The sequence below is a fragment of the Cellulomonas sp. FA1 genome (genome assembly GCF_000986825.1).
GTDB lineage: Bacteria > Actinomycetota > Actinomycetes > Actinomycetales > Cellulomonadaceae > Cellulomonas > Cellulomonas iranensis.
In genome coordinates, this window is the sequence record NZ_LBMY01000001.1 from 3051806 (window position 1) to 3276380 (window position 224575).

222 protein-coding genes, 1 tRNA gene, 1 pseudogene and 4 riboswitches (2 of these 228 cut by a window edge) are annotated in these 224575 nt (G+C 75.9%); of the genes and pseudogenes, 116 read left to right on the top strand and 108 right to left on the bottom strand.

Annotation, left to right across the window (positions count from 1 at the left end):
- The 4 genes from metE to GY42_RS13725 form a co-directional block, all read right to left on the bottom strand.
- On the bottom strand, positions 1–669 hold the 5' end (the start) of the coding sequence (gene metE / locus GY42_RS13710; RefSeq protein WP_046529749.1) for a 5-methyltetrahydropteroyltriglutamate--homocysteine S-methyltransferase. Its footprint begins 1683 nt before the window's first position; only the first 669 of its 2352 coding nucleotides appear in the window; the start codon lies at positions 667–669; the stop codon falls past the left edge of the window.
- Complete coding sequence (locus tag GY42_RS13715) at positions 666–1751, bottom strand: methylenetetrahydrofolate reductase (RefSeq protein ID WP_046531003.1); 1086 nt, start codon at positions 1749–1751, stop codon at positions 666–668. The genes metE and GY42_RS13715 overlap by 4 nt, the downstream gene beginning before the upstream one ends.
- Before the next feature lie 82 nt (positions 1752–1833).
- A riboswitch (SAM riboswitch) is annotated at positions 1834–1940 on the bottom strand.
- A 162-nt stretch (positions 1941–2102) separates the two neighbouring features.
- Positions 2103–2321 (bottom strand): hypothetical protein, encoded by a 219-nt coding sequence (locus GY42_RS13720; RefSeq protein WP_046529750.1) that lies wholly within the window; start codon positions 2319–2321, stop codon positions 2103–2105.
- Positions 2322–2430: 109 nt separating this feature from the next.
- Positions 2431–3039, bottom strand: coding sequence for a DNA-3-methyladenine glycosylase I (locus GY42_RS13725; protein WP_082131563.1), 609 nt, complete (start codon positions 3037–3039; stop codon positions 2431–2433).
- Positions 3040–3178: 139 nt separating this feature from the next.
- Between GY42_RS13725 and GY42_RS18335 the strand changes: the two genes are divergently transcribed.
- A complete protein-coding gene (locus GY42_RS18335; protein WP_152667333.1) occupies positions 3179–4027 on the top strand; it encodes a hypothetical protein in 849 nt (282 codons plus the stop codon).
- Between the two features lie 188 nt (positions 4028–4215).
- On the opposite strand, the gene GY42_RS13735 is transcribed toward GY42_RS18335, so the two are convergent.
- From GY42_RS13735 to GY42_RS19495, 8 genes are all read right to left on the bottom strand, one after another.
- A complete protein-coding gene (locus GY42_RS13735; protein WP_046529751.1) occupies positions 4216–5454 on the bottom strand; it encodes a saccharopine dehydrogenase family protein in 1239 nt (412 codons plus the stop codon).
- 112 nt (positions 5455–5566) lie between these two features.
- Positions 5567–6349 carry an SCO1664 family protein gene (locus GY42_RS13740; protein WP_046529752.1) on the bottom strand — a complete coding sequence of 261 codons (783 nt, stop codon included), beginning with the start codon at positions 6347–6349 and terminating at the stop codon, positions 5567–5569.
- A complete protein-coding gene (locus GY42_RS13745; RefSeq protein ID WP_046529753.1) occupies positions 6346–6909 on the bottom strand; it encodes a DUF3090 domain-containing protein in 564 nt (187 codons plus the stop codon). Before GY42_RS13745 ends, GY42_RS13740 begins: the two co-directional genes overlap by 4 nt.
- A 19-nt stretch (positions 6910–6928) precedes the next feature.
- Entirely contained in the window at positions 6929–7633 is a 705-nt protein-coding gene (locus GY42_RS13750; protein WP_046529754.1) for an MSMEG_4193 family putative phosphomutase, read from the bottom strand.
- A gap of 107 nt (positions 7634–7740) precedes the next feature.
- Positions 7741–12273 carry an ATP-dependent RNA helicase HrpA gene (gene hrpA, locus GY42_RS13755; RefSeq protein WP_046529755.1) on the bottom strand — a complete coding sequence of 1511 codons (4533 nt, stop codon included), beginning with the start codon at positions 12271–12273 and terminating at the stop codon, positions 7741–7743.
- A 104-nt stretch (positions 12274–12377) separates the two neighbouring features.
- On the bottom strand, positions 12378–13394 hold the full coding sequence (locus tag GY42_RS13760) for a cation transporter (protein ID WP_046529756.1): 1017 nt from the start codon (positions 13392–13394) through the stop codon (positions 12378–12380).
- Positions 13391–13945, bottom strand: coding sequence for a transporter substrate-binding domain-containing protein (locus GY42_RS13765; protein WP_046529757.1), 555 nt, complete (start codon positions 13943–13945; stop codon positions 13391–13393). The genes GY42_RS13760 and GY42_RS13765 overlap by 4 nt, the downstream gene beginning before the upstream one ends.
- A gap of 103 nt (positions 13946–14048) precedes the next feature.
- Positions 14049–14762 (bottom strand): DUF1361 domain-containing protein, encoded by a 714-nt coding sequence (locus GY42_RS19495; protein ID WP_052748403.1) that lies wholly within the window; start codon positions 14760–14762, stop codon positions 14049–14051.
- 467 nt (positions 14763–15229) lie between these two features.
- Here GY42_RS19495 and GY42_RS19500 point away from each other — a divergent pair, with 467 nt between their 5' ends.
- The 5 genes from GY42_RS19500 to GY42_RS13795 all read left to right on the top strand — a co-directional run bounded on the left by GY42_RS19500 (position 15230) and on the right by GY42_RS13795 (position 21372).
- The gene (locus GY42_RS19500) at positions 15230–15727 is read left to right on the top strand and encodes a hypothetical protein (protein WP_046529758.1); all 498 of its coding nucleotides are present in this window, start codon (positions 15230–15232) and stop codon (positions 15725–15727) included.
- 56 nt (positions 15728–15783) lie between these two features.
- The gene (locus tag GY42_RS13780) at positions 15784–16296 is read left to right on the top strand and encodes an aminoacyl-tRNA deacylase (protein ID WP_046529759.1); all 513 of its coding nucleotides are present in this window, start codon (positions 15784–15786) and stop codon (positions 16294–16296) included.
- Between the two features lie 236 nt (positions 16297–16532).
- Positions 16533–16913 (top strand): STAS domain-containing protein, encoded by a 381-nt coding sequence (locus GY42_RS13785; protein ID WP_082131564.1) that lies wholly within the window; start codon positions 16533–16535, stop codon positions 16911–16913.
- A 50-nt stretch (positions 16914–16963) separates the two neighbouring features.
- Complete coding sequence (locus tag GY42_RS13790) at positions 16964–18136, top strand: exonuclease SbcCD subunit D (protein ID WP_046529760.1); 1173 nt, start codon at positions 16964–16966, stop codon at positions 18134–18136.
- Entirely contained in the window at positions 18136–21372 is a 3237-nt protein-coding gene (locus tag GY42_RS13795; protein ID WP_046529761.1) for an AAA family ATPase, read from the top strand. Before GY42_RS13790 ends, GY42_RS13795 begins: the two co-directional genes overlap by 1 nt.
- 91 nt (positions 21373–21463) lie before the next feature.
- Here GY42_RS13795 and GY42_RS13800 read toward each other — a convergent pair whose 3' ends face one another.
- On the bottom strand, positions 21464–21880 hold the full coding sequence (locus GY42_RS13800) for a hypothetical protein (protein WP_046529762.1): 417 nt from the start codon (positions 21878–21880) through the stop codon (positions 21464–21466).
- Between the two features lie 180 nt (positions 21881–22060).
- On the opposite strand from GY42_RS13800, the gene GY42_RS13805 reads away from it, so the two are divergent.
- The 3 genes from GY42_RS13805 to GY42_RS13815 all read left to right on the top strand — a co-directional run bounded on the left by GY42_RS13805 (position 22061) and on the right by GY42_RS13815 (position 24455).
- Complete coding sequence (locus tag GY42_RS13805; protein ID WP_046529763.1) at positions 22061–22750, top strand: LmeA family phospholipid-binding protein; 690 nt, start codon at positions 22061–22063, stop codon at positions 22748–22750.
- Positions 22747–23511, top strand: coding sequence for a M50 family metallopeptidase (locus GY42_RS13810; RefSeq protein WP_046529764.1), 765 nt, complete (start codon positions 22747–22749; stop codon positions 23509–23511). Before GY42_RS13805 ends, GY42_RS13810 begins: the two co-directional genes overlap by 4 nt.
- A gap of 107 nt (positions 23512–23618) precedes the next feature.
- Positions 23619–24455 carry an IclR family transcriptional regulator gene (locus GY42_RS13815; RefSeq protein ID WP_046529765.1) on the top strand — a complete coding sequence of 279 codons (837 nt, stop codon included), beginning with the start codon at positions 23619–23621 and terminating at the stop codon, positions 24453–24455.
- Between the two features lie 96 nt (positions 24456–24551).
- On the opposite strand, the gene map is transcribed toward GY42_RS13815, so the two are convergent.
- Complete coding sequence (gene map / locus GY42_RS13820) at positions 24552–25331, bottom strand: type I methionyl aminopeptidase (protein ID WP_046529766.1); 780 nt, start codon at positions 25329–25331, stop codon at positions 24552–24554.
- Between the two features lie 104 nt (positions 25332–25435).
- On the opposite strand from map, the gene GY42_RS13825 reads away from it, so the two are divergent.
- Positions 25436–25726, top strand: coding sequence for a helix-turn-helix domain-containing protein (locus GY42_RS13825; protein ID WP_046529767.1), 291 nt, complete (start codon positions 25436–25438; stop codon positions 25724–25726).
- A gap of 60 nt (positions 25727–25786) precedes the next feature.
- On the opposite strand, the gene GY42_RS13830 is transcribed toward GY42_RS13825, so the two are convergent.
- Positions 25787–26536 (bottom strand): HNH endonuclease family protein, encoded by a 750-nt coding sequence (locus GY42_RS13830; protein ID WP_082131566.1) that lies wholly within the window; start codon positions 26534–26536, stop codon positions 25787–25789.
- A 197-nt stretch (positions 26537–26733) separates the two neighbouring features.
- The gene (locus GY42_RS13835) at positions 26734–27192 is read right to left on the bottom strand and encodes a hypothetical protein (RefSeq protein WP_046529768.1); all 459 of its coding nucleotides are present in this window, start codon (positions 27190–27192) and stop codon (positions 26734–26736) included.
- 179 nt (positions 27193–27371) lie between these two features.
- Between GY42_RS13835 and GY42_RS13840 the strand changes: the two genes are divergently transcribed.
- From GY42_RS13840 to GY42_RS13850, 3 genes are all read left to right on the top strand, one after another.
- Positions 27372–28922, top strand: a complete 1551-nt coding sequence (locus tag GY42_RS13840; protein ID WP_046529769.1) for an amino acid permease — start codon at positions 27372–27374, stop codon at positions 28920–28922.
- A 139-nt stretch (positions 28923–29061) separates the two neighbouring features.
- Positions 29062–29532 carry an NfeD family protein gene (locus GY42_RS13845; RefSeq protein ID WP_046529770.1) on the top strand — a complete coding sequence of 157 codons (471 nt, stop codon included), beginning with the start codon at positions 29062–29064 and terminating at the stop codon, positions 29530–29532.
- A gap of 105 nt (positions 29533–29637) precedes the next feature.
- Complete coding sequence (locus GY42_RS13850) at positions 29638–31107, top strand: flotillin family protein (protein WP_046529771.1); 1470 nt, start codon at positions 29638–29640, stop codon at positions 31105–31107.
- Between the two features lie 79 nt (positions 31108–31186).
- Here GY42_RS13850 and GY42_RS13855 read toward each other — a convergent pair whose 3' ends face one another.
- Positions 31187–31621 (bottom strand): nitroreductase family deazaflavin-dependent oxidoreductase, encoded by a 435-nt coding sequence (locus GY42_RS13855; protein WP_046531009.1) that lies wholly within the window; start codon positions 31619–31621, stop codon positions 31187–31189.
- Between the two features lie 183 nt (positions 31622–31804).
- Between GY42_RS13855 and GY42_RS13860 the strand changes: the two genes are divergently transcribed.
- Positions 31805–32101 carry a helix-turn-helix transcriptional regulator gene (locus tag GY42_RS13860; RefSeq protein WP_046529772.1) on the top strand — a complete coding sequence of 99 codons (297 nt, stop codon included), beginning with the start codon at positions 31805–31807 and terminating at the stop codon, positions 32099–32101.
- A complete protein-coding gene (locus GY42_RS13865) occupies positions 32098–33339 on the top strand; it encodes a type II toxin-antitoxin system HipA family toxin (protein ID WP_052748404.1) in 1242 nt (413 codons plus the stop codon). The genes GY42_RS13860 and GY42_RS13865 overlap by 4 nt, the downstream gene beginning before the upstream one ends.
- Here GY42_RS13865 and GY42_RS13870 read toward each other — a convergent pair.
- From GY42_RS13870 to GY42_RS13880, 3 genes are read right to left on the bottom strand one after another with little or no spacing between them, the layout of a single operon-like run.
- Positions 33276–34205, bottom strand: a complete 930-nt coding sequence (locus GY42_RS13870) for a metal ABC transporter permease (RefSeq protein ID WP_046529773.1) — start codon at positions 34203–34205, stop codon at positions 33276–33278. The two genes, GY42_RS13865 and GY42_RS13870, sit on opposite strands and share 64 nt — an antisense overlap.
- Positions 34202–34954: a metal ABC transporter ATP-binding protein gene (locus GY42_RS13875; RefSeq protein WP_046529774.1), complete on the bottom strand. Its 753-nt coding sequence runs from the start codon at positions 34952–34954 to the stop codon at positions 34202–34204. Before GY42_RS13875 ends, GY42_RS13870 begins: the two co-directional genes overlap by 4 nt.
- Entirely contained in the window at positions 34951–35880 is a 930-nt protein-coding gene (locus GY42_RS13880; protein WP_046529775.1) for a metal ABC transporter substrate-binding protein, read from the bottom strand. Before GY42_RS13880 ends, GY42_RS13875 begins: the two co-directional genes overlap by 4 nt.
- 101 nt (positions 35881–35981) lie before the next feature.
- Here GY42_RS13880 and GY42_RS13885 point away from each other — a divergent pair, with 101 nt between their 5' ends.
- Both GY42_RS13885 and GY42_RS13890 read left to right on the top strand, forming a co-directional pair.
- Positions 35982–37256, top strand: a complete 1275-nt coding sequence (locus GY42_RS13885; RefSeq protein WP_046531011.1) for an alpha/beta fold hydrolase — start codon at positions 35982–35984, stop codon at positions 37254–37256.
- Positions 37257–37381: 125 nt separating this feature from the next.
- Positions 37382–39004 carry an OmpA family protein gene (locus GY42_RS13890; RefSeq protein ID WP_046529776.1) on the top strand — a complete coding sequence of 541 codons (1623 nt, stop codon included), beginning with the start codon at positions 37382–37384 and terminating at the stop codon, positions 39002–39004.
- Between the two features lie 16 nt (positions 39005–39020).
- Here GY42_RS13890 and GY42_RS13895 read toward each other — a convergent pair whose 3' ends face one another.
- The 9 genes from GY42_RS13895 to GY42_RS13930 all read right to left on the bottom strand — a co-directional run bounded on the left by GY42_RS13895 (position 39021) and on the right by GY42_RS13930 (position 45489).
- A complete protein-coding gene (locus GY42_RS13895; protein ID WP_236686794.1) occupies positions 39021–39833 on the bottom strand; it encodes a polyphosphate polymerase domain-containing protein in 813 nt (270 codons plus the stop codon).
- Positions 39830–40432, bottom strand: coding sequence for a DUF4956 domain-containing protein (locus GY42_RS13900; RefSeq protein ID WP_046529777.1), 603 nt, complete (start codon positions 40430–40432; stop codon positions 39830–39832). The genes GY42_RS13895 and GY42_RS13900 overlap by 4 nt, the downstream gene beginning before the upstream one ends.
- 278 nt (positions 40433–40710) lie before the next feature.
- Complete coding sequence (gene nrdI, locus GY42_RS13905) at positions 40711–41145, bottom strand: class Ib ribonucleoside-diphosphate reductase assembly flavoprotein NrdI (RefSeq protein ID WP_046529778.1); 435 nt, start codon at positions 41143–41145, stop codon at positions 40711–40713.
- 89 nt (positions 41146–41234) lie between these two features.
- The gene (locus GY42_RS13910) at positions 41235–42434 is read right to left on the bottom strand and encodes a cobalamin-independent methionine synthase II family protein (protein WP_082131751.1); all 1200 of its coding nucleotides are present in this window, start codon (positions 42432–42434) and stop codon (positions 41235–41237) included.
- 47 nt (positions 42435–42481) lie between these two features.
- The gene (locus GY42_RS13915) at positions 42482–42739 is read right to left on the bottom strand and encodes a helix-turn-helix transcriptional regulator (protein WP_046529780.1); all 258 of its coding nucleotides are present in this window, start codon (positions 42737–42739) and stop codon (positions 42482–42484) included.
- 1 nt (position 42740) lies between these two features.
- Positions 42741–43601 carry an ABC transporter permease gene (locus GY42_RS13920; RefSeq protein ID WP_046529781.1) on the bottom strand — a complete coding sequence of 287 codons (861 nt, stop codon included), beginning with the start codon at positions 43599–43601 and terminating at the stop codon, positions 42741–42743.
- Positions 43598–44503 carry an ABC transporter ATP-binding protein gene (locus GY42_RS13925; RefSeq protein WP_201775281.1) on the bottom strand — a complete coding sequence of 302 codons (906 nt, stop codon included), beginning with the start codon at positions 44501–44503 and terminating at the stop codon, positions 43598–43600. The genes GY42_RS13920 and GY42_RS13925 overlap by 4 nt, the downstream gene beginning before the upstream one ends.
- Positions 44504–44550: 47 nt before the next feature.
- On the bottom strand, positions 44551–44688 hold the full coding sequence (locus tag GY42_RS19505; protein ID WP_160309424.1) for a hypothetical protein: 138 nt from the start codon (positions 44686–44688) through the stop codon (positions 44551–44553).
- A gap of 42 nt (positions 44689–44730) precedes the next feature.
- Complete coding sequence (locus GY42_RS13930) at positions 44731–45489, bottom strand: DUF1266 domain-containing protein (protein WP_046529783.1); 759 nt, start codon at positions 45487–45489, stop codon at positions 44731–44733.
- A gap of 114 nt (positions 45490–45603) precedes the next feature.
- On the opposite strand from GY42_RS13930, the gene GY42_RS13935 reads away from it, so the two are divergent.
- A complete protein-coding gene (locus GY42_RS13935; RefSeq protein WP_046529784.1) occupies positions 45604–48120 on the top strand; it encodes a tetratricopeptide repeat protein in 2517 nt (838 codons plus the stop codon).
- A gap of 19 nt (positions 48121–48139) precedes the next feature.
- Here GY42_RS13935 and GY42_RS13940 read toward each other — a convergent pair whose 3' ends face one another.
- The gene (locus tag GY42_RS13940; RefSeq protein WP_046529785.1) at positions 48140–48562 is read right to left on the bottom strand and encodes a VOC family protein; all 423 of its coding nucleotides are present in this window, start codon (positions 48560–48562) and stop codon (positions 48140–48142) included.
- 186 nt (positions 48563–48748) lie between these two features.
- Between GY42_RS13940 and GY42_RS13945 the strand changes: the two genes are divergently transcribed.
- Together GY42_RS13945 and GY42_RS13950 are read left to right on the top strand one after the other, a co-directional pair.
- Complete coding sequence (locus GY42_RS13945) at positions 48749–50353, top strand: methyl-accepting chemotaxis protein (protein WP_046529786.1); 1605 nt, start codon at positions 48749–48751, stop codon at positions 50351–50353.
- A gap of 51 nt (positions 50354–50404) precedes the next feature.
- Positions 50405–50830, top strand: a complete 426-nt coding sequence (locus tag GY42_RS13950) for an SRPBCC family protein (protein WP_236686795.1) — start codon at positions 50405–50407, stop codon at positions 50828–50830.
- 85 nt (positions 50831–50915) lie between these two features.
- Here GY42_RS13950 and GY42_RS13955 read toward each other — a convergent pair whose 3' ends face one another.
- The 7 genes from GY42_RS13955 to GY42_RS13985 all read right to left on the bottom strand — a co-directional run bounded on the left by GY42_RS13955 (position 50916) and on the right by GY42_RS13985 (position 59645).
- Entirely contained in the window at positions 50916–52100 is a 1185-nt protein-coding gene (locus GY42_RS13955; protein WP_046529787.1) for a glycoside hydrolase family 1 protein, read from the bottom strand.
- A gap of 11 nt (positions 52101–52111) precedes the next feature.
- Positions 52112–53035, bottom strand: coding sequence for an alpha/beta fold hydrolase (locus GY42_RS13960; protein ID WP_052748405.1), 924 nt, complete (start codon positions 53033–53035; stop codon positions 52112–52114).
- The gene (locus GY42_RS13965; RefSeq protein ID WP_046529788.1) at positions 53032–54705 is read right to left on the bottom strand and encodes an ABC transporter ATP-binding protein; all 1674 of its coding nucleotides are present in this window, start codon (positions 54703–54705) and stop codon (positions 53032–53034) included. Before GY42_RS13965 ends, GY42_RS13960 begins: the two co-directional genes overlap by 4 nt.
- Positions 54702–55655: an ABC transporter permease gene (locus GY42_RS13970; protein ID WP_046531015.1), complete on the bottom strand. Its 954-nt coding sequence runs from the start codon at positions 55653–55655 to the stop codon at positions 54702–54704. The genes GY42_RS13965 and GY42_RS13970 overlap by 4 nt, the downstream gene beginning before the upstream one ends.
- Positions 55656–55660: 5 nt before the next feature.
- Complete coding sequence (locus tag GY42_RS13975; protein WP_046529789.1) at positions 55661–56641, bottom strand: ABC transporter permease; 981 nt, start codon at positions 56639–56641, stop codon at positions 55661–55663.
- Positions 56642–56719: 78 nt separating this feature from the next.
- Complete coding sequence (locus tag GY42_RS13980; protein WP_046529790.1) at positions 56720–58372, bottom strand: ABC transporter substrate-binding protein; 1653 nt, start codon at positions 58370–58372, stop codon at positions 56720–56722.
- A gap of 73 nt (positions 58373–58445) precedes the next feature.
- Positions 58446–59645, bottom strand: coding sequence for a LacI family DNA-binding transcriptional regulator (locus tag GY42_RS13985; protein WP_082131569.1), 1200 nt, complete (start codon positions 59643–59645; stop codon positions 58446–58448).
- A gap of 323 nt (positions 59646–59968) precedes the next feature.
- On the opposite strand from GY42_RS13985, the gene GY42_RS13990 reads away from it, so the two are divergent.
- A complete protein-coding gene (locus GY42_RS13990) occupies positions 59969–61570 on the top strand; it encodes a methyl-accepting chemotaxis protein (RefSeq protein ID WP_046529791.1) in 1602 nt (533 codons plus the stop codon).
- Between the two features lie 116 nt (positions 61571–61686).
- On the opposite strand, the gene GY42_RS13995 is transcribed toward GY42_RS13990, so the two are convergent.
- On the bottom strand, positions 61687–62298 hold the full coding sequence (locus GY42_RS13995; protein WP_046529792.1) for a TetR/AcrR family transcriptional regulator: 612 nt from the start codon (positions 62296–62298) through the stop codon (positions 61687–61689).
- Positions 62299–62489: 191 nt separating this feature from the next.
- On the opposite strand from GY42_RS13995, the gene GY42_RS14000 reads away from it, so the two are divergent.
- Complete coding sequence (locus tag GY42_RS14000) at positions 62490–64595, top strand: S9 family peptidase (protein ID WP_046529793.1); 2106 nt, start codon at positions 62490–62492, stop codon at positions 64593–64595.
- Positions 64596–64677: 82 nt separating this feature from the next.
- On the opposite strand, the gene GY42_RS14005 is transcribed toward GY42_RS14000, so the two are convergent.
- Together GY42_RS14005 and dcd are read right to left on the bottom strand one after the other, a co-directional pair.
- The gene (locus GY42_RS14005; RefSeq protein WP_046529794.1) at positions 64678–65829 is read right to left on the bottom strand and encodes a hypothetical protein; all 1152 of its coding nucleotides are present in this window, start codon (positions 65827–65829) and stop codon (positions 64678–64680) included.
- Entirely contained in the window at positions 65829–66404 is a 576-nt protein-coding gene (gene dcd, locus GY42_RS14010; protein WP_046529795.1) for a dCTP deaminase, read from the bottom strand. Before dcd ends, GY42_RS14005 begins: the two co-directional genes overlap by 1 nt.
- A gap of 354 nt (positions 66405–66758) precedes the next feature.
- Here dcd and GY42_RS14015 point away from each other — a divergent pair, with 354 nt between their 5' ends.
- Positions 66759–69227, top strand: coding sequence for a GH36-type glycosyl hydrolase domain-containing protein (locus tag GY42_RS14015; protein ID WP_046529796.1), 2469 nt, complete (start codon positions 66759–66761; stop codon positions 69225–69227).
- Between the two features lie 46 nt (positions 69228–69273).
- Entirely contained in the window at positions 69274–70290 is a 1017-nt protein-coding gene (locus tag GY42_RS14020) for an aldose epimerase family protein (RefSeq protein WP_046529797.1), read from the top strand.
- A 246-nt stretch (positions 70291–70536) separates the two neighbouring features.
- Here the strand turns inward: GY42_RS14020 and GY42_RS14025 are convergent, their stop codons facing one another.
- The 3 genes from GY42_RS14025 to GY42_RS14035 form a co-directional block, all read right to left on the bottom strand.
- On the bottom strand, positions 70537–71898 hold the full coding sequence (locus tag GY42_RS14025; RefSeq protein WP_236686796.1) for a YibE/F family protein: 1362 nt from the start codon (positions 71896–71898) through the stop codon (positions 70537–70539).
- Positions 71899–72045: 147 nt separating this feature from the next.
- Entirely contained in the window at positions 72046–73395 is a 1350-nt protein-coding gene (aztD, locus tag GY42_RS14030; protein ID WP_046529798.1) for a zinc metallochaperone AztD, read from the bottom strand.
- A gap of 108 nt (positions 73396–73503) precedes the next feature.
- The gene (locus GY42_RS14035) at positions 73504–74103 is read right to left on the bottom strand and encodes a GNAT family N-acetyltransferase (protein WP_082131570.1); all 600 of its coding nucleotides are present in this window, start codon (positions 74101–74103) and stop codon (positions 73504–73506) included.
- A gap of 153 nt (positions 74104–74256) precedes the next feature.
- On the opposite strand from GY42_RS14035, the gene GY42_RS14040 reads away from it, so the two are divergent.
- Both GY42_RS14040 and GY42_RS14045 read left to right on the top strand, forming a co-directional pair.
- Positions 74257–74327: transfer RNA gene (locus GY42_RS14040), tRNA-Gly, on the top strand.
- A gap of 502 nt (positions 74328–74829) precedes the next feature.
- On the top strand, positions 74830–75378 hold the full coding sequence (locus tag GY42_RS14045) for a hypothetical protein (protein WP_152667338.1): 549 nt from the start codon (positions 74830–74832) through the stop codon (positions 75376–75378).
- Positions 75379–75382: 4 nt separating this feature from the next.
- Here GY42_RS14045 and GY42_RS14050 read toward each other — a convergent pair whose 3' ends face one another.
- Positions 75383–76483: a CobW family GTP-binding protein gene (locus GY42_RS14050; RefSeq protein ID WP_046529800.1), complete on the bottom strand. Its 1101-nt coding sequence runs from the start codon at positions 76481–76483 to the stop codon at positions 75383–75385.
- Positions 76484–76556: 73 nt separating this feature from the next.
- Here GY42_RS14050 and rpmB point away from each other — a divergent pair, with 73 nt between their 5' ends.
- Genes rpmB through rpmF form a run of 6 tightly spaced genes read left to right on the top strand, consistent with a single transcriptional unit; the run spans position 76557 to position 77860 of the window.
- Positions 76557–76793, top strand: coding sequence for a 50S ribosomal protein L28 (gene rpmB / locus GY42_RS14055; protein WP_046529801.1), 237 nt, complete (start codon positions 76557–76559; stop codon positions 76791–76793).
- Positions 76793–76963: a 50S ribosomal protein L33 gene (gene rpmG, locus GY42_RS14060; RefSeq protein ID WP_046529802.1), complete on the top strand. Its 171-nt coding sequence runs from the start codon at positions 76793–76795 to the stop codon at positions 76961–76963. The genes rpmB and rpmG overlap by 1 nt, the downstream gene beginning before the upstream one ends.
- Before the next feature lies 1 nt (position 76964).
- Positions 76965–77270, top strand: coding sequence for a 30S ribosomal protein S14 (rpsN, locus tag GY42_RS14065; protein ID WP_046529803.1), 306 nt, complete (start codon positions 76965–76967; stop codon positions 77268–77270).
- Positions 77271–77280: 10 nt separating this feature from the next.
- A complete protein-coding gene (locus tag GY42_RS14070) occupies positions 77281–77556 on the top strand; it encodes a type B 50S ribosomal protein L31 (RefSeq protein ID WP_046529804.1) in 276 nt (91 codons plus the stop codon).
- Positions 77553–77675 carry a type B 50S ribosomal protein L36 gene (gene ykgO, locus GY42_RS14075; RefSeq protein ID WP_046529805.1) on the top strand — a complete coding sequence of 41 codons (123 nt, stop codon included), beginning with the start codon at positions 77553–77555 and terminating at the stop codon, positions 77673–77675. Before GY42_RS14070 ends, ykgO begins: the two co-directional genes overlap by 4 nt.
- Complete coding sequence (gene rpmF, locus GY42_RS14080) at positions 77675–77860, top strand: 50S ribosomal protein L32 (protein WP_046529806.1); 186 nt, start codon at positions 77675–77677, stop codon at positions 77858–77860. The genes ykgO and rpmF overlap by 1 nt, the downstream gene beginning before the upstream one ends.
- A gap of 109 nt (positions 77861–77969) precedes the next feature.
- Here rpmF and GY42_RS19875 read toward each other — a convergent pair whose 3' ends face one another.
- The gene (locus GY42_RS19875; RefSeq protein WP_236686797.1) at positions 77970–79508 is read right to left on the bottom strand and encodes a YibE/F family protein; all 1539 of its coding nucleotides are present in this window, start codon (positions 79506–79508) and stop codon (positions 77970–77972) included.
- 487 nt (positions 79509–79995) lie between these two features.
- Between GY42_RS19875 and GY42_RS14090 the strand changes: the two genes are divergently transcribed.
- Positions 79996–82599 (top strand): circularly permuted type 2 ATP-grasp protein, encoded by a 2604-nt coding sequence (locus tag GY42_RS14090; protein ID WP_046529807.1) that lies wholly within the window; start codon positions 79996–79998, stop codon positions 82597–82599.
- A complete protein-coding gene (locus tag GY42_RS14095; RefSeq protein ID WP_046529808.1) occupies positions 82596–83522 on the top strand; it encodes a transglutaminase family protein in 927 nt (308 codons plus the stop codon). Before GY42_RS14090 ends, GY42_RS14095 begins: the two co-directional genes overlap by 4 nt.
- Before the next feature lie 25 nt (positions 83523–83547).
- Here GY42_RS14095 and GY42_RS14100 read toward each other — a convergent pair whose 3' ends face one another.
- The 3 genes from GY42_RS14100 to GY42_RS14110 all read right to left on the bottom strand — a co-directional run bounded on the left by GY42_RS14100 (position 83548) and on the right by GY42_RS14110 (position 86692).
- Positions 83548–84459, bottom strand: coding sequence for a hypothetical protein (locus GY42_RS14100; RefSeq protein ID WP_046529809.1), 912 nt, complete (start codon positions 84457–84459; stop codon positions 83548–83550).
- A 199-nt stretch (positions 84460–84658) separates the two neighbouring features.
- On the bottom strand, positions 84659–85213 hold the full coding sequence (locus tag GY42_RS14105) for a DinB family protein (protein WP_046529810.1): 555 nt from the start codon (positions 85211–85213) through the stop codon (positions 84659–84661).
- A gap of 237 nt (positions 85214–85450) precedes the next feature.
- On the bottom strand, positions 85451–86692 hold the full coding sequence (locus GY42_RS14110; protein WP_046529811.1) for a GAF domain-containing protein: 1242 nt from the start codon (positions 86690–86692) through the stop codon (positions 85451–85453).
- 141 nt (positions 86693–86833) lie between these two features.
- On the opposite strand from GY42_RS14110, the gene GY42_RS14115 reads away from it, so the two are divergent.
- The 4 genes from GY42_RS14115 (at position 86834) to GY42_RS14135 (ending at position 93321) form a co-directional block, all read left to right on the top strand.
- Positions 86834–87439 carry a TetR/AcrR family transcriptional regulator gene (locus GY42_RS14115; protein WP_046529812.1) on the top strand — a complete coding sequence of 202 codons (606 nt, stop codon included), beginning with the start codon at positions 86834–86836 and terminating at the stop codon, positions 87437–87439.
- 959 nt (positions 87440–88398) lie between these two features.
- Positions 88399–89511 (top strand): methyltransferase, encoded by a 1113-nt coding sequence (locus GY42_RS14125; protein ID WP_046529814.1) that lies wholly within the window; start codon positions 88399–88401, stop codon positions 89509–89511.
- A gap of 365 nt (positions 89512–89876) precedes the next feature.
- Positions 89877–90965, top strand: a complete 1089-nt coding sequence (locus GY42_RS14130) for a lytic polysaccharide monooxygenase (protein ID WP_046529815.1) — start codon at positions 89877–89879, stop codon at positions 90963–90965.
- Between the two features lie 427 nt (positions 90966–91392).
- On the top strand, positions 91393–93321 hold the full coding sequence (locus GY42_RS14135) for an NHL domain-containing thioredoxin family protein (RefSeq protein WP_046529816.1): 1929 nt from the start codon (positions 91393–91395) through the stop codon (positions 93319–93321).
- A 231-nt stretch (positions 93322–93552) separates the two neighbouring features.
- Here the strand turns inward: GY42_RS14135 and GY42_RS14140 are convergent, their stop codons facing one another.
- Positions 93553–94899 (bottom strand): GGDEF domain-containing protein, encoded by a 1347-nt coding sequence (locus GY42_RS14140; RefSeq protein WP_236686798.1) that lies wholly within the window; start codon positions 94897–94899, stop codon positions 93553–93555.
- A gap of 325 nt (positions 94900–95224) precedes the next feature.
- Between GY42_RS14140 and GY42_RS14145 the strand changes: the two genes are divergently transcribed.
- A complete protein-coding gene (locus tag GY42_RS14145) occupies positions 95225–96364 on the top strand; it encodes a lytic polysaccharide monooxygenase (RefSeq protein WP_082131572.1) in 1140 nt (379 codons plus the stop codon).
- 167 nt (positions 96365–96531) lie between these two features.
- On the opposite strand, the gene GY42_RS14150 is transcribed toward GY42_RS14145, so the two are convergent.
- The 3 genes from GY42_RS14150 to GY42_RS14165 form a co-directional block, all read right to left on the bottom strand.
- Entirely contained in the window at positions 96532–96759 is a 228-nt protein-coding gene (locus tag GY42_RS14150) for a hypothetical protein (protein WP_046529818.1), read from the bottom strand.
- A 44-nt stretch (positions 96760–96803) separates the two neighbouring features.
- Entirely contained in the window at positions 96804–97811 is a 1008-nt protein-coding gene (locus GY42_RS14155; RefSeq protein WP_052748407.1) for a hypothetical protein, read from the bottom strand.
- Positions 97812–98264: 453 nt separating this feature from the next.
- On the bottom strand, positions 98265–98492 hold the full coding sequence (locus GY42_RS14165; protein ID WP_046529821.1) for a DUF6458 family protein: 228 nt from the start codon (positions 98490–98492) through the stop codon (positions 98265–98267).
- Between the two features lie 161 nt (positions 98493–98653).
- Between GY42_RS14165 and GY42_RS14170 the strand changes: the two genes are divergently transcribed.
- Both GY42_RS14170 and GY42_RS14175 read left to right on the top strand, forming a co-directional pair.
- Positions 98654–99097, top strand: coding sequence for a hypothetical protein (locus GY42_RS14170; protein ID WP_052748408.1), 444 nt, complete (start codon positions 98654–98656; stop codon positions 99095–99097).
- A gap of 191 nt (positions 99098–99288) precedes the next feature.
- Positions 99289–99840 (top strand): NUDIX domain-containing protein, encoded by a 552-nt coding sequence (locus tag GY42_RS14175; RefSeq protein WP_046529822.1) that lies wholly within the window; start codon positions 99289–99291, stop codon positions 99838–99840.
- Between the two features lie 58 nt (positions 99841–99898).
- Here the strand turns inward: GY42_RS14175 and GY42_RS14180 are convergent, their stop codons facing one another.
- Genes GY42_RS14180 through GY42_RS14190 form a run of 3 tightly spaced genes read right to left on the bottom strand, consistent with a single transcriptional unit; the run spans position 99899 to position 104891 of the window.
- Complete coding sequence (locus GY42_RS14180; protein ID WP_046529823.1) at positions 99899–101482, bottom strand: glycoside hydrolase family 43 protein; 1584 nt, start codon at positions 101480–101482, stop codon at positions 99899–99901.
- Positions 101479–103848, bottom strand: a complete 2370-nt coding sequence (locus GY42_RS14185; RefSeq protein WP_236686799.1) for a beta-glucosidase family protein — start codon at positions 103846–103848, stop codon at positions 101479–101481. The genes GY42_RS14180 and GY42_RS14185 overlap by 4 nt, the downstream gene beginning before the upstream one ends.
- Positions 103845–104891, bottom strand: a complete 1047-nt coding sequence (locus GY42_RS14190) for a LacI family DNA-binding transcriptional regulator (protein WP_046529824.1) — start codon at positions 104889–104891, stop codon at positions 103845–103847. Before GY42_RS14190 ends, GY42_RS14185 begins: the two co-directional genes overlap by 4 nt.
- A 190-nt stretch (positions 104892–105081) precedes the next feature.
- Here GY42_RS14190 and GY42_RS14195 point away from each other — a divergent pair, with 190 nt between their 5' ends.
- The 5 genes from GY42_RS14195 to GY42_RS14215 all read left to right on the top strand — a co-directional run bounded on the left by GY42_RS14195 (position 105082) and on the right by GY42_RS14215 (position 110055).
- Positions 105082–106071, top strand: coding sequence for a sugar phosphate isomerase/epimerase family protein (locus tag GY42_RS14195; RefSeq protein WP_046529825.1), 990 nt, complete (start codon positions 105082–105084; stop codon positions 106069–106071).
- Entirely contained in the window at positions 106068–106958 is an 891-nt protein-coding gene (locus GY42_RS14200) for an NAD(P)-dependent oxidoreductase (RefSeq protein WP_046529826.1), read from the top strand. Before GY42_RS14195 ends, GY42_RS14200 begins: the two co-directional genes overlap by 4 nt.
- Positions 106955–108805 carry a dihydroxyacetone kinase family protein gene (locus GY42_RS14205; protein ID WP_082131754.1) on the top strand — a complete coding sequence of 617 codons (1851 nt, stop codon included), beginning with the start codon at positions 106955–106957 and terminating at the stop codon, positions 108803–108805. Before GY42_RS14200 ends, GY42_RS14205 begins: the two co-directional genes overlap by 4 nt.
- Positions 108802–109296 (top strand): ribose-5-phosphate isomerase, encoded by a 495-nt coding sequence (locus tag GY42_RS14210; protein ID WP_046529827.1) that lies wholly within the window; start codon positions 108802–108804, stop codon positions 109294–109296. The genes GY42_RS14205 and GY42_RS14210 overlap by 4 nt, the downstream gene beginning before the upstream one ends.
- Before the next feature lie 346 nt (positions 109297–109642).
- Positions 109643–109715: riboswitch (guanidine-III (ykkC-III) riboswitch) on the top strand.
- Between the two features lie 10 nt (positions 109716–109725).
- On the top strand, positions 109726–110055 hold the full coding sequence (locus GY42_RS14215; protein WP_046529828.1) for a DMT family transporter: 330 nt from the start codon (positions 109726–109728) through the stop codon (positions 110053–110055).
- Positions 110056–110218: 163 nt separating this feature from the next.
- Here the strand turns inward: GY42_RS14215 and GY42_RS14220 are convergent, their stop codons facing one another.
- A complete protein-coding gene (locus GY42_RS14220; protein WP_046529829.1) occupies positions 110219–112117 on the bottom strand; it encodes an ABC transporter ATP-binding protein in 1899 nt (632 codons plus the stop codon).
- A gap of 185 nt (positions 112118–112302) precedes the next feature.
- Here GY42_RS14220 and GY42_RS14225 point away from each other — a divergent pair, with 185 nt between their 5' ends.
- From GY42_RS14225 to GY42_RS14240, 4 genes are all read left to right on the top strand, one after another.
- Positions 112303–112806 carry a MarR family winged helix-turn-helix transcriptional regulator gene (locus GY42_RS14225; protein WP_082131573.1) on the top strand — a complete coding sequence of 168 codons (504 nt, stop codon included), beginning with the start codon at positions 112303–112305 and terminating at the stop codon, positions 112804–112806.
- Entirely contained in the window at positions 112803–113786 is a 984-nt protein-coding gene (gene bla, locus GY42_RS14230) for a class A beta-lactamase (RefSeq protein ID WP_046529830.1), read from the top strand. The genes GY42_RS14225 and bla overlap by 4 nt, the downstream gene beginning before the upstream one ends.
- Positions 113787–113918: 132 nt before the next feature.
- The gene (locus GY42_RS14235; protein ID WP_046529831.1) at positions 113919–114686 is read left to right on the top strand and encodes an alpha/beta hydrolase; all 768 of its coding nucleotides are present in this window, start codon (positions 113919–113921) and stop codon (positions 114684–114686) included.
- Between the two features lie 51 nt (positions 114687–114737).
- Positions 114738–115163: a VOC family protein gene (locus tag GY42_RS14240; protein WP_046529832.1), complete on the top strand. Its 426-nt coding sequence runs from the start codon at positions 114738–114740 to the stop codon at positions 115161–115163.
- Between the two features lie 11 nt (positions 115164–115174).
- Here the strand turns inward: GY42_RS14240 and GY42_RS14245 are convergent, their stop codons facing one another.
- Positions 115175–115927, bottom strand: a complete 753-nt coding sequence (locus tag GY42_RS14245; protein WP_236686800.1) for a metal-dependent hydrolase — start codon at positions 115925–115927, stop codon at positions 115175–115177.
- A gap of 426 nt (positions 115928–116353) precedes the next feature.
- Between GY42_RS14245 and GY42_RS14250 the strand changes: the two genes are divergently transcribed.
- Genes GY42_RS14250 through GY42_RS14265 form a run of 4 tightly spaced genes read left to right on the top strand, consistent with a single transcriptional unit; the run spans position 116354 to position 121699 of the window.
- Positions 116354–117799, top strand: coding sequence for a pyridoxal phosphate-dependent decarboxylase family protein (locus GY42_RS14250; protein ID WP_046529833.1), 1446 nt, complete (start codon positions 116354–116356; stop codon positions 117797–117799).
- Entirely contained in the window at positions 117796–119130 is a 1335-nt protein-coding gene (locus GY42_RS14255) for a lysine N(6)-hydroxylase/L-ornithine N(5)-oxygenase family protein (RefSeq protein WP_046529834.1), read from the top strand. The genes GY42_RS14250 and GY42_RS14255 overlap by 4 nt, the downstream gene beginning before the upstream one ends.
- Positions 119127–119831 carry a GNAT family N-acetyltransferase gene (locus GY42_RS14260; RefSeq protein ID WP_082131574.1) on the top strand — a complete coding sequence of 235 codons (705 nt, stop codon included), beginning with the start codon at positions 119127–119129 and terminating at the stop codon, positions 119829–119831. Before GY42_RS14255 ends, GY42_RS14260 begins: the two co-directional genes overlap by 4 nt.
- Positions 119828–121699, top strand: coding sequence for an IucA/IucC family protein (locus GY42_RS14265; protein WP_082131575.1), 1872 nt, complete (start codon positions 119828–119830; stop codon positions 121697–121699). Before GY42_RS14260 ends, GY42_RS14265 begins: the two co-directional genes overlap by 4 nt.
- Positions 121700–121760: 61 nt before the next feature.
- On the opposite strand, the gene GY42_RS14270 is transcribed toward GY42_RS14265, so the two are convergent.
- Positions 121761–124025, bottom strand: a complete 2265-nt coding sequence (locus GY42_RS14270) for a (Fe-S)-binding protein (protein ID WP_046529835.1) — start codon at positions 124023–124025, stop codon at positions 121761–121763.
- A 478-nt stretch (positions 124026–124503) separates the two neighbouring features.
- Between GY42_RS14270 and GY42_RS14275 the strand changes: the two genes are divergently transcribed.
- From GY42_RS14275 to mnhG, 6 genes are read left to right on the top strand one after another with little or no spacing between them, the layout of a single operon-like run.
- A complete protein-coding gene (locus GY42_RS14275; protein WP_046529836.1) occupies positions 124504–127635 on the top strand; it encodes a Na+/H+ antiporter subunit A in 3132 nt (1043 codons plus the stop codon).
- 11 nt (positions 127636–127646) lie between these two features.
- Entirely contained in the window at positions 127647–128198 is a 552-nt protein-coding gene (locus tag GY42_RS14280) for a Na(+)/H(+) antiporter subunit C (RefSeq protein ID WP_226239497.1), read from the top strand.
- A complete protein-coding gene (locus GY42_RS14285; protein ID WP_046529837.1) occupies positions 128195–129772 on the top strand; it encodes a Na+/H+ antiporter subunit D in 1578 nt (525 codons plus the stop codon). The genes GY42_RS14280 and GY42_RS14285 overlap by 4 nt, the downstream gene beginning before the upstream one ends.
- Entirely contained in the window at positions 129769–130344 is a 576-nt protein-coding gene (locus GY42_RS14290) for a Na+/H+ antiporter subunit E (protein ID WP_046529838.1), read from the top strand. Before GY42_RS14285 ends, GY42_RS14290 begins: the two co-directional genes overlap by 4 nt.
- Positions 130341–130877, top strand: coding sequence for a monovalent cation/H+ antiporter complex subunit F (locus GY42_RS14295; RefSeq protein ID WP_046529839.1), 537 nt, complete (start codon positions 130341–130343; stop codon positions 130875–130877). The genes GY42_RS14290 and GY42_RS14295 overlap by 4 nt, the downstream gene beginning before the upstream one ends.
- A complete protein-coding gene (mnhG, locus tag GY42_RS14300; RefSeq protein WP_046529840.1) occupies positions 130874–131260 on the top strand; it encodes a monovalent cation/H(+) antiporter subunit G in 387 nt (128 codons plus the stop codon). The genes GY42_RS14295 and mnhG overlap by 4 nt, the downstream gene beginning before the upstream one ends.
- Positions 131261–131284: 24 nt before the next feature.
- Here the strand turns inward: mnhG and GY42_RS14305 are convergent, their stop codons facing one another.
- A complete protein-coding gene (locus GY42_RS14305; protein ID WP_046529841.1) occupies positions 131285–131554 on the bottom strand; it encodes a DUF4235 domain-containing protein in 270 nt (89 codons plus the stop codon).
- A gap of 128 nt (positions 131555–131682) precedes the next feature.
- A riboswitch (TPP riboswitch) is annotated at positions 131683–131803 on the top strand.
- Between the two features lie 72 nt (positions 131804–131875).
- Between GY42_RS14305 and GY42_RS14310 the strand changes: the two genes are divergently transcribed.
- The 4 genes from GY42_RS14310 to GY42_RS14325 all read left to right on the top strand — a co-directional run bounded on the left by GY42_RS14310 (position 131876) and on the right by GY42_RS14325 (position 136713).
- Positions 131876–132964 (top strand): thiamine ABC transporter substrate-binding protein, encoded by a 1089-nt coding sequence (locus GY42_RS14310; protein ID WP_046531028.1) that lies wholly within the window; start codon positions 131876–131878, stop codon positions 132962–132964.
- A 16-nt stretch (positions 132965–132980) separates the two neighbouring features.
- Complete coding sequence (locus GY42_RS14315; RefSeq protein ID WP_052748409.1) at positions 132981–134699, top strand: ABC transporter permease; 1719 nt, start codon at positions 132981–132983, stop codon at positions 134697–134699.
- Positions 134696–135886, top strand: coding sequence for an ABC transporter ATP-binding protein (locus GY42_RS14320; RefSeq protein ID WP_046531030.1), 1191 nt, complete (start codon positions 134696–134698; stop codon positions 135884–135886). The genes GY42_RS14315 and GY42_RS14320 overlap by 4 nt, the downstream gene beginning before the upstream one ends.
- Positions 135887–135954: 68 nt before the next feature.
- Positions 135955–136713, top strand: coding sequence for an SRPBCC family protein (locus GY42_RS14325; protein ID WP_046529842.1), 759 nt, complete (start codon positions 135955–135957; stop codon positions 136711–136713).
- A gap of 263 nt (positions 136714–136976) precedes the next feature.
- On the opposite strand, the gene GY42_RS14330 is transcribed toward GY42_RS14325, so the two are convergent.
- A complete protein-coding gene (locus tag GY42_RS14330; RefSeq protein ID WP_046529843.1) occupies positions 136977–138080 on the bottom strand; it encodes a GNAT family N-acetyltransferase in 1104 nt (367 codons plus the stop codon).
- Positions 138081–138159: 79 nt separating this feature from the next.
- Here GY42_RS14330 and GY42_RS19880 point away from each other — a divergent pair, with 79 nt between their 5' ends.
- Positions 138160–138939, top strand: a complete 780-nt coding sequence (locus GY42_RS19880; protein ID WP_046529844.1) for a hypothetical protein — start codon at positions 138160–138162, stop codon at positions 138937–138939.
- 112 nt (positions 138940–139051) lie between these two features.
- Here GY42_RS19880 and GY42_RS18340 read toward each other — a convergent pair whose 3' ends face one another.
- From GY42_RS18340 to GY42_RS14355, 3 genes are all read right to left on the bottom strand, one after another.
- The gene (locus GY42_RS18340; protein WP_152667339.1) at positions 139052–139672 is read right to left on the bottom strand and encodes a hypothetical protein; all 621 of its coding nucleotides are present in this window, start codon (positions 139670–139672) and stop codon (positions 139052–139054) included.
- 130 nt (positions 139673–139802) lie between these two features.
- The gene (locus GY42_RS14350; protein ID WP_046529846.1) at positions 139803–140270 is read right to left on the bottom strand and encodes a hypothetical protein; all 468 of its coding nucleotides are present in this window, start codon (positions 140268–140270) and stop codon (positions 139803–139805) included.
- Positions 140261–140845 (bottom strand): RNA polymerase sigma factor, encoded by a 585-nt coding sequence (locus tag GY42_RS14355; RefSeq protein WP_046529847.1) that lies wholly within the window; start codon positions 140843–140845, stop codon positions 140261–140263. Before GY42_RS14355 ends, GY42_RS14350 begins: the two co-directional genes overlap by 10 nt.
- A 190-nt stretch (positions 140846–141035) precedes the next feature.
- Between GY42_RS14355 and GY42_RS14360 the strand changes: the two genes are divergently transcribed.
- The 6 genes from GY42_RS14360 (at position 141036) to GY42_RS14385 (ending at position 143876) form a co-directional block, all read left to right on the top strand.
- Positions 141036–141551, top strand: coding sequence for an Asp23/Gls24 family envelope stress response protein (locus tag GY42_RS14360; protein ID WP_082131576.1), 516 nt, complete (start codon positions 141036–141038; stop codon positions 141549–141551).
- Between the two features lie 110 nt (positions 141552–141661).
- Entirely contained in the window at positions 141662–142024 is a 363-nt protein-coding gene (locus GY42_RS14365) for a hypothetical protein (protein ID WP_236686801.1), read from the top strand.
- A 53-nt stretch (positions 142025–142077) separates the two neighbouring features.
- Complete coding sequence (locus GY42_RS14370) at positions 142078–142257, top strand: hypothetical protein (protein ID WP_046529848.1); 180 nt, start codon at positions 142078–142080, stop codon at positions 142255–142257.
- Positions 142250–142636, top strand: coding sequence for an Asp23/Gls24 family envelope stress response protein (locus GY42_RS14375; RefSeq protein WP_046529849.1), 387 nt, complete (start codon positions 142250–142252; stop codon positions 142634–142636). Before GY42_RS14370 ends, GY42_RS14375 begins: the two co-directional genes overlap by 8 nt.
- Positions 142633–143301 carry a DUF6286 domain-containing protein gene (locus GY42_RS14380; RefSeq protein ID WP_152667340.1) on the top strand — a complete coding sequence of 223 codons (669 nt, stop codon included), beginning with the start codon at positions 142633–142635 and terminating at the stop codon, positions 143299–143301. The genes GY42_RS14375 and GY42_RS14380 overlap by 4 nt, the downstream gene beginning before the upstream one ends.
- Entirely contained in the window at positions 143298–143876 is a 579-nt protein-coding gene (locus GY42_RS14385) for a hypothetical protein (protein ID WP_152667341.1), read from the top strand. Before GY42_RS14380 ends, GY42_RS14385 begins: the two co-directional genes overlap by 4 nt.
- A 178-nt stretch (positions 143877–144054) precedes the next feature.
- Here GY42_RS14385 and GY42_RS14390 read toward each other — a convergent pair whose 3' ends face one another.
- The 3 genes from GY42_RS14390 to GY42_RS14400 form a co-directional block, all read right to left on the bottom strand.
- Positions 144055–145326, bottom strand: coding sequence for an RNA polymerase sigma factor (locus tag GY42_RS14390; protein WP_046529852.1), 1272 nt, complete (start codon positions 145324–145326; stop codon positions 144055–144057).
- A gap of 109 nt (positions 145327–145435) precedes the next feature.
- Complete coding sequence (locus GY42_RS14395) at positions 145436–145777, bottom strand: YciI family protein (protein ID WP_046529853.1); 342 nt, start codon at positions 145775–145777, stop codon at positions 145436–145438.
- Positions 145774–146172 (bottom strand): YciI family protein, encoded by a 399-nt coding sequence (locus GY42_RS14400; RefSeq protein WP_046529854.1) that lies wholly within the window; start codon positions 146170–146172, stop codon positions 145774–145776. Before GY42_RS14400 ends, GY42_RS14395 begins: the two co-directional genes overlap by 4 nt.
- Positions 146173–146349: 177 nt before the next feature.
- On the opposite strand from GY42_RS14400, the gene GY42_RS14405 reads away from it, so the two are divergent.
- Positions 146350–146910, top strand: coding sequence for a type 1 glutamine amidotransferase domain-containing protein (locus tag GY42_RS14405; protein ID WP_046529855.1), 561 nt, complete (start codon positions 146350–146352; stop codon positions 146908–146910).
- Between the two features lie 3 nt (positions 146911–146913).
- On the opposite strand, the gene GY42_RS20045 is transcribed toward GY42_RS14405, so the two are convergent.
- Positions 146914–147738 (bottom strand): MFS transporter, encoded by an 825-nt coding sequence (locus tag GY42_RS20045; protein WP_201775282.1) that lies wholly within the window; start codon positions 147736–147738, stop codon positions 146914–146916.
- An 86-nt stretch (positions 147739–147824) separates the two neighbouring features.
- Positions 147825–148289, bottom strand: a pseudogene (locus GY42_RS20050) (MFS transporter); the annotation flags it as partial.
- A 62-nt stretch (positions 148290–148351) separates the two neighbouring features.
- Between GY42_RS20050 and GY42_RS14415 the strand changes: the two are divergent.
- Entirely contained in the window at positions 148352–148852 is a 501-nt protein-coding gene (locus GY42_RS14415) for an NUDIX domain-containing protein (RefSeq protein WP_046529856.1), read from the top strand.
- A gap of 15 nt (positions 148853–148867) precedes the next feature.
- On the opposite strand, the gene GY42_RS14420 is transcribed toward GY42_RS14415, so the two are convergent.
- From GY42_RS14420 to GY42_RS14435, 4 genes are all read right to left on the bottom strand, one after another.
- A complete protein-coding gene (locus GY42_RS14420; protein ID WP_046529857.1) occupies positions 148868–149248 on the bottom strand; it encodes a hypothetical protein in 381 nt (126 codons plus the stop codon).
- Between the two features lie 67 nt (positions 149249–149315).
- On the bottom strand, positions 149316–149915 hold the full coding sequence (locus tag GY42_RS14425) for a YdeI/OmpD-associated family protein (protein WP_046531034.1): 600 nt from the start codon (positions 149913–149915) through the stop codon (positions 149316–149318).
- 32 nt (positions 149916–149947) lie between these two features.
- Entirely contained in the window at positions 149948–150535 is a 588-nt protein-coding gene (locus tag GY42_RS14430; protein ID WP_082131577.1) for a DinB family protein, read from the bottom strand.
- A 32-nt stretch (positions 150536–150567) separates the two neighbouring features.
- On the bottom strand, positions 150568–151830 hold the full coding sequence (locus GY42_RS14435; protein WP_330217854.1) for an MFS transporter: 1263 nt from the start codon (positions 151828–151830) through the stop codon (positions 150568–150570).
- Between the two features lie 95 nt (positions 151831–151925).
- Between GY42_RS14435 and GY42_RS14440 the strand changes: the two genes are divergently transcribed.
- Positions 151926–152555: a maleylpyruvate isomerase N-terminal domain-containing protein gene (locus tag GY42_RS14440; protein WP_046529858.1), complete on the top strand. Its 630-nt coding sequence runs from the start codon at positions 151926–151928 to the stop codon at positions 152553–152555.
- A gap of 24 nt (positions 152556–152579) precedes the next feature.
- Here the strand turns inward: GY42_RS14440 and GY42_RS14445 are convergent, their stop codons facing one another.
- Entirely contained in the window at positions 152580–153413 is an 834-nt protein-coding gene (locus tag GY42_RS14445) for an SDR family oxidoreductase (RefSeq protein ID WP_046529859.1), read from the bottom strand.
- Positions 153414–153475: 62 nt separating this feature from the next.
- A riboswitch (Fluoride riboswitch) is annotated at positions 153476–153548 on the top strand.
- 36 nt (positions 153549–153584) lie between these two features.
- Here GY42_RS14445 and GY42_RS14450 point away from each other — a divergent pair.
- The 3 genes from GY42_RS14450 (at position 153585) to GY42_RS14460 (ending at position 155812) form a co-directional block, all read left to right on the top strand.
- Complete coding sequence (locus tag GY42_RS14450; RefSeq protein ID WP_082131578.1) at positions 153585–154121, top strand: fluoride efflux transporter FluC; 537 nt, start codon at positions 153585–153587, stop codon at positions 154119–154121.
- On the top strand, positions 154118–154477 hold the full coding sequence (locus GY42_RS14455) for a fluoride efflux transporter FluC (RefSeq protein WP_046529860.1): 360 nt from the start codon (positions 154118–154120) through the stop codon (positions 154475–154477). Before GY42_RS14450 ends, GY42_RS14455 begins: the two co-directional genes overlap by 4 nt.
- Before the next feature lie 171 nt (positions 154478–154648).
- A complete protein-coding gene (locus GY42_RS14460; RefSeq protein ID WP_046529861.1) occupies positions 154649–155812 on the top strand; it encodes a hypothetical protein in 1164 nt (387 codons plus the stop codon).
- Here the strand turns inward: GY42_RS14460 and GY42_RS14465 are convergent.
- The 6 genes from GY42_RS14465 to GY42_RS14490 all read right to left on the bottom strand — a co-directional run bounded on the left by GY42_RS14465 (position 155799) and on the right by GY42_RS14490 (position 161844).
- A complete protein-coding gene (locus tag GY42_RS14465; protein WP_046529862.1) occupies positions 155799–156425 on the bottom strand; it encodes a class I SAM-dependent methyltransferase in 627 nt (208 codons plus the stop codon). The genes GY42_RS14460 and GY42_RS14465 overlap by 14 nt on opposite strands.
- Positions 156426–156601: 176 nt before the next feature.
- On the bottom strand, positions 156602–157876 hold the full coding sequence (locus GY42_RS19890) for a cellulose binding domain-containing protein (protein WP_046529863.1): 1275 nt from the start codon (positions 157874–157876) through the stop codon (positions 156602–156604).
- Positions 157877–158039: 163 nt separating this feature from the next.
- The gene (locus GY42_RS14475) at positions 158040–158840 is read right to left on the bottom strand and encodes a class I SAM-dependent methyltransferase (protein WP_046529864.1); all 801 of its coding nucleotides are present in this window, start codon (positions 158838–158840) and stop codon (positions 158040–158042) included.
- 47 nt (positions 158841–158887) lie between these two features.
- Positions 158888–159538, bottom strand: coding sequence for an FMN-binding negative transcriptional regulator (locus tag GY42_RS14480; protein WP_046529865.1), 651 nt, complete (start codon positions 159536–159538; stop codon positions 158888–158890).
- A 228-nt stretch (positions 159539–159766) separates the two neighbouring features.
- On the bottom strand, positions 159767–160780 hold the full coding sequence (locus GY42_RS14485; RefSeq protein WP_046529866.1) for a polysaccharide deacetylase family protein: 1014 nt from the start codon (positions 160778–160780) through the stop codon (positions 159767–159769).
- 95 nt (positions 160781–160875) lie between these two features.
- Complete coding sequence (locus GY42_RS14490; RefSeq protein ID WP_330217855.1) at positions 160876–161844, bottom strand: glycoside hydrolase family 11 protein; 969 nt, start codon at positions 161842–161844, stop codon at positions 160876–160878.
- A gap of 374 nt (positions 161845–162218) precedes the next feature.
- Here GY42_RS14490 and GY42_RS14495 point away from each other — a divergent pair, with 374 nt between their 5' ends.
- Complete coding sequence (locus GY42_RS14495; protein ID WP_070318500.1) at positions 162219–162509, top strand: sulfurtransferase TusA family protein; 291 nt, start codon at positions 162219–162221, stop codon at positions 162507–162509.
- Positions 162510–162574: 65 nt separating this feature from the next.
- On the opposite strand, the gene GY42_RS14500 is transcribed toward GY42_RS14495, so the two are convergent.
- Both GY42_RS14500 and GY42_RS14505 read right to left on the bottom strand, forming a co-directional pair.
- On the bottom strand, positions 162575–162943 hold the full coding sequence (locus GY42_RS14500) for a DoxX family protein (protein ID WP_046529869.1): 369 nt from the start codon (positions 162941–162943) through the stop codon (positions 162575–162577).
- On the bottom strand, positions 162940–163368 hold the full coding sequence (locus tag GY42_RS14505; RefSeq protein ID WP_236686802.1) for a VOC family protein: 429 nt from the start codon (positions 163366–163368) through the stop codon (positions 162940–162942). Before GY42_RS14505 ends, GY42_RS14500 begins: the two co-directional genes overlap by 4 nt.
- Before the next feature lie 74 nt (positions 163369–163442).
- On the opposite strand from GY42_RS14505, the gene GY42_RS14510 reads away from it, so the two are divergent.
- From GY42_RS14510 to GY42_RS14525, 4 genes are all read left to right on the top strand, one after another.
- Entirely contained in the window at positions 163443–164294 is an 852-nt protein-coding gene (locus tag GY42_RS14510) for an ion transporter (RefSeq protein ID WP_046529871.1), read from the top strand.
- 456 nt (positions 164295–164750) lie between these two features.
- On the top strand, positions 164751–164936 hold the full coding sequence (locus GY42_RS18345; protein WP_052748411.1) for a lipopolysaccharide assembly protein LapA domain-containing protein: 186 nt from the start codon (positions 164751–164753) through the stop codon (positions 164934–164936).
- A gap of 61 nt (positions 164937–164997) precedes the next feature.
- Positions 164998–165492, top strand: a complete 495-nt coding sequence (locus GY42_RS18350) for a hypothetical protein (protein ID WP_052748412.1) — start codon at positions 164998–165000, stop codon at positions 165490–165492.
- A gap of 9 nt (positions 165493–165501) precedes the next feature.
- Complete coding sequence (locus GY42_RS14525; protein WP_046531039.1) at positions 165502–166599, top strand: fatty acid desaturase family protein; 1098 nt, start codon at positions 165502–165504, stop codon at positions 166597–166599.
- 87 nt (positions 166600–166686) lie between these two features.
- Here GY42_RS14525 and GY42_RS14530 read toward each other — a convergent pair whose 3' ends face one another.
- Positions 166687–167538: an SDR family oxidoreductase gene (locus tag GY42_RS14530; protein WP_046529873.1), complete on the bottom strand. Its 852-nt coding sequence runs from the start codon at positions 167536–167538 to the stop codon at positions 166687–166689.
- A gap of 203 nt (positions 167539–167741) precedes the next feature.
- On the opposite strand from GY42_RS14530, the gene GY42_RS14535 reads away from it, so the two are divergent.
- Complete coding sequence (locus GY42_RS14535) at positions 167742–168374, top strand: hypothetical protein (RefSeq protein ID WP_046529874.1); 633 nt, start codon at positions 167742–167744, stop codon at positions 168372–168374.
- Between the two features lie 37 nt (positions 168375–168411).
- Here GY42_RS14535 and GY42_RS14540 read toward each other — a convergent pair whose 3' ends face one another.
- Both GY42_RS14540 and GY42_RS14545 read right to left on the bottom strand, forming a co-directional pair.
- Positions 168412–168816 (bottom strand): GNAT family N-acetyltransferase, encoded by a 405-nt coding sequence (locus GY42_RS14540; protein ID WP_046529875.1) that lies wholly within the window; start codon positions 168814–168816, stop codon positions 168412–168414.
- Positions 168817–168881: 65 nt separating this feature from the next.
- Entirely contained in the window at positions 168882–170126 is a 1245-nt protein-coding gene (locus tag GY42_RS14545) for an MFS transporter (protein ID WP_046529876.1), read from the bottom strand.
- 97 nt (positions 170127–170223) lie between these two features.
- Between GY42_RS14545 and GY42_RS14550 the strand changes: the two genes are divergently transcribed.
- Genes GY42_RS14550 through GY42_RS14560 form a run of 3 tightly spaced genes read left to right on the top strand, consistent with a single transcriptional unit; the run spans position 170224 to position 172826 of the window.
- On the top strand, positions 170224–170814 hold the full coding sequence (locus GY42_RS14550) for a sugar O-acetyltransferase (RefSeq protein WP_046529877.1): 591 nt from the start codon (positions 170224–170226) through the stop codon (positions 170812–170814).
- A 9-nt stretch (positions 170815–170823) separates the two neighbouring features.
- Positions 170824–171387, top strand: a complete 564-nt coding sequence (locus GY42_RS14555) for a TetR/AcrR family transcriptional regulator (protein WP_046529878.1) — start codon at positions 170824–170826, stop codon at positions 171385–171387.
- Complete coding sequence (locus tag GY42_RS14560) at positions 171384–172826, top strand: MATE family efflux transporter (protein ID WP_082131579.1); 1443 nt, start codon at positions 171384–171386, stop codon at positions 172824–172826. The genes GY42_RS14555 and GY42_RS14560 overlap by 4 nt, the downstream gene beginning before the upstream one ends.
- Before the next feature lie 13 nt (positions 172827–172839).
- Here the strand turns inward: GY42_RS14560 and GY42_RS14565 are convergent, their stop codons facing one another.
- A complete protein-coding gene (locus GY42_RS14565; RefSeq protein WP_046529879.1) occupies positions 172840–174006 on the bottom strand; it encodes an MFS transporter in 1167 nt (388 codons plus the stop codon).
- Between the two features lie 117 nt (positions 174007–174123).
- Between GY42_RS14565 and GY42_RS18800 the strand changes: the two genes are divergently transcribed.
- Positions 174124–175122: a GNAT family N-acetyltransferase gene (locus GY42_RS18800; RefSeq protein ID WP_160309425.1), complete on the top strand. Its 999-nt coding sequence runs from the start codon at positions 174124–174126 to the stop codon at positions 175120–175122.
- 187 nt (positions 175123–175309) lie between these two features.
- A complete protein-coding gene (locus GY42_RS14575; protein WP_152667343.1) occupies positions 175310–175699 on the top strand; it encodes a hypothetical protein in 390 nt (129 codons plus the stop codon).
- Positions 175700–175815: 116 nt separating this feature from the next.
- Here the strand turns inward: GY42_RS14575 and GY42_RS14580 are convergent, their stop codons facing one another.
- The 3 genes from GY42_RS14580 to GY42_RS14590 all read right to left on the bottom strand — a co-directional run bounded on the left by GY42_RS14580 (position 175816) and on the right by GY42_RS14590 (position 178892).
- Positions 175816–176310: a DUF4274 domain-containing protein gene (locus tag GY42_RS14580; RefSeq protein WP_046529881.1), complete on the bottom strand. Its 495-nt coding sequence runs from the start codon at positions 176308–176310 to the stop codon at positions 175816–175818.
- Between the two features lie 95 nt (positions 176311–176405).
- The gene (locus GY42_RS14585) at positions 176406–177953 is read right to left on the bottom strand and encodes an SDR family NAD(P)-dependent oxidoreductase (RefSeq protein ID WP_082131581.1); all 1548 of its coding nucleotides are present in this window, start codon (positions 177951–177953) and stop codon (positions 176406–176408) included.
- A gap of 114 nt (positions 177954–178067) precedes the next feature.
- Complete coding sequence (locus tag GY42_RS14590) at positions 178068–178892, bottom strand: tryptophan-rich sensory protein (protein ID WP_046529882.1); 825 nt, start codon at positions 178890–178892, stop codon at positions 178068–178070.
- Between the two features lie 78 nt (positions 178893–178970).
- Here GY42_RS14590 and GY42_RS14595 point away from each other — a divergent pair, with 78 nt between their 5' ends.
- Entirely contained in the window at positions 178971–179774 is an 804-nt protein-coding gene (locus tag GY42_RS14595; protein WP_046529883.1) for an alpha/beta fold hydrolase, read from the top strand.
- Positions 179775–179832: 58 nt separating this feature from the next.
- On the opposite strand, the gene GY42_RS14600 is transcribed toward GY42_RS14595, so the two are convergent.
- Positions 179833–180846 (bottom strand): glycosyltransferase family 4 protein, encoded by a 1014-nt coding sequence (locus tag GY42_RS14600; RefSeq protein ID WP_046529884.1) that lies wholly within the window; start codon positions 180844–180846, stop codon positions 179833–179835.
- 198 nt (positions 180847–181044) lie between these two features.
- Between GY42_RS14600 and GY42_RS14605 the strand changes: the two genes are divergently transcribed.
- From GY42_RS14605 to GY42_RS14615, 3 genes are read left to right on the top strand one after another with little or no spacing between them, the layout of a single operon-like run.
- The gene (locus GY42_RS14605; protein WP_046529885.1) at positions 181045–182178 is read left to right on the top strand and encodes a glycosyltransferase; all 1134 of its coding nucleotides are present in this window, start codon (positions 181045–181047) and stop codon (positions 182176–182178) included.
- Complete coding sequence (locus GY42_RS14610) at positions 182178–183224, top strand: hypothetical protein (RefSeq protein ID WP_046529886.1); 1047 nt, start codon at positions 182178–182180, stop codon at positions 183222–183224. Before GY42_RS14605 ends, GY42_RS14610 begins: the two co-directional genes overlap by 1 nt.
- Positions 183221–184720: a glycoside hydrolase family 130 protein gene (locus GY42_RS14615; RefSeq protein WP_236686803.1), complete on the top strand. Its 1500-nt coding sequence runs from the start codon at positions 183221–183223 to the stop codon at positions 184718–184720. Before GY42_RS14610 ends, GY42_RS14615 begins: the two co-directional genes overlap by 4 nt.
- A 106-nt stretch (positions 184721–184826) precedes the next feature.
- Here GY42_RS14615 and GY42_RS18805 read toward each other — a convergent pair whose 3' ends face one another.
- Positions 184827–185258 (bottom strand): DUF1905 domain-containing protein, encoded by a 432-nt coding sequence (locus GY42_RS18805; RefSeq protein ID WP_082131757.1) that lies wholly within the window; start codon positions 185256–185258, stop codon positions 184827–184829.
- 160 nt (positions 185259–185418) lie between these two features.
- Here GY42_RS18805 and GY42_RS14625 point away from each other — a divergent pair, with 160 nt between their 5' ends.
- A complete protein-coding gene (locus GY42_RS14625) occupies positions 185419–186450 on the top strand; it encodes a nucleoside hydrolase (RefSeq protein ID WP_052748413.1) in 1032 nt (343 codons plus the stop codon).
- A gap of 16 nt (positions 186451–186466) precedes the next feature.
- Here the strand turns inward: GY42_RS14625 and GY42_RS14630 are convergent, their stop codons facing one another.
- Positions 186467–187258 (bottom strand): MerR family transcriptional regulator, encoded by a 792-nt coding sequence (locus tag GY42_RS14630; RefSeq protein ID WP_046529887.1) that lies wholly within the window; start codon positions 187256–187258, stop codon positions 186467–186469.
- A 78-nt stretch (positions 187259–187336) separates the two neighbouring features.
- Between GY42_RS14630 and GY42_RS14635 the strand changes: the two genes are divergently transcribed.
- A complete protein-coding gene (locus tag GY42_RS14635; protein ID WP_046529888.1) occupies positions 187337–187690 on the top strand; it encodes a nuclear transport factor 2 family protein in 354 nt (117 codons plus the stop codon).
- A gap of 55 nt (positions 187691–187745) precedes the next feature.
- On the opposite strand, the gene GY42_RS18355 is transcribed toward GY42_RS14635, so the two are convergent.
- Positions 187746–188660 (bottom strand): VanZ family protein, encoded by a 915-nt coding sequence (locus tag GY42_RS18355; protein ID WP_052748414.1) that lies wholly within the window; start codon positions 188658–188660, stop codon positions 187746–187748.
- 190 nt (positions 188661–188850) lie between these two features.
- On the opposite strand from GY42_RS18355, the gene GY42_RS14645 reads away from it, so the two are divergent.
- Together GY42_RS14645 and GY42_RS18360 are read left to right on the top strand one after the other, a co-directional pair.
- Positions 188851–189417, top strand: coding sequence for a dihydrofolate reductase family protein (locus tag GY42_RS14645; protein ID WP_046529889.1), 567 nt, complete (start codon positions 188851–188853; stop codon positions 189415–189417).
- Positions 189418–189452: 35 nt separating this feature from the next.
- Positions 189453–190202, top strand: coding sequence for a hypothetical protein (locus GY42_RS18360; protein WP_052748415.1), 750 nt, complete (start codon positions 189453–189455; stop codon positions 190200–190202).
- Between the two features lie 21 nt (positions 190203–190223).
- On the opposite strand, the gene GY42_RS14655 is transcribed toward GY42_RS18360, so the two are convergent.
- Complete coding sequence (locus tag GY42_RS14655; protein ID WP_046529890.1) at positions 190224–191024, bottom strand: Nif3-like dinuclear metal center hexameric protein; 801 nt, start codon at positions 191022–191024, stop codon at positions 190224–190226.
- Positions 191025–191157: 133 nt separating this feature from the next.
- Here GY42_RS14655 and GY42_RS14660 point away from each other — a divergent pair, with 133 nt between their 5' ends.
- Both GY42_RS14660 and GY42_RS14665 read left to right on the top strand, forming a co-directional pair.
- On the top strand, positions 191158–192222 hold the full coding sequence (locus tag GY42_RS14660) for a lytic polysaccharide monooxygenase auxiliary activity family 9 protein (protein ID WP_046529891.1): 1065 nt from the start codon (positions 191158–191160) through the stop codon (positions 192220–192222).
- Positions 192223–192303: 81 nt separating this feature from the next.
- Positions 192304–193320 carry a serine/threonine protein phosphatase gene (locus tag GY42_RS14665; RefSeq protein ID WP_046529892.1) on the top strand — a complete coding sequence of 339 codons (1017 nt, stop codon included), beginning with the start codon at positions 192304–192306 and terminating at the stop codon, positions 193318–193320.
- Between the two features lie 298 nt (positions 193321–193618).
- On the opposite strand, the gene GY42_RS14670 is transcribed toward GY42_RS14665, so the two are convergent.
- Positions 193619–193927 (bottom strand): antibiotic biosynthesis monooxygenase family protein, encoded by a 309-nt coding sequence (locus GY42_RS14670; protein ID WP_046529893.1) that lies wholly within the window; start codon positions 193925–193927, stop codon positions 193619–193621.
- Between the two features lie 225 nt (positions 193928–194152).
- Here GY42_RS14670 and GY42_RS14675 point away from each other — a divergent pair, with 225 nt between their 5' ends.
- The gene (locus GY42_RS14675) at positions 194153–195103 is read left to right on the top strand and encodes a sigma factor (protein WP_236686804.1); all 951 of its coding nucleotides are present in this window, start codon (positions 194153–194155) and stop codon (positions 195101–195103) included.
- Positions 195104–195155: 52 nt separating this feature from the next.
- On the opposite strand, the gene GY42_RS14680 is transcribed toward GY42_RS14675, so the two are convergent.
- The 5 genes from GY42_RS14680 to GY42_RS14700 form a co-directional block, all read right to left on the bottom strand.
- Positions 195156–195428: a metal-sensitive transcriptional regulator gene (locus tag GY42_RS14680; protein WP_046529894.1), complete on the bottom strand. Its 273-nt coding sequence runs from the start codon at positions 195426–195428 to the stop codon at positions 195156–195158.
- Positions 195429–195641: 213 nt separating this feature from the next.
- Positions 195642–196004 (bottom strand): rhodanese-like domain-containing protein, encoded by a 363-nt coding sequence (locus tag GY42_RS14685; RefSeq protein ID WP_082131582.1) that lies wholly within the window; start codon positions 196002–196004, stop codon positions 195642–195644.
- Complete coding sequence (locus GY42_RS14690; RefSeq protein WP_046529895.1) at positions 196001–197716, bottom strand: FAD-dependent oxidoreductase; 1716 nt, start codon at positions 197714–197716, stop codon at positions 196001–196003. The genes GY42_RS14685 and GY42_RS14690 overlap by 4 nt, the downstream gene beginning before the upstream one ends.
- Positions 197717–197790: 74 nt before the next feature.
- Positions 197791–198180: a VOC family protein gene (locus GY42_RS14695; protein WP_046529896.1), complete on the bottom strand. Its 390-nt coding sequence runs from the start codon at positions 198178–198180 to the stop codon at positions 197791–197793.
- 110 nt (positions 198181–198290) lie between these two features.
- Positions 198291–199502: an ROK family transcriptional regulator gene (locus tag GY42_RS14700; protein WP_046529897.1), complete on the bottom strand. Its 1212-nt coding sequence runs from the start codon at positions 199500–199502 to the stop codon at positions 198291–198293.
- Positions 199503–199591: 89 nt separating this feature from the next.
- Between GY42_RS14700 and GY42_RS14705 the strand changes: the two genes are divergently transcribed.
- Together GY42_RS14705 and GY42_RS14710 are read left to right on the top strand one after the other, a co-directional pair.
- A complete protein-coding gene (locus tag GY42_RS14705) occupies positions 199592–200236 on the top strand; it encodes a sugar O-acetyltransferase (RefSeq protein WP_046529898.1) in 645 nt (214 codons plus the stop codon).
- Positions 200233–200454, top strand: a complete 222-nt coding sequence (locus tag GY42_RS14710) for a DUF2180 family protein (RefSeq protein ID WP_046529899.1) — start codon at positions 200233–200235, stop codon at positions 200452–200454. The genes GY42_RS14705 and GY42_RS14710 overlap by 4 nt, the downstream gene beginning before the upstream one ends.
- Positions 200455–200472: 18 nt before the next feature.
- Here GY42_RS14710 and GY42_RS18365 read toward each other — a convergent pair whose 3' ends face one another.
- Positions 200473–201546, bottom strand: coding sequence for a CU044_5270 family protein (locus GY42_RS18365; RefSeq protein ID WP_052748416.1), 1074 nt, complete (start codon positions 201544–201546; stop codon positions 200473–200475).
- Positions 201543–202118, bottom strand: coding sequence for an RNA polymerase sigma factor (locus GY42_RS14720; protein ID WP_052748417.1), 576 nt, complete (start codon positions 202116–202118; stop codon positions 201543–201545). Before GY42_RS14720 ends, GY42_RS18365 begins: the two co-directional genes overlap by 4 nt.
- A 155-nt stretch (positions 202119–202273) precedes the next feature.
- On the opposite strand from GY42_RS14720, the gene GY42_RS14725 reads away from it, so the two are divergent.
- The 10 genes from GY42_RS14725 (at position 202274) to GY42_RS14775 (ending at position 211787) form a co-directional block, all read left to right on the top strand.
- Positions 202274–203005, top strand: coding sequence for a hypothetical protein (locus GY42_RS14725; RefSeq protein ID WP_046529900.1), 732 nt, complete (start codon positions 202274–202276; stop codon positions 203003–203005).
- Positions 203002–203250, top strand: coding sequence for a helix-turn-helix domain-containing protein (locus tag GY42_RS14730; protein ID WP_046529901.1), 249 nt, complete (start codon positions 203002–203004; stop codon positions 203248–203250). Before GY42_RS14725 ends, GY42_RS14730 begins: the two co-directional genes overlap by 4 nt.
- A 185-nt stretch (positions 203251–203435) precedes the next feature.
- A complete protein-coding gene (locus GY42_RS20145; RefSeq protein WP_046529902.1) occupies positions 203436–204521 on the top strand; it encodes a cold-shock protein in 1086 nt (361 codons plus the stop codon).
- Positions 204522–204812: 291 nt separating this feature from the next.
- Positions 204813–205739, top strand: coding sequence for an ABC transporter ATP-binding protein (locus tag GY42_RS14745; RefSeq protein WP_046529904.1), 927 nt, complete (start codon positions 204813–204815; stop codon positions 205737–205739).
- Positions 205736–206599 (top strand): ABC transporter permease, encoded by an 864-nt coding sequence (locus GY42_RS14750; protein ID WP_046529905.1) that lies wholly within the window; start codon positions 205736–205738, stop codon positions 206597–206599. Before GY42_RS14745 ends, GY42_RS14750 begins: the two co-directional genes overlap by 4 nt.
- Positions 206596–207438: a membrane protein gene (locus tag GY42_RS14755; protein ID WP_046529906.1), complete on the top strand. Its 843-nt coding sequence runs from the start codon at positions 206596–206598 to the stop codon at positions 207436–207438. The genes GY42_RS14750 and GY42_RS14755 overlap by 4 nt, the downstream gene beginning before the upstream one ends.
- Before the next feature lie 127 nt (positions 207439–207565).
- A complete protein-coding gene (locus tag GY42_RS14760; protein ID WP_236686805.1) occupies positions 207566–208969 on the top strand; it encodes a sensor histidine kinase in 1404 nt (467 codons plus the stop codon).
- Positions 208969–209685 (top strand): response regulator, encoded by a 717-nt coding sequence (locus GY42_RS14765; RefSeq protein WP_046529908.1) that lies wholly within the window; start codon positions 208969–208971, stop codon positions 209683–209685. Before GY42_RS14760 ends, GY42_RS14765 begins: the two co-directional genes overlap by 1 nt.
- 93 nt (positions 209686–209778) lie before the next feature.
- The gene (locus GY42_RS18370) at positions 209779–210876 is read left to right on the top strand and encodes a type IV toxin-antitoxin system AbiEi family antitoxin domain-containing protein (protein ID WP_052748418.1); all 1098 of its coding nucleotides are present in this window, start codon (positions 209779–209781) and stop codon (positions 210874–210876) included.
- Positions 210873–211787: a nucleotidyl transferase AbiEii/AbiGii toxin family protein gene (locus GY42_RS14775; RefSeq protein WP_236686806.1), complete on the top strand. Its 915-nt coding sequence runs from the start codon at positions 210873–210875 to the stop codon at positions 211785–211787. Before GY42_RS18370 ends, GY42_RS14775 begins: the two co-directional genes overlap by 4 nt.
- Before the next feature lie 206 nt (positions 211788–211993).
- On the opposite strand, the gene GY42_RS14780 is transcribed toward GY42_RS14775, so the two are convergent.
- The 4 genes from GY42_RS14780 to GY42_RS14795 form a co-directional block, all read right to left on the bottom strand.
- The gene (locus GY42_RS14780; RefSeq protein WP_236686807.1) at positions 211994–213121 is read right to left on the bottom strand and encodes a GNAT family N-acetyltransferase; all 1128 of its coding nucleotides are present in this window, start codon (positions 213119–213121) and stop codon (positions 211994–211996) included.
- A 135-nt stretch (positions 213122–213256) separates the two neighbouring features.
- Positions 213257–213988, bottom strand: coding sequence for a class I SAM-dependent methyltransferase (locus GY42_RS14785; protein ID WP_046529909.1), 732 nt, complete (start codon positions 213986–213988; stop codon positions 213257–213259).
- A gap of 93 nt (positions 213989–214081) precedes the next feature.
- Complete coding sequence (locus tag GY42_RS14790; protein WP_046531055.1) at positions 214082–215458, bottom strand: cellulose binding domain-containing protein; 1377 nt, start codon at positions 215456–215458, stop codon at positions 214082–214084.
- Between the two features lie 135 nt (positions 215459–215593).
- Complete coding sequence (locus GY42_RS14795; RefSeq protein ID WP_046529910.1) at positions 215594–216244, bottom strand: Type 1 glutamine amidotransferase-like domain-containing protein; 651 nt, start codon at positions 216242–216244, stop codon at positions 215594–215596.
- A gap of 130 nt (positions 216245–216374) precedes the next feature.
- On the opposite strand from GY42_RS14795, the gene GY42_RS14800 reads away from it, so the two are divergent.
- Complete coding sequence (locus GY42_RS14800) at positions 216375–216809, top strand: HNH endonuclease (RefSeq protein ID WP_082131583.1); 435 nt, start codon at positions 216375–216377, stop codon at positions 216807–216809.
- Positions 216810–216877: 68 nt separating this feature from the next.
- On the opposite strand, the gene GY42_RS14805 is transcribed toward GY42_RS14800, so the two are convergent.
- Positions 216878–218059, bottom strand: a complete 1182-nt coding sequence (locus GY42_RS14805) for an RICIN domain-containing protein (protein ID WP_046529911.1) — start codon at positions 218057–218059, stop codon at positions 216878–216880.
- A 131-nt stretch (positions 218060–218190) separates the two neighbouring features.
- Positions 218191–218670, bottom strand: coding sequence for a GNAT family N-acetyltransferase (locus GY42_RS14810; RefSeq protein WP_046531057.1), 480 nt, complete (start codon positions 218668–218670; stop codon positions 218191–218193).
- A gap of 140 nt (positions 218671–218810) precedes the next feature.
- On the opposite strand from GY42_RS14810, the gene GY42_RS14815 reads away from it, so the two are divergent.
- Positions 218811–219326: a GNAT family N-acetyltransferase gene (locus tag GY42_RS14815; protein ID WP_046529912.1), complete on the top strand. Its 516-nt coding sequence runs from the start codon at positions 218811–218813 to the stop codon at positions 219324–219326.
- Between the two features lie 165 nt (positions 219327–219491).
- Positions 219492–219872, top strand: a complete 381-nt coding sequence (locus GY42_RS14820) for a DUF2809 domain-containing protein (protein ID WP_046529913.1) — start codon at positions 219492–219494, stop codon at positions 219870–219872.
- Between the two features lie 202 nt (positions 219873–220074).
- Here the strand turns inward: GY42_RS14820 and GY42_RS14825 are convergent, their stop codons facing one another.
- Positions 220075–220893, bottom strand: coding sequence for a hypothetical protein (locus GY42_RS14825; RefSeq protein ID WP_046529914.1), 819 nt, complete (start codon positions 220891–220893; stop codon positions 220075–220077).
- 394 nt (positions 220894–221287) lie between these two features.
- On the opposite strand from GY42_RS14825, the gene GY42_RS19185 reads away from it, so the two are divergent.
- Positions 221288–222625 (top strand): HEPN domain-containing protein, encoded by a 1338-nt coding sequence (locus GY42_RS19185; RefSeq protein WP_152667344.1) that lies wholly within the window; start codon positions 221288–221290, stop codon positions 222623–222625.
- Between the two features lie 571 nt (positions 222626–223196).
- Positions 223197–224575: the 5' portion of a molecular chaperone DnaK gene (gene dnaK, locus GY42_RS14835; RefSeq protein WP_046529916.1), read on the top strand. The gene runs 481 nt beyond the window's last position; only the first 1379 of its 1860 coding nucleotides appear in the window; its start codon is at positions 223197–223199; its stop codon lies off the right edge, out of view.

Consider the following 224575-nt stretch of genomic DNA (forward strand, 5'->3'; position numbering starts at 1 on the left):
CACCCACGTCGCGCCCGCGGCGGCGAGCTCGGTGAGCAGGCGCGCGTAGACCGGCAGCAGGTCGTCGAGCCTGTCGAGCGGGTGGAAGCCCGCGGGCGCGTCCTCGGTGGGCTTCGCGAGCGCGAGGAACGTCACGGGGCCGACGACGACGGGACGCGTGAGCACGCCGTCGGCGAGCGCCTCGGCGAACTCGGCGACCGGGCGGTCCGACGCGTAGCGGAACGCCGTGCCCGGGCCGATCTCGGGGACCAGGTAGTGGTAGTTCGTGTCGAACCACTTGGTCATCTCGAGCGGCAGGTCGTCGCCGCGGCCGCGCGCGACCGTCGAGTACCCGGCGAGGTCGAGGCGCCCGTCGGCGTCCTGCAGGTCGGCGAAGCGGGCGGGCACGGCGCCGACGAGCGCGGCCGTGTCGAGCACGTGGTCGTAGAACGAGAACGCGCTCGGGATCGCGGGGGCGTCGGTCGCGAGGCCGAGCTCGGCGAGGCGGGCGCGGGTGCGCCGGCGCAGGTCGGCGGCCACGGCCTCGACCTCGTCGGCCGTCCTGCGGCCGGCCCAGAACGCCTCGAGGGCCTTCTTGAGCTCGCGGCGCGGGCCGATGCGGGGGTAGCCGAGGACGGAGCCGGTGGGGAAGGCCGGGGTGGCCGGCGCGGCGGGCGTGGTGCTGGTCATGACAGGTTCCCTCGCGGAGTCGTCGAGGCGGCGCCGGTGGGCGCGGCCGTGGTCGTGGGTGCGGTGGTCGTGGGCGGGGCGGGGTCGGCGACGGTGGTGCGCCGTCCGCCGACGAGGTCGGCGCCGTCGAGCAGGTCGAGCGCCGCCTCGTGGGTGTTGAACGTGTAGACGTGCACGCCGGGCGCGCCGCCGTCCAGCACGCCGTTGACCAGGTCGACACCGGCGCGCGTGCCGCGCCGGTGGCGCTCCGCGGGGTCGTCGGTGCCGCCGAGCAGGTCGAGCAGGCGCTGCGGCACGGGCACGCCCGTCAGCTCCTGCACGCGCAGCAGGCGGGCCGGGTCGGTGGTGGGGATGATCCCCGGCACGATCGGGATGGTGACGCCGGCCTCGCGCGCCTCGGCGACGAGACCGAGGTAGGCCTCGGCGTCGAAGAAGACCTGCGAGATCGCGAAGTCGGCGCCCGCCTCCTGCTTGGCGAGCAGCGCCTGCACGTCCTGCGCGCGTGTGCCGCCGGTCGCGTGGTTGCCGCGCGGGAACGCCGCGACCGCCACGGACAGCGGGCGGACGCGGGCGCGCACCGCCTGCGACGCGGAGCGGCCGCACCGGCGGCCCTCGATCTCGCGGAGCAGCTCGACCAGCTCGGCGGCGGTGTGCACGCCGTCGGGGTGCGGACGCCAGTCCGGCTCGCCCGCGGGCGGGTCGCCGCGCAGCGCGAGGAACGAGCGCACGCCCTCGTCGAGGAACTCCTCGACGATCGTCGTGACCTCGTCGCGCGAGGTGCCCACGCAGGTCAGGTGCGCGATCGGGGTCAGCGACGTCTCGCGCAGCAGGCGCCGCACGAGCACGCGCGTGGTCTCGCGCGTGCGGCCCGACGCGCCGTAGGTCACGGACACGAAGTCGGGCTCGACGGTCTCGAGCTCGCGCACCGTGCGCCAGAGCCGCGGCGCGGCGTCGGGGTTCCGGGGCGGGAAGAGCTCGAAGGACACGGTGGGCCGGTCGAGGGCGCCCGCCTGCTCGGCGCGCCGGCCGGCGGCCCGGGCGGGCGGCGGGGCGGGTGCCTCGACCTCGGCCACGAGGGTCATCGGGTGCGGCCCGGGAGGCACGCGGTGCGTGCGCTCACGGGGCAGCACGGGCTGCACGAGGGGTCGGTCGCCAGGGCGCAGACGGTCATCGTCACTCCATCGTTCCTGGCGGAAGCACCCACACCCTCGCAGGGAGGGGGGTTGCTGCGGCGTCGCGGAGCCAGGTCTCTCAGCCGCTCTGGATGGTCGACGACGATGCTAGCGGCCATGCCCGGATGGCGGACAGCGCTTCTCGTTCAGTGAGACGACTTCGTTCGGTCGGCGGCCCTCCCGGCTCCGACGGGCCGGAGTGGGTCGGAACAGCTCGTCGCACGCCGACCGCCCGGGGCGACGCCGGGTGGACGGCAGGGGTCAGCGGCGGCGGCGGTGCAGCGAGGGCAGCGCCTCGCGTGCCGTGCGCTGGTGCGGCAGACCGAACCAGGACGTCGCCGGGGTCATCACGGGGACGTCGTGCAGGCCCTCGTGCACGGCCGCGAGCACCTGCGGGTCGGGCTCGCCCGCCGTCCACCACGCCTCGTGCGCGGCCTGCACGGGGTCGTGCTGCCCGTCCGGGTGCGCGTGGTGGGTCATGGGGGCGACCTTAGCGGCGGTGGGAAGGGCCCCGTCGGCCGCCGGACGCTTGTTCACCCCACGCGTCACCCCGCCGGAGCAGCGCGCGCGCCACCCGGGGGACGCGGGGTCACCCGGCCACCACGACGCACGCCGCGAGGTGGTCGTCGACCACGCCGCACGCCTGCATCGCGGCGTACGCGGTGGTCGGGCCGACGAACCGGAAGCCGAGCGACTTGAGCTCCTTGGCCAGCGCGGCCGACTCGGCGGTCCGCGCGGGCACGTCGGCGTAGCTGCGCGGGCGCTCGCGGGGCGCCGTGGGCGCGTGCGACCACAGCACCTCGTCGAGCGTGCGGCCGGAGTCGTGCAGCGCGAGCAGCGCGCGGGCGTTCGCGATCGTCGCGTCGACCTTCGCGCGGTTGCGCACGATCCCCGCGTCCGCCATGAGCCGCGCGACGTCGTCCTCGCCGAAGGTCGCCACGACCTCGGGGTCGAACCCGGCGAACGCCGTGCGGAACGCCGGCCGCTTGCGCAGGATCGTGATCCACGCGAGGCCCGACTGGAACGCCTCGAGCGAGATCCGCTCGTACAGCGCGTGCTCGTCGTGGACCGGGACGCCCCACTCGTCGTCGTGGTAGGCCGCGTACACCGGGTCGCCGGAGCCGAAGCACCGGAACGGCTCGTCCTGCGCCAGCGGTGCCGCGGGCGTCGCGTCGGGTGAGGGGGCCGTGGTCGTCATGGCACGAGTCTGGCCCGTCCCGCCGACACCCCGCGTGGCGGTTCACGCCGCCGTGCGTCGCCGCCCGCCGGGCGGGCCTGGGGTCGGCCCGGATCCGTCCGAGGTGCGTGCCCCGGGCAACCGGAGTAGGCAGGGCTGCATGAGCACACCGGCAGCACCCGCCACTCCCGGTCCCGGTCCCACCCGCCGCGCGCCCTGGTGGCCGTGGGCCGTCGCGGTCGTCGTGCTCGTCGGCGTCGTCGTCGCGCTGCTCCTGACACGCGGCGGCGACGACGGCACGGCGGCCCCCACGACGTCGCCCACGCCGACCCCGGCGGCCACGACACCGACCGCACCGGCGAGCCCGAGCGCGACCCCGGCCGCGTCGCCGGCCACGACCGCGGGCTGCGCCCCGACGGGCGACGGGCCGCCCGCCGGCGCGGACGTCCGCGAGGTCGTCGACGTCGACGGCGACGGACGCCCCGACCAGGCGTGGCTCACGGGCGGCGCCGACCGTCGCATCGGCGTCACCACCGCGTCGGGCGCGACGTTCTCGGCCGCGATCGACTCGGCGAGCCCGGTGCCCGCGTCGGCCGTCGTGCAGCGCGTGCAGGCCGACGCGATCCCCGTCGTGCTCGTCGACCTCGGGCGCGAGGCCCGGCTGTGGTCGGTCGTCGACTGCGGGCTCGTGGCGCCCACCAACGCGCAGGGCCAGGCGTACACGTTCGACCGCGGGTTCGCGGGCCAGGGCACGGGCGTCGGCTGCACGCAGGACGGCGGTGCGCTGCGCCTCGCGGGCCTCGACGCCGTGAGCGCCGACGGCGGCACGTTCACGGTCACGCGCACGTGGGTCGACCTGGGCGACGGCGGCCGCACCGCGCGCAACGGCGCGGCCGAGCAGGTCGCGACGGGTGCCGCGGCGGACGACCCGGTCGTCACGACGGCGCAGCAGGTGTCGTGCGGCGACCTGCTGGCGGGCCGCGACGGCCCCGTCGAGCCCGCCGCCTGACGCACGGTCGCCCCGTCGTCGGACCCCACGCGTGGTCGGACCCCCACACATGGCGGACCCCCACGCGTGGCGGACCCCCACACGTCGACGGACAGCGGTACGGGTCGACGGACACGCGCGCGCGGGTGTCCGTCGACCGGGGGAGTGTCCGTCGGCGTGCCTGTCGTGCGGCGTGCGCCGTGCGGCGGTCAGGCGACGGGCGTCGCCTCGTCGGCCGCGTACGTGTGCCCGGCGGCGCGCAGCCGGGCGACGAGCACGTCGCCGAGCGCGGTCGCGGGGGTCAGCGAGCCCGCGCGGTCCGGCAGCCGGTCGCCGTCGAGCGCGAGCGCGAGACCCGCCTGCCCGAGCATGACGGACGTCGCGGCGTACCCCGGGTCGCCCGGACCGGCCGCCACGGCCGTGTACCGACGCCCCGACGTCGTCGTCGCGCGCACCTCGGAGCGGAACCACCCGTGCGCACGCGTGGCCGCGTCGGGGCCCGTGCCCGGCGCCGGCAGCACGCGCTCCAGCGCCCGTCCGACGCCCGGGACCAGCAGCAGCCCGCCGCCCACCACCAGGCCCGCGGCGACCCCCCCGGCCAGGGCGGCGCCGCGGGCGCCCGGGCCCGTGTCCACGACCTCGCCGTACCGCAGCCCGCGCCCGTACGCCCACCCGGTCAGCGCGTTGCTGCGCCGCACCACCTGCCCGTCGAACGACGCCATGACCCACGGGCCCGCCCACCGGCCGTCGGCCGCGCGCCGCGGCGGCGCGAGCGTCCGCGGCTGCGGGACGTCGGGCTCGGCGCCCCGGTCGGGGCTCAGCGCGTACGGGTCCCGCAGCAGCCGGCGGGTCGTGGCCGAGCGTCGCGCGTCGTCGAGCACGCCGCGCATCGACGCGACCGTGCCGCCCGAGACCCCGCCGCGCGCGCGGGCGCGCAGCCGCACGTCGACCAGCTCGCCGGCGCCGTCGGCGGCGGCCCGCGCGTGCAGCAGGTGCACCGCCAGGTCCGAGGGCACCGAGTCGTAGCCGCACGCGTGCACGAGCCGCGCGCCCGAGGCCCGCGCCGCCGCGCCGTACCGGTCGACGGCCGCGCGCACGAACGTCGCCTCGCCCGTGAGGTCCGCGTAGTGCGTGCCGGCCGCCGCGCACGCCCCGACCAGCGGCAGGCCGTGCCGCGCGTACGGGCCCACGGTCGACAGCAGCGCGCGGGTCGAGCGCGCGAGCCGGGCCAGCGCGGCGTCGTCCGCGGAGTCGGCGACGACGACGGGCCAGCCGTGCGCGACGTCCGGCAGCGCCGCCCGCACCTCCTCGAGCCGCGCGCGGCTGCGTCCCGCCAGCGCGACGCGCGTGCCCGGCGGTGCGTGGCGGGCGACGTGCTCGGCGACCAGCCGGCCCACGAACCCGCTCGCGCCGAGCAGGACGAGGTCGTGGTCCCGCGCGTCGGTCATGCTCGATGCTCACCCGGGCCCGCGACCCCCGCCACCGTGCGGCCGGACACGGCCGGGCCGGACCGTCAGCGCACCCGCCAGGCGCGGGACCGCGCGTGCGCGGCGGGCCGGCTCAGAACAGCGGCCACGGCACCGGCGACGACGCCGCCTCCGGCCCGGGGAACCGCCCGCTCGCGAGCAGCCGCTCGCACCGCGCGACCAGCGCGTCGACCTCGGCGCCGTCCAGCAGCGCCGCCAGCTCGTCGCCCAGCGCACCGTGCACGCCGTCGAGCACGCGCTCGACGCCCGCTCGCTCCTGCGCGTCGAGGTCCTCGCCCACCCATCCCCACAGCACGGTCCGCAGCTTGGGCTCGGTGTGGAACGTGACGCCGTGGTCGACGCCGTAGCGGTGGCCGCCCGCGACGGGCAGCACGTGCCCGCCCTTGCGGTCGGCGTTGTTGACGAGCACGTCGAGCACGGCCATGCGGCGCAGCGCGGGGGAGTCCTCGTGGACGACGGCCACCGGGCGGCCGCGCTCGTCGGCGCCCTCGAGGACCGTGCGCCACCCGGGCGGCACGGCCGTCGTCGGGACCACGTCGACGGGGTCCTGCTCCGGGTCGGCGTCCTGCCAGAGCTGCACCATGCCGGGGCCCAGCGGCCCGTCGCGCAGCCACGTGCGCGGCACGACGTCCCATCCCAGCGCCTGCGAGACGCGGTACGTCGCGACCTCGCGGCGGGCCAGCGTGCCGTCGGGGAAGTCCCACAGCGGCTGCTCGCCGGCCACCGGCTTGTAGACGACCTGCACGTCGCCGACGGTCCCGACGAACGTCGCGTTGGACGCCGTGGTCACGCGACCGACGACCACCAGCTCGCCGTCGAGGGTGTCGACGTCGTGCGCGTCGTCCGGGTCGGTCACGCGCCGTCGAGCGGGTCGCACACGTGACCGTCCGGGTCGACCGGCAGGCCGCACCGCGGGCACGCGGGTCGCCCGGCGCCCACGACGCGGCGCGTGCGCTGCACGAACGCCCGCGCGGTGCCCACCGGCATGCGCACCAGCAGGGCCTCCTCGGGCTCGTCCTCGTCGGCGTCCGCGAGGGCGAGCGGGTCGTCGTCGTCCGGCGCCTCCTGCAGCGGGAACGCCTCGACGACCACCTGCATCGTGCGCGGGTCCCAGCCCAGGCGCATCGTCCCGGTGCGGAACAGCGCGTCGTCGGGCGGGTCCAGCGGGTCGTCGTCGACGAGCTCGGGCGGGGTCTCGCGCGGGACGGAGACGGGGTTGTCCGCGTCGTTCGCGAGGTCGTCGAGCAGCTCCTCGATGAGGTCGGCGAGCGCGGCGGACTGCTGCTTCTCCAGCACGACGCTCGACGACCGGGCGCCCATGCGCGCCTGCAGGTAGAACGTGCGCTCGCCGGGGCGGCCCACGGTGCCGACGACGACGCGGTCCGGCCAGTCGAACTCGTGGACGCGGGTGGTCATCTTTCGAGTGTACGAACGGTCAGCGCGTCGCGTCGGTCGAGACGTGACCCGCACCGCCGCCGACCGGTGCGTCGTCGGCGGGGCGGGCGGCCGCGAGCCAGCCGAGGTCGTCGGACGAGCTGTTCGTGGTGACGACGCGCGGGCGCCCGGGCCCGTACTGGACGATCGAGACCGACGCGGGCCCGACGTCGAGGCGCTGGAACAGGTCGAGGTGCAGGCCGAGCGCGTCGGCGAGGACCGCCTTGACGACGTCGCCGTGGCTGACGGCCGCCCACACCGCCCCGGCGCCGTGCTCGCGCTCGACCGCGGCGTCGTGCGCGCGCACCGCCGCCACGGCCCGCGCCTGCATCGCCGCCAGCGACTCGCCGTCCGGGAACGTCACGGCCGACGGGTACGACTGCACCGTCGCCCACAGCGGCTCGCGCGCCAGGTCCGCGAGCGACCGGCCCTGCCAGTCGCCGTACCCGCACTCGGTGAGCGCGTCGTCGACCGTGAGCGTCGGCGTGCCGGCCTGCCGGGCGAGCAGCGCGTCCGCCGTCTGCCGGCACCGCTCCAGCGGGCTCGTCACGACCGTGACGAGCGGCACGACGGCGAGCCGCTCGGCGGTGCGCCCGGCCTGGCCGTGCCCGACGTCGTCGAGCAGCACGCCCGGGGTCCGCCCGGCGAGGACCCCCCGGACGTTGGCGTCGGTGCGGCCGTGGCGGACGAGCAGGACGGTGGCCATCCGGTCAGCCTAGGCAGCGCTGCCGCGCGCGCGACCGCACCGGCCGCGGTCCGACGCGGCGTCGCCTCGCGGCGACCCCGCCGGGACGTCGCGGCGGGCGCGTCGCGTCACGCGCCGAGCGCCGCCAGCGCCTTACGGATGCGCGTCGGCGAGACCGGCACGGGCGTGCCGAGCTGCTGCGCGAACAGGCTCACGCGCAGCTCCTCGACCAGCCACCGCACGTCGTCGAGCGCGGCGTCCCGCGCGGGGTCGGGGGACGCGGTGCGCGCTCGCTCGCGCGCGGCGACGTACAGGTCCTCGACGTCCTGCACCTGCCACGCGAGGTCCGCGTCGCGCTGCGGGTTCTCGGCGGCCTTGGCCAGGCGGTGCCGCGCGGCGCGCAGGTACCGGCCCAGCTGCGGCAGCCGGTCGGCACCGACCTCGGAGACGAAGCCGTCGTGCACGAGCGCGGCCGACTGGCCGCGCAGGTCCTGCGCGGTCGCGAGCAGCGCGAGGCTCGCGGAGCCGCGCACGTCGGCGTCGAGCTCGCGCCACGCCGTGAGCACGGCGACGAGGTCGGCGACGACGCGGTGCGTGTCGTCCTCGAGCGTGTCGCGGACCGCCTGACGCAGCGCGGCGTAGCCGTCGGCGTCGCGGACGTCGCGTGCGGGGCGCCCGGCCAGGTGGCGGGCCATGATCCGGTCGACGGCCGCGAGCTGCACGTCCGTGACCAGCGCGTCGGTCGACGCGTACGGCGACGCCGCGAGCGCGAGCGCCTGCGTGCCCGTCCAGCGCGACGTCACGCGGGGCGTCGCGAGGCCCACGTCGAGCAGGAGCAGCCGACGCAGACCACGGCGCGCGGCGGACTCGGCCGCGGCCGCGTCGGCCAGCACGCGCAGCGCGACGCTCACGCGCGGGCCGGTGCCCTCCTCGACGAGCGTCGGGTAGGCGCGCACCACGTCGCCGGCCGCGGAGGGCGCCTCGACGACGTCGGGCAGCGCGCCCGGCAGGTCGGCCGGCCAGGTCGTCAGGCCGGTGCGCTCGAGCGTCGGCCCGGGGCCGTGCTTCCCGCGCGCGACCGCGGCGGGCGTGGGGCCGGACCGCCCCGACGTCGCCGGTGCGGGGGTCGCGTCGGACGCGGGGACCGCGGCACCGGCCGGCGCGGCGGCCTCCTCCATCGCGGCCCGTACGGCGGTGCGCACGGCCGACGCGACGGCGTCCTGCGCGCGGTCCGCGTTGCGGCGCTGCAGCGCGAGCAGGTCGGTGCCCTCGTCGATCACGCCGCCGCGGTCGCCGACCACGCGGAACGTCATGCGCAGGTGCGCCGGCAGGCGGTCCTCGTCGACCGCGTCGGGCGGCACCTCGACGTCGCGCAGCGCTCGCACGGCGCGCGCGAACATCTCCCGGAACGACGGCGCCGCGTCGGCCGCGCGCACCGTGTCCTCCCAGGTCGCGGCGTTCTCGTCGAGCCACGCGTCGACCGCGCGCGCGACGTCCGGCGCGGGCACGAGCTGCACGCGCACGGGCTTGGGCAGCGCGCGGATCGTCGCGGTCAGCAGCTCGGCACGCATGCCGGGCACCATCCAGTCGAAGCCCTCGGGCCGCACGCGCGGCAGCTGCGACAACGGGACGTGCACGGTGACGCCGTCGGCCTCGGTCCCGGGCTCGAACTGGTACGTCAGCGGGAACGACAGGTCGCCCTGCGGCCAGCGCGACGGGAACGCCTGCTCGTCGATGTCGGCGGCGTCCTCGCCGACCAGCAGGTCACGCGTGTACGTCAGCAGGTCGGGGTCGGCGCGGCGTGCGTCCTTCCACCACCGGTCGAAGTGCCGTGCCGAGACCACGTCGGCGGGCACGCGCGCGTCGTAGAAGTCGAACAGCGCGTCGTCGTCGACCACGAGGTCGCGGCGGCGGGCGCGCGCCTCGAGCGCCTCGGCCTCGGCGAGCAGCCGCCGGTTCTCGTGGAAGAACCGGTGGTGCGTGGTCCACTCGCCCTGCACGAGCGCGTGCCGCAGGAACAGCTCGCGCGCGTGCTCGGGGTCGATCTTCGCGAGCAGCACGCGCCGCTGCGCGACCACGGGCACGCCGTACAGCAGCACCTTCTCGTCGACCATCGCCGCGCCCTGGCGCGTGGACCACGCGGGCTCGGAGTAGGTGCGCTTCACGAGGTGCGCGGCGGCCTCCTCGACCCACGCGGGGTCGACGCGCGCGACGTCCCGCGCCCACAGGCGCGACGTCTCGACGAGCTCGGCCGCCATGACCCACGACGGGGGGCGGCGCGCCAGCCCCGAGCCGGGGAAGATCGCGAACCGCGCACCGCGCGCGCCGAGGTACTCGTTGCGGGCGCGCGCGTCGGGGCGGCGCGGCTTGCCGTCGCGGCCCTTGGCGGGGGCGGCGGCGACGTCGGTGACGAGCTGCATGCCGACCTGCGACAGCAGACCGGGCAGCATCGCGCGGTGGATCGCGTCGCCGTCCCACGACCAGCGGGTCTGCACGCCGTCGGGGCCGGTGCGCTCGGCGGACTCCTGCGTGGGCGCACCGGTCGGGGTGTGCCGGCCGCCGTCGCGACGCCCGTCGCGGCCGTGGCCCGCTGCCGCGGGGACGTCGGACGACGCGGGCACCGGCGCGCCCTTGGCGTCGAAGCCCAGGTCCTTGGCCATCTGCCGGAGCTGCGCGACGACGTCCTGCCACTCGCGCACGCGCAGGTAGTGCAGGTGCTCGGCCTTGCACAGCCGCCGGAGCGCGGACCCCGACAGCTCGCGCTGCCGGTCGCGCAGGTACGTCCACAGGTTGAGGTACGTCAGCAGGTCGGACGTCGGGTCGGCGAACCGGCGGTGCATCGCGTCGGCGGTCTCGCGCTGCTCGGCGGGCCGCTCGCGCGGGTCCTGGATCGACAGCGCGGCCGTCACCACGAGCACCTCGCGCGCGACGCCGCGGCGCCCCGCCTCGACGACCATGCGCGCCAGGCGCGGGTCGATCGGCAGGCGCGCCAGCGCGCGCCCCGTCTCGGTGAGCTGCGTGCGGCCGTGGCGCTCCTCGAGCGCACCGAGCTCGGTGAGCAGCACGACGCCGTCACGCACCGAGCGCACGTCGGGCGGGTCGACGAACGGGAAGTCGACGACCTCGTCGGGCGACGTCACGACGCCCACCGCGATCATCTGCAGGATCACCGACGCGAGCGACGTGCGCAGGATCTCCGGCTCGGTGTACTCGGGGCGGGACTCGAAGTCCTCCTGCGAGTACAGCCGGATCGCGACGCCCGGTGCGACACGGCCCGAGCGCCCGGACCGCTGGTTGGCGGACGCCTGCGACACCGGCTCGATCGGCAGCCGCTGCACCTTCGTCGCCTTGGAGAACCGCGAGATGCGCGCCGTGCCGGGGTCGACGACGTACCGCACGCCCGGCACCGTCAGCGACGTCTCGGCGACGTTGGTCGCGAGGATCACGCGGCGGCGCGTGTGCGGCTCGAACACGCGCCGCTGCTCGGCGGCCGAGAGCCGCGCGTACAGCGGCACGACGTCCACGCCGAGCGCGTGCCGCGGGTCGCTGACCCGCGGTCCCAGGGACCCGCGCAGCGCGTCCTCGGCGTCGCGGATCTCGCGCTCGCCCGACAGGAACACCAGGACGTCGCCCGGGCCCTCGGCCATGAGCTCGTCGACGGCCTCCGTGATGCCCGTGACCACGTCGCGGTCCGGGCCGTCGTCGGGGGACAGCGGCTGGTACCGGATCTCGACCGGGTAGGTGCGGCCGCTGACCTCGACGACCGGCGCGGGCACGCCGTCGGGGTGCTCGTCGCTCGGCGGGGCGCCGAAGTGCCGTGCGAACCGGTCGGAGTCGATCGTCGCCGACGTGATGACGAGCTTGAGGTCGGGTCGCTGCGGCAGCAGCCGCGTGAGGTACCCGAGGATGAAGTCGATGTTGAGGCTGCGCTCGTGCGCCTCGTCGATGATGAGCGTGTCGTACATCCGCAGCATCGGGTCGCGCTGGATCTGCGCGAGCAGGATGCCGTCGGTCATCACCTTGACGAGCGTCGAGTCGCTCGACTCGTCCGTGAACCGCACCTGGTAGCCCACGACGCCGCCCAGCGGGACCCCGAGCTCGTCGGCGATGCGCTCGGCGACCGTGCGCGCCGCGATCCGCCGCGGCTGCGTGTGGCCGATCTGCCCCGCGCGGCCCCGGCCCAGCTCGAGCGCGATCTTCGGGATCTGCGTCGTCTTGCCCGACCCGGTCTCGCCCGCGACGACCACCACCTGGTGGTCGCGCAGGGCCGCGGCGATCTCGTCGCGCCGCGCCGAGACGGGCAGCTGCTCGGGGTAGACGATCGGGGGGAGCGCGACGTCCGCGCGGGCCTGCGCCGTGCGGGCCAGGTGCGCGTCGCGGGCTGCGGCGCGGGTCGCGTCGTCGTCGCGTCGTGCTCCGTCGCGTCGTGCCTCATTGCGTCGTGCTCCGTCGCGCGCGCGACGTGGAGCGCCGCCGCCGGCCGTGCCCTCACCGGCCGTGGCCACGCCGTCCGTGCTCTCGCGCGCGGAACCCTCGCCCCGCCGTCCGCGACCCCCACGCCGCCGCGGCGCACGACGCCGCGTCTCCGCACCGTCGGCCGCCGGGCTGCCGGCGTCGGCGTCGGCGGGGACGTCGGCGGGGGTGGGGTCGGACGTGCTCACGACCCACCATCCTCCCAGGCGTCCCGGCGGGGCTCACGCCGAATACCGGGACGCGGGGTCCGCGAGACCGGGCTCACCGCATCCGTGCGGCCGCAGAACGTTCCTCAGCCCGGTCTCGCTCCGGTGGCGCCCCGCAGTCCGGGAAGCAGCTCCTCCGGCAGCTCGTCGACCGGCACGACGACGAGGTCCTGCACCTTCCAGTCGAGCCCGGCGACGGCGTGCCACGCGTGCTGCAGCTGCGCCTGCGTGGGTATGCCGTCGCGCGGCACGACGAACGCCTCGACGTGGAACACGTGCCCCTCGTCGCGCACGCGGGACTGCGCCTGCGCGACCCACGGCAGCGCCCGCAGGGTCGCGTCGATGCGGTCGTGCAACGGGTGCGGCTGCGTGCCGTCGACCGTCGTGGCGCGTGCGTCCATGAGCGCCGCGACCGCCGAGCGCAGGTTGCGGACGCCGTCGTGCAGGATGCTGCCGGAGATGAACAGCGCGGCGACCGCGTCGGCCCACCACAGGCCCGCACCGATGCCGAGCACGCCCACGATCCCGCCGACGGCGGTCATCCAGTCGGCCTTGTTCATGTCGGCGTCGGCGTAGAGCACGCGGTCGTGCAGCTGCTCGGCGAGCGGCATCTTGGCGCGGCCCAGCAGCACGGGCGGCACGATCGTGTACGCGAGGACCGCGACCATCAGCCAGCCCGCCCAGATCTCGTGCCCCAGCACGACGATCAGCCCGACGGGCGGGTGCTCGCCGGCCAGCAGGCCCGACAGCGAGTCGAACACGAGGAACGCGCCCATCGTCAGCAGCGCCGTCGCGGCCACCAGGTGACCGACGCCGACCGACCGGTGGTAGCCGTAGGGGTGCCGCTCGCTCGGCACCCTGCCCGTGACGTGCAGCGCCACCAGGAACGCGACAGGCGGGATGAACGACAGCAGGTCCTCCGCCCACGCGGCCTTCATGGCCTGCGAGCTGCCCATGACGAGGTACGTCGCCGTCACTGCCGTGACGAGGAACCCGATCGTCAGCCACGCGAGCCGCACCGCGCGGCGGCGTGCGCGCTGCGCGTCGGGCGGCAGCTCGGTGTTGCCGAACCGGAACGACTGCTGCACGGCTCCCTGCGTCACGGCGCCGTCACCTCCTGGTCGAGCAGGTGCCGCTCGAGCGCGACGAGGAACGCGTTCTCGCCCATCGGCGCGAGCACGACGTGCCCCTCGGGCTTGCCGTGCTCGTCCGTGACGGTCGTGTAGGCCACCGTCACCGCGGCCTTCGACGTCCACGGCGTCGACGCCGTGAACCCGCCCACGACCACGTCGAGCCGGCCCTCCTCGAGGTCGGCGACGAGCGCCTCCTCACCGCCGGTGGTCCACGTGACGTCCGCGCCGAGCGAGTCCGCGAAGTCCTCGACGAGCGCGACCTCGACGCCGTCGGGCGACCCGTCCGGGCCGAGCGTCGTCCACGGCTCGTGCGGCGAGAGGCCGGCGCGCAGCTCGCCGCCGCGCACGCGCTCGAGCGTGCCGTCGGGGTCGGTCGGGAACGTCGGGGCGTCCGCGCCGCAGCCGGTGAGGGCGACGAGGGCGAACGCCCCGGCGACGAGCGCGGCGCCGCGGGCGCGGCGGGCGGCGCGGTGCGCGTCACGCGTGCCGGCACGCGTGCGGCGACGGCGGGAGGACGTCATGCCGTCATCGAACGCCGGGACGCGCGTCCGCGCACGTCAGGGAGGTGGATGCCGACCCGTCGTGCACGGGTCGCGGTGGGCCGGGCGCCGGCGACGCGGCCCGTCAGCGCAGGCGCTCGAGCTCCACGAGCCCCTGCACGACCGGCCCGACCACCACGAGGTACATGAGGCCGAAGAACAGCGCCCCGAGCAGCGTGAACCCGATCGCGTCCCCCAGGCGCCCGGGCGTGCGCAGGTGCCGCACGACCTTGCGGACCAGGTGCGTCGGGTGCTTCACGTCCCACGAGTTCAGGCGCACGTGCCGGCCCAGGTAGATCCCGAACGCGACGAGCAGCAGGACGACCGCCTCGACCGCGCGGGCCTCCGTACCGGCGAGCGGCGCGACGGTGTCCCCGTACCGCAGGATCACCCACGCGAGGATCACGAGGAACACGTTGAGCACGGTCGTCAGCACGCCCGACATCGCGAGCACCAGGACGAGCAGCACGTCGTACCACTCGGGCACGCGCTCGCCCTCGCGCCGGTGGTTGAGGTTGAGCTCGGTGATGAGGTACCCCGCGTTCGGCAGCATGAGCAGCCACACGACCCCGAGGACGATCCCGGAGCCCCACACGACGGCGGGCGGTGCGCCGCGGGAGATCAGCGGCAGCAGCACCACGACGGCGACCGCGAGCACGACGAACGGCGCGACGGACAGCGCGAGGTTGAGCAGCATCGGGCGGTACAGCCGTGTCCGGTAGACGGGGGCCCGCGCGACCACCAGCGCCGCCGCGAACAGGTTCATCAGCAGGACCCCGACGACGAGGCTGTTCAGCACGCGTTCTCCCTCCGCACCGTACGTCGCGCGGCGGGCACCGTCCGCACGCGTGCGCTCATGGAACCAGCCCGGCGGCGCTCCCGCCCGCGGTCCACCCTCGCCGGGGTCCGCCCCGCCGCGGTCCGCCCCCGCCGGGCTCGCTCCCGCCGCGGGCGGCTCCCGTCGTGATCCGCGCCCGCGTGCCTCTCCGCCCGCCGGCCTCCTGCGCCGTCCCGCCACCCGCTCCGCGACGGACAGCGGTACGGCACGGCGGACAGCGGCACGCAGGTGTCCGTCGTCCGTGCGGCTGTCCGTCGCCGGAGGGGGCGGCGGCCGTGCGCGGGTGGCCGAGCGTGGGTGGCGTCGCCGGGTGCGCGACGAGGGGTAGCCCTTTCGGGTGAAGGGCGGGGCGTGTCGCTCGTCCGGACGGCATGCTGGTCGTTGGGTGATTCGTCCGGATCGGCCGACGGCGACGGAGCGGAGGCAGCGTGCTCGACCACCCGTGGCCGCCGCCGTCGCCCGGCCCGCAGCAGCCACGCGACGCGCACGGTGCGGCATGGCGCAACGGCACGCAGCCCCGGCACGCGGCCGCGCCGAGCCGGCCCGGGGCGTCGGGGTGGCCCGACCTGGCGGGTGAGCCTGCGGCGCGACGACGTCACGACGACGCGCACTCGGCGGACCGCGACGACCGCGAGGGCCGCGTCGGTCCGTGGCGCGCGGGCCGCCCCGAGGGCGAGGCCTCGCGTGGACGCCCACCCGGGTCCGGCACCTCCTGGGAGCCGGCTGCCGCGTGGATCCCGCAGCCCACCCCCGCGCCCGAGCAGCGGTGGACCCCCGAGCAGGACTGGCTCACCGCCTTCGCCGCTGCGCCCGCGGTGGCGCCGGTGCGCCCGCGCCGCGCCGCGCTGCGCGTCTGGGGCCCCGTGCTCGCGGTCGCCGTGCCGCTCGTCCTGGTCCTCGCGGCCGTCGCCCTCGCGCGGGGCTAGAGGTCGGGGCTGCGCGTGGCCCGTCCCTCGCGCCTCGCCGGGGCTACCGTGGCCGCATGAGCGACCCGACCGTGCCCGCGACGCCCGACTCCGAGCTGCGCACCGACGGCGAGCGCCGCGTGGTCGAGGCCCTCGACGCCGCGGGCGTGCCGTACGTGCGCACGCGGCACGGGCGCGTCGGCTCGCTCGTGGAGGCCGCGGCGGCGCGCGGGATCGCACCGGCGGACCTCGTGAAGACGATCGTCGTGCGCCGCGGCGACGACGACTACCTGCTGGTGCTGCTGCCGGGGGACCGCACGATCTCGTGGCCTCGTCTGCGGGCGCTGCTCGGCGTCAACCGGCTGTCGATGCCGGACGCGGCGGTCGCCAAGGACGTCACGGGCTTCGAGCGCGGCACGATCACGCCGTTCGGCACGACGCGCACGTGGCCGGTCGTCGTCGACGCGCGGGCCGCGGGGCGGACGGTGTCGATCGGCGGCGGCGGGCACGGCGTCGGGATCGAGCTCGCGGTCGACGACCTCGTGGCCGCGCTGGGTGCGACCGTCGCGGAGGTCGGCGAGGCCGAGTGACGGTCCGACCCCGGGTCCCCGTCCCCCGGGCCTCGGGTCAAGCGGGGGTCAAGCCCGGGTGCGGCAGGAGTAGGGTGCGGGAACGCGCGCGGTGCGCCGCGCGTTGTGGCGAGGGATGGCAGGTCCTTGTCGCCGTTCGGCGCGCGGGTGTCGGAGGGCGCAGGTAGCGTCGATCCGCCCGTCGCACCCCGGTACGACGACGTACCGACCCGAGGCACGAGGAGCACGAACGCCACATGACGGAGCTGACGAGCGTCGTCGAGCCCATGCCGTCGACCGTGGAGCAGACGATGACCGTGGAGCACGCGATCCGCGTCGAGCACCGCGAGGACAAGGCCGTGGTCTGCCTGGTCGGGGAGATCGACGCGTCGCTGCGGGAGTCCGCGTCCGCGTCGATGGGGCTCGCGCTCATGAGCGGGCTGCCCCTGCTGGTCGACGCGACCGAGGCGACGTTCGTCGACTCGTCGGGAGTCGCGTTCGTGCTGCAGCTGCACCTCGCGGCCAGCGAGGCGCAGATCCCGCTCACGCTGCGCGACCCGCACCGCGTGCTGCGCGACGTGCTCGACATGGTCGGCCTCGGCACCGCGATCCCCGACGAGGGCGACGCCCCCGCCTGACCCACGGCGTCGTCCCCGACGGTGTCGGTGGGCTCGGTTAGGTTCGCCGCATGCGGCTGCTGCACACGTCGGACTGGCACCTGGGCCGGACCCTGCACGGGGTCGACCTGCTGGACCACCAGTCCGCCTACCTCGACCACCTGGTCGACGTCGTGCGCAGCGAGTCCGTCGACGCGGTCGTCGTCGCGGGCGACGTGTACGACCGGGCGATCCCGCCGGTCGAGGCCGTCACGCTGCTGTCCGACACGCTCGCGCGCCTCGCGGAGCTCACGACGGTCGTCGTGACGTCGGGCAACCACGACTCGGCGACGCGCCTGGGCTTCGGCGCCGCGCTCATGCGCGAGCGCGTGCGGCTGCGCACGCGCGTCGCGTCGCTCGCCGAGCCGGTCGAGGTCGGGGACGTGCTCGTGTACGGCCTGCCCTACCTCGACCCGGACGTGTGCCGGGCCGAGCTCGCACCGGTCGCTCCGGACGGGTCGCGTGCGCTGCTCGCGCGCTCGCACGAGGCCGTGACGACCGCGGCGATGGCGCGCGTGCGCGCCGACGCAGCCGCGCGTGCCGCGGGCGGCGACCGGCGGCGGGTCGTGGTCGCGGCGCACGCGTTCGTCGTCGGCGGCCTGGCCAGCGAGTCGGAGCGGGACATCCGCGTCGGCGGCGTGGACCACGTGCCGGCCGCGGTGTTCGCGGGGGCCGACTACGTCGCCCTCGGGCACCTGCACGGCCCGCAGGTCGTGGGCGGTCCCGCCGGCACGACGCTGCGCTACTCGGGCTCGCCCCTGGCGTACTCGTTCTCGGAGCGCCACCAGACCAAGTCCACCGTGCTGGTCGACCTCGCGGGCGACGCCCCGGTCACGACCCTCCTGCCCGCACCCGTGCCGCGGCGGCTGACGGACCTCACGGGCACGCTCGACGACCTGCTGGGCGCCACGGGCGAGCCGCACGTCGACGACTGGGTGCGCGTCACCGTCACCGACGCGGCACGCCCGGCCGAGCTGTTCCGCCGGGTCCGGCAGCGGTTCGCGCACGCGCTCGTCGTGCAGCACCGCCCCGACCGGCCCGACGACGCGCGCGAGCGGCTCGCGCTCGTCACCGCAGCGGCCGACCCCGTGCAGGTCGCCGCGGACTTCGTCACGCACGTCACCGGCGGCGCGCCCACGGACGCCGAGCGTGCCGTGCTGCGCGCCGCGCACGAGCACGTGCTCGCGGCGGAGCGGAGCGCCTGATGCACCTGCGCTCGCTCACCGTCCAGGCGATCGGCCCGTTCGCGGGCCGTCACACGGTCGACGTCGACGCGCTGGCCGCCTCGGGGCTGTTCCTGCTCGAGGGGCCGACGGGTGCGGGCAAGTCCACGCTCATCGACGCCGTCGTGTTCGCGCTGTACGGCAAGGTCGCCGGTGCGGACGCGTCCGACGAGCGGCTGCGCTCGGCGTACGCGGCGGACGACGTCGAGAGCGTCGTCGACCTGGTGTTCGAGGTGCCGTCGGGCGTGTACCGCGTGCGGCGGACGCCCGCGTACCAGCGGGCGAAGCGGCGCGGCACGGGCACGACGACCGCGCAGGCGAGCGTCAAGGCGTGGCGCCTGCCGGCCGACGCCGACGTCGCGGGCGCCCCCGACGCGCTCGAGGGCGTGGGCGAGCTGCTGGGCACGCGGCTCGACGAGGTCGGTGCCGAGCTGCAGCGCGTGGTCGGCCTGGACCGCACGCAGTTCGTGCAGACGGTCGTGCTGCCGCAGGGCGAGTTCGCGCGGTTCCTGCGCGCGACGGGCGAGGAGCGGCGCGTGCTGCTCCAGAAGATCTTCGGCACGCAGGTGTACGAGCTGATGCAGCAGCGGCTGGCTGCGCTGCGCGCCGAGTCGGCCCGCACGGTCGAGGCGGCGCGCACGGCGCTCGGGCACGCGGTCGAGCACCTGCTGGGCGCGTGCGGCCTCGACGCCGACGAGCAGGCGGCGGCCCGCGCGCTGCTCGACGAGGCGGTGGTCGGCTCACCCGTCGCGGCGCGTGTCGCGGACGCCGTCACGGCGACCACGGGCGGGCTCACGTCATCGGCCGCCGACGTGGCCGCGCGTGCCGACGCGGCCCGCGCGGCGTGGCAGAGCGCGCGGACCGCGCACGACGAGGAGCGGCGCCTGGCCGGGCTCGTCGCGCGCCGTGCCGCGCTGCACGCCGAGCGCACGCTCCTCGCCGACGCCGCCGAGCAGCACGCCGACGACGTGCGATGCCTCGGCCTCGCGCGCGCCGCCGCAGCCGTCCGGCCCCTGCTCACCGGCTGGCGCGACGCCTGCACCGCGCACGAGGGCGCGCTCAAGGCCCTCGTCGCGACGGCCGACGTCGCACCGGCCGCGCTGCTGCGGGTCGGGGACGTCGCCGACGTCACGACCCTGCTGGCCGCGACGACCGGCACGACGCCCGACGGTCCCGCCGCTGCCGGCACGGCGTCCGACGGTCCCGCCGCTGCCGGCACGACGCCCGACGGTCCCGCCGCCGGCACGGCCGGGGCGTCGGCCGCGCCCGGGCCGGACGCCGACGCCGAGCGGGTGCTCGACGCGTGGCGCACCCACCTGCGCGCCGCGCGCACCGACGCGGCCGAGGACGCCGCGGCCCTGCGACGGACGGTCGAGACCGAGGCGGGCCTCGTCGCGCGCCGGCGCACGGTGCGCGACCTCGCGGCCGTGCTGGACGACCTGCGCGCCGAGGCCGCGGCGGCCACCGAGTGGCTCGCGCAGCGCCCCGCCGCGCGCGCCGCCGTCGAGCAGCAGCGGGACGCCGCGCGCGCGGCGGCCGCGGGTGCCGAGGCGGCCGCGACGGCGCTCGCCGCGGCCCGCGCGCTCGCCGCCGACGTCACCGCGCTCGCCGCCGCGCGCCGGGAGCTCACCGAGGCCGAGGCCGCCGTGCGCGCCGCCGCCGACGACGCGCTCGCCGCGGTGCAGGCCGAGAGCGCGCTGCGGTCCGCGCGTGTCGCGGGCCTCGCCGGCGAGCTCGCCGCGACGCTCGTGCCGGGCGACGCGTGCCCCGTGTGCGGCGCCGTCGAGCACCCGGCTCCCGCGTCGGTCGGGGCCGACCACGTCACGGCCGACCGGGTGTCCGCCGCCGAGGCCGTGCGTGCGGCCGCCGAGCGCGTCGTCGCCGAGGCCGGCGCGCACCGGGCCGGCCTCGCCGAGCGCGTCGCCGGCCTCGCGGCCCGCACCGGCCCGCACGACGCCGCGTCGGTCGCCGGGCTCGTGCAGGACGCCGAGCGGCGCGTGGCCGACGCGACGGCGGCGGCCGCACGCGCGACCGCGCTCGACGCCGACCTGCGCGACCACGACGCCGCGACCCGGGACCGCGAGACGCTCCGGGACGAGGTCCTCGCGCAGGTGCGGACCGCCGAGCTGCGGCTCGAGACCGAGCGCGACACGCTCGCGCGCGCCGAGGCCGAGGTGCTCGAGGCGCGGGGCGACCACCCGACCGTCGCCGCGCGGCACGCCGCGCTCGAGGCGCTCGCGCAGCGCGCCGACGACCTGCTGGGCGCGCTGGACGCCGAGCGCGCCGCCGCGGCCGACGCGCGCCGTCGCCGCGACGAGGCCGACCGCGCCGTCGCCGAGCACGGGTTCGCCGACCACGACGCCGCGCACGCCGCGTGGTGCCCGGCCGACGTGCTCGCCGACCTCGAGCGGCGCGTCCTCGCGCACAGCGCGGCGGCGGCACGTGTCGCGGCGGCCCTCGCCGAGCCGGACCTCGTCGCGCTGCCCGAGCGCGTCGAGCTCGACGTCGCCGCGGCCGAGCGCGTCGAGCGCACCGCCCGCGCCGCGCTCGACGAGCTGGACGGGCGGGCGCGCGTCGCAGCCGCCCGCGCGACCGCCGCCGCGGACGCCGCGGCACGCGTCCGGACGGCCGCGGACGCGCTCGACACGGCCGTCGCCGCGGCCGCGCCCGTCACCCGCATGGCCAACCTCGCCGCCGGCACCGGCAGCGACAACGCGCACGCCCTCTCGCTCGCGACGTACGTGCACGGACGCCGGTTCGAGGACGTCGTCGCCGCCGCGAACGACCGGCTCGCCGTGATGTCCGACGGCCGCTACGAGCTCGTGCGCTCCGACGAGAAGGAGGACGTGCGCACCCGCACGACCGGCCTGTCGATGCGGGTCGTCGACCACCGCACCGAGCGCGCGCGCGACCCGCGCACGCTGTCCGGCGGCGAGACGTTCTACGTGTCGCTGTGCCTCGCTCTCGGCATGGCCGACGTCGTCACCGCCGAGGCCGGCGGCGTCGAGCTCGGCACGCTGTTCGTGGACGAGGGGTTCGGTGCGCTCGACCCGCACGTGCTCGACCAGGTGCTCGCCGAGCTCGGCCGGCTGCGCAGCGGCGGTCGCGTCGTCGGCGTCGTCTCGCACGTCGAGGCGCTCAAGCAGGCCGTCGCCGACCGCATCGAGATCCGCCCCACCCCCGAGGGACCGAGCACGCTGCGCGTCCTGGCGGGCTGACGGCGCCCGTCCGACGGCGCCGGGCCCTGCCCCACCTCGTCCTGCGGCACCTCGTCGAGCCTCACCTCGTCCAGCCTCACCACGTCCGGCCTCACCACGTCCAGCCCCGCGCGGCGAGCTCGACCTCCTCACGGAACCGCTCCTGCGCGTCGCCCAGGGCCGCCGGCCGGACCTCGACGCCCGCCAGCCCGCACGCCTCCGCCAGGAGCGCGTCGTACGCGAGCCGCGACGCGATGATGCGCTCGGCGCGGGCGTACGCGTGCACGTCGACCTCGAGCCGGCGCACGTGGTCCGCGACCGCGCCGAGCCGCTGCTGCACGCGCAGGGTCCGGAACGGGTCGTACGGCTCGGGCTCCGGGTGCCGCAGGCGGGCGGCCACCGCCTCGAGCCGCGCCGCCAGCCACGTGCGCCAGCGCGGCGGCTCGTCCGGCGACGGGAACAGCGACCAGACACCGAGCAGCACGACGCTCGGTGCCACCGAGACCACCAGAAGCAGGAACCAGGTCATCGCGCGTCCTTGGTCGAAGCCCTGCCACGAGCCTAGGCAACCGCTGTGACGTGCGCCACAGGATGGTGCCGCGCCGGGTGCGCGGGCCGCGCGCCCCGCGACCTCCCGTGCCGGGGCGCCTACCGTGTGGGGCCGGGGCACCGGCCCGCACGGGCCGGGCACGACGAGGACGGGGAGCCGATGGGAGCCAGAGGGGTCGTCGCGGGGGTCGTCGCGCTCGGACTCGTAGGGGTGGGCACGTACGTCGGTGACCGGTTCGCGCGGGACGCCGCGCAGGAGCGCGCCGCGCAGGTGGTCACGCAGCAGCTCCAGGTCGACGGCGAGCCCGACGTGCGGATCGACGGGTTCCCGTTCCTCACGCAGCTCCTGGCACGCTCGCTCGACGACGTCGGCGCCACCGCCGCGGGCGTGGTGTTCGAGGGCGTGCGCGCGACCGACGTCGTCGTCGACGCGACCGACGTGTCGCTCGAGTCCCCCTACCGGGTCGGGCACGCGCGGCTGCAGGCGACGCTGCCCCCCGAGTCGATCGAGCGGGCCGTCGCCGACCGTGCGAACCTCGTCGTCGACGTCACGGTCGACGGCGACGTGCTGCGCGCGTCCGGCCAGGTGCTGGGCGCCCCGCTGACGGCCGGCCTCGTGCCGCGCGTCGAGGACGGGCGCCTGCTCGTCGACCTGCGCGACGTCACGCTCGGGGTCGGTGCGCTCCAGGTGGACCGCCTGCCCGACGCGATCGCCGACCGGCTCACCGGGCTCGAGGTCCCGCTCGGCGGTCTGCCCGAGGGCGTGACGCTCGAGAGTGTCGCGGTCGTGCGCGACGGCGTCCGGTTCGTCGCCGGCGGCACCGACGTCGTGCTGGAGCAGTCCCCGTGACGACCGCGCGGCTCGGGGCCGCCCCCGACGTCTCGGGCGTCGCCGACCTGTGGCAGCGCGTGACGACCGCGCAGCCCGCGCCCGACCGCACGACGGTGCTCGCCGTCGGCGCCGCGGTGCTGGTCGCGCTGCTCGTGCCCGGCCTGTGGCACCTGCTGCGCCACGGCCTGACGATCGTCCACGAGGCCGCGCACGCCGCGGTCGCGGTGCTGGTGGGCCGGCGGCTGTCGGGCATCCGCGTGCACTCCGACACGTCGGGGCTCACGGTGTCGCGCGGCAAGCCGCGCGGGCCGGGCATGGTGGCGACCGTGGCCGCCGGCTACCCCGGGCCCGCGCTGCTGGGCGTCGCGGCGGCGTGGCTGCTGTCCCGCGGGTACGCGTTGGGCGTGCTGTGGCTGCTGCTCGTCGTCGTGGTCCTCGTGCTGCTGCAGATCCGCAACTGGTACGGGCTGTGGGCCGTGCTCGTCAGCGGGGCCGTGCTCGTCGGCGTCACCGGGTGGGCCCCGGCGGGCGCGCAGACGGTCGTCGCCGCGGGGATCACGTGGTTCCTGCTGCTCGGCGCGCCGCGGGCCGTGCTCGAGATGCAGACCCAGCGCGCCCGCCTCGCACGGCGCGGCGGGCGCGACACCTCGGACGCGGGTCTGCTGGCGGGGCTCACGCACCTGCCGGCGGTCGTGTGGGTCGCGATCCTGCTGCTGGTGTGCCTCGCCGCGCTCGTCGCGGGGGGAGCGTGGCTGCTCGCGGCGTGGCCGGGCGCCTGACCTGCGGCGTCACCCGTCGGTGGGACATGGGTGCGCGTCGGTGTGCACGGGGCGACATCGGCCCGACGTCCCACCGGACGTGCGTCCAGGTCTGCCAGAGTGATGCGGTGAGCACAACACCGGACGACGAGGCCCGCCCGGCGCGCAACGAGTCGCTCTCGCTGCGACGTGCGCTCGCCCTGCTCGACGTGTGCGCGCAGGACTCCGACCCCGCGGGCCTCACGGCCGCCGAGATCGGCCGCCGGCTCGACGTCCACAAGTCCACGGTCCTGCGCCTCGCGGCGCCGCTGCTCGAGGCCGAGCTGCTGCGACGCGACGCGAGCACCAGCCGGTTCCGCCTCGGGCCGGGCGCGCTGCGCCTGGGCCACGCGTACCTCGCGAGCCTCGACGTCGAGACCGTCGCGGCCGGCCCGCTCGACGACCTGGCGCGCACGAGCGGCTGCACCTCGATGCTCTCGGTGCCGGACGGGCTCCAGGTCCGCGTCGCCGGCCGGCGACCCGCACCGGGCGCGGCGGGCCGTGCGACGGGGCGTGTTCCCGCGAGCGTGCCCATGCACTGCTCCGCGAGCGGCAAGGCGATCCTGTCGTTCGCGGCGCCGTCGCTCGTCGACCGCGCGGTCGCGGCCGGGCTGCAGGCGGCGACGCCGCGGTCGATCACCGACCCGGGCGAGCTGCGCGCCGAGCTGATGCGCACGCGGCGGCGCGGCTTCGCGGTCGACGACCGCGAGCTCGACCCCGACCTGCGGGCGGTCGCGGCGCCCGTGCTCGACCACACGGGGGACGTGGTCGGTGCGCTCTCGGTCGTCGCACCCGCCGCTCGGATGCCGGCGGCGGCCGTGCAGGAGCACGCCCGCGCGGTCGTGCACGCGGCCCGGACCGTCACGCGGCACCTCGGCGGCGTCGCGGGGCCGGGCGTCGACGTGCACGCGCGCCGCGGCGCCTGACGGCGTCGTCTCCTGACCCGTCGGCCCCGACCGCGGACCCGCTGCCCGGTCCGGGACCGGAGCGGCGCACGGGTGCGCCCGCGGCGCCGGGGCGTCTCAGTCCGTCGAGGTCGGCAGCGTGAGGATCTCCACGCCGTCCTCCGTGACGGCGACGGTGTGCTCGGTGTGGGCCGTGAGGCACCCCGTCGCGCTGCGCAGGGTCCAGCCGTCGGCGTCGGTGACGAGCTCGTCGGTGTCGGCCATGACCCACGGCTCGAGCGCGAGCAGCAGCCCGGGGCGCAGCGTGTAGCCGCGCCCGGGCCGGCCGGTGTTGGGGACGTGCGGGTCCTGGTGCATGGTCGAGCCGATGCCGTGCCCGCCGAACTCGGTGTTGACCGGGAACCCGGCGCCGGTGAGGACGGTGCCGATCGCGTGCGACAGGTCGCCGATGCGGGCGCCGGGCCGGACCTCCGCGATCGCCGCCGCGAGCGCGGTCCGGGTCGCCTCGATGAGCGCGTCGGCCTGCGGCGACGGCCGCTCGCCGACGACGAAGCTGATCGCGGCGTCGGCCGCGACGCCGTCCTTGAGGACCGCGAGGTCGAGCGTGAGCAGGTCGCCGTCGGCGAGCACGCGGTCGTGCGGGAGGCCGTGCAGCACGGCGTCGTCGACCGACGTGCACACGTAGTGGCCGAACGGTCCGCGGCCGAACGACGGCGCGTAGTCGACGTAGCAGGACTGCGCACCGGACTCGCGGATCAGCTGGGCGGTCCACGCGTCGATCTCGAGCAGGTTGGTCCCGGCCCGGGTGCGACGCCGCAGCTCGGCGAGGATGTCGCCGACGAGGCGCCCGGTCACGCGTGCGCGTGCCAGCTCGGACGGGGACAGGATCTCGATCATGCGGGGGGTCCTTCGCGGGAGGTGCGGGGTGGGGCGGGGGCCCGGGAGGCCGGCGCGCTCGGATAACAATACCGGGAAGACAGTACCGGTACTATCATCGCCCCATGGTCCGCCTGCCGCTCACGCCCGCCGAGGTCGAGCGCGGGAAGCGCCTCGGCGCCCTTCTGCGCGACGCCCGCGGGCCCCGCACGATCCTCGACACCGCGCTCGACGCGGGCGTGTCCCCCGAGACGCTGCGCAAGATCGAGTCCGGCCGCGTCGCGACGCCGTCGTTCCCCACGATCGCCGCGCTCGCCGCCGTGCTCGGGCTCTCGCTCGACGAGCTGTGGGCGCGGATCGCCGAGCCCGGCGTGGACGCCGCGCCGCGCGGCGCGCGGCAGCGGCTGGCGTCCTGACCCACCCGGCTCCCCGCCTGCCCCGGGCGGCCCGGTGGCGGGAGAGCGGAGCGCGCGCCCTCAGTCCGCGACCACGCACCGCCCCAGCTCGCGGTCGAGGGCGTCGCGCTCGGCGCGCGTGACCCACAGCCCGTAGGCGGCCTTCACGTCCACCTGGCGCAGCGCGTACACGCACCGGTAGCCCGAGTTCGGCGGCAGCCACGTCGCCGCGTCGCCCGCACCCTTGCGCTGGTTGGTCGGGCCGTCGACGGCCTGCAGGTTCGCGGGGTCGTTCGCGAACGCGCGGCGCTGCTCGGCCGTCCAGCCCTGCGCGCCCTTCTGCCACGCGTCCGACAGCGCCACGACGTGGTCGATCTGCACCTGCGACGACCGCTCGCCGCGCTCGAACGCGATCGTCGTGCCCGTGTACGGGTCGTCGAGCGTGCCCGTCAGCACGACGCACCCGCGCGTCGCGGGGTCGGTCGTCACGTCGACCAGGTCCCGCGCGAGGACGTCGTTGCGCGTGTCGCAGCCGTTGCGGTCGACGTCCGCCCACGCCTGCCCGAACTCCTCCCGGGCGTAGCCCGTGCGCGGTGCGCGCCCCTTGACCGCGAGCCCGTCGAGCGCGGCGTGCCCGGCCGCGAGGTCGGCCGCCGTCACCGGGTAGCGGGCCGCTGCGCGCGCGTCGAGCCAGACCGGTCCGCCCAGCCCCGCACCGAGGGCCACGAGCAGCAGCAGCGTCCAGGGCCACGCGCGCCGGCGGCGGCGACCCCCGGACCGGGGCGCGGGACGGGGCGAGGCGGCGCGGACGAGGGCGTCGAGCGAGGTCACGGGCGCACACCCTGCCGGACGGGTCCGACAGCGCGCGCGCCGACGCGCGCGGGCGGCGACGTGGCACGCACCACGACCGCCTGGGGGTGGGTCGCCTCCGCCCGGCACGGGTCACGCCCGCGTGCCCGCGGACACGGCGACGCCCGGTCGCCCCGCTCGCGTCCCCCGCTCGCGTCGCCCGCGTGCCGGGGGCGCGGTCAGCCCTCGACGTCCTCCGGCAGCGCCTCGTGCCCCGGGCGGCCGTGCGTCCGCTCGCGCTCCTTGAGCTGCGCCTCGTACACGTGCCGCCGCCCCGCCGTGAGCTCGTCACGGACGAGCCGCTCGGCGTCGGCGAACGCGCGGTGGTAGCCGTCGTCGAACTCCTCGACCACCTGGAACGTCCACCGGCCCGGGAGCACGTCACGGCCCACCACGTCGGCCCGCACGCGGTCCGCGAGCTCGCCGTGCCCGGCCTCCTCGAGCCGGTCCAGCGCCTCCTGCAGCTCCATGTCCGCGCGCCCGACCAGCCGGTGGAACGCGTAGAGCATGCCGCGTGCGTGCTCCACCACCTCGAACGCGGCGGTCACGCCGCCGACGGCCTCGACCGTCGCGTCGTCCACCCCCGGGGGCGGCAGGTGCCGGTCGTCGGGCCCGTCGTCGCGCGTGCGCTCAGCCATGGCACCCACCCTGCGGCCGCCGCGCGCCGACCGCACGCCCGGCGCCCTCCACCGCCCGGGCAGGTGGGCGCGACGACGCCCGACGCCGGACGCGGGTGCCGGGACGTACGTCCGGTGGACCGTGGGGCGCTCGCGCGTCATGCTCACCCGGTGACGCGCACGACACCCGAGGGGGAGCGATGACGGCAGCACAGGACGCGCCGGGGGGCCGGGGTCCCCGCGGCATCCTGCGGCGCAGGTCCGTCGAGGACGCGCTCGCGGCGGTCGACGACCCGTCGCGGCAGCTGCGCCGCACCCTCACGGCGTGGGACCTCGCCGTGCTCGGCGTCGCCGTCGCCGTCGGGGCGGGCATCTTCTCGGTCGGTGCGACGGCCGCCGCGCGGCACGCCGGGCCGTCGGTCATCGTCTCGTTCCTCATCGCGTCCGTCGTCTGCGGGCTCGCGATCATGTGCTACGCCGAGTTCGCGTCGACCATGCCGGTCGCGGGGTCGGCGTACACGTACTCGTACACGACCATGGGCGAGTTCGTCGCGTGGATCATCGGCTGGGACCTGATCCTCGAGATGCTGCTGGCCTCGGCCGTCATCGCGAAGTTCTGGGGCGTGTACCTGTCCGACGCGTTCGGGCTGTTCGGCGTCGACGTGCCGACGGTCGTCAGCCTCGGCGGCGTCGAGGTCGCGTGGGGCCCCATGCTGATCGTCGCCGTGTTCACGGCCCTGCTCGCGGTCGGCACGCGCCTGTCGACGCGCGTGAACAGCGTGTTCACGATCATCAAGGTCGGCATCACGCTGTTCGTCATCGTCGCCGGGTTCTTCTACGTCAAGGCCGAGAACTGGACGCCGTTCGTGCCGCCCGCCGAGCCGGCGCCCGCCGGCACGAGCGGGCTGCACCAGCCGCTCACCGGCTTCCTGCTGGGCTTCGAGCCCACGACGTACGGCGTCATGGGCATCCTGTCCGGCGCCGCGCTGGTGTTCTTCGCGTTCATCGGGTTCGACGTCGTCGCCACCACCGCGGAGGAGACCAAGGACCCGCAGCGGGCCGTGCCCAAGGGGATCCTCGGCGGGCTCGCGCTCGTCACCGTGCTGTACGTGCTGGTGACGGTCGTCGTCACCGGGATGGTGAGCTACCGCGACCTCGCGGCGTCCGACTCGCCGTCGCTCACCACCGCGTTCGTGCTGGTCGGGGCCGACTGGGCGGGCAAGGTGATCTCGGTCGGGATCCTCGTGGGCCTGACGAGCGTGCTCATGGTGCTGCTGCTGGGGCTCACGCGCGTCGTGTTCGCGATGAGCCGCGACGGCCTGCTGCCGCGCGCCGTGTCCCGCACGTCGCCGCGGTTCGGCACGCCGATGTGGCTGCAGATCGGCGCCGGGGTCGTCGTCGCGCTCATCGCCGGGCTGTCGGAGGTCGAGCTGCTCGAGGAGATGATCAACATCGGCACGCTGTCCGCGTTCGTGCTGGTCAGCTTCGGCGTCCCGCTGCTGCGGCGCTCGCGGCCCGACCTGCCGCGCGGCTTCCGCGTGCCGTGGTCGCCCGTGCTGCCGGTGCTCGCGGGCGTCGCGTGCCTGTGGCTCATGCTCAACCTCACGACGCTCACGTGGCTGCGGTTCCTCGTGTGGGTCGCGGTCGGGGCGGTCGTCTACGCGACGTTCTCCTACCGGAACTCGATGCTCGGACGCGGCCGGCCCGTCGCGCTGACGGAGTCCGAGCTCGAGGGTGGGACGCACGGCTGAGCCGTCGCCGTGCCCCTGACCTGCGGGTGACCGCACGAGGGGTTCACCCGGACGCGCGTCCGGTTGGGCCCGGGGGCCCGGTCGGCGCGGTGGCACCTGCGGCATACTGGCGCGCAAGCCACCGAAGGGACCCCCTCACGTGACCGTCTTCCTCGTCGTCGGGGGCCTCGGCCTCGTCGTCCTGCTCGCGTCGCTCGTCTTCGGCGACGTGTTCGAGTCGATCGGCGTCGGCGAGGGCGGGTTCTCCGGCATCGCCGCCGGCGTGGGCTCGGTGGTCTTCGGCGCGAGCGGCGTCATCGTGCTCAACTCCCACCTCGCGACCGTGTGGGCGTACGTCATCGGCGTGGGCTTCGCGATCGTCGCGGGCGCGGTCGCGCAGCTCCTCATCAAGCGGCTCTCCGACACCGAGGACGCACCCCCGCCGCCGCTCGACGGCGCGTACGGCATGACGACCGCGACGACCGGCCCCGGCGGCGGCGAGGTCCGCCTCGAGGGCGTGCGCGACCTCGAGGCGCGCCTGGCGTGGTCGCACGAGGACATCCCCGCGGGCACGCGCGTCGTGGTCGTCGGCGTCTCCGGCTCGCGCGTGCAGGTCGTCCGCGCGAGCTGACGCGCCGACCCCGTCCCGCCCCCGCTCCACCCCGCCGCCGCGTGCGGCGGCCGCACCACCCGAGCAGGACCGAGAGGAAGGAGCCCGGCCCGGCCGGGACCCACCATGTTCGACTTCACGCAGGGCAGCGGCTCGACCGTGCTGGCCGTCGGCGCCCTCATCGTCGCGTTCGTCGCGGTGATCGCCCTCATCACCAAGCGCATCCGCCGGGTGCCCCCGAACGAGGCCCTCATCATCGTCGGGCGCGGCGCCGGCCGGAACGCGTCGGCCGACGCGGGCCAGCGCGTGGTCGTCGGCGGGCGCGTCTTCGTCTGGCCCGTGCTGCAGCAGGGCTTCCCGATCTCGCTCGAGCAGCGGCAGATCGGCATCACCGTCGAGGGCGTCGACAAGAACCGCATCAAGCTCGCCATCAAGGCGTCCATCAACTTCAAGGTCCGGGGCGACGAGGAGGGCGTGCGGCGTGCCGCGCAGCGCTTCCTGTCCCAGCAGGCCACGCTCACCGACGTCATCAAGGAGTCCCTCGAGGGCTCGCTGCGCTCGATCATCGGCCACATGACGATCGAGCAGATCATCAGCGACCGGAAGTCGCTGCAGGACGCGGTGGTCAACTCGACCAAGACCGACCTGGCCGAGCAGGGTCTGCAGGTCGACCTGCTCAACATCTCCGACATCTCGACGCCCGGCTCCGACTACCTCGCGAACCTCGGCCGTGCCGAGGCCGCGCGCGCCCGCCAGGTCGCCGAGGTCAAGGAGGCCGAGGCGCAGCAGGTCTCCGAGTTCGCGAAGATCCAGGCCATGGAGTCGATCGCCGAGCGGCAGCGCGACCTCGCGCTCAAGCAGGCCGGCATCAAGGCCGAGACCGACAAGGCGAACGCCGAGGCCAACGCGGCGGGGCAGCTCGCGCGCGCCGAGCAGGACCGCCTGGTCGCGACGCAGGAGCGCGAGGCCCTCGCCGAGAAGGCGAAGGTCACCGAGGAGCAGCTCGACATCGACGTCCGCAAGCCCGCCGAGGCGTCCGCGTACGCCGCGGTCCAGCAGGCCAACGCCGAGCGTGACGCCGCCAACGCGGCCGCCGAGGCCGAGGCGTTCCGCCGCATGAAGGTCGCCGAGGCCAACAAGATCGCGACCGTGCAGGACGCCGAGGCCGCGGCCGAGGCGACGATCCGCGCCGGCAACGCCGAGCGCGACCGTCAGCTCGCGGAGGCCAAGGCGCTCGAGGCGCTGGGTCTGGCCCGTGCCGCGGCCGCCAAGGCCGAGGGTCTCGCGCAGGCCGAGGCCACGCGCGCGCAGGCCGAGGCGCTGCGCGAGCAGGGCGAGGCGGTCCTCGCGCAGCAGGTCATCGCGCTGCTGCCCGAGATCGTCCGCGCCGCGGCCGAGCCCATCAGCGGCATCGACCAGCTCACGGTCGTCTCGACCGACGGCGCGTCGGCCGTGACCAAGACGGTCGGGCAGGTGCTGGGCGAGGGCCAGGAGGTCATCAAGTCCCTCACGGGGCTCGACCTCAACACGCTCGTCGCGAGCATCGCCGGCAAGGCGGTCGCCGGGTCGTCGACGGGTGCGAACCACACCGCCTGACGGCCGCCGCACGGCACGAGGCCCCGGCCCGGAGCGATCCGGTGACCGGGGCCTCGTCGTGCGCGGGCTCGCCCGAGGCTCAGGCGGGCGTGAGCACGACGACCGGGATCTGCCGGTCGGTGCGCGTCGTGTAGGTGTCGTAGTCGGGCCACACGGCGGTCGCGCGCGCCCACCAGGTGTCGCGCTCGGCGCCCGTGACCTCGCGGGCCACGTAGTCGCGGCGCACGGGGCCGTCCTGCAGCTCGACCAGCGGGTGCGCGAGCAGGTTGCGGTACCAGACGGGGTGCGTGGGCGCGCCGCCCATCGACGCGACGACCGCATACTCGCCGTCGTGCTCGACGCGCATGAGCGGCGTCTTGCGGATCTTGCCGCTCGTCGCCCCGAGGGTCCACAGCACGACGACGGGCCGGCCGTTCAGCGTCGTGCCGCGCGTGCCGCCCGAGCTCTCGATCAGCTCGACCTGCTCGCGGGCGAACTCCGACGTGCTGGGGGCGTACTCACCGCTCAGAGGCATGCCCGGCACAACCTCCTCCCCGCGTCGTGCATTCCCCTCCGCCCGCCACCGGGTGCACGCGGGTGCAGCCGGACGTCCCGGGGCCGGCGTGAGAGCAGTGTCGCGTGACTTCGCGCTACAGTGATCGGTATACCAAGCAGCAGAGGCTCTAAGGAGTGCTCTGTCGAGCATCAGGAGTGACGCATGAAGGTGCAGTCATCCCGGACGCGTCGAGACCTGCGCACGCTCGGGAGCCACCTCGCCGCAGCGCGCAAGGTGCACGCCCTGACGCAGCAGGAGCTCGCCGAGCGCGCCGGTGTGACCCGCGCGACCGTCGGCAACCTCGAGCGTGGAGAGGGGGGCACGCGGATCGAGGCGCTGCTCGCCGTGGCACGTGTGCTGGGCTCGAACGAGCAGCTGGTGGCGGCGCTCGACCCGCTGAGCACGGAGTTCGGTCGACTGAACGCCGCACGGACCGGGCTGCGGAGGGTACGCGCGTGACCCGCGACGTCCGGGTGCACGTCGCCCTGCCGGGCGAGGAGGTGCCTGCCGGGGAGCTGGCGTTCGAGACGAACGCCGGAGGTGCGCTGATCTCGACGACCTTCCGGTACACGGAGGCGTGGCTGCGGCACCCGGCGTGCTACGCCCTGTGTCCCGAGCTGCCGCTGGTGACCGGGTCGCGCCGCAGCACCGGACCGCGTCTTCTCCCAGGTGCGATCTCGGACACCGGTCCCGACCGGTGGGGCCGCACCCTGCTGTTCGACGCTGCGCGACGTGCGGCGAGGGCGGGCGGCGCCGCGATGCCGTCGTTCACCGACGCCGACTACGTCGTCCTCGCCGACGACCGCACGCGGCTCGGCAACCTGCGGTACGTCGACCCGGCCACCGGGGCCCACCTCGCACCGCCGGAGGACGACCTGCCGACTCTGGTGGACCTTCCGGACCTCGTCGCGGCCGCCCGTGCGGCCACGGCGCACGAGCCGGTGGACGACGCCGCGCTCCGGCTGCTCGTCGCCGGTGGGACGACCCTGGGCGGTGCGCGTCCCAAGACGAGCGTCCGGACGCCCCAGGGTGGGCTGGCGCTCGCGAAGCTGCCGGCGGCCGACGACCGGTGGGACGTCCAGGCATGGGAGGCCGTGGTGCTGCAGCTGGCACGTGACGCCGGCATCACCGTTCCCAGGTTCGCGCTGCACCGCGTGGGGCCCGAGGCGTCCGTCCTCGTCCTCGACCGCTTCGACCGAGCGGCCACCGGGCGCGTCGGCTATCTGTCGGCCCACTCGCTGCTCGAGCAGAGACCCGACGAGGTGGTCTCCTACGTCGACCTCGTCGAGGCGATGGGCGACGTCGCCCAGGACGCGCCGGCGCAACGGGCCGAGCTCGCGCGCCGGGTCGCGTTCGTGCTCGCCGTCAACGACGTGGACGACCACATGAGGAACCACGGCCTGCTGCGGGGGACGCGGGGATGGCGGCTGGCGCCGATGTTCGACGTCAACCCGTGGCCCCGGGAGTGGCCGGAGCAGTCCACGCCTGTCGCGGCGGGTGGCTCACGGACCCGGCGGGACGTCACCGAGCTGGTGGACAGCGCGGGAGCGTTCGGACTGACGTCCGACGTCGTGCGGGGCATCGTGCACGAGGTCGACGAGGTGGTGCGCGCGTGGCCCCGCGTCGCCACGAGCTACGGGATCGAGGACCCGGAGGGCGGTGTCGTCGCCACGGCGTTCCGCGTGACGGCGCCCTGACCGTGGCGCGGGTGCGTCGCGCGACGGCGCAGCACCCGGGTCGTCACGACGCCGCGGCGGGGACCGAACAGGTGGACCAGCGCGAACACGACGCCCTGCGCGAGGACGATCGTCGGGCCCGACGCGGTGTCGGCGTAGTAGCTCGCGTACAGCCCGACGACGCCGCACGCGGCGGCCATGACGGGTGCGATCACGAGCATGCGCGCGAACCGGTCGGTCAGCAGGTACGCGGTCGCACCGGGGATGACGAGCAGCGCGACGACGAGCACGACGCCGACGGCCTGCAGCGCGACCACGGCCGTGAGCGCGAGCAGCCCCAGCAGCAGGGCCCCGGTGCGCCGCGGGTGCAGGCCGATCGCGTGCGCGTGGGTCGGGTCGAACGCGTAGAGCGTGAGGTCGCGCCGCTTGAGCAGCAGCAGCGTGAGCACGACCGCGCCGAGCGCGGCGACCTGCACGAGGTCGGCGCGCGAGACGCCGAGCAGGTTGCCGAACACGATGTGGTTGAGGTCGGTCTGGCTGGGGGTCACCGAGACCAGCACGAGGCCGAGCGCGAACAGCGACGTGAAGACGATGCCGATCGCGGCGTCCTCCTTGACGCGGCTGGTGTCGCGCACGAACCCGATGAGCACGACCGCGACGACGCCGAACACCACGGCCCCGGCGGCGAACGGGGCGCCGACGACGTACGCGAGCACGACGCCCGGCAGCACCGAGTGCGACACCGCGTCGCCCATGAGCGACCAGCCGACGAGCACGAGCCAGCACGACAGCACGGCGCACACCACGGACGCGACGAGCACGGTGACCAGCGCGCGGACCATGAAGTCGTACGTCAGCGGCTGGGTCAGCAGGTCGAGCACGGTCACCGCGCGCCTCCGAGCGGGTCGAGCCCGAACGCGCGGGCGAGGTTCTCGGGGCGCAGCACGTCCTGCGGGGTGCCGTGCACGAGGACGTGCCGGTGCAGCAGCACGGCCTCGTCGGCGAGCGCGGGCAGCGCCGCGAGGTCGTGGGTCGAGACCAGCACGGCGGCGCCGTCGGCGGCGAGCTCGCGCAGCAAGCGCGTGATCATGGCCTCGGACGCCTTGTCGACGCCCGCGAACGGCTCGTCGAGCAGCAGCACGGTCGCGCCCTGGGCGATGCCGCGCGCGACGAACGCGCGCTTGCGCTGACCGCCGGACAGCCGGCCGATCTGCCGGTCGGCGAGGTCGGCCAGTCCGACGCGCGCGAGCGCGTCGTCGACGGCGGCGTGGTCGGCGCGGCGGGGGCGTCGCGTGAACCCGAGGTGCCCGTACCGGCCGGTCATGACGACGTCGCGCACCGCGAGGGGGAACGACCAGTCGACGTCCTCGCTCTGCGGCACGTACCCGACGGCGCCGCGGCGGCGGGCGTCGGCGGGCGGGCCGCCGTCGACGCGGACCGTCCCCGCGTCGGGCCGGACCACGCCCATGACGGACTTGAAGAGCGTCGACTTGCCGGACCCGTTGACCCCGACGAGCCCGCAGACCCGGCCGTGCGCGAGCGTGAGGTCGACGCCGTCGAGCGCGGTGACGTCGCCGTAGCGCACGTGCAGCCCACGGACGTCCAGCGCGGGCGCACCGCCGGCGGGCCCGGTCACGACGCGCCGCCGGTCAGGCCGTCGACGATCGTGCGCACGTCGTGCCGCAGCAGGTCGAGGTAGGTCGGCACGGGGCCGTCGGGCTCGGACAGCGAGTCGACGTAGAGCGTGCCGCCGAACGTCGCGTCGCTCGCGTCGACGACCTGCCGCATCGCGGTGTCCGAGACCGTGGACTCGCAGAACACGGCGGGCACGTCGCGCTCGCGGACCACGTCGATGACGGCGGCGACCTGGCGGGGCGTGGACTGCCGCTCGGCGTTGACGGCCCACAGGTAGTGCTCGTCCAGGCCGGCGTCGTGCGCGAGGTAGGTGAACGCGCCCTCGCACGTCACGAGCACGCGCTGCCGCTCGGGCAGGGTCGCGACGGCGGCGACGAGCTCGTCGTGCACGGCCTGCAGCTCGGCGGAGTACGCCGCGGCGTTCGCGCGGTAGTCGGCGGCGTGCGCGGGGTCGAGGTCCGCGAACGCGTCGGCGACGTTCGCGACGTACACCTGCGTGCGCAGCGGGCTCATCCACGCGTGCGGGTTGGGCCGGCCCGCGTAGGCGTCCTCGGTGACGTCGAGGACGTCGACGCCGTCGGAGACGACGACGTGCGGCACGTCGACGCCGTCGAGGAACTGCGCGAACCACGCCTCGAGGCCCAGCCCGTTGTCGAGCACGAGGTCGGCGTCGCGCGCGCGGGCGACGTCGCCGGGGGTGGGGTCGTAGCCGTGGATCTCGGCGCCGACGCGCGTGATCGACTCGACGCGCAGGTGGTCGCCGGCGACGTTCCGCGCGATGTCGGCGAGCACCGTGAACGTCGTGAGGACGACGGGGCGGTCGTCGGCCAGGTCGTCGGCGGGGGTGGCGTCGGCGGCGCCCGGCGAGCACGCCGCGAGCAGCCCGACGGCGAGCGCGAGGGCGACGAGCCGGCGGGGCAGGGGCATGTCGGCGAGGGTAGTTTCGGGTGCCCGAACTTGCAATCGGCGACACCCGAAAGATCGAGGGTCGCGCCTAGGGTGGGCGCGTGAGCACGCACGAGTACGCCATGACCGGGTTCCGGGTCCGCGAGCACCGCGTCGAGGTCCCCGTCGACCACGCCGACCCCCACCGGTTCGGCGCGCTCGAGGTGTTCGCGCGCGAGGTCGTCGACCCCGCGCGGGACGCCGAGGACCTGCCGCTGCTGCTGTTCCTGCAGGGTGGCCCCGGCGGCATGGCCCCGCGCCCCACGAACGGCGGCTGGCTCGCGACCGCGCTGCGCACGCACCGCGTCGTGCTGCTCGACCAGCGCGGCACGGGACGCTCGACCCGCGTCGACGCCGCCGACGTCGCCGCGTTCGACGACCCGCGCACGGCCGCCGACTACCTCGCGTGCTTCCGCGCCGACGCGATCGTCGAGGACGCCGAGCACCTGCGCCGCACGGTCTACGGCGGTCGTCGCTGGACGACCCTCGGCCAGTCCTACGGTGGCTTCTGCACGCTCACCTACCTGTCGCGGCACCCCGGCGCGCTCGACGCGTGCTGGGTGACCGGTGGCCTGCCGCCCGTCGGCGCGACCGCGGCGGACGTCTACGCCGCGACCTACCCGCGTCAGCTCGCGCGCAACGCCGCGCTGCACCGTGCGTTCCCGGGCGACGTCGAGCTGCTGGGACGGCTCGCGGACCGGGTCGCGGCGGGCGACGTGCACCTGCCGACGGGCGACGTGCTCACGGTCGAGCGGCTGCAGACCCTCGGCATGCCGCTCGGCATGAGCACGGGCGTCGACGACCTGCACTGGCTGCTCGACACCGCGCTCGACCGCCGCGGCGAGCCCGCGCCCGGGTTCCTCGCGCAGGTCGCCGCCCGCACGGGCTTCGACACCAACCCGCTGTACCTCGTGCTGCAGGAGGTCATCTACCACTGCGGCGAGCGCGAGCCCGGGTGGGCCGCGGCCGCCGAGCACGCGCGCCACGCGGCGTTCGCCCCCGGTGCGCGGCCGGTGCAGCTCACGGGCGAGGCCGCCTTCCCGTGGATGTTCGAGCAGGTCGCGGCGCTGCGGCCGTTCCGCGCGGCGGCCGAGGAGCTCGCGGCCCGCACGTCGTGGCCCGACCTCTACGACACCGACCGGCTCGCGGCCAACGAGGTCCCCGTCGCGGCCGTCCAGTACTTCGACGACCCGTACGTCGACCTCGACCTGGCCCTCGCGACCGCGTCCGGGCTCGGGAGCAGCCAGGTGTGGGTCACCAACGAGCACCTGCACGACGGCCTGCGCGTCGCGGGCGACGTGATCCTGCCGCGGCTGGCCGACCTCACGGCCGGCCGGTGGTCCGTCACGGCGCGCTGAGGCCCGCGCCGCGTCCGGCCGGGTGACGCCGACGCGGCGCGATCGGGTGAGCGGACGCCTCAAGCACGGGTCGCACCGGACAAGTCCGGCATCATGGGTGGCTCCCCACACCTCGGAGGTCCCACGTGCGTGCTCGTCGCGCGCGGGCGGCCGGTGCGCTCACCGCCGCCCTCGTCGTCCTGCTCACCGCCTGCACCGCTGGCGGCGGGGATCCGTCGCCCGCGTCGTCGGCGACGGTCGACCCCGACCCCGGGCCCGGGCCGGAGGACGTCGTCGCGTCGCCCGTCGTGCCGGAGGGCGGCACCGAGGTGCGCGTCGACGTGCACCCCGTGGTGCGGGACGGCGACCTGGCGGTGCTCACGCTCGATCTCACGCCGCTCGAGGACCCCGGGGAGGACGGGTCCGTCACCCTTCACGGCTTCGGCGGCCCGATGGCGACGAACCTCAGGCTGTCCGACCCGGCCAACGTCCGCCTCGTGGACCTCGAGCGGGACGTCGTGCACCACGCCGCGGTGGACGCCGACAGGGAGCCGGTCGTCGCACCGAAGGGGTGGGAGCGGCTGCGCGGGCCCGGGGGCACACGGCTGCAGATCCCGTACGCGGCCCCCGACGCCGACGTGACCGAGATGTCGTTGTTCCTGCCCGGTGCGCCCCTGGTCGCGTCCGTGCCGGTCATCGACGGCGACGTGCCGTCGAGCGTGCGCCCGGACGCCCCGCGCCCGACGGCGACGAGCACGGCCACCCCCTCGCCCGAGCCCGAGCGCGTCGCGGTCGACCGGATCGTCGCGGCACCGGTGTTCCCGCTGGACTCGGCCTCGGCCGAGCTCGAGGGTGCGGTCAAGACCGTGGAGTCGACCGAGCGCGTCGACGTGCAGCTGGGCGCCGACGTCCTGTTCGAGTTCGACCAGGCGACGCTGACCCCCGCGGCCGGTGAGGCGATCGCGCTGGTCGCCGCGCGCATCGCCGAGCGTGAGCCGGGGACCGTGAGCGTCGTCGGGCACACCGACGACCAGGGCGACGACGCGTACAACCTGGACCTCTCGCGGCGGCGCGCGCAGGCCGTCGCCGACGCGCTGGGTCCGCTCGTGGGATCCGGCTACCGCATGCAGGTCGACGGGCGCGGCGAGGCCGAGCCGTTCGTCGCGAACGACTCGGACGAGAACCGCGCGCTCAACCGTCGCGTCGCCGTGAGCCTGACGTCGACCGTCACGACCCGCACCGACGTGACCGCGACGGGCGAGCTGCCGCCGTTCGGCGACAAGGGGCTCGTCGGGCAGGGGGAGGAGCCGCTCCTCGTCGACAGCTCGAGCCGCCGGCACGAGGTGCAGGCGTCCGCGCGCACCGTGCACGGGCACGTGGTCGTCGACCTGACCGTGCGCGGCGTCGACGACTACGCGGGCACCGGCATGGTGCTTCCCTCGCTGCGGGGGTGGTCGTCCCACCGCGGGCAGGGCACCGACACCCCGCTGGACGTCGCGGGTCGCGCCGTCATCCTCGACGGCGCGACCAAGCTCTACCCGATGGACTACCGGATCGGCACCACCGAGCGCGCGCCCGACGGCGAGTGGCTGACGCTGACCGACCTGCGCGGCGCGACCCGGATCGACGGCGGGCAGAGCCGCGTCTACTCGTTCGTCTACCCGCGCATGGCGACCGACGCCGTGACGTTCCAGGTCGGCTCGGGCAGCGTGTTCGACACCGACTTCCGCATCGTGGACGTGCCGGTGCGGCAGGAGGCACGCGACTGACCCGGCGGGACGCCGGTCAGCCCGGGGCGGGAGCAGGCGTGACGTGCCGGTCGAGCACGCGTCGCCACGGCGTCGACGGCAGCCGCGGGTCCAGCGCGGCGAGGCCCGTGCCGTACTTCGAGATCCGCACGGGCCGGTGGCCCGCGTGCCACAGCAGGCGGTCGGCGGCGCACGGCGTCGCGCCGGTCTTGGTCTCGACCACCACCAGGCCGTCGAGCGCGAGCGCGTCGCCGCCGCCGGCGGCCGACCACGCGAGCCCCGTGTCGAGGGTCAGGCGCGCGTCGGGGCGCCCCGGCCCGCCCGGCAGCAGCAGCGTGGAGCGGCGGTACCGGCTGACGAGCGTGGGCGCGAACCGCGGGTCGGCGGGTCCCGGGACGTCGGCCTCGCCGAGGACGTCGTCGGCGAACCCGCGCGCGTCGGCGGTGAGGCGGTCGCGCGCGTCGACGTCGTACGGCAGCCGGGTCTTCACGGTCGCGCCGCGCGGACCGCGGGTCTTGACCTCGACGAAGCACGCGGCCGTGTCGAGGTAGGTGCGCGTGCGGACCTTGAACCGCCGGCGTCGACGCCGCGCCGTGCCGAGGTAGCTCGTGAGGTCCGGGGTGTCGAAGTACACCGACTCGTAGGCGAGCTGCTGCCGCCCGTCGATCCGCAGCACGCGCGTGCCGTCGTCGAGCCCGGCCAGCAGGGCGGTGACCACGCGGGTCGGGAGCACGTACTTGCGGTCGACGCGGGTCTGCAGGGCCGCGCGCGCCGTGAGCTCGTCGAGCCCGACGGTCGCGAACCGGTCGAGGGCCCCGCTCGGCGTGCCCACCGGGTGCGCGGCGCTCACCGGGCCGCCGTCGCCGTCGTCACGGGCTGCTCGGCGGCCGGGGCGGGGACGTGCTCGCCCGTGAGCGAGTACCGCACGTCGACCCACGTCGTGTCGTTGACGAGGTCGAGCCGCTGCACGTGCGCGGCGTGCACCCGCGCGCCGAGCATGCCCTCGAGGTGCGCCACCAGCGCCGGCTCCGACGTGAACGCGCGGTCCACCACGACCGTCTGCGAGCGGTACCGCCGCAGCAGCCGCGGCGAGTCGCCGATCGCGACGACCACGAGGATCAGCGCCATCAGCCCGACCGCGACGGGCACGGGCGTCGTGCCCAGCCCGCCGATGAGCCCGAGCGCGAGCGCCGAGAAGTAGTACGCGACCTCGCTCTGCGCGAGCTCGGTCGACCGCAGCCGGATGATCGACAGCACGCCGAACAGCCCCAGGCCGAGGCCGGCGCCGACCGTGCTCGACCCGAGCGCCGCGGCGACCGCCAGCACGCCCACGTTGACGCCGAGGTACGCGACGACGAGGTCGCGCCGCCGGTGCCGCGGGACGTAGAGCACGAACGTGAGGACCGCGACGGCGACGAGGTCGGCGACGAGCAGGGCGAGGTCGGGCACGGGATGCCTCCGGGGAGAGGGGCGGGAAGGGAGGGCACCATCGAGCCCGACCGCGCTGTGGTCGCCCTGTGCGGGGGCTGGGGCGCCGCACAGCGTTCGTGCAGGTGCCGGCGCGACGCGCTCAGTCCAGCAGCGGGTGGATCGCGTAGACCAGGCCGACGACGACCCCGAGCACGACGGCCGCGGCCAGCCACGTCAGCAGCCGGACGCGCCACCGCGTGCGCCGCTCGTCGTCCACGTCACCCAGCCTGCCGTCCCGCGGCGGGGACGGCACCTGCTCAACCGGCCTGCGCCGCGTGCCGGGCGTCGAGGGCGGCGTCGAGGTCGGTGAGGATCCGCTCGCACTCCTCGACGTCCCACGGGGTGCCGGCCAGCTCGAACTCGAACAGCACGGGCCGCCCGGACCGCTGCGCGATCTCGCGCGCGGCCTTCTGGTAGTACGTGCCGAAGTTCCGGTTGCCGGAGCCCATGACGCCCACCAGCAGCCGCCGGTTGCGCTCGGAGCGCAGGAACCGGCGCACCGCCTCGGGGATCGTGTCGTTGGACTCGTTGCCCGTCTTGTACGACGGCGTCAGCAGCACCCAGGGGCCGTCGACCTCGCTGCGCCGGTGCTCCCGCTCGGCGAGGTTGTGCACCGGCCGGTCGAGCCGCTCGGCGAACGCGCGGACCAGGCCGCTCGTGGACGAGTAGTAGTAGACGGGCGTGCGGCGCATGCCCCCAGCCCACCGCGCGGCACCCCGCACCGACCCCGGACGTTGGTCCCGGGCCCGGCGGTGGCCGGTCGCGCGGCCGACCCGTCGCGTCAGCCCAGCCGGGCCGACGCGATCCGCGCGCCCTCGACGAGGGACTCGAGCTTGGCCCACGCGATCTGCTCGTGGACGCGCCCGCCGAGCCCGCAGTCCGTGGACGCGACGACGTTCTCGGGGCCGACGCGCGCGGCGAACCGCTCGATGCGCTCGGCGACCAGCTCGGGGTGCTCGACGACGTTCGTCGCGTGCGACACGACACCGGGCAGGATGACGGCGCCCGCCGGCAGCGCGACGTCGTCCCACACGCGGTACTCGTGCTCGTGCCGCACGTTCGCGGCCTCGAACGAGAACTGCCCGGCGTGCACGTCGAGCATGGTCGACACGATGTCGCGCAGCGGCAGGTCCGTGGTGTGCGGGCCGTGCCACGAGCCCCAGCACAGGTGGAACCGGATCCGGTCCTTGGGCAGGTCGCGCAGCGCGTGGTTGAGCGCCTCGACGCGCAGCGCCGTGAACGCGAGGTAGTCGTCGAGCGCGGGCTCGGGCTCGATCTGGTCCCAGTTCTCGGCGATCGACGGGTCGTCGACCTGCAGGGTCAGACCCGCGTCGAGGATCGCGACGTACTCCTCGCGCAGGGCGTCGGCCCACGCGAACAGGTAGTCGCGGTCCGTCGCGTAGTAGGCGTTCGTGAGGCGGGCTGCGGAGCCGGGCGCGATCGCGGTGACGAAGCCGTCGGCGGCGCCGGCCGCGGCCAGCCCCGCCCGCAGGTTCGCGACGTCCGACGCGACGGCGTCGTGGCCCGTGTACGTCAGCGGGCCCGTGCAGCGCGGGAACGTCGTGGGCGCCTCGCCCGCCATGACGCCCGACGTCGGGTCGTCGTACGCGGCGGCGAACCGCTGGTGGTCGCGGCGGTGCACGAACCCGGTGGTCCGCAGGTCGCCCGGCGTCGACAGGTGCCGCTCGACCGCCCACGCCATCGTCTCGTCGAGCTCGAGGCCGCCCGTGCGCGCGAACGAGTAGGACCACCACGCGCCGAAGTCGACGCTGCTGCTCATGGCCTTGCCATACTCGCCGTCGCCCGGCACGGTGATGCCGAGCTCGACCTGGCGGCGCACGAGCGCGACGACCTGCTCGCGCAGGAACTCGTCCCAGTCGGGGCGGGGCCGGCCGGCGGCGCGCTCGGCGTTGGCCGCGACGAGCTCGGGCGTGCGGGGCAAGGAACCGGCGTGCGTGGTCGCGATGGTCACGCGAGCGATGCTACGTCGCGTGCCGTCGCCGCCCCGGGACGTCCCGGCCGTCGGGCTCACGACCCGATCCGTGGGAACGGCTCGAGCGAGAACGCGACCTCGACGGGGACGTCGAAGAACGCGGCGATGCGCAGCGCGAGGTGCAGCGACGGGCTGTACTCGCCGCGCTCGAGGTACCCGACCGTCTGGTAGTGCACGCCCAGGGCCTCGGCGAGCTCGCGGCGGCTGACGCCGCGCTCGGTGCGCAGCACGGCGATGCGGTTGTGGACCGTCTCGGCCGCGGTGGTGCGGCCCGGCGTGGGTTCGCTCGCCACGTCAGCCGCGCTGCAGGAAGGCGTGGAGGCGGTCGGCCAGCGCGCCCGCGGTCTGGCGCGCGGCCGTGCGGCGCAGCACCGCGGGTGCGGCAACGAGGCCGACGACGGCCCAGGCGAGCAGCACGAGCGCCGCGATCTCGGGGTGCCACGCACCGCCGACCTCGAGCCCCTCGGCGCCCGGCGGCAGCGTGGTGGACCGCAGCCCGTGCGCGAGCCAGTACAGGGGGAACACCTGCACGACGCCGCTCGCCCACCCCGGGACCGTCTGGGGCCCGAACACCCCGGAGACGGCCGACAGCGCGACGACGGGTGCCATGACGAGCAGCAGCACGCGGGTCGTGCGGCCGGCCAGCGCGCCGCCGACGATCCCGACGGGCAGCGTCGCGAGGGTCCCGAGCCCGACCCAGCCGACCAGGGCGGCCCATCCGGCGCCGCCCTGGTGCATGGGGTCGCCGAGCAGGAGCGCCCACGGCGCGAGCAGGATGACGAACATGGGCAGCGCGCCGAGCACCTGGGCGAGCACGACGCCGACCGTGTACGTCGTGGTGCCGCGCGGTGTGGTGCGCAGCCGCAGCACGGTGCCGTCCTCGACGTCGGCGGACAGCGCGAACGCGGGGCCCATGACCATGCCGAAGACGACGACGGCCGCCACGATGCCGGGCATCGCGAGGTCGGGGAGCGTGGCGCCGCCCGCACCGGGGACCTCGACGTGCCGCTGCGTCACCAGGTAGACCAGCAGCGCGACGCCGATGACGAGGTTCCAGGCCATGTCGTCGGGTGCGCGGAGCATGTTGCGGAAGTCGGCGAGGCCGCGGCGCAGGCCGAGGCGGACGGCGTGGACGCGGGGCGTCGGCGTGCTCATCGGGTGACCTCCAGCGGCTGGCCGGCCTCGTGGCGGCGGACGATCTCCAGGTAGGCGTCCTCGAGGCTCGCGTGCGCGACCTCGAGGTCGGTGACGTCGGGCGTGGTGGCGAGCAGCTCGCGCGTGAACGCCACGGGGTCGTGCGTGCTGTGCACGTGCCGCTGCCCGCCGCTGGCCCAGCGCACCTCGGACGGGCCGGCGACGTCGCGCGCGACGGCGGCGGGGCTGCCGTCGGCGACGATCCGGCCGCCCGCGAGCAGCAGGATGCGGTCGGCGACGTTCTCGGCCTCGGCGAGGTCGTGCGTGGTGAGCAGGACGACCGTGCCGTCGAGGTCGACGACCTCGTGCACGAGCTCGTGGAACTCGCGGCGGGCCGCGGGGTCGAGGCCCGCCGTGGGCTCGTCGAGGATCAGCAGGTCGGGGCGGCCGGCGAGCCCGACGGCGACGTCGAACCGGCGGCGCTGCCCGCCCGAGAGGGTCGCCATGCGCTGGTCGGCGACGTCGGTGAGACCGACGCGCGCGAGCAGCTCGTCGACCGGGCGGGGGCGCGGACGGGCGGGCGTGCCGTAGGGGCGGTACGCGTCGGCGAGCTGGCCGAGGAGCTCGCCGACCCGCCAGCGCCGGTGGTCGCGCCACGACTGCAGCACGACGCCGATGCGCGCGCGCCACGCGTCGTCGCCGCGCTCGGGGTCGACGCCGAGCACGCGGACGTCGCCCGCGTCGCGGCGCCGGAAGCCCTCGACGATCTCGACGGTCGTGGTCTTGCCGGCGCCGTTGGGGCCGAGCAGCGCGACGACCTCGCCCTGCGCGACCTCCAGGTCGATGCCGTCGAGCACGGTCCGGTCACCGTAGGCCTTGCGCAGGCCGGCGACCGCGATGGCGGGGTCTGCTCTGTGTCCCATGTAGTACATGTACTACATGGGATCGTAGGTCCGCTACCCCAGCGGGCTCAGAGGATCCCGGACGCGACGCGTCGCAGCAGCGCGTGCACGGCCGGCCGCCACTCCTCGCCGTACGTCGCGACGAGCCAGGTGCCCACCGCGACCAGCACGAGCGTCACGAGCAGCAGCCCGAGCCGGCGGCGCACGTCAGCGCACCCCCGGCCCGGGGCGCCCGCGGCGGGGCGGGGTCACCAGCGGACCGTCAGCCACGGCGAGTCCTCCTGCTCCAGCAGCGAGCGGGTCGCGCTGGTGAACTTGCCGATCTCGGAGTCCAGCGGGTCGCGCATGTTCGACGCCTTCCAGAACGCCCGGCCCACGCAGAACGCGTCGCCGAAGTCCTTCCACGACGCGTACGCCGGGCGCGCGAGGTCCACGGCCTGCGCGATCGCCGCGTACGCGCGCGCCTCGTCGACGAACCCCGCGTCGACCAGCAGCCGGCTCACGTGCACGACGCGCGCCGCGTCCCACGCGACGATCGACGCCGGCAGCGGGTCGACCAGCTCGCCGTGCCCGCCGACCTTCGCCGCCGCGAGCCACCCCAGGTACCACTCGCGCGCCCTCGCGCCGTCGAGCCCGCGCGCGGCGGCCTGCGCCGCGACCTCGTCGGCCTTGGCCTCCGACTCGCGGCGGCCCAGGCGCTGCTCGAACGTCGCCTCGACCGCGGGGCCGACCACCGCGTAGTACCCGCGGTGGCCCTCGGTCAGCAGGAACGCGTACGTGTCCTCGACGTCCTGCGGGCCGTGCACGTCCCACGCGCCCGCGAGGAGCTTCGCGGCCGTGCGCTGGTCGGCCTCCATCGTGAGCGCGTTCATGGGCAGGCTGCCCTCGGCCGCGTACACCGCACCGAGCGCGAGGCCGCGCTGCTCGGCGTCCGAGAGCGGCCGCGCGCCCTCGAGCGTGTGGAACGACGACGAGAAGAAGCTCTTGAGGGACGACAGGAATCCCACGGGGTACCTCCGGGGCGGCGGGTCAGGACGGGTTCGTCCCGATCGTGCCGCGCGCGCTCGGAGCCGCCCGAGACGTCCGAACGAACCCGAACGTCCGATGACTAGTCTCGACCGGTGACCTCTCCCGTCGTCCCGGGCGACCCCCGTGGCTGGGACGACCTGACGAGCGCGCTGCGTGCCCTGCGCGCGCATGCGGGGTCGCCGTCGTTCGCGCAGCTCGTGCAGCGCGTCGAGCGCGTCCGCGCCGCGCGCGGCGTGCCGCCGGGCGAGCGGCGCCCGGGCCGCGTCACGGTCTACGACGTGTTCCGCGACGGCCGCGCGCGGCTCGACGTCGAGCTCGTCGTCGACGTCGTGCGGGCGCTGGGCGGTGACGAGGACGACGTGCGGGCGTGGCGTGCCGCGCACGCCGCCGTCGCGGGGCGTGCGGCCGACGCCCGCCCGACCACGGCCCGCGCCGCCGCGCCCCGCACCGCGCTGCGCCCGCTGCCCGACGAGCCCGCCGTTCTCACCGGACGTGCCGCGGAGGTCGACGCGCTCACGGCCGCGTGGGACGCGGGCGAGGTCGCGGTCGTCACCGGCATGCCCGGCGTGGGCAAGTCCGCGCTCGCGCACGCCGCGGCGCGCACGTGGGCGGCCGGCACGGGCCGCCCCGTGCTCGTCGTGCCGACGCCGGGCGACGGCGTCGAGGCGCGCGATCTGCTCGCGGACCTGCCCGGACCCGCCGGTGCAGTCCGCGGCGCCGCCGCACGCCCGGGCGCCGGATCGCGGGACGCCGCGTCCGGTGCGCCGGCGCCGCGCGGGCTGCTGCTGGTCGAGGACGTGCCCGACGCCGACGTCGTGCGCGCCGTCGCCGACGCGGCCCCCGGGTGGGCCCTCGTCGTCACGTCGCGCCGCGCGCTGCCCGAGGTCACGGGCACGCACGTGCGCGTCGAGCCGCTGCCTCCCGACGCCGCGGTCGGCCTCATCGCCGCGGTCGCGGGCCGCGAGCGCGTCGCCGCCGAGCCCGACGCGGCGCGTCGCGTCGCGACCGTCTGCGAGGGGCTGCCGCTCGCGCTCGTCGTCGCCGCCGGGCGCATCGCCGGGCAGGAGTCCTGGTCGCTCGCCGACCACGCGCGGCGCATCGAGGCGTCGGCGCACGCGCTGCCCGCGCTCGACACCGCGTACGACGCGCTCGCCCCCGACGAGGCGCGCGTGCTGCGCCGCGTCGCGCTGGTGCCCGCGCCGCTGCCGCCCGTGTGCGTCGCGCTGCTGACCGGGGCCGACGAGCCGTCGGTGCGCGACCTGCTGTCGGGGCTCGACGACGTGCACCTGGTCCGCACGGGCGCCGACGGTGCCGTGCACCTGCACGCGCTGGTCCGGCGGTACGCCCGCGAACGGGCCGACGTCCTCGACGCGCACAGCGACGTGGTCGCCGCCGTACGGCGGCTCGGCGCGTGGCTGGCCGAGCGCGCCGCGGCCCGCGTCGCCGTGGTCGCGCCGCACGCGGCCGACACGCCCGCTACCAGGGAGGACGCGGCGGACGACGACGCCGTCGCGGCCGCGCACGCGTGGCTCGAGACCCACCGCGCGGCGTGCGTCGCGACGGCGCCCCTCGCGGCGGACCTCGGGCTGACGGACGTCGCGCAGGGCCTGTCGGACGCGCTCGGGCCGTGGTTCGACATGGTCGCGCGCTGGCGTGACGCGCTCGTGGTGCACGGCGCCGCGGCCACCGGCGGGGACCCCGCCGCCGTCGCGCGCGCGTGCCGCGACCTGGGCCGCGCGCACGAGCGGCTCGGGCACTACGACGAGGCCCTCGCGCAGCTCGTGCGCGCCGCCGAGTCCGGGCACGACGCGCGCCCGGGGCAGACGTTCAACCGCGTCGGCAACGCCGAGAAGCGCCTCGGGCGGCTCGACGCCGCCGCGGCCGCGTACGCGCGCGCCGAGGAGGCCGCGCGGCACGGCGGCGACGCCGTGAGCGAGGGCCGCGCGGTCGGCAACCGCGCCGACACGCTGCGCCTGCTGGGCCGCTACGACGAGGCGTGCGACGGCTACGCGCGCGCCCTCGCGCTGAGCGAGCGCGTCGGCGACCGCAACAACGCGGGCATCGTGCGGCTCAACCACGCGACCATGCTCGAGACGCTGGGCGACCTGCCGCGCGCGCGGACCGTGCTGGGCGCCGCGCTCGACGACGCGCGCGCGATGGGCGACGCGAGCCTCGAGGCGGCCGTGCGGACCGCCCTGGCGAGCGTCGAGCTCGAGGCCGGCGACCCGCACGCCGCCGTGGCCCAGGTGCGGGCCGCGCTCGCCGGGCGCGCCGACCTCGAGGCCGCGGTCGGCGCCGAGGCGCGCGCCCTGCTGGGGCGGGCGCTCGTCGCCACGGGGGACGTCGACGCGGGCCGCCGCGAGCTGCTCGCGGCCCTCGAGGCCGGCCGCGCGGCGCGCGTGCTGCTCGTGCAGGGCACGGCCGCGCACGCGCTCGGCACGCTCGACCTCGCCGCGGGCCGCTCAGACGACGCGCGGGCGTGGTTCACGCTCGCGCTCGACGTCGGGACGCGGATCGGCGTCGCGGCGGACGTGACCGCCGCCCGTGACGGGCTCGCGGCCGTCGCGGCGCTGCGCGACGGCGGTGCGGGCGCCGAGCGGTCGTCCTGACCGTCGGGCGCCGCGCGGCTCAGCCCCGCGGCTGCCCCGCCACGTTGACCAGCCACGTCGTGCCGAACCGGTCGGTGACCTGCCCGAACTCGTCACCCCACGGGGCGACCGCCATCGGCATGACGTCGCTGCCGCCGTCCGCGAGCCGCGCGAACGCCGCACGCAGCGTCTCGGCGTCCGCCGCGTCGCCGAACAGCGCGACCGCGCCGGGTCGCTCGGGCGCCGGCATCGACGCGGGCGTGTCGGACGCCATGAGCGTCCCGCCCCCGGGCAGCTCGAGCTGCGAGTGCATGACCTTGCCCGCGTCGGCCGGGTCGGACGCCATGCCGAACTCGTCGAACGTGCTAGACGTGGCGGCGCCGCCGAAGACGTCGGCGTAGAAGTCCATCGCCGCGCGGGCCTGGTCGCGGAAGCCGAGGTAGGGGCTGAGGCGTGCGGTCATGGTCGGTCCTCCCGAGGGTGCGTGCCGGTGCCGGTGCCGACCCGCCGGGCCGTGCGGACTCATCGGGCCGCGCGGCACACGGGTGCACCTTCACCCGGTCCCTCAAGGTGTATCGATCACACCCGATGCTGAGGGCAGCGTGTCGGCGACCAAGGACGGTCGTGCGCAAGACCAAGGAGGGTTCTCATGGCCGGTGTCCCACGGGCCAGGGTGACGACGACGCCGTGGCGCTGGTTCGTCGACCGGTCGCTCGGCGTGAAGATCGGCGCGTGCCTCGCGCTGCTCGCGCTGGTGGTCGTCGCGGTCGCGGGCGTCGCGACCGCTCGCATGCAGGCGCTCGCGGGCGCCCAGACGCGGCTCGAGCAGGAGGCCATCGGCCCGCTGCGCGGCGTGTCCGACCTGCAGCGCGCGTTCACGGCCGTGCGGCTCGGCAACGTGCGGCTCATGACGGTGGCCGAGGGCGAGCGCCCGGCGACGCTCGACGCGATCGCGGAGTCGCGTGACGCGGTCGGCACGCTCACGGACGAGCTGACCGCCACGGACCCCGACCGCGGGGAGCGCCTCGAGCTCGCGATCCAGCCGTACCTGGACCTCACCGACCGGTACCACGAGATGGTCGCGATGGACGACCCGCGCGCACCGGTCTTCCTCAACGACGACCTCGTGGTGCGCGGCACCGACGCCGACGCGGAGATCGCGGCCGTCGTCGAGGAGCTCAACGCGCTCGCGGGCGACTCGACCGCCGCGACGTCGCGCCTCGTGGGCACGTCGGTCGTGGTGCTGTGGGTCGTGGTCGCGGGGGCGCTGCTGCTGGCGGCGGGCGTCGCGGTCGTCACGGTGCGCCGCATCCTGCGCTCGGTGCGCGGCGTGCAGGACGTCGTGGTCGCGATGGCGGCGGGCGACCTGACGGTCGAGGCACCGGTGCACGAGCGGGACGAGCTGGGTCGCATGACGGCGGCGCTCACCGAGGCGCAGCGGTCCCTGCGCGAGACGCTGGCGGGCGTGGTCGAGGGCGCGCAGACGGTCGCGGCGGCGACGCAGCAGCTGTCGGCGTCGTCGACGCAGGTCGCGTCGGCGTCGCGCGAGACCGAGCAGCGGGCGGGTTCGGTGGCCGCGGCCGCCGAGCAGGTGTCGCGCAACGTGCAGGCCGTCGCGGCGGGCACCGAGGAGATGGGCGCGTCGATCCGGGAGATCGCGCAGAACGCCGCGGAGGCGGCGCGCGTCGCGGGGCAGGCCACGGACGCCGCGAAGACGACGAACGAGCAGGTCAGCCGCCTGGGCGAGTCGAGCCAGGAGATCGGGAACGTCGTCAAGCTCATCACCGGCATCGCCGCGCAGACCAACCTGCTGGCGCTCAACGCGACGATCGAGGCGGCCCGCGCGGGCGAGGCGGGCAAGGGCTTCGCGGTCGTCGCGGGGGAGGTCAAGGAGCTGGCCTCGGAGACGGCCAAGGCGACCGAGGACATCGCGCGGCGCGTCGAGGCCATCCAGGGCGACACCGCCGGGGCCGTCGCGGCCATCGGCGACATCTCGCGCATCATCGCGGCGATCAACGACTTCCAGCTGACCATCGCGTCGGCCGTCGAGGAGCAGACCGCCACGACGACCCAGATGTCCCGGTCCGTCACGGAGGCCGCGACCGGCTCGGGCGACATCGCCGGCACCATCACCGGCGTCGCGACCCAGGCGACGTCGACCAACGAGGCGATGGACCAGGTCACGACGTCCGTGGCCGACCTGGCCCGGATCGCCGCCGACCTGCGCACCCGGACGGCGCGGTTCACGTACTAGGGGTTCACGTACGAGGGGGCGGCGCCGGTACCGGGTCGGTAGCGTGCTCGCGTGCTGCGCGACTCGGTGACGGTGGGGACGAGGGTCGACGCGTCCCTCGACGTCGTCTGGCGACTCCTGACGGTCGGGCGGGACGCGTGGTGGCGCGAGATGCGCTTCGACGCCGTCGTCGGCTCGCCGCTCGTCGAGACCTGGACCGAGGACGGCGTCGAGGCGACGGCCACGGGCCGCGTGACCCGGTGCGAGGCGCCCCGGCTGCTCGCGTTCGCGTGGGCCGAACCGACGTGGGACGGCCCGCTCGAGGTCGTGATCCGGCTGACCGCGGCAGGGACGTCCACGGTGGTCGACCTGACCGAGACCGGGTTCGTCCGCGCACGGACCCCGCGCTCGCTGCCCGACGAGCACGAGCAGGGGTGGGGCTACCACCTCGCGAGGTGGAAGCGCGCGAGCGAGGGCGGCGACGTCGACGGACGGTGAACGCTCGCGGTGAGCGCAGGCCTGCAAGAGACGCCGACGCCGGCGCACGGGAGGGGTGGCCCGTGCGCCGGCGTCGTCCCGACCGTCAGCGGACGGTCAGGGCGTTCGCCCGCGCCTGCTCGCCGAGCCACGCCAGACTCGGCTTGGGGCGGCGCTCGAACGTCTCGGGGTCCCAGCCGACCAGGCCGAACGTGGGACGGAAGCCGCTGGCCCACTCGTAGTTGTCGAGCAGGCTCCAGTGCAGGTAGCCCTCGACCGTGACGCCGTCGGCGATCGCCGCGTGCAGGTGCGTGAGCGCGGCCTCGGTGTAGTCGATGCGGCGCGCGTCGTCGGCGGTCGCGATGCCGTTCTCGGTGACGAACACCGGCACGCCGCCCGTGAGCTCCCACGCCGAGCGCACGCCCTCGGCCATCGCCGGCGGGTAGTACTCCCAGCCCGTGAGGGTCGTCTCGACGCCCTCCGGCACCTGCCGCGGGCCGTCGGGGCCGATGATCGTGCGCGTGTACGCCTGCACGCCGACCCAGTCGTCGCCCTTCGACATCTCCAGGTACCAGTCGTCGCGTGGGTAGCCGTACGCGTGCTTGACGTCCTCGCAGCCCGGCTCCGCCTGGAACGCCTGCGTCGCGATCGTCCAGCCCGACCGCACGCCACCGACGCCTGACAGCACCTCCTGCGCGCGGTGGTGGCACTCGAGCAGCGTGTCGGCCACCGCGAGGTCCGGCGCGGGCAGCCCGTACGCGACCAGGTTCGCCGGGTCCTCGCCTCCCGCGATCATCGCCGCGATGTTCGGCTCGTTGATCGTGCAGACCCACTCGACGTCGTCGCCCAGCACGGGCAGCGCCGCCTCGACGTACCGCGCGAACCGGTCCGCCGCGTCGGCGGCCCGCCACATGCCCTCCTGGTAGAACCAGCGCGGCACCGTGAAGTGCATGAGCGTGACCATGGGCGTGACGCCCAGCTCGAGCGCCGTCTCGACCATGCGCCGGTAGTGCGCGACCTCGGCGCGGGACACGAAGCCCTTCTCGGGCTCGATGCGCGCCCACTCGATGCTGAACCGGTACGTGTCCAGGCCCGCGTCCTTGAGGAGCCGCATGTCCTGCGCGTAGCGGTGGTAGGAGTCCGCGGCGTCGCCCGACGGCTCGACGATCGTCGTGCCGGCCGCGTGCTCGCGCACCCACCAGTCGCTGTTGACGTTGTTGCCCTCGATCTGGTGCGCGGCGGTCGCCGCGCCCCAGCGGAATCCGTCGGGGAACTGCAGGGTGTGTGCCACAGGGCTGTCCTTCACTCGGTTGCAGGGCGGGAGGACCAGAAGCCGACCAGCAGGTCGGCCGTGGCCTCGGGGGTCTCGAGGTTCGGCGAGTGCGCCGCGCCGGGCAGCACCGCGTAGCGCCCGCCCACCTGCTCGGCGGTGCGGCGCTGCCACGTCTGCGGCCAGGCGACGTCGTCGTGCTCGCCGTGCGCGACCAGCACCGGGAGCCCGGTGGCGGCCAGCGCGGGGGTGACGTCGGCGGGGTCGGCGAGGATGTCGATCGCCGCGACGAGCTGCGCGGTGCTCGTGGCCCGTGAGCGCTCGCGGTGGAACGCGGCCTCGGGGTCGAGCTCGACCGGCTCGCCCTGCGCGAGGCGCCAGGCGAGGTCGGGGTTGTCGAGGGTCCACAGGTCGGCGGCGCCGCCCGCGGCGAGCAGCCGCGCGCGCAGGTCCGCCTTGCGGCCCGGCCAGCCGTGCGGGCCCGAGCACAGCAGCGTGAGCGACCGGAACGCGCCCGGGTGGTGCACGGCGGCGGCGGCCGCGACGGTCCCGCCGAACGAGTGGCCGAGCAGGTGCACCGGGGCCCCGAGCAGCGCCGCGACCTCGTGCACGTCCTCGACCAGGCGGTCGAGCGCGTAGTCGGCGGTGCGGGGGAGCGCGCCGGAGTCGCCCTGCCCGCGCTGCGAGATCGCCCACGCGTCGACGCCCTGCGCCGCGAGCAGCGGCAGCAGCACGCGGTGGTCCTCCTTGGACCCCGTGAACCCGGGCACCAGCAGCGCCGTGGCGCGGACCTCGCCCGCGGGCCGTGCGCGCAGCGCGGTCAGCTCGACCTCGGACAGCCGCAGCCGCAGCGGCTCGACGCCTGCGGGCAGCGCCAGGCCGCCGAACGGCCGCCCGGGCGTGACGACGCCGGTGCCGGGCACGACGTCCGGTCGGACCTGCTCGGGGGCCGTCACGACGCCTCGAACCGTCGGGCGGGCTGCGGCACGGCGGCCAGCAGGCGGGTCGTGTAGTCCGCCTCGGGGAACCGCAGCACGCGCACCGTCTCGCCGCGCTCCACGACCTTGCCGTGGTGCAGCACCATGATCTGGTCGGCGATGACGCGCGCCGAGAGCAGGTCGTGCGTGATGTAGAGCAGCGAGACGCCGGTCTCGCGGCGCAGCTCCTGCAGCAGCGCGAGCACGCCCGCGCGCAGCGACACGTCGAGCATCGACACGGGCTCGTCGGCCACCAGCACCTGCGGGTCCGACGCCAGGGCGCGCGCGATGACGACGCGCTGGCGCTGCCCGCCGGACAGCTGGTGCGGCAGCTTGGCGGCGAACTGCTCGACCGGGGTCAGTCCCACGGTCTCCAGCAGCTCGAGCACGCGGGCCCGCGCGGCCTCGCCGCGCAGGTCGGTGAAGTTCTCGACCGGCCGGGTGAGCGTGTACTCGACCGTGCTCAGCGGGTTGAGCGCCGAGTACGGGTCCTGGAACACCATCTGCACGTCGGCGTGCAGGCGGCGCAGCTGGCGGCGGCGCATGCGGTCGACCCGCTGGTCGCCGAACCGCACCGTGCCGCTCGTGGGCCGCTCGACGCCCGTGAGCAGCTTCGCGATGGTCGACTTCCCGGAGCCGGACTGGCCGACGAGCGCGAGCGCGCCGCCCGGCTCGAGCGTGAACGACACGTCGTCGACGGCCGTGACGGGCTGCTCGCCGCGCCGCGGCGCCGGGTACACCTTGGACACGTGCTCGACGACGACCGCGTCGCGCGCGGCGCCGGCGTCGGACCCCGCAGCGGTGCCGCCCGTGGACGCCGCCGCGTCGACCGTGCGCGAGCTCAGGCCCGGCAGCTCGACGACCTCGGCGCGCGGGTCCGCGTAGTGCGACAGCAGCATCCGCGTGTACTCGTGCCGGGGGTTGCGGTACAGCTCGCGTGCGGGCGCGTCCTCGACGATCCGGCCGTCGTGCATGACCGCGACGCGCTCGGCGGACTCCAGCACGACGCCGAGGTCGTGCGAGATGAGCACCGCCGTGAACCCCTCGGCCTTCTGCAGCTCGCGGATCGTGTCCATGACGGCGTGCTGCACCAGCACGTCGAGCGCGGTGGTCGGCTCGTCGAACACCATGAGCCGCGGCTCGAGCGACAAGGCGAGCGCGATCGACACGCGCTGCCGCATGCCGCCCGACAGCTCGCCGGGGTACCGGTCCAGGACGGTCGCGGGCAGCTGCACCTTGTCGAGCAGCTCGACCGCGCGCGCACGCCGCCGGGGCGCCGGCACGTGCCCGTGGGCAGCGAACACGTCGGCGAAGTGGTGCCCGACGGACCGCACGGGGTTGAGCGCGTTCATGCCGGACTGCAGCACCATCGCGAACCCGCCGCGGCGCTGCGCGCGCAGCTCCTCGGCGCCCATGCCCGCGATGTCGGTGCCGTCGAACACGATCCGCCCCGACGCGATGCGCGCGGGCGCCTTGGCGAGCCGCGTGATCGCGAAGCCGAGCGTCGACTTGCCCGAGCCGGACTCGCCGACCAGGCCGACGAACTCGCCCTGCTCGAGGCTGAGGCTGACGCGGTCGACGGCGGTCGTGGGCTGCGCGCCGCGCGGCTCGTAGACGACCGTGAGGTCCTCGATCTGCAGCAGGCTCATCGGCCGGTCCCTTCCCGCAGGCGCGGGTTGGACAGGCCGTCCACGCCGAAGTTCACGAGGGTCATGGAGGTGGCGAGCAGCGCGATGCACAGGCCGGGTGCGAACAGCAGCACCCACTGGCCGGTGAGGATCGCCATGGAGTTCTGGGCCCAGAAGATCATCGAGCCCCAGCTCACGGTCGACATGTCGCCCAGGCCGAGGAACGACAGGCCGGACTCCGCGAGGATCGCGGCGGTCGCCGCGCCGAAGAACGACGCCGCGATCATCGACGTCATGTTCGGCAGGATCTCCCGGAACACGACGCGCGCCGGGCGCTCGCCCGAGAACACGGCGGCCGTGACGAAGTCGCGCGAGCGCAGCGACCGGGTCTGCGAGCGCAGCACGCGCGCACCCCACGCCCACCCGGTGAGCACGACGACCAGGATGATCATCGGCAGCCCGCCGTTCTGCAGGTACGCCGCGATGATGATCATGAGCGGCAGGCCCGGCATCACGAGGAACAGGTTGACCAGGAAGTTGACGACGTCGTCGCCCCAGCCGCGCAGGTAGCCCCACGACAGGCCGATGACGACCGCGACGAGCGTCGACAGGCCGCCGGCGACGAAGCCGACGAGCAGCGAGATCCGCGCGCCGTAGATCACCTGCGAGAGCACGTCCTCGCCGTTGCCGGTGGTGCCGAGCCAGTGCGCGGCGGACCCGGCCTCGTTGCGGCCGAACGAGTCGTCGTGCGGGCCGTACGGCGCGAGCACGGGCGCGAGGACGGCCATGAGGACGAACGCGCCCAGCATGACGAGCCCGACGCGGGCCTTGGGGTTGGCCCACACGGTCGCGAACCCGCGGCCCACGACCTGGAAGAAGCGCCCGGTGCGGGTGCGGCTCGTGCGGCGCGGCGGCCCGGGGACCACCTGCGGCTCGGTGCCCGCCGCGGTCACGGCTGTCGGTTCGGTCATGTCGCTCACCGCCTCGTCCGGGGGTCGAGGACGCCGTAGAGGATCTCGACCAGGAAGTTCGCCACGAGCACGCTGACCGTGATCATGAGGAACAGCGCCTGCATCAGGGGGAAGTCCTGGTTGGTCACGGCGTTGAACAGCAGGTACCCGACGCCCGGGTAGTTGAAGACCTGCTCGACGAGCAGGGACCCGCCGACCACGCCGCCGAGGGCCATGCCGAAGCCCGTGAGGTTCGGCAGGATCGCGTTGCGGGCGGCGTAGCGCAGCGCCACGGTGCGGCCGCGCAGGCCGTTGGCCTCGGCGAACGTCACGTAGTCCTCGCCGAGGGTCGTGATCATGGTGTTGCGCATGCCGAGGATCCAGCCGCCGAGTGACGTCAGCAGGATCGTGAGCGCGGGCAGCGCCGCGTGGTACAGCGCGTCGCCGACGAACTCGGCGGAGAACGTGGGGACGGCGGTGGCCGAGTAGGCGCCCGACGTCGGGAACCAGCCGGCGACGTAGCCGGCGAAGAACAGGATGAGCAGCGCGGTCCAGAAGTAGGGGAACGCGGACAGGAAGCTGCCGGTCATGGTCGGCACCGAGTCCATCCAGGTGCCGCGCCGCCAGGCCGCGCCGACCCCGATGAGCGTGCCGAGCACGAACGCGACGACCGTCACGAGCCCGACCATCACGAGCGTCCAGGGCAGGGCGGCCGCGACCAGCTCGGAGACCTGCTGCGGGAAGAACGTGTACGAGACCCCGAAGTCGAGGGTCAGGACGTTGTGCAGGTAGCTGACGTACTGGTCCCACAGGTTGCCGTCGGGCAGGCCGAGCTGCACCTCGATGGCGCGCTGCACGGCGGGGGAGACGGGGCCGTTCTGGGACAGCCGGGCGATGGCGGCGTCGGCGGGCGAGCCGGGCATGAGCCGCGGCAGCACGAAGTTCAGCGTCACCGCCGCCCACAGCGTCAGCAGGAGCAGACCGAGCTTGCGCAGGGCGTAGCGCACCGGAGCCTCCTCGTGTCGGGTCGGGTGGGTCGTGCGGGGGGTGCCCGGGCGCGTCGTGGCCGCGCCCGGGCACCGCCGTCAGGAGGCCGGCTCGAGGCTCGTGAGGATGAGCAGCGGCGTCTGGTCCCACGTCTTGGGGGACGCGTACGGGTTCTCGGCGCTGGGCCAGCCGGTGAACGACTTGGTGGAGAACAGGCCCCACGACCCGCCGTAGAACAGGGAGATCATCGGCAGCTGCTCGTAGGCGATGGTCTGCAGCTCCTGCGCGATCTCGGCCTGCCGCGCGTCGTCGACGGTGACCTTGAGCTCGTCGAGCAGGGCGTCGGCCTCGGGCGACTGGAACCGCCCGAAGTTGCCCGAGGCGGTGGTGCCGACGTCCTGGTAGAACCGCGCGCCCATCATGCCGCTGAAGTCCTGGTACGGCTGCCCGGTGCCGCCGACGGTGCCCATGACCATGTCGAACTCGCCCGAGCGCATCTCGCGCTGGTAGGCCGCGGGCTGCGGCTGGACGACCTCGACCTCGATGCCGAGCGCGCCGAGCTGCGTCTTGACCTGCTGGACGCCCTGCAGCCAGTCGGACCAGCCGTTGGGGGTCGTGATCCGGATGGTCAGCTGCTGGCCGTTCGCGTCGACCATCTTGCCGCCGGACTGCGTGTAGCCCGCGGCGGCGAAGTGCGCGAGCGCCGCGTCGGTGTCCTGCTCGACGACGCCCTGGTTCGGCAGGTCGGGGTCGAGCAGCTTCTCCTGCGCGGGGAGCATGAGGCCGCTCTGGCTGGCCTGGTCGACGTAGCCCTGCTCGGCCTTGTCGGCGATGGCCTGCTTGTCGAGCGCGGCCGCGATCCCCTTGCGGAAGTCGAGGTTGTCGTACGGCGCCTTCGTCATGTTGGGGATGAGCGCGATGGTCGCGCCGGCCGGGTACCAGTACGTGTTGTGCTCGGGGTCGGCCTTGACCCAGGTGTCCTCGACGTCGCTCATGAACGCGTAGGCCCAGTCGTAGCCCTTGTTGACGATGTCGAGCTCGGAGTTCGCGGCGGGCTGCACGAGCCGGTCGGCGGCGACCTTGTCGGCCTGCCAGTAGGTCTCGTTCTTCACGAGCGTGTACTGGTTGGGCGTGAACTCGCCGAGCGTGTAGGGGCCGGTGCCGACCGGGTCCTCGTTGGTGAACGTCACGGGGTCGTCGACGTCGGCCCACAGGTGCTCGGGGACGATCATGGTCTGCGCGATGATGACGGCGCCGGGCACGTCCTCGCTGGACAGGTGCACGATCACGTCGGACCCGTCGGCCTCGACCGAGGCGATGTGCTCGCCGACGCCGCGCAGGTCGAGCTGCGGGTGCTGCAGCAGCAGGTCGAAGGTGAAGACCACGTCGTCGGCGGTGAGCTCCTCGCCGTCGGACCAGGTGACGCCGTCGCGCAGGTGGAAGACCACGGTGCTCGCGTCGGGCTGCTCGTAGGACTCGGCGAGCCAGGGCGTCTCGTCGCCGGACATCTCGTTGACGATCACGAGCGGCTCGTAGATGTAGCTCGCGGTGTTGCGCTTGTTCGACGAGTACGGGTTGAAGTTCCGCTCGAAGGTCGGCGAGCCGTTGTCGGCGCCGATGAGCATCGAGGTGGTGCCGTCGGCGGCGTTGCCGCCGCCCGAGGTCTGGACCGGGGCCGCACAGCCCGCGGTCACCAGCACGGCCGCGGTCGCCAGGGCCGTGGCGGCCTGGGTCCAGCGCGAGCGGGTCATGAGTCGTTCTCCTCCACGTCGAGGACGGCCGGTGGGCCGTGCGCCGGGGGTGCGCGCGGTCGACTGTATGCGCTTACATCGGACACGGCAACACCTCCCGCCGGCGCACCCCGGCGGCGTCAGCCGGCCGGGGAGCGACGGCCGCGGCCGGGCCCGGGGTCGCGCGCGCGGTGGGAGCGCACCCGCACGACCTGCGCAGCAGCACCCGCACCGGCAGGTTCAGCGTCGCCGTCGGCAGGCTCGGGTCCGCCATCCGGCGCCGCAGCCGGTCGACCGCCGCGCGCCCCAGCTCGACCATCGGCTGCCGCACGGTCGTCAGCGGCGGCGACGCGGTCAGCCCCGCGTCGATGCCGTCGAACCCGGTCAGCGCGACGCGGCCCGGCACGTCCACGCCCGCGGCCGCGAGCTCGTCCAGGAACCCGAGCGCCGTCTGGTCGTTCGAGCACACGAGCGCGCGCGGCAGGTCGCCCGCGGCGAGCAGGCGCCGCGCGAGCGTGCGCGCCGTCGTCCGCGTGAAGTCGCCGCGCGCCGCCGGCGCGTCGGGCACGGGCAGGCCGGCCTCGGCGAGCGCCGCGCGGAACCCGAGGAAGCGCTCGGCGTCGTCGGGGGAGTCCGCCGAGCCGCCGACGAACGCGAGGTCGCGCAGCCCGTGGTCGGCCACGAGGTGCGTGGTCAGCGCGCGCATGCCCGCCGCGTTGTCGACGCTGATGTGGTCGTGCGGGTCGCCGTCGATGCCGGGCCCCGCCATGACCACCACCGGGATGCGGCGCGCGATGTGCGCCAGCACGTCGTCCGGCACCGTCGCGGACAGCACCGCGAGCCCGTCGACGCGCCCGGCCAGGTCCGACACCGTCGCCGCCGACGCGGGGCCGCGCGCGACCGCGATCATCACCGCGAGCCCGGTGCGCCACGCCTCGAGCTCGGCGCCGCGCATGACCTCGCCCATGTACAGGTTGCCCGGGTGCACGTCGGGCGCCTGGCCCGTGTCGACGACCACCTCGACCGCCTGGCCCGCGGGCACGGGCGCCGGGACCGACGCCGGGTCGTCGATGCCGTCGACGTCGGGGAAGCACAGGCCCAGCACGCCCGTCTGGCGGGCCGCGAGGCCGCGCGCCGCGCCCGACGGCACGTACCCCAGCTCCTGGATCGCGGCGTGCACGAGCGCACGCGTCTCGGGTCGCACGTCCTCGGGGCGGCGCAGCACGCGCGACACCGTCGCGGTCGACATGCCGACGTGCCGGGCGACGTCGTACACCGTGGGGGTCTTCGGCACTGGTCCTCCCTTGCCCTGTCCCGGGCGCGTCGTCGCGCGGACGTCGCGCGGCCCGTGCGGGCGGCGACGGCCCGCGCCGCGTCCGCCGGCGGGCTCCGTCGCACCGGCGGCCCGGGGGACGGGCAAGCGTCAGGGTGCCACGGCCGGGCGCGTCGTGCGGGCGGTGGTGCGCGGGCCGGCCCGGAGCCTCGGGACGCCCCACGTCCCTGACCTGCGCAGACGGTGCGCGACCCACTCGTGGGACGAGATTTTGATCGAACGCTCAAATCACGACGAGGCCGCCCGATGGTGAAGGAGACCCGTCGTCGACCGAGGAGCACCCGATGCCCGACCTGTCCGCCACGAAGAAGACGACCTCGTGGAGCTGGTTCGTCGACCGTCCGCTCGGGCTCAAGATCGGCGCGTGCCTCGCGCTCCTCGCGCTCGTCGCCGTCGCGGTCGCGGGCGTCGCCACGGCGCGGATGCAGGCGCTCGCCGCCGCGCAGACCGCGCTCGAGTCCGAGTCGATCGACCCGCTGCGCGACGTGTCGAACCTCCAGCGCGCCTTCACCGCGGTGCGGCTCGCCAACGTCCGGCTGCAGGTCAACACCGCCGACGAGCGCCCGGCGACGCGCGCGAAGATCGCCGAGGAGCGCGAGACCGTCGCGCGCGTCCAGGCCGACGTCGCCCGCGACAACCCCGACCTCGCGCAGCGGCTCACCGCCGCGACCGAGCCGTACATGGTCCTCACGGACCGCTACCTCGACATGGTCGACGCCGACGACCCGCGGGCGCGCGGCTACGCCAACCAGGACCTCGCGCAGCAGGGCGTGGCCGCGGACGCCGAGATCGCGACGGCCGTCGAGGAGCTCAACGCCGGCGCGGTCGAGAGCACCGCGCGCAACGTCGCGCTCGTGCGGACCTCGGTGCTGGTGCTCTGGGGTGTCGTCGCGGGAGCTCTGCTGCTGGTGACCGTCGTCGCGGTCGTCACCGTGCGGCGCATCCTGCGGTCCGTGCGCGGCGTGCAGGACGCGGTCGTCGCGATGGCGGCCGGCGACCTCACGGTCGAGGCGACCGTCTGGGACGACGACGAGCTGGGCCGCATGACGGCGGCGCTGACCGAGGCGCAGCGCGCGCTGCGCCAGACCCTCGCCGGGGTCGTCGAGGGTGCGCAGACCGTCGCCGCGGCGACCGAGCAGCTCTCGGCGTCCTCGACGCAGGTCGCGTCCGCGTCCCGCGAGACCGGTGAGCGCGCCGGGTCGGTGGCGGCCGCGGCCGAGCAGGTGTCGCGCTCGGTCCAGGCCGTCGCCGCCGGTGCGGAGGAGATGGGCGCGTCGATCCGCGAGATCTCCCAGAACGCGTCCGAGGCCGCGCGCGTCGCCGGGCAGGCCACGGACGCCGCGAAGACGACGAACGAGCAGGTCAGCCGACTGGGCGAGTCGAGCCAGGAGATCGGCAACGTCGTCAAGATGATCACGAGCATCGCCGAGCAGACCAACCTGCTCGCGCTCAACGCGACCATCGAGGCGGCCCGCGCGGGCGAGGCCGGCAAGGGGTTCGCGGTCGTGGCCGGCGAGGTCAAGGAGCTCGCGCAGGAGACCGCGAAGGCCACCGAGGACATCGCGCGCCGCGTCGAGGCCATCCAGGGCGACACGACCGGCGCCGTCGACGCGATCGGCGACATCTCGCGCATCATCGCGGCGATCAACGACTACCAGCTCACCATCGCCTCGGCCGTCGAGGAGCAGACCGCGACCACCGCCGAGATGTCCCGCTCGGTCGCCGAGGCCGCCACCGGGTCCGGTGACATCGCCGGCACCATCACGGGCGTCGCGACGCAGGCGTCCTCGACCAACGAGGCCATGGACCAGGTCGCGACGGCCGTCGCCGAGCTGGCCCGGATCGCGGCGGACCTGCGGGCCCGCACCGCACGGTTCACCTACTGAGCCGACGACGGTGCGAGGGCGTCTGCACCCATCCCCCCGCGGGGCGTCCTCGCACCGTCGTCACCCCGCGGGGGTGCGCCACGCCGCCTGCGGCGCTCGTCCTGGTCGCGCCGGGGTCAGGCGGCGCGCGTCTCGAGACTGCTCATGGCCAGCGCCATCGCCGCGATCTCGGCGCGCACGCCCGCGTCGTCGCGCGTGCACAGCCACGACGACACGATCGCCGAGCCCTGCGACACCAGGGCCCGCGCGACCACCTCGACGGGCAGCGCCCACGTCGAGCCGCGCGCGGCCGACCACCGCTCCACCAGGTCCGTCGCCGAGGCCAGCAGGCGCTCGTACGTCGTCCGGACCCCCGCGGGGCCCGCGCGGCGCAACGCCGTCACCGTCAGCTCCGCGACCATGAGCTGGTACGCCTCGTCGCGCTGCACGTGCGCCAGGTACGCCAGCAGCGCCGACTCCACGCCCTCCCGGACGCCCGCCGCCTGCTCGACCGTCTCCCACACGTGGCACAGCGTGATCGACAGCTCGCGGTCGATCAGCGCACCGATCAGCGCGTCCCGGTCCTCGAAGTAGTAGTACAGCGCGCTCGGCCGCACGCCCGCGCGCGCCGTCACGGTGCGGGTCGTCACGGCGGAGAGACCGCCCTCGCGGATCACCGCGACCGTGGCGTCCAGCAGCTGCTCGCGCCGCTCGGCCATGGTGCGGTGCGGCTGGTGCTGGCCCGCCACCTCAGTACCTCCCCAGCCCCTGCGGTGTCCGGGCGTTCGAGGCCCTGAGCCTATGCTCCGCCGGGAGCGCTCCACGTGCGATCGGGGGGTGGTTCCACCCCTGTCGGGGTGCGGTGCGAGGTCTCGGTCGCCCGTGCGCGGTCCGCGAATCCACCGGCCCCGCGTCGCACCGGGATGGTAGGACGGTAGCCATGACCACCACCCCCGGCGGGGACACCCCCACGCCCTTCCACGACCTCGACGCGTACGTCGCGCTGCCGCGCCTGTCCGGGCTGGTCCTGTCGCCCGACGGCGAGCGCCTGGTGACGGCCGTCCAGACCCTCGACCGCAAGCGCACCGCCTACGTGACGGCGCTGTGGGAGGTCGACCCGCACGGCGAGCGGCCCGCGCGCCGCCTGACGCGCTCGGCGAAGAGCGAGTCGTCGGCCGCGTTCACGCCCGCGGGCGACCTGCTGTTCACCAGCGCGCGGCCCGACCCGGACGCCGACGGCGACGACGAGCCGAGGCCCGCGCTGTGGCTGCTGCCGGCGGACGGCGCGGAGGCCCGCGTGGTCGCCGACCGCGGCGCGGGCGTCGGCGGCGTCAAGGTCGCGGCCGACGTGCCGACCGTGCTCGTCGTGTCGGACGTGCTGCCGTCCGCCACGGACGACGCGGACGACGAGCGGCTGCGCAAGGAGCGCAAGGACAAGAAGGTCGCGGCGATCCTGCACACCGGCTACCCGGTGCGGTACTGGGACCACGACCTGGGCCCGGCCGTGCCGCACGCGTTCGTCGGCACGGTCGGTGCCGACGTCGCGGCGCCGCGCGCGGGCGAGCGAGACCCGCGCGTCGAGCTCGGCGACGTCACGCCCGACGCGGGCGTCGCGCTGCGCGAGACGCAGCCCGAGCTCAGCCCCGACGGCCGCACGGTCGTCACGGCGTGGAACCGCCCGGCCGCGCGCGGCGACCTGCGCTCGCTGCTCGTCGCGGTCGACGTCGCGACGGGGGAGCGGCGCACGCTCGTCGACGACGCGGACGCCGACCTGGGCCACCCGCGCGTCTCGCCCGACGGCCGCTGGGTCGCCTACGCGCGCGAGAGCCTGTCGTCCCCGCACCAGGCCCCGACGGTCGAGCTGTGGGTCGTGCCGTCCGAGGGCGGCGAGCCCCGCCGGCTCGGCGCCGACTGGGACCGCTGGCCCGCCGACTTCGTGTGGCTGCCGTCCTCCGACGGCCTGCTCGTCGTCGCCGACGACGACGGCCGCGCGCCGGTGTTCCACGTGGAACTGACCTCGGGCGCCGTCACGCGCGTCACCAGCGACGACGCCGCGTTCTCCGACGTGCAGGTCGCGCCCGACGGCGCGACGGCCTACGCGCTGCGCACGTCGTACGCCGCGCCCGCGCACCCCGTGCGCATCGACCTCGCCGCCGCGCTCGCGGGCGGCCCCGTCGCCGCGACGCCGCTCGTGTCGCCCGCCGCCGACGTGCCGCTGCCCGGCCGTCTCGAGGAGGTCGTCACCACGGCAGCCGACGGTCAGCGCGTGCGGTCGTGGCTCGCGCTGCCCGACGGCGCCGGCCCCGACGCCAAGGCACCCCTGCTGCTGTGGATCCACGGCGGCCCGCTCGGCTCGTGGAACGCGTGGTCGTGGCGGTGGAACCCGTGGATCCTCGTCGCGCGCGGCTACGCCGTGCTGCTGCCCGACCCGGCGCTGTCGACCGGCTACGGCCAGGACTTCATCCAGCGCGGCTGGGGCGCGTGGGGTGCGGCGCCGTACACCGACCTCATGGCCGCGACCGACGCCGCGCTCGAGCGCGACGACGTCGACCCCGAGCGCACCGCCGCGATGGGCGGCTCGTTCGGCGGGTACATGGCCAACTGGGTCGCCGGGCACACCGACCGGTTCCGCGCGATCGTCACGCACGCGAGCCTGTGGGCCCTCGGCCAGTTCGGACCCACCACCGACGCGTCGTTCTACTGGCAGCGCGAGATGACCCCCGAGATGGCGCTCGAGAACTCGCCGCACCGGTTCGTCGGCGACATCGCCACGCCCATGCTCGTCATCCACGGCGACAAGGACTACCGCGTGCCGATCGGCGAGGGCCTGCGCCTCTGGTACGAGCTGCTGTCCGCGTCGGGCCTGCCCGCCGACGACGAGGGCCGCACGCCCCACCGGTTCCTCTACTACCCGGACGAGAACCACTGGGTGCTCACGCCGCAGCACGCCAAGGTCTGGTACGGCGCCGTCGAGGCGTTCCTCGCCGAGCACGTCCTGGGCCGCACGGGCGACGACGCGGTCCCGTACCCCGAGGTCCTGGGCTGAGCCCGGGCCTCACCGCGCCCTGACGACGGCGGCCGGCGCACCCGAGCAGGGGTGCGCCGGCCGTCGTCGTGACGCGCGGGCCCTACAGGTCCGCCGGGTCCACCAGGAAGTCCGCCTCGTCGGCGACCTCGCCGCCCACGGCGGCCTGCAGCACCTTCGCGACCTGCGCGACGAGCGGCGCCGAGCGCGAGCGCGCGACGCGGTGCGGCAGCGACGGCTTCTCCTGCTCGATCTGCTCGATCTCGAACGGCTCCCACCGCACGCGGTACGCGACCACGCCGTCCTTGGTCCAGGGCAGGTCCTCCATGAGCGGCGGCAGCTGCTCGCACGCGGCCACCTCGACCGCGAGCATGCCGTCCACACCCAGGTCCACCAGCACGCCGAACGACTCCGACGGCGGCGGCGCCGCGAGCATCAGCTCGTCGAACGCGTCGGCCTCGGCCATGAGGCGCTGCCGCTCGTCGTCGTCCTGCACGCCGTGCTGCTCGAGCGCCGAGCGCAGACCCGACCCGCCCGACTCCGGGGCGCCGCCCACCGCACCCTGCGACGAGCGGCCCGCGAGCAGGGTCGGCCCCTTCCACGACCCGGGGATCGCCTCCGACAGGTACGCGCGCGGCTGCACGCGCTGCACCAGCTCGAGCACCGTCGCGGGCTCCACCCAGCGGTCGGTGAGCACCGTGAGGTCCGTCGACGCGTCGGGGTCCGGCGTCAGCACCGCGCCCGTCTGCGTGCGGACCGCACCGCCCAGGCGGCGGGCCGCCGCGACGAGCCACTGCACGACGCGGCCCTCCTCGCGCACCGGCAGACCGTCGGGGAAGGCACGCTTGAGACCGTCGCGGTCGCCGCCCGGGTACGGCCGCTCGCCGCGCTCGCGCGGCGTGTGCAGCACCCACACCATGACCGTGGTCGCCGGCAGCCCGAGCGCGACGGCGCCCGCCGCGTCCGTGCGGTACGGCCCGGCCAGCGTCGACAGACGCGCGAGCCGCAGCGCCCGCACGGGCGCCGCCTGCCGCCCGACCGCGCGGATGCCGAGCGCCGCCGTCACCGCGGGCAGCACGCCCGTGCGCGTCGGCGCCTCGGACGCGGGCGCGTCCTCCCAGCGCACGCCGCGGAACCGGCTCGCCGCCAGCACCTCGACCTCCTCGGGGGAGACCCCCGCGGGCAGCGCGAGCAGGTGCCGGTCCGCGAGCGTCGGGTCCTCGACGGGGAGCGCGGGCGCCTCGGCCTCGGCCATCACACGTCCGACCGGTGGAAGTTCTGCCACGACCGGGACGCCGTCGGGCCGCGCTGCCCCTGGTAGCGCGAGCCGTACTCCTGCGAGCCGTACGGGTGCTCGGTCGGCGACGACAGGCGGAAGAAGCACAGCTGGCCGATCTTCATGCCCGGCCACAGCAGGATCGGCAGCGTCGCGACGTTCGACAGCTCGAGCGTCACGTGCCCGCTGAAGCCCGGGTCGATGAACCCCGCGGTCGAGTGCGTCAGCAGCCCCAGCCGGCCCAGCGACGACTTGCCCTCGAGGCGCGCCGCGACGTCGTCCGGCAGCGTCACCTGCTCGTACGTCGCACCCAGCACGAACTCGCCCGGGTGCAGCACGAACGGCTCGCCCGCCTCCGCCTCGACGAGCCGCGTGAGGTCGGGCTGCTCGGCCGACGGGTCGATCACCGGGTACTTGTGGTTGTCGAACAGCCGGAAGAACCGGTCGAGGCGCACGTCGATGCTCGACGGCTGGACCATCGCGGGCTCGTACGGGTCGAGCACGACCCGTCCCTGCTCGAGCTCGGCACGGATGTCGCGGTCGGAGAGCAGCACGGGTGCGAGCGTAGTGGGAACGCGTGGGAACCGGTGAGAGCGACCGGACGAACCGGGCGTCGTGCACGACGGCACCCCGATCCGGCCGTCCGGAACGGAGCACGCGGGTTCCCGCGGTGAAAGGTGCCGGGCCGTTCCAGGTCCCACGCCTCTCGGGATATGCTGTCCGCGCTCCGGTGTGGGAGCGCTCTCGCCGCACGGCACGCGAGACGCTTCGACGGCAGTCCCGGTGCAGCACCAGCCGTCGGCCACGTCGACGGACGACCAGGTACCTGAGCAGGGTCGCCGACACCTGGGCGCGCCACGCGCGTCGCCCGCCCGGCCGGCCGTGCGACGAGGCACGAGAGGCACGCCATGCGGTTCGGCCACTTCGACGACGCGGCACGTGAGTACGTCGTCACGACGCCCCACACCCCCTACCCGTGGATCAACTACCTCGGGTCGGAGCAGTTCTTCTCGCTGCTGTCCCACCAGGCCGGCGGGTACTCGTTCTACCGCGACGCCAAGATGCGCCGTCTGACGCGGTACCGCTACAACAACATCCCCGCCGACGCGGGCGGTCGGTACCTGTACGTCAACGACGGCGGCGACGTGTGGACCCCGTCGTGGCTGCCGGTCAAGGCCGACCTCGACCACTTCGAGGCGCGGCACGGCCTGGGCTACTCGCGCATCACGGGCGAGCGCAACGGCCTGCGCGTCGCGACGACGTTCTTCGTGCCGCTCGGCGAGAACGCCGAGGTGCAGCGCGTGGCCGTCACCAACACGTCCGACGCCGAGAAGACGGTCACGCTCTTCTCGTTCGTCGAGTTCTGCCTCTGGAACGCGCAGGACGACCAGACCAACTACCAGCGCAACCTGTCGATCGGCGAGGTCGAGGTCGAGCAGGACGGCCCGCACGGGTCGGCGATCTACCACAAGACCGAGTACCGCGAGCGCCGCGACCACTACGCCGTGTTCGGCGTGAACACGCGCGCCGACGGCTTCGACACCGACCGCGACACGTTCGTCGGCGCGTACAACTCGCTGGGCGAGGCGGCCGTGCCGCGCGCGGGCGTCTCGGCGGACTCGGTCGCGTCGGGCTGGTACCCGATCGGCTCGCACTCGGTGCGCGTCACGCTGGCCCCGGGCGAGACCCGCGACCTCGTGTACGTCCTGGGCTACCTCGAGAACCCGCAGGACGCGAAGTGGGCCGACGACGCCCACCAGGTCGTCAACAAGGAGGGCGCGCACGCGCTGCTCGGGCGCTTCGCGACGGCCGCGCAGGCCGACGCCGCGATCGAGGCGCTGCAGACCTACTGGACCGACCTGCTGTCGACGTACTCGGTGCGCTCGGGCGACGAGAAGCTCGACCGGATGGTCAACATCTGGAACCAGTACCAGTGCATGGTCACGTTCAACATGTCGCGCTCGGCGTCGTTCTTCGAGACCGGCATCGGCCGCGGCATGGGCTTCCGCGACTCCAACCAGGACCTGCTCGGCTTCGTGCACCTGGTCCCGGACCGTGCGCGTGAGCGCATCGTCGACATCGCGTCGACGCAGTTCCCCGACGGTTCGGCGTACCACCAGTACCAGCCGCTGACGAAGCGCGGGAACAACGACATCGGCTCGGGCTTCAACGACGACCCGCTGTGGCTCATCGCCGGCGTCGCCGCGTACGTCAAGGAGACCGGCGACTGGTCGATCCTCGACGAGCCCGTGCCGTTCGACAACGAGCCCGGCTCCGAGGTGCCGCTGTTCGAGCACCTGACGCGCTCGTTCGAGTTCACGGTCCAGCACCGCGGCCCGCACGGCCTGCCGCTCATCGGCCGCGCCGACTGGAACGACTGCCTCAACCTCAACTGCTTCTCGACCGAGCCGGGCGAGTCGTTCCAGACCACCGAGAACCAGGCCGGCGGGCACGCCGAGTCCGTGTTCATCGCGGCGCAGTTCGTGCTCTACGGCGCCGAGTACGCCGCGCTCGCCGAGCGCCGAGGCCTCACCGAGGTCGCGTCGCAGGCCCGCAAGGTCGTCGACGAGGTCCGCGAGGCCGTGCTCGAGCACGGCTGGGACGGCCGCTGGTTCCTGCGCGCGTACGACTTCTTCGGCAACCCCGTCGGCACCGACGCCAAGCCCGAGGGCAAGATCTGGATCGAGCCGCAGGGCTTCGCGGTCATGGCAGGCATCGGCGTGGGCGAGGGCCCGGACGACACCGCCGCCCCCGCCGTGCAGGCGCTCGACGCGGTCGACGAGATGCTCGGCACGCCGCACGGCCTGGTGCTGCAGTACCCCGCGTACACGACGTACCAGATCGAGCTCGGCGAGGTCTCCACGTACCCGCCCGGGTACAAGGAGAACGGTGGCATCTTCTGCCACAACAACCCGTGGGTGATCATCGCCGAGACCGTGGTCGGCCGCGGCGACAAGGCGTTCGACTACTACAAGCGGATCACCCCGGCGTACCGCGAGGAGATCAGCGACGTCCACAAGCTCGAGCCGTACGTCTACGCGCAGATGATCGCCGGCAAGCAGGCGCCGCGCGCGGGCGAGGCGAAGAACTCGTGGCTCACGGGCACCGCGGCGTGGAACTTCGTGGCCGTGTCGCAGTACCTGCTGGGGGTCCGCCCCGACTACGACGGCCTGGTCGTCGACCCGCAGATCGGCCCCGACGTCCCGTCCTTCACCGTCACCCGCGTCGCGCGGGGCGCGACGTACGAGATCACGGTGACGAACTCGGGTGCGCGCGGCGCACGCGGTGCGCTGGTCGTCGACGGCACCCCCGTCGAGGGCAACCACGTGCCGTACGCGCCCGCCGGGTCGACCGTCCGCGTCGAGGTCACGCTCTGACGCGGGCGCTCACGCGTCCGTCGTCGTGCGCAGGGGGCTGCAGCCGATGACCATCACCGAACCGCTCGCACCGGTCGCCACGCCGGCGCCCGCCCCGGTCACCACGACCCGGGCGGCGCCGGCGGGCGCCGTCACCCTGCGCACCGACCGCTGGGAGCTCGACGTGCTCCCCGGCACCGGTGCGTCGCTGGGTGCGGGCCGCATCCGCACGGCCGACGGCGTGTGGCGCGACCTGCTGCGCCCCACGCGGACGTCCGCTGCGGGCGACCCCGAGAAGTGCGCGAGCTTCCCGATGGTGCCGTGGTCCAACCGGATCCGCGGCGGCGTGCTGCCGTTCGCGGGGCGGCGCTGGCAGCTGCAGCGCAACGCCGCCGACGGCACCGCGATCCACGGCGCCGTGCGGTACGCGCGGTGGGACGTCGTCGAGTCGACGGCCACGGCCGTGACCCTGACGACGGAGACGTCGTGCCAGGTCGGCGTCAACTTCCCCTGGCAGTTCGGCGCGACGATCCGGTACGCGCTCGACGGCGACGCGCTCGTGGTGACGACGTCGGTCCGCAACACCGACGTCGAGCCCTTCCCCGCGGGGTTCGGCCACCACCCGTACCTCAGCCGCGCGCTGCTGCCCGTCGGCGCGCCCGTGCGCGAGTACCCGCCGACCGCCGGGCCGGTGCTGCACGTGCCCGCCTCGGCGGGGTACCGGCTGACGGGTGCGCTGCCCGACGGCCCGGCGCGCGCCGTGCCGCCGCGCGCGGACTTCCGCGTCCCGCGGGCGCTGGGCACGGCGTTCGTCGACGACGTGCTCACCGACCTCGACCCCGCTGCGCCCGTGACGATCGCGTACCCCGACGAGGGCGTGCGCGTCGACCTGACGATGGACCCCGTGTACCGCCACCTCGTGCTGTACGCGCCGCGGCGGCGCTGCTACTTCGCGGTCGAGCCCGCGACCAACGTCAACGACGGGTTCACGCTGCACGAGCAGGGCGTGCCCGGCACGGGCGTGTTCGTGCTCGAGCCCGGGCAGGAGCGCACGGGCACGTTCCGGCTGGCCGTCACGGTCTGAGCCGGGCCGGCCGGCGTCTGGACGCCCGGGACGCGCCGCCCACGAGACCGGGCTCGCGTCGCTCACGCGGCTCGTGAGCGCTCCCGACCCGGTCTCGTGCGCGCCGCTGCCCACCCACTGGGACGCGAGGGTGCCTCGACGGTCGGCCGGGCGGGGGCGCGGCGCAGGCCGGGCCGTCAGCGGACGCCGTGCGCTCGACGGACGGCAGGCGTCGTGGCGGGCCCCGCAGCCCGGTGACCGGTCGCGTCAGTGCGCGTGCGCGTGGCCGTGGCCGCCGCTGCGGCCCGGCGGTGAGCCGACCGCGGCGATCGCCGCGACCACCGTCGTCAGCGGGATCGCGAGCACCAGGCCCGTCGCGCCCGCGAGCGTGCGGACGATCTCCTCGGCGAACGCGCCGCCCGTCAGCGTGACCAGCAGCGGCTGGTCGTACAGCTCGAGCAGCAGCAGGAGCGGCAGCGACGCGCCCGCGTACGCGAACGCGATCGTGTAGACCGTCGACGCGATGTGGTCGCGCCCGATGCGCATGCCGCGCGCCGTGAGCGTCCGCCACGACGCGGACGGGTCGGCCGCGCGCAGCTCCCACACCGCGGCGGCCTGCGTGATCGTCACGTCGTTGAGCACGCCGATGCCCGCGAGCACGACCCCCGAGAGGAACACGCCGCGCAGTACGTGCACGCCGTCGGCGCCCAGGGCCCGGGCCAGCGCGAACGTGTCCTCCGACGTCACGGGCTGCAGGTGCGCGACGTGCGCCCCGAGCACGCCGAGGCCCGTGACCGTCGCCAGGCCCAGCAGCGTGCCGACCAGCGCCGTCGTCGTCCGCAGCGACACGCCGTGCGCGAGGTACAGGACCACCACGACGATCGCGGTCGACCCGGCCAGCGCGACCGTCAGCCCGTCCTGCCCGGCCACGAGCGCGGGCAGCATGTACACGCCGAGCACGACGAACGCGATCCCCAGCCCGAGCAGCGCCCGCAGCCCGCGCAGCCCCGCGACGAGCGTCGTGACCAGGGCGAACGCGAGCGCGAACGCTCCGAGCGGGAGCGTGCGGTCGACGTCGTGCCACGCCCACACCTCGGCCTCCCCGGCGGTCGCGGCGTAGTGCTCGAGCGTCACGCGGGTGCCCGCGGGCAGGTCGGCCGCCTCGGTGCCGGAGGTCGCGAACACGTCGACCTCGCGCCCGGACGACGTGCGCGCGGTCACCCGCAGGCAGTCGACGGTCTCCGGGACGGTGCCGTCGGGCTGCACGTCCTCGACCGACCCGTCGCACGACTGCCCGCGCGTGTCGACGACCTGCGCGGAGACGTAGCGCACGCCCGCGTCCGACAGGGTGGTGCGCGGCCCGTCGCCCGACGGCCACGTGAGCGCGATGCCCAGCAGCGCGGCGAGCGCGCTGACCACGACGACGGTCGTCAGCAGCACGCGCGTCGTGGTGCCGCGCGGGTGCGGGGCGTCAGGGCCCGCGCCGCGACGTGCACGCCGACGGGCCGGGGGCGCGGCGGTGCCGGGCGTCGGGGCCGCGGTGACGTGCGTGGCGGGCCCGGTCGCCGCGGGGTCGTTCGCGACGGGCGGGGGCTCGGTCGGGCGGGGTGCGGGCTCGGTCGGGCTCACGGGTCGATTCTTCCCTCTGGCCGGTGGGTCGTGCTGCGGCGCGGCGGCCCGCGCGGCGTCCTCGTCCCACGTCGTCCCGGGTGTCCGTCCCGGCAGGCGGGCGCGCGACCGCCCCCTCGCCGTGCGGCGAGGGGGCGGTGCCGGTGCTCAGTGGTCGTGGTCGGCGTGCTCGTCGTCGTGCGCGTGCTCGTCGTGCGTCGCGTCGGCGGCGTGGCCCTCGTGGCTCTCCGGCGCCTCGCCGGTCGCGAGCGCGACCTCGTCCGGCACGACGTCGAGCGTGACGGAGCGGTAGACCTGGCCCGTCTCGACGTCGACCGCGAGGACGCGCCGCGTGGCCGGGTCGGTCACGTACGCGGTGCCCGCGTGGACCTTCACGGCGGGGCGCGGGGTCTGCCACTCGGTGGGCTCCTCCCACGCGTCGACCACGGGCGTCGAGCGCACGAGCGCACCCGTCTCGGGGTCGATCACGTGCAGCGCGCCGTCGGTGCCCAGCACGATCGCCTCGCCGTCGTCGCCGCGCGCGAGCGAGCGGAACGTGTACGACGCGGGCAGGTCGACGAGCCGCAGGGTCGCCGTGCGGGTGTCGACCAGCGACACGCGCGTCGGGCGCTCGAGCTCGGCGTCCGGGTCGGTCTTGTAGTCGCCCAGCACGACCGGCGACTCCTCCGAGCCGGCCTGGTTGCCGACGCGGCCGTACGCGTCGGGGCTCGGGACCTTGGTGAACGCGCCGTCCTTGAACAGCACGACCCCGTCCTGGCAGCCGATCGCGACGACGTCGCCCTGCGCGACGGACTCGCCGTGCACGCCCGGGCACGTGTCGATCGCGGCGATCTCGTCGCCGTCGGCGTCGAGCGCGCGGACCCCGGTGCGGGCGTCCTCGGTGCCCTCGGAGACGACGAGCGTGCCGTCGTGCAGCTCGACCGCGACGCCGTGGTGCGCGTGCGGGGTCGTGTACGTGCGGGCGTCGTCCGACGGCCCGTCGGCGACCGCGGTGGAGTCGACGACCGTGACCTCGCCCGTGCCGTCGGCGAACAGCGCGGTGCGGCCGTCGTGGACCACCGCGTGGCCCGGGTGGTCGGCGGGGAACGTCACGTCGGTGAGCCGCGGCTCGCTCGTGTAGTAGTGCGCGTGGTCGCCGTGCGCCTGGCCCCACGTGCCGGCGTCGAGCACCTGGAAGCCCGCGGCGGTCGAGACCAGCACGTGGCGGTGGTCGCCCGCGGGGTTGACGCGCAGGTAGCCCTCGGCGGGCAGGTCGGCGAGGACCTCGAGCGACGCGCCGTCGAGCACGAGGACGCCGCCGTCATACGTGACGGCGAGGCGCGGGAGGGCGGCCGCGCGCTCGACGGCGGGCGCCGTCGTGATGTCGGCGGTGGGGGTGGGCGTCGCGGCGTCGGCGGCGTCGGACGTGCCGGAGCACGCGGCGAGGAGCGTCGCGGTGAGCGCGAGCGCGAGCGCGGGGGCCGTGCGACGGGTGCGGGGGTGCGGGGCAGTGGTCATGGCGTGGTGGGGCGGCAAGGCGCGCCCGGTCCTCTCCGGTCGGTCGGTGGGGTGCCGAGAACCTAACAGAGAGTGAGAGCCGGTATCAATAAGAACGGGGCGCACGCGTCACCGCAGGTCGAGCACCATCCGGTGCCCCCAGTCGAACGACGCGTCGCGCCGGAACCCCAGGTGCTCGTAGAACGCCACCGCGCGCGTGTTCTGCGCCGCCACGCCCAGGTGGACGCCCGGCACGCCCCGCGCGCGCAGCGCGCCCGCGAGCGTCTCGATGAGCCGACGCCCCCAGCCCTGCCCCTGCAGGCGCGGCAGCAGGTCGACGTGCAGGTGCGCCGGCGCGTGCGTCGGCACCTCCGACGGCTCCGGGTGGTGGATCCGCGCGAGCAGCGCGTGGTCCTCGGTGCCGTCCCGCGGGTCCGGCACCTGCGGGTGCTGCGCGCGCAGCACGGGCCACCACGCCCGCTCGCACCACGCCTCGAACGCCGCCGTGCCGGCCGTCGCGACGACGTACCCCGCGACGCCCTGCGAGTCGACCGCCACGAAGCTCAGGCCCGGGTCCGCCGTCGGGTATGGGCCGCAGTACACGTGCCCCAGCAGGTCCGGCGAGCGGTACAGCGACGTCGCGTCACCACCCGCGGCGCCCGTCAGCAGGCACACGCGGTACATGCCGGGCAGGTCGCTGGGGTGGAACGGGCGCAGCGTCGCGGTCACGCGCCCGACCCTGCCACCGCGCGCGCGGGGCGACCAGCCCGTGCCGGGCTGCGCCGGTCCCGCGCCGACGTGGGGCGTCACCGGTGGGCCGGGTTGAAGAGTGGGGCCCCGCAGCGGGTAGGATCGACGCCGCAGCGCCCTCGATGGCGCCGCGCGGGTGTAGTTCAATGGTAGAACATCAGCTTCCCAAGCTGATAGCGCGGGTTCGATTCCCGTCACCCGCTCCGCTCGAAGGGCCAGGTCAGGGCACGTGCCCGCCTGGCCCTCGCCGTGTCCGCCGGCGGGGCTCGCCGCCGACGTCGCGCTCGACCGTCACGCGCGACCGGTGCGCCGGACGTGCCCGGTTCGCGCCGTCGGCCGCGCCCGCCCGGATCGTTCCGGATCGCGAGCCGTCACGTCCGCATGGCGGACGCCGTGTAAACACCTCGTTGCGCGCGCCCGGTCCGGGCGTCACCCGAGCGGCGCACGGCGGGGTCGCCCCGTCGGACGCACGGAGAAGCATCGCCGCAGGTCAGGGGTGACTTCACGGTTCTGGACGCACCCTTCCGCGGCCTATGAGCCCGGTGCTACCTTGACGCCGGCCCACGGGGGAGCCGCACCTCCAGGCACCTCGCGTCTCCCGCACCGCACCACGGGTCGTGGTCACGTCGCCCTGCGCGTCGTGCCGGTGCGCGGGGCCGTGCACCGGAACCGGACCGCGTCCCGCACCGACCCCTGGAGCCTCGCGTGACCCCTCCCCCCTCGTCCCGCGCCACCGCCCCTCGCCGTCGCGTGCAGGCCGCGGCCCTCGCCGCGCTCACGGCCCTCACGCTCGTGGCCGCGGGCTGCTCGACCCCTGCCAGCGCGGAGGGCTCCGAGGAGACCCCGCTCGCCGACTACGAGGGCGGGCAGCGCACGTTCGGGCAGGCGTACGAGTACGGCAACGGGCTCTTCGTGCAGATCAAGACGCCCGTCGAGTTCGAGCCGACCGAGCAGACCGTGGGCCTGGGCGGGGAGGGTGTGCCCGTGAAGATCCGGGTGTCGATCACCAACGGGTCGCGCACGGACTACAAGCCGCACACGCTGAGCGCCACGGCCGTCTCGGGCGGCGTCGAGGCCACGCCGCTCACCGACGCGACCGCGCAGATCGAGGTCACGGGCCCGAGCGTGGAGATCCGGCCCGCGGGTGTGGTCGCGTTCGACCTGGCGTTCCTCGTCGCGGACCCGAGCGACGTCACGCTCACGGTCATCCCCGCGATCGGCGGCTACCAGCCGGTCGTCTACTCGACGCCCTGACCGCTCACGCCGAGGTCCGGTCGCCCAGCCACGGCGCGAGCACGTCGGGGCGACCCAGCCACGGCGCGTACCCGCGGCGCACCTCCGCGTCGCTGAGGACGAGCTCGGCGAACGCCTCGCGCAGCGCGGGCGCCTCGTCGCCCGTGCCCGTGACCACCAGGCGCGTGTCGGGCGTGCGGCGGCCCCACGGCCCGGCCGCCCCGATGCTGAGCTGACCGCCCGCGCCGTCCCACACGCACAGCGTGTCGGGACGGCTCGGCACGTGGAACCGTCCGCGGCTGCGCACGGGCGGCGAGCCCAGGCGTCGCACGTCGTGCAGCAGACGCTCGGGGTGGAACGGGTGCCTCGACCGCAGGTCGAGGGTCCACACGCCGTTCCGCGTGGGTGCGCCGGCCACGGGCGCGACGTGCGCGGGGTCGAGCCGGCGCTCGCCGGTCGCGGGGTGGTGCTCGTGCGCGACGAGGTCGGCGACGGTCACGGCGTGCCGGCCGTCGACGCGGCGGGCGTCACCCGCGCGCACGTGGTCCAGCAGGTCGGACGCGACGGGGTGGTCGTCGCGCGCCCCCGTCACGAGGACGACGTCGGCGTGGCCCACCTGCGCCGCGAGCGCCTCGCCGACCGCGCGTCGGTCGTCGGCGGTGAGCGCGAGGCCGCGCTCGTCGAGCAGGTCGTCGCCCAGCAGGTCGTCGTGGAACCCGGCCAGGTCGACGGTCGTCACGGTGTCGCCGAGCCGCAGGCCCGCCAGCGGCTCGCCCGCGCGCATGGCCCACCCGAGGGCGCGGACCACGGGCAGGGACTCGGCGCCCACGGGCAGCGCGAGCACGACGGCGTCCCAGCGCGGGTCGTCGGCGAGGCGGCGCAGCGTGGGCACGGCGTCCTCACGGACGGCGCATGACAGGCACGCGTGCTCGAGCGGCACGATCTCGTCCTCGACGACGCCGTCGGCGGACGCGACGACGCGGCGGATCGCGCCGCCGTCCTCGTCGTCGTGGATGTCGTGGCGGACCGCGACGGTGCGCGGGGAGTCGATCAGCAGGCCGAGCAGCGTCGCGTCGCGCTCGACGGGGTCGACGGAGGACAGGACGACGACGGGGGTGCGGGTCACGGGCGCTCCTGGTTGATGCGAATCGTTCTCGACAGTTGACGAGAACCATAATCAATAACTACGGTCGTCCGCCATGAGCAACCACTGCCAGGTCTTGGGGAAGGTGCCGACCTTCGGGCGCACCGTGTCCCACTCGGGGCGCCGCACGTCCCGGCGGTTCGTGCCGAACGTCCAGCGCCGCCGCTACTGGGTCCCGTCCCTCGGGCGGCACGTGCGGCTGCGCGTCTCGACCGACGGCATCAAGACCATCGACCGCCGCGGCATCGACGTCGTCGTCGCCGAGATCCTCGCCCGCGGGGAGAAGGTCTGATGGCCGGGCGCCGCGTCGACCTCCGGCCCGTGATCAAGCTGCGCTCGACGGGCGGCACCGGGTTCACCTACGTGACCCGCAAGAACCGCCGGAACACCCCCGACCGCCTCGTGCTGCGCAAGTTCGACCCCGTGCTGCGCCGGCACGTCGACTTCCGCGAGGAGCGCTGACATGGCCAAGAAGTCCAAGATCGCGCGCGACGCCCAGCGGCGCGAGGTCGTCGCCCGGTACGCCGCACGCCGCACTGAGCTGCGCGCCGCGTCCGTGAACCCCCACCTCACCGAGGACGAGCGCCGCGCCGCCCGCGCCGCGCTGCACGCCCAGCCGCGCGACGCGAGCCCCGTGCGGCTGCGCAACCGCGACCTCGCCGACGGCCGCCCGCGCGGCCACCTGCGCACGTTCGGGCTGTCCCGCGTGCGGTTCCGTCAGATGGCGCTGGGCGGCGAGCTGCCCGGCGTCACCAAGTCCAGCTGGTGAGGAGCCACCCGTGAAGCAGGGCATCCACCCCGACTACCACCCCGTCGTGTTCCGCGACGCGTCGGCCGGGTACGCGTTCCTCACGCGCTCGACCGCGACGTCCACCACCACGGTCGAGTGGGAGGACGGGTGCACCTACCCCGTGATCGACGTCGAGATCTCGAGCGCCAGCCACCCGTTCTGGACCGGCAGCGCACGCGTCATGGACACCGCGGGCCGCGTCGAGAAGTTCCACCGCCGCTACGGCACGCCCGGCGGCACCACGCCGAAGGAGCAGGACCGATGAAGGTGCGCGCGTCGCTCGCGTCGCTCAAGAAGAAGGACGGGTCGATCGTCGTGCGCCGCCGCGGCAGGACCTACGTCATCAACAAGAAGAACCCGCGCTGGAAGGGGAGGCAGGGCTGATGGCCGTCCCCAAGCGGAAGACGTCGCGCTCGCGCACCCGGTCCCGCCGCGCGCAGTGGGTCGCGACGCCCACGCCCCTGACCCGCGTGCGCGTCGACGGGCGCGACGTCGTCGTGCCGTCGCGTCTCGTGCCCGCGCTGCGCCGCGGGCTCCTCGACCCGGGGACGCTGCCGCCGGCACCGTGAGGACCGCGCCCGGCACGCGGCGGCCCCGAGGCGGGGCGGAGAGGCCGAGCCCTCACCGCCCCGCCTCGTCGTCGCTCCCGCCCCGGGCCAACGGCGCGACCCGGCACCGTCAGGCCACGCGTGCCGCGTCGGGCGCGACGCGGAGCGCGGGCTCGGCCGCCGGGGGCGCGGACAGCCGGACGAACGTCGCCGCGAGCGCCGTCGTCACCGGGATCGCGAGCACCAGCCCGATCGAGCCGACCAACGTGCGGACCACCTCCTCGGCGATCTCGCCGCTGGTCAGCAGGCCCAGCAGGTCACGGTCGGACAGGCTGACGAGCAGCACGAGCGGCAGCGCCGCGCCGACGTACGCGAACACGATCGTGTAGACCGTCGACGCGATGTGGTCGCGCCCGATCCGCATGCCCTGGCCGAACAGCGCACGCCACGAGCGGCCCGGGCTCGCGGCGTGCAGCTCCCACACCGCGGACGCCTGCGTGATGGTCACGTCGTTCAGCACCCCCAGGCCGGCGAGCACCATGCCGCACACGAGCACGGCGCGCAGCCGCACCTCCGGGGCGACGGACATCAGGTCCAGCGCGTACTCGCCCGACAGCCCGGTCAGGTGCGCCGCGCCGCCGGCCCACGCCGCGATCCCCGCGGTCGCGACGAGCCCGACGAGCGTCCCGGCGAGCGCGGTCGACGTGCGCACCGACACCCCGTGCGCGAGGTAGAGCACCGCGAACATGATCGCGACGCTCGTCACGAGCGCCACGGGCACCGCGGGGCGGCCCTGCAGCAGCGCGGGCAGCGTGAACCCCGCGACGACGACGAGCCCCACGGCCATGCCCGCGAGCGCCGCGACCCCGCGCCAGCGCGCCACCAGCACGACGAGCAGCGCGAACACCGCGGCGAGCAGCGCCATCGGCGGTCCGCGCACGAAGTCGACGAACACGTGCTGCGTCGTCATCGCCTCGGGGTCGGCGGTCGGGTCGAACGCGATCGCCGCGACCGCCATGCGTGCGACCCGCACCGTGTCGCCGACCGCGAGCTCGGGCACGTACTCGGGCGGCACGTGCATGCCGACCTCGGTGCCGTCGGCGAGCCGGATCGTCGCCTGGTCGTCGGCGCCGGTGCCGGTGCCGGGGTCGTCGGTGGCAGAGCGACCCGTGCCGAGGTCGCCCGTGCCACCGTCCCCTTCACCGAGGTCACCCGCACCCAGGTCGTCGGTCGTGGCCCCGTCGGCCGTGCCGTCGTGCACCGCGACGACCTCGCCGCGCACGTACGTGACGCCGGGCCCGTCGGTCGCGAACCGCGGCGGTGCGGCGTCCGGGTCGGGCCACAGCCACCACGCCCCGAGCCCGGTGAGCACGACCACCGGCAGCAGGACCGCCGCGAGCAGCCCCCGCGCGCGCCGCGCCGACGCCGCCGGCAGCACGGTCTGCCCGTGCCCGTGCCCGTGCCCGTGCCCGTGCCCGTGCCCGTGCCCGTGCCCGTGCCCGTGCTCGTGCCCGTGCTCGTGCTCGTGCTCGTGCCCGAGGTTCCGTCGGTGCTCGGCGTCGCTCGCGTGCTCGTCGGCGCTCGCGTGCCCGGGATCGCGTGCGGGCTCGCGGGCGTGCTCGTCGGCGCCCGCGCGTCGGTGCCCGTCGGCCGTCGTCCTCTCCGTCACCGCACCACCCTCACCGCGGCGACCACACGAACGCGGCACGCCACGCCGAGGACCCTCTCCCGAGGCGCCGCGCCATCGCCCGCCCGTACCCGCCTGTCGTCGAGCGCGGTAGTCGTTCGTCGAGCGCACCGGAAACGAGTACCGCCCTGGACGCACGAGTACCGCGCTCGGTGGGTGGCGGCCGTGTCCGGTGGACGGCGGCCGCGCTCGGCGCATGGTCGGACCGGAACGCCGGCAGCACCGTGCCCAGCCGCGCCCCACCTCGCGAGGGCGGTAGTCGTCCGTCGAGCGCACCCGAAACGAGTACCGCACTGGACGCACGAGTGCCGCGCTCGGCGGGAGGCGGCCGTGTGGCGGGCCGGCCCTGCGCGGCGGTGCGCGTGGCGGCGGTGCGCACGGGGGTGGGGTGCGCGGCGCGCGGGTGGCGTCCGCGACAGGCCGGTGGGCGCGGCACGCACCTGGCGCCCGCGTGCGCCAGACTGCCCGGGTGACCGACCTGCTCTCGTCGCCGCGCCTGCTGGGCGACGGGACGGCGATCTCGCACCGGCCGGACTGGACCTGGCTGCCGCCGGGTGCGGCCCCGACCGACGACGACCTCGCGCGCGCCGCGCGGCAGGCCGAGCAGCTGCTCGCCGAGCACGGCGTCACCTACGGCGGCGACGGGCCCGACGGCGAGCAGCCCTGGCGTCTCGACCCGCTGCCCGTGGTCGTCGACGAGCCCGAGTGGGCGCGCCTGGACGCGGCGCTCGTGCAGCGCGCCGAGGTGCTCGACGCGGTGCTGCACGACCTGTACGGGCCGCGCCGCCTGCTCGACGACCGCGTGCTGCCGCCCACGGCGGTGCTGTCGCACCCCGGCTTCCTGCGTGCGGTCGACGGGCTGCGGCTGCCGGGCGGGCGTGAGCTCGTGCTGACCGCGACGGACCTGGTGCGGGACTCGACGGGCGGCTGGTGCGCGGTCGCGGACCGCACGCAGGCGCCGTCGGGCGCCGGGTACGCCATGGAGGGGCGCCGCGTCACGTCGCAGGTGCTCGCGGGCGTGTACCGGCAGGCGCCGATCGCGCGGCTCGGGCCGTTCTTCCACGCGCTGCGGCAGGCGCTGCGGGAGGTCGCGCCCGAGACGGCGGGCGACGAGCCGCGCGCGGTCCTGCTGTCGCCGGGACCGGGCAGCGAGACCGCGTTCGACCAGGCGTTCCTCGCCTCGATGCTCGGGCTGCCGCTGGTCGAGGGGTCCGACCTGGTGGTGCGCGCCGGGCGCCTGCACCTGCAGGGCATCGACGGGCTCGAGCGCGTCGACGTCGTGCTGCGCCGCGTCGACGGCGACTGGTGCGACCCGCTCGACCTGCGGGCCGGTTCCCGACTGGGGGTTCCCGGGCTGGTGCACGCGGTCCGGCAGGGGTCGGTGAGCGTCGTCAACCCGCTGGGGGCGTCGGTGCTGGAGAGCCCCGCGCTGCTCACGTACCTGCCGCGGCTCGCGCGCGCGGTGCTCGACCAGGACCTCGTGCTCGCGTCGGCGCCCACGTGGTGGTGCGGCGAGGAGCGGTCGCTGCGGCACGTGCTGGGCCGGCTCGACCGCCTCGTGCTCAAGCCGACGGTGCACGGTCCGCGCACCACGACCGTGCTGGGCTGGACGTTGAGCGCCGCCGAGCGTGACGCTCTCGCGGCGCGCATCACGGCCGAGCCGTGGCGGTGGGTCGGGCAGGAGCCCGTCGGCCCGACCGTCGAGGAGGCGGGCGTCGCGACCGACCGGCCGGGCGTCGAGGGCGTCGGGCCCGCGGACCTGGGGCCGCGGGCGGCCGTGCTGCGCGCGTACGCGGTCGCGCACGCCGGCACGTACACGGTGATGTCCGGCGGCCTCGCGCGCGTCGCCGACGACCCGGTCGTGTCGTCGTCGTCGCGCGGGGCGACCGCCAAGGACGTGTGGGTCATGTCCTCCCAGCCCACGACGTCCGCCGTCGGGCCGCGCGAGGACGCCGTGACCGCCGTCGGGCGCGTCGCCGGGTACGGCATCTCGCCGCGCACCGCCGAGAACCTCTACTGGATCGGCCGGTACGCCGAGCGCGCCGAGGGCGAGGTGCGCGTGCTGCGCGCGGTCGCCGACCGCTGGGACGACTACCAACGCACGCCCGACGCGCCGGGCGGTCAGGCGCTCGCGGTGCTGCTGCACGCGCTGACCCCCGCCGCGCTCCCGGACGGTGGCGTCGCGGGCACCGGGGCGCCCGACACTCCGCCCGTCGCCCCCCACGCGCCCGCGCTGCGGGACCTGCTCCTCGACCGCCGCACGCCGGGCTCGGTGGCCCGCGCGGTGCGCCGGCTCGGCACCGCGGCGGCCGCCGCGCGCGACCAGCTCTCGACCGACGTCTACGGTCCGCTGGCCCGCATCGAGCGGGCGCTGCGCGACGAGCGCTCGCGCGGCCGCACGCGCGGGCAGGGCGGCGACGCCGACGTCCCGGGGGCCGTCACCGCGGGGCTGCGTCCGACGCTCGACCGCGTGCTCGAGAGCCTGCTCGCGATCTCCGGCGTCGCCGCGGAAGGCCTCACGCGCGACGTCGGCTGGCACCTGCTCGACGCGGGCCGCCGCATCGAGCGTGCGCAGAACCTCGTCGACATGCTCGGTGCGACGCTTGTCGTGCGGCGGCCCGCCGACGTCGAGGAGCTGCTGCTGGAGTCGGTGCTCATCGCGGGGGAGTCGGTCATCACCTACCGCCGCCGGCACCAGTCGGGCGCGAGCGTCGCGAGCGTGCTCGACCTGCTGGTGCACGACCGCACCAACCCGCGCTCGCTCGCGTTCCAGCTCGACCGGCTGCTCGCCGACCTCGAGGCCGTGCCCGCGCCGCGGTCCGCCGCGCAGCGCGACCACCTGCTGCAGGGCGTCGCCGAGCTGGTCGCCGAGCTCGACACGGTCGCGGTCGGCAACGAGGTGTCCGAGGACGGGCGGCGGGTCCGCCTGGCCGACGCGCTGGGCTCGATGCTGTGGCGGCTGCGCGAGGCGTCGGACGAGATCGAGCGCGTGCACTTCGTGCGGCCCGGACCGGGCCGCGCGCTCGTGGACCTGTGGGGCACGGGCGACGACACGAGCGGGGGTGGCGCGTGAGCGTCCGGACGTACGACCTCGTGCACCGCACGACCTACGAGTACCCGCAACCCGTCACCGACTCCTACGGCCGCACCACGATGACGCCGCGCGACCTGCCCGACCAGCGCGTGCTCAGCACGAGCCTGACGATCGACCCCGCGCCCGCCGACACGGGCGAGCACGTCGACTGGTTCGGCAGCACGACCACGTATTTCGGGGTGACGACGCCGCACACGCGGCTCGTCGTGACGTCCCGCTCGACGCTCGAGGTGAGCCGGACCGTGCCGCCGCGCGACGCGCTGCCCGACGTCGGCTGGCGTGCCGTCGCGCGCGCCGTGACGGCGGGCGACCTGGGCGCGCTGCGCACCGACGCCGCGGGGCTCGTCGCGGTGCGCGAGGCCGTGCTCCCGTCGACGCACGTGACGTTCGTCGACGAGGTCCGCGACTGGGCCGCGCCGTCGTTCGCGCAGGACCGGCCGCTCGCGGACGTCGTGGTCGACCTCGTCCACCGCATCCGCACCGAGCTGACCTACCGCTCCGGCTCGACGACCGTCCACACCACGCAGGCGCAGCTGCTCGCGCAGGGGGCCGGCGTGTGCCAGGACTTCGCGCACCTCATGATCGCGGCGCTGCGCCTGCACGGCCTGCCCGCGCGGTACGCGTCGGGGTACATCGAGACCCGCCCCCGCCCGGGACGGCCCAAGCTGCGCGGCGCCGACGCGTCGCACGCGTGGGTCTCGGTGTGGCTGCCCGGCCACGGCTGGCTCGACGCCGACCCGACCAACGACCAGCTCGTCGACGACCGGTACGTCGTGCTCGGCTGGGGCCGCGACTACCACGACGTGCCGCCGCTGCGCGGCGTGATCTTCACCGACGGCCGCGGCGCGACGCCCCGCGTCGAGGTGGACCTGGTCCCGGCGGGCTCCGCACCGTTCGTCTGACGCGGCCCGACGGCCGGCCGTGGCGTCAGCGTGCCCGGGCGCGTCGCTCGAGCTCGTCGCGCGTCACCACGAACCCGCCGACGTCGACGACCGTCCCGCCGACCGCCGCGTGCAGCGCCGCGACGGCACCCGCGACACCCGGCGCGACGCGCTGCCGCGCGATGACGTGCAGCTGCGACGGCGTCTCGCGCGTCAGCTCGTACGGGTCCGGCGGCCGCCACGTGACGCGGTACGCCCACGGCCCGTGCTCGTGCGGGTCGATCGTCGACAGCACCATCGGCACCTCGGCCGCGCGTTCGCAGCGCACGTCGACCTCGCCGTCGTACGCGTAGGCGGCGGTCAGCGTGAAACCCGTCGGCGCCGCGCCCGGTGTCGCCGGAGGCGGTGGGGCGACGCGGCTGCCGGTCAGCGCGGGGCGCACCACGGGCAGCGCGTCCTGCGCGGTGAGCGGTGCGGGCGACCACAGCGTGAGGTCGACGGCCGCCCCGGGGTCGGGCACGACCGCGCGGTCCCGCGCCGCGGGCAGCACGCCGCCGCCCGTGCGCCGCGCGACGGCCGCGGCCCAGCCCGCGACGAGCTCGGGCGTCACGGTCGTTCCCGGTGCGACGGCCGCGGGGAGCCCGTAGAGCGCGGAGTCCTGCGCGGGCAGGCCGACCGCGCGGGCGCCCGCGGCGTCCAGGGGGTGCGGCCCGTCGAGCTCGACGGTGCCGGCCAGCGCCAGCGCGCCGACCTCCGGCTCGGGCGCCGTCGCGATGCCGCGGAACCGGGCGCCCGACGCGGGGCGTGCGGCGGACGCGTCGTCGCCGGACCGCGGGGCGCGGGACCAGCGCGCGTCGGGGAACCAGGCGCGGACCAGGGGCAGCAGGTCCGTGGCCGCGGGGACGGCCAGCACGTGCCGGCCGTCGAGCGCGGGAGGGACCGCACGCGGTTCGGTCATGGGCGGACGCTACACAGCCCGTGCTGCCGGCAGGTGTCGCGTGCCACGGACGGGTGAGTGCGCGCGGCGCGTCGGGCGGGACGCGCCGCGCGGGCGGACCCGCGCGTCCGCGGAGCGGACGTCGCCGTGACGGACGGCGTCGGGACGCCGTCGCCGGAGGGTCGGCGCCTCGAGGGCGCCGTCGGACGGGCCGCCCGGCTCAGGCGTGCACGTCGTGCAGGTGGTGGACGACGTCGTGCAGGAAGTACTGCCCGAGCGTGCGCACCGTGAACTCCGAGCCGTTGCTCCGCCGGCCGCGGCGCTCCCACTGCTCGTCGGTGACCGTGTCGAAGCGGTCCGCGGTCGCGTCGGCGGCCGCGACGAGCTCGTCGGCGACGACGGCCGGGTCCTGCTGGTCGTAGCGCTCGGCCCGCGCGGTCTCGTCCTGGTCCCAGTTCGGGAACAGCGGGTCCTCCTCCTCGACCATGAGGCGCACGCGCTCGTCGAACACGCGCATCACGTCACGCACGTGCGCGCCGTACTCGAGCGTCGACCAGACCGTCGGCTCGGGGCGCACGCGCGCGTCCTCGCGGTGCAGCGCCGCGACCCACCGCGGCACGAGGTCCCGCACGGTGCCGGCGATGTCGGTCGGGTCGACGTCGGAGGCGGCGAAGCCGCACTCCGGGCACCGGGACCGCAGGACCCAGGTCCAGTCCTTGGCGTCCGGCTCGATCGCGGGCGGGGTCACGGTGCTCTCGGGATGGTGGGTGTCCACGAGCGCCCACGCTAGCCGCCGGTGCGGCGTCGCGGGAACCGCTCGCCGCGACGGCGGTGCCCGGGTGGTGCGATCGGGCCGGTGGTGGTCGGGCGACGCGCCCCCTCCCGCGCGCCGCCCGACCCGGCGACCGGGCGACGGGTCCCCGAGGGGAGCCGGGCGACGGTGCCACCGCGCCGCACGCTAGCCCGCGGACCGTTGCACGACCGTTGCACGGCCGGGGCGTGACCGCGCGGGTCAGCGCAGCGTGCGGTCGAGCTGCGCGAGCCGCGTGTGGGCGCGCAGGTGCGCGGCGGATCCGATGGGCGCGACCTGCGCGAGGGTCTGCCACGCCTGCCAGTCGTCGGCGCCCTCGTCGCCGGCCGTCCAGCGCGCGACGAGGCCCGGGTCGCGCGACGCGAGCGCGGCCGACCGCACCTCGGCGTGCAGCGCGTCGCGCAGGCGGGCGACGCCCGGGGAGGCCGAGCGCGGCAGCATCGGGCCGGTGTACGACGTCAGGGCCGCGCCGGGGTCGCCCAGCGCGAGGGCCTCGCGCACGCCGTCGACGTCGGTCTGCAGCGGTGCGGTCAGGCGGTAGGGGCGGGACTCGGACAGCAGGGGGCCGACGAGGCGGCGCAGACGCGAGATCTCCGCCCGGACCGTGACCTCGGACAGCTCGGACTCGGACAGCAGCACGGCGAGCTCGTCGCCGCGCAGGCCGGCGGGGTGCTCGGCCAGGAGCAGCAGGATCTCGGCGTGCCGGCAGGTGAGCCGACGGCGGCCGGCGGGCGTGTGCAGCGTGCCCGCGTGCGCGCCGAGCACCTCGAGACGGGCGGTCGGGGGTGCACCGGCGCTCGCGGCGATCGTCGCCTCGACGGCGGTGACCGTCGCGCGGACGAGCGCGAGCGCCATCCACGACGCCGCGTCCTCCCGCCCCGTGACGTCGAGCACCCCGAGCAGGCGGCCGTCGGCGTCGTGCAGGGGGACGGCGGCGCAGCTCCACGGGTGCACCGCGCGCGCCCAGTGCTCGCTGCCGAGCACCTGCAGGGGGCGGCGCGTCGCGAGCGCGGTGCCGAGCGCGTTCGTGCCGACCGCGTGCTCGCCCCAGGCCGCGCCCTCGACGAACCCGACGCCGTCGAGGGGTCGGCGCAGCGTCCGGTCGCCGTCGACCCACAGCAGGCGCCCCGACTCGTCGCTGAGCGCGGCGACCCAGCTCGGCCCCGGCTCCAGCAGCAGGCGCCGGACGATCGGCACGGCCCCGGACAGCGGGTGCGCGTCGCGCAGCGCGGTGAGGTCACGGCCCGCGACGTCGACGGGCGGGACCGGCTGCTCGGGGTCGACGCCGACCCGGCGGCTGCGTCGCCAGGAGTCCGCGACGACGGGCCTGACCTGCCGTCCCGGGTCGTCGCCCGCCGTCACGAACCGTTCGTGCGCGGCGCGCACGACGCCGACCGCCGCGGGGGCGGGTGCGTCGTGCGGCTCGCGCGCGTGGCGGCTCATGGGCGGGCCTCCGTGCTGTGGTCCTAGGTGCCCGCGAATTATAGGCGAATGCGACGAACCGCCGTGAGACAGATCACACGAGAGGAGAGGGGTCTCATCCGGCCGGGCCGTTTTGCTGACGGCGTGTGTGAGAATGTCAGCATGCCGAAGATCATCGGGGCCTCGCTCCACGAGCACCGGGAGCAGACCCGACGTCGCCTGTTCGACGCGCTCTCGACGCTCATGGGCGAACGCGGGTTCGACGCCATCACGCTCGCGGACATCGCCGCCGCGGCCGGGGTCGGCCGGACCGCCGTCTACAACCACTTCCCCGACAAGGAGGCGCTGCTCCTCGGCTTCATCACGCACGAGACCGAGCAGTACGCCGCCGGGCTGCAGGCCTCGCTCGACGACATCGAGGACCCCGTCGAGCAGCTGCGCGCCTACGTGCGCGCGCAGGCCTCGCTCACCCGCGTCTACCACGTCGCCCCCGGGCCCGAGCTGCGCTCGGTGCTGTCCCGCGGCGCCCAGCAGCGCGTGCGTGAGCACGTCGGCGTCGTCGAGCAGATCCTGCGTCGCATCCTCGACGCCGGCATCGCGTCCGGCGCGTTCCCCGAGCAGGACCTCGCGACCACCGTGCCCCTCGTCAACGCGTGCCTCACCGGCCGCGGCCTGCCCGAGGCGGGCGCCGACCGCGAGCGCGCGATCGAGCAGACCGAGTCGTTCGTGCTCCGCGCCGTCGGCGCCGGCGTGCCGGTGCCGGCCTGAACGCGCGGCGCGGGCCCGGCCGCCCCGGCGAGGGCGACCGCTCGCAGGGCGGCGGCCGCGGGGCCGACCCCCGACGTGACGTCCGGTCCGGCCGTGCCGACGGCGCTCCGCGCGACGGCGACGGCTCCACGCGCGGTGCGAACGGCCGCGGGCGCGGCGGCCCCGGTGGTGCGACGACCCGTGGTGCGGCGGCCCGTGGTGCCGCCGGCGCCCGGGGCGCCGGCTCGGCGTCCCGCGTCCCCGGTGCCGGTGCTGCGGGCCCGGGTCTCCGCGGGTCCGCCGGTGATGGCGCGCGTGGCCCCGGTGGCGGTGCACGCGGGGCGAGCGGTGGTGCACGTGACGCCGGTGGCGGTGCACGCGGAGCGAGCGGTGGCGCACGCGGAGCGAACGCGTCGCGCCCGGGTGGTCCCGCCGCCGGTGGGCGCACGTCGGGCGTCGGCCGCCCCTCCGACGGTGCGGCGCGCGGCACGGGCCGCGGGGGCGCCCGCCCCGCCGGCACCCGCGGCACGCGGGATCGGCGAGCCGGTGCGCGGGACGAGTGGCTCGGCCGCGCCGAGCTGCCCCCGGCCGAGCGAGGCGCGCGCGCCGGGCGCACGGGCAGCACGCGAGGCCGCGTCGACGGTCCGCGCGCCCGGGACGCGTCGCGCCGCGACGACGCGTGGGGTGACGCGCGACGACCCCGCACGGACCGACGGGACGTGCGTCCCGACGGCCCGCGCGGCACCCGCTCCGACGCCCGCGTCGGCCTGGCCGAGGGCAGCGGCCGGGGACGTCCGGGCGGTGACCGCCGACGTCGCCCCGACGCACCCGGCGTCGGTCGTCCGGAGCAGCCCCGTGGCTCGCGTCCCGACGCCTCCGGAGGCGCTCGCGCGGGCTCGACGCGCGGTGCCGTCCCGGACGCTCCCCGCGTCGGACGCGCCGACGCAGCCCGGGGCGGCCGCGTCGGCTCCGCGCGCGACGTGCCCCGTCCCGACCGCACCCGCGCGTCGGCCGCGCCGCCCGTGACGCGCGTCGAGCTCACCTACCTCCCGGGCCTGCGCGAGGTGCTGCTCGACGAGGTCGCGCAGGTCCTGCCGGGCGCGCGCGACGTGCACGACGTGCCCGACCGGGACGACGCGCTCGCGCTGACCCTGCCCGGTGCGCTCGCGGGCGTCACGGCGCTGCGGACCGCGGTGGCCGCGTGGGTCGTCGTGCACCTCGACGTGCCCCGGCCGCGGTCGTTCTCGAGCCCCGAGCACCTGCGCCGCGTGGTCGACGCGATGTACGCGTCGCTGCGCGTCGGCGGGTCGTCGTCGTTCCGGTTCGAGGCGGCGGGCGCCGACTCGGCGACGTTCCTGCGGCTCGCGGACCTGCTGCGGGAGGCCACCGGGCTGCTGCACGACCCGGCTGGCGGCGACCTCGTCGTCCGTGTGCGCCGCGGCCGACGCACCGGCGACGCCGACCCCGGCTGGGACGTCCTCGTGCGCGTCGGACCGCGGCCGCTGTCCGCACGGACGTGGCGCGTCGCCGACTTCCCGGGCGCGGCCAACGCGACGATCGCGGCGGCCGTCGCGCGGCTCGCGGTGCTGCGCGACGAGGACCGCGTCGTCAACCTCATGGCCGGGTCCGGCACGCTGCTGGTCGAGCGGCTGCTGGCGGGGCCCGCGGCGGCGTCCGTCGCGGTCGACCTCGACGCGGACGCGCTCGCGGCGGCACGGTCGAACCTCGAGGCCGCGCGGCTGCTCGCGCGCCCGCCGCGTCCGGTGCTCGTGCAGGCCGACGCGACCGACCCCGACGCGCTCGCCGCGGCGGTCGCCGAGCCGCTCGGCGGTCTCGCCGACGTGGTCCTGGCCGACCCGCCGTGGGGCACGTTGCACGGCTCGCACGCCGACGCGCCGCGCGTGCACGCCGGCCTGCTGCGCGCCGCCCACGCGGTCGCCGCGCCGGGCGCGCGGCTCGTGGTGCTGACGCACGAGGTGAAGGTCATGGAGCGCGTCGTGCGCGAGACGGCCGACCTGTGGACGCCGCGGTCCGTGACGCGTGTCTTCGCGAAGGGCCACCACCCGCGCATCCACGTGCTCGACCGCGTCTGACGCCGACGGTGCGACGCCACGTCGCACCGTCGGCGTCCGCACCTGGACGCGCCGACCCCGCGATCTGTCGTGCGGCGTCGTGCCGACTCCGTGATCGGTGGTGCGGCGTGGCGCCGACCCCGTGATCTGTCGTGCGGCGTCGTGCCGGTGCGCGACAGATGACGGGGCAGCGGGTCTCTCGCCCGGTGCGCGGGACCGGTCGGACCGACGGCCGCGAGCGGTGCTGAAACGGTTCGAGGGGTCGCTTCCACGGACGTCGAACCGCACCGTGGACGGGCCCACCCGGCGGCCCGTCGTCACCCGCGCACCGTCGCGACCCGTGACCGCGACCCGGTCGCCGCCCGGACCATCCCGAGGAGACACCCATGCCCACCCGTACCCGCGGCCGGCTCGGCGCGCTCGCCCGGCTCGGTCGCCTGGCGCTCGCCGTGCCGCTCGCGCTCGCCGTGACGGGCGTCGTCGCGTCGTCCGCGAGCGCGCACGGCTCCGTCACCGACCCGCCGACCCGCAACTACGGCTGCTGGGAGCGGTGGGGCGACGACCACCTCAACCCGCAGATGGCCCAGCTCGACCCGATGTGCTGGCAGGCGTTCCAGGAGAACCCGCAGACGATGTGGAACTGGAACGGGCTGTACCGCGAGGGGGTCGGCGGGCAGCACCAGGCCGTGATCCCCGACGGGCAGCTCTGCTCGGGCGGTCGCACGCAGAACGGTCTGTACGCGTCGCTCGACGAGGTCGGTCCGTGGGTCGCGAAGCAGGTGCCGACGACGTTCACGCTCACGCTCACCGACGGCGCCAAGCACGGTGCCGACTACCTGCGGATCTACGTCTCCAAGCCGGGCTTCGACCCCACCACCGAGGCGCTCGGCTGGGGTGACCTCGACCTCGTCAAGGAGACCGGCCGCTACGGCACCACCGGGCTCTACCAGACCGACGTCGACCTGACCGGCCGCTCGGGCCGCGCGGTGCTGTTCACGATCTGGCAGGCCAGCCACCTCGACCAGCCGTACTACCTGTGCTCGGACATCCAGATCGGTGGCGGTGGTTCGACGCCGACCCCGACGCCCACGCCCACGCCGACCCCGACTCCGACCCCGACGCCCACGCCCACGCCGACGCCCACGCCGACGCCGACGCCGACGCCGACCGTCACCCCGACGCCCACGCCCACGCCGGGTGCGGGTGCGTGCACCGCCACCGTCAAGGCGACGAGCACGTGGACGGGCGGCTGGCAGGGTGAGGTCACGGTGACCGCGGGCGGCGCGCCGATCAGCGGCTGGAAGGTCACGGTCGGTGGCGCGACGATCACGCAGGCGTGGAGCAGCACCCACAGCGGTGGCGTGCTGAGCAACGCGTCCTGGAACGGCGCCCTCGCGTCCGGCGCCAGCACCACCGCCGGGTTCCTGGCGTCCGGCGCTCCGGGCTCGCTGACGGCCACCTGCACCACGGCCTGACGCACGACGCACCACCCGCAGCACCCGTCCCACCCGCACGACCGTCGACGGCCGGACGCCGCCCACCCTCCCCGGTGGCGTCCGGCCGTCGGCGTGCGCCGACATGCGTCCCTCCGTGCACTGGTCACTTCGGTGACCAGATGACGCTCGTCCGTCACGAGTTCTGACCAGTGGGCGGTTCGGAAGGTGTAGTTCTGACCAGTGGGCGGATTGGGGGTGCGAGGTCTGGCCACCGGGCGGCTGGCCGTGCGTCCTTCCGTGCACTGGTCACTTCGGTGACCAGTTGCCGCTCGTCGGGTGCGCGTTCTGACCAGTGGGCGGGTCGGGGGTGTGCAGATCTGACCAGTGGGCGGCGGTGCCCGCGGGTGGCATCCCCCGTGTACCGGTGCGCGGATGCCCGGCGGCGGGGGGTGCGGCGTCGGTGAGAATGGGCGACGTGACGTCGACCTCCGCCCCCCGTCTGCCCCGTGTGCGCGCGTCCGAGCTGGTCGGGCGCGGCTGGCTCAACACCGGCGGCAAGGACGTGACGCTCGCCGACCTGCGCGGCAAGGTCGTCGTGCTCGACTTCTGGACGTTCTGCTGCATCAACTGCCTGCACGTGCTCGACGAGCTGCGCGAGATCGAGGAGCGGCACCGCGACGTGCTCGTGATCGTGGGCGTGCACTCGCCGAAGTTCGTGCACGAGGCCGACCCGGTCGCGCTCGCGGCCGCGGTCGAGCGGTACGAGGTGCACCACCCGGTGCTCGACGACCCGGACCTGGTGACGTGGCAGGCGTTCACGGCGCGCGCGTGGCCGACGCTCGTGGTCATCGACCCCGAGGGGTACGTCGTGGCGCAGATGGCGGGCGAGGGGCACGCGCACGCGGTCGAGACGCTCGTGGCGGAGCTGGTCGCCGAGCACGAGGCGAAGGGCACCCTGCACCGCGGCGACGGCCCGTACGTCGCGCCGACGCCGCAGCCGACGACGCTGCGCTTCCCCGCGAAGGCCGTCGCGCTGCCGGGCGGCACGTTCCTCGTCGCCGACGCCGGGCACCACGCGCTCACCGAGGTCGCGGCGGACGGCGAGACGCTCGTGCGGCGCATCGGCACGGGCGAGCGCGGGCTGGTCGACGGCGGCCCGGACGAGGCGCGCTTCAGCGAGCCGAACGGCCTGTGCCTCGTGCCGGACGAGCTGCGCGAGCGGCTCGGCTACGACGTCCTCGTGGCCGACACCGTCAACCACGCGCTGCGCGGCGTGCGCCTGGCCGACGGGCACGTGACGACGGTCGCCGGCACGGGCGAGCAGTACATGGTCGGCGCGGTCGACAACGTGCTGCCGCTCGAGGGTGGCGCCACGCACCCGGCCGAGCAGGGCGTGGGCGACCGGTGGCCCGCGCACCAGGTCAAGCTGTCCTCGCCGTGGGACGTCACGTGGTCGCAGCCGCTCGCCGCGTTCGTCGTCGCGATGGCCGGCCACCACACCCTGTGGGCGTTCGACCCGGTGGCGGGGACCGTGGCCCACCTCGCCGGCACCATGAACGAGGGGCTGGTCGACGGCGCGCCCGAGCAGTCGTGGTTCGCGCAGCCGTCGGGCCTGTCGGTCGCGGCGGACGGGCGCATCTGGCTCGCGGACGCCGAGACGTCGGCGCTGCGCTGGCTCGACCCCGCGGACGCGTCGGTGACGTCGGTCGTCGGGACGGGTCTGTTCGACTTCGGCCACCGCGACGGGCCGGCCGACGAGGCGCTCCTGCAGCACCCGCTGGGTGTCGCGGCGCTGCCCGACGGCTCGGTGCTGGTCGCCGACACGTACAACGGCGCGCTGCGCCGCTGGGTGCCGGGCGTCGACGGCGCCCCGGGCGAGGTGAGCACGCTCGCGACCGACCTCGCCGAGCCCAGCGGTCTCGTGCTGCCGGCGGGCGACGTCGACCACGTGGTGGTCGTCGAGTCCGCGGCGCACCGGCTGACGCGCGTGCCGCTGCCCGCGGGTGCGGGCACACGGGTCGACGGCGGTGCGCACCGCACGCAGCGGCCCGTCACCGAGATCGGCGCCGACGTCGCGCTCGAGGTCGTGTTCCACCCCGCCGCGGGGCAGAAGCTCGACGACCGGTGGGGCCCGTCCACGTCGCTGCGGGTGTCGGCCACGCCGCCGGGGCTGCTGCTCGACGGTGCGGGCGACGACGTCGCGCTCGGCCGCACGCTGCGCCTCGACCCGACGGTCGGCGAGGGCGTGCTGCACGTGACCGCGCGCGCCGCGAGCTGCGACGCCGACCCCGTGATCGAGCACCCCGCGTGCCACCTCGCGGCGCAGGACTGGGGCGTCCCGGTCCGCGTGGTCGACGGCGGCGACGGCGCCCTCGTGCTCCCGCTGCACGGCTGACCGCCGGGCGCCGGCGGGCCGACCCCCGGCGGCGACGTCGCGGTCGGTGCGTCGGCGGTGACGCGCCGCGACCCGTCCAGGCCGTCGGCCCGGCGGCTCCCGTCCTGCCGTCGGCCCGGCGGCTCCCGCCCTGCTCCGACAGGTGGCGGCGGTGGGCGCCGTGCCGGGAACCGCACCGGCCCACGCGCCGGGTGACCGTCGACCCGCTCGACGACGACGCCCGTGACGGCGTCAGGCGTTGCGGGCGCCGTCGACCGCGATCGCGACGAGCGCGTGCAGCGCGGTCTGCACCTGCCGGCCGGTCGACGCGAGCGCGGCGACCGCGATCTCGACGACCCACGCGTCCCGCTCGACCGTGACCAGGCGGGTCTCGGCCGCGTCGGCGGGGCTGCCGCCGCGTGCGACCGTCGTGAACGTCTGCGACCCGGGCATGCGCTCGCGCACGGCCCACGAGTCGCCGCCGAGGGTCTCGGTGGCCGCTGCGGCGAACGCGCACAGCCGCGGGACGATCGCGGGCGCGGCCGCGCCGATCGCGACCGACCCGCTGGCGGTGAGCCGCTCGACGGCCTGCACGGGGTCGGAGATCGGCGGCGTGGTGCGTGCGCGTGCGCGAGCCCGGCGGCGCTTGGCCTGGTACTGCGCCTGGTCGGCGCGCCGGAACAGGTGCCGTGCCTCGACCGAGCCCATGACGGCGGTCGACGCGATGCCGTAGGAGATCGCGGCGCCGTGCGGCAGCGGGAACTTCGCGACCGTCGTCGCCATGGCCGTCGCGACGGCCTCGCGCGGCTGGTCGACGGTCACGAGGCAGAACTCGTCGCCGCCGATGCGCGCGGCGGTCGCGCCGGGGATCGCGTCGGCCGCGCGGCGCAGCACGTCCGCGACGGCGCGCAGCAGGTCGTCGCCCGCGTCGTGGCCGAGCTCGTCGTTGACGCGCTTCAGCCCGTCGACGTCGCACATGACGACGCACGTCTCGCGGCCCGACGCGAGCGCCGCCTCGGCGGCCTGGTCGGCGGTGCGCCGGTTCGCGAGGCCCGTGAGCGGGTCGTCGGCGATCATGTGGCGCATCTGCTTCTCGAGGTCGACGCGCGCGATCGCACCGGCCGCGAGCGCCGCGAGCACCTCGGCGGTCGCGACGTCGTCGGCGTGGAACAGCGGCGCCTCGAAGTCCCGCAGCAGCGTGATCTGCCCCCACACGGCGTCGTTGACGACGACCGGCGCGGTGAGGGCCGAGGCCGCGCCGATCTCGCGCAGCAGCTCGACCTCGACGCGGTCGCCGGCCGTGGGGTCGCCGGGGCGCACCGAGCGGCCGTGCGCGTCGAACGCGTGCGCGACCCAGCTCTCGCGGTTGCGCAGCAGCGACCGCAGCGCCGGGCGGTCCTCGGCGCGGTAGGTGGTGCGCAGGAACTGGTCGCGGCGCGGGTCGTCGGCGGGCTGCTCGACGTGCAGGACGCGCGACGTCTCCTGCGTGATGCGGCTCACCGCGCACGCGTCGGCGCCGAGCACGTCGACCGCCGCGCGGGCGGCCGCCTCGACGACCTCCTCGACCCGGCGGCACGCGTCGAACCGGTGCGCGGCCACCGCGAGTCCGCGCACGCCACCGAGGTCCGCAGCCGAGAGACCCCCTCGGTGCGCACCCTGGGAGGCCGTGCCTCTGCGCGTCACGTGCCCATCATCGGGCCTCGGAGGCCGTCTCGCCGCGCAGCGTTCCGTGAGAGGTGCGTGAGATCACCTCCTGGTGCGCCCGTTCACCCGGTCGCGCGCGGACGCGTCGGCCGTGCTGGAAACGTTTCGCGGCCTTGTCGGCCCCCGGGGCGCTCCGCAGGCTGGGCCGACGTCCCGGGTGACCCGGGGCCTGCCCGACACCCTGCGGCGACGACGCCGCTCGCGCGAGAGGGAGCCAACCATGACCCGAGACAGACCGACCCGTCGCACCCGCCGGTCCCTGGGGGGAGGCCTCGCCGCGACCGCGGTGGTGGCGGCCGCGCTGGTCGCCGTGCCGACCGCGGCGCAGGCGCACGGCGGCCTGACCGAGCCGGCCACCCGCACCTACCAGTGCTACGTCGACGGCCTGGCGGGGGGCGAGGCCGCCGGTGAGAGCGGGAACATGAAGCCGCGCCTCGAGCCGTGCGTCGACGCGTTCGCCGAGGGCAACTACTCGTTCTACAACTGGTTCGGGAACCTGCTCGGCACGATCGCGGGGCGGCACGAGACGATCCCCGACGGCAAGCTGTGCGGCCCGGACTCGCGCTTCGACGCGTACAACGCGCCGTCCGACGCGTGGCCGACGACGGCGGTGACGTCCGGCCAGACGATGACGTTCCGGTACGCGGCGGTGGCGCCGCACCCGGGCTGGTTCACGACGTGGATCACGAAGGACGGCTGGGACCCGTCGCAGCCGATCGGCTGGGACGACCTGGAGCCCGCGCCGTTCGACCGCGTGCTCGACCCGCCGATCCGCCCGGGCGGCCCCGCGGGCCCGGAGTACTGGTGGGACGTGCAGCTGCCGTCGGGCAAGACCGGCAAGCACGTGCTGTTCAACATCTGGGAGCGGACGGACAGCCCGGAGTCGTTCTACAACTGCGTGGACGTCGACTTCGGCGGGGGTGGCACGACGCCGACCCCGACGCCGACGCCCACCGCGACGCCGACCCCGACCCCGACGCCCACCCCGACGCCGACTCCGACCCCGACGCCGACTCCGACCCCGACCCCGACGGTGCCGACGGACGCGGTCTGCGAGATCGAGGTCGACGTCACCAGCCGCTGGCAGGGCGGGTTCCAGGGGAACGTGACGGTGTTCAACGCGACCATGGAGCCGGTGAACGGCTGGGAGGTCACGTGGGACTTCACGAACGGTGAGCAGATCGCGCAGGCGTGGAGCTCGGTCGCGTCGCAGTCCGGCTCGACCGTGACGGTGACGAACGCGGCGTGGAACTCGACGATCGCGCACCACAACGCGGTGTCGTTCGGGTTCATCGCCTCCGGGACGCCGCAGGACGTGACGTCCGCGACGCTCAACGGCAACAGCTGCATCGTGCGCTGACGCGCGCGTGACGTGCCGGTGCGCTGACGCGCGTGTGACGTGCCGGTGCGCCGACGGTGCGCCTGACGCGCCCGCACCCCGCGCAGGGGTGCGGGCGCGTCGCCGTGCGTGGCCCGCAGCCGCGCGTCCCGCGTGGTCGGTCCTGCTCGGTCCTGCGCGGTGCGCGCTCAGCGCTGCGCGGTCACGGGCCCCGTGGTGCGCACGTGCACCGCGACGCCGTGCACGTGCGTCGGCACGTCGAGACGGCGGGCCGCCACGGCGTCGCCGCGCACGCGCACGAGCAGCCCGTACCCGTCGTCGTCGGGCGCGATGCCGATGCCGGACACGCCCGCGCGCCCGGCGAGGGCGGCCTTGAGCTCCTCCTTGGCCCGGCGGGCCTGGTCGAGGTCGGCCACTGCACACCTCCCGCACCCCTCGGCGGCGCGCGGGGCCGCCCGCGTCAGGCGAGCAGCGTCGCGTCGAGCGCCCCGAGGACGGCGTCGATCGGGTTGACGTACGTCAGCCCTCGACCATTCTCGCCCCCGGTCTCCGACCCGGCAAAGAGCAGCCCCAGGGCGACCCCGTCCTCGCGGTACACGAGCGAGCCCGAGTCGCCGCCGCGCGAGAACGGCGACCGCCCGGTGCCCTCGACCTCGATCTGGTCGTCGAACCGCAGGTCGCCCAGCTCCTCGCCGTAGCCGACGACGACGTCGTCGAGCTCGATGGCCGTCACGCGTCCGGCGGTGACGGCCGTGGTGCGCCCGATCTTGCCGACGGTCTCGCCGCCGAGCGCGCGCGCCGTCGTGGTGACGGCCCCGACGGGGTAGGTGGCGTCGACGTCGGGGTCGTCGAGCAGCGCGACCGCGGCGTCGACGGTGGCCGTGGTGCCTGCCGCGAGCGGGGCCACCGCGGCGAGCGTCCCGACCCGGTCGGCGGGCGCCCGGCCGCCGTCGGCGGGTCCGGGCTGCAGCACGAGGTCGCCGGGCCGCGCCGCGGGGGAGCCCGCGAGCACGTGGTAGTTCGACAGCGCGTGCAGAACGCCGCCCACCAGCACGAACGCGCCGAGCGTGCCGGCCGTGACGTCGACGTGCGCGATCGAGACGCCCGGCCGCAGCGGCCGCACGCGGCCGGTCTCGCCTGCCGCCTGTGCCGTGACGACGGGTGGGCGCGGGCCCGGCACCGGGCCGCGCGCGAGCGGGCGGATCCGCCCGGTGCGGCGCACGTCGACGGTCGTCCCGACCTCGCCGACCTCGGCCGCGACCTTGCGTGCGAGGCTCCGCACCTGGGGGAGCCCGAGCCGGTACCGCAGCGCGACCGCGTACCCGCCGTCGTCGCGCGGCGCCAGGCCGACCGCCAGCGGTGCGACCGCCGGCGCGTCGGCGCTCGACGCGCGCACCACCCGCTCCGTCAGCGTCCGCGCCACCTGCGCGGCGTGCGCCTTGGCCTCGCGTGCCTCGTCCCGCTCCATGCGCCCCCCCTCGTGGACCGTCCGCCGGTGCGTGCCCAGTGTGTCGGGAAGGTCCGACACGCGCCGGTCGTCCGGGTGGCCGCGTGGCACCGGTGTCCGGCGTGCCGTCGCGGGCACGCCGCACCGGGCATCTCGAGGCATGGGACGGGCCGCCCGCGAGACCGGGCTGGCGTCGCGATCCCGGCTCATGGGCGCCCCCAGCCCGGTCTCGCACGTCCCGCGTCCCACCAGGTGAGTGGCGAGGCCCCTCGTCGGCCGGGTGCGGCGGCCGCCACCGGGCCCTCGGACGCCCGTCGGCCGCAACCGGGTCCACGGACCCCCGCCCCGGTCGGGGCCGGGTCCACGGGCGCCCCGCCGGTCGCGAGCGGGCACGCCGACGCCCCGTCGGTCAGGACCGGCGGGGCGTCGGGCAGGGGCGTCCCGTGCGGGACGGCGGGACCGTCGTCCGGGGCGTCAGGCCACCGGGGGAGCGGGCGGCTCCTCGCGGTGCTCGACCACCTGGCGGTGCGTCGTGTTGGTGCGCTGCGCGTTGAGCGCGATCGCGAGGATGAGCGCGAGCACGCCCGCGCCCATGCAGATGTAGCCGATGACCGTGAGGTCGACGCCCTCGACCCGGTCGGACACGCCGAACGAGAGGATCGCCCCGATCACCAGGAGTGCGATGCCGCCACCGATGCCCATGTCGCTCCTTCGTCGTACCGCGTCGCGTGGGCCACGGCGGACCACGCGGTGGTCCAGGAGTCTGCTGCCGATCGGGGTGGTCCGCACCCGGAGCGTCGTGGTCCCCGCTCGGGCGGCTGCCTCGGGGTGCCGTCGCCGCGCGCCACGGGTAGACACGACGCATGGGTGTCCTCCTCCGCTCCGCCACGCTGGGCCTCGCCGCCGGCGGCCGCTCGTCCGTCGCGTTCGCCGTCCCGGTCGCCGCCGCGGCGCGCCGCGGTCATGACGTCCCCGCGCTGCGCGCGCTCGCGGCCCTCGCGGTCGTGGGCGAGGCCGTGACCGACAAGCTGCCGGGCGTGCCGAGCCGGCTGGTGGCCCCCCAGCTCGCGGGCCGGGTCGTGGCGGGTGCCGTGGGTGCGGGTGCGCTCGCGGTCGTCGACGGGCGTCGCGTCCCCGCGGTGCTGGTCGCGGCCGTCGTCGGCGCGGCCGGGGCGTTCGCGGGGTCGGTGGTCGGCGCGTCGTGGCGGCAGTGGGCCGACGACGACGGCCGGCTCGGCTCGGACACGCGGGCCGCGCTCGTCGAGGACGCGGTGGTGCTCGCGACGGCGGGGGCGCTGAGCCGCTGACGGGTCCGGCGCCGCCGGCCGGCTGACGCCGGCGCACCGACCGTCCCACGCGACGCCGAGCGCCGGCGCACCGACCGTCCCCCACGTCACCGAGCGCCGGCGCACCGACCGTCCGACGGGGCGCGCCGCGGTCGGGTGGGCACCGCGCACCGGCACCCCGGCGGGGACACGGCCAGGTCTAGGTTCGACGCATGGCCTGGCGGACCCTGTCCTCGCGCGTCGCGTACCAGAACCCGTGGATCACGGTCCGCGAGGACGAGGTGCTCGCGCCGGACGGGTCGCCGGCGGTGTACGGCGTGGTGGAGATGCGGGACTCGGTGTTCGTCGTCGCGCTGACCGACGACGACGAGGTCGTGCTGGTGACGGTCGGCCGGTACACGACGGGCGACGGCTCGGTCGAGGTGCCCGCGGGTGGTGGCGAGGGGCAGGACCCGCTCGACGCCGCACGCCGCGAGCTCGCCGAGGAGGCCGGGCTGACCGCCCGCGACTGGACGTACCTCGGTGCGACCGACGCCCTCAACGGTGCCGCGCGCGCCCGCGAGCACGTCTACCTCGCGCGTGGCCTCGCACCGGTCGTCGACACCGGGGCGACCGCCGACGAGCAGGCCGTCGAGGGCATCAGCGCGGTGCGGACCGTGCCGTTCGCCGACGCGCTCGCGATGATCCGCACGGGGGAGATCCGGGCCGGCGAGACGATCACCGCGCTCGCGCTCGCGGCCCTGCACCTGGGCCGGCTGCGCTGACGACGACGGGCCCGCCCCGGGTGGGGGCGGGCCCGTCGCGGCTCGTCGTCGCGGACGGTCAGTCGAGCGGCTCGTACGTCGCGTGCACGACGTCGGCGACGGCCGTCGTCGCGTGGCCGTCGCTGGTCGCGTAGACGCCCAGGTGGACGCCCGTGAACCCGCCCGCGGTCTGCGTGCTGAGCGCGCGACCGTCGACCGTGCCGACCGTGGTCCACGCGCCGTCGGGCTCGCGGGCCTCGGCCGTGTACGTCAGCCGGTCGGCGGTCACGCGCAGGTCGACGGGGCCGTCGCCGGGCAGCGGCAGCGTGCCGACGGTGGTCCGCTCGTCGCCCTGCGTGAGCACGAGCTCGACGACGCGCGCGTCGCCGCCGTCGCGCAGCGCGAGGACCGCGTGGTGGGTGTCCTTCTGACGGACGGCGAGGCCCGCGCGCTCGTGCGCCGCCAGGCCGGGCGCCTCGAACGTGGCCGTGAACCGCGCGCGGTGGTGCTGCTGGCGCAGGCCGAGGAACGCGGGCGTCGTCGGCTCGTCGAGCGTCGCCGGGCGCAGCGCGAGGCGCAGCGCACCCGGGCGGGACGTCGTGTCGGCCGGGTCGTCGCCCGTGCGCAGCCGGTTCCAGCGCGGTGACAGCCCACCGGTCGTCGGGTCGGCGAACGTCTCGGTGAACGGCTCGTCCGCGGCGGGGCGCACGACCTCGCCGTCGGGCACGGCGGGGTGCTCGACCAGCGGGGTCACGTGCCCGACGCCCGGTGCGAGCACGGGCCAGCCGTCCTCCCAGCGTGCGGGCACGACGAACGTCTCGCGGCCCAGCAGGTGGTGCCCGTCGACCGGGCGGGTGCCGAGCGCGAACGCCCACCACGCGCCGTCGGGGCCCTCGACGAGCTCGGCGTGCCCGACGCACTGCACGGGGTGGTCGCGACCCAGGTGCCGGTGCGTGAGCACCGGGTTGGCGCGGTTGCCCGCGTACGGGCCGGTCACGTGGTCGGCGCGCGCGACCGTCACGGCGTGGTGCACGTCGGTGCCGCCCTCGGCGATGACGAGCAGGTAGCGCCCGTCGACCTTGTACAGGTGCGGGCCCTCTGCCCAGACCGCGGCGTGCAGCGCGCCGTGCCACAGCACGTGCTCGGGGCCGACCAGCTGCCGCGTGCGCACGTCGAACCGGCGCAGCCAGATGTCCGTGGTCTGCGGGTCCTCGGGGTGCGGGTCGTGCGTGGGCCGCGCGCCGAGGTACCAGGCGGACCCGTCGTCGTCGAAGAACAGCGACGGGTCGATGCCCTCGGCGTCCTCGAGCCACGTGACGTCGCTCCACGGTCCGGCGGGGTGCTCGGCGCTCATGACGAAGTTGCCCGCGCCCCGGTGCCCGTCGACGAGCGTGCAGGTCATCCAGAACGTGCCGTCGTGGTGCCGCAGCGTCGGCGCGTACAGCCCGCCCGACGGCCGGACGCCGTCCATGTCGAGCTGCGAGCGCCGGTCGATCGCGTGGCCGACGTGCTCCCAGCGCGCGAGGTCCGTGCTGTGGTGCACCGGCAGGCCCGGGAAGTACTCGAACGTCGAGGTCACGAGCCAGTAGTCGTCGCCGACGCGGCACACGGTCGGGTCCGGGTGGAAGCCCGGAAGGACGGGGTTGCTGACGGCGCCGCTCATGCCAGGGCCGCCACGGTCGTCGTGGGGCGCAGCGCACGGTCGCGGCCGGGGTGGCGGCGCGGGCCCGTGAGCTCGACGCCCCCGGTGAGCACGTCGCCCTCGCTCGAGCCGCCGACCTGCACGCCGATCGCGCCGGGATCGACGACGCGTCGCAGGTCGACGCCCGTGTAGGACGTCAGGTCGGCGGGGACGGTGAAGGTCACGCGGCGGGACTCCCTCGGTGCGAGCGGGACACGGACGTACCCCGCGAGCTGCTTGACCGGGCGCGCGACGTCGGCGACCGGGTCGGACAGGTACAGCTGGACGACCTCGGTGCCGGGGCGCTCGCCCGTGCACGTCAGCGTCACGGACACGTCGAACGTGCCGTCGGTGGGCGCGGTCGGCGTGACCTCGAGGTCGGAGTACGTGAACGTCGTGTACGACAGCCCGTGGCCGAACGGGTAGGCGGGCGTCGGGTCGAGGTTGCTGATGCGGTCCAGGCGCCGCGTGAGCGCGGGGCCCAGGTACGTCTGCGGGCCGCTGCCGGGGTCGCGCGGCACCTGCACGGGCAGCTTGCCGCTGGGCGTCACGCGCCCCGACAGCACGCCCGCGACCGCCCCCGCGCCCTCCTCGCCGGGCATGAACGCCTGCACGACCGCCGCCGTGCGGTCGGCGTACGCACCGAGCGCGTACGGGCGTCCCGAGACGACGACGAGCACGACCGGCGTGCCCGTGGCGAGCACGGCCTCGACGAGCTCGTGCTGCACGCCCGGCAGCCGCAGGTCGGGCGCGTCGCAGCCCTCGCCCGACGTGCCGCGCCCGAACATGCCGGCGCGGTCGCCGACGGTCAGCACGCACACGTCCGCGTCGGCCGCGGCGCGCACGGCCTTGTCGAACCCCGACCGGTCGTCGCCGACCACGGCGCAGCCCGGCTCGTGCACGACGTCGTCGCCCGCGAGCTCGGTGCGCAGCGCGTCGAGCAGCGACGGCACCTCGACGCCCAGGCCCAGCTCGGGGTGCCGCGGCAGCACGTGGATGGGGTACGAGTAGCAGCCCAGCAGCACGCCCGGGTCGGCCGCCGACGGGCCGACGACGGCGACGCGCCGCGGCGCACGGTCGGCGGTGGTGCGCAGCGGCAGGACGCCGTCGGGGTTGGCCAGCAGCACGACCGACTCCTCGGCCAGGCGCCGGGCCAGGTCGCGGTTGGCGGGGCTGTCGAGGTCGATCGGCGCGTCGTCGGGGGCGCCGCCGGGCGGCGTGCCGTCGGGCGCGGGTGCGTCGAGCAGGCCCAGCTCGGCCTTCTGCCGCAGCACGCGCCGCACCGCGCGGTCCACGAGGTGCTCGTCGAGCCGGCCGTCGCGCACGAGCGGTGCGAGCTCGCCGAAGCACATCGTGTTGGGCAGCTCGACGTCGAGGCCCGCGCGCAGCGAGCGCGCGCCCGCGTCGGCGGCGTCGGCCGCGATCCCGTGCGCGGTGACGAGGAACGCGACCGCCCAGTAGTCCGAGACGACCGTGCCCTCGAAGCCCCACGCGCCGCGCAGAAGGTCGGTGAGCAGCGAGCGCGACGCCGCGACGGGCTCGCCGTCGAGGTCGGTGTACGAGTTCATGACCGACCGCGCGCCGCCCTCGCGCACCGCCATCTCGAACGGCGGCAGCAGCACGTCGGCGAGCTCGCGCGGGCCGATCGACACGGGCGCGTGGTTGCGTCCGGCGCGCGACGACGAGTACCCGACGAAGTGCTTGAGCGTCGCGACGACGCCCTGCTCCTCGAGCCCGCGGACGTACGCGGTCGCGATGGTGCCGACGGTGTACGGGTCCTCGCCGACGGTCTCCTCGACGCGACCCCAGCGGTGGTCGCGCACGACGTCGAGCACCGGGCCGAGGCCCTGGTGCACGCCCAGGCGTCGCAGGTCCCGGCCGATGGCCGTGCCGACCTCGTGCACGAGGTCCGGGTCGAACGACGCGCCCCACGCGAGCGGCGCCGGGTACACGGTCGCGCCGTACGACGTGACGCCCGTGAGGCACTCCTCGTGAGCGATCGCCGGCAGCCCCAGACGGTGGTGCCCGGCGAGCTCGCGCTGCGTCCGCGCGAGCTTGTCCCGCCCCTCGTCGGCGGGGACGGGCTCGGTGCCCAGCACGCGCGTGAGGTGACCCAGCCCGTGCCGCGCGGCGGTCGGGAAGTCGGGCCGGCGCGCACCGAACGTGTCCTGCATCGGTGCGACGACCTCACCCGCGCCGCGCCGGTCGAACCAGTACGAGCCGAGCTGCGCGAGGCGCTCCTCGAGGCTCATCGACGCCAGCAGCAGCTCGACGCGGTCGGCGACCGGCAGGCGCGGGTCCTGCCAGGGGCGCTCCGTGCGGGGGGACGTGGTGGCGGTGGTGCTCACCGGGCTCCTTCCGGTCCGGCCGACGGCTGCGGCGGCGGTGCGGTCGAGTCGCGGACCACGAGCGACGTGGCCAGCTCGATGTGGTGCGAGTCGGGCAGGCGGCCCTCGTCCATGCCGAGGACCGTGCGCAGCGCGACGCGCCCGATGTCCTGCAGCGGCTGGTGCACGCAGGTCAGCGGCGGGTTGGTCCACGCCGCGACGTACGTGTCGTCGTACCCCACGACCGACAGGTCGCGCGGCACGACGAGCCCGAGGCGGCGCGCGGCCTCGAGCACCCCGAGCGCCTGCGCGTCGCTGCACGCGAGGACCGCGGTGGGCGGGTCGGGCAGGCGCAGGATCGCGTCGGCGGCGTCGCGCGCGGCGTCGTGGTCGAACGCGACGTGCCGCACGAGCGCGGGGTCGGGCGTGACGCCCGCGCGCTGGCACGCCGAGCGAAACCCGTCGACGCGCGCGACCGCGCCGATCGACGCCTCGGGGCCGCCGATCACGGCGATGCGTCGGTGGCCGAGCGCGAGCAGGTGCTCGGTCGCGGTGCGGCCGCCGGTCCAGTTGGTCGACCCGACGGAGACGAGCTCGGGCGTCGTGAGGTGCAGCGGGTCGATGACGACGACAGGCAGCCGGGCGCGCGCGATCGCGTCGTACGTGGTGTCGGTGACCTGCGCGGTCACGACGATCGCCCCCGTGCGGCGGGCCGCGACGAGGCGGCGGGTCCAGCTCGACGGCGGCTCGTCGCCGCCGCGGCGCACGCGCGAGACGGTGACGTCGACGTCGGCCTCCTCGGCCGCGAGCGTGACGCCGCGCAGCACCTCCATGGCGTACGGGCTGCCCAGCTTGTCGACGAGGAACTCGACCGTGCGGCGGCCGTCGCCGCGGCGGGCGCCGGGGGCGCGGTACCCGAGCTCGGCGGCGGCGGCCTCGACGCGCTCGCGGGTCGCGGCGGCGACGTCGGTGTGCCGGTTGATGACCTTGGAGGCCGTCGCGATGGACACGCCGGCGCGCTCGGCGACGGCCGTGAGCGTGGGCCGTCCTGCGGGTCGTGGCATCGGTGCCTCCTGGGTCGTCGGGCCGACGCTAGCGGGATCGCGTCGAAAACATCAAGTAGTTCAGAAGGGCTTTCAGGAGGTGGTCGGCCGTTCGCCACCAGCCGTTGACAGCGTCGACGCCGAAAACTAGCGTCCCCATTGCAGCATTGTGCACGAAAAGTTTTCGATGACGAGAACCGGAGGCTCGACGATGAGTTCGACCGCACGCCCTCGGGGCGCGGACGGCACCACCCGCCCCACGAGCGAGCGGTGGCCGATCGCCGCCGCGATGCTCAACTTCCCCGGGTCGCAGGACGCGCCCGCGGACACGTGGGTCGACCACCTCGCCGAGGTCGCCTACGAGGGCTTCACCGAGGTCGACCTCACCGACTCCTGGGTGCAGCCGGGCGACCTGACGCCCGCCCGGATCGAGGAGCTGCGCGGCGCGCTCGCCGCCACCGGCCTCGACCCCGTCGCGCTGTCCGCGATCCGCCGGTCCGTCATCGACCCCGTCACGGGCGACGACAACCTCGCCTACTCGCACCGCACGATCGACGCCGCCGCGGCCCTCGGTGTCAAGGTCGTGAGCGTCGGCCTGCACCGCCCGCTGCTGCCGCAGCAGCGCCAGGCGTTCTGGTTCTGGACCGAGGAGGGCCCGCACGACGACACCGACGCCGACACGTGGGCGCGCGCCGTGCAGCGCCTGCGCGAGCTCGGGACGCACGCACGCGAGGTCGGGCTTGAGCTGTCGCTCGAGATGTACGAGGACACGCTGCTCGGCACCGCCGAGTCCGCCGTGCGGCTCGTGCACGACATCGACCACGAGGCCGTCGGCCTCAACCCCGACCTCGGCAACCTCATCCGCCTGCACCGGCCCATCGAGGACTTCCAGGCCGCCGTCGCCGCGTGCCTGCCTGTGTCGAACTACTGGCACGTCAAGAGCTACTTCCGCGACGAGGACCGCCACACCGGCACGGTCGTCGCGCTGCCCGCGCCCATGGAGATGGGCTCGGTGAGCTACCGCACCGCGCTGCGCACCGCGATCGACGCCGGGTTCACCGGTCCGCTGTGCGTCGAGCACTACGGCGGCGACGGCCTGTCCGTCGCGGCGCGCAACATGCGCTACCTGCGGCGCATGCTCGCGGTCGCCACGGGCGAGGCCCGCGAGCAGGTCCTGCGCACGGCGGGGGCGGGCCGATGAGCGCGCGCGTCGCCGTCCTCGGGCTCGGCGCCATGGGGCTGCCCATGGCCACGACGCTCGCGCGGACCTTCACCACCGTCGGGTACGACGTGGCCCCGGAGCGCGTGACGCTCGCCGTCGAGGCCGGCGCCACCGCCGCCGCGAGCGTCGCCGAGGCGTGCGCCGGCACCGACGTCGTCGTCGTCGGCGTGCGGGACGGCGCACAGCTCGACGCGCTCGTGCTCGGCGCCGGCGGGGTCGCCGACTCGCTCGCCGCCGGTGCCGTGGTCGTCGTGACCTCGACCGTCGGCGAGGCCGCCGTGCGGTCCGTCGCCGACGCGCTCGCGGCCCGCGGCATCCACACCGTCGACGCGCCCGTCTCGGGCGGGCCCGTGCGCGCCGGGCAGGGCGACCTGCTCATCATGGTCGGCGCCGACGACGCCGCGCTGGCCGCCGCGCAGGGCGTGCTCGACGCGCTCGCGTCGTCGCTCACGGTCGTCGGCGGCCTCGGCGCCGGGCAGCAGCTCAAGACCGTCAACCAGCTGCTGTGCGGCATCCACACCGCCGCCGCGTCCGAGGCGCTCGCGCTCGCGCACCGCCTGGGCCTCGACCTCGACGCGTGCATCGAGGTGCTGTCGCAGGGCGCCGCCGCGTCGTTCATGCTCGCCGACCGCGGGCCCCGCATCGCGGCCCAGCTGCGCGGCGAGGAGCCGCCGCTGCGCTCGCGGCTCGACGTCATCGGCAAGGACATGGGCATCGTCGGCGACCTGACGCGCAGCCTCAAGGTCGCGACGCCCGTCGCCGCGGCCGCCGAGCAGCTGTACCGCACGGTTGCCGCCGCGGGCCTCGAGGCCGCCGACGACTCGGTCGTCGCGACGCTCCTCGCCCGCCGGGAGGACACGTGGTGAGCCCGCTCGCCGACGACCCGGCCCGGTTCGTCGAGGACGCGCTCGAGGGGTTCGTCGACCTGTACCGCGACCAGGTGCGGCTCGTGCCCGGCGGCGTCGTGCGCGCCGTGCCCGCGCCGCGCTCGCAGGTCGCGGTCGTGGTCGGCGGCGGGTCGGGGCACTACCCGGCGTTCTGCGGGGTCGTCGGGCCCGGCCTCGCGCACGGCGCCGTGGTCGGCAACGTGTTCACGTCGCCGTCGACGGCCGACGCGGTGTCGGTCGGGGCCGCGGCCGCGGGCGACGCGGGCGTGCTCATGATCACCGGCAACTACGCGGGCGACGTCATGAACTTCACGCTCGCGCGCGACGAGCTGCGGCGCCGCGGCGTCGACGCGCACTTCCTCGTCGTCACCGACGACGTCGCGAGCGCACCGGCCGACGAGGTCGACAAGCGGCGCGGCATCGCGGGCGACCTCGTGGTCTTCAAGGCGGCCGGCGCGGCCGCCGCGGAGGGTGCGAGCCTCGACGAGGTCGTCGCCGCGGCCGAGCATGCCAACGCCCGGACCCGCACGCTCGGCGTCGCGTTCGACGGGTGCACGCTGCCCGGCGCGGACGCGCCGCTGTTCACCGTGCCCGACGGCGTGTTCGGGCTCGGCGTCGGCATCCACGGCGAGCCGGGGATCGGCGAGGTGCCCGCGTGCACCGCGTCCGAGCTGGCCGGCCTGCTCGTGGACCGCCTGCTTCAGGAGCGTCCCGAGGGCGCCGGGCCGCGGGTCGCGGTGCTGCTCAACGGCCTGGGGCGCACCAAGTACGAGGAGCTGTTCGTGCTGTGGCGCGCCGTGCGTGCGCGGCTCGACGCCGCCGGGCTGGAGGTCGTGCAGCCGGACGTCGGCGAGCTCGTGACCAGCCTCGACATGGCCGGTTGCTCGCTCACGCTCGTGTGGCTCGACGAGGACCTCGAGCGCTGGTGGACCGCGCCCGCGCAGACGCCCGCGTACCGCAAGGGCGCGCTGCCGGCCGCGTCCGACGCCGCCGGCGCCGGTGACGCCGGGCGCGACGCCGCGGTCGACGACGCGTGGCCGACGGCGCCCTCCGTCGACGACGCCGGTCCGCGGGTCGTCGACGACGCGGACGCCGCCGAGGCCGCCGTCGTCGTCGCCGCGCTGCACCGCGTCGCCGCTGTGCTGGGCGACCTGGAGACCCGGCTCGGCCGGCTCGACGCGGTCGCCGGGGACGGCGACCACGGGCGCGGCATGCTGCGCGGCTCGCGTGCCGCCGCCGACGCCGCGGACGCCGCGGCGCAGGCCGGGCACGGCGCCGTCGCGTGCCTGCAGGACGCCGGGCACGCGTGGGCCGACCGCGCGGGCGGCACGTCGGGCGTGCTGTGGGGCGCGGGCCTCGCGGCCGCAGCCGATGCGCTCGCGGCGCGTCCCGTCGGCGACACGACGGCACGGGTCGCCACGGCCGTGCGGGCCGGGGTCGACGCGGTCGCGACGCTCGGCAAGGCACGCCCGGGGGACAAGACGATGCTCGACTCGGGCGAGCCGCTCGCGGCCGCGTTCGAGGCCGCCGCGGCGGCGGGAGACGCGCTCGACGCCGCGTGGACGGATGCGCTCGCCGCCGGACGGACCGCGGCGGCGGCGACAGCCGACCTGCGCCCGCAGGTCGGGCGCGCGCGTCCGCTGGCCGAGCGCAGCCTCGGCACGCCCGACCCGGGCGCGGTCTCGCTCGTCGCGGTGCTCGCCGCGGCAGCGGGCCGGGACCCGCACGAGGGGGTCGCGGCCGACGTGCTGCCGGCGGCCCCGGCGCACGACGACGAAGCCGGTGCGACCGGCGGGACCGACACCCACGAGGGGGAGCAGCGATGAGCGTGGCGAGGATCGTGGTCGGCGCCGACGAGGCGGGGCTGGCGTACAAGGACGTCCTGGCGGACCTGCTGCGCGCGGACCCGCGCGTCGAGGTCGTCGAGGACGTCGGCGTGCACGCGGACGACGACGGCACGGCCTACCCGCACGTGGCCGTGGCCGCCGCGCGGCGCGTCGCCGAGGGTGCCGCGGACCGCGCGCTGCTGGTGTGCGGCACGGGCCTGGGCATGGCGATCGCGGCCAACAAGGTCGCGGGCGTGCGGGCCGTGACGGCGCACGACGCGTTCTCGGTCGAGCGGTCGGTGCTGTCGAACGACGCGCAGGTGCTGTGCCTGGGCCAGCGCGTCATCGGCGTCGAGCTCGCCAAGATGCTGGTGCGGCAGTGGCTCGACCTCGAGTTCGACCCGTCGTCGGCGTCGGCCGCGAAGGTCGACGCGATCCGCGGGTACGAGACCGGCGGGACCGACGGCGGGGAGGCCGCCGGCTCCTGCTGACCCGCCCGGGCCCGGTGGTCCGCCGCCCCGGGCCCGGGCGCCGTGCTCGATCGCCGAGTGCGGTACTCCGCCGTCGAGTGCGGTACGTACGAGTACCGCACTCGGCGGCGTTCTGCCGCGCTCGGCACCGCGCTGCTCCGTGCAGCACCCGACGGACAAGGTGCGCCGCTCGACGACCAGCCGCACCCGGTGCGCCGTGCTCGATCGCCGAGTGCGGTACTCCGCCGTCGAGTGCGGTACGTACGAGTGCCGCGCTCGGCGGCGTTCTGCCGCGCTCGGCGGGAGGGCTCGGTGGTGAGGTGGCCCACCACGGCGGCACACCCGTGCCGGTGCGTGCGAGCATGGCGACGGGTCCGCCACGGGTGGCGGACCCCCGGACGAGCGGCGCCGTACCCGGAGAGCGACAAGACGGCAGCCACGGGAGCACCCATGTCCGCCACGTCCTTCGCCTGGCTCGTCCTCGTCGTGTCCGGCGTCCTGGAGGCCGTCTGGGCCTCGGCGCTCGGCCGCGCGGAGGGGTTCACGCGCCTCGGCCCGTCGGTGCTGTTCTTCGTCGCGCTGGCCGCGTCGATGGCCGGTCTCGCGTTCGCGATGCGCACGCTGCCGACCGGCACGTCCTACGCCGTCTGGGTCGGCATCGGCGCGACCCTCACCGTCACGTGGGCGATGCTCACGGGCGCCGAGCCGGCGAGCCTGGTCAAGGTGCTGCTGATCCTCGGGATCGTCGGCTGCGTCATCGGGCTCAAGCTCGTCCACTGACGCCCACTGACGCCACCGGCGACCCCGTGATCGGTCGCTCGGTGGGTGCTCGGGCCGCGACGGATGACGGGGTCGGCGACCGGGCGGGCAGCGGCCACGAGGGGCCGCGAGCAGCGCCGGGAGCGAGTGCGCGCGCCGCCGGCACGTCCGCGTGCGTCGGGCGTCAGACGGCCGCGGTCGCCGCCGGCGCGAACTGCGTGCGGTACAGGTCGTCGTAGAGCCCGTCGCGGGCGAGCAGCTCGGTGTGCGTGCCGTGCTCGACGACCCTGCCCGCGTCGACGACGACGATGAGGTCGGCCTGCCGGACGGTCGACAGGCGGTGCGCTATGACGAGCGACGTCCGCCCGACGAGCGCCTGGTCGAGCGCGGCCTGCACGGCGGCCTCGGACTCCGAGTCGAGGTGCGCGGTGGCCTCGTCGAGCACGACGACGTCGGGGGCCTTGAGCAGGAGCCGCGCGATCGCGAGCCGCTGCCGCTCGCCGCCGGACAGCCGGTAGCCGCGGTCGCCGACGACCGTCTCGAGGCCGTCGGGCAGGGACGCGACGAGCTCCCACACGTGGGCGCCGCGCAGCGCGTTCTCGAGGTCGTCGTCGGTCGCGTCGGGGCGCGCGAAGCGCAGGTTGCCCGCGATGGTGTCGTGGAAGAGGTGCGCCTCCTGGCTGACGACGCCCACGGTGTCGCGCAGCGACGCGGCGGTGACGTCGCGCAGGTCCTGCCCGGCGATGCGCACGGCGCCGCGCGTGGGGTCGTACATGCGTGTGACGAGCTGCGAGACGGTCGTCTTGCCGGCGCCGGACGGCCCGACGAGCGCGACCATGGACCCGGCGGGCACGTGGAACGCGACGTCGTGCAGCGTGTCGCCCGTCAGGTCCGGGCGCAGGGCGGCGACGGACTCGAGGGAGGCCAGCGAGACCTCGTCGGCCGACGGGTAGCGGAAGCCGACGTGGTCGAGCTCGAGGTCGGCGCCGCGGGCCGCGACGGCCGCACGCAGGTCCGACGCGTCGGGCTTCTCGGCGACGGTCGGCTCGAGGTCGAGGACCTCGAGGACGCGCTCGAACGACACGAGCGCGGTCATGACGTCGACCTGGACGTTCGACATCGCGGTGAGCGGCCCGTAGAGCCGCCCGAGGTAGGCGGCGAGCGCGACGACGACGCCGACGGTGAGCTGCCCGCGGATCGCGAGGACGCCGCCGAGCCCGTAGACGACGGCGGTCGCGACGGCCGCGACGGTGGTGAGCCCGACGCGGAACCACGTCGAGTACAGGGCCCGCTTGACGCCGATGTCGCGCACGCGCGCGGTCTGCTCGGCGTACGCGGCGGACTCGCGCGCGGGGTCGCCGAAGACCTTGACGAGGTGCGCGCCGGCGACGTTGAAGCGTTCGGTCATGGTCTGCGACGCGTCGGCGTTGAGCTCGTAGGACTCGCGCGTGATCGCGGCGATGCGGCGCCCGAACCAGCGGGCGGGCAGCACGAACACGGGCAGCAGGACGAGCGAGAGCAGCGTGAGCTGCCACGACATCGACAGCATCGCGGCGAGCACGAAGACGACGGTGAGCGAGTTGCTGACGACGTTGGACAGCGTGGACGTGAACGCCTGCTGGGCGCCGAGCACGTCGCCGTTGAGGCGCTGCACGAGCGCGCCGGTGCGGGCGCGGCTGAAGAACGCGAGCGGCATGCGCTGCACGTGGTCGAACACGGCCGTGCGCAGGTCGTGGATGAGGCCTTCGCCGATGCGCGCGGACACCCACCGCTCGCCGACGCCGAGCGCGGCGGACACCACGGCCAGCAGCGCGACGGCGACGGCGATCCCGACGACGACGCCGGTGTCGCCCGCGGTGATGCCGTCGTCGATGAGGCGCTGGAACAGCCAGGGGGTGAGCGCACCGGCGGCGGCGCCGAGCGCGATGAGGACGAGGAAGACCGCGAGCCGGGCGCGGTAGGGGCGCCCGAAGGCGAGGATGCGGCGCAGCGTGCCGGGCGCGAGGCGCTGCCGGGCGACGCCGCGGTCGCGGCTGAAGCCGCGCAGCCCGGGTGGGCCGGGGACGGGTCCGGGGTGGGTCACGGGACCTCCTGGGGGTGGAGGGGAGCGGGGGCGAGCCCGCAAGATGCTGAGGTTACCTCACCAATAAGCGCGCGGCCCGGCGCGGTATTCCGCGACCCTGACCGGCGCCGACGCCCGTGGACGTCCACGGCCCGCGTCGCACGGCCGGGCGGGGGCGGTCCGGGCCGCCCCGGTAGCCTCGGCGCGTGCGACCCCACGAGCACCCCGACGCCCCCGGGCGCCCGCCCCACGGTCGCGGCGCGTGCGATCCCGGCCGCGACCCCGCGCACCCGGTCGCGCCCTCGGAGGAGCTGCTCGACCTGCTGCACGACGTGCTGCGCAACGCGCGCCGGGACGCGTCCGAGCGTCTGGGCGACGCGATCACGCCCGGGCAGCTGCGCCTGCTGCGCACGCTCGACCGCATGGGCCGCCCGCGTCGCCTCGGCGAGCTCGCCGAGGCCCTCGACGTCGCACCCCGCTCGGTGACGTCGAAGGTCGACCAGGCCGCGGCCGACGGCTGGGTGCGCCGCGTGCCCGACCCCGACGACCGGCGCGCGACCCTCGTCGAGCTGACCGCCGCCGGGCGGGAACGCCTCGACGCCGTCGCGAGCAGCCGCGAGGCGGGGGTGCGCGCGCGCCTCGACGCGCTCGACGACGACGAGCAGCAGACCCTGCTGCGGCTGCTGCGGCGCGTGGCGGGTCGCGCGTGAGCGCCGGGGTCACGCGGCGCGCGCTGCTCGCCGCCGGCGGTGCCGTCCTGCTCGCGGCGTGCGCGCCGCGGGGTGAGCGCCCGACGGCGGGGGAGACCGGGTCGGCGCCCGCGCCTCCGACGACGACCGGGCCGTCCACCGCCCCGTCCGTCACCCCGCCGGAGGTCGACGTCGCGGCTGCGCTCGCGGACGTCGAGGCCCGCCACGGCGTGCGCCTCGGCGTCCACGCGCTCGACACGGTGACGGGCGCGACCGCGAGCCACCGCGCCGACGAGCGGTTCGCGTTCTGCTCGACCGTGAAGCCGCTCGCGGCGGCGGCCGTGCTGGCGGCCCGTGGAGTCGCCGGCGTGGACGAGCGCGTCCCCGTCGAGGCGGACGACCTCGTGACCTACTCGCCCGTCGCGGAGCAGCGCGTGGGCGTCGGCATGACGTGGCGCGAGCTGGTCGGCGCGGCCCTGCGGTTCAGCGACAACACCGCGGGCAACCTGCTGCTGGCGGGGGCGGGCGGCCCCGCCGCGCTCACCGCGTGGTTGCGGGGCCTGGGTGACGACGTGACGCGCAGCGACCGCACCGAGCCCGAGCTCAACGCGTACGCCCCGGGCGACGACCGGGACACCAGCACGCCGCGCGCGCTCGCGGGCACGTACCGCGCGCTCGTGGTGGGCGACGTGCTCGGCGGCCCGGAGCGCGACCTGCTCACGGACGCGATGCTGCGCAGCACGACCGGCGACGCGCTCGTGCGGGCGGCCGCCCGGCCCGGGTGGGAGGTCGCCGACAAGTCCGGGGCGGGCGCGTACGCGACCCGCAACGACGTGGCCGTGGTGTGGACGGGCTCGCGGGGGACGCCCGCCGGGGCGCCGGTCGTCCTCGCCGTGCTGAGCGACCGCGCCGACCCCGCCGCGGAGCGTGCGGACGCGCCGGTCGCGCAGGCGGCGCGCGTGGTGCTGGACGCGCTCGTGGGGCGGCGTCCCGTGGCCTGACGCGGTGCCTGCCCGGCGTGTCCGCGCCCCGGCCGGCCGCGGCGCCGGTGTCGTGGTCCGGACGGCCCGTGCGCGGACGCCCGCCACGGCTATGTTGGCCGTGACGACCCACCACCCGACCGGAGGCCCGCGATGGCGCTGCTCACGTGTCACTTCTTCTCCGAGGCCCTGCAGGAGAGCACGGCGATGACCGTGCTGCTCCCCGAGTCGGCGCACGGCCAGATCGGCATGGCCGGCTCGGACCGCAGCGGCCCGCCGCCCGTGCTGTACCTGCTGCACGGGCTGTCGGACGACGAGACGATCTGGACCCGGCGCACGTCGATCGAGCGGTACGTCGCCGAGCGTGGCATCGCCGTGGTCATGCCGCGCGCGGGCCGCTCGTTCTACGCCGACGAGGTGCACGGGCAGGCGTTCTGGACGTTCCTGTCGCGTGAGCTGCCCGCGGCCGTGCAGCACTTCTTCCGGGTGTCGGACCGGCGCGAGGACACGTTCGTGGCCGGGTTGTCGATGGGCGGGTACGGCGCGCTGAAGTGGGCGCTGCGCGAGCCGCACCGGTTCGCCGCGGCCGCGAGCCTGTCGGGTGCGCTGTCGGTGACCGACGCCGCGCAGCGCGAGATGCTCCGGACGCTCATCCCGCAGGTGTGGGGCGAGAACGACCCCGAGGGCACCGACGACGACCTGCTGACGCTCCTCGACCGCGCCGACCCCGCGACGCTCCCCGCGCTGTACGCGGTGTGCGGCGCCGACGACCCGCTGCGCCCCGGGCAGGAGGCGTTCGTGGCGCGCGCCCGCGAGCGCGGCGTCCCGGTGGACGCGCACGTGCATCCCGGCGTGCACGAGTGGGGGTTCTGGGACCGGCACGTGCAGGACGTGCTGGACTGGCTGCCGATCAGGGGCTGACGAGGCGGGTCCCGCGCTGCGCTCGCTGCGCGTGCGTGCGACGCTCGCCAAATGGCCGACGACGCCCGGACCCAGCCCGTGCTCCGCGCCACGTCCGTGACGATCGGCGTCCCGGACGTGCGCGCGGCCGCCGCGTTCTGGTCGCGGCTGCTGGGTCACCGTGTGACGGCCGACGAGCCGCCGGGCCCGCACGACCCGCCGGGTGCCGGGTGGGCCCAGGTGGCACCGCCGCCGGGTGCGTCGGGGCTCACGATCAACCTCGAGCACGAGGTGCGGTACCGCGTGCCGGTGTGGCCCGCGCGGGACGGTGAGCAGGTCGCGACGCAGCACCTGGACCTGCACGTCCCCGACGGCGACCTCGACGCGGCGGTCGCGTGGGCGCTCGCGTGCGGCGCCCGCCTGGCCGACCACCAGCCGCAGGTCGACGTGCGGGTGCTGCTCGCGCCGGACGGCCACCCGTTCTGCCTGTTCGTCTGAACCCGCGCGGGTCAGCCCGTGACCGGTTGCTGCAGCACGACGGCGCCGACGGCGGCCGTCGTGCCGAGGGCGGTGGTCGCGGCCTCGACGACGCGTGCGAGCACGGCGTCGGCGTCGTACCCGAGCGACGTGAGCGTGCCGGCCGCGAGCGCGACGACCACGCCGTAGGTCGCGTACGCGGTGAGCGGCACCGCGACGAGGCGCTCGCGCCGCGACCCGGTGGTGCCCAGCAGGGGGACCGCGAAGTTGCCGCCGCGGGTCCACACGTCGCGCAGCCCGGGCGTGCGCGTCCACCACCGCGGTGGGCGTGGCTCCCACGGCCAGAGCAGCGGCACGCCACCACCGGTGAGCATGTCGCCCAGCACGTGCACGGCGGCGCCGGTCCCGACGGCGACGGGCAGCCAGTCCCACCCCGTCGGCGCGACGACCGTGACGAACCCCGCGAGGGCGACGGCCAGGGCCCACGCCTGCAGGCGCCCGCGCCCCAGCCCGAGCGCGCGCGTCGCGAACGCGACGAGCAGCAGCGACATCACGCCCGCGCCCACGGCGAGGTCGCCCAGCGCGGATGTCGTCGCCGTGACCTTCCCGGCCGCCCACGCGACGCCGACGAGCGCCGCGACGCCCAGCGCCGAGTGCGTGCCGTTGCGGTGCCCGCCCGAGACCGCGCCGACGGCGTCGCACACCCACTGCGACACGGGCGGCAGCGAGTGGGCGATGGTCGCGTCGTGGTGGTCGGCGTCGGGGCGAGCGCGGCGCCGGCGCACACCAGCGCGCCGGCGACGACCCCGAGCGGGCCGACGGGGTACCAGCCGAGCGTCAGGGGTGCGGTCGACGCGACGGCGACCCACGCGGCCGCCCCGCACAGCGCGTGGTGGGCGCCCTTCACCGGGCGCCGGGGACGTGCCGGCCGTCGGCGAGGGCTGCGACCTGCGGGGACGGGGTGGTGCGGGGCAACGGGACCTCCGGTCGGGTGACGCGGGCGGCGCCCACCTCACCCGTCCGGGCGACGCGCGTCAAGTGCCCGGTGCGTCCCGCACGGCGCGTCGTCGGGGCTCCGGGAGAGGCGCCCGGTCGGTGAGCCGGCCGGGAGGGTTGGCCGGTTCGCCCGGATCGCGTACGTTAGGTCCGCCTAAGTGAGGTGAACCTCACTTCTGGACGTCCGTCCGGCGTCCACCGCAGGGGGAGACCACGTGACCGAGCTGCTCCACGCCGCCACCGCCGACGACTACGTCGCGACCATGAGGGCCACCGTCGACGCGGTCGCGCACCGCTTCCGCACCACCACCCGACCGTTCTCCGGCGCGAGCCTCGAGCACCTCCAGGAGCTCGTCGACGCGGTCGACCTCGACGGCCCCGGCCAGGGCACCGCCGCGGCCGTGCGCGAGGTCGACGAGCTCGTCGTCCGGCACGCCGTCTGGTACCACGACCCCGCGTACCTCGCGCACCTCAACTGCCCGGTCGCGCTGCCCGCGGTCGCGGCCGAGGCCGTGCTGGCCGCGGTCAACACGAGCGTCGACACCTACGACCAGTCGGGGATCGGCACGCTCGTCGAGCGCAGGCTCGTCGCGTGGACCGCGGGACGGCTCGGGTTCCCCGCCGGCGGCGGGGTGTTCACCTCGGGCGGCACGCAGTCCAACCTGCAGGGCGTGCTGCTCGCCCGGGAGCACGCGCGCGCAGGCGTCCCGGGCCTGCGGGCCGAGGACCTCGTCGTCCTCGCGACGGCGTCGAGCCACTTCTCGGTCCAGACGGCCGCGCGCCTCGTCGGCCTCGCGCCCGACGCCGTGCGCCTGGTCCCCACCGACGAGGACGGGCGCATGCGCACCGACGCCCTGGCCATCGCGCTGCGGCACGTCGAGCGCGACGGACGTCACGCGATGGCGGTCGTCGCGACGGCCGGCACCACCGACCGCGGGTGCGTCGACCCCCTCGCGGCGATCGCCGACGTGTGCGACGCGCACGACGTCTGGCTGCACGTCGACGCGGCCTACGGGTGCGGCCTGCTCGTCAGCCCGACGCGCCGCCACCTGCTCGACGGCGTCGAGCGCGCGCGGTCGGTGACCGTCGACTTCCACAAGGCGTTCTTCCAGCCGGTGTCGTCGTCGGCGTTCGTCGTGCGGCACGCGGCCGACCTGCGGCTGCTCGCGCACCACCACGACTACCTCAACCCCGAGGACGCCGACGAGCCGAACCAGGTCGACGTGTCGCTGCAGACCACGCGCCGCTTCGACGCCCTCAAGCTCTGGACGACCCTGCGCGCGCTCGGCCCCGACCGGCTCGGCGAGCTGTGGGACGCGACGATCGACCTCGCCGTCGGCGTGCACGCGCTGCTCGCGGACGACCCCGACCTGCGGCTGCTCGCGCGCACCGACCTGTCGACCGTCCTGTTCCGGTACCAGCCCGACGGTCTCGACGACGCGCGCGCCGACGCCCTGGTCGCGCCCGTGCGCCGGGCCCTGCTCGCGTCAGGACGCGCGGTCGTCGCCCGCACCGTGCTCGACGGCCGCCCGTGCCTCAAGCTCACGCTGCTCGACCCGACGACCGCGCTCGCGGACGTCCGGCACGTGCTCGAGCTCGTGCGGCGGACCGCCGCCGACACGCTCGCCGACGCCCAGCCGCTGGCGGAGGTGACGCCGTGACGCCGCGCGTGCACGACGTCGTCGGCGTCGGGATCGGCCCGTTCAACCTGGGCCTGGCGGCGCTCGCGGCCCCGCTGGACCTCGACACCGTCTTCCTCGACCGGGCGCCGGAGTTCCGCTGGCACCCCGGGATGATGCTCGAGGGCGCGACCATCCAGGTCCCGTTCCTCGCGGACCTCGTGACGATGGCCGACCCCACCAGCCCGTACTCGTTCCTCGCGTGGCTCAAGGCGACCGGTCGCCTCTACGCGTTCTACATCCGCGAGAGCTTCTACCCGCTGCGCAGCGAGTACGACGCGTACTGCCGGTGGGTCGCGCAGCAGCTCCCGTCGCTGCGCTGGGGCCGCACGGTCACGGCGGTCGAGGTCGACCCGCTCGACGACGACCTCTACGCCGTGCACGCGCGCACGGCCGACGGCGTCGAGTCGTACCGCACGCGGCACGTCGTGCTCGGCGTCGGCACGCGGCCCGTCGTGCCGCCCGCGCTGCGGGGGCTGGCCGGCCCGGTCGTCCACAGCGCCGACTACCTGCCGCACCGCGACGCCCTGCGCCGCGCGCCGTCCGTCACGGTGGTCGGCTCGGGGCAGTCGGCGGCGGAGATCTACCGCGACCTGCTCGAGGGTCTCGACGTCGACCGCGGCCGGCTGGACTGGGTGACGCGCTCGCCGCGGTTCTTCCCGATGGAGTACACCAAGCTCACGCTCGAGATGACGTCGCCCGAGTACACCGACCACTTCCACGCGCTGCCCATGGAGCTGCGGGACCGGCTCGCGCGCGAGCAGCGCCACCTCTACAAGGGCATCAGCGCGGACCTCGTCGACGACGTCTACGACACCCTGTACCGCCGCAGCGCGACCGGTCCGGTGCCGACGACGCTGCTGACCGACACCGAGGTGACGGGCGCCGTCTGGGACGTCGCCGCGCAGGAGTACACGCTGCGGCTGCGCCACGCGCAGACGGGCGCCGAGCACGAGCGCACCACCGCCGCGCTCGTCCTGGCCACGGGGTACGCGGCACCGGCGCCCGACGTGCTGCTCGGCATCGACGACCGTCTCGACCGGGACGCCCGCGGACGTCTGGCCGTCGCGCGCGACTACTCGGTCGACGGCGGGCGCGGGCGCGTGTTCGTGCAGAACGGCGAGGAGCACACGCACGGCCTCACCGCCCCCGACCTGGGGTTCGGTGCGTGGCGGTCCTCGACGATCCTCGCCGCGGTCTGCGGGCGGGAGGTCTACCCGCGCGAACGGCGCATCGCGTTCCAGGACTTCGGGGTGCCGGACGGTGCGCACCCGTCGCCCGCGGGCACGGTCGACGCGGGGGTGCCGGCGTGACCGGTGGACGTGGCACGGCGCCCGTGACGCCAGGGGACGTCGAGCCGTGGCGGTCGCTGGGCCCCGTGCGGCTCGCGCGCGTCGTGCCCGAGCGCGACGCGCCCGTGCTGCACGCGTGGCTCACGCACCCCGCGTCGTGGGCCTGGCAGATGGGCCACCTGGGCGTCGGCGAGGTGCTGGCGTACGAGCGCGGGATCGAGCGGTCGCCGCACGAGCAGGCGTGGCTCGGCCGCGTCGCCGGCAGCGCCACGTTCGTCGTCGAGACGTACGACCCCGCGCACGTGCTGCTCACCGACGTGCACGACGCGCGCCCCGGCGACCTCGGCATGCACCTGCTCGTCGCACCGCCGACCGGCCCGCGCGTCAGCGGCCTGACCGACGCCGTCATGGCCGCGACGCTGCGCTTCTGCTTCGGGGCGCTGCGCGCCGCGCGGGTCGTCGTCGAGCCCGACGTCCGCAACACCGCGATCGCCGCCAAGAACGCCGCCGCGGGCTTCCGCGTGCTGCGCGAGGTCGACCTGCCCGGCAAGCGCGCCGCGCTGTCGGTCTGCACGCGCGCCGACTTCGGCGCGAGCCGCCTGGGGGCGGAGCCGCTGCCGGTCACCCGGCGCGGACCGAGGACCACCGCACCCGCCGTCACCACGGCGCCCGCCGTCACCACCGCACCCGCCGTCACCACCGCGACCGAGGACCACCGATGACCGCTGCCGCCCCCGCCCCCGTCGTCCGCCGGCCCGTGCCCGGCGCCGGTCCGTGCCCCGCGCCGCGCGACCTGCCGCCCGGCCCGCACCCCGCCGACCACCTGACGCCGGAGCACCTCGCCGCCGCGCAGCGCCACCTGGTCACCAAGGCGCTCGCGGAGTTCGCCCACGAGCGGCTGCTGGCGCCGTCGCGGGACCGCGCCGCCGGTCCGGACCGGTACGTCGTCGCGCTCGACGCACCCACGGGCCCGGTCGCCTACCGGTTCCGGGCGCGCCGCCTCGCGCTCGAGCACTGGGCCGTCGACGCGGCGAGCGTGGTGCGCGAGCGCGACGGGGTGCCCGCGGACCTCGACGTCCTCGAGCTCGTGCTCGAGCTCCAGCCGCTGCTGCGCATCCCCGACGCGATGCTCGCGCTCTACCTCGAGGAGCTGTCGGCGACGCTCGCGGCGGCCGCCTACAGGCGGCACCGGCCGGGGCCGCCGGTCGCCGCGCTGCTGCACGCCGACCTCGCGACCGTCGAGGCCGCGATGACCGAGGGGCACCCGGGGTTCGTGGCCAACAGCGGTCGCATCGGGTACGGCGTGGGCGAGCACGACGCGTACGCGCCCGAGGCCGCGCGCGACGTGCGCGTCGTCTGGTTGGCCGCGCGCCGCGACCGCACGCACCTCGCGCTCGGCGCCGGCCTGGACGAGGACGCGCTGTACGCGCGCGAGCTGGGCGCCGACGCGCTCGCGGGGTTCGCGGCGCACCTGCGCGGGCTCGGCCTGGACCCGGCGCGCTACCGCTACCTGCCCGTGCACCCGTGGCAGTGGGAGCACAAGGTCGCGGTGACCTTCGCGCCGGACGTCGCGCGACGCGACCTCGTGCTGCTCGGCGAGTCCGCCGACCTGTACCGGCCGCAGCAGTCCATCCGGACGTTCCTCAACGTGTCGCGCCCCGAGCGGGACTACGTGAAGACCGCCGTCGCGATCCAGAACATGGGGTTCCTGCGCGGGCTCAGCCCCGCGTACATGCGCGTCACGCCCGCGATCAACGACTGGGTCGCCGACCTCGTGCACGGCGACCCCGAGCTCGTCGCGTGCGGCGTGCGGGTGCTGCGCGAGCACGCGTCGATCGGCTACACGGGCGACGTCTACCACCGCACGCCGCAGCCCAGCGCGCACCGCAAGATGCTCGCGGCGCTGTGGCGCGAGTCGCCCGTGCCGCTGCTGCGCGACGGGCAGCGCGCCGCGACGATGGCCGCGCTGCTGCACCGCGACGCCCACGGCGACGCGTACGCGACCGCCGCCGTCCGGGCGTCGGGCCTCGACCCCGTCGACTGGCTCGCCGCCTACCTGGGGGTCTACCTGCGGCCGCTCGTGCACTGCGTCCGCGCGCACGCGCTGGCGTTCATGCCGCACGGCGAGAACGTCATCCTCGTGCTCGAGGGGCACGTGCCCGTGGGGGCGTTCCTCAAGGACATCGGGGAGGAGGTCGCGGTCATGGACGAGCGCCCGCTGCCGCCCGACGTGGAGCGCGCGCGTGCCCTGGTCGACCCGTCCGAGCGCGCCGACGCGATCCTCGTCGACGTGCTCGACGGCGTGCTGCGGCACCTCGCGGCCGTGCTCGTCACCGACGGCGTGCTGACCGAGGAGGACTTCTGGGGAGCCGTCGCGCGCTGCCTCGACGCGCACGCGGCCGACCACCCCGACCTGCCGGCCGACGTCGACGTGCGGGTCGCGCGGTTCCGGCACTCGTGCCTCAACCGCCTCCAGCTGCGCGACCCGCTGCAGATGGTCGACCTGGCGGACCAGGCCTCGTCGTTCGTCTACGCGGGCACGCTCGCGAACCCCGTGGCGCGCGACGGCGCGCTCGTGGCGGCCGGCTGACGCGGTGGGCGAGGGCCGGGCGACGCGCGGGCCGCGCCCCGACGAGCGCGGAGTCCGCCGCTCAGCCGCGGTCGAGCCGGTCGAGCAGCAGCACCGCGATGTCCGCGACCTCGGGCACGCCCACCTGCGGGCGCGCGGCGGCGGCGGCGTCCGGCCCGGCGGGCGCGCGCGTCCCCGTGCTCGCGGCGCCGTCCGCCGCGGCGGGGGCCGACGCGTCGCCGGCCGCGCGCGCGTGCGCCGCGACGCCGTCGCCCAGCATGACCGTGCAGAACGGGCACGCGGTCGCGATGGTCGACGCACCGGTCGCGACGGCCTCGGCGGCGCGGACCGTGCCGATGCGCTCGCCGATCGTCTCCTCCATCCACATGCGCGCGCCGCCCGCGCCGCAGCAGAACGACGTCTCGCGGTTGCGCGGCATCTCGGCGACCTCGACGCCCGCGGCGGCGAGCAGCTCGCGCGGCGGCGCGTACACCTGGTTGTGCCGGCCCAGGTAGCAGGGGTCGTGGTAGGTCACGGTCGCGCCGTCGGCGTCCTCGCCGACCCCGGGCGCGAACCGCAGGCGGCCCTCGCCGACCAGGCGGTCGAGCAGCTGCGTGTGGTGCACGACCTCGAACCGGCCGCCCATCGCGGGGTACTCGCGCGACAGCGTGTTGAAGCAGTGCGCGCACGTCACGACGACGCGCGTCGCGCCCGCCTCGGTGAGCGTCTCGACGTTCTGCGCCGCGAGCATCTGGTAGAGCGCCTCGTTGCCCGCGCGCCGGGCCGGGTCGCCCGTGCACGTCTCGCCGTCGCCCAGCACCGCGAACGTCGTGCCCGCGGCGTGCAGCAGCTCCGCGACCGCGCGCGTGGTGCGCTTGGCGCGGTCCTCGAACGCGCCCGCGCAGCCCACCCAGAACAACCAGTCGACCTCGGCGGCGGACTCGACGTCCACGCCGACGACCGGCACCTCGAACTCCAGGCCCTTGGCCCAGTCGAGGCGCTGCCGCGCGGGCAGCCCCCACGGGTTGCCGCGGCGCTCCAGCTTGGTGAACGTGCCGCCCAGCTCGGCGGGGAACGCCGACTCCATGAGGGTCTGGTAGCGGCGGATGTCCACGATCGTGTCGACGTGCTCGATGTCGACCGGGCACTGCTGCACGCACGCGCCGCACGTGGTGCACGCCCACAGCGCGTCGGCGTCGACCACGCCCGAGCCGACCAGGTCGACCCCCAGGTGCGGGTCGGCCTGCGCCTCGTCCGACGCGCCCGCCGCGCGCGCGGCCCGCACGTACGGCGCCGTCGCGGCGGCGTGGTCGCGCAGCGCGAGCGTCAGCAGCTTGGGGCTCAGCGGCTTGCCGGTCGCCCACGCGGGGCACTGGTCCTGGCAGCGGCCGCACTCGGTGCACGTCGCGACGTCGAGCAGGCCCTTCCACGGCAGGTCCTCGACCGCGCCGACGCCCAGGCGGGCGTCCTCGGGCAGGTCCTCGACGGCCGTGAGGTCGAGCGGCTCGCCCGCGGCGTCGCGCAGCGGCACGAGCGGGCCGAGCGCGGGCGCGCCGTCGGGCTCGCGCCGCGCGTACACGTTGACCACGGCGAGGAACCGGTGCCACGCGACGCCCATCGTGGGCAGCAGACCGACGACCACGAACCACGCCATCGACACGAGGATCTTCACGAGCGCGACGACGACGACCGCCGTCTCGAGCGTCGCGGGGGCCGCACCGGTCCACGCGCCGCCGAGCCACGCGGTGAGCGGGAAGTGCGCCGCGGTCGCCCACGCCGCGCCGTCCTGCACGCCGAGCGCGTACTCGAGCGAGCGCAGCACCAGCACCGCCACGACGACCAGCAGCACCGTCGCCTCGACGACGTACGCCCACACCTGGTTGGACCCGAAGAACCGCGACCGGCGCTGCTCGCCCTCGCTCTGCGACGCGCGCGGCCGCGTGCGCTGCCGCACCACGACGAGCGCGCCGATGCCGAGCAGCCCGAGCCACGCGAACGCCTCGACCGCCCACTCCAGCGGGTACCAGTGCCCCACCAGCGGCAGCCCGTAGCGCGGGTCGACGAGCTGCCCGTACCCCGTGAGCAGCGTGATCACGAGCACGGGGAACGACACCATGACGACCCAGTGCGCGACGCGCACGACCGGGCGGTGCTGGAACCGGCCGTGGCCCAGCACCTCGCGCGCGAGCGTCGCGAGCCGCGGCCCGACGGGCGCCCACCGCCCCGGCAGCGGCCGCCCGGTCCGCACCGTGCGGACGATCACGACCGCCCCGCGCACGAACGCCGCGACGCCGACGACCGTCGCCACCGCCGCCAGCACCACCGCGACCACCCGCACCCCGCTCACGGGCGTCAACCTATCCGGCCGGGTCGCCGCGGTCCCGGGCCGTCCGCCCCGCGCCGGGCGTCGCCGCGCGACCGCGTCGTCCGCCCGTCCGACCCGGGCTGCGGCCACGGGGGTGACGGACGGCGCCCACGGCGGCGTCCCGGATGCCGGACGGTCGCGGCGGGCGTCCTGCGCATCTCGGGCGGTGCGCGGGCCGATCGACGTGACACCCCTCACGTCGCGGGGCCTCACCCCGGGCCCCGAACTCATCCGTTGGTAGGATTTCCCCGTCCCCCGCACCCGACGTGACGGCCTCTGACCTGCACCGACCACCGGTCCGCGTGCAGGGACGATCTCCGCCGCGGCGGTCGCACCTTCCCACTTCCGGGTCACCCGGTCGTCGTCCGCGGCGTCGGACGGCCCCCGTGCGCCATCGTCGACGTGCGGTCAGACACCGACCACCGACCGACCACCCGCCCCCGACAGGACGGAGCCGGACGTGCTGCTGCTGCTGACGGTCCACCTCGCAGCGGCCCTCGTCGCGCCCGTGCTCTTCCACTGGTGGGGCCGGCGCGCGTTCTGGGCCCTCGCCCTCGCGCCCGCGTCCGCCGCGGTCTGGGCGCTCACCTGGACCAGCGAGGTGCAGGCCGGCAAAGGACCCGTCGAGGTCGTCGAGTGGATCCCGGCCCTCGGGCTGGACCTGAGCTTCCGCCTCGACACGCTGTCGTGGCTCATGACCCTCGTGGTCGGGGGCGTCGGCGCGCTCGTGCTCGTGTACTGCGCCGCGTACTTCTCGCCGACCGCGTCCGGGCTCGGGCGGTTCGGGGCCGTGTTCACGGCGTTCGCGGGGTCCATGCTCGGCCTCGTCACGGCCGACGACATGCTCCTGATGTTCGTGTTCTGGGAGCTCACGACCGTCACGTCGTACCTGCTCATCGGCCACTACGCCGACCGCAAGGCCAGCCGCCGCGCCGCCATGCAGGCGATCATCGTCACGACCGCGGGCGGCCTCGCGATGCTCGTCGGCGTCGTGATCCTCGGGCACGCCGCCGGCACGTACTCGCTGTCCGCGCTCATGGCCGACCCGCCGCCGGCCTCCGGCGCCGTCGTCGCCGCCGTGGTGTGCCTGCTCGCGGGCGCCGCGACCAAGTCCGCGCTCATCCCGTTCCACTTCTGGCTGCCCGCCGCGATGGCCGCGCCGACCCCCGTCAGCGCCTACCTGCACGCGGCGGCGATGGTCAAAGCGGGTGTCTACCTGGTCGCCCGGTTCGCGCCCGCCTACTCCGAGCTGCCCGCGTGGCGGTGGACCGTCGTCGTGCTCGGCGCCGGGACGCTGCTGCTCGGCGGGTACCGCGCGCTGCGCCAGCACGACCTCAAGCTCGTGCTCGCGTTCGGCACCGTCAGCCAGCTCGGCCTGATCATCCTGCTGGTCGGGCTCGGCACGCAGGCCACCGCGCTCGCGGGCCTCGCGATGCTCGGCGCGCACGCGATGTTCAAGGCCGCGCTGTTCACGGTCGTCGGCACGGTCGACGTCGCGTGCGGCACGCGCGACCTGCGGCGCCTGTCGGGTGTCGGGAAGGCGCTGCCGTGGACCGCGCTCGCGGGCGGTCTCGCGACCGCGTCGATGATCGGCCTGCCGCCGTTCGCCGGTTACGTCGCCAAGGAGGCCGGGCTCGAGGCGCTCGCGCACCTCGAGGACGGTGCGCTCGGCTGGGTCGTGCTCGCGTCGGTCGTCGTCGGCTCAGCCCTCACCGTCGCGTACGGCCTGCGCTTCTGGTGGGGCGCGTTCGCGACCAAGCCCGCGCTGGTGCCGCAGAGCGCGACGCAGGACGCGCAGGGCGTCGCGACCACGACGTCGCTCGCCGCCGGCGGCGAGGAGTCGGTCGAGCCGGCGCCCGTCACGCGCCCGTCGTTCCTGCTCACCGCGCCCGCGCTCGTGCTGTCGTTCCTGGGGCTCGCGGTCGCGCTGCTGCCGCAGCTCGGCGAGCACCTGCTCGAGCCGTACGCGGCGACGTACCCGCTCGGCGAGCCCGGGCACCTCGTGCTGTGGGGCGGGTTCGGGCTCGTGCTGTGGCTCACGGTCGGCGTCCTGGCCGTCGGCGGGCTGCTGTTCCTCGCGCGCGACAAGGTCGAGCGCTGGCAGGCGCGCGTGCCGCACGTGCTCGAGGCCGACCTCACGTACCGGCGCTCGATGCGCAAGCTCGACGACCTCGCGGCCGACGTCACGGCCGTCACGCAGCGCGGCTCGCTGCCGCTGTACCTCGGCGTCATCCTCACCACGTGGGTGCTCGCGGTCGGCACCGCGCTCGTGCGCGGGACCTCGTTCCCCGCCGCGGTGCGGCCCTGGGACTACGCCGCGCAGACCGTGTTCGCCGCCGGCACGATCGTCGCCGCGATCCTCGTCGCGCGTGCCCGCCGCCGCCTCAAGGCCGTGATCCTCGCGGGCATCAGCGGCTACGCGACCGCGGGCATGTTCCTGCTGTACGGCGCGCCCGACCTCGCGGTCACGCAGGTGCTCGTCGAGACCATCACGCTCGTCGTCTTCGTGCTCGTGCTGCGCCGCCTGCCCCCGTACTTCTCCGACCGGCCGCTCGCGGCGTCGCGCTGGGTGCGCCTCGCCGTGGGCCTCGCGGTCGGTCTCGTCGTCGCGGGCGTCGCTCTCGTCGCGCCGTCGGCCCGCGTCCACGCGCCCGTCTCGGCGGACTTCGCGACCGAGGCGTACGAGTTCGGCGGCGGCAAGAACATCGTCAACGTCACGCTCGTCGACATCCGCGCGTGGGACACCATGGGCGAGATCTCGGTGCTGCTCGTGGCCGCCACGGGCGTCGCGTCGCTCGTGTTCCTCTCGGCGCGCGGCGGTCGCATCTTCCGCGAGCGCGAGGCGCCCGCCGACCGCGCGGTGTGGGGCGGCACGGCCGACCCCATGGCCGCGCTGCGCCGCCCCGGCGACTCGGTGACGATCACGCCGCAGGGCAGCAGCGTCGGCACCAACGCCGCCGGTGCCGCGCGCGTCGGGTCGCGCGCCCGCGAGTGGCTGCGCGCCGGACGCACCCTCGCGCCGCAGCGCCGCTCGGTCATCTTCGAGGTCGTCGTGCGGCTGCTGTTCCACACGATGATCGTCTACTCGGCGTTCCTGCTGTTCAGCGGTCACAACCAGCCCGGCGGCGGGTTCGCCGCGGGCCTGGTCACGGGCATCGCGCTGGCCGTGCGGTACCTCGCGGGCGGGCGCTACGAGCTCGGCGAGGCCGCACCCGTGCAGCCTGGCGTGCTGCTCGGCACGGGCCTGTTCCTGTCCGCCGGTGCGGGCCTCGCGGCGTTCCTCGTCGGCGGGTCCGTGCTGGAGTCCTGGATCCTGCACTTCCACCTGCCGGTCTGGGGCGACGTCAAGTTCGTCACGAGCCTGTTCTTCGACGTCGGGGTGTACCTCGTGGTCGTCGGCCTCGTGCTCGACATCCTGCGCAGCCTCGGCGCCGAGATCGACCGGCGTGCCGAGTCCGGCGAGGACGACGTCGCGGACGACGCGGTCGGGGGCGACGACCAGCTCGCGCTCGCGCGCGGCCGCACCGCCGCCGTCCAGGCGTCCGCCGTGCCGCGAGACCTGGGCGGCGACGCCGAGGGGGTGGTCCCGTGACCGACGTCGTCATGAGCCCGAACATCGTGTTCGTCGTGACCATCGCGGCGCTGTTCACCGTCGGCACGTACCTCGTGCTCGAGCGCAGCCTCACGCGCATCCTGCTCGGCATCGTCCTGCTGGGGAACGGTACGAACCTGCTGATCCTCGTGGCCGGCGGCGCCGCGGGCGCACCCCCGCTCATCGGCGTGCAGTCCGACCGGCCCATGAGCGACCCGCTGCCGCAGGCGCTCATCCTCACGGCCATCGTCATCACGCTCGGCCTCACCGCGTTCCTGCTGGCCATGGCCTACCGCTCGTGGCAGCTGCACCGCCACGACGAGGTGCAGGACGACGTCGAGGACCGCCGCATCGTGCGGCTCGCCGCGATCGACGAGCGCGCGTTCGAGGACGACGACACCGAGTCGGGCGGCGAGACGCTCGACGAGGAGGCCGCGACCACGCGCGACGAGATGGACGAGGGCCTCGCCTTCGAGGACGTGCACGCCGAACCGGCGCCCGACCACCCGGGCCGCGCCGCGCGCCCGAGCACGACCACGACCGACGGGGAGGAGGGCCGATGACCGACTGGAGCTGGCTCGTCCCGCTGCCCGTCGTGCTGCCGCTGTCGGGCGCGGGGCTGACCCTCGCGCTCTACCGTCGACCGCGCGTGCAGCGCGTCGTGTCGCTCGTGACCCTGACGCTCGTCGCCGTGGTCGCGGCCGCGCTGCTCGTGCTCGCCGACGCCGGGCCCGTCGTCGTCGAGATCGGCGACTGGGCGGCGCCCGTCGGCATCAACCTCGTCGCCGACCGGCTGTCGGCGCTCATGCTGACCGTGTCGTCGGTCGTGATCCTGTGCGTGCTGATCTACTCGCTGGCCCAGGGCCGCGAGGACGGCGAGCGCTTCGCGCCGATCTCGATCTTCCACCCCACGTACCTCGTGCTGTCGGCGGGCGTCGCCAACGCGTTCCTCTCGGGCGACCTGTTCAACATCTACGTCGGGTTCGAGATCCTGCTCGCGGCGTCGTACGTGCTCATCACGCTGTCCGGCACGACCGAGCGCATCCGCGCGGGCACGATCTACGTGGTCGTCGCGATCCTGTCCTCGATCCTGTTCCTCGTCGCGATCGCCGGCGTCTACGCCGCGACCGGCACCGTGAACCTCGCGCAGCTCGCGCTGCGCCTGCCCGAGATCGACCCCGGCGTGCGGCTCGTGCTGCAGTCCATGCTGCTGCTCGCGTTCGGCATCAAGGCGGCCGTGTTCCCGCTGTCCGCGTGGCTGCCGGACTCCTACCCGACCGCGCCCGCACCCGTCACCGCGGTGTTCGCAGGCCTGCTCACCAAGGTCGGCGTCTACGCGATCATCCGCACGCAGACCCTGCTGTTCCCCGGCGGGCAGCTCGACGACGTGCTCATGTGGGTGGCCCTGGCGACCATGCTCGTCGGCATCCTCGGCGCGGTCGCGCAGGACGACGTCAAACGACTCCTGTCGTTCACGCTCGTCAGCCACATCGGGTACATGGTGTTCGGCGTCGCGCTGGGCTCCCAGCACGGCTGGACCGCCGCGATCTACTACGTCGCGCACCACATCACCGTGCAGACCGCGCTGTTCCTCGTCGTCGGCCTCGTCGAACGCTTCGGCGGGACGACGTCGCTCGACCGGCTCGGCGGGCTGGCGAAGATGGCCCCGGTGCTCGCGATCCTGTTCTTCGTGCCCGCGATGAACCTCGGCGGCATCCCGCCGTTCTCCGGGTTCCTCGGCAAGGTCGGGCTGCTCGAGGCCGGCGTCGAGCTCGGCACGCCGCTCGCGTACGCGCTCGTCGTCGGGTCCGTCGTGACGTCGCTGCTCACGCTGTACGCGCTCATCAAGGCGTGGAACAAGGCGTTCTGGCAGACGCCGCCCGAGCCGCTGCCCGCGCACCGCGTGCCGCTGCTCATGGTCGTGCCCACCGCCGCGCTCGTCGTCGTGAGCCTCGCGCTCACCGTCTTCGCCGGCCCGCTGTACGGCTACACCGAGCGCGCCGCGCAGACCCTGTCCGACCGCACGTACGTCCAGGCCGTGCTGCCGGACGGGCAGCGCGGCGAGGGCGAGTCGCAGCGCGCCGCCGACGAGGACGTGGAGGCCGGCACGGCCCCGCAGGACGGGGGTGAGGGATGAGCCTGCACCCGCGCCGCACCGGCTGGCGCTTCCAGTGGGTGACGATCCTGTGGCTCACCGCCGTGTGGGTCCTGCTGTGGGGCGACGTCTCGTGGGGCAACGTCGTCAACGGCGCGCTGCTCGGCGTGCTCGTCACCACCGGGCTGCGCATGACGCCCGTCGACTTCCACGGCCGCGTGCACCCCGCCGCGCTCGCCGTGCTCCTCGGGCGGTTCGCGCTCGACCTGGTGCGCGCGTCGTTCGAGGTCAGCCTCGTCGCGCTGCGCCCCCGGTACACGCCCCGCGGCGCCGTGATCTGCGTGCAGCTGCGCAGCCACTCCGACCTGTACCTCACGCTCACGGCCGAGCTCGTGTCGCTCGTGCCCGGCTCGATCATCGTCGAGGCGCACCGGCTCACCGGCCGGCTGTACGTCCACGTGCTCGACGTCGAGACCAGCGGCGGCATCGAGAAGGCCCGCCAGAACGTCCTCGACCAGGAGGCCCGCGTGCTGCGTGCGCTCGGATCCGACGCCGAGCTCGCCGAGGCGGGCCTGAGCCGCAGCCGACGCGCGCGGGAGGTGGCGGCCCGATGACCGTGTTCGACGTCGTCGTCCTCGTGTGCGCCGCGCTGCTCACCGTCGGAGCGACCCTCGCCGTGATCCGCGCCGAGCGCGGCCCGTCGATGCTCGACCGCACCATCGCGCTCGACATCGTCGTCACCACCGTGATCGCGGGCGTCGCGCTCTACGCCGCGGTGTTCCGCCGCGCGGACGTCGTGCCGCTGCTCGTCGTGCTGTCGCTCGTGGGGTTCGTCGGGTCGGTGACCGTCGCGCGGTTCGCGGCCGTCGAGCCCGAGGGCGAGGGACGCGTGCGCACGCGCGAGGAGGTCGCCGCCGAGGAGGCCGAGAAGCGCCGCCTCGAGCAGGAGGAGCTGGCCGAGCGCCGCGCGCGCCGCCGCGCCGCGCTCGAGGCCGCGCGGGACGCGGTGCCGGCCGCGGCGACGGGGCCGGACCGCGACGCGTCGGAGCCGGCGACCGAGCCCGTGCCCGAGAGCGCGCGCGACACCGTCGAGGACGAGCCCGACCCCGAGCACCACGGCGGGCCGGCGGACGAGGAGACGCGATGACCCAGGACCAGTGGACCACCGTCGCCGACGTCGTCTCGGCGGTGTGCCTGCTCGGCGGCGCGTTCTTCGCGCTCGCGGCCGGCGTCGGCGCGCTGCGGTTCCCCGACCTGCTGTCCCGCATGCACGCGGCGACCAAGCCGCAGGTGCTCGGGCTCGTGCTCGTGCTCGTCGGCCTCGCGCTGCGGCTGCGCGAGGGCGGCGCGGTGTGGGCGCTCGTGCTCGTCGCGGTGTTCCAGATGCTCACGGCGCCCGTCGCGGCGCACATGGTCGGCCGTGCCGGGTTCCGCACGGGCAAGGTCCGGCAGGACCTGCTCGTCGTCGACGAGCTGTCCCGCGACCTGGCGGCGACGCGTCAGACGGACGAGGGCGGCCGCCCGGACTGACCCGCGACGCCCGCCCGCGCGACGTCAGCGGGAGATGCGCCCCGCGAACTTCGCCGTGCCGCGCGTCGCGATCACGCGCGACAGCGCGACCGCGGCACCCGTGATGACCGCCGCGAGGGCGACCTCGCTGAACTTCACGTCCTCCGCGGTCGAGTCGGCCTGCGGCGGCTTGTGGCCCTTGGCCTTCTGCCACACCGAGTCGATGATCTTCTGCACCAGCCACGCAGCACCCAGGGCCACGCCCGCACCGACGATCTTCGCGACCATCGACTGCTTCTGCTCGTCGTCCGACATGTGCGCCTCCTGTGCTCGTCCGCGTGCCCGGGCGCCGCGCGGTGCGCGTGCCCTCGCCTGCACGGACGCTACCCGGCCCGGACCCTGGGCACAGTTCGGGGCGCCCACGTGGCGGGGCTAGGATCGTGCGCGAACGACAGGGGAGCGTCCGTCCCGCGTGCGGGGCGAGGACGCTGAGAGTGCGGACCACCGCAGACCCTCGAACCTGATCCGGTTGATACCGGCGTAGGGAGTCGGGCTTTCTCTCCTCCCGCGGTCGGCGTGCCCGCGCGGCACGACGAGCGCTGGACCCCTCCGACGACGACGGAGGAGCACCACCACATGACGACCCACCGCGGCCCTCGTGCCGCACTGGCCGCCGCGACCACCCTCGTGGCCCTCACCGCCTGCTCGGCCCTGGGGACGGGCGACGCGGCCACGCCCGACGCGACCGGCGGCGCGTCCGGCGGCACCGTGACCCTCGTGACGCACGAGTCGTTCGGGCTGTCCGACGGGCTGCTGGAGAAGTTCGAGCAGGACAGCGGGCTGACCGTCCAGGTCGTGCAGCAGGCCGACGCGGGCGCGCTCGTCAACCAGCTCGTCCTCACCAAGGACGCGCCGCTGGGCGACCTCGTGTACGGCATCGACAACGCGTTCGCGTCGCGCGCGCTCGACGAGGGCGTCGTCGTCCCCGCCGACGTCACGGCACCCGCGGCGGCCGACGCGCAGACGTACGCCGTGCCGGGCGACGACGACGGCGCGCTCACCGCGATCGACCTGTCCGACGTGTGCCTCAACGTCGACTCGACGTGGTTCGCCGACAAGGGCGTGACGCCGCCGACGACGCTCGAGTCGCTGCTCGACCCGGCCTACCGCGACCTCGTCGTCGTGCCGGACCCCGTGACGTCGTCGCCCGGGCTGGCGTTCCTGCTGGCGACCGTCGGGGCGTTCGGCGAGGACGGCTGGGCCGGCTACTGGGCGGGCCTGCGCGACAACGGCCTCAAGGTCGCCGACGGCTGGTCCGACGCGTACTACACGGACTTCTCCGGGGCCGGTGGCGACGGGCCGCGGCCGGTCGTGCTGTCGTACGCGTCGTCGCCGCCCGTGACGGTCCCCGAGGGCGGGGACACGCCGCGCACCGCCGCGCTGCTCGACACGTGCTTCCGCCAGGTCGAGTACGCGGGCGTGCTCGCGGGCGCGAAGAACCCCGAGGGCGCTGCGCAGCTGCTCGACTTCCTGCTGTCCGACGACGTCCAGGCCGACATCCCCGGCTCGATGTACATGTACCCCGTGAGCTCGTCGGTCGACCTGCCCGACGACTGGGCGCGGTGGGCGCCGCTGGCCGAGAAGCCGTTCGAGGTCGCGCCCGCCGACATCGCGGAGCACCGCGAGGAGTGGCTCAGCACGTGGTCCGACACGGTCATCGGCTGACCGGGCGGCCCACGACGTGACGACGACGCTCGCGCGCGGACCCGCCCCGACGGCCCCGGCCGCGGGGCGGGCCGCGCGCGTGCGCACCGCCCTCGCGTGGGGCGCGGCCGTCGCCGTGCCCGTGCTGTTCCTCGGCGTGTTCTTCGTGCAGCCCGTCGCGGAGATCGTGGGCCGCGGGTTCGTCACCGACGGGCGCCTCGACCTGTCGGGGTTCGCCGAGGTGTTCGCGCGGCCCCGCACGTGGCGCGTCGTCGGGCAGACCCTCGCGCAGGCCGCGCTCGGCACGGCGGGCGCCGTGCTGCTGGGCGTGCCCGGCGCGTACGTGCTCTACCGGTGCCGGTTCCCCGGGCGCGGCGCGCTGCGCGCGTTCGTCACCGTGCCGTTCGTGCTGCCGACCGTCGTGGTCGGCGTGGCCTTCCGGTCGCTGCTCGTCGACGGCGGCCTGCTGGGCGGGCTCGGCCTCGACGGCACGGTCACCGCGGTCGTGCTCGCGCTCGTGTTCTTCAACTACGCGGTCGTCGTGCGGACCGTCGGCGGCATGTGGGAGCGCCTCGACGAGCGCACCGAGCAGGCCGCACGCGCGCTCGGCGCGTCGCCGTGGCGCGTCCTGACCACCGTCACGCTGCCCGCGCTCGGCCCCGCGATCGCGTCCGCCGCGTCCCTCGTGTTCCTGTTCTGCGCGACCGCGTTCGGCACCGTGCTGGTGCTCGGCGGGCGCCGGTACGGCACGGTCGAGACCGAGATCTGGATCCAGACCACGCAGTTCCTCGACCTGCGCGCGGCGGCCGTGCTGTCGGTCGTGCAGCTCGTCGTCGTCGCCGCGGCCCTGACCGTGGCCGGGCGGGCGCGGGCCCGCACCGAGCGCGCGCTGAGCGTCGGCGGGCCCGCCGCGGCGCACCCCGTGCGGCTGCGCGAGCCGCTCGACGCCGTCGCCGTCGCCGTCACCGCCGTCGCGGTGCTCGGGCTGCTCGCGCTGCCGCTGGTCAACCTCGTGGTCCGCTCGCTGCGCACGCCGCGCGGCTGGGGCCTCGACAACTACGCCGCGCTCGCGGTGCCGCAGGACACGCTCGCGGTGAGCGCCTGGCACGCGGCCAGCACGTCGCTGCGCACGGCCACCGACGCGACCGTGATCGCGCTGGTGGTCGGGGGGCTCGTCGCGCTCGTGGTGTCGCGGCGCCCGCGCGGCACGGCCGCGCGGCGCGCCGTCGGGGGGCTCGACGCGCTGTTCATGCTGCCGCTGGGGGTGTCCGCCGTGACCGTCGGGTTCGGGTTCCTCGTCGCGATGGACGCACCGCTCGGCCTGCCCGTCGACCTGCGCACGTCACCCGCGCTCGTCGCGGTCGCGCAGGCCGTCGTCGCCGTGCCGCTCGTCGTGCGGACCGTGCTGCCCGTGCTGCGCGCGATCGACCCGCGGCAGCGCGAGGTCGCCGCGACGCTCGGCGCCCCGCCCGGGCGCGTGCTGCGGACCGTCGACCTCGCGGTCGCCGCGCGGGCCGTGGGCCTCGCCCTCGGGTTCGCGTTCGCGGCGTCCCTCGGGGAGTTCGGGGCCACGTCGTTCCTCGCACGCCCGCAGGAGCCGACGCTGCCCGTCGTGATCTTCCGGCTGCTGGGACGCCCCGGCGCCGAGAACTACGGTGCGGCGCTCGCCGCGTCGGTGCTGCTGGCCGCGCTGACGGCGGGCATCGTGGCGGTGTGCGAGCGGCTGCGCCGCCCGGGGATCGGAGGTGCGTGGTGAGCGACGGGCTGCAGGTCGCCGACGTCGTCGTGCGGTACCCGGGCGCGGAGCGCGCCGCGGTCGACGGCGTCGACCTGGCCGTGCCCACCGGGGAGGTCGTCGCGCTGCTCGGCCCGTCCGGCTGCGGCAAGTCCTCGCTGCTGCGGGCCGTCGCGGGCCTCGAGCCGCTGGCCGGCGGCGACGTCGCGTGGGACGGCGTGCCGGTCACCGGCGTGCCCGTGCACCGCCGCGGGTTCGGGCTGCTGTTCCAGGACGGTCAGCTGTTCGCGCACCGCGACGTCGCGGGCAACGTCGCGTACGGGCTGCCCGCGGGCGTGCGCCGCGACCGGGCGGCGCGCACGGCGCGCGTCGCCGAGCTGCTCGACCTCGTGGGGCTGCCCGGCACGCAGCGGCGCGACGTCGCGACCCTGTCGGGCGGCGAGCGGCAGCGCGTCGCGCTCGCCCGCGCGCTCGCGCCCCGACCCCGGCTGCTGCTGCTCGACGAGCCGCTGTCCGCGCTCGACCGCGGCCTGCGCGAGCGGCTCGCGCTCGACCTGCGCGACGTGCTCGTGGCGACCGCGACCACGGCGCTGTTCGTCACGCACGACCAGGACGAGGCGTTCGCCGTCGCCGACCGGGTCGCCGTCATGGACGCCGGGCGCCTGCTGCAGGTCGCGTCGCCCGCCGACCTGTGGGCGCGGCCCGCGTCGCGGCGCGTCGCCGAGTTCCTCGGGTACGAGGCGTTCGTGCCCGTGCCCGCGGCGGGGGACGCCGTGCCGCCCGCCGTCGCCGCGCTCGTCGGGGCCGCGCGCGCCGCCGGGGTCGCCCTGCTGCCCGCCGGGGGCGTGCTCGCGCTCGCGGCGGGTGCGTTCGTCGTCGTCCCGGGCGGCGAGGGCGCCGAGCGCGGGGGAGCCGACCACGCGGCCGGTGCCGCGGCCGACGGCCCGGGGTCCGGCGGCACGGTGCCCGGCGCAGCGTCCCGGTCCGCCGTCGGGGGGCCCGCCAGCGACGACCGACACCATGCCGGTGCCGCGGTCGACGGGCGGGTCGAGGTCGTGCGGTCGCGGCGGGGGCGGACCGAGGTGGTCGTCGACGTCGCCGGCGTGGGCCGTGTGAGTGCGCTCGCACCCGCGGGCTGGACGTGCGCGGCGGGTGAACGCGTCGCCCTGCGGGTCGACGCCGCTGCGGTCGCGGGCCTGCCGGGCTAACGTCGCGGGTACGGGTCGTCGACGCCCCGTCGGACCCGCAGGCCGCCGTGGAACCGAGGTGAGCAGCCATGATGCTCGATCGTCGTGAGGTCGTCTCCGTGGACGTCGACGCACCCGCCGCCATCGTGTGGGCGCACCTGCGCGACCCCGACCTCATCGCGCGGTGGTTCGGCTGGGACTCCGACACGCTCGACGCCGAGATCCGGCAGATCTTCCGCGGGGCCGTGCACGAGCACGAGGAGCACGCCGACGGCGTCGCGACCCGGACGCTCGAGCTCGGGCACCACGACCGGATCGTCGTCACGACGCGCGACGACACGCCCCGCCGCTCGCACGTCGCGCTCACGCGCCGCAGCCACGCCGGGCTCGCCCCGTTCGACGGCGTGTTCGACGAGATCGACGAGGGCTGGACGCAGTTCCTCCAGCAGCTCGCGTTCGCGCTCGACGTGCACCTCGGGCAGGACCGCGTGACGCTCTCGGCGCACGGCCTGGACGCGGGCGACCGCAGCGACCCGCTGCTGTTCCGTGCCGGGCTGCACGGGATCCGCGGCCTGCCGGTCGGCGGGCACGTCGAGGTCGTGCGGCCCGACGGCTCCCGGCTCGGCGGGACGCTGCGCTACCGCGGCGAGCACCAGGTGGGCATCCACCTGCACGGCATCGCCGAGTCGCTGCTCGTGCTCGTGATGCGGCCCGCCGCCGCGCACCCGCCGCACGGCACGATCGACGCGACCCTGTCGACGTACGGCCTCGACGACGAGGTGCTCGCCGAGGCCCGCCGCCGGTGGGCCGGCTGGTGGGGCGCCCCGCAGCGAGCCGCGGTGCTCTGACCCGGGTCGTCCGCAGCGCGTGGCGCCCACTGGTCACTTCGGTGCACCCGGTGGCGACCACTGGTCACTTCGGGAGCGGATGTCCTGCCTGGGGTGCCCCGAAGTGACCAGTGGCGGTGCTGGGTGAGTCGCGCGTGGGTCGGGTGGCGGTGGGTCGGGTGGTGCGGTGGGTCGGGTGGTGGTGGGCCGGGGGTGGCTCGGGGGCGACTGCGCCGGGGGCGTGAGCGTGGGTTGCGAGCGCCGGTGGTCAGACCGGGTTCGCCTCAGAGGGGGAGCTGCCAGACGCCCGTGCCGCCCGCCGGGCGGAAGCCCAGCGCGACGTTGATCGCGAGCATCCAGCGGTTCTCCTCGGCGTTCCACGTGCTGATGCGGCGGACCTGCGGGCGGCGCGCGACGAGCGCCTGCAGCTGGACGGCCTTGGCGAGCATGCCGAGGCGGCGGCCGCGGTGCTCGCGCAGCACGAGCGTGTCCTCCTGCCACACGAAGTCCTGCGTGTGCGGCGGCATCATGAAGCCCGAGTACGCGACCAGCCGCCCCGACGGCACGTGCTCGACCGCCGTCGTCAGCCGGTGCTCGTCGCGCTCGGTGTACTCCGCGTCGAGCGCGCGCACGCGCGCGGCGTCCCAGCACTCCTCCTCGACCGCGAGCCCGCCCGTCGGCTCGTCGGTGCTCATGCGCGTGCGCAGCTCGGCCATCGCGTCGAGCCACGCGTCGGGCGTCGCGTCGTCCCACGTCACGGTGCGGTAGTCGGGCCCCGCGGCGGCGACGGCAGCGGCCCGGTGCGCCGCGAGCGCCGCGGCGTCGACCGGCAGCGTGAGCCGCGAGTGCCGGGCCACCTGCTCGAGCCGCCAGCCGCGCGCGAGCGCGAACCGCACGCCCGCGTCGTCGGCGGACACCCGGCCCTCCCCCGTCGGGGCGGCGAGCGTGCCCGGGCCGGGCGCGGGCTCGGTGGCCTGGTCGGTCTCGGCCATCAGGTGCGTGCGGCCGGCGGCGCGCGCCGCGTCGAGCGCGGCCGCGTGCAGCGCCGCGCCGACCCCCGTCGCGCGGTGCTCGGGCCTCACCCCCACCTCGAGCCACCCGGTGTGGGTGTTGTCCCGCTGCGGCAGGTCCAGGCACGCGAACCCGATCACGGCGGCCGGGTCGGCGATGTCGGCGACGGCGTCCACCGCGAGCAGCCGGACGCGCCGCTGGTACTCCTGGTGCTGCAGCCGGGACAGCGACCGGCGCGCCGTCGTCGTGAAGTCGTCGGTGCCCCACGTCGCGCGCACGACCGCGTTCTGGGCGTCGACGAGCCCGTGCAGCAGCGCCGCGTCGGGGGCGTCGAGCGACGACGGTACGGGCAGCTCCAGCACGGTCCACGAGGTCATGCGTCCACGATCCATCGCGGCGCGTCTCACGTCGACGTGTTTGCCGCCCGCACCGGACCCCGGGCCCTAGCCTGCTCGGATGCCGTGGTGGGAGATCGTCGGGTGGGTCGGCTCGGTCCTCGTCGTGCTCTCGCTCATGCAGGCGCGGGTGTGGCGGTTCCGCGTGATGAACCTCGTCGGCGCGGTCCTCGCGACCACGTACAACGCGGTCTTCGGCATCTGGGCGTTCGCGGCCATGAACGGCGCGATCGCGGTGATCGACGTCTACTGGCTGTGGCGCCTGCGCCGCGAGCGTTCCGACGCCGCGGTGTACGCCGTGGTCGAGGTCGCGCGCGACGACGCCTACCTGCGGCACGTGCTCGCGGTGCACGCCGACGACGTCGCGCGGCACCGCACCGTGCCCGCCGTCGGTGCGTCCGTACCGGGCGCGTCTGCATCCGGCGCGCCCGCCTCCGGTTCGTCAGCATCCGGTTCGTCCACACCCGGTTCGTCCGCACCCGGGCTGCCCGCACCCGTCGCCCCCGTGGCCGGCGCGCAGGTGCCCGACCCCTCGACGCCCGGCACCCCCGGCGACGAGCTCGCGTTCCTCGTCGTGCGCGGCGACGAGACGGTCGGCGTCGTGCTCGTGCGCGACGACGGCGACGGCACGGGCGTCGTCGCGCTGGACTGGGTGACCCCGCGGTTCCGGGACTTCACGCCCGGTGAGTTCGTGTACCGGCACTCCGACGTGTTCGCGGCGCACGGGCTGCGCCGGCTCGTCGTGCCGACCGCCCCGCCGGGTGCGATCGCGTACCTCGAGCGCGTCGGCTTCCGCGCGCAGGCCGACGGCGCGTGGGTGCGCGAGGTCGCCGCGGCCTGACCGCGTGGGTCGTGCGGGCGGGGGTGCGCGCCGTCGCCCGGCGCGGCGTCGTGCGCGGCGACCGGCGCCGCCGGACGTGCGCGGTGCGTCTGCCCGTGACGTGCGGGGTGCGTCAGCCCGCGACCTGCGCGGGCGTCGTGCCGGTGAGTCGCGCGACGAGCCGGACCGCCGCGTCCCACGACCGCGCGTAGTGCTGCGGGTCGGCGTTGCGCTGCACGGCGTGCGCGACGAGCGTCGGCGCCATCGTGTCCCGCCCGTCGACGCGCTGCAGCGCGCGGAAGAAGCTCTGCGCCGACGCGGTCGGGTCCATGCGCTCGGCGTACGTGCCCCACGCGCCGTTGTCGCGCTGCTGGAACAGGCCGCGGCTGTCCGGCCCGGCGGCGTCGCCGTGGTCGACGACGCGCAGCGACGACTCGCCGATCGCCGTCATGACGCCGATCGCCTGGTCCCGCAGCGACAGGCCCATGCCGCGCCCGGCCGCGACGACCGCGGCCGCGTTGCCGACCTGCTCGGGCGTGAAGCCGTCGACCGCGGGCAGCGTGCCGGTGGGTGCCGCGCCCGTGGTGCGCTCGGTGCCGGCGACCTCCGCGGCCAGCGCGGCCGCGAACGCGGTGCCGGTGGCGGAGGGCGTGGCGACGGACGTCGTGGGCGGCGGTGTCCGGGCAGCGCCGACCGTCGCGATGGCCTGCTCGATCGCGGCCATGCGCGCGGTGATCGCCTGCACGCCCTGCACGCCCACCTCCCGTCCCCTGCCCATCGGTGGCGGCCCCGCGGGCCTGAGCGGTCGGGCGCAGACGGTCGGCCGCGCGGACGGTCGGCCGCCGCACGCTCGGCGTCACGGCGTCGACGGCAGGCCGTCGGGGTCAGGTGCGGTGGACGTCGGTGACCAGCAGGTCGACGCGCACGACCTCGTCGGGCAGGTCGGCGTCGCCGAGCACGTCGCGCAGGTGCGCGGCCACGGTGCGCCGCACGTCGTCGGCCAGCGGCTCGAGCGGCTGCAGGTACGCGGCCGAGACGTCGACGACCGCCTCCTCGAGCACGTCGTCGGGCCCGGTGCGCAGCGCGAGCCGACGCAGCCGGACGCGCGGGTCCGGGTCGAGCAGCGCGCGGACCGACGTGCGCAGGACGTCGGCCGCGACCACGTACTCGCCCTCGGCGTGACGCCCCCGCACGGGCTGCGACGGCCGGACCGCGCGCAGCGCGGACGCGAGCACGCGCGGCGCGACCGACACCCAGCCGTCGTCGGTGTGGGTGCGCAGCTGCGCCGTCGCGAGGTCGAGCAGGTCGTCGCCGGGCGTGCGGCGCGTGCCGTCGCCGTCGTTCACCGCCATGTCTCGAACCTCCTCCCGAGCGTCCTGCGGGCCCGTTCCAGCAGCCCCCGGACCGCCGCGTGCGTCGTGCCCAGCACCTGCGCGGCGTCCGCGTACGGCATGCCCTCGACCTCGACCAGGAGCCACGCCGCGCGCTGCAGGCCCGGCAGGTCCGCGAGCGCGAGGTCGAGCGCGGCGCGCAGGTCGGTCGCGAGCAAGTGTTCCACCGGGTCGTCGCCGGCGGGAGCCGGGTCGGTGCGCTCGTCGTCCGGGTCGGTCGTCACGGGGACGGGGGTGCGGGTGCGCGTGCGGGCCGCGCGGCGCACGCAGTTGGCCTGGATGCCGAACAGCCAGGTCCGCACGCTCGACGCGCCGCGGAACCCTTCGGCGCCGAGCCACGCGGCGGTCAGCGCGTCCTGCACGGCGTCCTCGGCGTCGGGCGCGGAGCCGAGCATCCGGCGCGCGTAGCGGTAGAGCGCGGCGCCGTGGCGCGCGACGAGCTCGGCGAACGCGGCGTGGTCGCCGAGGCCCGCGCGCGCGACGAGCTCGTCGTCGGGGACGGGCGCGTCCGGGGGTGCCGGGACGGCCGGTGTCATCGCGCGCTCCGGTGGCGGATCGCACCAGGAGAGGTGTGATGGAGATCACAGCAGGTCGACCGTGACGTCGACGCGGCAACGGGCACTCACCCAGTGTCGGCGCACCACGCCCCCGCGGCGCGGCGAGCGCACGGCACCCGACCGGCACCACCGGGCCGCAGCCAGCGGCACGCCCAGCACAGGAGGAACGATGACCGAGCAGACCAGCACGCCGACGTCGACCACCACGAGCACCCCGAGCCCCGCGAACCGCGGCCCGCGCGGCGGCAACACCGCGCTCGGCGGCGGCGTCGCGAGCTCGACCCCGCTGCAGACCGAGCACGGCACCACGACGATCGCCGACGGCGTCGTCGCCAAGATCGCCGGCATCGCCGCGGGCGACGTCGCGGGTGTGTACGCCCTCGGCGGCGGCGCGGCCCGTGCGTTCGGCGCGCTGCGCGAGCGCATCCCCGGCGGCACGACCAACCACGCGCAGGGCATCAGCGTCGAGGTCGGCGAGCAGGAGGCCGCGATCGACGTCGACCTCGTCGCCGAGTACGGCGTGTCCGTGGTCGACCTCGCCGAGGGCGTGCGCCGCAACATCATCACGTCCGTCGAGCGCATGACCGGGCTGCGCGTGATCGAGGTCAACATCACGGTCAACGACGTGCACCTGCCGCAGGACGACCCGCAGCCCGAGCCCGAGCCGCAGCCCCGCGTGGCATGAGCACCGACCGACCGGACGCCCCGCCCCGGGTCGTCCCCCCGGGCGGGGCGGACGTCGGCCCTCGGTCGACGCCCGCCACCGCCGGGTCGCCCGATGCGGCCGGGGCACGCGTGCCCGGCGCACCGCCCGTTCCGGTCGCGCCGCGCGATCCGGCCTGGGCACCCGTCCCCGTCGCGCCGCCCGCCCCCGTCGACCCGCCCGACCCTGCCGAGCTCGCCGCCACGGCCGCGCTCGCGGTGCCCGGCGTCACCGGCCTGCACCCCGGGCCGTTCGGCGAGATCGGCACCTACCTGCCCGGCCGTCGCGTCGCCGGCGTCCGCGTCCGCACCACCCCCGACGGCACGTCCACCGAGGTCCACGTGGTGCTGCGGCTCGGCACCGACCTGCGGGCCACCGCGGGCGCCGTGCACGCGGCCGTCCGCGCCGCCGTCGGCGGCGACGTCCACGTCGTCGTCGACGACCTCTCCCCCTGACGCGCAGCGCGACCCCGCCCCGCGCGCCCCACCCCGCACCCGAGGAGAACCCCATGTCCCTGTCCCTCGCCGGCCTGCTGACCGGTCTGCTGCTCGCGCTCGCCGCCGTCGCCGGCGGGTTCACGGGCTTCCTGCTCGCGCTCGTGCTCGGCGCCCTGGGCTGGGTCGTGGGTGCCGCGCTCGAGGGCCGGGTGGACCTGACGACGTTCACGAACGGCCGGCGCCGTGGCTGACGTCGCCCTCGCGCCCACGCCTGCCGAGGCACCGCCCGACCCCGGCACGCGCGGCACCCTCACGGTCGCCGACCGCGCCGTGCAGCGCGTCGCCGCCGTCGCCGCCGCGCGGGTCCCCGGCGTCGCGCGCACCACGGCCGGCGGGCTGCTGGGCCGCGACCTGCCGCACGCGTCCGCGCACGTCGTGGGCACGCGCGCACAGGTCGAGGTCGACGTCGCGCTCGTCTGGCCCGCACCCGCTGCCGCCACCGCGCGTTCCGTGCGCGAGGCCGTCGCCGCGGCGGTCGAGCGGTTCGCGGGCGTCCCCACCGACCGTGTCGACGTCCGCGTCGTCGCCGTCACCGACCCGTCCGACGCACCCCGGGAGCGTGTGCGATGACCACCGAGACCCCCGTTCCCCGCACCGGTGCGCACGTCGCCCCGGTGGCACCCCCGCTGTCCGGCACCGCGACGCCCGCCGACCGACCCGACCACACCACGCCCCACCGGCCCGTGCCGTACGCACCGCCCCGTCCCGCCGGGACGCTCGCGTGGCTCGGCCCGCTGCTCACGGTCGTCGTGCTCGCGGTCGCCGTCGTGCTCGTCCACGACGGCCTCGTCGCCCTCGGCGCGGCGCCCGGCACGTCGTGGGTCGCGGACGCCGGTGCCGGGCTCGGCACGCTCCGACCCACGTGGCCCGTCGCGCTCGTCGGGCTCGTCGTCGCGCTCGCGGGGCTGCGGCTCGTCGTCGCCGCGCTCACGCCGCGCCGTCGCCCCGGCCTGCCGCTGACGGCGGGCGCCGGGCAGCACGTGCGGGGCCAGGACGTCGCGCGGCTCGCGTCGGCTGCCGCCGCCCGCGTCGACGGCGTGCTCGACGTCAGCAGCACGTGGGGGCGGCGCGCCGTGACCGTCACCGCGACGACCGACGGCGACCCCGCGCTCGAGGCGCGCATCGCCGTCGCGGTCACGCAGCGGCTCACGGCGCTGACCGACCCGCCGCGCGTCGTCGTCCGCACGCGCCGCGCCCGGACCGAGGACGCCGAGACCCGTGGAGGTGCGCGATGACCCGCCGTGTGCGCGGCCTGGACCGCGCGGTCGCCCTGCTGCTGGGCGTCGTGCTGCTCATGGTCGGCGTGGCCGCGGTGCTGTGGTGGACGGGCACGCTGGCCCGCCTGTGGCCCGGCGCGCCGACCGCGCTCGAGCCGGCCCGCGCCGCGGACGTCACCGGGGCCTCCTGGTTCGGGGCAGCGGCCACCGCGAGCGGCGTCGTGCTTGGCGCCTTCGCGCTGTGGTGGCTGCTCGCGCACCTCGGCACGCCGCGCGTGCGGGAGCTGCCGCTCGCCGGGTCCGACGCGTCCGGCCGGCTCGTGCTCGACGTCGCGCCGCTCGCCGCGCAGGTCGCCGAGCAGGCGCGCCGCGTTCCCGGCGTGCTCGGCGCCCGCGCGGTCGTGGACCACGAGGGCGGGCGGCACGTGCTGGTCAGCACGCTGCGGGTCGACCCCGAGGCCGACCTCGACGCGCTGTCCCGGGACGTCGCCGACCTCGTGGCGCGCACGCGCGACGTCACGGGCCTCGACGACCTCGCGGCCCGCACCCGGCTCGCGGTCCAGCGCCGCACGCGCGGCCCCCGCGTCCGCTGACCCGCCGGCCGGCGCTCCTCGCGTGCGCCGACCCGGCTGGCCTTGGCACCCCACCCCCACCGGCGGCCACCCCTCGCCGACGGACACCGGCACGGCTCGACGGACAGGCGCGTGCCGCTGTCCGTCGACCGTACGGCTGTCCGTCGCGGTGGGGGTGGGTGCGGTGCGCTCGCGCCCGTCAGGGCTCGCGGGTGCGGGCCTCGGCCAGGCGGCGCTGCAGGTGGTCGCGCTCGGCGGCGTCGGGGACGAGGTCGAGCGCGCGCTCGAGCTCGGTGACGGCCTCGGGGTGGCGGCCCGCGCGCAGCAGGAGCTCGCCGCGCACCGCCGGGAGCCGGTGGTGGCGCGGCAGCGCGTCGTCCAGTCCCTCGAGCACGGCGAGGCCCGCGTCCGGCCCGGCGGCCTCGGCGACCGCGACCGCGCGCGCCAGGCGCACCACGGGCGACCCGGTGCGTGCCTCGAGCAGCGCGTAGAGGCCGGCGACGACGTCCCACCGGGTGTCCGCCGCGGTCCGCGCGGTCGCGTGCTCGGCGGCCACGAGCGCCTGCAGCCGGTGGTCCTCGGCCAGGCCGTCGAGCGGCGGCAGCGCGCGCAGCAGCGCGACGCCCTCGGCGATCTCGGCCGCGTGCCAGCGCGCGCGGTCCTGGTCGGGCAGCAGCACCAGGCGGCCCGCGTCGTCGACGCGCGCGTCGCGGCGCGAGTGCTGCAGCAGCACCAGCGCGAGCAGCGCGCGCACGCGCGGCGACCCGCCCAGCAGCCCGTCGAGCTCGCGCACGAGCCGCACGGCCTCGTCGGCGAGGTCGACGCGCAGCCCCCCGGGCACGTCGGCGGGCTGGTACCCGGCCGTGAACAGCAGGTACAGCACGGTCGTCACGGCGTCGAGACGCTCGTCGAGCCGGTCGCGCGGCGGCACGACGAACGGCACGCCGGTCTCCGCGAGACGACGCTTGGCGCGCGTGAGCCGTGCCGACATCGCGGTGTGCTGCACGAGCTGCAGCCGTGCGATGTCCGCGGTCGAGAGCCCGACGACGAACCGCAGCGTCATCGCGACCCGGTCGGCCGGTGCGAGCGCCGGGTGGCAGCACGTCAGCACGAGCCGCAGCTGCTCGTCCGCGACGTGCGCGCCGGGGTCGTGCGCCGCCGCCGCGAGCGCGCGCATCTCGTCGTCGACCACGAGCAGCGGCTCCTTGCGGCGGTGCAGCGCGCGGGCGCGCAGCCGGTCGACGACGCGGCGGCGGGCCGCGGTCAGCAGCCACGCGCCGGGGTTGGCCGGCACGCCGTCGCGCGGCCACGTGCGCGCCGCGGCCTCGAACGCGTCGCCGGCCGCGTCCTCGGCGAGGTCGGGGCTCGCGTACTGCGCGACGAGCAGCGCGACGACGTGCGACCAGTGCGCGCGCCACGCGTCGGCGACGGCTGACGCGACCGGGTCCGCCGCGTCCTCGTGCGCGGTCACCGCGGGTTCACCGGGCAGCGCCCGTCGCGGGTGCGCCGGCGGGTGGCGGGTGCGCCGGCCGCGTGCCCGCGCGGGGCACGGGCCGGCGCACCGACCGGGTGACGGGCGGTCATGCCTCGGCGACCTCGCGCACCTCGACCGTGTACTCCGGCAGGTGCCGCAGCGTCGCCAGCAGCGTGTCCGCGTCGGGCGCGTCGACCAGGTAGAACCCCCCGAGCTGCTCGGCCGTCTCGGCGAACGGCCCGTCGGTGACGGTGACGTCGTCGCCGACGCGGCGGTGCGTGCGCGCCGCGGCGACGCCCACGAGCGCCTCGCCGGCCACGACGGTCACGCCCGCGGTGCGCAGCGCGCCGTCGAACGCCGCGTGCTGCGCGTGGTACCGCGCGCGCTCGGCGTCGTCGGCGCGCCGCCACACGTCCTCGTCCTGGTACAGCAGGACGACGAACCTCATACGACGGCGCCGGCCTGCGCGGCGGTCGCCTCGTCGCCCGCGCCGTGCGTGACGACGGCCCGCAGCTCGAGCGTCCCGCCGCCGACCTCGTCCATGACCAGCGGGGCCGCGAGCCGCAGCAGGCCCTCGGGGTCGGACGTGCGGACCAGGTAGAACCCGCCGAGCTGCTCGGTGAGCTCGGCGAACGGTCCGTCGGTGACCTCGGACCCGCCCGCGCCGACGCGCAGCACGCGCGCGGTCGTGGGGCTCGTGAGCTCCTCGCCGCCGAGGATCTCGTGGCCCCGCGCCGCGCACTCCTGCGCGAACCGCTCGTGCGCGGCGTACGCGGCCGCGAGGTCGTCGCACGCGTCGGGGTCGCCCCAGAGCAGGAGCGTGTAGGTCGTGGGGGTCGTCATGTCGTCCTCCGTGGTCCGGGGCACCCACTGTGCCCGCTCGCCCCCATGACGCGCGAGGGTCCCCGATTTCGACAGCCCCGACCTTCGCGCTCCCGGCGTGCGGGGGTGCGGGCCCCCTGCCTACCGTGGCGGCGGCCCGGGCGACCCCCGGGTCACCCGAACCGAGGGAGGCACACCATGTCCGACGCGGACCTCACCGGCCGCCGCGTGCTGGCCGTCGTCACCAACTACGGGGTCGAGCAGGACGAGCTCGTCGTGCCCGTCGAGCACCTGCGGGGCGCGGGCGCCACGGTCGACGTCGCGGCGGTCGACGACGCGCCCGTCGAGACGCTCGTCGGCGACAAGGACCCCGGTCGCACCGTCCAGCCGACCACCACGCTCGGCCAGGTCGACGCGTCCGGCTACGACCTGCTGCTCGTGCCCGGCGGCACGCTCAACGCCGACAGCCTGCGCCTGCAGGACGACGCGGTGCGGCTGGTCGGCGCGTTCGCGCAGGCCGGGCGGCCGGTCGCGGCGATCTGCCACGGCCCGTGGCTGCTGGTCGAGGCGGGTCTCGTGCAGGGCAAGCGGCTCACGTCGTACCCGTCGCTCACCACGGACGTGCGCAACGCGGGCGGCACGTGGGTCGACGAGGAGGTCGTGGCCGACGACGCGCAGGGCTTCCGGCTCGTCACGTCCCGCACGCCCGACGACCTCGACGCGTTCCTGCGAGAGGTCGACGCGGCGCTCACGGCCTGACGCTCACGGCCTGACGTCGGGCGGCCCGTCGGCCTCGTCGGCCGGCGGGCCGTCGTCGTGCCGCCCGTGGTCGGTCGGACCGTCGTCGGTCGGGCCGTCGTCCGTCGGCTCGTCGTCCGGGCCTCGCACGCCGTCCTCCTGCGCGGCCCGTTCGGCGGCGACCAGCGCGCCCTCGCCGACCCGCGGCAGCAGCACGACGAGCCCGGCGGCCACGACCCCGCCGACGACGAACACCCAGCGCAGGCCCCACGTCTCGCCGATCAGCCCGCCGAGCGCGGCGCCGAGCGGCATGGTGCCCCACGCGAGCAGCCGGTAGGCGCTGTTGACGCGGCCCAGCAGGTGGTCGGGCGTGAGGCGCTGGCGCAGCGACACCGTCACGACGTTCCACAGCGCGATGCCGAACCCGGCGACGGTGTTGGCGGCGCCGACGAGCAGCGGGTCGGTCGTCACGGCCGGTGCGGCCAGGCACAGCGCGGACCCGACGACGCTGACGCCGAGCGTCGCGGTGCGTCCGAGCCGCGCGGTGACGGGCCCGGCGACGAGCGAGCCGCCCACCGCGCCGACCGCGAGCCACATCAGCAGCACGCCGTACTGCGCCTCGGTGAGCCCCATCGCGGACCCCGCCCCCACGGCCCACAGCACGAACACCGCCGACACGGCCGACATCGCGAGGTTGGTCACCCCGACCATGACCGCGAGCGTGCGCAGCACGGGGCGCCGCCACAGGAACCGCAGGCCCTCGCCGATGTCGCGCCGCAGCGTGGTGCGCGGTGCGTCGACCGCGCGGGGCGCGCGGAACGAGCCACGCACCTGCAGCAGCGCGAGCACGGCCAGCGCCCACAGCCCCGCGGGGCCCCGAGCGCGACCGCCGCGCCGACGCCCACGAGCACCCCGCCCAGCGGCGGCCCGGCGAACGCGTTGGTGGTCAGCTCGGCGGCGTGCAGGCGCCCGTTCGCGGCGGGCAGCGCGTCGCGCCCGACGACCTGCGGCAGCACCGACTGCGCCGTGGTGTCCCGGAACACCTCGGCGACGCCGACGAGCACGGCCGCGGCGTACAGCGCGGCCATCGACCCGCCGCCCGTGAGCGTCACGACCGTGAGCAGCGCGACGACGACCGCGCGCGCGACGTCCGCCACGACGAGCGTCGCCCGCCGGTCCCACCGGTCCACGAGCGCACCGGCGGGCAGCGCGACGACGAGCCACGGCAGCGACAGCGCGAGCGACAGCCCCGCGACCGCCGCGGGCGACGTCGTGAACCCGAGCGCGACCAGCGGCAGCGCGGTCTTCAGCACGCCGTCGGCGAGGTTCGACGCCGCCGACGACGTCCACAGCCACCAGAAGGCGCGGGGGAGTCGCGCGGGTGCGGTCACGTGCCGCACGCTAGCAACGGCGCCCGGCGACGGTCCGGGCCGGGCGGGACGACGCGACGGGTGGTGGCCGGGTGCCGGTGACGAGCGCGGGGCTGCTGCTGCACCACGGGCGGGGTGCGGACGTGCACGTGCTCGTCGCGCACATGGGCGGCCCGTTCTGGGCCCGCAAGGACGACCACGCGTGGTCGCTGCCGAAGGGGCTGGTCGAGCCGGGCGAGGACGTCGAGGCGGCGGCGCGGCGCGAGTTCGCCGAGGAGCTGGGCGTGCCGGCGCCGGACCTGCCGGCCGTCGACCTGGGGGCGTTCCGCTACTCCTCGGGCAAGGTCGTGCACGTGCTGGCGGTCGAGGTCCCCGCGTCGCTCGTCGGCTCGCCCGACGACCCGGCGAGCGCCGACCTGACGACGCGGCCCGGCATCAGCACCGCACGCGTCGAGTGGCCGCCGCGCTCGGGCCGGCACCTCGACGTGCCCGAGGTGGACCGCGCCGTGTGGGCGCCGCTCGACGACGCGCGGCGCCTGCTCGTGAAGGGGCAGCAGCCCGCGCTCGACGCGCTGCTGCGGGTCACCGCGTAGCCGCCGGCGGGACGGTCAGACCCTGCTGCGCATCTGCTGCATGCTCGCGAGCAGGGTCGGGTCGCGCTGCTCGGGCCACCCGAACCCCGCCTCGTCGTCCCACGGCACGGGGTCGTCGTCGACGCTCACCTGCCACGACGTGCCCGGCAGCGCGCGACGCACGTCCGTGAGCGCGCGGCACCAGTGCGCGAGCCCGAGGAACGTCGCGAACGGGTCCTGCTGCGGGAGGGTCGTGCTGCCCTGCAGCGACGCGTCACCGGGGTCGGCGAGGTCGAGCGCGTCGGCGTCGAACGGGTAGTCCGCGTTGTGCGCGGCCACCAGCCCGCGGGCGACGGCCACCTCGTCGGGGGTCAGGGGTGCGGGACGGGTCGCGCGGTAGTGCAGCCGGACAGCCATGATCCGGGAGGATACGGGACGGAACGGACGTCCGGTGCGAGTTCCGGACGCCCGTCCGGGTCGCGCGTCACAGACCGTCGGGCCGGCGCTTCTGCGGGTACGGCGTGCGGCCGTGCGCGAGGTCCTCGACGAACGTCGCGATGCGGCGCGCGCGGGTCTCGGGCCGCTTGGCCTGCCCGACGCGCAGCAGCACCGCGAACCGGTTGCCCGAGGTCAACGCGTCGAACCAGGCGCGCGCGGCGGGCACCGCGTCGAGCGCGGCCGCCAGGTCGTCGGGGACCTCGATGGTCGCGGGGCCCCGGTAGGCGGCCTCCCACCGGCCGTCGGCCTGCGCCGCGGCGACCTGCGCGCGGCCGGCGTCGTGCATGCGGCCCTCGCGCTCGAGGCGCGCGACCCGCTCGACGTTGACCGCGGACCACGCGCTGCGCGGCCGGCGCGGCGTCATGCGCTGGAACGTGCTGGCCTCGTCGCGGCGCCGCGCCTGGCCGTCGATCCACCCGAAGCACAGCGCCTCGTCGACCGCGTCGGTGTACGTCAGCGCCGTCACGTCGCCACCCTTGCGGTGCAGCACGAGCCACACGCCCGTCGGCTGCGCGTGGTGCTCGGCCAGCCACGCGCGCCACGCCGCGGCGTCGGGGAGCAGCAGCTCGGGCAGGTCGTCGGCCACGGCGTCAGCCGTCCCGCCGGCGCCCGCGCGCGTCACTCACCGGTGCTCCCGTCCACGGCCTCGCGCAGCAGGTCCGCGTGCCCGTTGTGCCGCGCGTACTCCTCGACCATGTGCGCGAGCACCCACCGCAGCGACACGGGCTCGCCCGTCGCGTGGTGCCGTCGCGCCGACACCTGGTCGAGCCCGCCCGCGGCGAGCGCGTCGTCGACCGTGCGCTGCGAGCGCGCCACCGCCTCGTCCCACAGCGCGCGCAGCTGCTCCGGGGAGTCGTCGGCCGCGCTCGTGAAGTCCCAGTCGCGGTCCGCGTCCCAGTCGGCCGACGCCCACGGCTCGACGTGCGGGCGGTCGTGCCACACGACGCCGAACCAGTTGTCCTCGACCATCGCCAGGTGCTTCATCAGGCCGCCGAGCGTCAGGGTCGACGGCGGGAGGGTCTGCCGCAGCTGCGCGGCGTCCAGGCCCTCGGTCTTGAGCAGCAGCGTGCGGCGGTGGAAGTCGAGGAACGTGAGCAGCGTCGTGGCCTCGTCGGCGCGGTGCGGCGGGTCGCCCCGCTCGGACGTGAGGCGCGCGGGTGCGTGCCGCCCGTCGGTGGGCGTGCCGGGGGCGGGCGCGTCGGTCATGAGGACAGCGTGCCAGCCGGGTCCGACACGCCTCACGCGGGCCCGTGGGCGGCGGCGTCCGGCGCGGGCTGCGCGTCGGTGTGCGCGACGTGCCGCAGCTGCCGCCAGATCAGCACGACGAACACGGCCGACCCGACGAACGCGCCCCAGAACGGCGCGGTCACGCCCCAGCGCTGCGCCGCCCACCCGCCCACGAGCCCGCCCAGCACGAGCCCGCCGAACGTGCCGATGACGTTGACGCCGTTGACGCGGCCCTGCAGCGCGCTCGGCACGGCGCGCTGCCGGATCGTCATCGACGTCGTGCCCCAGACGAACGCGTGCGCGCCGAACACGAAGAACACCGGCATCGCGACCCACGCGCTCGTCGTCACCGCCAGCACCAGGTGCGTGAGCGTCTCCACGACCAGCCCGACCCGCATGAGCCCCGCGAGCGACACGCGTGCGGTCAGCCACCCGTAGGCCGTGACGCCCAGCAGCCCGCCGAGCGCCTGCACGGTGGTGACCAGGCCGAACCCGACGTCACCCAGCCCCAGGCGCTGCTGCGTGTACAGCACGAGCACCGACCACGCGGCCCCGAACGTCACGTTGAACACGAGGATCGTCAGCACGAGCGTGCGCACCGCGGGGTGGTGCCAGGTCCAGCGGACGCCCTCGACGACGTCGGCGCGCACGGTCGTCGTGCCGCGGGCGCGCCCGTGCGGCGGCAGCTCGACGCGCGCGACGAGCGCGACGGCGGCCGCCATGAGCACGGCCGTCGCGGCAAACGGCGACCACTGCCCGGCCGTGAACAGGGCCGCGCCGAGCGGCGGGCCGGCGAGCTGGTTGAGGCCGATGAACCCGGCCTGCGTGCGGGCGTTCGCGGTCGCGAGGTCGTCGCGCCGCACGACCATCGGTGCCAGCGTGCCCGCCACGTTGTCCGCGAACGTCTCCGCGGCTCCCAGCGCGACGAGAGCGACGAGCACGACCCACACGGGGGCGACGTCGCCCGCGACGGCGGCGGCGAGCAGCGCGAGCACGGCGACCCGTACCGCGTTGCACGCCATGACGAGCCGGCGGCGGTCGACGCGGTCGGTGACGACGCCCGCCCACAGCGCCAGCAGCAGGCGCGGGAGCCACGCGGCCGTCGCGGCGAGCGCGACGACGAACGGGTCCTGCGTGCGGGTCGCGACCAGCAGCGGGCCCGCCGCCAGCACGAGCCCGTCACCCAGGTTCGACGTCCACGAGGACGCGACCAGCCACCGGAAGGGTGCGCCGAGCCGCGCCGGGAGGACCGTCTCGAGCGCACGTCGCAGCACGCGGTGCACGGTAGCCGGGTCGGGGCCGCGGGCCCACGGAGATCCCACGGCCCGAGCCGTCCCGCGGCCGGGATGGTCGGTGCCACACTGCCCGCATGACCCGTGACGACGCGTTCCTCCTCGCCGCCGACGCCGTGCTCGACCTGGTCGACCTGCCCGAGGTCACGGTGCGGTGGTCGCAGCCGTCGGCGCTGCCGCGACTGACCGTCGGCGGGCTCGCCGTGCACCTGGGCAACCAGGTGGTGCGCGCGGCCGAGCTCCTGCCGAGCGAGCCCGGCGACCTGCCCGTGCTCGCCGACGCCGACGAGCACTACGCGCGCTCGGCGTGGCCGACGGCCGCGCCCGAGGACCCGGTGAACGATCGCGGCGGCGACGAGACGCTCGCGCTCGAGGGCCCTGCGGCGCTGCACGACCGCGTCGTCACGCACCGCGACCGCGTGCGCGACGCGCTCGCGTCCGGCGCCGCGCAGGACGTCGTGCCCGTGCCGTGGGCCGGGTGGGCGCTGCGCCGCGAGGACTTCCTGCTGACGCGCATGCTCGAGGTCGTCGTGCACTCCGACGACCTCGCGGTGAGCGTCGGCGTCGACACCCCGACGCTCCCCGCCGCGGTGTTCGACCCGGTGCGTGACCTGCTGGTGCGCCTCGCGGTCGCGCGGCACGGTCAGGCGCGCGTCGTCGCGGCCCTCACGCGTCGTGAGCGCGCGCTGCCGGTCCACGCGTTCTGAGCCGCGTGGCCGCGGGCGGGGCCGTCAGCGCCGGAAGCCGCCCTCGGTCGAGAGCACCTGCCCCACGACCCACCTCCCGGCGTCGGACACGAGCCACGCGATGAGCCGCGCCGGGTCGTCGGGCTCGCCGAACCGCCCGCCGGGGAAGTGCGCGAGCACGGCCTCGACCACCTCGGCGGGGGCCGCGTCGGCGTCGAGATAGCCGGTGTTGACCGGCCCGGGGTTGACGGTGTTGAGCAGGATGCCGCGGTCGACCAGGTCGTCCGCGACCGACGGCGTCAGCCCCGCGAGCACCGCCTTCGACGCGGCGTACGCGATCTCGTCCGGCATGGGCCCGGCGAGCTGGCCCGACGTCATCCACACCACGCGGCCGCCGGGCCGGCCGTCGTGCTGCGCCGCGAACGCCTTGGTCGCGAGCAGCGTGGCGCGGGCGTTCACGGCCCAGTGCGCGTCGAGCGTGCCCGCCGTCTGGGTCGCCAGCCGGCCGTCGCCGCCGCTGCGCGCGTGGTTGCAGACCAGCACGTCGAGGTGCCCCAGCGCGGCGCCGGCGCGCGCGACGAGCTCCTCGCCCGCGGTCGGCGCCGCGAGGTCGAGGCTCGTCGCCGCGAGGCGCGCGCCCGGCACGAGCTGCGCCTCGAGCTCGCCCAGCAGGGCGTCGACGTCGTCGGCACCCCACGGCTGCTCGGCGTCGTGCGGGGCCCAGTGCTGGACGACGAGGCTCGCGCCGGCGCGTGCGAGCCGCGACGCGACCGCGAACCCGATGCCGCGCCGGCGGCTCACGCCCGTGACGACGGCGACCCTGCCGTGCAGGCTCTCGCCCCGGTCGGGTGCTGCGGTGCTGTGCCGGTCGTGTCCCATGGGCGGCGACCCTAGGGGCGGGTCGGTGCGGGGGCGAACGTTTTGCGGGCGGTGCGGCGTACCCTGGCCGCGGCGATGGATCCCGCCGGGGCGTGCCGCCCGAACCGCCGCACGGCTGATGGTTCCTGCTCCGGTGGTACGGGCGCAGGCTGCTGCCCGCGGGAGGTGACCATGGCCGACGTCGCACGTTCCTCGCCGCCCTCGACCGCACGCTCGGCGGTGCCGTCGACCGTGTCGTCCGCGGCGCTGGTCGCCGTGGGCGGGACGCTCGGCGTGACGGTGCGCGCGCTGCTCGAGGGCGCGTTCCCGGCGGCGCCCGGCGGCTGGCCGTGGACGACGACGGCGATCAACGTCACGGGTTCGCTGCTGCTGGGCCTGCTGCTCACGGCGCTCGCGCGTCGCGGGCCCGACGCGGGGCGGCGGCGTGCCGTGCGGCTGGGCGTCGGCACGGGCGTGATCGGCGGGTACACGACGTACAGCACGTTCGTGCTCGAGGTGGAGCGGCTGGTCACGGGCGGGGCGGTCGTGACGGGGGTCGCGTACGCGCTCGTGAGCGTCGTGCTCGGGGTCGCGGCCGCGGTGCTCGGCGTCGTGCTCGCGGGCGGGCGCGCGGGTGCGCGGGGGCAGGCCGCGCACGACCCGGACGCCCTGGTCGAGGAGCGTGCGCGGCCCGGCGACGGCCCGCGCGCGGGGGAGGTGCGGTCGTGATCGTCGTGCTCGCGCTCGCGGGAGGCCTGGGGGCGGCCGCGCGGTTCGGTGTCGACACGGCCGTCGCGCGTCGTGCCCGCGGGTCGGTGCCGCTCGGGACCGTCGTCGTCAACACCACCGCGTGCCTGCTGCTGGGGCTGCTGACGGGCTGGACGCTGCGGCACGCGGGGCACGACGGCGTGCAGGCCGTGCTCGGCGTGGGGTTCCTGGGCGGGTACTCGACGTTCAGCGCCGCGAGCGTCGAGGCCGCGCGGCTGCTGCTCGCGGGTCGGGGCGTCGCGGCGGTGCTGCACGCGGCCGGGATGCTCGTGGCCGGGCTCGCCGCGGCCGTGCTGGGGCTCGCGCTCACGTCCTGACGGACCGGCCGGTCGAGCGGCCGCCCGCGCGTCGGAAGGCGCTTGCCGAAACGGTTCACGGTCTGGAGCGCGGCAGCGGGGCGGCCCTACCGTCGCCGCACGGACGGTGCGGCCCGACGACGCCCCGACCGCCCGGGACGACGACGTCCCGCCCCGGCGAGAGGTGACCCCATGACGCACCCACCCGCGCGGCCGACCCGCCGCGCCACGCTCACGGCCCTGCTCGCCGCGGCGCTCGCGGCGGCGAGCGTCGTCCTGGCGCCACCCGTGCAGGCCGCCCCCGGCACGAGCTGCACGGGCTCCACCGTCCACGGGTCGGCGGTGCAGGACGGCGGCACGTGGCGCGCCTACCGCGGCAGCACGCAGCTGTGGGCCGGCCCCGACATGCTCACCGCGATCAACCGGGCCGTCGAAGGGCTCGACGCCGGGCGCACCAGCAAGCAGCGCGTCGTCGTGAACGGCTCGGGGACCATGAGCGCGAACGCGCGCATCACGCTGCCCAGCTACACGACCCTCGAGTCCTGCGGCACCCTCCACGTCACCGGCACCGGCTCGGGCAACGTCGCCGGCGTGTACATGCGCGGCGCCACCGACATCGAGGTCGCCCGCCTGCACCTCACGGGCACCCCCGTGTACGGGATCTTCGCGCGCGACGTCGACAACCTGCGGCTGCGGGAGATCGACATGCGGCTCAGCGGCGGCGGCATCGGCGTGCGGATCGACAACCACGGCGACCGCAGCCGCTTCGTGCGCAACATCACCGTCAACTCGCTGTACGTGTCCGGCGCGGGGTCGCACGCGCTCGAGACCTACGGGGTCGACGGGCTCACGGTCGGCACGGTCACCGCGCGCGGCGTCGGCGAGTCCGGCGTGCTGCTCAACGAGACGATCAACGCGACGGTGAGCCTGGTCGACGCGCAGGACGCCGGCACCGGCACCGGCTACGCGGCGTTCCGGATCGCCAACCGCGCCGGACGCATCGGCGCGTCCTACCCGACCAACATCCGCGTCGGCACAGTCAAGGCCGTCGGCGGCGGGCGCGGCGTGTTCTGCGTCTCCGAGAGCGGCGGCCTGCGCATCGACCGCGTCGAGCTGCGGGCCACGGGCAACAACCCCGTGCTCGTCGAGAACTGCACCAACGTCGACCTCGCCCCCGCGGGCGGCACGATCTCGGGCGGCGAGGTGCGGCTCGCGGCGCGCAGCGACATGCCGCAGACCCGTGACGTCACGCTGCAGAACCTCACGCTGTCGAACGGTGCTCGCGTCGTCGAGCGGCCGTGCGTCGCGAACCTCGTGATCCGGAACGTCACGGGCGGGTCCGTCACGCGCTGCTGACCCGCTCGTCGGCCGGGCGCCGCCACATCAGCGCGTACCGCCACAGCGGCAGCCGGCGCCACCGCACGCCGGGCAGCGCGTCGCGCGCGGCGTCGCGGACCTGCGCGAACGTGTGCGCCGGCGGCCACACCGTGGGCGCCGCGTGCTCCCAGAACGTGCGGGTGCGGCTCAGCACCTGGTGCTGCACCACGCCGAGCGTGTCCCACGCGGCGTCGACCGGCCCCGACGACGCCGCGCACCCGACGACCACGAGCACCCCGCCCGGCGCGGTGAGGCGAGCCAGGGCCCGCAGCGCGTCCGCGGGGTCCGGCAGGTGGTGCAGCGTCGCGATCGACGTGACGACGTCGAACGACGCCGGCGCGAACGGTGCGCGCAGCGCGTCGCCGCGCACCCACGCGCCCTGCGGGGCCGCCGCGCGGGCGCGGGCGAGCACCGCGGCGTCCAGGTCGAGGCCCACGACGTGCGGCACGCACCGGCGCAGGTCGGCCGCGAGCAGCCCGTCGCCCGTGCCCACGTCGAGCGCCGTCCGGGCGTGCGGCGGGACCTCCCGCAGCACGAGCCGGTGGTAGTGGACGTTGTGGTTCCACGGGCGGGGCGGAGCGGCGTCGCTCACGAGGCCTCCGGGGCGTGGGACAGCGGGTTGGTCGACCGTAGCGAACCGGCGGGTGCCCGTGCGCCCGTCGGCGTGCCACGCGCCCCGGCGCGCCGACGGGCGGGACCGGTGCGGTCCCGCCCGTCGGGTGGTGCGTCAGACGCCGTGCGGCGGGCCCGGTGCGCCGGGCCGCCCGGTCAGGCGCAGGTGAGGGTCGGCGACCCCGGCGTGCCCGTGCCGATGAACCCGAACGTCGTCGAGCCGCCCGCGGGCAGCGCGCCGTTCCACGCGGCGTTGCGGACCGTCACGTTCGACCCGCTGCTCGACACGTCGCCGCTCCACAGCTGCGAGACCGTGAACGACGAGCTTGACCAGCCGACCGTCCAGCCGCTCAGCGCGGACGAGCCGGCCGTGACGGTCACCTCGGCCTGGAACCCGCCCGGCCACGTGCCGGTGGTGCGCAGCGTCGCCGAGCACCGTCCGGTCGGGGTCGTCGGCGTCGGGGTCGGGGTGGCCGTCGGCGTCGGGGTGGCCGTCGGGGTGGCGGTGGGCGTGGGGGTCGGGGTGGGCGTCGGCGTCGTGGTCGTCGACCTCAGCGCCGAGAAGAACTGCCAGATCTCGCCCGGCACGTGCGACTGCTGCGCGCCGCGGTCGCGCGCGTCCCACTGGTGGTCGCTGTCGTTGGCGATCCACACCACGGGGAAGCCGTCGCGGCACGTGTACGTCGTCTTGGTGTGCTGCCCGCTGCCCGCCGCGGGCTCGGGCGCGTTCTGCGCCTGGCAGCCGTTGTTGCGCAGCGCGCGGTCGCGCAGCGCGCGGCCCTGCGAGATGTTGAGCACGCTGTCGGCCACGCCGTGCGAGCCGAGGTACGCGATGGGCTGCGTGCCGCCCGCGCAGCCCGAGAGCTGCGCACCGTTGAGCACCGCGACCGCCCGGAACACGTCGGCCCGCGCGCACGCCAGCGCGTTGCTCATGCCGCCGCCGTAGCTGAAGCCGGTCGCGAACCGCTGCGTCGTGTCGATGCACAGGGACGCGTCGAGCGTGCGCAGCAGGTCGTCGATGAACGTCACGTCGCGGCCGTTGCTGTTGGGCCACGCGTTGTCGATGCCCTGCGGCGCCACGAAGATCGTGCTGTTGTTCGCGAGCGGCTTGAGGCCGTAGAAGTTCTGGTTGACGACGTCCTGCGACGTGCCGTGCCACCAGTGCAGCCCGACGACCAGGCGGTACGGCTTGTTCGGGTCGTACCCGGCGGGCACGTCGAGGCGGTAGCTGCGCTGCTGGCCGCTGCTGGTGAGCGTGTGGTTGCCGGTGCCGAGGCCGGCGGGCTTGCCGCAGCCGCCGGTCGTGGCGGCCGCGACGGGGCCGCCCGGCAGCGCGGTCGCGGGCCCGGCGGCGGCGGTCAGGCCGCCGACGGCGAGCGCGACGGCTGCCACGAGGGCGCCGAGGCGTCGGCGGGTCGGGGATCGGTGCACGGTGGCTCCTCACGGTCGTCGCGCCGGCGTCGGCGTCGGCGCGGGGGTGACGTGGCGGTGGCAGGGCTGTGCCCCGGCGCACGTTCGTTCCCGCGACGCTAGTGACGGCGAGTGGGTGACCACACCGTGAGTAATCGTTTCACCACACGTCCGGGGCGACGCGTCAGCGCACCCCCACGCCCAGCAGGTGGCCCGACAGGTCGACCGCCTCGGTGTCGCCGTCCGCCGCGCGGGCCAGCACCAGCGCGGCGGCGACCACGTCGTCGTCGGGACGCAGGAACTCGAGCGCGAGCGAGCCTGGCCCCTCGACGCCCACGACGCGCGCGTCGCGGAACCCGGCGGTGGTCAGCTCGTCGGCGAGCTCTGCCGCGGTGTGGAAGTGCGCACCGGGGAACCCGCCCTCGTCGCGGTCCAGCGCCTCCGCCGGCTCGCCCGTCTCGAGCAGCCTCGTCAGCTCCGGACCCGGCAGGGCCGTGAACCGGCGGCTCAGCACGACGTCCATCGTCGCGATCGACCGCGTGATGCCGGCCGCGAGCACGACGCCGCCGGGGCGCAGCACCCGCAGCGCCTCGCGCAGCGCCCGCAGCCGGTCGTCGCGCGCCGCCAGGTGGTACAGCGGGCCGGCCAGCAGCACCGCGTCGAACGTCGCGTCGGCCGCCCGCAGCGCGCGGGCGTCGCCGACCTCGGCCGTGAACGTGCCGACCGCGCGCGCCGTCTCGACCTGCGACGCGACCGGGTCGACGAGCGTGACGTCGTGCCCCTGCGCCGCGAGCCACGTCGCGTGCACGCCCGTGCCGCCGCCCACGTCGAGCACGCGCGACCCGGGGCCCAGGTGCGCGCCGACGACCTCGCGCGTGCGGATCAGCTCGACCGCCCCGGCGGCCGTGCGCCCGAGGCGCGCGCCCTCGTCGACGTGCGTGCCGTAGTAGCGCTGCAGACGGGCGTCGAACGTGGCCTGGTCCATGGCGGGACGCTAGCGGCGCGGGTCGCGCCGGTGCGCGGGGATTGCGCTCAGCGCGCCGCCGACGGGCCCCGCTGCCGCACGCCCGTGCGTCGCATCGCGTCCGCGACGGCCGCTGCGTCGGCGTGCCGCTCGTCGGCCAGGCCCGCGACGACGCCCGCGTGGTCCTGCGGCGACCGGTTCTGGCTCAGCTTGGCCTTGGCCTCGACGCGCTCGACGCGCAGCTCGACGCCCACGACGGCGCGGAGCTGACGCCGCACGAAGTCCGCGGGCGCGTCGGTGACGGCCCACGGCTGCGCGCGGTCGTGCTCGTGCTGCGCGGTCAGCGTCGTCACGAGCCGGTGCAGCTCCTCGACGTCCTCGTGCACGCGCAGCCGGCCCGTCAGGTGCACGGCCGAGTAGTTCCACGTCGGCACGACCCGCCCGTGCTCGGCCTTGCTCGCGTACCAGGACGGCGACACGTACGCCTGCGGTCCGCTGACGACCGCGAGCGCCGGGGCGTCGTCGGGCAGGTCGCGCCACTGCGGGTTCGCGCGCGCCATGTGCCCCAGCAGCCGGTCGCCGTCCCACACGACGGGCAGCAGCGTCGCGACGGGGTACCCGTCGGCGCCGACGGTGACGACCTGCGCGGTGCCGACGGCCGCGACCAGCGCGCGGACCTCGTCGGCGTCGTCGAGCGCGTTGAACACCGGGACGTACATGCCGTGACGCTAGCCGCGGCGAGCGCCACGGCGCGAGAGGTGTCTCAGCACGGTGGCGGGGTGCGCGCGCGACGGCCGACCGGATAGCCCTCTCACGGGCGGGGGTGGATCGCCGTGTGGTGGTGAGAGTGCGATCCGGTCGTGTCGTGGACAGTGCTGGATCGCCCTCTCGCGGCGAGAGGGCGATCCAGTTGCCGCGGTGAGAGGGCGATCCAGCACCGGTGGGCGTCAGGAGCAGATGCCCCAGGGGATGTAGCTGATGTTCTGGGAGCCCTTGTAGTAGGTGACGCCGAAGCTGTTGGAGCCCGACGGGGTGAACGTGTTGCCGCTGCGGTTGGCGCCCCAGGCGCTCTGGATGGACTGGCCGGTGTTGGGGTAGACGGTCACGGACCAGTTGGACCGGCCGGTGACGGTGTAGGTGACGTTGAAGCGGTCGCCCCAGCTCTCGCCGCGGGTCCAGCTGACGGTGCAGCCGTTGTTCGTGTTGCTGCCGGAGTCGCCGCCGCCGGTGTTGCCGCCGCCGTTGTCGCCGCCGCCGGGCGTGCCCGTGAGCGGCGCGACGGCCCGGCCCGTCGTCGGGGAGATCTGCCCCGCGCACAGGTTGCGGGCCTGCAGGTCTCGCAGGATCCCCGGGAGGGCCTGCACGGTCGCGCCCGGCCAGTCGTGCATGAGGATCACCTGCCCGGGCTGCAGCCGCTGCGCGGCCTGCCGGATCGCGGACGCCGACGCGTTGTTCCAGTCCGCCGAGTCGACGTCCCACGTCACGACCGTGAGCCCGAGCGACGACGCGACCGAGCGGACCGTCTGGTTGACCTCGCCGTACGGCGGGCGGAACACCTGGGGCGTGACGCCCGCGGTCTGCTGCACGACCTGCTGCGTGCGGGACAGCTGCGACCGCACGTCCGACTCGCTCATGTTCACCAGGTGCGGGTGGTCCCAGCTGTGGTTGCCGATCTGCAGCCCGGCGTTCTTGTACGTCTGCATGAGCGACGCGTTGTTCTGCGCGTTCTGGCCCGTGGGGAAGACGGTCGCCGACGCGCCGTACTGGCGCAGCGTCGAGACGATCTGCGACGTCGTCGCGGCGGTGGGCCCGTCGTCGAACGTCAGCGCGACGTAGCCGGCCGAGCAGGACGCGGCGCTCGCGGTCGGGGCCAGCGCGAGGCCGCCCGCCAGGACGACGCCGACCGTCGCGAGCCCGGACAGCAGGCGCGCCGCGCGGCGGGGGGAGGTGGTTCGGGACACGGGAGGGCCCTTCTCGAGGAGGGGGCGCGAGGGACGCGCCGGGGGGAGACGGCACCGGGCCGCCCCCGTGGTGGGGGCGGCCCGGTGGTGGCAGGTCAGGAGCAGATGCCCCAGGGGATGTAGCTGATGTTCTGGGAGCCCTTGTAGTAGGTGACGCCGAAGCTGTTGGAGCCGTTCGGCGTGAACGTGTTGCCGCTGCGGTTGGCGCCCCAGGCGCTCTGGATGGACTGGCCGGTGTTGGGGTACACCGTCACCGACCAGTTCGAGCGGCCGGTCACGGTGTAGGTGACGTTGAAGCGGTCGCCCCAGCTCTCGCCGCGGGTCCAGCTGACGGTGCAGCCGTTGTTGGTGTTGCTGCCCGAGTCGCCGCCGCCGGTGTTGCCGCCGCCGCCGTTGTTCCCGCCGCCGTTGTCGCCGCCGCCCGTGGTCGAGCCGACCGTGATGTTCGACGAGCCGGACGACTGGTACCCCTCGGTCGCGAGGATCTGGTAGTTGTGCGTGCCGAGCTGCATGCCCTTCGACGCCCACGCGTTGAAGTGGTTCTGGGCCGTGATCGTGCCGCCCACGCGCTTGGACTGCCGCACCGACCAGAACTGCTTGAACGTCGAGCTGTTGCCCTCGATCGACGGCGCGTTGTACCGCGTCGTCTCGTAGATGTCGTACGTGCCGCCGTCGGACGTGACGGTGCCCTTGAACGTGCCGGTCGGGCGGTACGTGCCCCACGAGTCGACGATGTAGTACTCGACGAGCGGGCCGGTGGTCCAGCCGTACAGCGTGAGGTACGCGTTGCCGGACGGGTTGAACTGGCCCGAGTAGGAGACGGCGCGGCCGGTGCCCTTCTCCCAGCCCTTGCCGATGACGAAGTTGCCGGTGTTGGACCACTGCGTCGTGTAGTTGCCGCCGTCGTTGAGGTTGGCGGACACCGTGCCGGGCGAGTCGGTCCAGAAGGAGTACCAGTAGCCGCCCTGCGTGCCGGTCTTGTTGCTGTTGACGTACTCGGCGGCCGCCGGCGTGGCGAGCGCGACCGTGCCGGCGAGCAGCGCCGCCGAGGCGACGGCGCTCACGGCGGAGCGGAACGACCGGCGCTGACGGCGCCGAGCCGGGACGAAAGTATCGGACATCTCGCGACTCCTTTGTGCGTGCGATCCGGAGGGCCGGGGGAGGGTGGCTGCGCCTGCGCTGCGGTCCGGCAGGTGCGGGTGGCCGCCCCGGGCGGTGCCACGCCGGACGTCGTCGACCCGCGTGGATACCGTTATCGAGCGAGTCTGCAACGTGGGAGCGCGACCGCTGCGCCCCGTTCGGGCGATGAAGCGTTTCAGTCGGGAGTGTGCGGGCGTCGTCGCCGACGCATGCCGGTGAGGAGCGCGCAGACGTCCGACGTGCTCGAAAGTTGCGAGCTATGTGCGGGGTCGTGCCCGCACACGACTACCGTCGTCCCGTGGCGGAGCACGCAGGCGTCGTGACGATCGACGGCGGGGACCTGGGCTGCGCGCGCCTCCTGCTGCTGCTGCGCGACCGCGTCACGACGCTCGCCCCCGGCACGGTCGTGCACCTCGTCACCACCGACCCCGTGGCACCCGTCGACCTGCCGGTGTGGTGCCACATGACCGGGCACGTGTACCGCGGCGTCGTCGCCGGGCCCGACGACCGGCCGACCTACGCGGTCGAGGTCGCGGAGCGTCCCGCGGCCACCGACGCGCGGCACCCGTGGCGGCTGGGCCAGGGCTGACGTCGCGTCGTCGCGCCGTCGGCCCGTCGCGCCGTCGGCCCACGACGCCGTCAGCCCGTCACGCGTCAGCCCAGGACGACGACGAACCCCAGCACGGCGCTCACGACGCTGACCGCCAGCAGCGCGACCGCGGGGCCCACCGGCTCGCGCCGCCGCACGTGCACCACGACCGCCCCGCCCATCGTCACCGCGAGCGCCGTCGCCGCGACCGGGGCCAGCACCGGCGCGATCCCGGTCGCGAGCGGCAGCACGAGGCCGAGCGCCCCGAGCAGCTCCGCGAGGCCGACGAGCTTGACCGCGGCGGGCGAGAAGTCCTCGACCCACGCGAGCCCCGACGTGCGCAGCGCCTCGCGCGGGCGCACGAGCTTCATGACGCCGGCGCCCGCGAACGCCAGCGCGAGCAGGCCGTCGACGATCCACAGGGCGACGGTCACGGGGTCTCCTCGGGGTGGGCGGTGGCGGGGGTGCTGGCGACGAGCTCGACCTCGAACCCCTGCGCGTCCTCCAGGTAGGCCGCGTAGTGGTCCGGGCCGCCCGCCCACGGGTGCCGGTCGGCGAACATCAGGGACCAGCCGTGCGCGAGGGCCTCGGCGGTCAACGCGTCCACGTCGGCGGGGGTGCCCGCGTGGAACGCGAGGTGGTTGAGCCCCGGGCGGCGCCGCTCGTGCGCGCCCGCGACGACGTCGGGCCCCGCCTCCAGCGCGACGTACGTGCCGCCGCGGCGCCACGTGCCGCCCGTCGGCCACGCGTCGTCGTGCGCGTACCCCAGGCGTTCGAGCAGCCACCCGAGCGACCCGGTGGCCGTCTCGAGGTCGGCCACCCACAGCTCGACGTGGTGCAGGGCCCCGGTCTGAGTCACGCGGGCCAGTGTGCCGCGTCCGGGCGGGGTCGCGGGCGCGTGGCCGTCGCGCGCGGTCGTTACCCTCGGTGGCCATGCCGACCGATCCCCGCGCCCGCGTGCGCCGCCTCGTCGAGGCCCGGGCGTTCCAGCGCGTCATCATCGGCCTGATCGTCCTCAACGCGATCGTGCTCGGGCTCGAGACGTTCCCCGACGTCATGGCCACGGCCGGCCCCGTGCTCGAGACCGTCAACCACGTCGTCGTCGGCGTGTTCGTCGTCGAGGTCGTGCTGCGGGTCTACGCGGACGGGCGCGCGTTCTTCCGCGACCCGTGGAGCCTGTTCGACCTGTTCGTGGTCGTCGTCGCGCTGATCCCCGCGAGCGCCGGCTCCGAGGTGCTGCGCGTGCTGCGGCTGCTGCGCGTGCTGCGGCTGCTGTCGACCGTGCGCTCGATGCGCATGGTCATCTCGGCGCTCGCGACCGCGGTGCCCGGCATCGCCGCGATCGGCGGGCTGCTGGTGATGGTCGTCTACGTGTTCGCGGTGAGCGCGTCGACGCTGTTCGCCGCCGAGGCGCCCGAGGCCTTCGGCGACCTGTCCCGGTCGGTGACGTCGCTGTTCCGCATCATGGTCGCCGACGGCTGGGCCGACATCGCGGTGCCGATCGCCGAGCGGCAGGCGTGGGCGTGGGCGTACTTCATCGGGTTCACGGTCGTGTCGACGTTCGTCGTCCTCAACCTGTTCGTCGCCGTCACGGTCGAGGCCATGAACCGCCGGCACGACGAGGAGCGCGCGCCCGCCGCGCCCGCCCCCGAGACCGACACGCGCGTGCTCGCCGAGGTGGTGGCGCTGCGCGCGCAGCTCGCGCGGCTCGAGGAGCAGCTGGTCGTCGCGGCCGGCGTGGCGCCCGGCCCACGCAGCGACGACGCGGACGCGCGCCGGACGTGACGCCCGGCGCCGCAGCACCGGACGTCCCCGCGCGCCGCCCGGTGGCGCGCGGCCCGGTGATCTGCGCCGCCACCGCGCGGGTCACCCGATCGGGCGTAGGCTGGAGGTAGTCCCAGGAGGACGAGCACCTCGGTCGAGGAGCTCCACCCCTGGCACGTCGAAGGAGGGCGTCATGCCCGTCCACCGCAGCTTCCCCGCACGTCCCACCGCCGCGGGTCGTCCCGACCCCCAGGCTTCGCCCGCGGACCACGAGCCGTCCACCCCGGAGCCGTCCGCGCCGGAACCGAGCGCCCCCAGCCCGCGCCGACCCCCGGCCCGGCCGATCCCGAGCCCATCGTCCCCGAGCCGCACGCGCCCCCGCTGACGCACCCGGCGACGGCCGTCCGGTCACGCACCGGCGCGGCCTGGGTCGGCATCTGCGTCGGCGCGCTCGTCCTCGTCGCGCTCGTCGTCTTCATGATGCAGAACACCGCCCCGGTCGAGGTCGCGTTCCTCGGCATGAGCGGCTCGGCGCCGCTCGCGCTCGTGCTGCTCATCGCCGGCCTCGGCGTCGGCGTCGTGGCCCTGGTCCTCGGCAGCACGCGCATCGCCCAGCTCCGCCGGCTGATCCGCAGCGACCGACGCCGCGCCGACGTGCGCTGACCGACGCGTCACCGGGTGGCGCGACCGCGCCCTCACCCTCCGTCCCGACAGGGGATCCACCATGTCCACGTCCACCGCACCCTCCACCGCGGCCCCGGCCCCGTCCACGTCCGACGCGTCGCCCGACCCCACCGCAGGGGACCTCCACCTGCTCCACATCCTGGAGAGCGGGATCGCCGCCGAGGTGGGCACACCCGCCGAGCCGTCCCGGTACACCGTGCCGGTCGTGTTCTCCCGGCAGGTCACGCCCGTCGAGCGCGCACGCATCGAGGACCCCGCGACCGCGCGTCGGCTCGGCGAGGCCGTCAGTCCCGGTCGCGGCGGCCCGGAGCTGCGGCTCGTCGTGTCCGACCGTCGCCTGCTCGTGGAGAACACGACGCTCGCGGAGCTGCGCGACGGCCTCGCGGCCGAGCTCGCGGCCTTCCTGCGCGAGCTGGGCGAGGACGTGCGCGCCGCAAGCGCCGAACGCGTCACCGCCGCCGCCCGGCGCGCCGGTGACGCCGAACGACGCGACGCGACGGTCCACGCGGCCGTCGAGCAGATCCGGTTCGTGTAGGTGGCCGACGTGTCCACGCACCCCCCGGCCCCCGTCGACGGTCGGCGCGCGGTGTCGCCGCGGGAGCGGCAGGTCAGCGACTTCACGGCCCTGTCGAGGGTCGTGCAGGAGTCCGGCCTGCTGCGTCGGCGGCACGCCTACTACTGGTCGTGGTTCGTCGGTCTCACCGCGGCGCTCGCCGGCACCGGTGTCGTCTTCGTCGTGCTCGGGAGCTCGTGGTGGCAGCTCGTCACGGCTGCCGTCCTGGCCGTCCTGCTCGGGCAGGTCATGTTCCTGGGGCACGACGCGGCCCATCGGCAGATCTTCGAGTCCGGGCGCTGGAACGACTGGTCCAGCCTGGTCATCGCGAACCTCTACGCGGGCATGAGCTACGGCTGGTGGCAGCACAAGCACTCGCGGCACCACGCGAAGCCCAACCAGGTCGGCGCCGACCCGGACATCGCGACCGACGTCGTGCTGTTCCACACCGAGGAGCTGACCGAGCCGCGCACCGGCCTGGCCGGGTGGCTCACGCAGCGTCAGGGGTGGCTGTTCTTCCCGCTGCTGCTGCTCGAGGGGCTCAACCTGCACGTGTCGGGCATCAAGACGTTGCTCGGGCGCGGTCCGGTCCGGCGCCGGCCCGTCGAGATCGCGTTCGTGACCCTGCGGCTCGGCGGATACCTCGCGGTCGTCTTCTGGTTGCTGCCCGTCGGCATGGCGCTCGCGTTCCTCGGCGTGCAGCTCGGACTGTTCGGGCTCTACATGGGGGCCGTGTTCGCGCCCAACCACAAGGGCATGCCGCTCGTGCCGCGTGACGCACGCCTCGACTTCGTGCGACGGCAGGTGCTGATGAGCCGCAACGTCCGTGGTGGACGCACCACCGACGTGCTGATGGGTGGGCTGAACTACCAGGTCGAGCACCACCTGTTCCCGAGCATGCCGCGACCGCACCTGCGCCGCCTGCAGCCGGTCGTCCGGGAGTTCTGCGCCGAGCGCGGCATCCGCTACACCGAGGTGAGCCTGCTGCGGTCGTACGCGATCGTCGTGCGGCACCTCAACGCCGTCGGCCTGGCCGCGCGCGACCCGTTCCGGTGCCCGCTCGCCGAGCAGCTGCGCCCGGTGGGCTGACCGCGGCGGCGACGCGCGGGGTCCCGCCGCCGCGGGTGGGCCGGCGCCGCGGGTGGGCCGGCGCCGCGGGTGGGTCGGTGGTGCGGCTCAGTGCTCGCGCAGCACGTCCGCGAGCCCGAGCGGCGGCGCGCCCGTGACGTCCTCGACGTCGTGCGTGACCTGCGCCATGACGTCGCTCGCGATCGCCGTGTACGTGGAGACCCACGCGTCGACCTGCCATTCCGGGGCGCCGTAGGACGCGCGGGACGTGTACGCCTCGTCGAGCGTCTCGTCGACGTACCGCACCGGGCGCCCGCGCACGTCGGAGATGACGCGCGCGACGTCGGCGAGCGTGAGCGCCTCGGGGCCCGTGAGGTCGTACGTGCGGCCCGTGTGCGGTGCCGGGTCCCGCAGCACGGTCGCGGCGACCCGTGCGACGTCCGCGCGGGCGACGAACGCGCAGCGCCCGTCACCGGCCGGGCCGCGCAGCGCACCGTCGGCGCCGACGAAGTCCTCGAGCACGTCGAGGTAGAACGTGTCCCGCAGGAACGTCCACGCGACGCCCGAGGCGCGCAGGTGCTGCTCGGTCGTGAAGTGGTCCCGCGCGAGCGTGAACGTCGCGTCCGGCGAGGCCGCCGCGAACGACGTGTAGACGACGTGCCGCACGCCCGCCGCGGCGGCGGCGTCGACGAAGGCCACGTGCTCCGCGACGCGCGTCGCGCTCTCCGACGCCGAGACCATGAGCAGCGCGTCCACGCCGCGCAGCGCGTCGGTGCACAGCGCGCGGTCGGCGTAGTCGACACGGGCCACCTCCGCCGGCCGGGCCAGGTGCGGGAGACGTGCGCTCGTGGGGTCGCGGACCAGCAGCCGCTGCGTCGCCCCGGCCTCGTCGAGCAGCCGCGCGACGCGCGCGCCGACCTGCCCGGTCGCCCCGGTGACGCCGATCGTGACCGTGCCCATGGTGCCTCCTGCGCGTGCCGCGTGGTCGCCGTCCATCCTCGCGCCGCACGGACGGCGGGGCCACCGGCGCCGGTGCCGGTGGCGGTCCCGCGGGGCGGTCCCCGGGCGCGGGCGTGGGCGGGTTGCCGGTAACGTCACGGTCCGCAGACGCGCCCGCCCACCCCCTCGTCGCGCGTCCCGCCCGTCCCCCGAGGAGCTCGTCCATGAGGATCGTCCGCACCGGCGTCGCGCTGGCCCTGCTCGGTGCGCTGGGGCTGACCGCGTGCTCGTCGGGGGCGTCGGGCACGGGGTCGTCGGGCACGGCCGCGCCCGTGGCCGACGCGGTGACGACGCCGGCCGCCCAGCCGACGCTCGCGCCCGTGGCCCAGGCGCCCGAGGAGTGGCGGACCCTGCCGCTGGGCCCGGTCGTGCTCGACGTCCCGGGCGGGTTCGAGATGGTGCAGGAGCCGGGCGACGACGACGCGCGGACCGCGTCGTGGGTCGTGCGCCGCGGCGACCAGGACGGTGCCCGGGCCGCGATCTCCGTCGCGCGGGACACCGACCCGACGCGCACGCCGGCGCAGAGCGCGGAGGCCGCGCTGCGCTCGGAGGAGTCGCAGCGCGGCGCGCACGACGGCGAGCGCACGCCCCTGACGTGGCCGGGCGTGGCGGACGCCGCGCACCTGAGCTACCTGCAGGACGTGCTGGTCGGCAGCCGCACGGTCGAGCACCGCGCCGAGTGGGTCTACGCCGACCTGCCGGACGGCTCGCAGGTGGCGGTCGGGGTGGTGGCGCCCGTCGAGATGTTCGACGAGCTCGACCTGCACGAGGTCCTGGAGACCTGGCGCCCCGCCTGACGGGGTCCGCGCGCCACCGAGGCGCGGGCGGTCCGCGTCAGACGAGCCGGACCAGCCCGGCGGCGGTCGGTCGCAGCCCGCACGCGTCCTCGTAGAACGCCACGAGGTGCGGCTCGTAGTCGGCGTGCACCCAGTGGCACCCGGCGGCGCGCGCCTGCTCGACCGCGGCGGCGACGAGCGCACGGCCGACCCCGCGCCCCCGCACGTCGGGTGCGACGCACGTGTCGAGGAGGATCGCGTGCACGCCGCCGTCGCCGACCACGTTGACGAAGCCGACGAGCTCGCCGTCGTGCCGCGCGGTGACCCACGTGAGGCTGTGGTCCGCGAGCCGGCGACCCCAGGGCGTGGCGCCCGGGTCGTGCCCGAACGCGGTCGCGTGCAGGGCCTCGAGCTCGGCGTCGGTCAGCGCGCCGCGGACGTGCAGCGTGGGAGCGGGGTCCATCACGTCATCCTGCCTGCGACGTCACGTCGATTCCCGTGCGACCGGCCCCACGGCCCGCCGTGGGCTCAGGGTGCGGCGGCCGGCCCGGCGGGGACGACGGGCGTCGCGTCGTCGTCCCGCGGCGCACCCGCGACGAGCACGCGCCCGACGCCCGCCACGACGACGCCGGCCGCGACGACGGCGAGCAGCGCGACGCGCAGGCTCGTGGCGTCCGCGACGACGCCGACGAGGGTCGGGGACACGAGGAACCCGACGCGCAGCAGCCAGCTGACCACGGTGAGCCCGACGCCCGCGGGCAGCCCGGGCAGCTCGTCGGCGGTGTGCATGACGGCCGGGACGAGCGTCGCGACGCCGAGCCCGGCGAGCGCGAACCCGACGAGCGTGGTCGTGAGCGACGGCGCCGCGAGCGCGAGGCCCATGCCGCCGGCGATGAGCACGCCGCCGACCCGGGCGACGCGTCGCTGGCCGAACCGGTCGACGACACGGTCGCCCGTGAGGCGTCCGACCGTCATGGCGACCTGCAGCGCGACGAACGCGAGGCCCGCGGCGGCGGCGCCGGTGCCGACCTCGCCGCGCAGGTACAGCGCGCCCCACGACGAGCCGGCGTCCTCGACGAACGCGGCGGCGGCCGCGAGGACGCCGAGCGCCGCGAGCAGCGCGACGGTGCGCCCGGCGACGTGCCGCAGCGAGCGCGCGCCCGGGTGCTCGTCGGCCGGGGCGGTGTCGCGCTCGGCGTCCTCGGGGCCGCGGAGCAGGAACCGGTGGGCGACGACGGCGACGACGCTGAAGACGACGGACGTGACGGCGACGTGCAGCGGCAGCGGGACGTCGAGGCCCGCGGCGGCCGAGCCGAGCAGGCCGCCGAGCACGGCGCCGACGCTCCACAGGCCGTGGAACGCGTTGACGATGGACCGCCCGTAGAGGCGCTGGACGCGGAACCCGTGGGCGTTCTGCGCGACGTCGACGACCGAGTCGAGCGCGCCGGCGAGCAGGAACAGCCCGGCGAGCGCGAACCAGCTGCCGGACAGCGGGACGACGGCGACGGCGGCGGCGAGCGCGACGAGCCCGAACGACGCGACGGCGGCGGACCCGAGCAGGCGGATGAGCAGCGGTGCGAGCAGCCCGGCGAGCAGCGCGCCGAGCGGCATCGCGGCGATGGCGGTGCCGAGCGCGGCGTTGCTGAGCCCGAGCCCGTCCTTGACCTCGGGCAGGCGGGGCACGAGGTTGGCGTAGAGCACGGCGTTGACGAGGAAGACGGCCGAGACGGCGACGCGCGCGCGGCGGGCGGTGCGCGTGACGGGGGCGGGCATGGGGCTCCGGGTGGTCGTCGACGGGGGGTCGGGGCCGGCGCGCGGTGCTCGACGCCGATGCGGTCGAGCGTACGCATCGATGTGTACGATCGTCCACATGACGACGCGCGACCACTTCGCCGACGACCCGCGCACGAACCGCGAGCGCATGCTCGCGGGCGACCTGTACATCGCCGACGACCCCGAGAACGAGCGCCTCGCGCGCCGCGCGTTCGCGCTCGCCGACGCCTGCTACCGCGCGACCGTCGCCGGCGACGACGAGGCAGCCCGGCAGGCGCTCACCGACCTGCTCGGCTCGCTCGGCGAGGGCGCGTACGTCAAGCCGCCGCTCGCGGTGGACTACGGCGAGAACGTCCACGTCGGCGCGCGCACCTTCGTCAACTCGAACCTCACGGCGCTCGACGTCGCGCGCATCACGATCGGCGAGGACTGCCAGATCGGCCCGAACGTCCAGCTGCTCACGCCGACGCACCCCGTCGACCCGCAGCCCCGCCGCGACAAGCTCGAGGCCGCGCTGCCCATCGTGCTCGGCGACAACGTGTGGCTCGGCGGCGGCGTGATCGTCTGCCCGGGCGTGACCATCGGCGACAACACGGTCGTCGGCGCCGGGTCCGTGGTCGTGCGCGACCTGCCCGCGAACGTCGTCGCCGTGGGCAACCCCGCGCGCGTCGTCCGCGAGATCGCCTAGGGCCCGCGCGTGGCCGAGCGGCGTGCCCGGCGGCACGACCCCCAGCGGCGCGACCGCATCGTCGAGGCGTGCCTGCGGGTCGTCGGCGAGGTCGGCGTGGCCGGCGCCTCGACGCGCCGCATCGCCGCCGCGGCCGACGTCCCCCTCGGGTCGATCACCTACCACTTCGACGACGTCGACGCGCTGCTGCGCGAGGCGTTCGAGCGCTTCGCCCGGCGCGTCAGCGACCGGTTCGAGCACGCGATGGCCGCCGCGCCGGACCGCGCCGCAGCCCGCGACGCCGTGATCGCGCTCATCAGCGTCGACGTGCTCACCGACCCGCACGAGCTCGTGCTCACCCACGAGCTCTACACGCTCGCCGCGCGCGACCCCGGCTTCCGGCGGCTCACGCACGACTGGATGTCTCGCAGCCGCCGCGCGCTCGAACGGCACGTGGACCCGCAGACCGCGCGCCTGCTCGACGCGCTCATCGAGGGCATGACGATCCACCGCGCGCTCGACACCGAGCCGCCCGACCCGTCCGACGTCGCGGTCGCGGTCGACCGCGTGCTCGCGGGTGCACCGTCGCCGTGACCAGCGGCGCGGCGCCCGGCGCGACCACCGGCGCGACACCCGGCCCGGCGGACGACGCCACGGCCGGCCGCACCGCCGGCGCCGACGCGGGTGGGAGGGTCGCCGCGACGACCGCGCTCGGCACACGACCTGTCGGGCGGCTGCTGTGGCACGCGTGCACGCAGACCACGCTCTCGGTGGGCGTGTACGGCGTCTACGCCCTCACCAACGCGTGGTTCGTGGCACGCGGCGTCGGGCCGACGGCGGTCGCGGCCGTCAACCTCGTCGCGCCGCTGCTGCTCGCGCTCGGGGCGCTCGCGACCGCGCTCGGCGTCGGTGCCGCGTCGGTCGTGTCGCGGCGGCTCGGCGCGGGCGACCCCGCCGGAGCGGCACGCGCCACCGGCAACGCGTTCACGGTGTTCTGGCTCGCGGCCCTGACCACGACCGGCGTCGGGCTGACGTTCCTCGACCCGCTGCTGCACGCCCTCGGCGCGCGCGGCGCGACCCTGCCGTACGCGCGTGACTACGCCGTGGTCGTGCTCGCGGGGGCGGTCGTCTCCACGGGGTTCTCGAGCCTCGTGCGCGCCGAGGGGCGCCTGCGGTTCTCGGTGCTGCTGTGGGTCGTGCCGGTCGTCGTGCAGATCGTGCTCGACCCGCTGCTGATCTACGGCGCGGGGCTCGGCGTGCGGGGCGCCGCGCTCGGCACGGTCGGCGGGCAGGCCGTGTCGGCGGCCATGAGCGTGTGGTTCTTCTTCCTGCAGCGCGGCCGCCCGTACCGCGTGCGCGCCGCCGACCTGCGCCCGCACGCGCCGACCGTCGGCACGCTGCTGGGCATCGGGTCGCCGTCGTTCCTCGCGGGCGCGGGCACGACGCTGCTCGTCGTCGTGGTGAACACGGGTCTGTCCCGCGCCGCCGGTGCCGCCGCGCTCGCGGCGTACGCGATCTGCGCGCGCGTCCAGACGTTCGTGCAGATGCCGCAGCTCGGCATCAGCCAGGGCATGCAGCCCGTCGTCGGGTACAACGCGGGCGCGGGACTCACGGCGCGGACGTGGCGCGCGCGTGTGCTGACGCTGCGCGCGACCCTGCTGTACGGGCTGCTCGCGGGTGCCGCGACGGCCGCGCTCGCCGAGCCCGTGGTCGCGGTGTTCGTCGACGCGGGGCCGACGCGGACCGCGGCTGTCGACGCGCTGCGCGTGCTCGCGGTCGGGTTCGCCGCGGCGGGTGTGTCCCCGCTGGTCGCGGCGTACTTCCAGGCTCTCGGCCGGCCGCGTCCGGCCTACCTGCTCACGCTCGGCACGCTCGTGGTGGTGAAGGTGCCGCTGGTGCTCGGGCTCGGAGCGGTCGGGCCGACGGGCACGTGGGTCGCACTCGCGGCGGGCGAGGTGGTCGGGGCCGTCGTCGCGCTGGTCGTGCTGCGGCTGCGCGACCCGCTGCGGCGCGTGGTCGACGAGCCGGTGTGACGCGTCCTGGCGGTCAGGCCCGCCCGACGCGCCACGCGACGCCGACCTGCACGGTCGCCAGCGCGGTGAGCACCAGCAGCGCGGGGCGCCACGTCCCGGTGGCCTCGGTGAGCACGCCCGCCGCGACGGGCCCCGCCGCCGCGAGCAGGTACCCGAGCGACTGCGCCATGCCGGACAGCCGTGCCGTCTCGCGCTGGTCCCGCCCGCGCAGCGCGACGAGCGACAGCGCGACCACGAGCGCGGCCCCCTGCCCGAGCCCTGCCACGACGACCCACAGCACCACGAGGTCGGGTGCGAGCAGCAGCCCCAGCAGCGCGACGAGCGCGGGAGCGCTCGCGGCGACCGCGCCGAGGCGCTCGTCGGGGCCGCGGTGCAGCAGCGCGGGGACCACGAGCCCCCCGACGATCCCGAGGCCCTGGTAGACGAACAGGTGCACGCCCGCGGTCGTCGCCGTCACGCCCTGCGTGACCTCCACGGTCGGCAGCCACGTGACCAGCACGTAGAACACCGTGGACTGCAGGCCCATGAACGCCGTGAGCCACCACGCGGTGCCCTGCCGCCACACGCTCGTCACCGGGGCCGCGTGCGGGTCAACGACGTGCGGCGCGGGGGGCCGGGCCCGCCACGCGCGCGGCGCCCACACGGCGGCCACGAGCACCACGAGCCCCGCGGACGACGCGAGCGCGACCCGCCAGCTCGTGGCGTCCGCGAGCGGCACCGCGAGCGCCGACGCGGTCGCCGCGGCGCCCACGATGCACGCGGTGTACACGCCTGTCGCGAGCGAGACGCGCCGGGCGAAGTCCCGCTTGACCAGGGCGGGGACGAGCACGTTGCCGACCGCGATCGCCACCCCGATCACGGCGGTCGCGAGCCACAGACCGGCGGTGCCGGTGAAGGGGCGTGCGAGCGTCGCGACGCCCAGCGCGAGCAGCGCGACGAGGATCGCGCGCTCGGGACCCGTGCGCTCCGACAGCCGGTGCACGAGCGGCGACGCGGCCGCGAACGCCAGCAGCGGCAGCGTGCCGAGCAGACCCTGCGCGCCCTCGCCGAGCCCGAGGTCGGGGCCGAGCTGCGGCAGCAGCGGGCCCACGGCCGTCAGCGCGGGGCGCAGGCACAGCGCGACGAGGAAGACGGTCGCGGGTGCGAGGGTGCGGACGAGCGTGCGCTCGGTGGTGCTCATGCGGGGCGGCTCGTTCCGGTGTGCGCGACGGGGTGCCGCACCTTCCTACACCCGTCCCGGCGCGGCGCCGTCCGAGGCCGCGCCGGGTCGGTGTGTGGCACGCGTCATGATGGACCGGTGGACGGCTCGACAGTCATCGAGGACCCGCCCGTGCTGACGGACGGCGTCGTGACGCTGCGCTGCCTCACGGCCGACGACGTCGACGCGCTGCTCGCGGGCGAGGACGACGACCAGGTCCGCTGGCTGAACGAGGGCCACCGCTCCGAGCGCCCGCGCACCACCGCGTGGGTCGCGCAGAACCGCGCGCAGTGGCGCGACGGCGGGCCGCGGCGGCACCTCGGCGTGCTCGACGCCGCGACGGGCGAGCTCGCGGGCACGGTCGAGGCCCACCTCGCGCTGCCGGACCTGCCGGGCGGCACGGCGAACGTCTCCTACGCGGTCCTGCCCGCGTGGCGCGGGCGCGGCTACGCGGTGCGCGCCGTGCGCCTGCTGCGCCGCTGGCTCGCCGAGCGCACCGACGCCACGAGCGCCGTGCTGCGCGTCGACGCCGCGAACGTCCCGTCGCTGCGGGTCGCGCGCGACGCCGGCTGCCTGCCGCCCGAGCCCGGGCCCGACGGGCTGCTGCACCACGCGCTGCCGCTGCGTGAGCCCGCGCGGGTCGTGCTGGTGTGCGGGCCCGCGGGCTCCGGCAAGTCGACCCACGCGGCGCGGCTCGCGCGCGCGGGCTGGGCGCACCTCGCGTTCGACGCCGCCGCGTGGGCGGCCGGGCACCGCGAGCACCCGCTCCCGGCCGACGTCGCGGCACGCGTCCACGAGGACCTGCGGGCCCGGCTCGTGGGTCTCGTGGGCGACGGCGTGGACGTCGTCGTCGACACGTCGTTCTGGTCGCGAGCCTCACGCGCGTCGTACCGCGCGCTGCTCGCGCCGCTCGGGGTCGTGCCCGTCACGCACCACCTCGTGACGCCCCGCGCCGAGGTGCTGCGACGCCTGGCGGCGCGCACGGGCGCCGGCCCCGACGACGTCGTCGTGCCGCCGGACCGCGCCGCCGTCTACCTCGACGGCTTCGAGGACCCGACGCCCGACGAGGGCCCGCTGGTCCGCGTCCCGCCCGCCTGACGCGCCCGCGCCGCCGGGCACCTCGCCGTCGCCGGACGCCGACACGTCCACGGACAGCGGTGCGGCCCGGGGCGGTACGGTGGCGCGCGCCGAACCGAAGGAGACCCGTGACCGAGCCGACCCCGACGGCCGTGCCCGCCGACGGCACCCCGCCGACCGCCGACGCACCCCCGCCGCCGACGCGCCCATGCGCACCGGCACGGCGTGCCTCGAGATCCACGTGCTGCCGTGGAGGCGCCGCACGCGGATGGTCGACTTCGGGCCCATCGGCGGCATCCCGTCGGTCGACGACGACGTCCTCGGACCCGTCGTCGCGACGCTGTTCACGGTGCTGGGGATCCTGTTCACCGTCGTCGTGGTCGGGTCGGTCGTGCTCGTGCTGCTCGAGCTGTGGGTGCTGCTCGCGCTCGCGGTCCTGCTGCTGCTCGCGCGGTTCGTCGGGCTGCTGCCCTGGGTCGTCGACCCCGCGACGGGCGGCCCGCGCGAGCGCTACCGCTGGCTGCCGAACGCCGTGCGCCGCGTGCGCGCGCTCAACGGCGGCGGCCGGGTCCGCGTCCGCTGGTCCTGGGTCGGTTGACGACGCCCGGGCGGCCGCGCGGTCGGTGACGCGGTCCGCCGCGCGCCGACGCGTCGGTCCGCCACCCCGGCGGTGCGGCGGTGCGGCACCCCACCGTGCGGTGCGGGAGGGTGACGTCAGGCGTCGCGCAGGGCCGTCCAGCGCAGGTGCACGTCGAGCGGCAGACCGTCCTCGGTGCCCGCGTCGTCGACGAGCTCGCCGGGCACCGCGCGGCGCATGACGTCAGGCACGGGCCGCGACACGGGTGCGCCGTAGTCGTCGGTCCAGTCGATCTCGTCGTCGTCGGTCGGGTCGAACGCGATGCCGTGGTCGGCCCAGAACCCGGCGGCGTACCGGTCCTCGATCGAGCGCAGCAGCGCGTACGTGCCCTGCTCGTCCTCGGGCACGTCCTCGATGCGGGCGTAGCGCGCGTAGTAGCTCGCGCCGAGGATCCAGTACGCGCTCAGCGCGGTCGCCCGGTCCGTCGTCGGGTCGTCGAGCACGGCACGCACCAGGTGCTCGCCGCGGTCGTAGTCCGCGCGCCGCACGAACGTGTGGCGCTGCTGCGGGGTCGCCGCGGCGAGGAACTCGCGCAGGAACTGGTCCGGGTCGTCGGTCGCGGAGGAGCTCACCCGGCGATGCTAGACGCCCGTCCGGGGCCGTGCCCGTGGCCGGCCGCAGCCCGGGGCGGGCGCCGTGCCGCCCGCCCCGCGCGACGGACCACGGCTCACCAGGCGGCGCGCACGTAGTCCTTGAGGAAGCACCCGTACAGGTCCTCGCCGGCCTCGCCCCGCACGATCGGGTCGTAGACGCGCGCGGCGCCGTCCACCAGGTCGAGCGGCGCGTGGAACCCCTCCTCGGCCAGGCGCACCTTGGTGTGGTGCGGGCGCTCGTCGGTGATCCAGCCCGTGTCGACGGCGGTCATGAGGATGCCGTCCTGCTCGAGCATCTGCGCGGCGCTCGTGCGGGTCAGCATGTTGAGCGCGGCCTTGCTCATGTTGGTGTGCGGGTGGCCGGGACCCTTGTACCCGCGCGAGAACACGCCCTCCATGGCCGACACGTTGACGACGTACGTGCGGCGCGCGGGCGACGCCGCGAGCGCGGGCCGCAACCGGCTGATGAGGATGAACGGCGCCGTCTGGTTGCACAGCTGGACCTCGAGCAGCTCCATCGGGTCGACCTGCTCGACCGTCGCGACCCACGAGTTGCTCTCGGCGACGTCGGGGATCAGCCCGCCCGCGTCGATGGACGTGCCCGCGACGAGCCGCTCGAGGCTCGCGGCCTGCGCCGTGAGCGACTGCTCGACGAGCTCCTGCGCGTCACGCGTCGCCCGCTCGATCGCGAGCGCGGGGCTCGTCAGGTCGCTCACCGACCCGGCGAGCGCGCGCGGGTGGGCGTCGCTCGTGTGCCCGAACGCGGTGATCATGCGGTCCCCGTCGTCCGGCAGCGGGGACAGCTCGGCGTCGACGAGCCGCGAGTAGGCGCCCGGCGAGCGGCGCACCGTCTGCGCTGCGTTGTTGATGAGCACGTCGAGCGGACCCTGCGCGGCGACGTGGTCGGCGAGCTGCACCACCTGCGCGGGGTCGCGCAGGTCGATCCCGACGACGTGCAGCCGGTCCATCCAGTCCGCGGAGTCCTCCATGGCACCGAAGCGGCGCACCGCGTCGCGCGGGAACCGGGTCGTGATGGTGAGGTCGGCGCCGTCACGCAGCAGCCGCAGCGCGATGTACATGCCGATCTTGGCGCGCCCACCCGTGAGCAGCGCCCGCCGCCCGGTGAGGTCGGTGCGCGCGTCGCGCTTGGCGTGGTGCAGCGCCGCGCAGTCGGGGCAGAGCTGGTGGTAGAACGCGTCGACCACCGTGTAGTCCTGCTTGCAGACGTAGCAGGGGCGCGCGCGCAGCAGCGTCCCCGCCGTCGCGCCCGTCGCGGTCGACGTCAGCGCGATGCCGCGCGTCTCGTCGTCGATGCGGCCCGGGCTGCCGGTCGCGGTCGCGGCGACCACGGCCGCGTCGGCCTCGGCGATCGAGCGGCGCCGCTCGAGCCGGCGGTGCTTCTTCGCGGCCTTGAACAGCGCGGACGCCGCACGGCGGGCGACCGCGTGCTGCGGGTGGTCCTGCGGCAGCGCGGCGACCTGGTCGGCGACCCGCAGGAACGTCGCGAGGTCGGCGGGGTCGACGCCGGGCAGCGTGCCGTCGGCGGCCGTCGCGTCAGGGGTCGCGTCGTCGTCGGTCGTCGCGGCGGCGTGCTCCGCGGGGGCCGTGGTGTCCGCGCTCATGCGCCGTCCGTCCTGCGTGGGGAAGGGCCCGTCCGGTCACGAGGGCCCGGAAGATCGTACGCGCCGCGCCCGCGCGCTCCCGGCCCCGCCGACGGTGAAGGGTGGCGGCCCAGGTCAGCGGCGGCGGCGCGCGACGAGCGTCGTGACGACCGGGGCGAGCAGCGCGACGGCCGACGCGACGAACGCGGCGTTCGCGACGGTCGCGTCGACGAGCGGGCCGTTGGTGCGGCCGAGGCCGATCCACGCCAGGCCCCACGCCATCGCGAGGCCGATCGGCAGCGCGACCGCGGGCCGCACCCGCGCGAAGACGGCGTACGCGACCGCGAGCGCGGCGCCCGCACCGACCACGACGACGGCCCACCCGGTCGCGCCGAGCCCGAGCTCGCCGACCTCGGCGACCGTGAGGAACGCCGCCACGTTCGCGAGCGTCGCGACGCTCACCCAGCCGAGGTACAGGCCGGTCGTCACGTCGGTCACCGCCGACGGCAGCGCCGCGGTGTGCGGCGTCCGCACGAGCCGCACCAGCACGACGGACAGCACGACGACCAGCGCGACGATGACGAGCACGCTGCCGCCCACCGACCCGGCCTGCACGACGCCGATCCACAGCGCGTTGAGCAGCATCGACGCGAGCAGCCACCACGACACGGCCCGCAGGCGGGCGTCCGACGCGTACCGCGGCAGCGCCTGCACGACCGCGAACACCAGGAGCGCGGTGTAGATGACCGACCAGATCGAGAACGCGGGGGTGTCGGGCGCGAGCGGGGTCGCGCTCGCGGACAGCGCGCCGCCCGCGGCGTCGGCGGTCGACTGCCCGCCGAACGCGCCCGACCCGTACGCCGCACCGAGCGCGGCGACGAGCGACCCGACGAGGACGACGACCTGCCGGACCCGGTCGCGGGTCGTGGCGGTCCCGGTGGTGGCGGTGAGCGAGGTCATGCCCCCAGCGTGCACTTCCTCAGCGTGCTGAGCATCTTGAACGCCCGCCCGGCTCCGCGGCCTGCCTAGGCTCGTGCCGTGAGCACCCCCGCACCCGTCCCCCTGGCCTCGACCGTCGTCGGTGACACCGGTGCCCCGGTCGTCTTCCTGCACGGCCTGTTCGGGCAGGGACGCAACTTCACGCAGATCGCCAAGGCCCTCGCGCCCGACGCGCGGTCGCTGCTCGTGGACCTGCCGAACCACGGGCGCTCGGCGTGGACCGAGCGGTTCGACTACCTCGAGACCGCCGACGCCGTCGCCGCGCACCTGCGCGACGGGTTCGCGGCCGACGGGCCCGTGCACGTCGTGGGGCACTCGATGGGTGGCAAGGTCGCGATGGTCCTGGCGCTGCGCCACCCCGACGTCGTCGACCGGCTCGTCGTCGCGGACATCGCCCCGACCGCGCGCGGCTCGCTCGGGGAGTTCGAGCACCTGCTGGACAGCCTCGCGGCGCTCGACCTGCCGTCGCTGACGCGCCGCTCCGACGCCGACGAGGCGCTCGCGCGGCGCGTCGACGACCCGCGCGTGCGCGGGTTCCTGCTGCAGAACCTGCGCGCCGACGGCGACACGTTCCGGTGGCAGGCGAACCTCGCGCTGCTGCGCCGCGACCTGCCCGCGATCGGCGGGTTCCCCGACCTGGGCGACGCGGTCGACGACGGCCCCGTGCTGTGGGTCGCCGGCGAGCGGTCCGACTACGTGCGCCCCGAGGACGGCCCGACCATGCGTCGGTACTTCCCGCGCACGACGCTCGTGACGATCAAGGGCGCCGGCCACTGGGTGCACTCGGAGCAGCCCGCGGCGTTCGTGTCGGTGCTGCGCGCGTTCCTCGAGCTCGGGGCCTGACCGGAGCCGGGTGGCCGCACCTCCCCGACGATCTCGGCGACGCACCCGAGGGAGGCGCTCAGCGGCCGCGGCGCCGGTCGTCGACCACGCGGGCGAAGAGGCGCTCGTACTCGTCGACCATGCGGTCGGAGGAGAACCGCGCGACGGCGTGGGCGCGGCACCCCGCCCGGTCGACCGTCCCCACGCGCGCCACGGCGTCCACCGCGTCGGGCACGTCCCGGGCCAGGAAGCCCGACACCCCCGGCAGCACGAGCTCGGGCATGGACCCGCGCGGGTAGGCGACCACCGGTGTCCCGGTCATCATCGACTCCACCACCGAGAGGCCGAACGGCTCCTCGAAATCGATCAGGTGCAGCAGCGCCGCGGCCCCGCCCAGCAGCCCGTCGCGCTCGCGCGGCCCGACGGGACCCACGTACCTCACGAGGTCGCCGTCGACATGAGGCAGCACCTCCCTGCGGTGGTACCCGGCGTCGTGCACGACGCCCGCGATCACCAGCGGGACGCCCGCACGACGTGCGACCTCGATCGCGGTGGCGGTGCCCTTGTCGGGGTGGATCCGGCCGAGGAACAGCAGGTAGCCCCCGTCGCCGGCACCCGGCGCGAAGGCGCCGGCGTCGATGCCGTGGTGGATCGTCGCGGCGTACGTGAGGTCCGGCCGCCGGTGCGCGTCGCTGATCGCGACGTAGTGCGCGACGTCGTCGTACGCGCGGTAGACCGGCACGATGCGCTCGGACGAGAAGCCGTGGATCGTCGTCACGACCGGCGTCGGGGTGAGCCTGCTGAAGGCCAGCGGGAGGAAGTCGAACTGGTTGCTGATGACGTCGAACTGCCCGGCACGCTCGAAGACGGCGGCGATGTGCAGGGCCTCGGCCACCTTCGCGTCGACCGAGGTGTCCTCCTCGTAGCCCGCCGGGGTGACCGCGTGCAGGCGGCCGGAGGTCGTGGAGTCGGCGGACGCGAAGAGCGTCACGTCGTGCCCTCGCGCCACGAGGCCCTCGGCGAGGGTGGAGGCGACCTGCTCCCACGGCCCGTAGCCACGCGGCGGGACGGAGTGGGCGATCGAGGCGAGCACGGCGACGCGGACGGTGGCCTCCCGGGGACGGTGCCAGGGTACGCCGCGGCCCGCGCTGCTACGCTCGAGGGACTTCGCCGCGGCTCGTGCGCGGCGCCCGGCGCCCGTCAGCGGCGCCCTCGGGGACGCGGCCTTCTCTCCTCCCACCGTGGACGGCAGCACTCTCGCTGCGTGAGCGCACCAGGGAAGAAGCCCAGGATGAGCACCCGTCTCGCAGTCGTGTCGACCTACCCGTCCACCCCGTGCGGCATCGCGACCTTCAGCGCCGCGCTGGTGACCCACCTGGCCGCCGCGGGCGCGGACGTGGGGGTCGTGCGGCTGGTCGACGCGCCCGAGGACGGCGCGCCCCCGGTGGTGCACCAGTGGGTCGCCGGCGACCCGTCGGGTGCGAGGTCCGCCGCAGCCGTGCTCGACGGCTACGACGTCGTCGTGCTCCAGCACGAGTACGGGATCTACCCGGGTCCGGACGGGCAGGACGTGCTGGACCTGATGGCCCGGGTGCGGGTCCCGGTCGTGACGGTGCTGCACACCGTGCTGACCCGGCCCTCGGCGAACCAGCACCGGGTGCTCGCGGGGCTGGTCGCCCGGTCCGCGGCGCTGGTCACGATGACGTCGACCGCGCGCGACCGGCTCGTCGAGGGCTGGGGGGTGGACCCGGCGCGCGTGGTGGTCGTGCCGCACGGCGCGGAGGACAACCGGGCCCCCGGCGGCGGGGTGCAGCGGCTGCCCGAGCGGCCGGCCACGGTCCTGACCTGGGGCCTGCTGTCGGAGGGCAAGGGGATCGAGTGGGCGCTGCTGGGGCTCGCGGAGCTCCGCCGACGCACACCGCTGCCGACCTACCTCGTCGTGGGCCGTACCCACCCCCGCGTCCTGGAACGTGACGGCGAGGCGTACCGCGACCGGTTGGTCGCCCTCACGCGCGACCTCGACCTGACGGAGTCGGTGCGCTTCGACGGCCGGTACCTGTCCGGCACCGAGCTGCGCGCGGTGGTCCGCGGCGCCGACGTCGTCCTGCTGCCGTACGACTCCAGCGAGCAGGTCACCTCGGGCGTGCTCACCGAGGCCGTCGCCGCGGGGCGTCCCGTCGTGTCGACACGGTTCCCGCACGCCGTCGAGCTGCTGTCGGGCGGTGCCGGGCTGCTCGTGCCCCGGCGCGACCCCGCGGCCATCGCCGACGCCCTCGAGCGCGTGCTCACGGTCGACGGCCTGGCCGGCGAGATGGCCGCGACGGCTCAGCGCCTGGCCGACGCGATGCTGTGGCCCGCCGTGGCCCGGCAGTACCTGGGCCTCGCGGACCGCGTCCGGCACCCGGCGCTCCCGGCAGCGGTCTGATGTCGGTCGTCGTCGCCCGAGCGGCCGTCCCCGACCGCAGCGTGCGCCTCGACCACCTGCGACGTCTGACGACACCGACGGGGCTGTACGAGCACGCACTGGGCACCGCGCCCCGCGTCGAGCACGGGATGTGCGTCGACGACGTCGCACGCGCGCTCGTCGTCGTGACACGCGTGCCCTGGCCGGACGCGGGCGTCATGACCCTCATCCGCACCTATCTGCGCTTCGTGCGCACGGCGCAACGACGCCACGGTGCTCTGCACAACCGCCGCGACGCGGCGGGCGCCTGGCTCGACACGCCGACCACCGACGATCACTGGGGGCGTGCGGTCTGGGCGTTGGGCACCGCTGCGGCCCGCCTGCCCGCAGGCCCGCTCGCGTCGGACGCGCACCGCGGCGTGTCCGAGGCGATGGCCGGTCGCTCGCCGCACCTGAGGGCCACCGCGTACGCCGCGCTCGGCGCCGTCGAGCTGCTGCGTGCCGACCCGGGTCACGCCGGGGCGTCGCGTCTCGTGCGCGACGCGCGCGACGTCCTGCCCCGAACCGGGGACGACGCGCTCTGGCCGTGGCCCGAGCCGCGCCTCACCTACGCCAACGCCGTCGTCCCCGAGGCGATGGTCGCCGTGGGCGCCGTCCTCGCGGACGAGGGACTGCTGGCCGCCGGGCTCCGCCTGCTGGGCTGGCTCGTGGCCGAGCAGACGGTCGACGGCCGGCTGTCGGTCGTGCCGGCGGGCGGCCGCGGCCCGGGTGACGCCCGGCCGGGGTTCGACCAGCAGCCGATCGAGGTCGCGGCCATCGCCGAGGGCGCCGCGACGGCCCTGAGGTTCACCGGCGACCCGCGCTGGGCGGCGGTGCTCGAACGGTGCGCCGCCTGGTTCGAGGGCGAGAACGACACCGGTGCGCCGGTGCGGGACCTCACCACGGGCGGCGGCTTCGACGGGCTGGAGCGCGAGGGGGTCAACCAGAACCAGGGCGCCGAGTCCACGCTCGCGTGGCTCGCCTGCGCCCAGCTGGTCGGGGCGCACCGCGCAGCGACGCCGTCGTGAGCGCTGCGCGGGACGCCCGGCGCGACCCGCCGTGGGTGCGCCGCACCGCGCACGTGCTGCGCCCCGACCCGGACCGCGTGCTGGCGCGGCTCTTCCTGCCGGGGCAGGAGATGGCGACCTCGGGGCGGTCGCGGTCCGAGGAGGTCCTGGCACGGGTGCTCGCGCTGGACGACGTCGAGGTCGACCGTGCGCTCCGCGCCCTCACGGCGGCGCACGGCCTCCGGCACCACGACCTCGCGGCGACCTGGGACGCGCACTTCGCGCTCGTGCGGCACCGGCTGCCCGGCGCGGGCGACGTGCCCGCCCACCGGCGCCGGCTCGCCGGCGCGTACTTCACGCAGGAGTACGCCCTCGAGGCGGCTGCGCTGTTCAACCCGTCGATGGTCCCGCACCCCGACCAGACCGGGCTGCGGGAGGGATCGACCCGCTTCGTCATGACCGTGCGGGCGACCGGTGAGGGGCACCTCTCGAGCCTCGAGCTGCGCACCGGGACGGTCGACGCGGCGGGGGCGGTCGCTCTCGACGGCGCGCCGGTCCACGCCCGGCCACCGGTGGTCACCGCCACCCGCTACCGGCGTGCCGCCTTTGAGCACCTGCTCGTCGACGTCGACGTGGACCGCGAGGAGGCGGGGTTCGTGCTCGCCGCGCTCGGGGAGGCGTTCGACCGGGCCGACCTCGACGGGGCGCTCGGCGCCCTGCGTGCGCAGCGGCTCACCCGCGGGTCGACGGCCCGCACGGTCGAGCAGTTCGAGCGGGTCGCCCGGCGCTGCTACGCGGTCACGTTCCCCGCGGGCTCGCAGCTGAGCGAGCGGGTGCTGATGCCGCAGACGCCTGCGGAGAGCCACGGTGTCGAGGACGTGCGGATGGTGCACTTCCAGCACCCGGACGGCGCCACCACCTACCTGGGCACCTACACGGCGTTCGACGGGCGGGACATCGCCGTCCAGCTGCTCCGGACGCGCGACTTCGTGCACTTCTCCGGTGAGCCGCTCAGCGGACCGGGCGCGGGCAACAAGGGCCTGGCCCTGTTCCCGCGGCAGGTCGCGGGCCGCTACGTCGCCCTGTCCCGCGCCGATCGCGAGAGCAACGCCGTCACGACGTCGGACGACCTGCTCCGGTGGGCCGACCCGGTGGTCGTGCAGCACCCGGAGCACCCGTGGGAGCTCGTCCAGCTCGGCAACTGCGGCTCGCCGGTCGAGACCGAACGGGGGTGGCTCGTGCTGACGCACGGCGTCGGACCGATGCGCACCTACGGGATCGGCGCGCTGCTCCTCGACCTCGACGACCCGACGCGCGTGGTCGGGCGGCTGGCCCGCCCGTTGCTGACGGCGCACGGTGCGGAGCGCTCCGGCTACGTGCCCAATGTCGTGTACTCGTGCGGGGCCATGCGGCACGGGCGCACGCTGGTGCTGCCGTACGGCAGCAGCGACAGCGTGACCCGGATCGCGCTGGTCGACCTGGACGCGCTGCTCGAGGAGATGCGTCCGACGACGTGACGGGCTCGTCCGCCGGCGGCTCTGGCGGGGCGGCGCCCGATCGTGGCGCGGTCGGCGCAGCGCGCGGGCCGTCCGCGGCGGCCTGACGTGCCAGGGCGGCGCCGGGTCAGCGCGGGGCTGGCCGTGTGCCCGCGGCGGGGTCGAAGTAGTCGTCGTCCTCCGCCGGGTCGTGGTGCGGCGCGGCCGGTCGCGGTGCGGCAGCCCGTGGCGTGGCGGCAGCCCCGTCGCTCGCGTCGTCGTCGGGGACGTCCGGGTCCTCGACCACGACGACGAGCGTCACGTCGTCGCCCAGCTCGACGCCCTCGGCGCGGCGGGCCGCGACCTTGAGCGGCACCAGGAACCCGCCGTCCTTCGGGAAGATCGACGTCGTGAACGTCGTCGCGCCCAGGGTGACCGTCGCGGGGACGCAGCCCCACCCGTAGGTGACGCGCGACGCGACCGCCCGCAGCCGCTCGGCCTCGGGGCCGGGCAGCGCGACGAAGTGGTGCGGCGCGGGCCCGCGCCACCACACGACCTCACCGGAGAACCGCAGCTCCACGGCACCGAGCATGGCAGGGCCCGCCGACACACGTCGGCCCGGCGGCGCGGGGTGGGCCTGCTGCGACGTCACGGGCACCGCACGTGGGTGGTGCGGTGCGCGCGGGTAGCGTCGCCGGGGTCGACGCGACGCCGCGCCGACCAGGACGGAGGGTGGCACCGTGGCACGAGTCCCGACCGACCGGTTCGACGCGCGCGGCCTGCCGCGCTGGCGGCTCGGCGAGCACCCGTGGCTGGCCGACGCGCCGCCCGTGCCGCCGCGGGCGCGCGTGATCGTCGACAACGACTTCGCGGGCGACCCCGACGACCTGTTCCAGCTGGTGCACCACGTGCTGTCGCCCGCGGTCGAGATCCCGCTGGTCGTGTCCTCGCACCTGCGCCGCGACGCGCCGGGCCCCGCGACGACCGCGGCCGACGGGCTGCGCGTGGTCGAGGACCTGTGCGCGCGCCTGGGGCTCGACGCGGCCGACCGCCTGGTGGCCGGCGCCGAGGAGCCGCTCGTGGACGTGCGTACGCCGCGCATGTCGGCGGCGGTCGACGCGATCGTCGCCGAGGCGCTGCGCGACGACCCGCGGCCGCTGTTCTACGCCGCGGGCGGCGGGCTGACCGACCTCGCGTCGGCGTACCTGCGGCACCCGGAGATCGCGCACCGGCTCGTGGTTGTGTGGATCGGCGGGTTCGAGCACGAGCCGCTGCCGTGGCTCGACGCGTCCGCACCGGTGACGGCCGAGTACAACCTGTCGACCGACGTCGCCGCCGCGCAGGTCGTGTTCGACGCGCCCGACCTCGAGGTGTGGCAGGTGCCGCGCAGCACGTACCGCACGTGCGTCATGTCGGACGCCGAGATGCGGGTGCGCGTGCGGGGCGCCGGCGCGCTCGGGCGGCACCTGTACGACGAGGTGCGTGCCGAGATGGTGAAGCACGAGCACCTGCGGCCGCAGGCCGAGGCGTACGTGCTCGGCGACTCGCCGCTCGTGCTGCTGACCGCGCTCGCGGACTTCTGGGAGGCGGGCCCGTCGTCGTGCGAGCACGTCGTGGTGCCGAAGCCCGCGATCCGCGACGACGGCCGGTACGCGCCGCGACCCGACGCGGCGCCGATGCGCGTCTACGGGCGCGTCGACGTGCGTCTCATGCACGAGGACCTGCACGCCAAGCTCGTGCTGTTCGAGCGGTGGCGCGCCGGCGCCGAGTGACGCGAGGCCCCGTGCGTCACTCCGCGACGCGGAACACGGGCCACCCGACCTCGGTGCGCCACGCGGCCGGGTCGGGCGTGTCCCGCGGCCCGACGACGTACGTCTCGCGCACCGGGCCGGCGACGGCGAGCGCGTTCTCGACGACCCACGCGCCGAGCGCGCCGTACGTGACGTCGACGTCGTCGTGCGGGCCGACGTGCGTGGTGACCGCGAGCTCGACGGCGGGGAGCGTCGTGGCGTGCACGCGCCCCACGGGCGCCGCGAGGTCGACGGGCCGGTAGACGAGCGCGTGCCCGCGGCCGTCCTCGAACAGCGCGTTGTCGTAGAGGCCGCCGGGGGTCCCGGCGGTGCCGACGACCGCGTCGAGCTCGGCCATCGCACCCGCGTACCAGGCGGTGACGGCGTCGTGCGTGACGTGCCCACCGACCGCGGCGACGGGCGTCGCCGGGACGGCGCGCAGCTCGACCGCGAGCGGTGCGGGCGTGGGAGCCAGCAGCCGGCGCAGCGACGCGACGGCCGTGCGGGTGCGGTCCAGCTCGTCCTCGAGGCGGGCCAGGTGCTCGGCGACGAGCGCGGCGCGGTCCGCCGGGTCGGTCGCGTCGAGGATCCGCCGGACGTCGGCGAGCGGCACGTCGAGCTCGCGCAGCCGGTGCACGACCTGCGCGGTCGGGATCTGCTCGGGCCCGTAGGACCGGTAGCCGGTGAGGTCGTCGACCGCCGCCGGCTCGAGGATCCCCGCCTCGTGGTAGCGCCGCAGCGTGCGCACGCTCAGGTGGGTCAGCCGGGAGAACTCGCCGATGGTCAGCACGGCACCATCGTCCCCCCTCCCGCCGGGGGAGACCCGCGCCCTTGACCTTCCCGCCGGGCGACGACGCAGCCTCGGGGCATGACGACACCGACCAGCATCTCGACCACCGACCTGCCCGCGACCGTGCGGGACTACCTCGCCGCCCACACGGCGCGCGACACCGACGCCGCGCTCGCGGCGTTCGCCCCGACGGCCGTGGTCGTCGACGACGGGCACACCTACCGCGGCACGGACGAGGTCCGCGGGTTCCTGGCCGACGCGGGCGGCGAGTTCACCTACACGACCGACCTGGTGGCGGCGCAGCGCGTCGACGCGGACCGCTGGACCGCGACCCTGCACCTGGAGGGCGACTTCCCCGGGGGTGTCGTCGACCTCGTGTACCGGTTCGTGCTGGCGGGCGACCGGATCGTGGAGCTGGTCATCGCCCCGTGATGCCGCACCGGGGGCGGGGGGCGCGGCGCCGTGTCCCCGGCCCGCGTGAGCCGGGCTACCGCCGGACGGCCCAGACCAGCAGGTGGGTGCCGTCCACGGCGTGCAGCTCGACCCCGGTCTCGAGGCCCCGCTCGACGTCGTACGGCTGGGCCGCGCCGACCTCCCACGTGCCGTCGGGCTGCTCGGACGTGAGCGCGGGCCCCGACGCGACGTCGGGCGCCACCGCCGTCGCCGTGTCGCCGGACAGCACGCACACCGACCCGTCGGTGCCCGCGTAGACGCTCGCACCGCCCGGGAGGGTCGTGACGTCCCCGACGGGCGCCTCGTCGCACGCGAAGGCGGGCGTGGGCAGCGGCGGCTCGCCCAGCGGGAAGGTCGCCGCACCGGCCCACGCGACCAGCGCGAGCGCGGCGACGCCGGGCAGCAGCCGCCGCGGGGCGGGGAGCGTCGCGCGTCGCGCGACGAGCAGCCCGAGGCCCGTGATCCCGAGGCCCAGCACGCCGCCGATCGTGTTGAGCAGGATGTCGTTGACGTCGAACGCGCGCCACGCCCACCCGACGGACGCCGACACGACCAGCTGGACCGTCTCGATCGCGACCGTCACGGCGAGGCACGTGAGCACGAGCGTCTCGTAGCGCCACCGCACGACGAGCGGCAGCAGCACGCCCAGCGGCAGCGTCATGAGGACGTTGCGCTGCGCCTCCCAGCCGCCGAGCAGGTCGGGGGCGCGCAGCGTGAGGTCCCAGCGCGGCCCGTCGCCGTGCGGCACCTGCTCGAACGGCAGGGGCAGGAACGCCGCGGCCGCGAGCACCACGAGGTAGAAGGCGAACAGCACCGTCGCGACGACGCGGACGCGCGGTGCGCGGTGCGGACGGTCGCCGGCGCGCCGCGCGGGCGGGGCGCTCGGCGTGGTGGACGGGCTCGGCGCGGCGGTCGGTCCGGGGCGCTGCTCGACGGGCTGCAGGGTCACGGCACCAGCCTGGCGCGCTGACCTGCGTCGGCGCGTCCGCCGAGAGCCGGATCATGCCTCCACCCCTGGTCGGAGGCGGACGCGGTGAGGTACCGCCGCAGGGGAGGTGGAGGTCGCCGCGACGGGCCCGACGAGTTCCGCCGCCGGGGCCGGTCGACACCCGGGACACCCCGAGCACGGAGGACCCGCGATGCCTGACGTCACCTACTCCCTGACCGCCTCGCTCGACGGCTACGTCATCGGCCCCGACGGCCGGTTCGACTGGGCCGCGCCCCCGCCCGACGTGTTCGCGCTCGCCACCGACGAGGTCCGCGGCCTGGGGGTGCACCTGATGGGCCGGCGGCTCTACGAGACGATGGAGTACTGGCGCGACGTCGACCCCGCGTCGCTCGACGACGCCGAGCGTGAGTTCGCCGCGCTGTGGAACGCGCTGCCGAAGGTCGTCTTCTCCGGCACCCTGACCGACGTGCGCGGCCCCGCGCGCCTCGCGACCGACGACCTGTCCGCCGAGGTCGCACGGCTGCGCGACGAGGTCGACGGCGACATCGGCATCGGCGGCGCCGACCTCGCGCACCAGGCCGCGGGCCTCGGCCTGATCGACGAGTACCGCGTGCGGGTGCTGCCCGTGCTGGTGGGCGGCGGCACGCCGTACTTCGCGCACGACGCGCGGCAGGTGCGGCTGCGGCTCGTCGAGTGCCGCACGTACGACGAGGGCGTCGTGTACCTGCGGCACCGCGTGGTGCGCGACGACACGTGAGCGCGCGGCCAGCCGCGCGTCGGGGACCATGGGGCATGCGCTCCGCCGACCCCACCTCCGCCGTCCTGCCCGGCCGCCCGCACCGCCGCGCCCGTTCCGCGCTCGCCGCGCTGCTGCTCGTCGCACCGCTTGCGGCATGCGGCGGCGGTGACGAGGAGGCCGCCCCGGCCGCGTCGAGCACGCCGCCCGTGACGCCCAGCGCGTCGCCCACCCCGACGCCGGAGCCCACACCCACCGAGCCCGTCGAGGTCGGCGCACGCCTGGAGATCACCGCCCCGGGTGCCGTGCTCGGCGTGGGCGATGCGGCCGTGATAGAGATGCACAACGGGTTCGACGCCGCGGGCCCGGCGTACTCCGAGGCGCAGGTCACGTCACGGTTCGTGAGCGTCACCGTCGCCGACCCGGCCGACCTCGCGGGCGTCGACCTGCCCACGCCGATCGACCCGGCCACCGAGACGGTCTACTACGTGCGCATGCAGCACACCCTGGAGTGGGCGCGGGGCCTGAGCCTCGTCTCGGTGTCGCCGCCGCACGTGCGCGCCTGGGACGTCGACGGCGCCGGTGCGTCGGACCTCCTGGTGTTCGGGACGTTCCCCGCCTGCCAGTCGGGCCGGTTCACCGAGCACGCGCCGGGCGAGACCGTGGAGTCGTGCGACATCGCGGTGCTGCCGAGCGCGCAGCCCCTCGGGTACGTCGGCGTGCCGGAGAACCCGCAGCTCACGCGCGACGCGCACGAGGAGTACGAGGTGCAGCCCGTGCTGTGGCAGGTGCCGGCCGCGGGCTGAGGTCGGCGGCGCCGGTGGGCGTCAGAGCGTGCGGTAGTGGTCGACCGTCGCGACCAGCTCGACCGGCACCTCCGGCAGCAGGTCGACGAGCCAGCGCGCCATCTCCGCCATGCCCTGCTCCTCCGACGGCGTGTGCCCCACGACCACGAGCCCCGCGCTCACGCCCGCCGCGACGGCGTCGGCCGCGTACTCGCCGGTCTCCCACTCGTGGCCCTCGCCGATCACGACCACGTCGACGTCGGGCCGGGCGATCAGGTGCCGGTTGCGCTCGAACCCCTGGAACCCGGGCTGCAGCCCGACGCTCGACACCGGGGCCGCCGGGTCGCCCACGTACCGCAGCGCGTGCGCCCCCAGCCGGTCGGCGACGTGCGCGGCGAGCTCGCCGAGCGTCGTCGGCGGCAGGTCGTAGACGCCCGGCTCGTCGGGGCGCTCGGCGTCGAGCCAGCCCAGCGCGCGCGCCTGGCCCGTGAGGATCCCGTCGGGCTCGCGGTCGTGCCACTGGTCGTGCTGGCGCAGCACCCGCAGCCCGTGCTCGGCGACGAACGCCGCCTTGGCGCGGTGCACCGGGTCGTCCTCGGCGACGAGCGTCGGCTCGGACGTGCCCGCGTGGTCGAAGTACAGCGGCTCGTGCGTGAGCACCAGGTCCAGGCCGCGGTCGACGGCCGTGCGCAGCACGTCGAACGTCGCCATCACCGTCACGGCCACGCCCCGCACGGGCGCGTCGGGGTCGCCCGCGAGGAACCCGTCCACCGTGGTCGTCCGCAGCGGCACGCCCACGTGCTCGACGATCCGCTCCGCCACCTGCCGCGCCGTCACAGCCATCGCGCCACCCTAGCGACGCGGCGACGTCGGGGGAGCGTGGTCCGGCGGACGCGACGAAGCGTTTCGACGCCTGGTGCGTGGGCCCGCGCCGACGAAGGGTGCACGGACCACCCGTCGTCACCGAGGAGCACCCATGACCCGCACCCCGCCCCTGCGCCGCGTCGCCGCGGTGCTCGGCGCCCTCGCGCTCGGAGCCGGCATGGCCGCCGGCTCGGTCGCGCTGGCCGCGCCCGCCGCGGCGCACGGCGCCGTGTCCGACCCGCCGGCGCGCGTCTACGGCTGCTGGGACCGCTGGGCCAGCAACCACACCAACCCTGCGATGCAGACGCAGGACCCGCAGTGCTGGGACGCGTGGCAGGCGAACCCGCAGGCCATGTGGAACTGGAACGGCATCTTCAAGGAGGGCGCGAACGGGAACCACGAGCAGTCGGTGCCCGACGGGCGTCTGTGCTCGGCGGACAACGACCTGTACGCGGCGGCCGACGACCCCGGCCCGTGGCGCACGACCCCCAAGCCGTACGACTTCCGGCTCACGGTCCACGACCCGTCGAACCACGGCGCGGACTACCTGAAGATCTACGTGACCAAGCAGGGGTACGACGCGCTCACCGAGCCGCTCACGTGGGCCGATCTCGAGCTGGTCAAGACCACGGGCCGGTACGCGCCGTCCAGCCCGTACGTGACCGACGTGAGCATCCCGCGCGACCGCACGGGGCACCACGTCGTCTTCACGATCTGGCAGGCCAGCCACCTCGACCAGCCGTACTACCAGTGCAGCGACGTGACGTTCGGCGGCACGACGACGCCGACGCCCACACCGACCGCGACGCCCACGCCGACCCCGACGCCCACCGTGACGCCGACTCCGACGCCCACTCCCACGTCGACGCCCACACCGACCCCGACGCCCACGCAGCAGCCCGTCGGCGGCTGCACGGCGACGGTCTCGGTCGTCAGCACGTGGACGGGCGGCTACCAGGCGACCGTGACCGTCACGGCGGGCACGGTCGCGATCAGCGGCTGGCAGGCCACCGTGGCCGGCGCGACCATCACGCAGGCGTGGAACGGCACGGCCTCCGGCAGCACCATCAGCTCGGCGTCGTGGAACGGCGCCCTCGCACCCGGGGGCACCGCGTCCGCCGGGTTCCTGGGCAGCGGCAGCCCCAGCGGGCTGACCGCGACCTGCAGCGCGACCTGACCGGTCCGCACCGACCGGCCGACGACGGGGCCGCACGTCCGAGGCGGGCGTGCGGCCCCGCCCGCCTGCCATGATCGGCCCGTGCTCGCCGACCGTCGTGCCCGCCACGACCGGGTCGCGGCCGCCCTCGCGGCGCTCGACGACGACGCGCTGGGCGCGCTGCTGGCCGACGGAACCGACGGCTCGGTGGGCGTCGGCGGCGGCACGTCGGTCGTCGACGTGGACGGCGTGCCCGTCTTCGCCAAGCGCGTGCCCGTCACGGAGCGCGAGCTCGCGCACCCGGGCAGCACGGCCGACCTGCACGGTCTGCCGATGGCCTGCCGGTACGGCATGTTCCCGCTGGCCGGGCCGGGCGTCGGCGCGTGGCGCGAGCTCGCCGCGAACCAGGTCGTGACCGCTGGCGTGCTGGCGGGGGAGACGCAGGGGTTCGCGCTGCTGCACCACTGGCGGGTGCTGCCGGGCCGCCCGCCTGTCGCGGACGAGCAGCGGGACGTCGACGCGGTGGTCGCGCAGTTCGGCGGGTCGCCGGCCGTGCGCGAGCGGCTCGAGGAGCTCGCGGCCGCGACGTCGAGCCTCGTGCTGCTCTCCGAGCACGTGCCGTCGCCCCTGCTCGACACGGTGCCCGACCCCGTGGCCGCGGCGGAGCGCGTCGAGCGGCAGCTCGGCGACGTCGTCGCGTTCCTCCGTCGCCACGCGCTGCTGCACCTCGACGCGCACCTGGGCAACCTGCGCGCCGACGGCGACCGGCTCGCCCTGGTCGACTTCGGCCTCGCGACGTCGGCCCGGTTCGAGCTGGACGACGACGAGCGTGCGTTCGTCGCCGCGAACGTCGACCACGACGCCGACTACGTCGCCATGCGCCTGGTGAACTGGCTCGTCACGACCGTGTGCGGGGTGCCGATGCCGACGGCCGGGCCACCGGTCGAGCGCAACGCGTACGTGCGGCGGTGCGCGACGTACGGCGTCCCGTCCGGCGTCCCGGCGCCGGTGGCGGGCGTCCTCGCGCGGCACGCGGCCGCGGCGGCCCGCATGAACGCGTTCGTCGCGCGGCTGCACGACGGCGACCTCGACGCGCGGTACGCCCCGACGCGCGGCTGACCGGCCGCCGGACGTCGTCCAGCACCTGGGACGCCCCCTGCGCGACACCGGGCTCAGTGCCGTTCTGCGCGCTGCGAGCACCGCCAGCCCGGTCTCGACGAGCGCGCCGTCCACGAGGCGGGACGACGCGCCGCACCGGGGGACGCAGCGGCGGGGTGCCGCACCGGGGGTGCGACGGGCACCCGACGACGGGCACCCGACGACGGGCCCGTCGCCGCGAGGGAGGTCCGGCCGTCCGGCGCGAGGGCCGAGCGGTGCCCGTGGCGGGCGCGGTGGTGCGCCCGTCACGGGCCGCCGGTCACGCGTCGTACTGCGCAGCCACCGTGTAGAGGCCCGGACGTGCGCCGGCGATGGCGGCGGTGCGGGACGCGTACTCGGCGGCGGCCGGGTCGGCCTGCGTCGCCCGCACGTCGTCGGCGCTGCGCCAGCGGGCGAGGTTGACGACGCGCGAGCCGTCCGTGCTCGCGAGCAGGGTCAGGGAGACGAAGCCGGGGCGGTGCCGGATCACGCGCTCCGCGCCCTCCTGCAGCAGGGCCACCAGCTCGGCCTGCCGCGCGGGGTCGACGTCGACGACGTTGACGAAGGTGATGCCGTTGTCGGTGGTCATGGACCACGTCCTTCCTGCCGGGTGCGGGCCGTGGCCGGTCCGCACGTCGTGGGTGGCCGCGGGGCGGCCGTGCGCACCGCAGGGCGACGGCGCTCACGCACGTCATGACGAGGCAGGACCCCGGGACGTCAGGACGGACGGGCCGCTAGCGTGGCGTGGGCACAGGTCCGCGCCCCGACGCGGTGCGGCGGTGCGACACGGCGAGCCGCGACGGCAGGGGGCCGGGTGCACGACGACCGAGACGCACCGGGGGTGCTGCCGGACGGTGCGCCGAGCGCGGCGCAGGTGGAGGAGCCGCGCCCCGACGACGACCGGCGGCTGCTCCTCGACGTCGCGTACCGGCTGCTCGGGTCGGTCGCGGAGGCCGAGGACGCCGTGCAGGAGACGTACGTGCGGTGGTTCGCGACGCCCGCGGCCGAGCGCGCCCGGGTCGTGACGCCCACCGCGTGGCGCGTGACGGTGTGCAGCCGCGTCTGCCTCGACGTGCTGCGATCGGCCCGCGTGCGGCGCGAGCGCTCCGCGGGCGAGCGGCTGCCCGAGCCGGTCCCGGGGGCCGCGTGGACCAGCCGTGCCGCCACGGCAGGGGCCGGCGACCCCGCCGACCTCCTGACGGCCGACGAGTCGCTGCGCACCGCCTTCCTCGTGGTGCTCGCGCGGACCACGCCCGCCGAGCGGGTCGCGCTCGTGCTGCACGACGTGTTCGGGTACGCGTTCGCCGAGGTCGCCGACGTGCTGGGACGCTCGCCGGCGGCGTGCCGGCAGCTCGCGTCGTCGGCTCGGCGCCGGGTCGGGGCCGAGCCCGCACGGCGCGCGCCGGTCGACCCGGCCGTGGTGGACGCGCTGCGCGACGCGTGGCGTCGGCGTGACGTCGCCGCCGTGGTCGCCGTGCTGGACCCGTCGTGCGTCGCCGTCGTCGACGGCGGCGGCGTGGTCAGCGCACCCGCGGCGCCGGTGGTCGGCGCGACGGCGGTCGCCGAGCTGCTCGCGGGCGTCGCCGAGCGGGCGCCCGGGCTCGCGCTCGCGCGGGTCGTCGCCAACGGCGAGCCCGCGCTGCTCGCGCACGACGGCGGGCAGGTGCTCGCGGTCGTCGGCGTGGGGGTGCGCGACGGGCGCGTCGTCGACCTGTGGGTCGTGCGGGACCCCGCCCGGCTGCGCGGCTGGCGCGTGCCCGCCTGACGCGCCCGCCGCGCCGGGGTGTGCGCGGCGGGCGCGGTGCGTCCGGCGGGTCCTACGCGAGCGACAGGAACAGCTTCTCGAGCTTCGCGACGTCGAGCGTCGGCTCGGCGTCGGCGTCCTGCGGCTCCGTGAGGCACTGCTTCATGCCGGACGCGATGATCGCGAACCCGGCGCGGTCGAGCGCGCGCGACACGGCCGACAGCTGCACGACGACGTCCTCGCAGCTGCTGCCCTCGTCGATCATCCGGATCACGGCCGTGAGCTGCCCCTGGGCGCGCTTGAGCCGGTTGCCGACCTTCGTCATCTCCGCGGGGTCGAGCTCCACGGGGTCCTCCTGTCGACGGTGGGGTGCCGCGTCAGCGGCAGGTGCACTGCTGGTCGCGGGGCACGTCGGCCATGACGGCGTCGACGTGCTGGCCGCAGCCGGTCCAGGTGACCTTGCCGCAGGTCTGGCACGTGGCGGGGCTGCACATGGTGGGGGTCCTTCCGGGTGGGGGTGGGGTGAGGGTACGTCGTGGGTCGGTGGGGTGGGGCGGGCTCAGCGGCGGACGGCGCCGCCGGCCGCCTGCCAGGCGCCGATGCCGCCCGACAGGCTCGTGGCCGCGATCCCCGCGGCGCGCAGCTGCTTGGCCGCGGTGCGCGAGCGCATGCCCGACGCGCACATCACGACGACGGGCGTGCCGGCGGTGAGGCGTCGGGGCGCGTCGGCGACGTCGCCCAGCGGCACGTGCACGGCCTGCGGCGCGTGACCGGTGCGCCACTCGGCGCGCTCGCGGACGTCGAGCAGCTGGGCTCCCTCCCGCACGAGCGCGACGGCGCGCGGGCCGTCGACCGTGGTGGGCAGGGCGCCGTCGTCGCGGGTGCGGCCGCGCAGGCGGTCGAGGACGTCGCGCAGGCTCATGAGCGGGCTCCTTCGAGGGGACGGACGACGTCGGGGTGGGTGAGGACGAGGCTGAGCCAGCCGCCCGAGAGGTTGCGTGCCTCCAGGCCGGCGTGCAGCAGCACGCGGGTCGCGATGTGCGCGCGGACGCCGCTCTGGCAGTGCACCGCGACGGGCCGGCCGGCCGCTGCCGCGCGCACCTCGTCGAGGCGGTCGCGCAGCTCGGTGTGCGGCACGTGCAGCGCCTCGGCGAGGTGGCCGCGCGCGTGCTCGGCGGCGGTGCGGACGTCGAGCACGAGGTGCGTCGCGCGCACGGCGTCGAGGTCGGCGGCGTGCCACTGCGGCATGGTGCCGTCCAGGACGTTCTGCGCGACGAACCCGAGCATGTTCACGGGGTCCTTCGCGGCGCCGTAGGGCGGCGCGTACGCGAGCTCGAGCTCGGCGAGGTCGTCGGCGGTCATGCCCGCGCGCAGCGCGGTCGCGAGCACGTCGATGCGCTTGTCGACGCCCGCGCGGCCGACGGCCTGCGCGCCGAGCAGGCGGCCGTCGGGCGCGAACGACGCGACCAGGTGCACGGCCTGCGCGCCGGGGAAGTACCCGGCGTGGTGCCCGCCGTGCACGCGCACGACCTCGTGCTCGATGCCGGCACGGGCGAGCGCGGCCTGGCTCGCGCCCGTGACGGCGGCGGTGAGGCCGAACACCCGGACGATCGCGGTGCTGAGCACGGGGGCCTGCGGCGTGGTGCGGCGGCCGAGCATCGCGTCGGCGGCACGGCGGCCCTGCCGGTTGGCGGGGCCCGCGAGCGGGACGGGGCCGACGGCGCCGGTCACGGCGTGGGTCACCTCGACCGCGTCGCCGACGGCCCACACGTGCGGGTCGGACGTGCGCTGGTCGGCGTCGACGACGATCGCGCCGGTGGCGCCGAGCGTGAGGCCCGCGTCGCGCGCGAGGTCGCTCGCGGGGCGCACGCCGACGTTGACGACGACGAGGTCGGCCGGCACCCGGGTGCCGTCGGTGAGCGTGACGAGCGCGGCGCCGTCGGCGCCGGTCGTGACGGACCGGGCGGCGACGCCGAGGTGCAGCGCGACGCCGTGCGCGCGCAGCTCGTCGGCCAGCAGCGGGGCGAGCTCGGGGTCGAGGGGCGGCAGCACGTGGTCGGCGAGCTCGACGAGCGTGACGTCCAGGCCGCGGTGCGCGAGCGCCTCGACGGCCTCGAGGCCGATGAACCCGGCGCCGACGACGACGGCCCGGCGCGGGCGGTCCGTGGGCAGGGCCGCGACGCGCGCCGTGAGCGCGTCGAGGTCGGGGACGGTCCGCAGCGTGTGCACCGCGGGGTGGTCGAGCCCGTCGACGGGCGGCCGGACGGCCACCGCGCCGGGGGCGAGCAGCAGCGCGTCGTAGGGCAGGTCGTACGTGCCGTCGGCGGTGGCGACGGCGACGGTGCGGGCCGTGCGGTCGATCGCGGTGACGCGGTGGCCGGTGCGCACGTCGAGCGCGAGGGCGGCGTGCAGCGACGCGGGGGTGTGCAGCAGCAGGGAGTCGCGGCTCTCGATCTCGCCGGACAGGTGGTACGGCAGGCCGCAGTTGGCGAACGACACGTGCGCGGACTGCTCGAGGACGACGATCGACGCGGACTCGTCGAGCCGGCGGGCGCGGGCCGCGGCGCTCATGCCGCCGGCGACGCCGCCGACCACGACGAGGCGTCGCGGTGCGGGTTCCGGGGTGGGGGACATGGCTCCAAGATACCCCCGGGGGTATATCTCGCCACGTGCGCAGGTCGCGCCGCGGACCCGCCCGCCGCTCGCGCTCAGTCCCGGGCGCGCACCTTGATGCCGCACCCCAGCCAGCGCCCGTCGACGTCCTCCAGCACCAGGTCGACGTTGCCGTAGTCGGTCAGGCCCGGCGCGCGCACCACCCGCACACCCGCCGCGAGCAGCTCGGCGTGCAGCCCCGCCGCGTCGTCGGTGATGACGTACGCGTCGTACCCGAAGCCGTACCGCTCGCGGTGCGGCACCACCGGCACGCCCGGCGCGGACGTCAGCACGATCTCGACGCCGTCCCGGTACAGGCACACGTGCGGCTCCGCGGCGTCCAGGTACTCCACCACCCGGAACCCCAGGCGGTCCCGGTACCAGGCGGCCGTCGCCGCGACGTCGGGGACGGGGAAGACGGGGTGGGTCGCCTGCAGCGTGGCCATGGGAACCTCCGGTCCGAGGGGTCGGTGCCGCCGACGCTAGGGCGGCCGTCGACCCTCTCACCAGGGATTTCGACGCGTCCGGCGAGGATGTGGGTGCTCGGTGCCGGCGGTCAGCGGCCCGTCGAGAGCGGGTCGGCGAGCACGTCGCGCAGCACGAGCTGCGCCGCGCCGACCGCGAGCAGGTCCGCGCCCAGCGCGGCCGTCACGACGCGGACGTCCTCCCGGGCACCCGGCAGCGCGCGCGCCAGGTGGGCGTCGAGCGCGGCGGTCCCACGCGTGCGGACCAGCGCGGCGAGGAACCCGCCCAGCACGATCCGCTCGGGGTTGAGCACGTTGACGACCGTGCGCAGCGCGACGCCCAGGTACCCCAGCTGTCGGTCGATCTCGGCGAGCGCCGTCGACGGGGACGCCGCGACGACGCGCGCGAGCGTGGGCTCGAGCTCGGAGGCGGGCACGTCGCCCAGCGCCGCGAGCAGGCGTGCGCGCGACACCTCGGTCTCGAGGCAGCCGTCCGCGCCGCAGTGGCACGGGCGACCCGCGGACCGGACCAGCGTGTGCCCGATCTCGCCGCCGAACCCGTGCGCGCCGACGGTCAGCACGCCCGCGTCCGCCGCCGATCCGCCGATGCCCGAGGCGCCGCCGTTGAGGTAGACGACCGCCCGTGCGCCGCGCCCCGCGCCGAACAGCGACTCGGCGACCACGCCGCAGTTGGCGTCGTTGTCGACCGCGACGGGTGCGTCGAGCGTGGCGGCGAGCAGCGGCCCGAGCGGGACGTCGCGCCAGCCCAGGTGGGGTGCGACGACGACGGTCCCGGTGCGCCGGTCGACCAGTCCGGGCGCGGCCACGCCGACGCCGCGCAACGGGCCGGTCGGCGCGAGCCGGTCGCGGAGCTCGCGCGCCGCGGCGAGCACGTCGTCGGGGGTCGGCGGTGCGTCGTGCGGGACGCGGGCGCGCGCGAGCACGCGCCCGCCCAGGCCGACGAGCGCGCCGTGCGTCGCGTCGAGCTCGGGGTGGAGCGTGAGCACGCGGGTCGCGTCCGTCGCGTGCACGCGCGGGCTCGGGCGCCCGACGCCCCCCGACGGTGCGGCCAGGTCCTCCGTGACGATCCCCGCGCGCACCAGCTCGGCGACCAGGGCCCGCACGGTCGAGCGGTGCAGGCCGGTCTCGCGCGTGAGGTCGGCGCGTGTGCTGCCGTCGCGCAGGTGCACGACCTGCAGCACGGCGGCGAGGTTGCGTCGGCGCAGGTCGTCGCGGTCGCTGCCGGACGGGTCGGGCGCGGCGCCGGCGGGGTGCGCGGGCGGCGTCGGCGGGCGGGGGGTCATCGCGTCCGATCGTAGGTCGCGGTCCGGCGGGCGGGTCGTGGCACAGCGGGTCTTGTGGGGCGACGGTCGGCCTCCCTAATATGTTTTGCATGACAACAAATCGACGGGACGAGCACGTCGCGGTGCTCGCCGCCCAGCACGACGACGTGCGCGACCAGTTCGCGGGCGACTGGATCCGGTACCGCGTCTCACCCGCGCTCCAGCGGCTCTCGTGGGAGACGCAGTCCGCCTGCGCCCGCATCAGCCGGATCTTCTACGACGACCCCGACGAGGCCCGCCGCCTGTTCCGCGAGCTCGTGCCCGGGGCCGGGGACGACATCGACCTGCGCCCGCCGTTCGCGCTCGACTACGGCGTGGGCCTGAGCATCGGCGACCGCACCTTCATCAACAAGGACTTCCTCGTGACCGGCGGCGGGCGCATCACGATCGGCGCCGACTGCCTCATCGGCCCCCGGTGCAGCATCTACACGCCCAACCACGCCGAGGGCCGCGTGCGGCGCCTCGAGGGCTGGGAGCGCGTCGGCCCCGTCACCATCGGCGACAACGTGTGGATCGGTGGCTCCGTCACGATCCTGCCCGGCGTCACCATCGGCTCCGACGCGATCATCGGCGCCGGGTCCGTCGTGACGCGCGACGTCCCGCCCGGCGTCGTCGCCGTCGGCAACCCGTGCCGCGTGCTGCGCCCCATCACGGAGGACGACGAGCTCGCGCGCGCCGCCGAGGTGACGGCGTGAGCTGCCACGAGTGCGCTGCACGCGGCGGCGCCCCGCGCCCCGCGACCGCCGTGTGCTCCGGCTGCGGCGCCGGCACGTGCCCCGAGTACACGCACGAGACCGTCGACGTCGTGCGCGTCAGCAGCGTCGGCAACCCGGTCGAGCGCCGCACGCGTCGGCTGACGTGCACGGCGTGCTCCGCGAGGGTCCAGCCCGCCGGGGCGGCCGGGTCGCGGTGACCCGGGCCGCCCCTGCCGTCACGGTGAGCAGGCGGTCACGCCGTCGTCGGTGACGCGGCAGCGCCACACCTCGGCCTCGGCGACGACGTCGTCCGGGACGCGGTCGACCACCGACCGGACCACCCGGGTCTCACCCGTGACCGTGCCCGCCGGAACGCCGTCGAACCCGCGCGTCGCGACCTCGCGCTCGCCGAGCAGCTCACCCGTCGACGGCACGACGACCAGCTCGCGGCGCCGACCGTCGGTCGACTCCAGCCGTCCGAACGCGACCCCCGCGCCCGGGCCGACCCGCGCGTCGCGGTCCGTCACCTCGACGCCCGGCACGGTCGCGAGCACGCGGTACAGCGCGGCCCGCAGGTCGGCGGGCGCGACACCCGTGCGGAGCGTCGCCGCGACGAGTCCGAACGCGCGGCCGTCGCGCGACTCGCCGCCGCCCGCGGCGTCGACGTCCGCGTAGATCCGCTCGCGCAGCGCCGACGTGTCCCGCGGCAGTGCGGCGAGGAAGTCCGGGTGCGGCAGCCCCCAGTGGCCCGGTGCATCACGAGGGGCGAGGTCGGACGTCCAGACGCGGCGGTCGTCTCGCTCCCAGGCGGCGCGGTCCTGGTCCGTCAGGGGTGCTCCCGAGAGCTGCCGGACCCGGTGGGTCGGGCCGTCGACGACCACGCTCGGGCGCGACCCGTCGACCGCGAGGTAGGCGGTGGTTTCGCGCGACGTCCGGATGGTGACCCGACCCGACGGCAGGTCGAGGGTCGCCGTGCCGAAGCCCGTGGTCCGCACCTCCCACCAGTCGTCCGGTCCCGCGACGGGGTCGGTCGACGTCACGTGCGTCGCCGCCTCGTCCAGCAGCGCCGCCGCCTCGGCCGAGGCCCCGCGGCCGCCCGTGAGCGCCGGCGCGACCACGAGCAGCGCCGCGGCGACCGCGGCGACGGGCGCGAGCGCGGCGAGCCGGCGCGCGACCGGCCGCGCCGGTGCACCCTCGCGGGCGTCGCGCAGCACCTCCCGGGCCGTCGCCCGCAGCCGGGTGTCGTCGTGGCCGGCCAGCCCGCGGGCCGGGTCGGCGTCCTGCAGCTGGTCGAGCAGGGTGCTGGTCATCGGTTCTCCTCGGTGGCGGGCTGCAGGACGAGGTCCAGGGGTGAGGGCGCGGTCGCGCGGCGCAGCGCGGCCTCGGCGCGACGCCGGGCGCGGTGCAGCCGCACGCGCGCGGCGGTGCCGCTGATGACGAGGACGTAGGCGATCTCGTCAGTGCTGAGCTGCTCCCACGCCCACAGGCGCAGGACCTCCGCGTCGCGCGGCGACAGGTCGGCCAGGACCCGCGCGACGAGCGACTCGCGGTCCAGCCGCTCCACGATCCCGTCGGTGACGTCCTCGGGTCGGCGGTCCGGTGCGTCGAGGGCCGCCGTCCTCGCAGCGAGCGCGGCGCGTCGGCCGCGCGACCGGTGGCTGTGCAGCACGTGGTGGGCGGCCGTCCGGTACAGCCACGGCAGCGGCTCGTCGGGCACGCGCGACCGGTGCCGCCACGCCGTCGCGAACACCTCGGCCACCACGTCGTCCGCGTCCTGCGGCACCCGCCGACGCGCGTAGGCGAGCACCTGGTTGCCGTGCGCGACGAACACCTCCTCGAACCAGCGCTCGTCGCGCCGCGCGTCGCGGCTCATCTGCTCCATGCCCCCGTCGTTCCCGGCGCGCCCCGAGGTGTTACCGGTGCGCCGCGATCCTCGCAGCGGGTCGAGGAGCCGGAGCGCCCGGCACCCTCAAGGTTCCATCTCGTTTACCGATATGGAGAAGGGTGGAACGCATCGACTGTCGAGATGGGGCGTGGATGGACACGGACGTGCAGGAGAAGGTCACCCGACGGCGCATCGGCCCCGCCGTGGCGGTGGGCGTGGCGACGGTCGGTGCGTGGATGGCGATCGTCTACGGGCTCGCGACGGCAGTCATGGGCTGGAGCGCGGTGCAGGTGCCGGTCGGACTCGGCCCGGACGCCCCGGCGTCCTCGACCCAGGTCGTGCCGTGCGTCGCGGGCTGGCCCGCCGACGGCAGCGCCGGGTGCGGACCCGCCGCGGCCGCCGACGAGTGGCCCGGGGGAGAGCCGCTGCCGGTCCGGCACGTCGACGGCCCCGTCGCCGAGGTGACCGACGCCGGTACGCTCACCGCGCTGCTCGCGACCGTGCCGGGTTGGGGCGGCCTCGTCGCCGCGGGGGCCGTCGTCCTCGTCCTCGTCCCCGTGCTGCGCAGCACCGCCGCGGGCGACCCGTTCGCACGCGGCAACGCCCGCCGCCTCGCGGTCGCCGCCGCCGTGGTCGTCGGCGCGTGGGTCGTCGTCACCGTCGGGCCGTACGTCGCCGCGCACGACGTCGTCGCGCTCGTCGAGGCCGCGCCGCGGCTCACCGAGACCGGTCCGCTGCGCGAGTTCCCGATGCCCACGGGCTGGCTCGTGCCCGAGCTGCGCGTCACCTGGTGGCCGCTGCTGCCCGCGCTGCTGCTCGCCGCGCTCGCGGGCGCCACCCGCACGGGCACGCGCGTCGCCGCCGACACCGCGGGGCTCGTGTGAGCGAGGACGACCCGCAGCCGCACCGCGTCGTCAGCCGTCTCGGCGCGCTGCTGGAAGACCGCGGGATGACCCTCGTCCAGCTCGCGGCGCTCACCGGCGTGACGGTCGCGAACCTCTCGGTGCTGAAGAACGGCCGCGCCCGCGCGATCCGGTTCTCGACCCTCACCGCGGTGTGCGACGCGCTCGGCTGCCGCCCGGGCGACCTGCTGGACGTCGAGCCGCCCGGCGCCGCGGCTCCACGCTGAGCGGGCGGACCCGGGCGCAGCCCCGCGAGCGTGGCAGACTCGGTGGGTCGTGCCCGCGTGAACGGGCCGGCAGGTCCGCGGCGAGCCGCACAGCGTGGGCCGACCGTCTCCGTGCGAGACGGCCCCGACGTCAGGCGTCGGCGACACTGGACGGCAGCACCAGCATCATTCGTCGAGGAGTCGTCATGCCCCAGGCCACCGTCCGTTGGTTCGACACCGAGCGAGGCTTCGGCTTCCTCGCGCTCGAGGACGAGGGCGAGGACCTGTTCGTCCACGCGTCCGAGATCGTCGGCGACTCCTCGCGCGGCCTGCGCGAGGGCCAGACCGTCGAGTACGAGCTCGGCGAGGGCGACCGCGGTCCCGTCGCCCGCAAGGTCCGCGTCACGGGCGACGTCCCGGCCGACGCGTCGCTCGGGCGGCTCGGCACCGTCAGCTGGTACGAGCCCACCAAGGGCTACGGGTTCGTCACGCCCGACGGCGACGGCGCCGAGATCTTCCTGCACTCGTCCGCGATCGTCGGCGGCGGGGTCGTCACCGAGGGTCAGCGCGTCGCGTTCCTCGTCGTCCCCGGCGAGAAGGGCCCGCAGGCCGACCACCTGCTGCCGCTCGGCCCCGACGCGGCACCCGCGGGTGCCGGTGCCGCGAGCAAGGACGACGGCGCCGACGGCACCGTCACGTTCTACGACGCCGACAAGGGCTTCGGCTTCGCGACGGTCGACGACGGCAGCGAGGACGTGTTCGTGCACGCCCGCGTGCTGCAAGGTGTCACCGAGCTCGCCGAGGGCGACCGCATCAGCTTCACGGTCGTCGCGGGCGAGCGCGGCCCGCAGGCCACCGACGTGCGCCTCGTGGGCGGGACGCGCCCGCGCCGGTCGTCGGCCCCCGCGGGTCGCGGCCAGGACCGCGGCCGCTCGGGCGGGTTCGACCGCGGGTCCGACCGCGGTGGCTACGACCGGGGCGGCGACCGTGGGCGCTCCGACCGCGGCGGCTACGACCGCGGCGGAGACCGTGGGGGCTCCGACCGCGGTGGCGACCGTGGCTCCGACCGCCGGTCCTCGGGTGCGCCCGCGCGCGGCGGCGAGGGCGTCGTCGCGCGCTACGACGCCGACCGCGGATTCGGCTTCATCCGCCCCGACGCGGGCGGCGACGACCTGTTCGTGCACGTGTCCGTCGTCCGCGGCGGTGAGGCGCTCTACGAGGGCGACCGCGTGCGCTTCAAGGTCCGCCAGAGCGACCGCGGCCCGCAGGCCGACGGCGTCGAGCTGCTCTGATCGTCCCGTCGGTGGGTGCCCTCGCGGCACCCACCGACGGCTCTCACGTCTCCAGCTCGATCTCGACGGCGTACCCGGTCGGGTCTCCGTCGAGGTCCTCCCCGACGTCCGCACCGTCCTCTCCCGATGGCGGGGGTGGCGGGGGCGCCCGCCGGGGGACGGGTCTCCTCCCGTGGGAGGAGAAGGGCGCCCCCGCGGTCTCCTCTCGCGGCAGGTGCTGGCGCACCCCCGCGTCTCCGTAGCGTCGCCGACGGACGCCCCACGAGGGGTCGGCACGGGCGAGGAGACGTGATGATCGAGGTCGAGGCGCTGACCAAGCGCTACGGGAGCACGACGGCGGTGGACGGGCTGACGTTCACCGCGCGGCCGGGCACGGTGACGGGGTTCCTGGGCCCCAACGGTGCGGGCAAGTCCACGACCATGCGCGTCGTCGTCGGGCTGGAGCGTGCGACGTCGGGCACCGCGCGTGTCGACGGGCGTCGGTACGCGGACCTGCCGGCGCCGCTGCACGCGGTCGGCGTCATGCTCGACGCGCGCTCGGTCCACCCCGGGCGCACGGCGTACAAGCACCTGCTGTCGCTCGCGCAGACGCACGGCATCGGCAGGGCGCGGGTCCGCGAGGTCCTGGAGCAGACCGGGCTGGAGGCGGTCGCGCGCCGCCGGGCGGGCACGTTCTCGCTGGGCATGGGCCAGCGGCTCGGCATCGCGGGTGCGCTGCTGGGCGACCCGCGGACGCTCGTCCTCGACGAGCCGGTCAACGGTCTCGACCCCGACGGCGTGCTGTGGGTGCGCCGCCTGGTGCGCGAGCTCGCCGCGGAGGGCCGCACGGTGCTGCTGTCGTCGCACCTCATGCACGAGCTCGCGCTGTGCGCCGACCGCGTGGTCGTCATCGGCCGCGGGCGGCTGCTCGCCGACGCGTCGGTGCAGGAGGTCGTCGACCGCTCCGAGCGCGCCGGCACGGTGCGCGTGCGCACGACCGACCCCGAGCGCCTCGCCCGTGAGCTGCTGGCCGCCGGCGCCGAGGTGACACCCCAGGAGGGCGGTGCGCTGCACGTGCGCGGCGCCACGGTCGACGACGTCGGCACGGCCGCGCAGCGCTGCGGTGCGGCGGTCCTCGAGCTCGCGGCCGAGCAGGTGTCGCTGGAGGACGCGTACCTGCAGCTCACGGCCGACGCGGTCGAGTACCGGGCGGCCGGGGCCTCGGGCGGTGCGCGGTGAGCGCGGCGGTGGCCGCGCCCGACGTGCGGTCCGACGCTCGCCGCGGGCCGACGTTCCCGCGCGTGGTGGCCTCCGAGTGGACGAAACTCGTGTCGCTGCGCGCGTCCTGGTGGACGGGCGGCGTGACCGTCGTCGTGGCCGGGGTCATCACGTACCTCAGCGCGCAGGCGTCCTCGGTGGACCTCGGGTTCGACCCGGTCGACTCGCTGGGCACGGGTCTCGCTCTCGCCCAGGTCGGGGCGCTCGTGCTGGGGGTCCTCGCGGGCGCCGGCGAGTTCCGCACGGGTGCCGCACGCACCACGTTCACGGCGGTGCCGCGTCGTTGGCCCGTCGTCGCGGCGCAGGCGCTCGTGACCGCCGCGTTCGCGGCCGTGGTCGCGGTGCTGAGCGTCGCCGCGAGCGTCGTGGGCATCCTGCCCCCGGCCGCGCGCCGCGGCATCGAGGTCGACCTCTGGGCCGGCGAGACCCCGGGCGTCATGCTCGGCATGGGCCTGTTCGTCGTCGGGCTGACGCTGCTGGGCCTCGCGATCGGCGTGCTGCTGCGCCGGACCGTCCCGGCGATGGTCACGACGCTCGTCGTCGCGCTGGTCCTCCCGGTGCTGCTGACGATGGTGGGCCCGCCGCCGCTCCCCGCCGACCCGGCCGTGCTGGAGCCCGTCGCGCAGGTGACGGTCGGCGGCACGCTCATGGTCCTGTCGCCCGGCGGCGCCGCGCAGCTCATGACGTTCCCCGCGTCGTCCGGCCCCATGGAGGGCGGCCCGGACATCGGCCCCGTGGGCGGTGGCCTCGTGCTGGCCGCGTGGGTGCTCGTGCTGCTCGTCGCGGCGGCGCTGCGGCTGCGGCTGCGGGACGTGCGATGACGGCGCTGGTCACCGCGCGACGTGCGGACGGGGGTGCCGTGTGCGGCGCCCCCGCCCGCCGCGGGCCCACGTTCCCGCGTGTGCTGCGCTCGGAGACGACCCGGTTCACGAGCCTGCGCACGAACGGCTGGCTCGTGCTCGGCACGGTCGCCGCCGCCGCGGCCGTCGCGTACGGCCTGGGGCTGTTCGTGCGGCCCGGCGACGGGCGGTCCGGCTCGTGGGTCGTCACGTCGGGCTTCGTGCTCGCGCAGCTCGGGTTCCTCGTGCTCGGGGCGCTCGTCGCGACGGCCGACCACACGACGGGCACGGCCCGCACGACGTTCACGGCCGTGCCGCGGCGGCTGCCCGTGCTGCTCGCGCAGGTGGTCGTCACGACCGTCGTCGCGCTGGTCACCGGGGCGCTCGCGCTCGTCGCGTCGTGGGTCGCGACGGTCCCGGCGCGAGCGGCCGACGCCCCCGCGCTCGACCTCGCCGTGCCCGGCACCGCGCGGGCGCTGCTCGGCCTCGTGCTCGCCGGGGTGGGCGTCGCGCTGCTCGGCCTCGGCCTCGGTGCGCTGCTGCGACGCCCCGCCGGCGCGATCGTCGGCGGTCTCGTGCTCGTGCTCCTCGGCGACCAGCTCCTCGCCGCCAACCCGGGCCGCTTCAGCGACACGCTGCGCGCGTCCCTGCCGTCCGCGGGTGCGCGCCTGCTGCAGGACGACGCGGCGATCGCCGCCCTCGACGCCGCCACGCGCGGCCCCCGGCTGGGCGTGTGGGGCGGGGGCGTCGTGCTCGCGGTGTGGGTCGTGGTCGTGCTCGCCGCCGCCGGGTACCGCCTGGTGCGGCATGACGTCCGCTGACCGGGCGCGCCCACCGACGGGCGGCGTGCCCGTCGCTCGGCCTGGCGTCGCGCCGGGCGTCCGCCGCGAGGTGGCGCGCGTCGTCCCGCCCGGGCACGACCCCGCGCGGGGGTGGGAGAGTGGGCGCGTGGTGGTCCGACGCGCGCCGGCGACGCAGCCCGTCGCACCCGTGTCGGCGCCGCTCACCGAGGAGCAGGTCGGCGACGGCACCGCGCTCGCGCGGCTCGTGCGCGCGCGGCCGTGGCTCGTCGACGTCGTGGTCGTCGTCCTCGTGGTGGCCGTCGGGCTCGTCGGTGCGGGCTTCGGGTGGGAGGGGGCCGCGGGGGCGCGGTACCTGGGGCTGTACCCGCGGGACTCGGGCATCGAGCGCACGGTGGCCTGGACGTGGGTGGCCGGGACGGTCCTGGGTGCCGCGGTGCTCGTGCTGCGTCGTACGCGCCCGCTCGTCGCGACCGTGCTGCTCGTCGGGCTGTCGATCGCGTCGCTGCTGGTCGCCGGCGTGCTCGGGGTCCTGGGGCTGTGCCTGGCCGTCGCGCTGTCGGGCGTCGCGGCCACGCGCGAGCCCCGCACCACGTGGGCCGTCACGGGCGGTGTGCTCGTCGTGGTCGTCGGGGCCGTGTGGCGCTGGCAGGACCTCGGCCTCATCGAGATCCTCGCGTGGGCGGGGTCGGTGCCCTCCCCGCTGTGGGAGCCGCAGCAGTTCCTCGCGCAGCCGAACTTCTCGCCCGGGCGCCGGATGGGCTCGGTGCTGCTGCTGCTCGTGCTCGTCCTGCTCGGCGTGGCCGTCGGGTCCGCGACGCGCTCGCGGCGGCTGCACGTGCAGGAGCTCGTCGAGCGCTACCGCGCGCTCGCGCGCGAACGTGACCAGAGCGCCGCGCTGGCCCGCGCGGCCGAGCGCGCGCACATCGCGCGCGAGATGCACGACGTCGTCGCGCACAACGTGTCGGTGATGGTCGCGCTGGCCGACGGCGCCGACGCCGCGTTCGAGCGCGCACCCGACCGCGCGCGCGACGCCGTGCGGCAGGTCGCGCGCACCGGCCGGGCGGCGCTGGGGGACATGCAGCGCGTCCTCGGGGCCTTGGGCCCGGCCGCGACGGAGCCGGTGCCGGGTGGTGGCGAGCAGCCGCAGGACCCCGCCGAGGTGGGTCTCGCGACGGTCGTCGAGCGCTTCGGTGCGACGGGCCTGGCGGTCACCGCGACGGGCCTGGACACGCCGCTGCCGCAGGACACCGCGGTGCGGCTCGCGGTGCTGCGGATCCTCGGCGAGGCGCTGACCAACGTGCTGCGGCACGCCCCGGGCGCCCCGTCGGTCGAGGTGACGGTGCGCCGCACGCCGACGGCCGTCGAGGTGGACGTGCTCGACGCCGGCGGCACGCGCCCGGGCGACGGGCCCGGGTCGGGCCGTGGCGTGCTCGGCATGCGCGAGCGCGCGGCGCTGCTGGGCGGGACCGTCGACGCGGGCCCGCGCCCCGGCGGCGGCTGGCGCGTCCACGCGGTCCTGCCGTGGTCCGACGACGACGGAGGTGCGTGATGGCCGGCACGACGACGGGCCGCGACGGCGGTCCCGCGACGACGGTGCTGCTCGTGGACGACCAGGCGCTCGTGCGCGTCGGGTTCCGGCTGGTCATCGAGTCCGAGCCGGACCTCGTGGTCGTCGGGGAGGCGTCCGACGGCGGCGCCGCGCTCGCGCAGGTCGCGGCGCTGACGCCCGACGTCGTGCTCATGGACATCCGCATGCCGGGCGTGGACGGCATCGAGGCGACGCGGCGCGTCGTCGCCGAGCACCCCGGGTCCCGCGTGCTGGTCCTCACGACGTTCGACGTCGACGACCTCGCGTTCGCGGCGCTGCGCGCCGGTGCGAGCGGGTTCCTGCTGAAGTCCGCCGCGCCCGGTGAGCTGGTCGACGCGATCCGCACGGTCGCGGCCGGGACCGCGGTCGTCGCGCCGCGCGTGCTGCGTCGCATGCTCGACCTGTTCGCACCGCACCTGCCCGCGGGCGGCGAGGTCGCCGAGCCGGGGGAGGACCCGCGCCTGGGCGCGCTCACCCCGCGCGAGCTCGACGTGCTGCGGCTCATCGCGGCGGGCGCGTCGAACTCCGAGATCGCGGCCGAGCTGTACGTGTCCGAGACGACCGTGAAGACGCACGTGGGCAACGTGTTCGCCAAGCTCGGCGCACGCGACCGCGTGCAGGCCGTGATCATCGCCTACGAGTGCGGGCTGGCCGGCAGCACGCCACGCCGCGCCTGAGCCGCCGGCGCGGCGTCCTCTACGGAGGCCGCAAGACCACCGCAGACCATGCTGGTGCTGTGATTGTCACACCCTAGGCGTTACATTTGCAGCATGCGCACGTCCGATCTCGCGACGCTCACCGAGCTCGCCGCTGCGCAGTGGGGGCTGGTGACTACCGCCCAAGCGCAGGAGGTCGGGGTCTCGCGCATGACGCTGGCCCGTCTGGTCGACGCCGGCATCCTCGATCGGGTCGCGCACGGCGTGTACGCCACCCCGGCGGTCCTGGGCGACGAGTTGCTCGGGCTGCGGACGGCGTGGGTCGCGCTGCAGCCGCGCCGTGCCGTAACCGATCGCCTGGCGGACCCGATCGGCGCCGGCGTCGTCTCGCATGCCTCCGCCGCGCAGCTGCACGGCCTCGGCGACCTGCTCGCCGACGAGCACGAGCTCACCCTGTCGACCCGCTACCAGTCCACACGCCCCGGCGTGCGAGTGCACCGCGCGACCCTGGCGCCGGCCGACGTCACCGTGGTGGCAGGTCTGCCCGTCACCACAGCGGCGCGTACGGTCGCCGACCTCCTGGCCGCCGGCCACGACTTCGAACACGTCGGCCAGGTCGCGGCCGACGCCGTGCGTCAGGGATCGGCCGACGGCCGAGCGCTCGTGCGCGCGCTCGAGCCTGTCGCGCGACGCCACGAGTCCGGTGACGCTGCCGCGCTGACGACCCGGCTGCTGCAGGCCGGGGGTCTGGCCCCACGTGAGCTCGGGGACCGCCTGGTCGGCTCCGACGCCGGCGTCGACCTGGTCGCCCGCTCCCTGAACGACCGCCTGGTCCTGTCTCCCGAGAGCGTCAAGCTCGTCGAGGACCTCGTCACGCTCGTCGGCGTCGTAGCGAGCAACCCCGAGGTGCGTGCCCGTCTGGCCAGCATGGCCGAGCGAACCCGAGCGAGGGTTGCGCCGATCAACGAGGCCATCGCCGGCACGCTCCTGCCCGGCGTCGACGCTGCGCGCGCCCGGATCGCGGCCGCCCTGCCGAGCCCGGACACCCGCCAGCGGATGGCGACCTGGTTCGAGGATCCGGAGAACCAAGCCGCCCTGCAGCAGATCCTGCTCGCGTTGCAGACCGCCGCCCAGACCACGGCCGCGGCTGCCGACGGCGACGTCCACGAGCACGACGACGACGAACACGACGAAGACGAGGATCAGCTGTGAACGTCACCGGGTACCGCGACGGCGTCGCGATGTGGCGCGCCATCAGCGATCGCGCACGCGTCGCCTCCAAGGAGACAGGGCGCCCGACGAACGAGCTGGTCCGCCGGTTCGTCTACGACCGCTTCCTCGCCCGCGTGTTCGCCGACCCCAGCTCGCCCTGGGTGCTCAAGGGCGGCACCGCCGTGCTCGCGCGCGTGAACGACGCCCGGCACAGCAAGGATGTCGACCTCCTGCGCAGCCTCGGCATTATCGACGACGCGCTCGAGGCGCTGCGCGCGGCCGTGGCCGTCGACCTCGAGGACCACTTCCGGTTCGTGGTCGGCACCGTGCGTCCCGTCGGCGGGGCCGGCCAGCAGCCCGACGTCGCGGGCCACCGCGTGCAGATCGACGCGTACTGCGGCACCCGCAGGTGTGAGGCATTCGGGGTCGACCTGGTCACCGGCTCGCTGATGACTGCCGAGCCGGAGGTCGTGCGCTCGAGCCTGCCGCTGGAGCTGCCGGGTGTGCAGGCGCCGACGGTGCGGGCCTACCCCGTCGTCGATCACGTCGCCGACAAGCTCGCCGCCACCGAGACCGTCTACGCCGACGGCGCCCGCTCCAGCCGCGCGCGCGACCTCGTCGATCTCGTCGTGTTCGCCCGGACCCAGGCCGTCGACGGCGAGGCGCTGCACAACGCGATCGTCGCCGAGCGCCTGCACCGGCGGCTGCCGGCCAGCGAGACCTTCGCCGTCCCGCCGGCCTGGGCGACCACCTACCCGCCACTGGCAGCCAAGACGCCTCACTGCGACGGGCTCCACGACCTCGAGGCAGCGGTCAGCCTCGTCGCGGCATTCCTCGAGCCGGCCCTGACCGACGCGGCCACAGGTCACCGCTGGGACCCGGACTGCCAGGTCTGGAGCCCGCTCGGCTGACACGGGGCAGGGGCCGCGGTTCAGCGGCCGCTGGAATCCCCGACGACGCTGCGCGGGTCGGTGTTCCGCGGACACTGCGAGGTCACGCGAAGCCACGCACGAGCGGCTCCGGCAGTCGGCCCGCGACGTCGGGTGTCTGGTCCACGAGGTCCCCGTCGTCGCGGTCACGACCCGCATGAACTCGCCTGCGGGTTCCGCCGGCCCGGTCAGGGCCGCGGAGCCGGTGTGCGGAGGTGCGCGACGTCGCCGACGGTGACGACCGCGCGGTTGTGGAAGTACCCGTCCTCGCGCAGCGTCGTGATGCTGCCCGACGGCACGGGGAACGCGACGTGCCCGGCGGACGCGACGGGCATGCCGATCCACGCCGCGACGAGCAGCCCGGCGGTGAAGCCGTGCGTGACGACCACGAGGTGGTCGACGTCGAGCGTCAGCAGGTCGGTCAGCGCGGCGTACGCGCGCACCGCGAGGTCGAGGCGCGTCTCGGCGCCGGGCACGCCCTCGTCGTGGCGCAGCCGGTCGCCGACGGCGGGCGGCGGCACGAAGCGCGCGTCGAGCCACGCCTGCGGGCGGCCGCCTGCCTCGCCGTAGGACTTCTCGCGCAGCCGCGCGTCGAACGTGGGGGTGACGGCGAGCGCCGCGGCGACGACCTCGGCGGTCCGGCGGGTGCGCAGCAGGTCCGACGACGCGACGGCGACGCTCGCGCCCACGGCGATGCGCGCCCGCAGCGCCGCCCCGATCGCCGCCGCCTGGCGTCCGCCCAGCGGCGTGAGGTCGGAGTCGAACTGCCCGCCGACCAGGCCGTCGACGTGGTGCGTCGCCTCGGGGTGCGTGACGACGTGCACGGTGCGCTCACGCACGGGGACGCGGCCGGGCACGGGCGGCAGCGGCACGGGGTCCGCGGCGACCGGCGGCGCGGCGTAGAACACCTCGGGGTCCCCTGCGTCGAGTCCGTCGACGACGCCGACGCACGCCCACCCGGCCGCGTCGAGCACCGCCTGCATGGGACGGTTCGACAGGTTCGTGGACGTGAAGACCTTCGCCGTCGCGCGCGTGGCGGACACGTGCGCGAGCAGCGCCGTCGCGACGCCGCGGCGCCGTGCGGCGGGCGCGACCTTGACCAGCTCGACCAGGTCGTGGCCGAAGAAGTGCCGCACGACGACCGCGAACCCGACGACGTCGTCGGCCGTCTCGGCGACGCGCAGCGCACCCGTCGACGCCCACGCGGCCACGTCGTCGCCGGTCAGGGTGCCCCCGGTCGCGTGGTCGAGGTCGAGCACGGCGGGCACGTCCGCCGCCGTGGCGCGGCGGGTCTGCGGGGTCGGGTGGGCGCTCACGCGGGCACGCTAGCGAGGGCCGTCGCGTCGGGCCAAGGGGCTCGTGCCGTCCGTACCGGGCGGCACGCCCGTCGCCGTCCGCGAGCGCACGTCGGTCTGGTGCGCACCACACGGCCCGTCACGCGAGTCGCCGCGTCACGACCCCGCGCGGCGCAGCAGCACGACCCGCTCGTCGTCCGCGGGCACCTCGACGTGCTCGACCGTGAGCCCGGCGCCCTCGGCGAGCTGCCGGAACCCGTCGTCGGTGTACCAGTGCATGACCCAGTCGCGGTCCGCCTCCTGCAGGCCGTCGGGGCCGTCGAGCCGGTAGCGCACGTGCGTCGTGCGCGTCCGCGCGTCGGCGTCGTACTCCTCGCCGACGACGTGGAACCGCGCCTGCCGGCCCTGCTCGGTGACGGCCTCGCGGACCCGGCCGATCTGCTCGGCGGGAGTCGGCGGCGGCGACCACAGCGGCACGAGCGCCGCGCCGCCGGGCAGCAGGTGCCGCGTGATCGACAGCAGCGCGGCCGCCGCGGTCGCGTCGTCGGGCAGCAGGTTGAACGTCGCGCCCGCGAGGTACACCGACCGGAACCGCCGCGGCAGCGCGAGGTCCTCCATGCGCTGGTGGTGCACGGTGGCGGTCAGCCCCTGCGCGGCGGCCTTCTCGCGGCAGCGCCGCACCATGTCGGCCGACGAGTCGACGCCCTCGACGTCGATCCCCGCCGCCACGAGCTCGAGGAACGGGCCGACGTCGCCGCAGCCCAGCTCGAGCGCGGGCTCACCCTCCGCGCGGACGAAGTCGAGGTACGGACCGGCCTCGACGACGTCGCCCCGCAGCGGCCCGTAGGCCTCGGCGACGATCCCGGTGTAGAAGTCCGCAGCGCGCATGGCGGCACGCTAGTGAGGCGTCCACGGCCGCGACCAGGGGATTCGACGCGCGGTCGCCGAGGGCGCCACCGGCCCGCCCGACCGGGCAGCCCCTCACGACGCGCAGGCGACCTGCGGCGTCCCCGGCGTCCCGGTGGCGATGAACCCGAACGTCGTCGTCCCGCCCGCCGCGAGGGCGCCGTTGTAGGGCGCGTTGCTCACGACGACGCCCGCCCCGGACGTCGACTGGACGCCGTTCCACAGCGTGCTCACGGTCGCACCGGTCAGCGTCACGCGCCACGACGTGAGCGCCGCCGCACCCGCCGTGACCGTGACCTCGCCCTGGTAGCCGCCGGACCACGTGCTGACGGCCCGGAACGTCGCGGTGCACGCGGCACCGGGCGTCGGGGTGGTCGTCGGCGTGGGCGTGACGGTCGGGGTGGGCGTCGGAGTCACGGTGGGCGTGGGCGTGGGCGTCACGGTCGGCGTCGGCGTCGGTGTGGGCGTCGTGCCGCCGCCGGACGTCGTGTACGGGACGACCGTCCGCGGTGCGGAGCACTTGCCGCCGCACGCGGCGGGCAGCGAGAACACGTACTCGCGCCCGCCGAAGAGGTAGGCGTCGGTGACGTCCTTGACGCGGATCCGGTAGTCGGTGCCGCCGGCCGTGGTCGGCTTCACCAGGAACGACTGCCCCATGTCGGTGTTCATGGGGGTCGTGACCCACGCGCCGTCGGCGTAGTGCTCGACGCCGTGGATGCCGTTGGGCAGGTGGTTGATGGACACCCCGGCCCACCAGCGCTCGGAGCCCTGGATGAACCCGATCTCGATGTCCCCGCTGTAGTGCGGCGCCTCGATGAACTCCCAGGTCACCTTGCGGTTGCCCCAGTGCGCGGGCTCGAGGTCGCCGACCGCGGCGCCGTCCTTCACGAACCGGTTGATGGCGGCGTGCGCGAGGTCCAGGTGGTACGGGTCGTCGCGGCACCACGCGTTGGGGTCGCCGCAGCTGTCGGCGACGAGCATGTCGAGCGTCGCGCCGTTGTACCGGTCCTCGACCCACGCTCCGTTGCGGCAGAACGCCTGCCCGGCGGCGCCGTCGTTGAGTCCCGTGCAGTAGTCGTCGATGGTCACGCGCACCCACCGGCCGCAGTTGCGGCCGTTGTCCCACATGCCCGTCTTCGGGTCGCCGGTGGCCATCGGGCGCGGGTACATGGCGTAGTCGCCGGGGGTGTGGAACACGTTGAGCGCGATCCAGTTCTGCGTCTCCAGCTGGTCCTGCGGCAGCCCGCAGCCGCCGTAGGGTGCGCCGAGGTTGTCGAACCACGTCGCGTTGCCCGTCACGGGCGCGGGCTCGCCGCCCGGGGCGACGGCCTGCGCGGCGACGGCCTGCGCGGCGACGGCCTGCGCGGCGGCGGGGGTCGCGACGAGCGCGGCACCCGTCAGCAGCACGGCGAGCACGTGGCTCCACGTCCGGACCAGCCTCTGCGTGGACATCACGGTCCCTCTCGGTGGGCGACGGGTCGCGCCGAGTGTGCTCCTGCTGGGGGCCCGGCGGGCGGGGGGCGGGCGTCGTCCGGGGCTGCGAATCGTTTCCGACGACGGACGGACCCGCCCGACCCCGTCAGGCGCTCACCGCAGCCGCGTCCACGTCCCCTCGGAGACCACCTCGACCACGCCGTCGACGACCGTGATCGCCGTCTGCTCGTCGATCGCGTACGCGGGCACGTCGAGGTCGGCCGCCCACCGTTCCGCGTCGGCCGGGGTGTTGGTCGGGAACGCGTTCAGGTGCGGGAAGATCGCGAAGTCGACGACGCCGAGCGTCCGGTCGTCCGGTGCGGACGGCCACTCGACGAAGTACGGGCCGATGCGCGGCGTCAGCACCATGCTCCCCGCGCTCACGCCCACCCACACCGTGTCCGTCAGCGACGGCAGCAGCTCCGCGACGCCCGACGCGCGCAGCCAGTGGGCCAGGTAGGTCGCGTCGCCGCCGTCGACGAGCAGCACGTCGGCCTCCCGCAGCCACGTCTCCCAGCGCCGTGAGCCCGTCGACGGCAGCGCCGTCAGCTCGAGGACGCCGAGCGACGCCCACCCCAGACCCGTCAGGTGCGCGTCGCCCGCGACGACGCGACGCACCGACGCCGGCCCGCACATCGGGTGCCCCCACTGCGCGGTCGGGATGCACAGCGCGTGCGCCTCGGCCACGGGCCTGCCGAGCAGCCGGACCAGCGCGTCGTGGATCGACGGGTTGGTGACCCCGCCCGACGTGAGCAGCAGCTTCATGGCACCTCCGGGTCGGCGTGGACGTCCTGGTGCGACCGACCGCCGGGAGGGCCGAAGATCACCGGGGCGCGCGGAGCGGTTCTCGGGCGGGTCGCCGGTCCTGCGAGGTCGCGACTCCTACCATGCCGCCATGGCCCGCCCCACCCGCCGCGTCCAGGTCGCCCGCCGCCGACGGCGCCGACTCGCCCGGGTCGAGAACGACCTCACCGACCTGGAGTGGGGCGCGCTGCGGGACGCGTGGGGCGGCTGCGCCTACTGCGGCGCGACCGACCGCCCGTTGCAGCGGGACTGCGTCCTGCCGATCTCCCGCGGCGGTCGGTACACCGTCGACAACGTCGTGCCCGCGTGCGGGGCGTGCAACGCCAGCAAGTGCAACACCGAGGTCGTGTCGTGGCTGCGCCGCAAGAAGCTCGACGAACGCGCGTTCCTGCTGCGGCACGCGACGATCCGCCGGGCGCTGGGTGCACCGGCGTCGGCCGAGGTCCCGGTGCCCGCCGACGTGCCGGCGCCGACCGCCGTCCCGGCGCCGGCTGAGGTGCCGGTGCCGGTGACGCCGTCGGCCTGAGCGTGCCGCGCCGACGTCCGGGTGCGCGCGGTCGCACCCGGACGCCGGCCCGGTCGTGAGGGCAGCGCTCAGCCGACCTTCACGAGCTGCCACTGCTGGTTGGCGCCGTTCCAGTCGCTGTACTGCACGACGTTCGCGCCGTCGGCGGTGGAGGCGCCCTGCACCTCGACGGCCTTGCCGCTGTTGCGGTTGATCAGCTGCACGTAGCCCTCGACGGTCTGGAGGCTGAACTGCTGGTTGGTGCCGTTGTTGTCGGTCCACTGCTGGATCGTCGCGCCGTCGGCGGTGGACTTCGCGGCCACGTCGAGCACCTTGCCCGACAGCCGCGACCTCAGCTTGTAGAAGCCGTTGCCGGCGTCGACGAACTGCCACTGCTGCTGGTTGCCGCCGTTGCGGGACCACTGGGCGATGCGCGCGCCGTCCGCGGTGGACAGGTTGTACACGTCGAGGGCCTTGCCGCTGTTGCGGTTGACGAGCGTGTACCAGGCGGAGGTGTCGACCGTGCCGGGGGTCCCGGGGTTGCCCGGGTTGCCGGCGGGGTTGCCGATGCTGCCGGGCACGGAGCGCAGCGCCGCGAACCAGGCGGCGGCCATCTTGTCGTAGCCCGCCGCGTTGGGGTGCACGCCGTCGGGCAGGTCGGCGGTGCTGACCGCCCGGTACATGTCGACCAGGTGCACCTTCTTGCCCGCGGCGGCGCGGCTCTGCACGAGGCCCGGGATCGCGGAGTTGTAGGCGCGGACCTGCGCGTCGGCGAACGACACGGGGATCAGGGTCGCGACGAACACGTCGGTCTGCGGGGACGTGCTGGTGATCTTGTCGACGACGGACGCGAGCCGCGCGGGCGCGTTGGCGAGGTCGCGGTTCTGGGTGATGTCGTTGGTGCCGATGTGCAGCAGCACGGTGCGCGGCTGGTACGTGCGCACCCAGCTGACGACGTTCGCGTCGATCTGGTCGATCCGCCAGCCGGAGTGCCCCTCGTGGTCGTGGTCGCCGAGGCTCGCGGGCCCGTTGAACCCCGACCCGACGAAGTCGGTCGTGTAGCCGTTCTGCGCGAGGCGCTGCCACATCCCGACGCGGTACCCGCCGCCCCCGGTCATGCCGACGCCCTCGGTGATCGAGTCGCCCAGGGGCATGACGCGCGTGCCGCCGTTGCTCTCGGCGGACGCGGGCGCGGACGTCGTGACGACGCCTCCGGCCAGCGCGAGGCTGAGCGTGACGGCCATGAGGAGCCGTCGGGCGAGTCGGTGCATGGCGTCTGCCTCCTGTGATCGCGGCGCTGCGGTCGACCGGCGATGTGAGCGTTCACTCGGCGGTCCGGCCACTGTGGCACGGGCCTGGCGGGCCCGGCGATCAGCACAAACGATTAGGTGCGGCTGTGAGGTCAGAGCTCGCGCAGCATCGTGTCGGAGCCGCCGTTGCGGCCGACGACCACGAAACCGTGCCGCGTGTAGAGCGCACGCGCGGCGGCGTTGCCGTCCTCGACGCTCAGGCTCACGGCCCGCCACCCCAGGTCCCGCGCCTGCTCGAGGCACCCGGCGAGCAGCGCCGACCCCACGCCCCGCCCGTGGTGGGGACGCGCGACGGCCATGCCGATCTCCGGGACGTCGTCCGCGACGTAGCCGTACCCCGGTGTCGCGGCGGGCAGGGCGCGCGCCCAGACCGCGCCGAGCGGGTGCCCGTCGTCGTCGGTCGCGACGAGCCCGAAGTCGTCGGGGCGCTTCCACCCGCCGAGGTAGCGCGCGGTGTGCGTGTCCGCGACGACCTGGGCGCGCGTGAACCGCGGCGTGCCGTCCCAGTTGAACGCCTCCAGGAGCATGTCGTGGAGGAGGTCGAGGTCGTCAGCGGTCGCGTCGCGGAGCATCACGCCGGTGATCCTGGCAGGTCGGCGTGCGGAGGTCCTCCGGGATTTGCGAGCATCGGCAGGATCCGGGCCTGCCGCGCCGGCCGGCCTGGAGACACTCACCTGCGGCGGCCCGTCCCCGAGGGTGACACCATCGCCGCATGGCGCCGCCTCCCGTGCCGTCCGCGCTCGAGACCGACCGCCTCGTGCTGCGACCCCGCCAGGTCGAGGACGCCGCCACGTACCGCCTGCTGTGGACCGAGCGGGACCCGCGGGTGCCCGAGCACCGGCGCATCGACGCCCACGGCCTGCCGACCGTCGCGGACGTCGCCGCGCGGCTCGGCGACGAGCCCGGACTCCTCGCCGTGCACCGCAGGGACACCGGCGAGGTCGTCGGGTACTGCGGCCTGACCGGGTGGGGGAGCCCGCTGCCCGACGAGCCCGAGCTCGCGTTCGAGCTGCTGCGGGCCGCGCAGGGCCGCGGCTACGCCACCGAGGCCGGGCGGGCGGTCGTCGCGTGGGCGCGCGCGTCCGGGTGCACGCGGCTGCGGGCGACGGTGTGGGACTGGAACGCCGCCTCCCGCCGGGTGCTGGCGAAGCTCGGGTTCCGCGAGACGGGCGAGGTGGTGGCCCGGTCCGCCGCGGGGTGCAGCCTGCTGACGGTCCGGGAGCTGTGAGCGGGTCGGCGGGTGCTGCGCGCGTGGGGCGGGGGCGTGCCGGTCCCTCACCGCGATCCCTGGCACCCACTCAGCCGGCCTCGCAGGTCAGGAGAACTAGCGTGGCCCCGTGACGACCGCGCGGACCGCCGACCAGGGGCTCACCGCCGAGTCAGGCCCTCAGCGATGAGGGGTCGGGTCTCGCTGCCGGCGCTGGGGCTCGCGGCCGGCTCGGCGGCGGCGGTGCTCGTCCTGTTCTGGTGCGCCACGGGGACGCTCCGGAGCTTCGTCGGAGACGTCGTGGTGATCGTGCTCCTCGTCTCGGCGCTGGCGGCCGTGCGGATCGGGAGCGCGACCGGACGCCTGGTGGGCGTCGGGCTGTTCGCCTTCGGTGTGGAGGCATGGCAGGGCCTGGGGTGGGTCTCCGCGGACGCGCACCCGCTCCTGCAGCTGACCGTGGGTTCGACGGCAGACCCGCTCGACCTGGTGGCGTACGCGCTGGGCCTCGGGGTCGCCGCTCTCGCGGAGCGTGCCTACGGCCGGGCGGGGACGCGTTCCCCGTCGTAGAGCTCGGCGACGAGCAACGGGCGGGTAGCGCGACCGCCCGGGGTGGGGTCCGGCTCTGTGAGCTGCTCGCCGGGTTGCCGACGCCCGTGCGATCTGCTCAACGGTTCTCGAAGCAGTAGCGGTGGTGGTAGGCGTCGAGCGCATCGGCTGCCAGCCCGGGGTACAGGTCCGCCAGGTGACGGCACACGCGCGAGGCGTCGTCTCAGACGTGCGCCCCACGCTCCAGGGGAACACTGGGGACCTCGATGTGGAGCATGTAGAACAGCGTCGTGCTGAGATCCTCGCCCGTCCAGGGGACGTCCACCTCCCCGGGCTGCTCGTCCGGCTGCAGCCGCAGCTCCCGCCCCCAGCTGTGGGTCGCCGCCAGCAGCGCGGTGCTGAGCGCGACGTCCACCGGGCGCCGCTCGTCGTCGCCGGACGGCACGAGCACCCGGGTACGGGGCTTGGGCGGCACGGGTGGACGCGGTGGCGGGGGGAGTGCGATCTCGCGGACGCCGCGGAGCTCGGCGGCGAGATCCGCGGCGCGCCGCGGCAGCGCAGGGTGACGCCCGCGCCGCCCGTAGGTGGGGAGCAGCTCGAGGCAGTCATCCAGGCGGACGAACAGGCGGACTCCTCGGCTGTGGTGAGGGCCGGCTTGGACGGGCCACGTCTCCACGAGCCGAACGTCGTCCCAGCCGAGCGTCAGCAGCGGCACGCCGTGCAGTGAGAGCTCGACGCCGTCGGTGGACCACGCCAGGATCAGGCGCGTCCCGCTCGGGACGTCGTCGCCCGCTACGCCGAGGACCTCGAGGGTGCCGCCCAGGCTCGCACCCGCGAGGACCGCCTGCGTGCGCCATCCCGGCCGCGCGGCCACCTCAGGCCGAGGTCGAGCCGCGCGGGCCTGCTGCCACCACGCCAGAGCTCCGGTCGTCGCGACCGCCACCGCGGGGGCGACGCACCACCAGGGCGCGTTCGTCGTGGTCAGCCAGGCGGCGACGGCCGACGCCGCGACGGTGAGCAACGCACGCCGAAGGTCGGGCATGGCAGGAACCTACCGCCGGCTCACCGGCGGCCACGGCCTCGACGTGGGCCGACGGCCACCGCATGGGGCCGGACGCCGCGCCCTGGGGTGCTGCGGCGGGCGACCTATGGCCACCTCGTGAGACCCGGACGTACGGTGGCCAACCTCTGAGATCTCGCCAATTCGGATGAGATCCCCAGCGCGTGTAGGAACTCAGCGGCCTTAGTCTAGCGCCCGGCGCTCTGACCTTGCCGCTAACAGGAGCGTGAGGTGGCTGCCGTCTCACCTTCGTGTCCGGATCGCCAGAGGTTCCCGCAAGGGCGAGTCGATCCATCGCATGTCGATCAGCGGTCGACGGTCGCGCGCTGGGCGGTCCGGCGAGCCCGCGGTGGCGGGAACCATGCACACTGCGTGCATGGTGCAGCGGTCGGACTCCGTTCAGCAGAATCTCGAACTCGCGGTCGCGCACGTCGTGCCGGCGCCTGGGCGTGAGCCCTGGACTTACGGCTGGGCGTACGAAGACTACCGACATTCCGGGAATGCAGCCTTCGACGGCCCGTCAGGGCCGCTGTCTATTTCTACTGAGGGGCTGGATGCGTTCGACAATGCTATGAACGCACTGCTCAAAGAGGCGGAGGTGCGCAAGCGTTGGTCCGGCGAGGAGTTGTGGGGCTTATTAGCCACCATGACAGGCGTCGCTCGAGGAGTAGAAGATCAGGACGCTTTCATAAGGGGGGCTCTCCGCCGAGTTCGTGAAGCCCCTCAGGCGTTGAGTGTGGTCCTAATCGCGAACGTCTCCTGGTCCGGTCCCCCGCTGGATGTCGCCAGCATGGTCGTGGGACACGCTGACCGACAGTTTCTCGACGAGGTTCGCAGGGTCGGGGGCAGTCGGCTGACTCCCGATCCCGCTCTGGGCGAGCGCTGGCTGAGAGAGCAAGTTGCGCCGCGGGTCCATGACCCTTCGAGTCCAGCCCCAGTGGCCGTGGCGATGTGGGGTTGGGGGCAGTCAACTCGAGCCACTGAAGAAGTGGAGCGTCGAGTACGCAACCTCGTAGACCTTTGCCTCCTCCTTGAGCCCGACCTTGAGGGTCATGAACTGTACCGGCGCGGCGCTACGAACAGACCCGGGGTGAGAGGGCTCACCCTGGACCGTGGTGCTGTCGGTGCCAATTTACAGGGACCGGGAAAACTGGAGCTGTTCTCCCAACCGCTTGTGGTTCAGGATCTGAGCGGGGAAGCGCCCGTGCATTGGTACGGCGCCGAACCGATGCCGCTGGGCGATTTACTCTCTCAGCCCGTCCTCAGGCAGTCAGTGGTGGAGTGCTTCGGCGAAGACCCCATAGCAAGCAGACTGAGGGTGGCTGCGCGTTGGTTCGCCGAAAGCCACTATGCATCCGACTATGATGACGCCGCCCTTGCCCTCGGAGTTGCCCTGGACGCCATGCTCAGCGGAAAAGACTCCCTGCCTGGAAGCGCTCTGGCTGACCGATTCGCCATGCTGGAGTCGGTGCCGGAAGAAAGGGCGGAGCGAGTCAAGAAGCATCTGAGCCTCTATAAGGTGCGTAGTAGCGTCGCACACGGCGGCGCGAGCAGTTCCTTGAGCGCCGAGTTCATTAACGACTTTGCGAGCGAGGTTCAGTGGGTGGCCCAGCGGTTGCTGGCGTTTCGGGTTCAATTCGCACCCGCGGCCGAGTCTGATATCCGAGCCTGCTTTGACGAACTGCGCTGGGGCATCCGCACCTGGAGCACGTAGGTGCCCCCGCATTCCCAGGTCAACGCGAACGTTCGCTTAGGTCGTGTCGAGCGTCCTGCACTCTCTCGGATCTGCGTTCGTCCGCGCCAACCGGACGGGTCCGTCGTCGCGAGATGCAGGCGTCTGCGCGCCGACCTTCTCGGCAACTTTCCCGCGCGGGGCGACGTTGAGGTAATTGCGATAAACGACTTCTTGCGTGCGCCTGGCCCCGACTGCTCGGCGACGTTGAACGCCGCCCGACGAGAGCGCGCAGTCAGAAGCCGTGACCCGCAATGGCTAACTTGCGGAGCCGCTCCAACCCCGAGGCGCAAGAGTGCCTCCCCGCATGGAGAGTGAAGTTCTCGTCGCCGCGGACCTCCCGCGTGGCGACCTCGCCGGGGCACTGGCCAAGTCCGCTGCTGGGGCGGGAACAACCGGCGCCCCACCGGAGTTGAGCCCATCAGACTCAACTTCTCCCCGCTTCGACTTGTCGGACGGCCACCCACCGTCGCAGACTTGAGCCAGGCGGGCTCAAGACGTCGAGCACTCCACGCAGCAGGAGCCCGCGAGGTTCCGGAAGGAAGGCACGCACATGGCACGAGCAGTCGGCATCGACCTCGGCACCACCAACTCCGTGGTCGCCACCCTCGAGGGCGGCGAGCCCACGGTCATCGCGAACGCGGAGGGGTCGCGCACGACTCCGTCCGTGGTGGCGTTCTCCAAGACCGGCGAGGTGCTGGTCGGCGAGGTCGCCAAGCGCCAGGCCGTCACCAACGTCGACCGCACCATCTCGTCCGTCAAGCGCCACATGGGCACGGACTGGACGACGACGATCGACGACAAGAAGTACACCGCGCAGGAGATCAGCGCCCGCATCCTCGGCAAGCTCAAGCGTGACGCCGAGGCGTACCTGGGCGAGCCCGTCACCGACGCGGTCATCACCGTCCCGGCGTACTTCAACGACGCCGAGCGCCAGGCCACCAAGGACGCGGGCACCATCGCGGGCCTCAACGTCCTGCGCATCATCAACGAGCCCACCGCCGCCGCCCTGGCCTACGGCCTGGAGCGCGGCAAGGAGGACGAGAACATCCTCGTCTTCGACCTCGGCGGCGGCACGTTCGACGTGTCCCTCCTGGAGGTCGGCAAGGACGACGACGGCTTCTCGACCATCGAGGTCCGCGCGACCGCCGGTGACAACCGCCTCGGCGGCGACGACTGGGACGCCGCGATCGTGGCGCACCTGGTCACCGAGGTGAAGAACACCACGGGCGTCGACCTGTCGAAGGACAAGATCGCGCTGCAGCGTCTGCGCGAGGCCGCCGAGCAGGCCAAGAAGGAGCTGTCGTCCGCGACCAGCACCAACATCTCGCTGCAGTACCTCTCGATGAGCGAGAACGGCCCGATCCACCTCGACACCAAGCTGACGCGCGCGCAGTTCCAGCAGATGACGCAGTCGCTGCTCGACCGCGTGAAGGCGCCGTTCCACCAGGTCATCCGCGACGCGGGCATCTCGGTGAAGGACATCGACCACGTCGTCCTCGTCGGCGGCTCGACCCGCATGCCCGCGGTGTCCGAGGTCGTCACCGAGCTCACGGGCGGCAAGGAGCCCAACAAGGGCGTCAACCCGGACGAGGTCGTGGCCGTCGGCGCCGCGCTGCAGGCCGGCGTCATGAAGGGCGACCGCAAGGACGTCCTGCTCATCGACGTCACCCCGCTGTCGCTCGGCATCGAGACCAAGGGCGGCGTGATGACCAAGCTCATCGAGCGCAACACGGCCATCCCCACCAAGCGGTCCGAGATCTTCTCGACGGCCGAGGACAACCAGCCGTCCGTGCTGATCCAGGTGTTCCAGGGCGAGCGCGAGTTCGCGCGGGACAACAAGCCGCTCGGCACGTTCGAGCTCACCGGCATCGCGCCCGCGCCGCGCGGCGTCCCGCAGATCGAGGTCACGTTCGACATCGACGCGAACGG

Excerpts from the sequence above, each read along its gene's own strand:
- GY42_RS13715 (WP_046531003.1), bottom strand. The coding sequence starts at position 1,751 with ATGACCCTCGTGGCCGAGGTCGAGGCACCCGCCCCGCCGCCCGCCCGG.
- GY42_RS13720 (WP_046529750.1), bottom strand. The coding sequence starts at position 2,321 with ATGACCCACCACGCGCACCCGGACGGGCAGCACGACCCCGTGCAGGCC.
- GY42_RS13725 (WP_082131563.1), bottom strand. The coding sequence starts at position 3,039 with ATGACGACCACGGCCCCCTCACCCGACGCGACGCCCGCGGCACCGCTG.
- GY42_RS18335 (WP_152667333.1), top strand. The coding sequence starts at position 3,179 with ATGAGCACACCGGCAGCACCCGCCACTCCCGGTCCCGGTCCCACCCGC.
- GY42_RS13735 (WP_046529751.1), bottom strand. The coding sequence starts at position 5,454 with ATGACCGACGCGCGGGACCACGACCTCGTCCTGCTCGGCGCGAGCGGG.
- GY42_RS13745 (WP_046529753.1), bottom strand. The coding sequence starts at position 6,909 with ATGACCACCCGCGTCCACGAGTTCGACTGGCCGGACCGCGTCGTCGTC.
- GY42_RS13750 (WP_046529754.1), bottom strand. The coding sequence starts at position 7,633 with ATGGCCACCGTCCTGCTCGTCCGCCACGGCCGCACCGACGCCAACGTC.
- GY42_RS13765 (WP_046529757.1), bottom strand. The coding sequence starts at position 13,945 with ATGACGTCCTCCCGCCGTCGCCGCACGCGTGCCGGCACGCGTGACGCG.
- GY42_RS13780 (WP_046529759.1), top strand. The coding sequence starts at position 15,784 with ATGAGCGACCCGACCGTGCCCGCGACGCCCGACTCCGAGCTGCGCACC.
- GY42_RS13785 (WP_082131564.1), top strand. The coding sequence starts at position 16,533 with ATGACGGAGCTGACGAGCGTCGTCGAGCCCATGCCGTCGACCGTGGAG.
- GY42_RS13790 (WP_046529760.1), top strand. The coding sequence starts at position 16,964 with ATGCGGCTGCTGCACACGTCGGACTGGCACCTGGGCCGGACCCTGCAC.
- GY42_RS13795 (WP_046529761.1), top strand. The coding sequence starts at position 18,136 with ATGCACCTGCGCTCGCTCACCGTCCAGGCGATCGGCCCGTTCGCGGGC.
- GY42_RS13800 (WP_046529762.1), bottom strand. The coding sequence starts at position 21,880 with ATGACCTGGTTCCTGCTTCTGGTGGTCTCGGTGGCACCGAGCGTCGTG.
- GY42_RS13805 (WP_046529763.1), top strand. The coding sequence starts at position 22,061 with ATGGGAGCCAGAGGGGTCGTCGCGGGGGTCGTCGCGCTCGGACTCGTA.
- map (WP_046529766.1), bottom strand. The coding sequence starts at position 25,331 with ATGATCGAGATCCTGTCCCCGTCCGAGCTGGCACGCGCACGCGTGACC.
- GY42_RS13825 (WP_046529767.1), top strand. The coding sequence starts at position 25,436 with ATGGTCCGCCTGCCGCTCACGCCCGCCGAGGTCGAGCGCGGGAAGCGC.
- GY42_RS13835 (WP_046529768.1), bottom strand. The coding sequence starts at position 27,192 with ATGGCTGAGCGCACGCGCGACGACGGGCCCGACGACCGGCACCTGCCG.
- GY42_RS13840 (WP_046529769.1), top strand. The coding sequence starts at position 27,372 with ATGACGGCAGCACAGGACGCGCCGGGGGGCCGGGGTCCCCGCGGCATC.
- GY42_RS13850 (WP_046529771.1), top strand. The coding sequence starts at position 29,638 with ATGTTCGACTTCACGCAGGGCAGCGGCTCGACCGTGCTGGCCGTCGGC.
- GY42_RS13855 (WP_046531009.1), bottom strand. The coding sequence starts at position 31,621 with ATGCCTCTGAGCGGTGAGTACGCCCCCAGCACGTCGGAGTTCGCCCGC.
- GY42_RS13860 (WP_046529772.1), top strand. The coding sequence starts at position 31,805 with ATGAAGGTGCAGTCATCCCGGACGCGTCGAGACCTGCGCACGCTCGGG.
- GY42_RS13880 (WP_046529775.1), bottom strand. The coding sequence starts at position 35,880 with ATGCCCCTGCCCCGCCGGCTCGTCGCCCTCGCGCTCGCCGTCGGGCTG.
- GY42_RS13885 (WP_046531011.1), top strand. The coding sequence starts at position 35,982 with ATGACCGGGTTCCGGGTCCGCGAGCACCGCGTCGAGGTCCCCGTCGAC.
- nrdI (WP_046529778.1), bottom strand. The coding sequence starts at position 41,145 with ATGCGCCGCACGCCCGTCTACTACTACTCGTCCACGAGCGGCCTGGTC.
- GY42_RS13920 (WP_046529781.1), bottom strand. The coding sequence starts at position 43,601 with ATGAGCACGCCGACGCCCCGCGTCCACGCCGTCCGCCTCGGCCTGCGC.
- GY42_RS13925 (WP_201775281.1), bottom strand. The coding sequence starts at position 44,503 with ATGGGACACAGAGCAGACCCCGCCATCGCGGTCGCCGGCCTGCGCAAG.
- GY42_RS13940 (WP_046529785.1), bottom strand. The coding sequence starts at position 48,562 with ATGACCGCACGCCTCAGCCCCTACCTCGGCTTCCGCGACCAGGCCCGC.
- GY42_RS13945 (WP_046529786.1), top strand. The coding sequence starts at position 48,749 with ATGGCCGGTGTCCCACGGGCCAGGGTGACGACGACGCCGTGGCGCTGG.
- GY42_RS13965 (WP_046529788.1), bottom strand. The coding sequence starts at position 54,705 with ATGAGCCTGCTGCAGATCGAGGACCTCACGGTCGTCTACGAGCCGCGC.
- GY42_RS13970 (WP_046531015.1), bottom strand. The coding sequence starts at position 55,655 with ATGACCGAACCGACAGCCGTGACCGCGGCGGGCACCGAGCCGCAGGTG.
- GY42_RS13980 (WP_046529790.1), bottom strand. The coding sequence starts at position 58,372 with ATGACCCGCTCGCGCTGGACCCAGGCCGCCACGGCCCTGGCGACCGCG.
- GY42_RS13990 (WP_046529791.1), top strand. The coding sequence starts at position 59,969 with ATGCCCGACCTGTCCGCCACGAAGAAGACGACCTCGTGGAGCTGGTTC.
- GY42_RS14000 (WP_046529793.1), top strand. The coding sequence starts at position 62,490 with ATGACCACCACCCCCGGCGGGGACACCCCCACGCCCTTCCACGACCTC.
- GY42_RS14005 (WP_046529794.1), bottom strand. The coding sequence starts at position 65,829 with ATGGCCGAGGCCGAGGCGCCCGCGCTCCCCGTCGAGGACCCGACGCTC.
- GY42_RS14015 (WP_046529796.1), top strand. The coding sequence starts at position 66,759 with ATGCGGTTCGGCCACTTCGACGACGCGGCACGTGAGTACGTCGTCACG.
- GY42_RS14020 (WP_046529797.1), top strand. The coding sequence starts at position 69,274 with ATGACCATCACCGAACCGCTCGCACCGGTCGCCACGCCGGCGCCCGCC.
- aztD (WP_046529798.1), bottom strand. The coding sequence starts at position 73,395 with ATGACCACTGCCCCGCACCCCCGCACCCGTCGCACGGCCCCCGCGCTC.
- rpmB (WP_046529801.1), top strand. The coding sequence starts at position 76,557 with ATGAGCAACCACTGCCAGGTCTTGGGGAAGGTGCCGACCTTCGGGCGC.
- rpmG (WP_046529802.1), top strand. The coding sequence starts at position 76,793 with ATGGCCGGGCGCCGCGTCGACCTCCGGCCCGTGATCAAGCTGCGCTCG.
- rpsN (WP_046529803.1), top strand. The coding sequence starts at position 76,965 with ATGGCCAAGAAGTCCAAGATCGCGCGCGACGCCCAGCGGCGCGAGGTC.
- ykgO (WP_046529805.1), top strand. The coding sequence starts at position 77,553 with ATGAAGGTGCGCGCGTCGCTCGCGTCGCTCAAGAAGAAGGACGGGTCG.
- rpmF (WP_046529806.1), top strand. The coding sequence starts at position 77,675 with ATGGCCGTCCCCAAGCGGAAGACGTCGCGCTCGCGCACCCGGTCCCGC.
- GY42_RS14100 (WP_046529809.1), bottom strand. The coding sequence starts at position 84,459 with ATGACCGAACCGCGTGCGGTCCCTCCCGCGCTCGACGGCCGGCACGTG.
- GY42_RS14110 (WP_046529811.1), bottom strand. The coding sequence starts at position 86,692 with ATGAGCCGCCACGCGCGCGAGCCGCACGACGCACCCGCCCCCGCGGCG.
- GY42_RS14115 (WP_046529812.1), top strand. The coding sequence starts at position 86,834 with ATGCCGAAGATCATCGGGGCCTCGCTCCACGAGCACCGGGAGCAGACC.
- GY42_RS14130 (WP_046529815.1), top strand. The coding sequence starts at position 89,877 with ATGCCCACCCGTACCCGCGGCCGGCTCGGCGCGCTCGCCCGGCTCGGT.
- GY42_RS14135 (WP_046529816.1), top strand. The coding sequence starts at position 91,393 with ATGGGCGACGTGACGTCGACCTCCGCCCCCCGTCTGCCCCGTGTGCGC.
- GY42_RS14145 (WP_082131572.1), top strand. The coding sequence starts at position 95,225 with ATGACCCGAGACAGACCGACCCGTCGCACCCGCCGGTCCCTGGGGGGA.
- GY42_RS14155 (WP_052748407.1), bottom strand. The coding sequence starts at position 97,811 with ATGGAGCGGGACGAGGCACGCGAGGCCAAGGCGCACGCCGCGCAGGTG.
- GY42_RS14165 (WP_046529821.1), bottom strand. The coding sequence starts at position 98,492 with ATGGGCATCGGTGGCGGCATCGCACTCCTGGTGATCGGGGCGATCCTC.
- GY42_RS14170 (WP_052748408.1), top strand. The coding sequence starts at position 98,654 with ATGGGTGTCCTCCTCCGCTCCGCCACGCTGGGCCTCGCCGCCGGCGGC.
- GY42_RS14175 (WP_046529822.1), top strand. The coding sequence starts at position 99,289 with ATGGCCTGGCGGACCCTGTCCTCGCGCGTCGCGTACCAGAACCCGTGG.
- GY42_RS14180 (WP_046529823.1), bottom strand. The coding sequence starts at position 101,482 with ATGAGCGGCGCCGTCAGCAACCCCGTCCTTCCGGGCTTCCACCCGGAC.
- GY42_RS14190 (WP_046529824.1), bottom strand. The coding sequence starts at position 104,891 with ATGCCACGACCCGCAGGACGGCCCACGCTCACGGCCGTCGCCGAGCGC.
- GY42_RS14195 (WP_046529825.1), top strand. The coding sequence starts at position 105,082 with ATGAGTTCGACCGCACGCCCTCGGGGCGCGGACGGCACCACCCGCCCC.
- GY42_RS14200 (WP_046529826.1), top strand. The coding sequence starts at position 106,068 with ATGAGCGCGCGCGTCGCCGTCCTCGGGCTCGGCGCCATGGGGCTGCCC.
- GY42_RS14210 (WP_046529827.1), top strand. The coding sequence starts at position 108,802 with ATGAGCGTGGCGAGGATCGTGGTCGGCGCCGACGAGGCGGGGCTGGCG.
- GY42_RS14215 (WP_046529828.1), top strand. The coding sequence starts at position 109,726 with ATGTCCGCCACGTCCTTCGCCTGGCTCGTCCTCGTCGTGTCCGGCGTC.
- GY42_RS14235 (WP_046529831.1), top strand. The coding sequence starts at position 113,919 with ATGGCGCTGCTCACGTGTCACTTCTTCTCCGAGGCCCTGCAGGAGAGC.
- GY42_RS14240 (WP_046529832.1), top strand. The coding sequence starts at position 114,738 with ATGGCCGACGACGCCCGGACCCAGCCCGTGCTCCGCGCCACGTCCGTG.
- GY42_RS14265 (WP_082131575.1), top strand. The coding sequence starts at position 119,828 with ATGACCGCTGCCGCCCCCGCCCCCGTCGTCCGCCGGCCCGTGCCCGGC.
- GY42_RS14280 (WP_226239497.1), top strand. The coding sequence starts at position 127,647 with ATGAGCCCGAACATCGTGTTCGTCGTGACCATCGCGGCGCTGTTCACC.
- GY42_RS14285 (WP_046529837.1), top strand. The coding sequence starts at position 128,195 with ATGACCGACTGGAGCTGGCTCGTCCCGCTGCCCGTCGTGCTGCCGCTG.
- GY42_RS14290 (WP_046529838.1), top strand. The coding sequence starts at position 129,769 with ATGAGCCTGCACCCGCGCCGCACCGGCTGGCGCTTCCAGTGGGTGACG.
- GY42_RS14295 (WP_046529839.1), top strand. The coding sequence starts at position 130,341 with ATGACCGTGTTCGACGTCGTCGTCCTCGTGTGCGCCGCGCTGCTCACC.
- mnhG (WP_046529840.1), top strand. The coding sequence starts at position 130,874 with ATGACCCAGGACCAGTGGACCACCGTCGCCGACGTCGTCTCGGCGGTG.
- GY42_RS14305 (WP_046529841.1), bottom strand. The coding sequence starts at position 131,554 with ATGTCGGACGACGAGCAGAAGCAGTCGATGGTCGCGAAGATCGTCGGT.
- GY42_RS14310 (WP_046531028.1), top strand. The coding sequence starts at position 131,876 with ATGACGACCCACCGCGGCCCTCGTGCCGCACTGGCCGCCGCGACCACC.
- GY42_RS14325 (WP_046529842.1), top strand. The coding sequence starts at position 135,955 with ATGATGCTCGATCGTCGTGAGGTCGTCTCCGTGGACGTCGACGCACCC.
- GY42_RS14330 (WP_046529843.1), bottom strand. The coding sequence starts at position 138,080 with ATGACCTCGTGGACCGTGCTGGAGCTGCCCGTACCGTCGTCGCTCGAC.
- GY42_RS19880 (WP_046529844.1), top strand. The coding sequence starts at position 138,160 with ATGCCGTGGTGGGAGATCGTCGGGTGGGTCGGCTCGGTCCTCGTCGTG.
- GY42_RS14350 (WP_046529846.1), bottom strand. The coding sequence starts at position 140,270 with ATGGCGGTGAACGACGGCGACGGCACGCGCCGCACGCCCGGCGACGAC.
- GY42_RS14355 (WP_046529847.1), bottom strand. The coding sequence starts at position 140,845 with ATGACACCGGCCGTCCCGGCACCCCCGGACGCGCCCGTCCCCGACGAC.
- GY42_RS14360 (WP_082131576.1), top strand. The coding sequence starts at position 141,036 with ATGACCGAGCAGACCAGCACGCCGACGTCGACCACCACGAGCACCCCG.
- GY42_RS14370 (WP_046529848.1), top strand. The coding sequence starts at position 142,078 with ATGTCCCTGTCCCTCGCCGGCCTGCTGACCGGTCTGCTGCTCGCGCTC.
- GY42_RS14380 (WP_152667340.1), top strand. The coding sequence starts at position 142,633 with ATGACCACCGAGACCCCCGTTCCCCGCACCGGTGCGCACGTCGCCCCG.
- GY42_RS14385 (WP_152667341.1), top strand. The coding sequence starts at position 143,298 with ATGACCCGCCGTGTGCGCGGCCTGGACCGCGCGGTCGCCCTGCTGCTG.
- GY42_RS14395 (WP_046529853.1), bottom strand. The coding sequence starts at position 145,777 with ATGAGGTTCGTCGTCCTGCTGTACCAGGACGAGGACGTGTGGCGGCGC.
- GY42_RS14400 (WP_046529854.1), bottom strand. The coding sequence starts at position 146,172 with ATGACGACCCCCACGACCTACACGCTCCTGCTCTGGGGCGACCCCGAC.
- GY42_RS14405 (WP_046529855.1), top strand. The coding sequence starts at position 146,350 with ATGTCCGACGCGGACCTCACCGGCCGCCGCGTGCTGGCCGTCGTCACC.
- GY42_RS14420 (WP_046529857.1), bottom strand. The coding sequence starts at position 149,248 with ATGGCTGTCCGGCTGCACTACCGCGCGACCCGTCCCGCACCCCTGACC.
- GY42_RS14430 (WP_082131577.1), bottom strand. The coding sequence starts at position 150,535 with ATGACCGACGCGCCCGCCCCCGGCACGCCCACCGACGGGCGGCACGCA.
- GY42_RS14440 (WP_046529858.1), top strand. The coding sequence starts at position 151,926 with ATGACCCGTGACGACGCGTTCCTCCTCGCCGCCGACGCCGTGCTCGAC.
- GY42_RS14445 (WP_046529859.1), bottom strand. The coding sequence starts at position 153,413 with ATGGGACACGACCGGCACAGCACCGCAGCACCCGACCGGGGCGAGAGC.
- GY42_RS14450 (WP_082131578.1), top strand. The coding sequence starts at position 153,585 with ATGGCCGACGTCGCACGTTCCTCGCCGCCCTCGACCGCACGCTCGGCG.
- GY42_RS14460 (WP_046529861.1), top strand. The coding sequence starts at position 154,649 with ATGACGCACCCACCCGCGCGGCCGACCCGCCGCGCCACGCTCACGGCC.
- GY42_RS14475 (WP_046529864.1), bottom strand. The coding sequence starts at position 158,840 with ATGGACCAGGCCACGTTCGACGCCCGTCTGCAGCGCTACTACGGCACG.
- GY42_RS14480 (WP_046529865.1), bottom strand. The coding sequence starts at position 159,538 with ATGTACGTCCCGGTGTTCAACGCGCTCGACGACGCCGACGAGGTCCGC.
- GY42_RS14510 (WP_046529871.1), top strand. The coding sequence starts at position 163,443 with ATGCCGACCGATCCCCGCGCCCGCGTGCGCCGCCTCGTCGAGGCCCGG.
- GY42_RS18345 (WP_052748411.1), top strand. The coding sequence starts at position 164,751 with ATGATGCAGAACACCGCCCCGGTCGAGGTCGCGTTCCTCGGCATGAGC.
- GY42_RS18350 (WP_052748412.1), top strand. The coding sequence starts at position 164,998 with ATGTCCACGTCCACCGCACCCTCCACCGCGGCCCCGGCCCCGTCCACG.
- GY42_RS14530 (WP_046529873.1), bottom strand. The coding sequence starts at position 167,538 with ATGGGCACGGTCACGATCGGCGTCACCGGGGCGACCGGGCAGGTCGGC.
- GY42_RS14535 (WP_046529874.1), top strand. The coding sequence starts at position 167,742 with ATGAGGATCGTCCGCACCGGCGTCGCGCTGGCCCTGCTCGGTGCGCTG.
- GY42_RS14540 (WP_046529875.1), bottom strand. The coding sequence starts at position 168,816 with ATGGACCCCGCTCCCACGCTGCACGTCCGCGGCGCGCTGACCGACGCC.
- GY42_RS14545 (WP_046529876.1), bottom strand. The coding sequence starts at position 170,126 with ATGCCCGCCCCCGTCACGCGCACCGCCCGCCGCGCGCGCGTCGCCGTC.
- GY42_RS14550 (WP_046529877.1), top strand. The coding sequence starts at position 170,224 with ATGACGACGCGCGACCACTTCGCCGACGACCCGCGCACGAACCGCGAG.
- GY42_RS14565 (WP_046529879.1), bottom strand. The coding sequence starts at position 174,006 with ATGAGCACCACCGAGCGCACGCTCGTCCGCACCCTCGCACCCGCGACC.
- GY42_RS14575 (WP_152667343.1), top strand. The coding sequence starts at position 175,310 with ATGCGCACCGGCACGGCGTGCCTCGAGATCCACGTGCTGCCGTGGAGG.
- GY42_RS14585 (WP_082131581.1), bottom strand. The coding sequence starts at position 177,953 with ATGAGCGCGGACACCACGGCCCCCGCGGAGCACGCCGCCGCGACGACC.
- GY42_RS14590 (WP_046529882.1), bottom strand. The coding sequence starts at position 178,892 with ATGACCTCGCTCACCGCCACCACCGGGACCGCCACGACCCGCGACCGG.
- GY42_RS14605 (WP_046529885.1), top strand. The coding sequence starts at position 181,045 with ATGAGCACCCGTCTCGCAGTCGTGTCGACCTACCCGTCCACCCCGTGC.
- GY42_RS14610 (WP_046529886.1), top strand. The coding sequence starts at position 182,178 with ATGTCGGTCGTCGTCGCCCGAGCGGCCGTCCCCGACCGCAGCGTGCGC.
- GY42_RS14635 (WP_046529888.1), top strand. The coding sequence starts at position 187,337 with ATGACGACACCGACCAGCATCTCGACCACCGACCTGCCCGCGACCGTG.
- GY42_RS14645 (WP_046529889.1), top strand. The coding sequence starts at position 188,851 with ATGCCTGACGTCACCTACTCCCTGACCGCCTCGCTCGACGGCTACGTC.
- GY42_RS18360 (WP_052748415.1), top strand. The coding sequence starts at position 189,453 with ATGCGCTCCGCCGACCCCACCTCCGCCGTCCTGCCCGGCCGCCCGCAC.
- GY42_RS14655 (WP_046529890.1), bottom strand. The coding sequence starts at position 191,024 with ATGGCTGTGACGGCGCGGCAGGTGGCGGAGCGGATCGTCGAGCACGTG.
- GY42_RS14660 (WP_046529891.1), top strand. The coding sequence starts at position 191,158 with ATGACCCGCACCCCGCCCCTGCGCCGCGTCGCCGCGGTGCTCGGCGCC.
- GY42_RS14670 (WP_046529893.1), bottom strand. The coding sequence starts at position 193,927 with ATGACCACCGACAACGGCATCACCTTCGTCAACGTCGTCGACGTCGAC.
- GY42_RS14685 (WP_082131582.1), bottom strand. The coding sequence starts at position 196,004 with ATGAGCCTGCGCGACGTCCTCGACCGCCTGCGCGGCCGCACCCGCGAC.
- GY42_RS14690 (WP_046529895.1), bottom strand. The coding sequence starts at position 197,716 with ATGTCCCCCACCCCGGAACCCGCACCGCGACGCCTCGTCGTGGTCGGC.
- GY42_RS14695 (WP_046529896.1), bottom strand. The coding sequence starts at position 198,180 with ATGGCCACGCTGCAGGCGACCCACCCCGTCTTCCCCGTCCCCGACGTC.
- GY42_RS14700 (WP_046529897.1), bottom strand. The coding sequence starts at position 199,502 with ATGACCCCCCGCCCGCCGACGCCGCCCGCGCACCCCGCCGGCGCCGCG.
- GY42_RS14705 (WP_046529898.1), top strand. The coding sequence starts at position 199,592 with ATGACAACAAATCGACGGGACGAGCACGTCGCGGTGCTCGCCGCCCAG.
- GY42_RS18365 (WP_052748416.1), bottom strand. The coding sequence starts at position 201,546 with ATGACCAGCACCCTGCTCGACCAGCTGCAGGACGCCGACCCGGCCCGC.
- GY42_RS14720 (WP_052748417.1), bottom strand. The coding sequence starts at position 202,118 with ATGGAGCAGATGAGCCGCGACGCGCGGCGCGACGAGCGCTGGTTCGAG.
- GY42_RS14725 (WP_046529900.1), top strand. The coding sequence starts at position 202,274 with ATGGACACGGACGTGCAGGAGAAGGTCACCCGACGGCGCATCGGCCCC.
- GY42_RS20145 (WP_046529902.1), top strand. The coding sequence starts at position 203,436 with ATGCCCCAGGCCACCGTCCGTTGGTTCGACACCGAGCGAGGCTTCGGC.
- GY42_RS14745 (WP_046529904.1), top strand. The coding sequence starts at position 204,813 with ATGATCGAGGTCGAGGCGCTGACCAAGCGCTACGGGAGCACGACGGCG.
- GY42_RS14755 (WP_046529906.1), top strand. The coding sequence starts at position 206,596 with ATGACGGCGCTGGTCACCGCGCGACGTGCGGACGGGGGTGCCGTGTGC.
- GY42_RS14765 (WP_046529908.1), top strand. The coding sequence starts at position 208,969 with ATGGCCGGCACGACGACGGGCCGCGACGGCGGTCCCGCGACGACGGTG.
- GY42_RS18370 (WP_052748418.1), top strand. The coding sequence starts at position 209,779 with ATGCGCACGTCCGATCTCGCGACGCTCACCGAGCTCGCCGCTGCGCAG.
- GY42_RS14785 (WP_046529909.1), bottom strand. The coding sequence starts at position 213,988 with ATGCGCGCTGCGGACTTCTACACCGGGATCGTCGCCGAGGCCTACGGG.
- GY42_RS14790 (WP_046531055.1), bottom strand. The coding sequence starts at position 215,458 with ATGTCCACGCAGAGGCTGGTCCGGACGTGGAGCCACGTGCTCGCCGTG.
- GY42_RS14795 (WP_046529910.1), bottom strand. The coding sequence starts at position 216,244 with ATGAAGCTGCTGCTCACGTCGGGCGGGGTCACCAACCCGTCGATCCAC.
- GY42_RS14800 (WP_082131583.1), top strand. The coding sequence starts at position 216,375 with ATGGCCCGCCCCACCCGCCGCGTCCAGGTCGCCCGCCGCCGACGGCGC.
- GY42_RS14805 (WP_046529911.1), bottom strand. The coding sequence starts at position 218,059 with ATGCACCGACTCGCCCGACGGCTCCTCATGGCCGTCACGCTCAGCCTC.
- GY42_RS14810 (WP_046531057.1), bottom strand. The coding sequence starts at position 218,670 with ATGCTCCGCGACGCGACCGCTGACGACCTCGACCTCCTCCACGACATG.
- GY42_RS14815 (WP_046529912.1), top strand. The coding sequence starts at position 218,811 with ATGGCGCCGCCTCCCGTGCCGTCCGCGCTCGAGACCGACCGCCTCGTG.
- GY42_RS14820 (WP_046529913.1), top strand. The coding sequence starts at position 219,492 with ATGAGGGGTCGGGTCTCGCTGCCGGCGCTGGGGCTCGCGGCCGGCTCG.
- GY42_RS14825 (WP_046529914.1), bottom strand. The coding sequence starts at position 220,893 with ATGCCCGACCTTCGGCGTGCGTTGCTCACCGTCGCGGCGTCGGCCGTC.
- GY42_RS19185 (WP_152667344.1), top strand. The coding sequence starts at position 221,288 with ATGGTGCAGCGGTCGGACTCCGTTCAGCAGAATCTCGAACTCGCGGTC.